Source organism: Gordonia alkanivorans, assembly GCF_004011905.1.
GTDB lineage: Bacteria > Actinomycetota > Actinomycetes > Mycobacteriales > Mycobacteriaceae > Gordonia > Gordonia alkanivorans.
On the sequence record NZ_CP027114.1, the window covers coordinates 1,780,277 to 2,010,962 of the forward strand.

General features: G+C 67.2%; 202 protein-coding genes and 2 pseudogenes (2 of these 204 cut by a window edge). 138 read left to right on the top strand and 66 right to left on the bottom strand.

Going from position 1 to position 230,686, the window contains the following annotated elements:
* Positions 1 to 388, bottom strand: the 5' end (the start) of a protein-coding gene (locus tag C5O27_RS08150; RefSeq protein ID WP_127962434.1) for a cytochrome P450. Its footprint begins 857 nt before the window's first position; the window shows 388 of its 1,245 coding nt (coding positions 1-388); its start codon is at positions 386 to 388; its stop codon lies beyond the left edge, outside the window.
* A gap of 166 nt (positions 389 to 554) precedes the next feature.
* Between C5O27_RS08150 and C5O27_RS08155 the strand changes: the two genes are divergently transcribed.
* Entirely contained in the window at positions 555 to 1,163 is a 609-nt protein-coding gene (locus C5O27_RS08155; protein WP_127962435.1) for a TetR/AcrR family transcriptional regulator, read from the top strand.
* Here C5O27_RS08155 and C5O27_RS08160 read toward each other — a convergent pair.
* Positions 1,160 to 1,654, bottom strand: a complete 495-nt coding sequence (locus C5O27_RS08160) for a nitroreductase family deazaflavin-dependent oxidoreductase (RefSeq protein WP_006360693.1) — start codon at positions 1,652 to 1,654, stop codon at positions 1,160 to 1,162. The two genes, C5O27_RS08155 and C5O27_RS08160, sit on opposite strands and share 4 nt — an antisense overlap.
* A gap of 7 nt (positions 1,655 to 1,661) precedes the next feature.
* Positions 1,662 to 2,825, bottom strand: a complete 1,164-nt coding sequence (locus tag C5O27_RS08165; protein ID WP_127962436.1) for a steroid 3-ketoacyl-CoA thiolase — start codon at positions 2,823 to 2,825, stop codon at positions 1,662 to 1,664.
* Positions 2,826 to 3,170: 345 nt separating this feature from the next.
* Between C5O27_RS08165 and C5O27_RS08170 the strand changes: the two genes are divergently transcribed.
* The 5 genes from C5O27_RS08170 (at position 3,171) to C5O27_RS08190 (ending at position 6,758) form a co-directional block, all read left to right on the top strand.
* On the top strand, positions 3,171 to 4,490 hold the full coding sequence (locus C5O27_RS08170; RefSeq protein ID WP_075863686.1) for a cytochrome P450: 1,320 nt from the start codon (positions 3,171 to 3,173) through the stop codon (positions 4,488 to 4,490).
* A complete protein-coding gene (locus C5O27_RS08175; RefSeq protein ID WP_006360690.1) occupies positions 4,487 to 4,936 on the top strand; it encodes a nuclear transport factor 2 family protein in 450 nt (149 codons plus the stop codon). Before C5O27_RS08170 ends, C5O27_RS08175 begins: the two co-directional genes overlap by 4 nt.
* A 177-nt stretch (positions 4,937 to 5,113) precedes the next feature.
* Positions 5,114 to 5,593, top strand: coding sequence for an RNA polymerase sigma factor (locus C5O27_RS08180; RefSeq protein WP_006360689.1), 480 nt, complete (start codon positions 5,114 to 5,116; stop codon positions 5,591 to 5,593).
* Entirely contained in the window at positions 5,590 to 6,213 is a 624-nt protein-coding gene (locus tag C5O27_RS08185) for a hypothetical protein (protein ID WP_127962437.1), read from the top strand. The genes C5O27_RS08180 and C5O27_RS08185 overlap by 4 nt, the downstream gene beginning before the upstream one ends.
* On the top strand, positions 6,210 to 6,758 hold the full coding sequence (locus C5O27_RS08190; RefSeq protein WP_127962438.1) for a carboxymuconolactone decarboxylase family protein: 549 nt from the start codon (positions 6,210 to 6,212) through the stop codon (positions 6,756 to 6,758). Before C5O27_RS08185 ends, C5O27_RS08190 begins: the two co-directional genes overlap by 4 nt.
* Positions 6,759 to 6,801: 43 nt before the next feature.
* On the opposite strand, the gene C5O27_RS08195 is transcribed toward C5O27_RS08190, so the two are convergent.
* From C5O27_RS08195 to C5O27_RS08205, 3 genes are read right to left on the bottom strand one after another with little or no spacing between them, the layout of a single operon-like run.
* Positions 6,802 to 7,980 carry a thiolase domain-containing protein gene (locus tag C5O27_RS08195; protein WP_035754616.1) on the bottom strand — a complete coding sequence of 393 codons (1,179 nt, stop codon included), beginning with the start codon at positions 7,978 to 7,980 and terminating at the stop codon, positions 6,802 to 6,804.
* The gene (locus C5O27_RS08200) at positions 7,980 to 9,029 is read right to left on the bottom strand and encodes a thiolase domain-containing protein (protein WP_127962439.1); all 1,050 of its coding nucleotides are present in this window, start codon (positions 9,027 to 9,029) and stop codon (positions 7,980 to 7,982) included. Before C5O27_RS08200 ends, C5O27_RS08195 begins: the two co-directional genes overlap by 1 nt.
* On the bottom strand, positions 9,029 to 10,072 hold the full coding sequence (locus C5O27_RS08205; RefSeq protein ID WP_127962440.1) for a Zn-ribbon domain-containing OB-fold protein: 1,044 nt from the start codon (positions 10,070 to 10,072) through the stop codon (positions 9,029 to 9,031). Before C5O27_RS08205 ends, C5O27_RS08200 begins: the two co-directional genes overlap by 1 nt.
* 93 nt (positions 10,073 to 10,165) lie before the next feature.
* On the opposite strand from C5O27_RS08205, the gene C5O27_RS08210 reads away from it, so the two are divergent.
* Complete coding sequence (locus tag C5O27_RS08210) at positions 10,166 to 11,203, top strand: LLM class F420-dependent oxidoreductase (RefSeq protein WP_127962441.1); 1,038 nt, start codon at positions 10,166 to 10,168, stop codon at positions 11,201 to 11,203.
* Positions 11,204 to 11,218: 15 nt separating this feature from the next.
* On the opposite strand, the gene C5O27_RS08215 is transcribed toward C5O27_RS08210, so the two are convergent.
* Positions 11,219 to 12,220, bottom strand: a complete 1,002-nt coding sequence (locus tag C5O27_RS08215; RefSeq protein ID WP_006360682.1) for a TIGR03617 family F420-dependent LLM class oxidoreductase — start codon at positions 12,218 to 12,220, stop codon at positions 11,219 to 11,221.
* A 16-nt stretch (positions 12,221 to 12,236) separates the two neighbouring features.
* Entirely contained in the window at positions 12,237 to 13,058 is an 822-nt protein-coding gene (locus C5O27_RS08220; protein ID WP_042377526.1) for a crotonase/enoyl-CoA hydratase family protein, read from the bottom strand.
* Between the two features lie 61 nt (positions 13,059 to 13,119).
* Here C5O27_RS08220 and C5O27_RS08225 point away from each other — a divergent pair, with 61 nt between their 5' ends.
* Together C5O27_RS08225 and C5O27_RS08230 are read left to right on the top strand one after the other, a co-directional pair.
* Complete coding sequence (locus tag C5O27_RS08225) at positions 13,120 to 14,745, top strand: acyl-CoA synthetase (RefSeq protein ID WP_006360680.1); 1,626 nt, start codon at positions 13,120 to 13,122, stop codon at positions 14,743 to 14,745.
* A gap of 54 nt (positions 14,746 to 14,799) precedes the next feature.
* On the top strand, positions 14,800 to 15,939 hold the full coding sequence (locus C5O27_RS08230) for an NAD(P)H-dependent flavin oxidoreductase (protein WP_127962442.1): 1,140 nt from the start codon (positions 14,800 to 14,802) through the stop codon (positions 15,937 to 15,939).
* 186 nt (positions 15,940 to 16,125) lie between these two features.
* Here C5O27_RS08230 and C5O27_RS08235 read toward each other — a convergent pair whose 3' ends face one another.
* From C5O27_RS08235 to C5O27_RS08260, 5 genes are all read right to left on the bottom strand, one after another.
* The gene (locus tag C5O27_RS08235; RefSeq protein WP_127962443.1) at positions 16,126 to 16,368 is read right to left on the bottom strand and encodes a hypothetical protein; all 243 of its coding nucleotides are present in this window, start codon (positions 16,366 to 16,368) and stop codon (positions 16,126 to 16,128) included.
* Between the two features lie 349 nt (positions 16,369 to 16,717).
* Entirely contained in the window at positions 16,718 to 18,109 is a 1,392-nt protein-coding gene (locus C5O27_RS08240; protein ID WP_127962444.1) for a hypothetical protein, read from the bottom strand.
* A gap of 634 nt (positions 18,110 to 18,743) precedes the next feature.
* Positions 18,744 to 20,270 carry an AMP-binding protein gene (locus C5O27_RS08250; RefSeq protein WP_127962445.1) on the bottom strand — a complete coding sequence of 509 codons (1,527 nt, stop codon included), beginning with the start codon at positions 20,268 to 20,270 and terminating at the stop codon, positions 18,744 to 18,746.
* Positions 20,267 to 21,388, bottom strand: coding sequence for an acyl-CoA dehydrogenase family protein (locus C5O27_RS08255; RefSeq protein WP_127962446.1), 1,122 nt, complete (start codon positions 21,386 to 21,388; stop codon positions 20,267 to 20,269). The genes C5O27_RS08250 and C5O27_RS08255 overlap by 4 nt, the downstream gene beginning before the upstream one ends.
* Before the next feature lie 26 nt (positions 21,389 to 21,414).
* Complete coding sequence (locus C5O27_RS08260; protein WP_006866218.1) at positions 21,415 to 22,620, bottom strand: acyl-CoA dehydrogenase family protein; 1,206 nt, start codon at positions 22,618 to 22,620, stop codon at positions 21,415 to 21,417.
* 145 nt (positions 22,621 to 22,765) lie between these two features.
* On the opposite strand from C5O27_RS08260, the gene C5O27_RS08265 reads away from it, so the two are divergent.
* The 13 genes from C5O27_RS08265 to C5O27_RS08325 all read left to right on the top strand — a co-directional run bounded on the left by C5O27_RS08265 (position 22,766) and on the right by C5O27_RS08325 (position 35,962).
* Positions 22,766 to 22,960, top strand: a complete 195-nt coding sequence (locus tag C5O27_RS08265) for a ferredoxin (RefSeq protein WP_006866217.1) — start codon at positions 22,766 to 22,768, stop codon at positions 22,958 to 22,960.
* An 82-nt stretch (positions 22,961 to 23,042) separates the two neighbouring features.
* On the top strand, positions 23,043 to 23,933 hold the full coding sequence (locus C5O27_RS08270; RefSeq protein WP_127962447.1) for a 3-oxoacyl-ACP reductase: 891 nt from the start codon (positions 23,043 to 23,045) through the stop codon (positions 23,931 to 23,933).
* A gap of 64 nt (positions 23,934 to 23,997) precedes the next feature.
* Entirely contained in the window at positions 23,998 to 24,762 is a 765-nt protein-coding gene (locus C5O27_RS08275; protein ID WP_005201556.1) for an MlaE family ABC transporter permease, read from the top strand.
* 3 nt (positions 24,763 to 24,765) lie between these two features.
* Positions 24,766 to 25,617, top strand: a complete 852-nt coding sequence (locus C5O27_RS08280; protein WP_004022039.1) for an MlaE family ABC transporter permease — start codon at positions 24,766 to 24,768, stop codon at positions 25,615 to 25,617.
* A gap of 57 nt (positions 25,618 to 25,674) precedes the next feature.
* A complete protein-coding gene (locus C5O27_RS08285) occupies positions 25,675 to 26,796 on the top strand; it encodes an MCE family protein (RefSeq protein WP_127963795.1) in 1,122 nt (373 codons plus the stop codon).
* Positions 26,789 to 27,847: an MCE family protein gene (locus C5O27_RS08290; protein WP_127962448.1), complete on the top strand. Its 1,059-nt coding sequence runs from the start codon at positions 26,789 to 26,791 to the stop codon at positions 27,845 to 27,847. Before C5O27_RS08285 ends, C5O27_RS08290 begins: the two co-directional genes overlap by 8 nt.
* Positions 27,844 to 29,067: an MCE family protein gene (locus C5O27_RS08295; protein ID WP_127962449.1), complete on the top strand. Its 1,224-nt coding sequence runs from the start codon at positions 27,844 to 27,846 to the stop codon at positions 29,065 to 29,067. The genes C5O27_RS08290 and C5O27_RS08295 overlap by 4 nt, the downstream gene beginning before the upstream one ends.
* A gap of 2 nt (positions 29,068 to 29,069) precedes the next feature.
* The gene (locus C5O27_RS08300) at positions 29,070 to 30,329 is read left to right on the top strand and encodes an MCE family protein (protein ID WP_074853968.1); all 1,260 of its coding nucleotides are present in this window, start codon (positions 29,070 to 29,072) and stop codon (positions 30,327 to 30,329) included.
* Positions 30,326 to 31,621: an MCE family protein gene (locus C5O27_RS08305; RefSeq protein WP_074853969.1), complete on the top strand. Its 1,296-nt coding sequence runs from the start codon at positions 30,326 to 30,328 to the stop codon at positions 31,619 to 31,621. Before C5O27_RS08300 ends, C5O27_RS08305 begins: the two co-directional genes overlap by 4 nt.
* Complete coding sequence (locus C5O27_RS08310) at positions 31,621 to 33,060, top strand: MCE family protein (protein ID WP_127962450.1); 1,440 nt, start codon at positions 31,621 to 31,623, stop codon at positions 33,058 to 33,060. The genes C5O27_RS08305 and C5O27_RS08310 overlap by 1 nt, the downstream gene beginning before the upstream one ends.
* Positions 33,057 to 33,983, top strand: a complete 927-nt coding sequence (locus C5O27_RS08315; RefSeq protein WP_127963796.1) for a hypothetical protein — start codon at positions 33,057 to 33,059, stop codon at positions 33,981 to 33,983. The genes C5O27_RS08310 and C5O27_RS08315 overlap by 4 nt, the downstream gene beginning before the upstream one ends.
* Entirely contained in the window at positions 33,983 to 34,645 is a 663-nt protein-coding gene (locus tag C5O27_RS08320) for a hypothetical protein (RefSeq protein ID WP_127962451.1), read from the top strand. Before C5O27_RS08315 ends, C5O27_RS08320 begins: the two co-directional genes overlap by 1 nt.
* Positions 34,646 to 35,038: 393 nt before the next feature.
* A complete protein-coding gene (locus tag C5O27_RS08325) occupies positions 35,039 to 35,962 on the top strand; it encodes a hypothetical protein (RefSeq protein ID WP_127962452.1) in 924 nt (307 codons plus the stop codon).
* 41 nt (positions 35,963 to 36,003) lie between these two features.
* On the opposite strand, the gene C5O27_RS08330 is transcribed toward C5O27_RS08325, so the two are convergent.
* The 4 genes from C5O27_RS08330 to C5O27_RS08345 form a co-directional block, all read right to left on the bottom strand.
* Positions 36,004 to 36,732: a heme-binding beta-barrel domain-containing protein gene (locus tag C5O27_RS08330; RefSeq protein WP_127962453.1), complete on the bottom strand. Its 729-nt coding sequence runs from the start codon at positions 36,730 to 36,732 to the stop codon at positions 36,004 to 36,006.
* A gap of 281 nt (positions 36,733 to 37,013) precedes the next feature.
* On the bottom strand, positions 37,014 to 37,319 hold the full coding sequence (locus C5O27_RS08335) for a DUF1416 domain-containing protein (protein WP_006358670.1): 306 nt from the start codon (positions 37,317 to 37,319) through the stop codon (positions 37,014 to 37,016).
* A 5-nt stretch (positions 37,320 to 37,324) separates the two neighbouring features.
* Positions 37,325 to 38,164, bottom strand: coding sequence for a sulfurtransferase (locus C5O27_RS08340; RefSeq protein ID WP_006358669.1), 840 nt, complete (start codon positions 38,162 to 38,164; stop codon positions 37,325 to 37,327).
* Between the two features lie 412 nt (positions 38,165 to 38,576).
* Entirely contained in the window at positions 38,577 to 39,434 is an 858-nt protein-coding gene (locus tag C5O27_RS08345) for an LmeA family phospholipid-binding protein (protein ID WP_006358667.1), read from the bottom strand.
* 207 nt (positions 39,435 to 39,641) lie between these two features.
* On the opposite strand from C5O27_RS08345, the gene C5O27_RS08350 reads away from it, so the two are divergent.
* From C5O27_RS08350 to pstB, 6 genes are all read left to right on the top strand, one after another.
* On the top strand, positions 39,642 to 40,445 hold the full coding sequence (locus C5O27_RS08350; protein ID WP_006358666.1) for a winged helix-turn-helix domain-containing protein: 804 nt from the start codon (positions 39,642 to 39,644) through the stop codon (positions 40,443 to 40,445).
* Positions 40,446 to 40,449: 4 nt separating this feature from the next.
* Positions 40,450 to 41,331: a mycothiol synthase gene (mshD, locus tag C5O27_RS08355; RefSeq protein ID WP_127962454.1), complete on the top strand. Its 882-nt coding sequence runs from the start codon at positions 40,450 to 40,452 to the stop codon at positions 41,329 to 41,331.
* Positions 41,332 to 41,572: 241 nt separating this feature from the next.
* Positions 41,573 to 42,646 carry a phosphate ABC transporter substrate-binding protein PstS gene (gene pstS / locus C5O27_RS08360; RefSeq protein ID WP_127962455.1) on the top strand — a complete coding sequence of 358 codons (1,074 nt, stop codon included), beginning with the start codon at positions 41,573 to 41,575 and terminating at the stop codon, positions 42,644 to 42,646.
* Between the two features lie 156 nt (positions 42,647 to 42,802).
* Positions 42,803 to 43,834 (top strand): phosphate ABC transporter permease subunit PstC, encoded by a 1,032-nt coding sequence (gene pstC, locus C5O27_RS08365; protein ID WP_127963797.1) that lies wholly within the window; start codon positions 42,803 to 42,805, stop codon positions 43,832 to 43,834.
* A gap of 2 nt (positions 43,835 to 43,836) precedes the next feature.
* Entirely contained in the window at positions 43,837 to 44,736 is a 900-nt protein-coding gene (pstA, locus tag C5O27_RS08370) for a phosphate ABC transporter permease PstA (RefSeq protein ID WP_127962456.1), read from the top strand.
* A gap of 25 nt (positions 44,737 to 44,761) precedes the next feature.
* Entirely contained in the window at positions 44,762 to 45,538 is a 777-nt protein-coding gene (pstB, locus tag C5O27_RS08375) for a phosphate ABC transporter ATP-binding protein PstB (protein WP_127962457.1), read from the top strand.
* Positions 45,539 to 45,599: 61 nt separating this feature from the next.
* Here the strand turns inward: pstB and C5O27_RS22945 are convergent, their stop codons facing one another.
* The 6 genes from C5O27_RS22945 to C5O27_RS08400 form a co-directional block, all read right to left on the bottom strand.
* Entirely contained in the window at positions 45,600 to 45,749 is a 150-nt protein-coding gene (locus C5O27_RS22945; protein ID WP_164905310.1) for a hypothetical protein, read from the bottom strand.
* A gap of 167 nt (positions 45,750 to 45,916) precedes the next feature.
* Positions 45,917 to 46,579 carry a phosphate signaling complex protein PhoU gene (gene phoU / locus C5O27_RS08380; protein ID WP_127962458.1) on the bottom strand — a complete coding sequence of 221 codons (663 nt, stop codon included), beginning with the start codon at positions 46,577 to 46,579 and terminating at the stop codon, positions 45,917 to 45,919.
* A gap of 106 nt (positions 46,580 to 46,685) precedes the next feature.
* Positions 46,686 to 48,938, bottom strand: coding sequence for an LCP family protein (locus C5O27_RS08385; protein WP_127962459.1), 2,253 nt, complete (start codon positions 48,936 to 48,938; stop codon positions 46,686 to 46,688).
* 175 nt (positions 48,939 to 49,113) lie between these two features.
* Positions 49,114 to 50,271 (bottom strand): tRNA dihydrouridine synthase DusB, encoded by a 1,158-nt coding sequence (gene dusB, locus C5O27_RS08390; protein WP_127963798.1) that lies wholly within the window; start codon positions 50,269 to 50,271, stop codon positions 49,114 to 49,116.
* A 68-nt stretch (positions 50,272 to 50,339) separates the two neighbouring features.
* On the bottom strand, positions 50,340 to 51,332 hold the full coding sequence (locus tag C5O27_RS08395; protein ID WP_127962460.1) for an acyl-ACP desaturase: 993 nt from the start codon (positions 51,330 to 51,332) through the stop codon (positions 50,340 to 50,342).
* 337 nt (positions 51,333 to 51,669) lie between these two features.
* Complete coding sequence (locus C5O27_RS08400; protein ID WP_127962461.1) at positions 51,670 to 52,221, bottom strand: nuclear transport factor 2 family protein; 552 nt, start codon at positions 52,219 to 52,221, stop codon at positions 51,670 to 51,672.
* A gap of 119 nt (positions 52,222 to 52,340) precedes the next feature.
* Between C5O27_RS08400 and C5O27_RS08405 the strand changes: the two genes are divergently transcribed.
* The 3 genes from C5O27_RS08405 (at position 52,341) to C5O27_RS08415 (ending at position 56,588) form a co-directional block, all read left to right on the top strand.
* The gene (locus tag C5O27_RS08405; protein WP_127962462.1) at positions 52,341 to 54,230 is read left to right on the top strand and encodes a protein kinase domain-containing protein; all 1,890 of its coding nucleotides are present in this window, start codon (positions 52,341 to 52,343) and stop codon (positions 54,228 to 54,230) included.
* On the top strand, positions 54,230 to 55,066 hold the full coding sequence (locus tag C5O27_RS08410; RefSeq protein WP_127962463.1) for a fibronectin type III domain-containing protein: 837 nt from the start codon (positions 54,230 to 54,232) through the stop codon (positions 55,064 to 55,066). Before C5O27_RS08405 ends, C5O27_RS08410 begins: the two co-directional genes overlap by 1 nt.
* 121 nt (positions 55,067 to 55,187) lie before the next feature.
* The gene (locus C5O27_RS08415; protein WP_006358652.1) at positions 55,188 to 56,588 is read left to right on the top strand and encodes a WS/DGAT/MGAT family O-acyltransferase; all 1,401 of its coding nucleotides are present in this window, start codon (positions 55,188 to 55,190) and stop codon (positions 56,586 to 56,588) included.
* 4 nt (positions 56,589 to 56,592) lie between these two features.
* Here the strand turns inward: C5O27_RS08415 and C5O27_RS08420 are convergent, their stop codons facing one another.
* Genes C5O27_RS08420 through C5O27_RS08435 form a run of 4 tightly spaced genes read right to left on the bottom strand, consistent with a single transcriptional unit; the run spans position 56,593 to position 60,322 of the window.
* Positions 56,593 to 58,626 (bottom strand): NAD(+) synthase, encoded by a 2,034-nt coding sequence (locus C5O27_RS08420; protein ID WP_127962464.1) that lies wholly within the window; start codon positions 58,624 to 58,626, stop codon positions 56,593 to 56,595.
* 48 nt (positions 58,627 to 58,674) lie between these two features.
* Entirely contained in the window at positions 58,675 to 59,499 is an 825-nt protein-coding gene (nadE, locus tag C5O27_RS08425) for an ammonia-dependent NAD(+) synthetase (protein WP_006358650.1), read from the bottom strand.
* Between the two features lie 44 nt (positions 59,500 to 59,543).
* Positions 59,544 to 60,038, bottom strand: coding sequence for a SixA phosphatase family protein (locus C5O27_RS08430; protein ID WP_127962465.1), 495 nt, complete (start codon positions 60,036 to 60,038; stop codon positions 59,544 to 59,546).
* Entirely contained in the window at positions 60,035 to 60,322 is a 288-nt protein-coding gene (locus C5O27_RS08435) for a hypothetical protein (protein WP_127962466.1), read from the bottom strand. The genes C5O27_RS08430 and C5O27_RS08435 overlap by 4 nt, the downstream gene beginning before the upstream one ends.
* Positions 60,323 to 60,437: 115 nt before the next feature.
* Here C5O27_RS08435 and C5O27_RS08440 point away from each other — a divergent pair, with 115 nt between their 5' ends.
* Positions 60,438 to 61,310 (top strand): DMT family transporter, encoded by an 873-nt coding sequence (locus C5O27_RS08440; RefSeq protein WP_127962467.1) that lies wholly within the window; start codon positions 60,438 to 60,440, stop codon positions 61,308 to 61,310.
* A gap of 40 nt (positions 61,311 to 61,350) precedes the next feature.
* On the opposite strand, the gene C5O27_RS08445 is transcribed toward C5O27_RS08440, so the two are convergent.
* Positions 61,351 to 61,794: a flavodoxin domain-containing protein gene (locus C5O27_RS08445; RefSeq protein WP_006358646.1), complete on the bottom strand. Its 444-nt coding sequence runs from the start codon at positions 61,792 to 61,794 to the stop codon at positions 61,351 to 61,353.
* A gap of 276 nt (positions 61,795 to 62,070) precedes the next feature.
* Here C5O27_RS08445 and C5O27_RS08450 point away from each other — a divergent pair, with 276 nt between their 5' ends.
* From C5O27_RS08450 to mmsB, 3 genes are read left to right on the top strand one after another with little or no spacing between them, the layout of a single operon-like run.
* Positions 62,071 to 63,603, top strand: a complete 1,533-nt coding sequence (locus C5O27_RS08450; protein WP_006358645.1) for a CoA-acylating methylmalonate-semialdehyde dehydrogenase — start codon at positions 62,071 to 62,073, stop codon at positions 63,601 to 63,603.
* A gap of 14 nt (positions 63,604 to 63,617) precedes the next feature.
* Positions 63,618 to 64,793: an acyl-CoA dehydrogenase family protein gene (locus C5O27_RS08455; RefSeq protein WP_006358644.1), complete on the top strand. Its 1,176-nt coding sequence runs from the start codon at positions 63,618 to 63,620 to the stop codon at positions 64,791 to 64,793.
* Positions 64,794 to 64,852: 59 nt separating this feature from the next.
* The gene (gene mmsB / locus C5O27_RS08460; RefSeq protein ID WP_006358643.1) at positions 64,853 to 65,722 is read left to right on the top strand and encodes a 3-hydroxyisobutyrate dehydrogenase; all 870 of its coding nucleotides are present in this window, start codon (positions 64,853 to 64,855) and stop codon (positions 65,720 to 65,722) included.
* A 68-nt stretch (positions 65,723 to 65,790) separates the two neighbouring features.
* Here mmsB and C5O27_RS08465 read toward each other — a convergent pair whose 3' ends face one another.
* Positions 65,791 to 66,660 carry a type IV toxin-antitoxin system AbiEi family antitoxin domain-containing protein gene (locus C5O27_RS08465; protein ID WP_127962468.1) on the bottom strand — a complete coding sequence of 290 codons (870 nt, stop codon included), beginning with the start codon at positions 66,658 to 66,660 and terminating at the stop codon, positions 65,791 to 65,793.
* A 100-nt stretch (positions 66,661 to 66,760) separates the two neighbouring features.
* Positions 66,761 to 67,264 (bottom strand): MarR family transcriptional regulator, encoded by a 504-nt coding sequence (locus C5O27_RS08470; protein WP_005201490.1) that lies wholly within the window; start codon positions 67,262 to 67,264, stop codon positions 66,761 to 66,763.
* 828 nt (positions 67,265 to 68,092) lie between these two features.
* Here C5O27_RS08470 and C5O27_RS08475 point away from each other — a divergent pair.
* Both C5O27_RS08475 and C5O27_RS08480 read left to right on the top strand, forming a co-directional pair.
* Positions 68,093 to 86,392, top strand: a complete 18,300-nt coding sequence (locus tag C5O27_RS08475; RefSeq protein ID WP_127962469.1) for an amino acid adenylation domain-containing protein — start codon at positions 68,093 to 68,095, stop codon at positions 86,390 to 86,392.
* 96 nt (positions 86,393 to 86,488) lie between these two features.
* A complete protein-coding gene (locus C5O27_RS08480; RefSeq protein ID WP_244216612.1) occupies positions 86,489 to 87,478 on the top strand; it encodes a hypothetical protein in 990 nt (329 codons plus the stop codon).
* 92 nt (positions 87,479 to 87,570) lie between these two features.
* On the opposite strand, the gene C5O27_RS08485 is transcribed toward C5O27_RS08480, so the two are convergent.
* Positions 87,571 to 88,212 (bottom strand): TetR/AcrR family transcriptional regulator, encoded by a 642-nt coding sequence (locus C5O27_RS08485; protein ID WP_127962470.1) that lies wholly within the window; start codon positions 88,210 to 88,212, stop codon positions 87,571 to 87,573.
* A 218-nt stretch (positions 88,213 to 88,430) separates the two neighbouring features.
* Here C5O27_RS08485 and C5O27_RS08490 point away from each other — a divergent pair, with 218 nt between their 5' ends.
* The 9 genes from C5O27_RS08490 to C5O27_RS08530 all read left to right on the top strand — a co-directional run bounded on the left by C5O27_RS08490 (position 88,431) and on the right by C5O27_RS08530 (position 99,441).
* Positions 88,431 to 89,975, top strand: coding sequence for an amino acid permease (locus tag C5O27_RS08490; protein WP_127962471.1), 1,545 nt, complete (start codon positions 88,431 to 88,433; stop codon positions 89,973 to 89,975).
* Between the two features lie 170 nt (positions 89,976 to 90,145).
* On the top strand, positions 90,146 to 90,994 hold the full coding sequence (locus C5O27_RS08495) for an urea amidolyase associated protein UAAP1 (RefSeq protein ID WP_127962472.1): 849 nt from the start codon (positions 90,146 to 90,148) through the stop codon (positions 90,992 to 90,994).
* Positions 90,995 to 91,021: 27 nt separating this feature from the next.
* Positions 91,022 to 91,690: an urea amidolyase associated protein UAAP2 gene (locus C5O27_RS08500; RefSeq protein ID WP_127962473.1), complete on the top strand. Its 669-nt coding sequence runs from the start codon at positions 91,022 to 91,024 to the stop codon at positions 91,688 to 91,690.
* 51 nt (positions 91,691 to 91,741) lie between these two features.
* Complete coding sequence (locus C5O27_RS08505; protein ID WP_127962474.1) at positions 91,742 to 93,796, top strand: 5-oxoprolinase/urea amidolyase family protein; 2,055 nt, start codon at positions 91,742 to 91,744, stop codon at positions 93,794 to 93,796.
* Complete coding sequence (gene atzF, locus C5O27_RS08510; RefSeq protein WP_127962475.1) at positions 93,793 to 95,463, top strand: allophanate hydrolase; 1,671 nt, start codon at positions 93,793 to 93,795, stop codon at positions 95,461 to 95,463. Before C5O27_RS08505 ends, atzF begins: the two co-directional genes overlap by 4 nt.
* Positions 95,464 to 95,681: 218 nt before the next feature.
* Complete coding sequence (locus C5O27_RS08515; RefSeq protein ID WP_127963800.1) at positions 95,682 to 97,436, top strand: hypothetical protein; 1,755 nt, start codon at positions 95,682 to 95,684, stop codon at positions 97,434 to 97,436.
* Between the two features lie 195 nt (positions 97,437 to 97,631).
* Positions 97,632 to 97,826 carry a hypothetical protein gene (locus C5O27_RS08520; RefSeq protein ID WP_005201466.1) on the top strand — a complete coding sequence of 65 codons (195 nt, stop codon included), beginning with the start codon at positions 97,632 to 97,634 and terminating at the stop codon, positions 97,824 to 97,826.
* Positions 97,827 to 98,008: 182 nt separating this feature from the next.
* Complete coding sequence (locus C5O27_RS08525; protein WP_127963801.1) at positions 98,009 to 98,893, top strand: DUF3558 family protein; 885 nt, start codon at positions 98,009 to 98,011, stop codon at positions 98,891 to 98,893.
* Entirely contained in the window at positions 98,890 to 99,441 is a 552-nt protein-coding gene (locus C5O27_RS08530) for a DUF3558 domain-containing protein (protein ID WP_127962476.1), read from the top strand. The genes C5O27_RS08525 and C5O27_RS08530 overlap by 4 nt, the downstream gene beginning before the upstream one ends.
* Before the next feature lie 9 nt (positions 99,442 to 99,450).
* On the opposite strand, the gene C5O27_RS08535 is transcribed toward C5O27_RS08530, so the two are convergent.
* Positions 99,451 to 100,278 carry an acyl-[acyl-carrier-protein] thioesterase gene (locus C5O27_RS08535; protein WP_127962477.1) on the bottom strand — a complete coding sequence of 276 codons (828 nt, stop codon included), beginning with the start codon at positions 100,276 to 100,278 and terminating at the stop codon, positions 99,451 to 99,453.
* A 100-nt stretch (positions 100,279 to 100,378) separates the two neighbouring features.
* Between C5O27_RS08535 and C5O27_RS08540 the strand changes: the two genes are divergently transcribed.
* From C5O27_RS08540 to C5O27_RS08560, 5 genes are all read left to right on the top strand, one after another.
* The gene (locus tag C5O27_RS08540) at positions 100,379 to 102,067 is read left to right on the top strand and encodes an FAD-dependent oxidoreductase (RefSeq protein WP_127962478.1); all 1,689 of its coding nucleotides are present in this window, start codon (positions 100,379 to 100,381) and stop codon (positions 102,065 to 102,067) included.
* A gap of 2 nt (positions 102,068 to 102,069) precedes the next feature.
* Positions 102,070 to 103,347, top strand: a complete 1,278-nt coding sequence (locus tag C5O27_RS08545; protein WP_127962479.1) for a glycosyltransferase family 4 protein — start codon at positions 102,070 to 102,072, stop codon at positions 103,345 to 103,347.
* Positions 103,334 to 104,062 carry a class I SAM-dependent methyltransferase gene (locus C5O27_RS08550; RefSeq protein ID WP_006358627.1) on the top strand — a complete coding sequence of 243 codons (729 nt, stop codon included), beginning with the start codon at positions 103,334 to 103,336 and terminating at the stop codon, positions 104,060 to 104,062. Before C5O27_RS08545 ends, C5O27_RS08550 begins: the two co-directional genes overlap by 14 nt.
* Complete coding sequence (locus tag C5O27_RS08555) at positions 104,059 to 105,114, top strand: prenyltransferase/squalene oxidase repeat-containing protein (protein WP_035755810.1); 1,056 nt, start codon at positions 104,059 to 104,061, stop codon at positions 105,112 to 105,114. Before C5O27_RS08550 ends, C5O27_RS08555 begins: the two co-directional genes overlap by 4 nt.
* 100 nt (positions 105,115 to 105,214) lie before the next feature.
* Positions 105,215 to 106,072 carry an LLM class F420-dependent oxidoreductase gene (locus C5O27_RS08560; protein ID WP_035755807.1) on the top strand — a complete coding sequence of 286 codons (858 nt, stop codon included), beginning with the start codon at positions 105,215 to 105,217 and terminating at the stop codon, positions 106,070 to 106,072.
* A gap of 7 nt (positions 106,073 to 106,079) precedes the next feature.
* Here C5O27_RS08560 and C5O27_RS08565 read toward each other — a convergent pair whose 3' ends face one another.
* Positions 106,080 to 106,682, bottom strand: a complete 603-nt coding sequence (locus tag C5O27_RS08565; protein WP_006358624.1) for a TetR/AcrR family transcriptional regulator — start codon at positions 106,680 to 106,682, stop codon at positions 106,080 to 106,082.
* Positions 106,683 to 106,866: 184 nt separating this feature from the next.
* On the opposite strand from C5O27_RS08565, the gene C5O27_RS08570 reads away from it, so the two are divergent.
* The 3 genes from C5O27_RS08570 to C5O27_RS08580 are packed head-to-tail and all read left to right on the top strand — an operon-like array spanning position 106,867 to position 109,966.
* Positions 106,867 to 108,258 (top strand): flavin-containing monooxygenase, encoded by a 1,392-nt coding sequence (locus C5O27_RS08570; RefSeq protein WP_006358623.1) that lies wholly within the window; start codon positions 106,867 to 106,869, stop codon positions 108,256 to 108,258.
* Positions 108,255 to 109,211 carry an alpha/beta hydrolase gene (locus C5O27_RS08575; protein ID WP_006358622.1) on the top strand — a complete coding sequence of 319 codons (957 nt, stop codon included), beginning with the start codon at positions 108,255 to 108,257 and terminating at the stop codon, positions 109,209 to 109,211. Before C5O27_RS08570 ends, C5O27_RS08575 begins: the two co-directional genes overlap by 4 nt.
* Positions 109,208 to 109,966, top strand: coding sequence for an SDR family NAD(P)-dependent oxidoreductase (locus C5O27_RS08580; protein WP_006358621.1), 759 nt, complete (start codon positions 109,208 to 109,210; stop codon positions 109,964 to 109,966). The genes C5O27_RS08575 and C5O27_RS08580 overlap by 4 nt, the downstream gene beginning before the upstream one ends.
* A gap of 25 nt (positions 109,967 to 109,991) precedes the next feature.
* Here C5O27_RS08580 and C5O27_RS08585 read toward each other — a convergent pair whose 3' ends face one another.
* Complete coding sequence (locus tag C5O27_RS08585) at positions 109,992 to 110,684, bottom strand: class I SAM-dependent methyltransferase (RefSeq protein WP_035755798.1); 693 nt, start codon at positions 110,682 to 110,684, stop codon at positions 109,992 to 109,994.
* Positions 110,685 to 110,733: 49 nt separating this feature from the next.
* Between C5O27_RS08585 and C5O27_RS08590 the strand changes: the two genes are divergently transcribed.
* From C5O27_RS08590 to C5O27_RS08630, 9 genes are all read left to right on the top strand, one after another.
* On the top strand, positions 110,734 to 111,708 hold the full coding sequence (locus C5O27_RS08590; RefSeq protein WP_035755796.1) for an NADPH:quinone oxidoreductase family protein: 975 nt from the start codon (positions 110,734 to 110,736) through the stop codon (positions 111,706 to 111,708).
* Between the two features lie 58 nt (positions 111,709 to 111,766).
* Positions 111,767 to 112,036 carry a DUF2277 domain-containing protein gene (locus tag C5O27_RS08595; RefSeq protein WP_006358618.1) on the top strand — a complete coding sequence of 90 codons (270 nt, stop codon included), beginning with the start codon at positions 111,767 to 111,769 and terminating at the stop codon, positions 112,034 to 112,036.
* Positions 112,037 to 112,156: 120 nt separating this feature from the next.
* Positions 112,157 to 112,525 (top strand): hypothetical protein, encoded by a 369-nt coding sequence (locus tag C5O27_RS08600; protein WP_081724878.1) that lies wholly within the window; start codon positions 112,157 to 112,159, stop codon positions 112,523 to 112,525.
* The gene (locus C5O27_RS22950) at positions 112,497 to 113,186 is read left to right on the top strand and encodes a hypothetical protein (RefSeq protein ID WP_244216613.1); all 690 of its coding nucleotides are present in this window, start codon (positions 112,497 to 112,499) and stop codon (positions 113,184 to 113,186) included. Before C5O27_RS08600 ends, C5O27_RS22950 begins: the two co-directional genes overlap by 29 nt.
* Positions 113,183 to 114,922, top strand: a complete 1,740-nt coding sequence (locus C5O27_RS08605; protein WP_425269600.1) for a TPR repeat domain-containing protein — start codon at positions 113,183 to 113,185, stop codon at positions 114,920 to 114,922. Before C5O27_RS22950 ends, C5O27_RS08605 begins: the two co-directional genes overlap by 4 nt.
* Before the next feature lie 112 nt (positions 114,923 to 115,034).
* Entirely contained in the window at positions 115,035 to 115,430 is a 396-nt protein-coding gene (locus C5O27_RS08610) for a hypothetical protein (RefSeq protein ID WP_244216615.1), read from the top strand.
* 61 nt (positions 115,431 to 115,491) lie between these two features.
* Positions 115,492 to 116,630, top strand: a protein-coding gene (locus tag C5O27_RS08615; RefSeq protein ID WP_127962480.1) for an IS3 family transposase whose coding sequence is annotated in 2 segments (ribosomal slippage) — positions 115,492 to 115,762 and positions 115,762 to 116,630 — 1,140 coding nt in all. Because the reading frame shifts where the segments join, the coding sequence is not laid out codon by codon here.
* Between the two features lie 563 nt (positions 116,631 to 117,193).
* Positions 117,194 to 118,930, top strand: a complete 1,737-nt coding sequence (locus tag C5O27_RS08625; protein ID WP_230461971.1) for an ABC transporter substrate-binding protein/permease — start codon at positions 117,194 to 117,196, stop codon at positions 118,928 to 118,930.
* 3 nt (positions 118,931 to 118,933) lie between these two features.
* A complete protein-coding gene (locus C5O27_RS08630; protein WP_006360327.1) occupies positions 118,934 to 119,683 on the top strand; it encodes an amino acid ABC transporter ATP-binding protein in 750 nt (249 codons plus the stop codon).
* Between the two features lie 4 nt (positions 119,684 to 119,687).
* Here the strand turns inward: C5O27_RS08630 and C5O27_RS08635 are convergent, their stop codons facing one another.
* The 4 genes from C5O27_RS08635 to C5O27_RS08650 form a co-directional block, all read right to left on the bottom strand.
* On the bottom strand, positions 119,688 to 120,488 hold the full coding sequence (locus tag C5O27_RS08635; RefSeq protein WP_006360326.1) for a FadR/GntR family transcriptional regulator: 801 nt from the start codon (positions 120,486 to 120,488) through the stop codon (positions 119,688 to 119,690).
* Between the two features lie 175 nt (positions 120,489 to 120,663).
* Positions 120,664 to 121,584 carry an amidohydrolase family protein gene (locus C5O27_RS08640; RefSeq protein WP_040004326.1) on the bottom strand — a complete coding sequence of 307 codons (921 nt, stop codon included), beginning with the start codon at positions 121,582 to 121,584 and terminating at the stop codon, positions 120,664 to 120,666.
* A gap of 46 nt (positions 121,585 to 121,630) precedes the next feature.
* Complete coding sequence (locus tag C5O27_RS08645; RefSeq protein ID WP_127962481.1) at positions 121,631 to 122,623, bottom strand: alcohol dehydrogenase catalytic domain-containing protein; 993 nt, start codon at positions 122,621 to 122,623, stop codon at positions 121,631 to 121,633.
* 4 nt (positions 122,624 to 122,627) lie between these two features.
* Positions 122,628 to 123,269 (bottom strand): PaaI family thioesterase, encoded by a 642-nt coding sequence (locus tag C5O27_RS08650; RefSeq protein ID WP_127962482.1) that lies wholly within the window; start codon positions 123,267 to 123,269, stop codon positions 122,628 to 122,630.
* Between the two features lie 189 nt (positions 123,270 to 123,458).
* On the opposite strand from C5O27_RS08650, the gene C5O27_RS08655 reads away from it, so the two are divergent.
* Genes C5O27_RS08655 through C5O27_RS08670 form a run of 4 tightly spaced genes read left to right on the top strand, consistent with a single transcriptional unit; the run spans position 123,459 to position 128,548 of the window.
* The gene (locus C5O27_RS08655; RefSeq protein ID WP_127962483.1) at positions 123,459 to 124,256 is read left to right on the top strand and encodes a 1-acyl-sn-glycerol-3-phosphate acyltransferase; all 798 of its coding nucleotides are present in this window, start codon (positions 123,459 to 123,461) and stop codon (positions 124,254 to 124,256) included.
* A 21-nt stretch (positions 124,257 to 124,277) separates the two neighbouring features.
* Positions 124,278 to 125,927 carry an AMP-binding protein gene (locus tag C5O27_RS08660; RefSeq protein WP_127962484.1) on the top strand — a complete coding sequence of 550 codons (1,650 nt, stop codon included), beginning with the start codon at positions 124,278 to 124,280 and terminating at the stop codon, positions 125,925 to 125,927.
* Positions 125,928 to 125,930: 3 nt separating this feature from the next.
* A complete protein-coding gene (locus tag C5O27_RS08665; RefSeq protein WP_127962485.1) occupies positions 125,931 to 127,379 on the top strand; it encodes a wax ester/triacylglycerol synthase domain-containing protein in 1,449 nt (482 codons plus the stop codon).
* Positions 127,376 to 128,548 carry an alpha/beta hydrolase family protein gene (locus tag C5O27_RS08670; protein ID WP_127962486.1) on the top strand — a complete coding sequence of 391 codons (1,173 nt, stop codon included), beginning with the start codon at positions 127,376 to 127,378 and terminating at the stop codon, positions 128,546 to 128,548. Before C5O27_RS08665 ends, C5O27_RS08670 begins: the two co-directional genes overlap by 4 nt.
* A 26-nt stretch (positions 128,549 to 128,574) precedes the next feature.
* Here C5O27_RS08670 and C5O27_RS08675 read toward each other — a convergent pair whose 3' ends face one another.
* The 5 genes from C5O27_RS08675 to C5O27_RS08695 form a co-directional block, all read right to left on the bottom strand.
* Positions 128,575 to 129,927 (bottom strand): alpha/beta hydrolase domain-containing protein, encoded by a 1,353-nt coding sequence (locus tag C5O27_RS08675; RefSeq protein WP_127962487.1) that lies wholly within the window; start codon positions 129,925 to 129,927, stop codon positions 128,575 to 128,577.
* Positions 129,924 to 130,313 carry a carboxymuconolactone decarboxylase family protein gene (locus C5O27_RS08680; RefSeq protein ID WP_127962488.1) on the bottom strand — a complete coding sequence of 130 codons (390 nt, stop codon included), beginning with the start codon at positions 130,311 to 130,313 and terminating at the stop codon, positions 129,924 to 129,926. Before C5O27_RS08680 ends, C5O27_RS08675 begins: the two co-directional genes overlap by 4 nt.
* On the bottom strand, positions 130,310 to 131,191 hold the full coding sequence (locus C5O27_RS08685; RefSeq protein ID WP_006360316.1) for an NAD(P)-dependent oxidoreductase: 882 nt from the start codon (positions 131,189 to 131,191) through the stop codon (positions 130,310 to 130,312). Before C5O27_RS08685 ends, C5O27_RS08680 begins: the two co-directional genes overlap by 4 nt.
* Complete coding sequence (locus C5O27_RS08690) at positions 131,188 to 131,928, bottom strand: SDR family oxidoreductase (protein WP_006360315.1); 741 nt, start codon at positions 131,926 to 131,928, stop codon at positions 131,188 to 131,190. The genes C5O27_RS08685 and C5O27_RS08690 overlap by 4 nt, the downstream gene beginning before the upstream one ends.
* 92 nt (positions 131,929 to 132,020) lie before the next feature.
* Positions 132,021 to 133,487, bottom strand: a complete 1,467-nt coding sequence (locus C5O27_RS08695; protein WP_127962489.1) for an aldehyde dehydrogenase — start codon at positions 133,485 to 133,487, stop codon at positions 132,021 to 132,023.
* Positions 133,488 to 133,551: 64 nt separating this feature from the next.
* On the opposite strand from C5O27_RS08695, the gene C5O27_RS08700 reads away from it, so the two are divergent.
* Genes C5O27_RS08700 through C5O27_RS08735 form a run of 8 tightly spaced genes read left to right on the top strand, consistent with a single transcriptional unit; the run spans position 133,552 to position 140,496 of the window.
* A complete protein-coding gene (locus C5O27_RS08700; RefSeq protein ID WP_006360313.1) occupies positions 133,552 to 134,133 on the top strand; it encodes a TetR/AcrR family transcriptional regulator in 582 nt (193 codons plus the stop codon).
* On the top strand, positions 134,133 to 135,377 hold the full coding sequence (locus C5O27_RS08705) for a cytochrome P450 (RefSeq protein ID WP_127962490.1): 1,245 nt from the start codon (positions 134,133 to 134,135) through the stop codon (positions 135,375 to 135,377). The genes C5O27_RS08700 and C5O27_RS08705 overlap by 1 nt, the downstream gene beginning before the upstream one ends.
* Positions 135,377 to 136,213, top strand: coding sequence for an SDR family oxidoreductase (locus C5O27_RS08710; protein WP_006360311.1), 837 nt, complete (start codon positions 135,377 to 135,379; stop codon positions 136,211 to 136,213). Before C5O27_RS08705 ends, C5O27_RS08710 begins: the two co-directional genes overlap by 1 nt.
* Positions 136,210 to 137,577, top strand: a complete 1,368-nt coding sequence (locus C5O27_RS08715; protein WP_127962491.1) for a cytochrome P450 — start codon at positions 136,210 to 136,212, stop codon at positions 137,575 to 137,577. Before C5O27_RS08710 ends, C5O27_RS08715 begins: the two co-directional genes overlap by 4 nt.
* Positions 137,577 to 137,774 carry a ferredoxin gene (locus C5O27_RS08720; protein WP_006360309.1) on the top strand — a complete coding sequence of 66 codons (198 nt, stop codon included), beginning with the start codon at positions 137,577 to 137,579 and terminating at the stop codon, positions 137,772 to 137,774. Before C5O27_RS08715 ends, C5O27_RS08720 begins: the two co-directional genes overlap by 1 nt.
* An 11-nt stretch (positions 137,775 to 137,785) precedes the next feature.
* Positions 137,786 to 138,331: a Cif family virulence factor gene (locus C5O27_RS08725; RefSeq protein WP_127962492.1), complete on the top strand. Its 546-nt coding sequence runs from the start codon at positions 137,786 to 137,788 to the stop codon at positions 138,329 to 138,331.
* Between the two features lie 6 nt (positions 138,332 to 138,337).
* Positions 138,338 to 139,606, top strand: coding sequence for a hypothetical protein (locus tag C5O27_RS08730; RefSeq protein WP_127962493.1), 1,269 nt, complete (start codon positions 138,338 to 138,340; stop codon positions 139,604 to 139,606).
* The gene (locus C5O27_RS08735) at positions 139,603 to 140,496 is read left to right on the top strand and encodes an SDR family NAD(P)-dependent oxidoreductase (protein ID WP_127962494.1); all 894 of its coding nucleotides are present in this window, start codon (positions 139,603 to 139,605) and stop codon (positions 140,494 to 140,496) included. The genes C5O27_RS08730 and C5O27_RS08735 overlap by 4 nt, the downstream gene beginning before the upstream one ends.
* A gap of 76 nt (positions 140,497 to 140,572) precedes the next feature.
* Here C5O27_RS08735 and C5O27_RS08740 read toward each other — a convergent pair whose 3' ends face one another.
* From C5O27_RS08740 to C5O27_RS08760, 5 genes are all read right to left on the bottom strand, one after another.
* Positions 140,573 to 141,565 (bottom strand): NAD-dependent epimerase/dehydratase family protein, encoded by a 993-nt coding sequence (locus C5O27_RS08740; protein WP_127962495.1) that lies wholly within the window; start codon positions 141,563 to 141,565, stop codon positions 140,573 to 140,575.
* Positions 141,562 to 142,617 (bottom strand): phosphotransferase family protein, encoded by a 1,056-nt coding sequence (locus C5O27_RS08745; RefSeq protein WP_127962496.1) that lies wholly within the window; start codon positions 142,615 to 142,617, stop codon positions 141,562 to 141,564. Before C5O27_RS08745 ends, C5O27_RS08740 begins: the two co-directional genes overlap by 4 nt.
* Entirely contained in the window at positions 142,614 to 143,696 is a 1,083-nt protein-coding gene (locus C5O27_RS08750) for a TIGR03857 family LLM class F420-dependent oxidoreductase (RefSeq protein ID WP_127962497.1), read from the bottom strand. Before C5O27_RS08750 ends, C5O27_RS08745 begins: the two co-directional genes overlap by 4 nt.
* A 4-nt stretch (positions 143,697 to 143,700) precedes the next feature.
* Complete coding sequence (gene fadD1, locus C5O27_RS08755; RefSeq protein ID WP_127962498.1) at positions 143,701 to 145,290, bottom strand: fatty-acid--CoA ligase FadD1; 1,590 nt, start codon at positions 145,288 to 145,290, stop codon at positions 143,701 to 143,703.
* A 206-nt stretch (positions 145,291 to 145,496) separates the two neighbouring features.
* On the bottom strand, positions 145,497 to 145,958 hold the full coding sequence (locus C5O27_RS08760) for a hypothetical protein (RefSeq protein ID WP_127962499.1): 462 nt from the start codon (positions 145,956 to 145,958) through the stop codon (positions 145,497 to 145,499).
* A 103-nt stretch (positions 145,959 to 146,061) separates the two neighbouring features.
* Between C5O27_RS08760 and C5O27_RS08765 the strand changes: the two genes are divergently transcribed.
* The 5 genes from C5O27_RS08765 (at position 146,062) to C5O27_RS08785 (ending at position 151,106) form a co-directional block, all read left to right on the top strand.
* Positions 146,062 to 147,003, top strand: a complete 942-nt coding sequence (locus C5O27_RS08765; RefSeq protein ID WP_127962500.1) for a PaaI family thioesterase — start codon at positions 146,062 to 146,064, stop codon at positions 147,001 to 147,003.
* 193 nt (positions 147,004 to 147,196) lie between these two features.
* Positions 147,197 to 148,000 (top strand): TIGR03084 family metal-binding protein, encoded by an 804-nt coding sequence (locus tag C5O27_RS08770; RefSeq protein WP_127962501.1) that lies wholly within the window; start codon positions 147,197 to 147,199, stop codon positions 147,998 to 148,000.
* Between the two features lie 68 nt (positions 148,001 to 148,068).
* Complete coding sequence (locus C5O27_RS08775) at positions 148,069 to 149,232, top strand: acyl-CoA dehydrogenase family protein (protein ID WP_127962502.1); 1,164 nt, start codon at positions 148,069 to 148,071, stop codon at positions 149,230 to 149,232.
* 46 nt (positions 149,233 to 149,278) lie between these two features.
* Positions 149,279 to 150,451, top strand: coding sequence for an acyl-CoA dehydrogenase family protein (locus C5O27_RS08780; protein ID WP_127962503.1), 1,173 nt, complete (start codon positions 149,279 to 149,281; stop codon positions 150,449 to 150,451).
* 10 nt (positions 150,452 to 150,461) lie between these two features.
* Entirely contained in the window at positions 150,462 to 151,106 is a 645-nt protein-coding gene (locus C5O27_RS08785; protein ID WP_127962504.1) for a TetR/AcrR family transcriptional regulator, read from the top strand.
* Positions 151,107 to 151,185: 79 nt separating this feature from the next.
* Here the strand turns inward: C5O27_RS08785 and C5O27_RS08790 are convergent, their stop codons facing one another.
* On the bottom strand, positions 151,186 to 151,800 hold the full coding sequence (locus tag C5O27_RS08790; RefSeq protein WP_127962505.1) for a Pr6Pr family membrane protein: 615 nt from the start codon (positions 151,798 to 151,800) through the stop codon (positions 151,186 to 151,188).
* Positions 151,801 to 151,912: 112 nt separating this feature from the next.
* Here C5O27_RS08790 and C5O27_RS08795 point away from each other — a divergent pair, with 112 nt between their 5' ends.
* Entirely contained in the window at positions 151,913 to 153,985 is a 2,073-nt protein-coding gene (locus C5O27_RS08795; protein WP_127962506.1) for an FUSC family protein, read from the top strand.
* A 37-nt stretch (positions 153,986 to 154,022) separates the two neighbouring features.
* On the opposite strand, the gene C5O27_RS08800 is transcribed toward C5O27_RS08795, so the two are convergent.
* Together C5O27_RS08800 and C5O27_RS08805 are read right to left on the bottom strand one after the other, a co-directional pair.
* Entirely contained in the window at positions 154,023 to 155,141 is a 1,119-nt protein-coding gene (locus C5O27_RS08800; RefSeq protein ID WP_006360294.1) for an NDMA-dependent alcohol dehydrogenase, read from the bottom strand.
* A gap of 52 nt (positions 155,142 to 155,193) precedes the next feature.
* Entirely contained in the window at positions 155,194 to 156,690 is a 1,497-nt protein-coding gene (locus tag C5O27_RS08805) for an aldehyde dehydrogenase family protein (protein ID WP_127962507.1), read from the bottom strand.
* A gap of 257 nt (positions 156,691 to 156,947) precedes the next feature.
* On the opposite strand from C5O27_RS08805, the gene C5O27_RS08810 reads away from it, so the two are divergent.
* Positions 156,948 to 158,099, top strand: coding sequence for an HPP family protein (locus tag C5O27_RS08810; RefSeq protein ID WP_127962508.1), 1,152 nt, complete (start codon positions 156,948 to 156,950; stop codon positions 158,097 to 158,099).
* Positions 158,100 to 158,128: 29 nt separating this feature from the next.
* On the opposite strand, the gene C5O27_RS08815 is transcribed toward C5O27_RS08810, so the two are convergent.
* Positions 158,129 to 159,799, bottom strand: a complete 1,671-nt coding sequence (locus C5O27_RS08815; protein ID WP_035753501.1) for a sigma-54-dependent Fis family transcriptional regulator — start codon at positions 159,797 to 159,799, stop codon at positions 158,129 to 158,131.
* A gap of 68 nt (positions 159,800 to 159,867) precedes the next feature.
* On the opposite strand from C5O27_RS08815, the gene C5O27_RS08820 reads away from it, so the two are divergent.
* The 11 genes from C5O27_RS08820 (at position 159,868) to C5O27_RS08865 (ending at position 169,335) form a co-directional block, all read left to right on the top strand.
* Positions 159,868 to 160,743: an exodeoxyribonuclease III gene (locus C5O27_RS08820; RefSeq protein WP_127962509.1), complete on the top strand. Its 876-nt coding sequence runs from the start codon at positions 159,868 to 159,870 to the stop codon at positions 160,741 to 160,743.
* Between the two features lie 163 nt (positions 160,744 to 160,906).
* Positions 160,907 to 161,509, top strand: coding sequence for a DUF8020 domain-containing protein (locus C5O27_RS08825; RefSeq protein ID WP_127962510.1), 603 nt, complete (start codon positions 160,907 to 160,909; stop codon positions 161,507 to 161,509).
* A gap of 81 nt (positions 161,510 to 161,590) precedes the next feature.
* Complete coding sequence (locus tag C5O27_RS08830; protein WP_127962511.1) at positions 161,591 to 162,253, top strand: class I SAM-dependent methyltransferase; 663 nt, start codon at positions 161,591 to 161,593, stop codon at positions 162,251 to 162,253.
* Positions 162,254 to 162,260: 7 nt separating this feature from the next.
* Positions 162,261 to 163,064: a hypothetical protein gene (locus C5O27_RS08835; protein ID WP_127962512.1), complete on the top strand. Its 804-nt coding sequence runs from the start codon at positions 162,261 to 162,263 to the stop codon at positions 163,062 to 163,064.
* 408 nt (positions 163,065 to 163,472) lie between these two features.
* Positions 163,473 to 163,844, top strand: a complete 372-nt coding sequence (rpsL, locus tag C5O27_RS08840; protein WP_004020596.1) for a 30S ribosomal protein S12 — start codon at positions 163,473 to 163,475, stop codon at positions 163,842 to 163,844.
* 6 nt (positions 163,845 to 163,850) lie between these two features.
* Complete coding sequence (gene rpsG / locus C5O27_RS08845) at positions 163,851 to 164,321, top strand: 30S ribosomal protein S7 (protein WP_005199940.1); 471 nt, start codon at positions 163,851 to 163,853, stop codon at positions 164,319 to 164,321.
* Positions 164,322 to 164,409: 88 nt separating this feature from the next.
* Complete coding sequence (gene fusA, locus C5O27_RS08850) at positions 164,410 to 166,515, top strand: elongation factor G (RefSeq protein WP_127962513.1); 2,106 nt, start codon at positions 164,410 to 164,412, stop codon at positions 166,513 to 166,515.
* A gap of 110 nt (positions 166,516 to 166,625) precedes the next feature.
* Positions 166,626 to 167,816: an elongation factor Tu gene (gene tuf, locus C5O27_RS08855; protein ID WP_005199938.1), complete on the top strand. Its 1,191-nt coding sequence runs from the start codon at positions 166,626 to 166,628 to the stop codon at positions 167,814 to 167,816.
* A 158-nt stretch (positions 167,817 to 167,974) separates the two neighbouring features.
* The gene (locus tag C5O27_RS22955; RefSeq protein WP_244216616.1) at positions 167,975 to 168,166 is read left to right on the top strand and encodes a hypothetical protein; all 192 of its coding nucleotides are present in this window, start codon (positions 167,975 to 167,977) and stop codon (positions 168,164 to 168,166) included.
* A gap of 5 nt (positions 168,167 to 168,171) precedes the next feature.
* Positions 168,172 to 168,507 carry a hypothetical protein gene (locus tag C5O27_RS22960; RefSeq protein ID WP_241548683.1) on the top strand — a complete coding sequence of 112 codons (336 nt, stop codon included), beginning with the start codon at positions 168,172 to 168,174 and terminating at the stop codon, positions 168,505 to 168,507.
* Positions 168,508 to 168,588: 81 nt separating this feature from the next.
* Positions 168,589 to 169,335, top strand: coding sequence for an alpha/beta fold hydrolase (locus C5O27_RS08865; protein ID WP_035753618.1), 747 nt, complete (start codon positions 168,589 to 168,591; stop codon positions 169,333 to 169,335).
* Here C5O27_RS08865 and C5O27_RS08870 read toward each other — a convergent pair.
* A complete protein-coding gene (locus C5O27_RS08870; protein WP_006360283.1) occupies positions 169,332 to 170,270 on the bottom strand; it encodes an oxygenase MpaB family protein in 939 nt (312 codons plus the stop codon). The genes C5O27_RS08865 and C5O27_RS08870 overlap by 4 nt on opposite strands.
* 100 nt (positions 170,271 to 170,370) lie before the next feature.
* On the opposite strand from C5O27_RS08870, the gene C5O27_RS08875 reads away from it, so the two are divergent.
* The 10 genes from C5O27_RS08875 to C5O27_RS08920 all read left to right on the top strand — a co-directional run bounded on the left by C5O27_RS08875 (position 170,371) and on the right by C5O27_RS08920 (position 178,802).
* Entirely contained in the window at positions 170,371 to 171,423 is a 1,053-nt protein-coding gene (locus C5O27_RS08875) for an o-succinylbenzoate synthase (protein ID WP_244216617.1), read from the top strand.
* A gap of 27 nt (positions 171,424 to 171,450) precedes the next feature.
* Positions 171,451 to 172,788 (top strand): cytochrome P450, encoded by a 1,338-nt coding sequence (locus C5O27_RS08880; protein WP_127962514.1) that lies wholly within the window; start codon positions 171,451 to 171,453, stop codon positions 172,786 to 172,788.
* Positions 172,789 to 172,792: 4 nt separating this feature from the next.
* A complete protein-coding gene (locus C5O27_RS08885) occupies positions 172,793 to 173,440 on the top strand; it encodes a TetR/AcrR family transcriptional regulator (protein WP_127962515.1) in 648 nt (215 codons plus the stop codon).
* A 75-nt stretch (positions 173,441 to 173,515) separates the two neighbouring features.
* Complete coding sequence (locus C5O27_RS08890) at positions 173,516 to 174,415, top strand: SDR family oxidoreductase (RefSeq protein WP_127962516.1); 900 nt, start codon at positions 173,516 to 173,518, stop codon at positions 174,413 to 174,415.
* A 14-nt stretch (positions 174,416 to 174,429) separates the two neighbouring features.
* A complete protein-coding gene (locus C5O27_RS08895) occupies positions 174,430 to 175,023 on the top strand; it encodes a hypothetical protein (RefSeq protein WP_075864025.1) in 594 nt (197 codons plus the stop codon).
* Positions 175,020 to 175,529 (top strand): hypothetical protein, encoded by a 510-nt coding sequence (locus tag C5O27_RS08900; RefSeq protein WP_127962517.1) that lies wholly within the window; start codon positions 175,020 to 175,022, stop codon positions 175,527 to 175,529. The genes C5O27_RS08895 and C5O27_RS08900 overlap by 4 nt, the downstream gene beginning before the upstream one ends.
* Positions 175,529 to 176,215 (top strand): hypothetical protein, encoded by a 687-nt coding sequence (locus C5O27_RS08905; protein WP_127962518.1) that lies wholly within the window; start codon positions 175,529 to 175,531, stop codon positions 176,213 to 176,215. Before C5O27_RS08900 ends, C5O27_RS08905 begins: the two co-directional genes overlap by 1 nt.
* Positions 176,212 to 176,775, top strand: a complete 564-nt coding sequence (locus tag C5O27_RS08910) for a hypothetical protein (RefSeq protein WP_127962519.1) — start codon at positions 176,212 to 176,214, stop codon at positions 176,773 to 176,775. The genes C5O27_RS08905 and C5O27_RS08910 overlap by 4 nt, the downstream gene beginning before the upstream one ends.
* 69 nt (positions 176,776 to 176,844) lie before the next feature.
* Positions 176,845 to 178,050 carry an NAD(P)/FAD-dependent oxidoreductase gene (locus C5O27_RS08915; protein ID WP_127962520.1) on the top strand — a complete coding sequence of 402 codons (1,206 nt, stop codon included), beginning with the start codon at positions 176,845 to 176,847 and terminating at the stop codon, positions 178,048 to 178,050.
* Between the two features lie 5 nt (positions 178,051 to 178,055).
* The gene (locus C5O27_RS08920; RefSeq protein WP_127962521.1) at positions 178,056 to 178,802 is read left to right on the top strand and encodes a DNA alkylation repair protein; all 747 of its coding nucleotides are present in this window, start codon (positions 178,056 to 178,058) and stop codon (positions 178,800 to 178,802) included.
* 4 nt (positions 178,803 to 178,806) lie between these two features.
* On the opposite strand, the gene C5O27_RS08925 is transcribed toward C5O27_RS08920, so the two are convergent.
* The 3 genes from C5O27_RS08925 to mftR form a co-directional block, all read right to left on the bottom strand.
* A complete protein-coding gene (locus C5O27_RS08925; protein ID WP_075864026.1) occupies positions 178,807 to 179,136 on the bottom strand; it encodes a DoxX family protein in 330 nt (109 codons plus the stop codon).
* Positions 179,137 to 179,232: 96 nt separating this feature from the next.
* On the bottom strand, positions 179,233 to 180,291 hold the full coding sequence (locus tag C5O27_RS08930; RefSeq protein ID WP_127962523.1) for a ferredoxin--NADP reductase: 1,059 nt from the start codon (positions 180,289 to 180,291) through the stop codon (positions 179,233 to 179,235).
* A gap of 127 nt (positions 180,292 to 180,418) precedes the next feature.
* Positions 180,419 to 181,048, bottom strand: coding sequence for a mycofactocin system transcriptional regulator (gene mftR / locus C5O27_RS08935; RefSeq protein ID WP_127962524.1), 630 nt, complete (start codon positions 181,046 to 181,048; stop codon positions 180,419 to 180,421).
* Positions 181,049 to 181,208: 160 nt separating this feature from the next.
* Between mftR and mftA the strand changes: the two genes are divergently transcribed.
* The 5 genes from mftA to C5O27_RS08960 all read left to right on the top strand — a co-directional run bounded on the left by mftA (position 181,209) and on the right by C5O27_RS08960 (position 185,273).
* On the top strand, positions 181,209 to 181,316 hold the full coding sequence (gene mftA, locus C5O27_RS08940) for a mycofactocin precursor MftA (protein ID WP_127962525.1): 108 nt from the start codon (positions 181,209 to 181,211) through the stop codon (positions 181,314 to 181,316).
* Positions 181,316 to 181,675, top strand: a complete 360-nt coding sequence (gene mftB / locus C5O27_RS08945) for a mycofactocin biosynthesis chaperone MftB (RefSeq protein ID WP_127962526.1) — start codon at positions 181,316 to 181,318, stop codon at positions 181,673 to 181,675. Before mftA ends, mftB begins: the two co-directional genes overlap by 1 nt.
* A 69-nt stretch (positions 181,676 to 181,744) precedes the next feature.
* A complete protein-coding gene (mftC, locus tag C5O27_RS08950) occupies positions 181,745 to 183,034 on the top strand; it encodes a mycofactocin radical SAM maturase (protein ID WP_127962527.1) in 1,290 nt (429 codons plus the stop codon).
* A gap of 93 nt (positions 183,035 to 183,127) precedes the next feature.
* Complete coding sequence (gene mftD / locus C5O27_RS08955) at positions 183,128 to 184,327, top strand: pre-mycofactocin synthase MftD (protein WP_035753535.1); 1,200 nt, start codon at positions 183,128 to 183,130, stop codon at positions 184,325 to 184,327.
* Between the two features lie 133 nt (positions 184,328 to 184,460).
* Positions 184,461 to 185,273, top strand: coding sequence for a mycofactocin-coupled SDR family oxidoreductase (locus C5O27_RS08960; protein WP_035753538.1), 813 nt, complete (start codon positions 184,461 to 184,463; stop codon positions 185,271 to 185,273).
* Positions 185,274 to 185,334: 61 nt separating this feature from the next.
* Here the strand turns inward: C5O27_RS08960 and C5O27_RS08965 are convergent, their stop codons facing one another.
* Both C5O27_RS08965 and C5O27_RS08970 read right to left on the bottom strand, forming a co-directional pair.
* Complete coding sequence (locus C5O27_RS08965) at positions 185,335 to 186,552, bottom strand: IS110 family RNA-guided transposase (protein WP_127962528.1); 1,218 nt, start codon at positions 186,550 to 186,552, stop codon at positions 185,335 to 185,337.
* A gap of 391 nt (positions 186,553 to 186,943) precedes the next feature.
* On the bottom strand, positions 186,944 to 188,053 hold the full coding sequence (locus C5O27_RS08970) for a CaiB/BaiF CoA transferase family protein (protein ID WP_127962529.1): 1,110 nt from the start codon (positions 188,051 to 188,053) through the stop codon (positions 186,944 to 186,946).
* Between the two features lie 178 nt (positions 188,054 to 188,231).
* Here C5O27_RS08970 and mftE point away from each other — a divergent pair, with 178 nt between their 5' ends.
* From mftE to C5O27_RS09000, 6 genes are all read left to right on the top strand, one after another.
* On the top strand, positions 188,232 to 188,942 hold the full coding sequence (gene mftE, locus C5O27_RS08975; protein WP_127962530.1) for a mycofactocin biosynthesis peptidyl-dipeptidase MftE: 711 nt from the start codon (positions 188,232 to 188,234) through the stop codon (positions 188,940 to 188,942).
* On the top strand, positions 188,939 to 190,540 hold the full coding sequence (gene mftF, locus C5O27_RS08980; protein ID WP_127962531.1) for a mycofactocin biosynthesis glycosyltransferase MftF: 1,602 nt from the start codon (positions 188,939 to 188,941) through the stop codon (positions 190,538 to 190,540). The genes mftE and mftF overlap by 4 nt, the downstream gene beginning before the upstream one ends.
* 35 nt (positions 190,541 to 190,575) lie before the next feature.
* On the top strand, positions 190,576 to 191,907 hold the full coding sequence (gene mftG / locus C5O27_RS08985; RefSeq protein ID WP_127962532.1) for a mycofactocin system GMC family oxidoreductase MftG: 1,332 nt from the start codon (positions 190,576 to 190,578) through the stop codon (positions 191,905 to 191,907).
* Between the two features lie 137 nt (positions 191,908 to 192,044).
* Complete coding sequence (locus C5O27_RS08990; protein WP_127962533.1) at positions 192,045 to 192,476, top strand: PPOX class F420-dependent oxidoreductase; 432 nt, start codon at positions 192,045 to 192,047, stop codon at positions 192,474 to 192,476.
* On the top strand, positions 192,463 to 193,149 hold the full coding sequence (locus C5O27_RS08995) for a hypothetical protein (protein ID WP_425269601.1): 687 nt from the start codon (positions 192,463 to 192,465) through the stop codon (positions 193,147 to 193,149). Before C5O27_RS08990 ends, C5O27_RS08995 begins: the two co-directional genes overlap by 14 nt.
* A gap of 169 nt (positions 193,150 to 193,318) precedes the next feature.
* Positions 193,319 to 194,182: an LLM class flavin-dependent oxidoreductase gene (locus C5O27_RS09000; protein ID WP_127962535.1), complete on the top strand. Its 864-nt coding sequence runs from the start codon at positions 193,319 to 193,321 to the stop codon at positions 194,180 to 194,182.
* A 52-nt stretch (positions 194,183 to 194,234) separates the two neighbouring features.
* On the opposite strand, the gene C5O27_RS09005 is transcribed toward C5O27_RS09000, so the two are convergent.
* The 4 genes from C5O27_RS09005 to C5O27_RS09020 form a co-directional block, all read right to left on the bottom strand.
* Complete coding sequence (locus tag C5O27_RS09005; protein WP_127962536.1) at positions 194,235 to 195,899, bottom strand: NCS1 family nucleobase:cation symporter-1; 1,665 nt, start codon at positions 195,897 to 195,899, stop codon at positions 194,235 to 194,237.
* 158 nt (positions 195,900 to 196,057) lie between these two features.
* A complete protein-coding gene (locus C5O27_RS09010; protein WP_127962537.1) occupies positions 196,058 to 196,750 on the bottom strand; it encodes a GntR family transcriptional regulator in 693 nt (230 codons plus the stop codon).
* 8 nt (positions 196,751 to 196,758) lie between these two features.
* Positions 196,759 to 198,672: a S9 family peptidase gene (locus tag C5O27_RS09015; protein WP_127962538.1), complete on the bottom strand. Its 1,914-nt coding sequence runs from the start codon at positions 198,670 to 198,672 to the stop codon at positions 196,759 to 196,761.
* Positions 198,669 to 200,468, bottom strand: a complete 1,800-nt coding sequence (locus tag C5O27_RS09020) for an N-acetylglutaminylglutamine amidotransferase (protein ID WP_127962539.1) — start codon at positions 200,466 to 200,468, stop codon at positions 198,669 to 198,671. The genes C5O27_RS09015 and C5O27_RS09020 overlap by 4 nt, the downstream gene beginning before the upstream one ends.
* A 315-nt stretch (positions 200,469 to 200,783) precedes the next feature.
* Here C5O27_RS09020 and C5O27_RS09025 point away from each other — a divergent pair, with 315 nt between their 5' ends.
* Complete coding sequence (locus tag C5O27_RS09025; protein WP_425269608.1) at positions 200,784 to 201,983, top strand: hypothetical protein; 1,200 nt, start codon at positions 200,784 to 200,786, stop codon at positions 201,981 to 201,983.
* On the opposite strand, the gene C5O27_RS09030 is transcribed toward C5O27_RS09025, so the two are convergent.
* A complete protein-coding gene (locus tag C5O27_RS09030) occupies positions 201,984 to 202,460 on the bottom strand; it encodes a hotdog fold domain-containing protein (protein WP_127962540.1) in 477 nt (158 codons plus the stop codon).
* A gap of 406 nt (positions 202,461 to 202,866) precedes the next feature.
* Here C5O27_RS09030 and rpsJ point away from each other — a divergent pair, with 406 nt between their 5' ends.
* From rpsJ to C5O27_RS09095, 13 genes and pseudogenes are all read left to right on the top strand, one after another.
* Positions 202,867 to 203,172, top strand: coding sequence for a 30S ribosomal protein S10 (rpsJ, locus tag C5O27_RS09035; RefSeq protein ID WP_003938093.1), 306 nt, complete (start codon positions 202,867 to 202,869; stop codon positions 203,170 to 203,172).
* A gap of 19 nt (positions 203,173 to 203,191) precedes the next feature.
* Positions 203,192 to 203,848, top strand: a complete 657-nt coding sequence (gene rplC / locus C5O27_RS09040) for a 50S ribosomal protein L3 (RefSeq protein ID WP_005194633.1) — start codon at positions 203,192 to 203,194, stop codon at positions 203,846 to 203,848.
* Positions 203,848 to 204,537, top strand: coding sequence for a 50S ribosomal protein L4 (gene rplD / locus C5O27_RS09045; RefSeq protein WP_006866075.1), 690 nt, complete (start codon positions 203,848 to 203,850; stop codon positions 204,535 to 204,537). The genes rplC and rplD overlap by 1 nt, the downstream gene beginning before the upstream one ends.
* Position 204,538: 1 nt before the next feature.
* Positions 204,539 to 204,844 (top strand): 50S ribosomal protein L23, encoded by a 306-nt coding sequence (gene rplW, locus C5O27_RS09050; RefSeq protein WP_005194638.1) that lies wholly within the window; start codon positions 204,539 to 204,541, stop codon positions 204,842 to 204,844.
* Positions 204,845 to 204,875: 31 nt separating this feature from the next.
* On the top strand, positions 204,876 to 205,712 hold the full coding sequence (gene rplB / locus C5O27_RS09055) for a 50S ribosomal protein L2 (RefSeq protein WP_127962541.1): 837 nt from the start codon (positions 204,876 to 204,878) through the stop codon (positions 205,710 to 205,712).
* A 17-nt stretch (positions 205,713 to 205,729) separates the two neighbouring features.
* Positions 205,730 to 206,011, top strand: coding sequence for a 30S ribosomal protein S19 (gene rpsS, locus C5O27_RS09060; protein ID WP_006866074.1), 282 nt, complete (start codon positions 205,730 to 205,732; stop codon positions 206,009 to 206,011).
* A complete protein-coding gene (rplV, locus tag C5O27_RS09065; RefSeq protein ID WP_005194644.1) occupies positions 206,011 to 206,421 on the top strand; it encodes a 50S ribosomal protein L22 in 411 nt (136 codons plus the stop codon). The genes rpsS and rplV overlap by 1 nt, the downstream gene beginning before the upstream one ends.
* A 2-nt stretch (positions 206,422 to 206,423) precedes the next feature.
* On the top strand, positions 206,424 to 207,230 hold the full coding sequence (gene rpsC, locus C5O27_RS09070; RefSeq protein WP_004020549.1) for a 30S ribosomal protein S3: 807 nt from the start codon (positions 206,424 to 206,426) through the stop codon (positions 207,228 to 207,230).
* Between the two features lie 3 nt (positions 207,231 to 207,233).
* Complete coding sequence (gene rplP / locus C5O27_RS09075) at positions 207,234 to 207,650, top strand: 50S ribosomal protein L16 (protein WP_004020548.1); 417 nt, start codon at positions 207,234 to 207,236, stop codon at positions 207,648 to 207,650.
* Complete coding sequence (gene rpmC, locus C5O27_RS09080; protein WP_005194647.1) at positions 207,650 to 207,883, top strand: 50S ribosomal protein L29; 234 nt, start codon at positions 207,650 to 207,652, stop codon at positions 207,881 to 207,883. Before rplP ends, rpmC begins: the two co-directional genes overlap by 1 nt.
* Complete coding sequence (gene rpsQ / locus C5O27_RS09085) at positions 207,880 to 208,170, top strand: 30S ribosomal protein S17 (protein ID WP_127962542.1); 291 nt, start codon at positions 207,880 to 207,882, stop codon at positions 208,168 to 208,170. Before rpmC ends, rpsQ begins: the two co-directional genes overlap by 4 nt.
* A 146-nt stretch (positions 208,171 to 208,316) precedes the next feature.
* Positions 208,317 to 209,132: pseudogene (locus tag C5O27_RS09090) on the top strand (sensor histidine kinase); the annotation flags it as partial.
* Positions 209,133 to 209,205: 73 nt separating this feature from the next.
* Positions 209,206 to 210,225, top strand: a complete 1,020-nt coding sequence (locus tag C5O27_RS09095) for an IS481 family transposase (protein WP_127962543.1) — start codon at positions 209,206 to 209,208, stop codon at positions 210,223 to 210,225.
* 285 nt (positions 210,226 to 210,510) lie between these two features.
* Here the strand turns inward: C5O27_RS09095 and C5O27_RS09100 are convergent, their stop codons facing one another.
* A complete protein-coding gene (locus C5O27_RS09100) occupies positions 210,511 to 211,602 on the bottom strand; it encodes an IS110 family RNA-guided transposase (RefSeq protein WP_044505579.1) in 1,092 nt (363 codons plus the stop codon).
* 167 nt (positions 211,603 to 211,769) lie between these two features.
* On the opposite strand from C5O27_RS09100, the gene C5O27_RS09105 reads away from it, so the two are divergent.
* Genes C5O27_RS09105 through C5O27_RS09120 form a run of 4 tightly spaced genes read left to right on the top strand, consistent with a single transcriptional unit; the run spans position 211,770 to position 215,720 of the window.
* Positions 211,770 to 212,228: an ATP-binding protein gene (locus C5O27_RS09105; RefSeq protein ID WP_425269602.1), complete on the top strand. Its 459-nt coding sequence runs from the start codon at positions 211,770 to 211,772 to the stop codon at positions 212,226 to 212,228.
* Entirely contained in the window at positions 212,225 to 213,322 is a 1,098-nt protein-coding gene (locus C5O27_RS09110) for a hypothetical protein (RefSeq protein WP_127962544.1), read from the top strand. The genes C5O27_RS09105 and C5O27_RS09110 overlap by 4 nt, the downstream gene beginning before the upstream one ends.
* Positions 213,319 to 214,569 (top strand): sensor histidine kinase, encoded by a 1,251-nt coding sequence (locus C5O27_RS09115; RefSeq protein WP_127962545.1) that lies wholly within the window; start codon positions 213,319 to 213,321, stop codon positions 214,567 to 214,569. Before C5O27_RS09110 ends, C5O27_RS09115 begins: the two co-directional genes overlap by 4 nt.
* Positions 214,566 to 215,720: a hypothetical protein gene (locus tag C5O27_RS09120; RefSeq protein ID WP_127962546.1), complete on the top strand. Its 1,155-nt coding sequence runs from the start codon at positions 214,566 to 214,568 to the stop codon at positions 215,718 to 215,720. Before C5O27_RS09115 ends, C5O27_RS09120 begins: the two co-directional genes overlap by 4 nt.
* Before the next feature lie 10 nt (positions 215,721 to 215,730).
* Here C5O27_RS09120 and C5O27_RS09125 read toward each other — a convergent pair whose 3' ends face one another.
* Together C5O27_RS09125 and C5O27_RS22965 are read right to left on the bottom strand one after the other, a co-directional pair.
* Positions 215,731 to 216,117, bottom strand: a complete 387-nt coding sequence (locus tag C5O27_RS09125) for a GNAT family N-acetyltransferase (RefSeq protein ID WP_127962547.1) — start codon at positions 216,115 to 216,117, stop codon at positions 215,731 to 215,733.
* A gap of 4 nt (positions 216,118 to 216,121) precedes the next feature.
* A pseudogene (locus C5O27_RS22965) lies at positions 216,122 to 216,254 on the bottom strand (phosphoribosyltransferase); the annotation flags it as partial.
* A 514-nt stretch (positions 216,255 to 216,768) separates the two neighbouring features.
* On the opposite strand from C5O27_RS22965, the gene C5O27_RS09135 reads away from it, so the two are divergent.
* From C5O27_RS09135 to C5O27_RS09160, 6 genes are all read left to right on the top strand, one after another.
* Positions 216,769 to 217,779, top strand: a complete 1,011-nt coding sequence (locus tag C5O27_RS09135) for a glycosyltransferase family 2 protein (RefSeq protein ID WP_244216619.1) — start codon at positions 216,769 to 216,771, stop codon at positions 217,777 to 217,779.
* 301 nt (positions 217,780 to 218,080) lie between these two features.
* Positions 218,081 to 219,577 carry an ATP-binding cassette domain-containing protein gene (locus C5O27_RS22840; RefSeq protein ID WP_208651459.1) on the top strand — a complete coding sequence of 499 codons (1,497 nt, stop codon included), beginning with the start codon at positions 218,081 to 218,083 and terminating at the stop codon, positions 219,575 to 219,577.
* A 58-nt stretch (positions 219,578 to 219,635) separates the two neighbouring features.
* Positions 219,636 to 220,412 carry an ABC transporter permease gene (locus C5O27_RS09145; RefSeq protein ID WP_244216638.1) on the top strand — a complete coding sequence of 259 codons (777 nt, stop codon included), beginning with the start codon at positions 219,636 to 219,638 and terminating at the stop codon, positions 220,410 to 220,412.
* The gene (locus C5O27_RS09150) at positions 220,409 to 221,272 is read left to right on the top strand and encodes an ABC transporter permease (protein ID WP_127962549.1); all 864 of its coding nucleotides are present in this window, start codon (positions 220,409 to 220,411) and stop codon (positions 221,270 to 221,272) included. Before C5O27_RS09145 ends, C5O27_RS09150 begins: the two co-directional genes overlap by 4 nt.
* 373 nt (positions 221,273 to 221,645) lie before the next feature.
* Entirely contained in the window at positions 221,646 to 229,775 is an 8,130-nt protein-coding gene (locus tag C5O27_RS09155; protein WP_127962550.1) for an amino acid adenylation domain-containing protein, read from the top strand.
* Positions 229,772 to 230,686, top strand: partial view of a non-ribosomal peptide synthase/polyketide synthase gene (locus C5O27_RS09160; RefSeq protein WP_127962551.1) — the 5' portion only. Its footprint extends 39,063 nt past the window's final position; the window shows 915 of its 39,978 coding nt (coding positions 1-915); it begins with the start codon at positions 229,772 to 229,774; its stop codon lies beyond the right edge, outside the window. Before C5O27_RS09155 ends, C5O27_RS09160 begins: the two co-directional genes overlap by 4 nt.

Here is a 230,686-nt window from a genome sequence, read left to right on the forward strand (position 1 = left end):
GCGCGACGGAGCGCGGAGTGAACATGCGCGACACGATCTTTCGCAGTCGAGTGTGCTCCGGCGGATCATGGTTGATGAGCAGTGCCTTGGTCAGTTCGATCTGGTCTGGGGTCACGTAGTCGGGCAGGCGCAGGATCGCGCCCTTGGCGTTGGTGGACCACAACTGGTGGTTCTTCGAGATCTCACGGATATGCGCGTGCTTGGAGATCACCCAGAATCCGCCGTCGGTGAAGCCGGACGTACCTTCCGGTTGCGCGTTCCACCAGACCGGCGCGGTGCGTCGTAGCTCGGCGAACTCCCGCACCGGCATGCCGTGCTGCTGGAGCAGGTCGGGATCGGTGAAGTCGAAGCCGTCGTGGAACGGGCCGGCCCTGGTCGGTGTCGTCATCTCGAACCTCCGGTCGACGGGCACGCGGGTGCACTGTGTGCCACGTCACCACACCATACACCAGCTATGAAAGCGTATGGTCAGTCGAAGCGGTCGCCGGAAAACTGCTGGTCCAGCTGCCTGAGGAGCGAGCGCAGCGAGACTCGAGGGGTAGGCTCGTGAGCTGATGCGCACACATGGTTGGAGTGGTCGGGTACCCGTCAACGACGCCGAGGCGGTCGCGCGAATCCTCGCGGCGACCCGCACGACCATCGATCGGCGCGGCACGGCCACCAGCATCGCCGACGTCGCACGCGAGCTGGGAGTCACTCGGCAGACGGTGTATCGCTACTTCTCCGGGATCGAGGAGTTGTTGTCGGCGACCGCACTCGACGCCGTCGAAGGGCTTCTCGAACGAGTGATGACGCGGCTGGCCGGCGTCACCGAACCCGACGCGGCGATCGTGGAGGGCATTGCCGCAGTGCTCGAAGAACTCGCCGAAGACGACTACGTCGGCCTGCTGCTACGAGCGGACAAGTTGAGCGTGCCGGTGGTCGGCGGATTCACCTCCGACGACGCCCGACGATTCGCACGCACGATGGTCGACCGGCTCGAGGCCAGTTGGACCGACCATTGCCACGACGACGCCGCACTCGACCTCATCGCCGAGATCGTGTTGCGCACATTGCAATCCATGGTGCTCGACGCCGTGTCGCACCGGAGCGGCGACGAACTCAGGGCGTTCCTCGACGCCTGGACCGGTGCGGCGGTGCGGGAGCTGGCGCGACCGGGTTAGCGCTGCGCCGGCTCACAGATGACGACCGGGATCGTCCGGTCCGTCCACGCGACGTAGGTGTCGAAGTCCGCGTAGACCTCGACCAGTTCCGGCCACACCTCGGCGCGTTCGGCCTCGGTGGCGGTACGCGCCGTGAGGTCGAACGTCTCCTTGCCGAGCTGGACTGTGACGCTGGGGTTGTCACGCAGGTTGAGGTACCAGGCAGGGTGTTTCGCCGAACCGCCCTGCGACGCGACGACGACGAACTGGTCGCCGCGCCGGAGGTAGACCAGCGGCACGGTCCTGGGTTCACCCGACTTGCGGCCGATGGTGGTGAGCAGGCACACCGGCGCGGGCTTCTTCAGGCCCGCGCCGACGCGCCAGGTGCCACCGATCCGGCCGCCGGTCGCCTTGTACAGCCGCGTGTTGATCCGCGAGCCGACCTTGATGAGTGTGCCGACGATCGGCGAATCGAGCTGTGCGGGCTTCTTGTCCGGGTCGAGGAGGGGCATCCGATACTCAGATGCGCTCGAGGATGGTGCCGGTGGCCATGGCGCCGCCAGCGCACATCGTGATGAGAGCGGTCTGGCCGTCGCGGCGCTCGAGCTCGTGCAGTGCGGTCGTGATGAGGCGGGAACCGGTGCTGCCCACGGGATGTCCGAGGGCGATGGCGCCGCCGTTGACGTTGACGCGATCCATGTCGGCGTTGTGGACCTGGGCCCAGCTGAGCACGACCGAGGCGAAGGCCTCGTTGATCTCGACGATGTCGATGTCGGACAACGACATCCCCGACTTCGCGAGGACGCGCTCGGTCGCCTGGACCGGGCCGTCGAGGTGGAAGTGGGGTTCCGAACCGACGAGCGCCTGCGCCTTGATGCGGGCGCGCGGGGTCAGTCCGAGTGCGCGGGCCTTCGCCTCGTCCATGATCAGGACGGCGGCTGCGCCGTCGGAGATCTGCGACGACGTTCCGGCGGTGTGGATGCCGCCCTCGATGACGGGCTTGAGTGCAGCGAGGGATTCGAGGGTGGTCTCACGCAGGCCCTGGTCGCGGCTGACGTCGATGATGTTGCCGGTGAACTCGCCCTCCTTGGTCCGTTCGGGCGCCTTGAACGAGAGGATCTCGCGGCCGAAACGGCCTTCCTCCCAGGCTTGACGGGCGAGGCGCTGGCTGCGCTCACCGAGTCCGTCGACGTCGGCGCGGGTGATCCCGCGACGCTTCGCGATGCGCTCCGCCGCCTCGAACTGGTTCGGCAGGTCAACGTTCCACGAGTCCGCGTGGTACGGGCCGGCGCTGGTGCCGACATTCGCACCGAGCGGCACGGTGGTCATCGTCTCCACGCCGCAGGCGATGCCGACCTCGATGGCGTCCGAGGCGATGAGCCCGGCGATGAGGTGGTTGGCCTGCTGGGCCGATCCGCACTGGGCGTCGATCGTCGTGGCGCCGGTGTGCTCGGGGAGTCCGGCGGACAGCCACGCCTTGCGAGAGACGTTGCCCGCCTGCGAGCCGGCCTGCGTGACGCAACCGCCGATGACCTGCTCTACGAGTGCCGGGTCGATACCGGCCTTCTCGATGAGACCGCGCTGTGTGATGCCCAGCAACTCCTCTGCATGGAGGCCTGACAACCACCCGGCGCGCTTGCCGATCGGCGTGCGTACTGCTTCCACGATGACCGGAACGCCCATCTCAACTCCTTCGTTCACCCGGCGGAACCAGTCCGTCGTCTACGGGTAGACGGCGCTTCGACGGATGTGCCGAGGCCGTGTATTCAAGCTAGAACATGTTCTATGTTTGCGTCCATGGGCGGCGTTGGAAGGCTGGTCGCGACCGCCTCGAGCGGTGATTCGACACCCTCCTGCCGCCTACTGGAACGTAGTGGATGTTACTTGTTCCATGGATTAAGTCCGCAGGTGGGGGACCATCCGGTCGTTCAAAACTAGAACAAGTTCTCATCGGGGGCTGTCGCGTGTGTCACAATGTGGTCTAATGAGATTGAAACAGGTTCTAAATCTCCAGCGAGGTGGTGTGACGTGACCCAGGCCCAGAGTGCCCCGATCGGCAGTGAGCCGACCACGGCGGATTCTGCGCGCACGAGCCCTTCCGACGTCGTCGGCAAGTGTGCGTTCATGGAGCAGGAGGGGTGGGATTTCACCAACCCGGACCTGCTCGAGCAGGGAATCCCAGTGGAGGAGTTCGCGCAGCTCCGTAAGACCGCGCCGGTCTGGTGGAACGCCCAGGCGCCCGGCAAGGGTGGTGGCTTCCACGACGGCGGGTACTGGGTGATCTCCAAGCACGCCCACGTCCGCGAGATCTCCAAGAACAACGATGACTGGGAGACCAACGCCAACGGCGTCATCATGCGTTTCGAAGACGACATGACCGCCGAGCAGATCGAGATCACCAAAGCGCTGCTGATCAACCACGATCCGCCGGAGCACACCCGCCTCCGCAAGCTGGTCTCCAAGCTGTTCACCCCCCGTGCGGTGCACTCGCTGGAGGAGAAGCTCGACGACGCCGCCCGCGAGATCGTGTCGCGTGCCGCGGAGAAGGGCACCGGCGACTTCGTCAAGGATGTCGCCGTCGACCTGCCGCTACTCGCCATCGCAGACCTCCTCGGTGTGCCCCAGGAGGACCGCGAGAAGCTGTTCGACTGGTCGAACTCGATGATGAACGCCGACGATCCGGACTACACGACGGATCCGCAGCAGGCCAACGCCGAGATCCTCGGTTACGGCTACCAGATGGCCGAGGAGAAGCGTCGCAATCCGGGCGACGACATCGTCACCACTCTCGTCAACGCCGACATCGACGGCCAGCATCTCGACGAGACGGAGTTCGGGTTCTTCTTCATCCTGCTGACCGTCGCCGGCAACGAGACCACGCGCAACGCGATCAGCCACGGTATGAACGCCTTCCTGGACAACCCCGACCAGTGGGAGCTGTTCAAGAAGGAACGTCCGGCGACCGCGGTCGACGAGATCGTCCGCTGGGCCACCCCGGTCAACTGCTTTCAGCGAACCGCCAAGCGCGACACGCAGATCGGCGGCGTCGACATCAAGAAGGGCGAGCGCGTCGGAATGTTCTACGGCTCGGCCAACTACGACGAAGATGTCTTCGACGATCCGTTCTCGTTCAACATCCTTCGCGACCCGAACCCGCACGTCGGCTTCGGTGGCAACGGTGCGCACTTCTGCGTCGGCGCCAACCTGGCACGCATGGAGATCAACCTGATGTTCAACGCGCTTGCCGACCTCGTCCCGGACATCACCAAGCTCGACGCGCCTCGTCGTCTCCGCCACGGGTGGATCAACGGTGTCAAGGAACTCCGCGTCGACTACGGGACGAAGTGACCGCAGCTGAAGAGGCACCCGCCTACCTGAACATCGACCGCGAGAACCATCCCGCTGTCGTGGCGGGGCGTCGTTCCCGAGAGTTCGTGGAGTCCCGCGACAAGCAGGCGTGGATCGACAACTTCGCGCCGGACGCCATCGTCCAGGATCCGGTGGGCCCCTCGATGTTCGACCCCGAGGGTGTCGGATTCCGGGGATACGACCGCATCTCGGAGTTCTGGGACAAGTCGATCGCAGCCACCGAGAGCATCGAGTTCCGCTTCGACGAGGAGATCATCTGCGGGAACGAGGTCGCCTACATCGGCAGCATCGTCACCCACATCGCAGGTCACGTCTCCGAGGCACGCGGCGTGTTCACCTACCACGCCGACTCGGAGGGCCGGCTCTCGGCGCTCCGGGCCTACTGGGAGGTCGAGAGGACGATCAACTCGGTGCGCAAGGCCTGACCTCGCACAACGATCCGCCGCGGGCGGGACCGGTGACCACGTCACCTGTCCCGCCCGCGGTTCTTTCGTCCGATCCGTCGTTACAGCCGGCGGTGCCGGGCGGAAGATGAGTCGAGGGAACGTCGACACGAAAGGTGTGAGGACTCGGAGTCCGGCGCGATCGACCAGTTCGACGCGGTGTACCGCGAACACGTTGCGGGGGTCTGGCGCTACGTGCGCACACGCGTGCCCGGAGACGCCGACGCCGACGATGTGACCGCGGAGGTGTTCGCCAAGGCGATTCGTTCGCGGGGCGGCTTCGACGATCGGCGCGGCACGATCGGCGGGTGGCTCATCGGGATCGCCAGACACGTCGTCGCGGACTGGTGGGCACGCAATGCCCGGGAGGTGCCCGTGGCCGAGGTGGATGTCGACATCGACCGGCGCGGGGCCGCCGCGGATGATCCGGAGACGGCGATGCTGCGGGCCGCAGACGTCGAGGATGTCCGAAGCCGGTTGTGGGTGCTCACCGCCCGGGAGCGTGAGGCGGTCACGCTGCGATTCGCCACCGAGCTGACCTCGGAGGAGATCGGAGCGGCGATGGGTATCTCGGCGACCGCCGCCCGGATGCTCGTCTACCGGGGCGTGGCGAAGCTGAGGGAGGTGATGCCACAGTGACGTCGCCTGATCCGTACGAGGCCGACGTGGCCTTCGACCCTGTCGAGGTCGCCGCCGCTGCGCGTCTCGACGACGACATCGCAGCAGTCCTGGCCGGCTCCCCCCGGCCGGGGTCGGTGGACCCCGACCTGGTGGTGCTGGCGAACGCGTTCCGGCGCGAGCCGTCCGCGTCGACGTACGCCGCCGTCGAACGACGGGTCGCCGAGGCGAGGCCGCGGGACAGTCGGTGGCGATGGTCGCTCGCGCAGGTTTCCGCAGCCGTGCTGGGCATCGTGCTGGTCGTCCGCGGTGTGGTGAACATGGTTGCAGGCGAGTGGATCTCGACCTCGCTCGGCGAGCCGTACAACCAGCACGCGATGATCGACGGCGGCCTCGCGTTCATCGCGATCGGTGCCGCGATCGCGGTGGCGTCGACGCGTCGGCACTGGTTGCCGGTGGCGGTCGTCGTCGGGGTGCCGCTCGGGCTGGTCATGGGCGGCCGTGGCGTGCACGAGATCGGGGTCTTCGCGTGGGGGGCCGTGGCGCACGGGTCGGCGGGGCTGGCGGCGATCGTTCTGCTGGTCACGTACTTGATCGCGTGGCGTTACAGCCACCGGCGAGGACGGGAAGAACCGGTATGAGATCACTACATCGAATCCGACACTTCATCCGCGCGTTCGGGCAGGCGAAACGTCATCGCACCGACCTCATCCGGCATCTCGGGCGCCGCCCGCTGCTCGCCGGGGCTACGGTCGGGGTGGAGAGCGCGATGCTGCTGTCCAACAAGGTGGACCCGAAACTCAAAGAGCTCGCCGAACTCAAGGCCGCCGGGATGGTGAGCTGCGAGTTCTGTCTCGACATCGGATCGGCGCTGGCCGCGAGTTCCGGCGTCACCGAACAACAGATGCGCGACCTTCCGCGCTATCAGAACTCGGCGGCCTACAGCGATCTGGAGAAACTCGTCATCGCCTACGCCGAGGCGATGACCCTGACCCCAGCAGTGGGGGATGATCTCGCGGACCTGCGTCGACGCCTCGGTGCACACCTCACGGAGACGCAGATCGTCGAACTCGCGATGACCGTCGCCTGGGAGAACCAGCGGGCTCGCCTCAACCAGTCGTTGGGCGTCCGCCCGACCGGGATGTCGGACGGGATGGCTTGCGCTCTGCCCGAACGGGTTTCGTAGCATTCATGCGCACACGGCGCGCATGAATGCCACGAAACGCCGGTCAGTGCAGCGGCTTGTCGGCCCCGACGAGCCACATCGAGAAGTACTGTGAGCCACCGCCGTAGGCGTGACCCAGGGCCTTGCGGGCACCGTCGACCTGGTGGTCGCCGGCCTTGCCCATGACCTGGATCGCGGCTTCGGCGAAGCGGATCATGCCCGACGCGCCGATCGGGTTCGACGACAGCACGCCGCCCGAGGCGTTGAGCGGGATGCGACCACCGATCTCGGTGTCGCCCGACTCGGTCAGCTTCCAGCCCTGGCCCTCGGCGGCGAAGCCGAGGTTCTCCAGCCACATCGGTTCGAACCACGAGAACGGCACGTAGATCTCGGCCACGTCGACTTCTTCGAGCGGGTTGCTGATCCCACCCGACTTCCACAGGGCGGCCGCGGCATCCCGCCCGGCCTGAGGGCTCACCACGTTGCGATGTGCGTAGGACAGCGGCTCGGTGCGCATCGCGGTGGCGTGAATCCAGGCGACCGGGTTGCCGGCGGCGACCGCGTCATCGGCGACCTGCTCGTCACCGATCACGACCGCACACGCACCGTCCGACGACGGGCACGTCTCGTCGTAACGGATGGGGTCCCAGAGCATCTGCGAGCTCATGACCTTCTCGACGCTCTGATCCGGCTGATGCAGGTGCGCCAGGGGATTGAGGGCGCCGTTGCGGCGATCCTTCGCCGCGACCATCGCGCCGATGTGTTCGGGTGCACCCGACTGGCGGATGTAGGAGCGCACGTGCGGGGCGAAGAAGCCGCCCGCGCCGGCGCCGACCGGCTTGGTGAACGGCACCGGGATCGACAGCGCCCACATCGCATTGGACTCGGACTGCTTCTCCCAGGCGACGGCGAGCACGCGCTTGTGGACGCCGGCGAAAACCAGGGACGCAGCGACGTTCGCCGTCGAACCACCGACCGAGCCGGCGGTGTGCACGCGGATCAGACGCTTGCCGACCGCGCCGATGGCTTCGGCCATCGCGAGTTCGGGCATCATCGACCCCTCGAAGAGGTCGGGGGCCTTGCCGATGACGATCGCGTCGATGTCGTCGAGAGAGACCTTGGAGTCGATCAGTGCCGCGTCGATGGCCTCGCGGACCATCCCGGCCATCGTGACGTCGGAACGCTTGGCGACGTATCGGGTCTGGCCGGTACCGAGGACGGCCGCACGGTTCTTGTGTCCCATCAGTTCCCGCCTCCGGAGTTGTTCTGGGCGCTCAGGGTGACCACCATGTTCTGCTGCAGCAGCGGACCGCTGGTCGCGTGGGCGACGGCGGTTCCGGCGTTGCCGCTGAGGATCTCGTGGGCTGCATAGCCGATGCGCTGCAGGCCGGCCGAGAACAGCGAGTTGCCGGCGAGTGCGCCGCCGGACGGGTTGATCCGCACCGAATCCGGCAGATCGAGGGCATTGCGCACGATGATCTCCTGATGCGAGTACGGCGCGTGGATCTCGGCGACGTCGACCGCGCGGCTGCGGTCACCGAAGGCGGTGTCGCCGGCCAACTTGGTCGACGGCGAGACGGTGAGATCCCGGGCCCCGAAGTTCGGCGTGTCGATGCGGTGGTCCCACCCGGTGACGAACGCCGGATTCGCCACCAGCTCGCGGGCTTTGCGCTCACTCGCGATGACGACCGCGGCGGCCGCGTCGGTGTAGGGCGCGATGTCGTGGCGGCGCAACGGATTCGCGACGTACTCACCGGCCAGCAGATCGTCGACCGATCCGCCGGAGGTGCGGGCGCCGATGGCGGCCATGTCGGCCTCGGTCCAGGTCCCGGCGTCGATACCGGCACGCGCCTGCAGCGCGGCCAGCGACCGGGCGTCGGGATGCAGCGGCGCGACCGTGTAGGGGTCGGTCTGCAGGGCGAGGGTCTGGTCGGTGTTGCCCGCGGAGGCCTTGCCGAAGCCGTAGGCGAGCGCCAGGTCGACCTCGCCGGTGGCGATCTTCACCCAGGCCTCGTACAGCGCCCAGGCGCCGTCCATCTCGACGTGCGACTCGTTGATGGGCGGCATCGCGCCGATCGAGTCGATGGCGGAGATGAACGAGAACGCGCGGCCGGCAAGGTAATCCGACGATCCGCTACACCAGAACTCGATGTCGGTCCGGTTGATGCCCAGTTCGGCGTAGAGCTTGTCGAAGCAAGGGATGAGCATCTCGACACCGTTGGTGGTGCCGTGGGTCCCCTCCACGTTGGGGCTGTGGGCGAACCCGATGATCGCGATCGGTGGCAGTGTCATCAGAGGTGATCCTTGTAGGTCTCGTACTCGGCGTCGGGTTCACCGGTGGGGGCGAAGTGGCTGATGTTGCCGATCGAGTGCTCCCACTCGTCCTCGGGCAGCCAAACGGCCTTGACCCGCATGCCCATTCGGACGTCGGCGGCCTCGCAGTCGAGGATCAGGTGCAGGAAGGGGATGTCGGCGCCGTCGAGCAGCACGTAGGCCGCGACGTACGGCGGTTTGATCCGCTGGCCCTGGAACGGCACGTTGACGATGCAGAAGGTCGTCACGATGCCGGTGTGCGCGAGTTCGACGCGTTCGACGGCCGGCGCCCCGTCGGCGGGGCTCACCCCGCGGGGCGGGAAGTAGACGCGGCCCTCGTCGACGCCGGAACCGATCCGGGTACCGATCAGCTTGCCCGCCTTCAGCCCTTCGAGGTAGACGGACTCCTCCTCGTTGGCGGAGTGCGTGATCTCGGTCCTGACGGGGGTCGGGATGACGACGAGGCCGGTGTCGGCGCCCTTCGGTGCCTCGGCGGTGTTCTCCGGTGCGGCGTCGGTGCTCTCGCCCGGCGCGAAGTGGGCGATGTCGTCGATGCGACCGATCCGTGCTGCGGAGAACACCGCGTGCACGCGCTGGCCGGTCGAGATGTCCGACGGGGAGTCGACCGAAACCGCATGCAGCAGTGCGGTGTCCGCGCCGTCGAGTTTGATCAGGGCCCACGCGAACGGCTTGTCGAGCGGCTGCCCGGGCACCGGGTCGTCGTGCCAGGTCCAGCTGGTGACGGTGCCGACGGTCGAGACCTCCACGATCTCCGTCCACTGTTGTCCGGTGACGGGATCGAACTCGACCGGCGGCACGGACACCTTGCCGTCGCTGCCCTTCGATCCCACGATCCGGCCGTCGCGCAGTGCGAGCGCGAACTGGCTCAGCACCGGGCCCAGCGACCGGGTGTAGTCGAAGGAGTTGATCAGGGGAGCGGTCAGGATCGGGGACTTCGGCTCGGGCACCGTGGCAACGGGACTGGCGATGGGGTTGCCGGCGGCGGGAGACGTTACGCTCATGCTCACAACTTGAGTAGAACACGTTCTAGTATTGGACACAAGGTGCATGTCAGGCCGTGAGAATCTCCATGGTCCGGCGAGAGGGGAGTGCGAGTGAAGCTCGGTCTGCAACTCGGTTATTGGGGCGCCGATCCGATCCCGAACGCGCCGAAGTTGATCGCGGTCGCGGAGGAGTGCGGGTTCGACGCGGTGTTCACCGCGGAGTCCTGGGGATCGGACGCTTACACACCGCTGGCGTGGTGGGGCGCGGCGACGTCGCGCATCCGGCTCGGCACCGCGGTGGCCCAGTTGTCGGCACGGCCGCCGACATCGCTGGCAATGCATGCGTTGACCCTGGATCACCTGTCGAACGGCCGGCATATCGTCGGCCTCGGTGTCTCCGGGCCGCAGGTGGTGGAGGGCTGGTACGGCGAACCGTTCGGAAAACCGTTGGCGCGCACCCGCGAATACGTTCAGGTGGTCCGCGACGTGCTCGCGCGTGCCGACAAGGTGACCAACGACGGGCCGCACTATCCGCTGCCGTATCCCGCCGACGCGCCCGGTGCCACCGGACTCGGCAAGCCGCTCAAGCCGATCACGCACCCGCTGCGGGCCGACCTCCCGATCTGGCTCGGTGCCGAAGGTCCGAAGAACGTCGCGCAGACCGCCGAGATCGCCGACGGCTGGCTCGCCATCTTCTTCAGCCTCGGACTGGCCGATCAGTACAACTCCTGGCTCGACGAGGGATTCGCGCGTCCGGGCGCCCGCCGCAGCCGTGAGGACTTCGAGGTCGCAGCCACCGTGCAGGTCGTCATCACCGACGACGTCGCGTCGGCGATCGAACGGTATCGGTCGTCGACCGCGCTGTACGTCGGCGGAATGGGCGCCAAGGAGAAGAACTTTCACGCTGAGCTCTACAAGCGGATGGGTTACGGCGATGCGGTCGACGAGATCGTGAGTCTGTTCCTCGGCGGCAAGAAGGCCGAGGCGATGGCCGCGGTCCCCGACGAGATGGTCCGCGAGACGATGCTCGTCGGCACCGCCGACGAGGTCCGCGCACAGATCAAGGAATGGGAGGCCGCCGGCGTCACCATGCTGATGGTCACCGCCCGCGACACCGACACCATCCGGCAGCTGGCGACGCTGGTGTGATCCGTGTTTGGGGCGCTACGCCTCGAGGCCGTCCATGATCTCGGCGAGCGTCTCGTCGGCGAGCGGGAACGGTTGGTAGATGGCGACATCCGTGGCGATGTCATCCGATCGTGCGCGGATCGTCGCGGCCACGTCGCGGGGGCTGCCGTGGGCGACGATGAGCTCGAGGAGCTCGTCGTCGACGAGTCCGACCATCTCGGCCCAGCGGCCCTGCTTCGACAGCAGGTTGAGTTCGGTCTGGAGGTCGCCGTAGCCGTGCAACTCCAGCACCGGCCGATAGGCCGGTGTGGAGCCGTAGAACGACAGCAGGCGCCGGGCCGCGTCGACCGAGGTCTCGAACTCCTCCTCGGTACGACCGGTGGCCACGATGATCTCCGGCATCACCGAGAAGTCCTCACGACGACGCCCCGACGCCGCCAGGCCGGCGTCGACACGCGGCAGGATCGATTCGCGGACGAACCGGTCGGTGGTGAACGGCATGACGAGCAGGCCGTCCGCATGTTCGGCGACGGCGCGGGTGAGGCGCGGTCCCAGGGCGCCGACGAAGATCGGTGGCAGCCCGTGCGGATTCGGTCCGGGGTTGAACATCGGCGTCATGAGCCGATGGCGGTAGAACTCGCCGTCGAAGTCGAGGCGGGCGCCGTTCTGCCAGCAGTCGAAGATCGCGCGTAAAGCGGCGACGAATTCGACCATGCGGTCGACCGGACGCTCGAACGGCACCCCGAACCGCTTCTCGATCTGCGGGCGGATCTGAGTCCCCAGCCCGAGCGTGAACCGGCCGCCGCTGAGCAGCTGGAGATCATTGGCCTGATGGGCGACCGTGATCGGATTGCGTGGGAACGCGATCGCGACGTTGGTCATCAGCGCGACGTCGTCGACGCCGGACGCGCCGAACAGCGGGCTGAAGACGTCGTGCGGGCCGTCGAACGTGAACACCCCGTCGACTCCGACGTCCCGTAACGCCCGGGTGCGTTCGGCCGCGTGCTGTGGACCGAAAAGTGCGGTGTGGATTCTCACCGGCGGTGGGTGGCTCTCACTCTCCGGTGAACTCCGGGGTGCGCTTCTCCGCGAACGCGCGGGGTCCGACCTTGGCGTCCTTCGACTTGAAGACCGCGACGCCGATCTTCGCGTCGAGCTCGAAGGCGTCGAGTTCGTGCAGACCCTCGGTGTCGCGGATGGTCTTGAGGATGCCCTGGACGGCGAGCGGACCGTTGGCGGCGATCTTCTCGGCCAGCTCGAGCGCCTTGTCGAGTGCCTTGCCGTCCTCGACGACGTGGCCGATGAGGCCGTACTCGAGGGCCTCGCGTGCGGTGACGTGACGGCCGGTCAGCAGGATGTCGCAAGCGACGGTGTAGGGAATCTGGCGGACGAGGCGGACCGCGCTGCCGCCCATCGGGTAGAGGCCCCAACGCGCTTCGGACACACCGAACTTGGCGCTCTCGCCGGCGATGCGGATGTCGGTTCCCTGCAAGATCTCGGTACCGCCGGCGATGGCCGGGCCCTCGACCGCGGCGATCAGCGGCTTGGTCAGGCGACGGCCCTTCAGCAGCGCCGGCAGCGACGCGGGGTTCCAGGCGCCGGAGTCGACGGTGTCACCGGGGGCCTTCTTGTTCATGCTCTTCAGGTCGGCCCCGGCGCAGAAGTAACCGCCCGCGCCGGTGAGGATCGCGACCCGGATGTCGGGATCGGAATCGACCTGATCCCAGGCCTCGGTCATGATCCGCATCATCTCGGTGGAGAGCGCGTTACGCGCCTCCGGACGGTTCATCGTGACGATGAGAATGTGTCCGCGCTTCTCGACGAGGCACTCGGGAGCCTTGTCGGTGACGGACTCGGTGGGGGTGGCTGTGGTCATCGCTGTCTCCCGGTCATATTCCGCACTTGCCCAGAACGATAACACGTTCTAATTTTGAGCCATGGCCTATACGATCGCCGATCTCATCGAGCATGCCGTCGACCTGGTACCCGAGCGCGTCGCGCTGGAATCCGGCGACCACAGCCGGACATATGCGGAGCTCGAGGCGCGGTCGAACGCGCTCGCCCACAAGCTGCGCGCGCTGGGTGTGCAACCCGGCGACCGGGTCGGCCTGTACAGCAGAAACACCATCGAGTCGGTCGAGTCGATGATCGCGATCTTCAAGGCCCGGGCGGTCATGGTGAACGTGAACTACCGCTATGTCGAGGCCGAATTGGAGCACATCTTCACCGACTCCGGGATGAAGGTCCTGATCCACGAGCGCCGCTACTCGCCGCGGGTGTGCAACACGTTACCGAAATCGCCCTCCATCGAGTACCGCATCGCCATCGAGGACGGGACGTCGGAAGACCTGTGCTGTGAGGGCCACGGCGACGCGATCCGCTACGAGGACGCCATCGCCGAGTCGTCGTCGGAACGCGATTTCGAGGAGCGGTCGAACGACGACCTGTACATGCTCTACACCGGCGGCACCACCGGGAAACCGAAGGGCGTCGTCTGGCGTCAGGAGGACGTGTGGCGCGTCCTCGGCGGCGGAATCGACTGGTACACCAGCGAACCCATCCCCGACGAGTGGCACCTCGCCAAGACCGGCGCCGACGGCGGCCAGCTGGTTCGGTACCCGATCCCGCCGTTCATCCACGGCGGCTCGCAGTGGGCGATCTTCCAGTCGCTGTTCGCCGGCGGAAAAGCCGTGGTGTACCCCGAGTTCAGCGGGTCGTCGGCCTGGGAGATCGTCGAGCGACACAAGGTCAACGTCGTGTTCATCACCGGAGATGCCATGGGGCGCCCCATGGTCGAGGCGCTCGGACAGGGCGAGGAGTACGACCTGTCGAGTGTCGTCTCGATCGCCTCGTCGGCCTGTCTGTTCTCGCCGAGTGTGAAAGAGCAGTTCCTGGAACGATTCCCGAACGCGGTGATCGTCGATGCGATCGGCTCGTCGGAAACCGGCTTCGGCGGTCTGGGCATCGTCGCGAAGGGCACCCCGCACACCGGTGGCCCGCGCGTGAACGCCGACAGCGAGACCCACGTTCTCCGCGAGGACGGTACGCCGGTGGAGCCGGGCAGCGGCGAGGTCGGGGTGCTGGCGCGGTCCGGGCATGTGCCGCTGCGCTATCACAACGATCCGGAGAAGTCGGCCAAGACGTTCAAGGTCTTCAACGGCGTGCGCTACTCGCTGCCGGGTGACAACGCTGTACTCGAGGCCGATGGCAGCATCACGATGCTCGGCCGTGGATCGGTGTCGATCAACACCGGCGGCGAAAAGGTCTTCCCGGAGGAGGTCGAGGGTGCGCTCAAGGCACATCCCGACGTCTTCGACACCGTCGTGGTGGGCGTCGCCGACGACCGTTGGGGTCAGCGCGTCGCCGCGGTGATCGCCGCGCGCGACGGAGCCCGACCATCCCTGGAGAGCCTCAACGACGTCGTGCGCAAGGAACTCGCGGGCTACAAGTGCCCGCGCAGCGTCTGGTTCGTCGATGAGATCAAGCGTTCGCCCGCAGGAAAACCCGACTATCGCTGGGGGGCGGCGGTCACTGCCGAACGACCCGCCGACGAAGCGCTGTAGCGCCGAAAATCTGACAGAGGCGCTGTAGAGCGCCGGAAACGAGTAGTAGCAAAAATGCGTACAGAACTCGCCGACAAGTTCGGCATCGAATACCCGATCTTCGGGTTCACGCCCAGTCAGGATGTCGCGGCCGCGATCAGCCGTGCCGGCGGACTCGGCGTGCTCGGGTGCGTGCGGTTCAACGAGGCCGAGGAACTCGACGAGGTCCTCGAGTGGATGCACGAGAACACCGACGGTAAGCCGTTCGGCGTCGACATCGTGATGCCGGCCAAGATCCCGACCGAGGGTTCCAAGGTCGACCTGGATTCGATGATCCCGCCGGAACATCGGGCGTTCGTGGAGCGCACGCTCGACGACCTCGGCGTTCCGCCACTGCCCGGTGAGGACCGCGTCAATGCGGGCGTGCTGGGTTGGCTGCACTCGGTGGCCCGCTCGCATGTCGACGTCGCCATGGAGCATCGTCGTAAGTACGGGCAGATCAAGCTGATCGCGAACGCTCTCGGTTCGCCGCCGTCGGAAATCATCCAGACCGCACACGACAACGGCGTGCTGGTCGCCGCGCTCGCGGGCGCGAAAGACCATGCGCTGCACCACGTCGAGGCCGGCGTCGACATCGTCATCGCCCAGGGATACGAGGGTGGCGGACACACCGGCGAGGTCACCTCGATGATCCTGTGGCCCGAACTCGTCGACGCGGTCGGCGACACCGCGCCGGTGCTCGCCGCCGGCGGCGTCGGTAGCGGCCGCCAGATCGCAGCTGCGATCGCGCTGGGTGCGCAGGGCGTGTGGATGGGGACCTACTGGCTCACCGCTGCCGAGTACAAGCTCGGAGTGCCGGAGGGATCGGACAAGCCGTCCACCGTGCAGCAGGCGCTGCTCAAGGCGACGTCGCGGGACACCGTGCGTCGTCGTATCTACTCCGGCAAGCCCGCCCGCCTCCTGAAGACCGCCTGGACTGACGCCTGGGACGCCGACAACGCACCCGAGCCGTTGCCGATGCCGTTGCAGAACCTGCTCGTCGCGGAGGCGCACGCGCGGATCTCGGCTGCCGACAACCCAGACGTCGTCGCGATGCCGGCAGGCCAGATCGTCGGGCGCTGCAACGCGATCACCCCGGTCGCCGATCTCATCGCGGACCTCGTGAGCGAGTACGAGGAGGCCGTCGGCCGGATGAACAAGACGCTCCACAGCTGACCCGCTCCACAAACCCATCCCTTTTCCTCAAACACGCCCCGACGACGACGGGCGGGTATACGGAAAAGGGGTGGGTTTGTGTCAGGGGCGGTAGGTACAGCGCCGGCCGCCACGATTTTGACGGACGCAATCATCCCTTGTTAGCTGGTTGCCCTCGGTGCCAGGGGGCCTGGAAAAGCCGCGTCGTCAAACCATCACGACGAAGAATGCTATCGCGAGACCTCCAAGGACAAAAAGAGTTCCGATCGCGACGCCGGTGCAAATATGCCTCGTTTTCCCGTGCGCGTACATCCCGATTGCGCCAGCAAGAAACAGAAGTATGTCGAGGACCAGTCCCGGCGCCCAAAGGAGCGTGTATGCGAGTAGAGATACCGCTGATGCTGCGACAGTGACGAACGGCGTCACAGGTCCGAAGAATCGCTTATCCATCAGTCAAGACTCCAGGACGGTCAACAGAACAGCGCTGGCGAAAACTGTTCCTGAGATGATTGCAGGCCATTCCCGCCACGGCTTCCCGATCGCCAGGAGGGCGCACGAGATAACAAGGGTTCCCGCCAGAAGAAGTAAGCGCGAGGCGACAGCTGGCCATGCCGGGATGACGTTGGGTATCAGGAATGTCACGTACATCAGTAGGACGGCCATGAACGTTTGCACCACGAAGGTGGTTTGGGGTGCGTGACGGTTCGAGTCGTTTTGACTCTCCTCTGGAGTCATCGGCCGAAGGGGTGATAAGAGTCGGAGAAAGAAAACCTCGTCAGACCGAGAACGTCTTGGCGATTCATCGCGCTCCTTCAAGCTCAGGAGGATCGTCCGCGCTACCCAGGTCGGTCATGCCGGTAATGTTGCCTAGGTCAATCGGATACGAGTGATTGCCAGGTGACGTGTACTTCTCCGTCGGAAAGCGATCGAGGTCATTGTCGTAGTCTCCGTAGTCGTGATGGAACTTGAGGTTCAACATAGGTCCGGTCTTGTCGTGGTCGCCCGCGTCGTCGCGGTGAAGGACCTCAGTGCGGCCGTCAGGTAGATGCTGGTACGTCTCCATCGACGGATAGTCTGTGGCCTCGCCTGAAACGCGAGCGCCGCCGGCCTCAGGTGTCACAATGGTCTGGCCATTCACGGACCAACCGAGGTCCGCTGCGATCTCAGGGGCCAGTGGATCTGAACCTTCGTAGGCGATTGCGACCGTTCCGTCAGCCAGTTGGCTGGCCTTGACCGAGGGCGTCCCGGTCTTCACATTGCCGTGCTCATCGACAGATGGATTTTGGCGTGCGACGATTACGCCATTCTCATAATCGATGAAGTATGACACGCGGGTGTCTTCGGGTGCGAAGTTGACATCGAATTCGCGATTGTCGCCTAGATTCCTAGGGAGTGGCAGCGGTTTGTCCGCTTTCATACCGGCGATGACCTCGTCAATAGGAATGAACAATCCAGTGGCTACAACGCCTTGCCCGGGGACAGGTCTTATCTTTATGACACTGATAGCCGGCGGCACGCCCTTGTTCTTCGGGTCGTAACTGTGCGGATCGAGGGCGGCGGCAATGCGCCAGTCGTTCGCCGTGGCGGGCATGTAGCCGTATACCTGCTCAAAGGCCTTCGCCTGATTGGTTGTTCGCGTCATGGTGCCGCTGGCGGTAGCGATGGACGCAGGGGTGATTCCACCGATTTCGCTGAGCGCCGATTCAATCGCGTTTTTGGTGTCGGTAACTGCCTGGTCGGCTGCCGTGCCGTGAGCACGCAAAGCCGATTGATGTTGGAAGGCGAGATCTGCGCTGTACTCGGCGCCGGACGGGGCCGTGTTCGGGTCGAACGTAACGGTGTACTCGCGGCTTCCGCGGTCGAGGATATAACCTTGGTCGCCCGCCGCCTCCGTAGCGTTCTTGAGTGTGGTAACAGCACTCTCTATATTCGCCGCTCCGGAAGTGGCGACGGATGCCAGATCGCCATACTCGTCCGCGACGTTCCTCAGCCATCGCGTGACCGATTCTGCTCTCGAATCAGCTGGTCCTCGGGCCTCGCCTGTCCATTCAGCGGGGGTGAGGTCGAGGACTGGGTTCCCGGCTAGAGGTGCTTCCAGGTCGAGGCTCGCTTTGAGCGCGAATATCCCGTTCGCGATGGAGACGAGGTTTGAGGGCTTCCATGACGTGACTTCGTTGTAGCTAGGCGGCATCTAACGTGGCGCCCTCGTGAGTACGTCCATCAGGATTGGCACCGGAACCGGGTGGTCTGTCGCAGGTCCGACACGTGCGGGGTACGCGACCGCGTCGCGGATGAGCTTCCCGCTGCTCTGATCCGTTTCGACGGTGGTGTTTCGGCATGCCATCACCAGCTCTGCGAATGCTGATACAGCATTGGAGGCAGTCGACAAGGAGCTTTGGATTAGACGATCACCGTGCGCAGCGATACCTGACATGTCGTCAGTCGCGCCTCGGAAAGAGCCAGCGAGTGTGCTGAACGTTTGAGTCATAAAGCTGGTTCCGAGGCCAGCATTGAGGCCGAGTTCGCCGATACGGGTCGCACAGTCGTGAATCTGGGTGGCGGCCGAAACCAGCGACGGCGGCTCTACGATCAGTTCTGACATCATCTCCCCCGAATGTTCCGGTCGAAGCTAGCACGCACAACGCAGTCCTGGCGTTTAGCCGTCTTCGACGTCGTTCACACTAGTGGTGACCAGTGGGTTCGCGGGGGAACGATCCACATGCAGCGGCAGGATCGCGGGCACAGGCGCCCCACAAACCCACCCCTTTTCAGTAAATCCGCCCCGTTAGCGAGGGGCGGGTTTACGGAAAAGGGGAGGGTTTGCGTCAGGGGCGGTAGGTGTGACCGTCGCGCCGCCAGGTGGGCGGCTCCGGATTCGCCGCGAGCAGGCGCTTGACGGTCTTGAAGGTCGCGGTCTCGGGCAGCGCGTCGACGATCCGCACGCGATGTGGCCACTGTTTCGGGCCGAGATCGTCCTGCGCGGAGAGGAACTCGGCGAAGTCGTCGGGGTTCAGGCTTCCGTCTACGACGACCACCGCCTCGATCTCGTCGCCGATCTCCACCGGAACCCCGTGCACCGCGGCCTGTCGGATCGCGGGATGCCGCAGCAGGATTCGTTCGATGGGTCCGGTGCCGAGGTTCTCACCGTCGACGCGCAACCAATCTCCCAGGCGTCCGGCGAAGTGCAGGTAGCCGTCGTCGACCCAGGCGAGGTCGCCGGTGTGGTAGACGCCGTCGCGCATGCGTCCCGCGGTCGCGTCGGGATCGTTGTAGTAGCCGGCGAACAATCCCGACCCCGAAGAGTTCACGATCTCGCCGATCACGCCGGGTGCCACCGGTTCCCCGGTGTCGACATCGACGACGGCCGTCGGCGCACGCAGGGGACCCAGCGCGTCGTGCGGGGTGTCCGGGGTACGCGTGATTGCGACACCGCCTTCGGTGGAGCCGAATCCGTCGACGACGCGGCAACCGAACCGCTCGGCGAATCGCTTCCGGTCCACCGCCGACGCCTCGTTGCCGTACATGATCCGCAGTGAACTCGATGCGTCGTCGGGGTGCGGGTCGGTGGCGAGGATGTAGTTGAGGGGCTTGCCGACATAGTTGGCGTAGGTCACGCCGTAGCGGTGGAGGTCGGCGACGAAGCCGCGCGCGGAGAAGCTGCGGCGCAACGCGATCGACGCACCGCTGGCCACTGCCACACTCCAGCCCGCGATCATCGCGTTCGAGTGGAACATCGGCATCGACAGATAGACGACGTCGTCGGCGCCGATCTCGAAACGCTCGGCGAGCATCGGTCCGCTGACCGCGAAGGTGCGATGGGTGCAACGCACGGCCTTCGGATCGCCGGTGGTTCCCGACGTGAAGATCAGCATCAGCAGATCGTCGGGTGAAGCCTCGGCAAGCGGCGCCGCAGCAGCGGCAGAGACCGCCGACGACCACTCCCGCCCGTCGACGTCGACGACGCGGACATCGCCGAGGTCGACGTCGGTCAGCAACTCGCGGGTGTCGTTGCCGTACAGCACGATCTGGCAGTCGGCGCGTGCGACATCGGCCGCGAGCGCGGCTCCTCGGCGGGTCGTGTTCAATCCGACGAGGACGAATCCGTGCCGTGCCGCGGCCGCGAACAGGGCGGCGAATTCTGCTGTGTTGGAGAGCAGTACGCCGACGTGTGGAGGTCGCTCCGGCGACAACCACTCGAGCAGGACGCCGGCGCGGACCGCGGCGTCGTGCAGATGCCGCGCCCAGGGGGTGAACGACTCCTCGAAGTGCACACCGCGATCGGTCACGGCGGACAGGTCGGCCAGCAGGCCGGCGACCGTGGACCGCTGGGTCACGGCTCCCGAGACGCTCACGCCGGGGTGGCGGCCAACTCGGTGCCGATGGCGCGCACCGACGCGGTCGCCGAACCGTAGGCGAACTCGTTGTGCTTGGCGCGCAGGAAGTACCGGTGGACCGGGTGGCTGGTGTCGAGGCCGACGCCGCCGTGGACATGCACCGTTGTGTGCGCGATCCGATGACCGGCTTCAGCGGCCCAGAACTTGGCGGTGGCGATCGCATTGTTGATCTCACCCGGATTGTCCGAGTTGGCCAGCAGCCAGGCGGCCTGCGTGGTGGTCAGGGCGAGACCCTGGGCATCGATGTACCCATCGGCCAGACGCTGGGCGACGGCCTGGAACGAGCCGATCGCGCGACCGAACTGCTCACGTTCACGGGCGTATTCGGCGGTCAACTCGAGTGCGCGCCCCACCACGCCCGTCTGCTCGGCGCTGCAGGCCAGCGTCACCCGGACCCGAAGCGCGTCGGCCACGTCCGAACCCGCCAGCACGGCGTCGGAATCGACGGGAACGTCGGCGAACTCGACGTGTGCGGTGGGGATCAGGCCGGTCGCCGGGGTGGCGGTGATCCGGATGCCGTCCGCGGTGGTGGGAACCGCCACCACGACGACTCCGTCGGGGCCGGTTGCGTTGACCAGCAACAGATCCGCTGCCTCGGCGTAGGGCACGCCGACCTTGACGCCGGACAGTCGGGAGCCGTCGGAGGAGAGCGTCGTGGTGGGGGAGTCGGTCGGCGAACCCAGGTCCTCCTCGATGGCCACCGACACGACGAGACCACCCGACGCGGCGGACGCCAGCACCCGGTCCCGCAGACCGGACGAACCGTGTGCGGCGATCACGGGCAGCGCGGCCACCGCGTGCTGGCCGAACGGCACCCGTGCGAGCACCCGGCCGAGTTCGGTTGCGACGAGGGCGTTCTCGATGACGCTCAGGTCGCCACCGGCATCGCCGACGGCCGCCGACGACAGTTCGAGTCCCAGCAGACCGGCGCTGCCTAGTTGCTGCCAGAGATCGGAGTCGATCGGCGCGCGGGTCGACTCGAGGTCGGCGACGCGTTCGGGCGTGCTGACGGAGGTGGCGATGTCGCGGGCCAGGCCGCGGACGTCGTCACCGGATTCGGGGAGGGAGAAGTCCATGGTGGAGAGCCTTTTCGAGGGTGGGGTCAGCGACGCTGGTGCGGCAGGCCGAGGGCGAGCATGGCGATGATGTCGCGCTGGATCTCGTTGGTGCCGCCACCGAAGGTGAGGATCAGCGAGGTGCGCTGGAAGCGTTCGAGGCGACCGTTGATGTGGGCGCCGGGGCTGCCGGCGCGCAGCGTCGCGGCCGGGCCGACGACTTCCATGAGCAGGCGGTAGGCCTCGGTCGCGAACTCGGTGCCGTACACCTTGGTCGCCGAGGCGTCGGCCGGCGACGGCGCGCCGCCGGAACTGGCCGCCGAGGCGATCTTCCAGTTGATGAGCTTGAGGAACTCGACCTTCGCATGCACCCGGGCCAGGTTCTGCTGGACCCACGGGGCGTCGATGACGCGCTGACCGTCGCCGGTCTTGGTCTGCTGGGCCCAGGCGATCGTCTCGCGCAGGGCGGTCTGGATCGGCGCGGCGCTGCACAGGGCGACCCGCTCGTTGTTGAGCTGGTTGGTGACTAGCGGCCAGCCGCCACCGACCTCGCCGACCACCGAGGACGTCGGTACCCGCACGTCCTGGTAGTAGGTGGCGCTGGTGTCGACGCCGGACATCGTGTGCACCGGCGTGTAGCTGAAGCCCTCGGCGGTGGTCGGCACGATGAGCACCGAGATGCCCTTGTGCTTCTTGCCGCCTTCCTGCAGCGTCGACGGATCGGTGCGGCAGGCGAGCCAGATGTAGTCGGCGTAGGGGACCAGGCTGGTCCACATCTTCTGGCCGTTGATCACGTAGTCGTCACCGTCGAGGACCGCGGTGGTGCGCAGTGCGGCGAGATCGGTACCGGCGCCCGGCTCGGAGTAGCCGATGGAGAAGTGCAACTTACCTGCGGCGATGCGCGGCAGGAAGAAGGACTTCTGCTCGTCGGTGCCGTAGTGCATGATCGTCGGCGCCACGGAGTTGATGGTGAGGAACGGGACCGGCGCACCAGCGATGGCGGCCTCGTCGGTGAAGATCAGCTGATCCATCATCGAACGGTTCTGACCGCCGAACTCGGTGGGCCAGCCCAGGGCGAGCCAACCGTCGGCGCCCATCTGTTCGACGACGTCGCGGTAGGCGTCGCCCTCACCGAGTTCGCCACCGTCACCGCCGGACAGGGCGGCCCGGCGGTCCTCGGTCATCAGGTTCGAGAAGTACGCGCGGAGCTCCCGCCGGAGCTCGGACTGTTGATCGGTATAGGCGATTCGCATCGAAACTCCATGGGTCTGTGGCTAGCGTCCGGACCCCGCTTGTGGTCAAGTTATGGGGGTAAGGCTCGTCTAGTTTCTGAAACACGTTCTAACCTGTTCTGGCAGCCCCGTCAACAGGCGACGAGCCGGTGAGGAGAAGGTTCTGATGCGTATCAAGGCAGATTTCGACCTTTGCGAGTCCAATGCCATCTGTGTGGGGATGGCACCGGACTTCTTCGACCTGGACGATGACGATTACCTGGTCATTCTCCAAGAAGAGATCCCTGCGGACCGTGTCGAGGAACTGCGACAGGTGGCGGCCAACTGCCCCAAGTCCGCACTCTCGGTCGAGGAGGACTGACTGAGCTGAACTCCCGTTCGGTTCCATCCGACCGGGAATCATGCTAGAACAGGTTCTAGTTTCAGCTCAGGAGGAATGTCGGGTGGGTAACTCGTTGGACGGGCGCGTCGCGGTCGTCACCGGTGCAGGTGCAGGTCTCGGTCGGGCGGAGGCCATCGGCCTCGCCGCGGAAGGTGCCACGGTCGTGGTGAACGACCTTCCGGCAGCGCTTGATTCGAGCGATGTCATCGACACGATCACGTCGGCCGGCGGCCGCGCGGTCGCCGTCGGGGGTGACATCAGCGATTCGTCCACCGCGAGTGCCATCATGGCCGCGGCCACCGAACAGCTCGGTTCGCTCGACATCGTCGTGAACAACGCGGGCGTGGTCCGCGACAAGATGCTGTTCAACATGACCGACGGCGAGTGGGATCTGGTCATCCGCGTTCACCTGCGTGGCCACTTCCTGCTCAACCGCAATGCGGCGTCGCACTGGCGTGCCGCGTCGAAGGCCGCTGGTGGACCGGTCTACGGCCGGATCATCAACACCTCCTCGGAGGCCGGGCTGCTCGGCCCCGAGGGGCAGGCCAACTACGGTGCCGCCAAGGCCGGCATCACCGCGCTCACGCTGTCCGCATCGCGAGCACTCAAGCGTTACGGCGTCCGCGCCAACGCGATCTGCCCGCGTGCGCGTACCGCGATGACCGCGGACGTCTTCGGAGACGCGCCCACCGACGGCGTCGATCCGCTCGATCCAGCACATGTGGTCCGGCTCGTGAGCTACCTCGCCGGACCCGAGGCCGACGGCGTCACCGGTCAGGTGTTCGTCGTGTACGGCCCCAAGGTCACCCTCATGGCGGCACCCACGGTCGACGAGGTGTTCACCGCCGACGGCGATGCCTGGGACTCCGACGACTTGGCCAAGACCCTCACGGGCTTCTTCGCCGATCGCGATCCCGGACGCACTTTCTCGGCAAGCGCTCTGGTCAACTGAGCGTTTCGTCGGGATTCTGCGTGATAGGTTTCGCGATGGTTCGAGGGGTGAAGGGGGTCCGCTGGTGCTGAGTAAACTGGCCACGCCCCTCGGGGGGATCGGCGACTTCGTGGCGCTCGGCGTCGAATCGGCGCGTGAGTTGTTCCATCGTCCGTTCCAGTGGCGGGAAACAGTAGAACAATCGTGGGCGATCGCCCGTGTCTCGATGGTGCCGACGCTGCTCGTCGCCATCCCGTTCACGGTGCTCGTCAGCTTCACGCTGAACATCCTGCTGCGCGAGATCGGCGCGCAGGATCTGTCCGGCGCCGGCGCGGCCCTGGGCACCATCACCCAGATCGGCCCGATCGTGACGGTGCTGATCGTGGCGGGAGCGGGTGCCACCGCGATCTGCGCCGACCTCGGCGCCCGCACCATCCGCGAAGAGATCGACGCGATGAAGGTGCTCGGCATCAACCCGATCCACCGGCTCGTCGTGCCGCGCATCGTGGCGTCGACCTGCGTCGCGCTGCTGCTGAACAGCCTGGTCTGCACCATCGGTATCGGTGGCGGCTTCATCTTCTCGGTCTATCTGCAGGACGTGAACCCGGGCGCCTTCGTGGCCAACCTGACGCTGCTCACCGGCTTCGGCGAGTTGATGATCTCCATGGTCAAGGCCGCCTTGTTCGGCCTCTTCGCCGGCATGGTTGGGTGTTACCAAGGGCTCAACGTCAAGGGAGGCGCGAAGGGTGTCGGCGATGCCGTCAACGAGACCGTCGTGTACTCGTTCATGGCGCTGTTCGTCGTCAACGTCGTGGTCACCGCGGTCGGACTCAAAGCGACGGCGGGCTGAGCGATGGTACTTCCTTTCACAACACGCTTCCGGACCGCGCGCGTCGCGGTGAAACGAGCCGGCGAGGACTGGGACCAGATCGGCGATCAGGCACTGTTCTACTGGGACAGTGTCGTGTCGATCCCCCGGGCGATCAAGCACTACAAGAAGGAGACCCTGCGGCTCATCGCCGAGATCTCCATGGGCACCGGTGCGCTCGCGATGATCGGCGGCACCGTCGTGGTCGTCGGCTTCCTGACGCTGTTCACCGGCGGCACCATCGCCGTCCAGGGCTACAGCTCGCTCGCCAACATCGGTGTCGAAGCGCTCACCGGCTTCTTCTCGGCCTTCATCAATGTGCGCATCGCGGTGCCGGTGATCTCCGGCATCGCTCTCGCCGCGACCATCGGCGCGGGCGCCACCGCGCAGCTCGGCGCCATGCGGGTATCGGAGGAGATCGACGCCCTCGAAACGATGGCCATCTCCTCGATCCCATATCTGGTCAGCACCCGCATCATCGCCGGCCTGATCGCGATCATCCCGCTCTACGCGCTGGCCTCGCTCGCCTCGTTCCTCGCGAGCCGCTCGGCCACGGTCTTCCTCTACGGACAGTCACCGGGCGTGTACGACCACTACTTCGACACCTTCCTGATCCCGTCGGACATCCTCTGGTCTTTCGTGCAGGCGATCTGTATGGCGGTGGCGGTCATGCTCATCCACACCTACTACGGCTACAACGCCTCCGGCGGTCCCGTCGGCGTCGGCGTCGCGGTCGGCAACGCGGTGCGTGCCTCGCTGGTCGTGGTCGTCGTCATCACCCTGCTCACCTCCCTCGCCATCTACGGCGCGGACGGCAAGTTCAACCTGGCGGGCTGAACCATGAGCAGAAAACAAGAACGCACACGGATCACCCGTCGCCTGGCGGCAGTCGCCATGGTCGCGACGCTGCTGTTCCTGATCATCGGCGCCAGCGCATCGTTCCTCGGCGCGTTCAAGGGCACCCAGCAGGTCACGCTGGTCGCCCCGCGCGCCGGTCTGGTGATGAACCCCGACGCCAAGGTCAAGCTGCGCGGGGTCGAGGTCGGACGCGTCGGCAAGATCGAGGAACAGGGCGGCAACGCGATCCTCACCCTCGACATCGCGGACGATTCGATGTCGAAGATCCCGGGCAACGTGGTCGCCGATATCAAGTCCAACACCATCTTCGGGGCCAAGGCCGTCAACTTCTTCGTACCCGGTGAAGCCGAGGGCGAGCTCAAAGCGGGTGCGGAGATCCCGGCCGACCGCGTGGTCGTCGAACTCAACACCGTCTTCCAGCAACTCGTCTCGGTGCTCGCCGACCTGCAGCCGGAGAAGCTCAACGCGACGCTCGGCGCAGTCGACACCGCGCTGTCGGGTCAGGGTGAGGACATCGGTGTGGCCCTCGAGCAGCTGACGACGCTGCTGGGCAAGACCAATCCGCACCTGCCGGCGCTGAACCGGTTGTTCCGCGAGGGCGCCACTGTCACCAACGTCTACGCGGATGCGATGCCCGACCTGATGCGCACCGTCGACAACTTCACCGCCATCGGGAACACGCTGGTGGACAACACCTCCAACCTCGACGCGCTGCTGATCAACGCGACCGGGATGGCCAACACCATCGACGGTGTCATCGCACCGACCAAGAAGACACTCATCGGCGCGCTGTCGGATCTCAACCCCATCGCCGCGCTGCTCGGTTACAACGCGCCGGGAATCAAGTGCTTCCTCACCGCGGGGGCCATCGCCGGCGAGGTGGCCAAACCGTTCATGGGTGGACGCAACGGCATGCTGATGCTCGACGCCGGCCTGCTGCCGGGCAAGGACCCCTACGCCTACCCGTACGACCTGCCCAAGGTCGGGGTCGAGGGACCGCCCACCTGTGCGGGTGGCCTTTCCGATCCGGGAACCACCGAACACGCCCCGTTCTACGTGGGCGACAACGCACCTCAGCCCTACCAACCCAGGACCAAGCCGAAGGTGAACTCGAAGAAGCTGTTCCAGATCCTGTTCGGGGAGCCGCCCCGTGGATAACCGCGCACGCGCATTCCGCGCGACCCTCATCAAGCTGGGCGCGTTCACCGTGGTGATGATCCTGGTGTTCGTCGCGCTGGTCGTGGTCTTCAGCCGCTACCGGTCCGGGGCGTCGAACGAGTTCTCCGCGGTCTTCACCAGTGCGTCGGCGATGAAGTCGGGCAGCAAGGTCAAGATCGCCGGCGTCGAGGTCGGCGCCGTCGGCGACGTGGAGTTGAACCGGGCCAACGAGGCCGTGATCACCTTCTCCGTCGACGAGCAGTACCCGCTTCCGAAATCCGCTCGGGCACTGATCCGATACGAGAACCTCACCGGCGACCGCTATCTCGAACTGCAGCAGGGGACCGGCGACACCTCGACCTTCCTCGGCGACGGCGCGCAGATCCCGGTCACCCAGACCGAGCCGGCTCTCGACCTCGACAAGCTCGTCGGTGGTTTCAAGCCGCTGTTCCGCACCCTCAACGCCGACGAGGTCAACGCGCTCACCAGCTCGCTGATCGCGGTGTTCCAGGGACAGGGCGGAGCGCTGAACACCCTGCTGTCCAACACCGCGTCGTTCACCGATGCCCTCGCCGACCGCGATCAGCTGATCGGCGACGTCATCGACAACCTGAACACCACGCTCGCGACGATCGACGGCGACCGTGCGGGACTCGACACCAGCCTCGACCTGCTGCAGCAGTTGGTGACCGGCCTCGCCGAGCAGAAGGGCACGATCGGCAACGCTCTCACGCAGACGTCGCGGGTCACCAACGGTCTCTCGGATCTGCTCTCGACGACCCGTCCGACATTGCAGTCGATGGTCGCCAACACCGGCCGCGTGTCGGAGGAGTTGCTGGCGGCCGAGCCGTTCATCCGCAACCTGCTGAGTCGTCTGCCGGAGGACTACAAGACCTTGTCGAACCTCGGTTCCTATGGTGCGTGGCTGCAGATCTACTTCTGCCGCCTGCGTCTCCTGCTCCCCGCACCCGGTGGGCAGACGATCATCTACACCTCGAACAACGTGATGGGTGACACCACCCGTGCGGGCGGAAGGTGTGACGGCTCATGAGTCTTCCCTTCGGCGGCATGTTCTCCAGCCGCAGAACAGAATCGGACCAGGCCGACATCGCGCGCGAGGAGAAGCACGGCGGACGCACCCGCGCCCAGGTCGGTGTCATCGGCATCGTCGTCATCGCCTTGGTGGTCATCACCGCGATGCAGATGGACAAGCTGCCCTACCTGGCGCCCATCAGCACCTACAGCGCGTACTTCGACGACGCCGGCGGGTTGGCCAAGGGCGACATCGTGTCGGTCTCCGGTGTGCAGGTGGGGACGGTCGAGGGCATCGAACTCGCCGGCACCGACCAGGGCACCAAGGTGAAGGTGTCCTTCCGGATGGACGACACCATCGAGATGGGCGACGAGACACAGGCCGCCATCCGCACCGAGACCGTGCTGGGCCGCCGCAACCTGACGGTCATCCCGCACGGCGGCGAACGCATCAAACCGGGCGGATCGATCACGCTGGGCAACACCATCGCGCCGTACTCGCTGCAGGACGCGCTCGAAGGTGCCACCGACACGATCTCCGGAACCGACACCGACCAGCTCAACACCGCGCTGAACACCCTCACGGTCACCTTCTCCGAGACCCCGGATCAGGTGCAGGGCGCGGTCGACGGCGTCGCCCGACTGTCGAAGGCCGTCGCCGACCGCGACGACGAACTCCGGGCCCTGCTCGCCAAGGCCAACCAGGTCAGCAAGATCGTCGGGGACCGCAACGACCAGATCAACCGACTGCTCATCGACGCCAACGCACTCGTCGGCGAGATCGAGATGCGCCGGTATGCGCTCGACCAGCTGATCAAGGGGATCGGCGACGTCACCACGCAGCTGCGCGGCTTCATCGCCGAGAACAACGCCCAGCTGACACCGGTGCTCGAGAAGTTCGATCGCGTGGCGAACATCCTCACCGACAACGAGAAGAACCTGAAGGAGACGATCGACCGGTTGGGTCCGTTCGCCAACACCCTCGGTGAAGCCGTCGCATCCGGTCCCCACTTCGATTCCCTGGTCGGCCTGAACACCTTCGGCGACTACACCGCCATCTTCCTGAACGCGCTGCGCGGCCGGTACCCGCAGGTCTGGCAGTCGCTGATGTACTCTGCTTTCCCGCTGATCCCGGACAACTACAAGCTGGGCCCGCCGGACAACACCGACACCCCGCGCGGTCCGCTGCCGTCCCCGACCTATCCCAAGCCGGTACCGACCACGAGAGGAGGACGGTGACCATGACCATCGGACGCAAAGTCCTGCTCGGCGTGCTCGCCGTCGTGCTCGCCATCGCCCTGGTCGTCGTCGGGTGGACGGTCTTCCTGAAGTCCACGACCAACACCTTCACCGCCTACTTCGGCTCGGTCGCCAGCCTCTACGAGGGCGACCCGGTGCGGGTGCTGGGCGTCAACGTCGGCAGCGTCTCGAAGATCACGCCGCGCGAGAACGACGTCAAAGTCGAACTGCGCGTGGACAAGAGCATCGACATCCCCCAGGACGCGAAAGCGGTCATCGTCGCGCAGAGCCTGGTGTCGGGGCGGTTCGTCCAGCTGACCCCGGTCTACTCGGGCGGACCGACCATGCCCGACGGCCACGACATCCCGATGGATCGCACCGCCGTCCCGATGGAATGGGACGACATCAAGGCCCAGCTCACCAAGCTGACCGAGGCAATCGGTCCGGAGGGACCGGATCAGGGCTCGGCGGCCAAGGCGGTCAACGTCTTCGACGAGAACCTCGCGGGCAACGGTGCCGCGATCAACAAGTCGATCCGTGAGGTGTCCGATGTGATCGGCACCCTCGCGGCCGGACGCGGAGATCTGTTCTCGACCATCCAGAACCTGCAGAAACTGACCGATGCCCTCGCGGGCAGTCACGAGCAGCTCGTGCAGTTCAACGGCCGGATCGCTTCGGTCAGTTCGGTTCTCGCCGACAACACGACCGAACTCGACGAGGCGCTCAAGGGTCTGGACTCGGCCATGACCGACGTACAGGTCTTCATCGACACCAACAAGGATTCGCTGTCGTCGTCGGTGGAGCGTCTGGCGTCGACGACCAAGATCGTCGCCGACAAGAACGAGCAGGTCGAGGGTGTGCTGCACTCCGCACCCAACCAGCTCGCGAACTTCTACAACATCTACAACCCGCTCTCCGGTTCCCTGTCGGGTGTCTTCGGCCTCGCGAACGGCACCAACCTGATCACGCTGCTCTGCGGCTCGATGGATGCCACCAACCGGCCGGGGACGTCCAAAGTGGACATCGACAAGTGTGTGGAGATCCTCGCGCCGGTGCTGTCGTCGATCTCGATGAATTACCCGCCGTTCCTCGCCAACCCGGTGCAGGGAGCGAATGCGTTGCCGAGCCAGCTGCAGTACCAGAACGCGGACGTGAAGGCCCGCGCCCAGGCCGGTGTGCGTCGCATCGACAACGAGACCCGGCGGGACAACGCCGGCTCTCCGCTCGGAAACCTGCTGGTGCCGTTCGGGGGTGACCGATGATGTCGTCCCGCCTGCGGGGCGGACTCGCGGCGGGCGCGGTGGCGCTCACGACGCTGCTCGCCGGATGTTCCTTCGACGGACCGAATTCGCTGCCCGTCCCCGGTGCGGCCGGAACCGGCAGCGGGTCGTACCAGATCACCGCGCTCATCCCGTCGGCCGCAGGCCTTGTCAACAACGCACCGGTCCTCATCGACGACTCGACCGTCGGCAGCGTCGGCGACATCGAGGTCCAGGACTGGAACGCACTCGTGACGATCCGCCTCAACGAGGGCGTCATCATCCCGCGCGGATCGCATGTGATGGTCGGGATGACCAGCGTGCTGGGGTCGACGCACCTCGAGATCGTCCAGCCCGCCGAACCGGAGGGCGGACGCCTAGAAGAGGGCGACGAGATCCCGCTGACCAAGTGCCCCGAACAGTCCAACATCGTCACCGATCCGAAGGTGCCGGCGGTGCCCGACATCAACGCCGCACAACAGGTTGCGGCCTGCACCTACCCCAGCACCGAACAGGTACTCAGCTCGCTGTCGGTGGTCCTCAATGGCGGCGGACTGTCGCAGGTCGGCGACATCGTGCACGAGATGAGCGAGGTGTTCGGCGGACGCGAGGACCAGATCAAGAAGCTCATCCCGCGACTGAACACCCTCGTCGCGGATCTGGATGCGCAGAAGGACAACATCATCCGCGCCACCGAAGGACTCGATCGGTTGTCCCGCACGATGAACGAGCAGAAGGACACAATCGAACGCGCACTCGACGCCAGCCCGCAGATCCTGCAACTGCTCGTCGACCAGCGTCAGCAGTTCCTCGACACCCTCGCCTCGGTGTCGAAGCTGTCGAAGACCGCCAACGACATCCTCGACGCCAACACCGAGGACCTCGTCACGATCGTCGAGGGTATCGAACCCGCCCTCGACCAGCTGCAGGCCTCGGGACCGGCGATGACGCAGTCGCTGAACATCCTGCTGACCTTCCCGTTCTACGAGCCGACCATCCGGACGATCGTCAAGGGCGACTTCGTGAACTCCGACCTCGTACTCGATCTCACGGTGGACCGCCTGAGCGAGACCATGTTCGCCAGCCTCGGCGTCACCGGACCCGAAGGCGTCTTCGGTAGGCCGGCCGGTGCGGCCGCCCGCGGACTCAATCCGTTCACCGCGCCGCTGATCCCCGGCGGGGAAAAGCTCCCGGACACCGCGGAACCGGTTCCGGCGAACCTCATCCCGCCGGTGCAGGTGCCTTCGCCCACCGCCCCGCCGACGGTGCCCGCCGATCAGAAGGGCGGCCGCTGATGAGGATCACCAGATTCGTCCGGATGCAGCTGATCATCTTCTCGATCGTCACCGTGGTCGCGATGGTCGTGATGGCGCTGTTCTACATCCGCATCCCGTCGATGTTCGGCGTCGGCAGTTATCGCGTGCAGCTGAACATGGAGACCAGCGGCGGGCTGTACCAGAACGCCAACGTCAGCTACCGCGGCGTCTACGTGGGCAAGGTCGACTCGGTGAAGCTCACCGACGACGGCGTGCAGGCCACGCTCGTCATCGACTCCGGCACCGACATCCCGGCATCGGCCAAGGCATCGGTACGCAGCGTCTCCGCGATCGGCGAGCAGTTCGTCGAGTTCACCCCGAACCCGGACCCGCCGGCCGACGCTCCCACCGGATACCTGCACAACGACTCCGAGGTCACCGTCTCCGAAGTGCCCGTGGAGATCTCGACGATGCTGGACCAGGCCGATGCGCTCCTGAAGGAGATCGGCGACACCAAACTCCGCTCGCTCGTCGACGAGGCCTTCGTCGCCTTCAACGGCACCGGTGAGTCGCTGCAGCGCCTCCTCGACTCGATGACGCTTTTCATCGGCGAGGCCAACAAGAACACCGACACGACCATCCAACTGGTCGAGCAGGGTGCACCGTTGCTGGCGACGCAGTCCCGCACGGCCGACGACATCCGGGCGTGGACCCGCGACGTCACCGCGTTCACCGATCAGCTCCGGGCCGACCGCCCCGAGATCGGCGACATCCTCCGCAAGGGACCGTCGACGACGTCGAAGGCGCAGGACCTGTTCGAATCGCTGGGCGGTTCCTATCCGCTGCTGGTGTCGAACCTGGGCACGATCGCCGAGACCCAGGCGGTGTACCTGCCGAACTGGAAGCAGATCCTGGTGCTCTACCCGCGCCTGATCAACTCGTTGATCACCGCCCTGAACACCGGCACCAACAACTTCGGGCCGAACGTGAACTTCTCCCTGAGCTTCCAGGACCGGCCGGGGTGCAACATCGGCTTCCTGCCCAAGGAGGAGTGGCGATGGGCATCGGCGCAGAACGCTCGCGAGCTGCCGCCGGGAATGCTGTGCCGGGTTCCGCAGAACTCCAACATCGCCGTGCGCGGCGCCCGCAACTACCCGTGTGCGGAGTTCCCCGGTCGTCGTGCGCCGACGCCGGCCGAGTGCCGCACGGGCTACAAGCCGAACCCCGGCTCGGTGGATCCCTTCCAGAGCGGCCTGCCGTACGGGCTCAAATGGGAACCCGCGTCCTCCGGTACCGTGACACCGGGCACACCGAAGGACTTCGAGGCGGAGCCCGCGGTGTACGCCACGACATACGATCCGGAGTCGGGCAACTTCATCGGACCCGACGGCAAGACGTACAACGCCGGCACGGGGCGTGAAGGGCAGGGGCAGAGCAGTACATGGCAGACGATGATCAGCGGGACGGTCAGTCCGTGACGCCTGAGGGCACCGGCACAACCACCCCGGTCACCAAGCGCACGACCGGCACGACACCGAACCGCACCGGCTCGACCGACCGTCGGACGACGAAGCGGCCGGTCCGATCGGCACCCATCCGCCGCGGCCGCTCGGGGGGAAAGAAGCCGGCCGACCAGTCCGCAACATCGCCGGTGGCCGAGACGGCCGTCGACGATGCGGCGACCCAGGACGCGGCTGCCCGGGATGACGTGGCGACACCTGCCGACCGGGACGAGGAGACCGCGACCGGCGCGGTGTCGCTCGCCAAGCCGGACGCGGGGGAGGGGATCGCCCCCGATCCGTCGGAGGTCGAGAAGACGGTCAGCTACCGCGAGCGGCGTCGCACACGTCTGGCGTCGAAGACCCCGCAGAAGGCGGGCAGAGGCAGGGTTCGCTACCGCGGATCGGGCCGGCGGTCGTCGCGGACTGTGGTCGGAGTCGTCGTCGGGATCGTGCTCATCGTCGTCTGCGCGGTGGCATCGGTGGTGTTCGCGCTCGGCATCGCCCGCCAGGACCAGCAGAACGACCTGCGGGCCGAGTACTCCGCGTTCGCCTCGCAGGTGCTGATCAACCTGACGAGCATGAACCCCGACACCGTCGACCAGACACTGCAATCGGTACAGGACGACACCTCCGGCAAGGTCAAGCAGGAAGTCCAGAACAACATCCAGCAGGTGGCCTCGCTCGTCCGCGACGGGAAGCTCGAGACCAAGTCGATCATCCTCAGTTCGGCGGTCACCAGGTCCGAGCCCGACGAGGGTTCGGTGATCATGGTGTTCGGCTGGCATCAGCAATCGCTGGACGGCCAGACCCCCGCCCAGGACAAGGTGTTCCGCTGGCGCGTCGACATGACCCGCATCAACGGTGAGCTGAAGATGACCGACTTCGAGTGGGTGGCGTGATGGCCGACAAGAAGCCCGGGCCCGACAAGGGTCGCCTCGGACTGATCGTGCTCGCAGTTCTCGTCGTGGCGGCTCTCGTGGCCACCGCCTTCCTCGGCTACCGATACACCGAAGGCCGATCGGTGGAGGATGCGCGCGAGTCGTCGCTCGCCGCCGCACGCGACTACGCGAACACCATGTTCGGGTACAACGCCGAGAACGTCAGCGACCACATCGATCAGTCGATGAGCGTGCTCACCGGCCCGGCCAAGCCCGAGTACACCAAGCTGATCACCGAGAACAACCTCGCCGCCGAGGTCCGCAAGCAGCAGGTGGTGTCCGAGGTGACCATCCAGGACGCCGGCGTGGTCACCAACACCGCCGACACCTCGAAGGTGCTGATCTTCATGAACCAGTCGGTCACCCGCGGTCAGAAGGATCTCGTCAGCATCAACCCGTCGCGGCTGACCTTCAACATGGAACTCCAGGGCGACCGCTGGATGATCAACAACATCGAGGTCATCACCGACGACACCTTCCGCTCCAAGCTCGAGGTCGTCGAGTCCCTGCCGCCGGACGCCAAGCCGTTGCCCGGGCAGTCGTCTGCCTCCTCCCAGGCGCCGTCGGCACCGCCGGCCGCTCCGGCCCCGGGGTCGGGCGCACCCGCGGTACCCGTGCCCTGACCCTCTCGAAATCCCGTTGCGGGACGCCGGAATCGGGCGTACTTTCGCGGGTACACAGGGAAGGAGGTGGTCTGATAGTGATTTCTCATCGGACATGTGAGGTGACCATCCGTTAGCAGCTGACCGTGTGGCATTCGTGTCGCACGAGGTGGAATTCCCACCTCGTCAGCGCAGACGAATACCAGGTGGTCACCCGGCCCCCGCATCCCGACCCGGTCCGGTCTGCACGAGGCTCGTATGAGCGATGCGGGGGCCGTTCCATGTCCGGAGATCGTCGTTCGGGTAGTGGACTACTCGCGAGTTCAGGGCGCGGGCGTTATGAACTGGGGCAGTCCAGCGATGTAACTGTCACGAATACCTGCGACAGGGAACACCCGCCCGAGGGAGAGAACGATGGTCGCCACGAACGCAGTCCGCGAACAGTCGATCGATCCTGGTCTCGGCGGTTCTGTCGTCGACGACACCGCGGTGAACGACGGCCGGTGGGACGATCTGTACTGGGGGCCTGGCGATCCCGACTTCGGTACCACGACGCCGCCCCGCTTCGCCTTCGCCGATCCCCACGAGGCCGGACTCTTCCACGCGGACGACGAGCACGTGTCCATCCACAACCGGGGTGTCGGTTCTGCGGCCGCCCTGATCTTCTTCGTCGACGGCCGCGTCGAGCTCCGCCGCCTCGGACCCGGCGAGGTGATCATCCTGCCCGACGAGGATTCGTTCACGTACCTGCAGGCGCCCCGGCTCCCCGATGGCCGTCCGGTGGTCTACGGCGGGGTGTGGGTTCAGCAGGGGCGCCCGATGCCGGTGACCATCCCGATCCCGACCGAGCGGGAGTTCCTCGCTCAGCGCTACCTGACCCCGTGGAGCACGGACTGGGTGGGCGGACTCGCCGGCTGTCGCCTACGGGACCCGGCGGAAGATCGAATCTCTTACCAATACCGTTCCGGAGGAACGACTTTCACGGTCCGCAACGCCGGCGACACCTGGATCGCGGTGGTTCATCGGGCCGGGTCGGAGTACAGCGTCGTCGAATGCGGTCCGCACGAGCGGGTCGACTTCCCGATCTCTCCGCACACCGCGCGCAGCGACGTGTTCTCGGTGATGGGCCTTAGACAAGCCGGCTCACCCGGACGCGGCCCGTACGTGTCGGCGTCGGGGACGGTGCATCCCGGTTGGGCGGGTCGCCCCGGCGCTGCCACGGCGTACGGATCGGTCGTGATCATGCTCGGTTCGCTGGTCTACAGCGCACTGCCGAAGCGCAATCTGTACCTGGCGTTCTCGGATCGCCGACGCGGTTGCGGCCGGGGGCACCGCTGAGCGGTCCGCGAGAGCGGAGTCGAGGAGGCGGGCGGCGCGGTTCAGCCGACGTGGCGTCGGAGCTTGGCCGAGAGTCGGGGGAAGAGGTCGCCGTCGGCGTCGACCCGTTCCTCGACGTAGGCGAGGTCGCCGTCGGGAACCAGACCGTAGAGCCGCTTGGCACCGCCGGCGCGACGTCCGGACTGGGACTTGATGACGACGTCGGTCGCAAGTTCCCACGAGGTCTGATTGAGAGGCGTGCCGTAGAAGAGTTCGACCGACCCTTCGGCGTGGGCGAGGAGCAACTCGATGGTGTCGTCCTCACCGATGCGCCAGAAACCCGATTCGCGAAGGTCGGGCCGCACGAAGGCGGCGTCGTCGTCGATGACCCACGAGCGGGACTCCCAGGTGAGGAAGTTCTGGCCGTCGTGCGAGACGACGATCTGCTGCGCGAAGTGGTAGTCGGTGTCGGCGTCGACGTCGTGGCCTTCGCCCTCGCCGCGCCATACACCGACCAGCGGCAGCAGTGCCAGCAGGCCGGGATGGAGGTCGGCGCCGAGACGGAGGTTCGCGGTGTCCGCGGGCAGCGGGAGGTCGTCCCACGTAGGGATGTTGCGCTCACGGCTACCGGACTCGACGGCGCGTGCCTCGGCCTGGTTGATCGCCTCGTCGCCTGAGCGATGGGCGCCACCGTCGGCGACGACACCGTCGCCAGAAGGCACACCGTCCCCGGAGGAGGCGGCGCCGACTGGCTCGTTGCCGGCGTCACCGGCTCCCGGATGGGACGTCACGACTCGTCGGTGACCAGGCGGTAGAGGGTGTAGACACCAAACCAGGTGATCAGCACGGCGGCCAGGATCAGCAGGATTTCGAAGAAGAGGACCACGACGCAAATTCTAACCCGGGGATGTCCGGGAAGTTCAGGGGGTCACCCTTCGAAACGCTTCGCTCCTCAGGGGACGGAAGGGGTGGACACCCACCCCTTCCAACCCTCGGAAACGACGAACCCGGTCACCGCAATGCGGTGACCGGGTTCGTCGTGGGGTGTCAGACGCCCACGATCAGGATTGCATCACTTGGAGACGATGATGTCCTGCTCGTGGATGCCGGGACCCTCGGGGCTGATCGACGCATCGCCGTTGCCCACGGAAGACAGGGCGCGAACCGTCCAGGTTCCGGGAGCGGCGAAGAACCGGAAGTCACCGGTGGGCGAGGCGACGACCTCGGCGGTGAATTCACCGGTCGAATCGAGCAGACGCACGAAGGCGCCGGCAACCGGGTTGCCCGAGCCGTCGGTGACCTGTCCGGTGAGGACGGTCTCCTTCTCCACGTCGACGCCCGCAGGCAGCTTCTGTCCCTGCTTGGGTGCAGCACACATAGTTGTTACTTTCCTTCTCCGAGTTCGATCGGGGCGCCGACCAGCGAGCCGTACTCGACCCAGCTTCCGTCGTAGTTCTTGACGTTCTTCTTGCCGAGCAGCTCGGTCAGCACGAACCAGGTGTGGCTCGAGCGCTCGCCGATGCGGCAGTACGCGATGGTCTCGCGGCTGTCGTCGAATCCCTTGTCCGCGTACAGAGCGGTGAGCTCCTCGTCGGACTTGAAGGTGCCGTCCTCGTTCGCGGTGGTCGACCACGGGATGTTGATGGCGCCGGGGACGTGGCCACGCTGCTGCGCCTGCTCCTGCGGGAGGTGCGCCGGCGCGAGGATCTTGCCGGAGAACTCGTCAGGGCTGCGCACGTCGACCAGGTTCTTGGTGCCGATGGCGTCGATGACCTCGTCGCGGAACGCGCGGATGCTCAGGTCGGGCGAGGAGGCCTTGTACTCGGTGGCCGGACGGGTGACCGCATCCGAGGACAGCGGACGGCCGTCGAGCTCCCACTTCTTGCGGCCGCCGTCGATCAGCTTGACGTCGTTGTGGCCGTACAGCTTGAAGTACCAGTAGGCGTAGGCCGCGAACCAGTTGTTGTTGCCGCCGTAGAGGATCACGGTGTCGTCGTTGGCGACGCCACGCTCGGACAGCAGCTTGGAGAAGCGGTCGGCGTCGACGAAGTCGCGACGGACGCCGTCCTGCAGATCCTGCTTCCAGTCGAGCTTGATCGCGCCCGGGATGTGGCCGCCATCGTAAGCCGAGGTGTCTTCGTCGACCTCGACGAAGACCGTGTTGTCGGCGTTGAGGTTCTGCTCAGCCCACTCGGCGCTGACCAGGACGTCGGAACGTGCCATGTCTGGTTCCTTTCGGATGAATAACTGGTGATGGATGGATCGGATGGTGCGGAATAGCGGCGAGGCGCGGACGGCGCCCGCGGCTCTGATCTGTGATGAACGAGGAGGCGCAACGAGAAGACACTCAGGCCTCGGAAGAATCGCACCCCGTCGTCATCGGCGGTGCGCACGGCGCGGCTGCGGGGCAGCGCTCGTCATGGCACACCGTCAGCGGTGCGTGCGACAGCAACAATCGGCGACACGACAGAAGTCGATCGCCCGGCGACGTGTGAGCAGGCACTCACGGCGCTGTTGCATGCCCACGAGGGTACAACAGTGCCGATCAAGTTCCGAAACCCCGGGCGGATTGCGCTCTGACCTGCGCACAAAGCCTCGGATGTCGGCGTCGTGCGACTGGGCCCCGAGGGTGGTCTCAGAACCGGTCCGGGCGCACGTCGGTGCCCCCCGACTCGGAGACCAGCTGGACGTCACCGCCGAAACTCTCCGCGCGCTGCGCGACGAGACCCCAGGCCATCGGGAGTCGGGGGAGGACCATGCTGAATCGGTCGAGTACGGCGGCGCGCATGTCCTCGGGGACTTCGGCATCCAGGTGGCGTTCGGGTCCGGTGTAGAAGTCTGTCGCCCGGATCTCCAATGCGCCGTAGGTCACCGAGAGGTCGACCGCGACGCTGACCCGGACCTTCGGACCGGTGTACGCCGACGCCGACGGCGGATCGTCGGCGTCGAGGCCGTCCTCGGGCGGCAGTGCCACCGTTCCGGTGAAGACGACTCCCTCCGAACGTGAGACGACACCGTCCTGGGGGCCACCGCCGCCGGCTCTGCCGTCGGGGGCGGGCGTGCTCACGGTCAGGTCGGTGATCCGGAGATAACGGGCGAGGGTGACCGCGTCGAGGCGGGTGTACGCCGAGATCGACGCGGTGTGCAGAACATCACTCCCGGTGAAATCGCCCCGATCCGCGCCCTGAAAACGCCCCAGGGTGGCGCCGAGTTCGCCTCGGCAGACGCCACGCGCGGGCTCGCAACCGGGCATTTCGACACCGCGCGCGGAGATCGTCGCTCCCGAGTACTCACCGTTCGCGGCCTGCGTGAGAAAGGGGAACCCGGCGAGCGTGACCTCGGGATCGAATGGGACGCGGGGGGATTCGGCGAGGGCCCGGGACAGTCGGTGTTCGCCGCGGATTGCCGCGCCGACGTCGACGAGAAGCGCGGCCGCTGCGGCGACGACCGCCACGGTCACCGCCACGACGAGGATCTTCCGCATGCCCGGCATATCGGACGACCACCCTCCCCGTCATCTGCAGCGTTGCCCCGGCCGGCTTGTTAACAGCGAAGTGCGGCGGTGGCGCTATTCTGTCATCTATCTCGCACACGTTGGTAAGGCAGCGTAAACAATCCTCGGTGACGTGTGCGTAGTCGTTCACAGCGTGGTGAGCAGATCGGAAGGTCCGGGACGGGACGAACGAGATCGGAGTTCTAGGTGGATCTCTTGTTGTTGACGGCCGACCCCAATCCGGAGTCGGTCCTGCCGTCGCTGTCGCTGCTCGCCCACAACGTGCGTGTCGCTCCGACGGAGGTGTCCTCCCTCATGGAGGCGGGCAACGCGGATGTGGCATTGGTCGATGCGCGCGCAGACCTCGCTGCGGCGCGGGGACTGTGCCGACTGTTGGGTAGCACCGGTTCGTCGGTGCCGGTGGCGGCTGTACTGACCGAGGGTGGGCTGGTCGCGGTCAATGCGGACTGGGGCATCGACGAGTTCCTGCTGCCGGGTACGGGGCCGGCGGAACTCGACGCGCGATTGCGTCTGCTGGTGGCACGCACCCGTGGCGTGGCGGCAGAGGAGACGTCGGGCAAGGTCACGCTGGGGGAGCTGGTCATCGATGAGGGGACGTACACCGCGCGACTGCGTGGACGTCCCCTCGACCTCACTTACAAGGAGTTCGAACTCCTGAAGTACCTGGCGCAGAACGCGGGTCGCGTGTTCACGCGCGCCCAGCTGCTCCAGGAGGTGTGGGGGTACGACTTCTTCGGTGGCACACGCACGGTCGACGTGCACGTGCGTCGTCTGCGTGCCAAGCTCGGCAGCGAACACGAGTCGCTCATCGGTACGGTTCGCAACGTCGGATACAAGGCGGTGCGGCCGACGCGCGGCCGGGCATCGGCTGCCGAGATCGCGGACACGGCGGAAGGTGTTGCGGCGGATGTCGACTCGGCCGACTTCGACCACGATCTCGACGGACCCGATCCCTTCGACGAGGAGTTCAGTGCCAGCGCCGGAAACTGACGAGATGCAGGTACGACGAGGCGCTGCTCCGGCGGAGGTGGCTGCCGAAGCGCACCGCATGGTGTGTGCGGCGACGTCCGCCGACGGTGTCGGACCGCTGTCGGACGACGCAGTCAAAGCGATTGACGCAGAACCGGATTCGCCTGTCGTCCACGTGTGGTCGAAGGGTGCCTACGCGAACATCGTGCCCGGTCGTGACGGCGAGCCGTCGATGATCGAGGCGGTCGTCGACCCGGAGCGGCGACGGCAGGGGCTGGGCCGATCGTTGCTCGACACCGCGTTCGCCGCGGCGCGACAGGACGGCCTCGAGGCGCGGGTGTGGGCGCACGGCGATCTTCCCGGTGCGGTGGTCCTCGCCTCGGCGATGGGGCTGCAGAAGCGTCGGGAACTGCTGCAGCTACGACGCCCCGTCGGGGAGGGACACGAACTCCCCGAGCTGGCAGTCGATCCGGGACTCACACTCCGGACCTACGCCGGGCCGGCGGACGATGCGGAGATCCTGCGCGTCAACAACGCCGCCTTCGACTGGCATCCCGAACAGGGCGGCTGGGAGCTGGATCAGATCACCGAGCGGGTTGCGGCCGACTGGTTCGACCCGGAGGGTCTCTTCCTGGCCTTCGACACCGAGGACCCGACACGGCTTCTCGGCTTCCACTGGACCAAACAACACGACGCCGATCTCGGCGAGGTGTACATCGTCGGCGTCGATCCGCAGGCTCAGGGGCGCGGGCTCGGTCGGCTGCTGACGCTGGCCGGACTCCACCACCTCGCACAGCGTGGTGTCGCCGAGATCAACCTCTATGTCGAAGGCGACAACACGGCGGCGTTGCACACGTATGAACGCCTGGGCTTCACCAGGTTTGCCGTCGACGTCGCCTACGGCTGAGTCGCGATCTCCCGCGCGCGGTGCTGCGCTGTGTGCTGATGCCGACCGTTCCGTAGCGCAGATCACTTCGGGGCGGGGTGCCGAGGTCACGGAGATATCCGCACCGGACTGCCTTGGTCGGTTCACCTGTCGTTCACCTTCTGGCGGGGATTCGGCCACCCGGCGCGCATAGCTTTCCCTTCGGACACTCCGGACACCCGAGCCTCGGGACGGAGCACGAGACGGAAAGGCAACACCTGCGGTGAGAATCAAGCGGAACGGCGCTCTGGCGGCGGTGTCGACGATCGCGGCATTGACCCTGGTGACGGCGTGTGGTGGGGGAGACACCCAGACGGTGAGTGGAGAGGGTTCCACTGCCCAGCAGAAGGCCATGGAGCACTTCAGCCAGATCCTCTCGGACGACAGCGACATCGTCCTCGACTACACCGGCAGCGGCTCCGGTGACGGCATCAAGAAGTTCATCGCCGGCGACGTCGACTTCGCGGGTTCGGACTCGGCCCTGAAGGGCGACGAGATCACCCAGGCCAAGGAACGCTGCAACGGTAACGATCCCTGGCATCTGCCGCTGGTCGTCGGACCGGTTGCGATCGCCTACAACCTCGAGGGCGTCGACAACCTCAAGCTCGACTCCGCCGTGATCGCCAAGATCTTCAACGGCAAGATCACCAAGTGGAACGATCCGGCGATCGCCGCACTCAACCCGGGTGTGCAGCTGCCCGGTGGCGACATCGTCCCGGTCTACCGCTCCGACAGCTCGGGCACGACCGACAACTTCCAGCGGTTCCTGCAGAACTCGGCGCCGAACGACTGGCCGTATGAGCACAGCAAGGAGTTCGCTCCCAAGAACGTCGGTTCGGGTGCGTCCAAGTCGACCGGAGTCGGTGACACCGTCAAGAAGACCCCCGGCTCGATCACCTACGTCGAGTGGGGCTTCGCCACCGAGAACGACCTCGGCGTCGCCGACATCGACTTCGGAGCAGGTCCGGTGGAGCTGAACGCCGCCAGCGCCGGCAAAGCCCTCGACGAGCTGGCCTTCAAGAACCCGGACAGCAAGGACCTGGTCGTCGACACCGACGCGCTGTTCGCGTCGAAGGCCCCGGGTGCCTACCCGCTGCTGCTCACCCCGTACTCCATCGTCTGCTCGGCGGGCTACTCCGACGATGCGACCAGCACCACCCTCAAGGACGCGTTCACGAAGATCCTCAACGACGGTCAGACCGGCCTCGAGGAGATCGGCTACGTGCCGGTGCCGCAGAACTTCAAGGCCAAGCTGCAGGGCACCGTCGACGCGCTCGCCGGCAGCGGCAACGCCTGACGTGACACAACTGAACAGCGCGTGCCGGGCCGCCACGGTTTGCGGCCCCGCACGCGCGGTTGACACACTGACACGACTCTTCGCGTGTCGCACGGACTGTGAGCGGTGGACCGGGAAGTGGCCCCAATGACCAGAGCGGAAGCACGAGAAGGACGCATGACGTCGCTGAGCAACCAGGGTGGTGCGGTCCCGCCGGATTCCGACCGGGCGAGCCTCCCCGAGGCATCGCCGGACGGTTCGTCCTCGGGCAGCCTGCACTCTGCGGCCCGTCACCGCGTGGCCGACCAGATCTTCCGCACGCTTGCCGTCGGTTCTGGGTTCGTCGTCTCGCTCGTCATCGGTCTGATCGCGCTCTTCCTCGTCGCGCAGGCCGTCCCGTCGCTGCTGAAGAACGAGGAGAACTTCTTCACCTACACCGGTGACTGGATCACCAGCGGCAACCAGCTGGCCTTCGGCGTCCCGCAGCTCTTCTATGCGACGGTCGTCGTCTCGGTCATCGCACTCCTCATCGCGATGCCGGTGGCGCTCGGGATCTCGATCTTCCTCACCGAGTACGCGCCCAAGCGTCTCGTCGGACCCATCACCTACACCGTCGACCTGCTCGCCGCGGTGCCCTCGATCGTCTACGGCCTCTGGGGCATCCTCGTTCTGGGGCCGGCGCTGGTACCGGTGAACGAGTGGGTTGTCGGACACCTCGGGTTCCTGCCGTTCTTCCAGCAGCCCACCCAGGTCGCGAACATGTCCACCGGCGGCACGCTGCTCACCGCGGGCATCGTGCTCGCCGTCATGATCCTGCCGATCATCACCGCGGTGACCCGCGAGGTTTTCATGCAGACCCCGAAGGGACACCGGGAAGCGGCGCTCGCCCTGGGCGCGACGAAGTTCGAGGTCGTCAGGCTCGCGGTGCTGCCCTTCGGCTTCTCCGGCTACATCTCCGGTTCGATGCTCGGCCTCGGACGCGCGCTCGGCGAGACGATGGCGCTGCTGCTGATCATCTCGACTGCGGGGCCGATGAACTTCAACCTCATGGAGAGCGGTGAGACCTTCGCGACCAAGATCGCGAACAACGCCGCCGAGTTCGACTCGCCGGCCAAGACCGGCGCCTACATCTCCGCAGGCCTGACCCTCTTCGTCCTGACCTTCATCGTCAACGCCGCCGCTCGTGCGGTCGTCGCCGGAAAGAAGTGAGCATGACCGTCACCACCCCGTCGCCCACGGCCGACCCGGTCAAGAAGCCGTCCGGCTTCAGCCCGCTGGCGAAGCGTCGACGCGTCACCGATCACGTGGTCCGGATCGCGGTCATCGCCGCACTCCTCGTCGCGCTGGTGCCGCTCGTGTGGCTGGTCGCCACCCTGGTCATCCGCGGCATCGAACCGCTGCTCGACATCGACTGGTGGACGTTGCCGGAACGCAAGGGCGGCGCTGCCAACGCCATCGTCGGCACGTTGATCCAGACCGCGCTGGCCGCCGTCATCTCGATCCCGCTCGGCATCTTCGTGGCGATCTACCTCGTCGAGTACGCCACCAAGATGTCGGTGCTCGCCCGCGTCACGACCTTCATGGTCGACATCCTCTCCGGTGTCCCGTCGATCGTGGCGGCCCTGTTCGTCTACGCGGTCTGGCGCACCACCCTCGGCCTCCCGCGCTCCGGTTTCGTCGTGGCGATCGCGTTGGTGCTGCTGATGGTCCCGCTGGTGGTCCGCGCGACCGAGGAGATGCTCAAGATCGTCCCGCAGGACCTGCGTGAGGCGTCGTATGCATTGGGCATCCCGAAGTGGAAGACCATCGTGAAAATCGTGCTGCCGACGGCACTCTCGGGCATCGTGACCGGCGTGATGCTGGCCATCGCCCGCGTGATGGGGGAGTCGGCACCCGTGCTCATCCTGGTCGGCTCGACGCGAGCGATGAACTGGAATCCCTTCGACGGCAATCAGGAATCGCTGCCGCTGATGATGGTGCAGCAGTACAACAACGGGCCCGGCGCCTTCGACAAGGTCTGGGGCGCGGCCCTGTGCCTGGTCATCCTCGTGGCCATCGTCTACTTCGGGGCCAAGATCGTCTCGAAGATCTTCGCGCCCAAGACCTCCTGAACACCTCTGTAGAAACGGAAAAGTCATGGCGAAGCGCCTCGACATCAAAGACCTGAACATCTACTACGGCGACTTCCACGCGGTGAAGGACGTGACCCTCGAGGTGCCGCCGCGCTGCATCACCGCCTTCATCGGCCCGTCCGGCTGCGGCAAGTCGACGGTGCTGCGTACCCTCAACCGCATGCACGAGGTCACCCCGGGGGCGTACGCCGAGGGCAGCGTGTTGCTCGACGGCGAGGACATCTACGGGCGCAACGTCGACCCGGTGAGCGTCCGGGCCACGATCGGGATGGTGTTCCAGCGGCCCAACCCGTTCCCGACGATGTCCATCAAGGACAACGTGGTCGCCGGTCTGCGTTTGCAGGGCGTGCGCAACAGGGCCGAGCTCGACGAGGTCGCGGAGCGCAGCCTGCGTGGTGCGAATCTATGGGAAGAGGTCAAGGACCGCCTCGACAAGCCGGGCGGCGGCCTGTCCGGCGGTCAGCAGCAGCGCCTGTGCATCGCGCGGGCCATCGCCGTCTCGCCCGATGTGTTGCTGATGGACGAGCCGTGCTCAGCGCTCGACCCCATCTCGACCCTCGCGATCGAGGACCTGATGGGGGAACTCAAGAAGGAATACACGATCGTCATCGTGACCCACAACATGCAGCAGGCCGCGCGCGTGAGCGACCAGACCGCTTTCTTCAACCTGGAGGGCGTCGGCCAGCCCGGGCAGCTCGTGGAGATCAGCGACACCGAGACGATGTTCTCGAATCCGTCGAAGAAGGAGACCGAGGACTACATCTCGGGTCGTTTCGGCTAGATCTGCGGCGATTTCACTCCGACAGGGTCCTTCCCGCCACGGGAGGGACCCTGTCTGCTTCTCACATGTTGATCAGAAGGATGACGAGCAGAGCGGCGAGCGAGGCGATGACCCCGAGGTAGGTGATGATCTGCCGGCGGTGAGCGGCGGCCGCGGCGTCCTCGTCGGTCATCGCATTGAAGTCGGGTTCGATCGGCTGATGCTGGCCCATGCCCGCCACCATAACGGGGACCTGTGTGGCTGCGAAATCGTTTCCGGGCACAAACGGCCCCAGATGTTCACTGACATGAAGAGAGGCCGAGTTCAGTTCGTCGAACTGAATTCTCGGCCTCTCGAGATGTGTGCCCTCGCTCGCCCCGGGGAGGTGAGCGAGGAAGATCACCCGACGTTCTGGAACTGCTCGGGCGTCTTGCCGGTCGCGGCGAACACCACCCGGCGACCGATCAGCACGGCGTGATCGGCGAAGCGTTCGTAGTAACGGCCGAGCAGGGTCACATCGACGGCGGCGGCGACGCCGTGCTGCCATTCGCGGTCCATCAGGACGGTGAACAGGTGGCGGTGGAGGTCGTCCATCGCGTCGTCCTCCTCCTGCAGGCGCAGCGCGGCCTGGGGATCGCGGGTCTCGAGGACCTCGTGAGCGCTCTTCGCGAGGGTCACCGCGAGCCGGCCCATCTCCGCGAAGTAGCCGTTGACCTCCTCGGGGAGGGCCTTCGCGGGATGGCGTCGACGGGCGACCTTGGCGACGTGGAGGGCCAGCGCGCCCATCCGGTCGGCGTCGGCGACGATCTGGAAACCGCTGACGACGCCGCGGAGGTCCCCGGCGACGGGCGCCTGGAGTGCGAGAAGGGCGAAGGACTGCTCCTCGGCGCGGGCCGACAACTGCGTCATCCGCTCGGCGTCGCCGATGACCTCTTCGGCAACGGCGAGGTCGGCTTGCAGCAGTGCCTGGGTGGCTCGCGACATCGCGGTGCCCGCGAGTTCACACATCTCACCCAGGACGTGGGTCAGCGCCTCGAGTTGCTCTTGGTAGGCGGTACGCATGTCCCCAGGATACGTCGGGAATCGGTCCAGCCCGCCCACGGCCGATGAACGCAGCGTGAACGCCCGGTGCAGAACCTTCGACGTCGGTTCGTCCGGACCGGCCGGACTAGGTGCAGGTGGTGTCGCCCGCGTTGGTGACGGCGAGGTCGTTGGGCAGGTCACCGGAGTTCTCGGCCGGCGCGAGCTGCTCGACGTTCACCGTGGCGCCGGCGTCGGGCACCGACCCCAGCTCGCCGGTGAAGTCGGACCCGAGGATGAGTTCGACACCCGACTTGACCGTCCGGTCGAGCTGGATCTCGGCGCCGGGGAACATCGCGGCCAGCGTGGCGGCCGCGTTCTGCTGTCCCGGGCCGTACCGCACGACGGTGTCGTCCCGGTCCTCCGACGCGTCGGCGACGCCGCGGACGTCGAAGCCGTACGGGGTGAGCTGCTCGGAGACCTCGGCGGCCAGACCGGTGGTGGAGGTGCCGTTGAGCACGCGGACACCGACGTTTCCGGGGTTCTGCGCGGTGGCGTTGATCCGTCCCGGGGTCTCGGTCGAGTTCCGCGAAGTCGGAGCCCGAGAGGGGGCCTTCGATGTCGGCTTCTTCTTCTCGACCTTCTCACCGGGCAGTGGGAGGTCGTCGATGATCGCGTTGAAGATCGCGTCGATGTCGTCGGTGCGCGGGATCTCGTTGTTCTGACCGTCCTCGGAGGTGCCGGAGGTGGGGATGGTCAGGAAGGAGACGCGGCCGGCCTCGATGCCCTGCATCGACTCGGCGAGATTGATCAGCGACTGGGTGTCCACACCGTCGACGTAGCTGTACTCGATGAAGGTGTTGACGATGCCGTTGAGCTTGTTCGGGTTGGACAGCACATTGCCCGAGAGTGTCGACCGCAGCAGCGACGACATGAACAGCTGCTGGCGCTTGATGCGGCCGTAGTCGCCGTTGCCCTCCGACGCGATGTTGCGGGCGCGGACGTAATTGAGTGCACGGCGGCCGGTGAGCTTCTGCTTGCCGGGCTTGCGCAGGATGTGGCCGATCTCGTAGTCGTACAGCGGGACCGTCGAACACACCTCGACACCACCGATCGCCCGGACGACCTTCTCGAATCCGTAGAAGTCCATGCCGATGAAGTGGTTGATGTTGAGGCCGCTCATCTGCGTGATGACGCGCACGAGGCACTGCGGGCCGCCGTAGAAGTAGACGCTGTTGAGCTTCACGCCGTCTTCTGCGGGCAACTCGGCGCCGTATTCGCCGGTTTCGTTGTCCCAGGAGTTGCACGCGGGGCGATCGACCTGGAGGTCGCGGGGAAAGGACACCGCGACGACGCGCTCGCGGTTGGCCGGGACGTTGACCAGGATGACGGTGTCGGAACGGGCACCCTCGGCGTCGGCGACGGTACCCGCGCCGACCTTCGAGTTGTTGCCGCCGCGGGTGTCGGTGCCGACGATCAGGTAGGTCTCGTCGCCGTGCTGGGCTTCCTTGTTGCGGATGTTCTGGTCGTCGGCGTCGACGGCGGTCACATTTCGCCAGTTGCCGTTCCACGACTGCAGGTAGTTCCAGACGAAACCCGTGCCGACCAGGGCGGTCACACAGGCGATGGCCACCAGGATGCGTCCGGTGGCGGTGGTCTTGCGGACGAGCGAGCCGCGACGGTCGCGGTCACTGCCCGGGTGGCGCCGTGGACCCTGACGGAGTTGCAGCGGACCGGTCAGATCGGGCGTGCGCTCGAGAGGTGCGCGCGGCGGGCTCGGGGCGACCGGCGGCACCACGGCGTCCTGGGCGCGCGACTCCTCGATGGCCCGCTTCGCGGTGGCCTGGTCCGACAGATCGGGTGCGGGGTCGCCGGGCTTGTCACCGATCGTGGGGATCTTCTGGGTGACGTCGTTGCCGAAGTGATGGATCTCGGTGGGACGATCGTCGCCCGCAGGCTGGCCCCGGTCGCTCCGTCCGAGCGGGGGACGCGGGGGCGGGACCTGGTCGGGTTGCGCCGGGTCGAAGCGACGCGACCGGCCGCGGGTGGTGGGCGGGATGGGCGCGGATCGACCGGCCGGGGGTGCCTGGTCGGGGGCGTCGGCGCGGGAACGTCCGCGACGCGGGGTGTCGGTCGGAGGTGTCCGCGGTTCCTCCGCGTTCATCTGCTCCATGAGCTCGCGGACGGTCAGACGCGTCCGCCCGCGGACGAAACGATCGCTGGCACGCGGTTCACGGAGACTCGGGTGCGCACTCGACGCGGAGGCGTCCTGGGCGCGTGGATCCAGCGGGGGACGGCGGTCGTTCGCATCGTCCGGGCGCCCGGCACGACGGCCACGACGAGACCTGTTGGCCTCGTCCCCCGCCTCCGGTTCGTCCGGGCCCGATGTCCAACGACTCAATGCACGTTCCTCATGCCCCGAGGTCTACAAAGCGCCAACCGCGCGTCGGGGCTGGTCGACGCGGTGCGCACGCACGTACGGACCCGGCAGGCCGGGACCTCCGCGCCATCTTACTGATCGCACCTGAGAAGAGGCCTCAGCCAGAGGTGCGTTGTGACGGTTTTCGCAGAACGTGTCAGCCGCCGGAGTGCATGATCTCCGCGCCGGCGGGCACGACGTCCTCGTCGGGATCGTCGAGCCAGCCGTCGGGCAGCGCGACCTTCGCCGGCGAACCCTGACGGCCTCGCGGACCGTGGCCGTCGCTGGGGAACGGCGCGTCGGCGGGCAGTTCGGACAGCAGTTCCCGTAGCTCGTCGACGCTGCCGACGAGTGCCATCCGCCGCCGGATCTCCGAGCCGGCCGGGAATCCCCGCAGGTACCACGCCACGTGCTTGCGGATCTCGCGGCAGCCCTTCATCTCCCCGTGGTGGTCGACGAGCAGCTGGCAGTGCCGGACCATGATCTCGGCGACCTCGCCCAGGTTCGGGGGAGTGGGTGCGTCGAATCCGTTGAGCTCGGCGGCGAGTTCGGCGAACAGCCACGGGCGTCCGAGGCAGCCGCGGCCGACGACGACACCGTCGCAGCCGGTCCGGTTCATCATCGCGACGGCGTCGGCGGGTTCGAAGATGTCGCCGTTGCCCAGGACCGGCACCGAGGTGACGTGCTCCTTCAGACGGGCGATCTCGTTCCAGTCGGCCTCGCCGGAGTACCGCTGTGACGCGGTCCGGGCGTGCAGGGCGACCGCCGCGGCACCCTCCTCGGCGGCGATGCGGCCGGCGTCGAGGTGCGTGCGGTGGTCGTCGTCGATGCCGATGCGGAACTTGACGGTGACCGGGATGTCGGTGCCCTCGGTGGCCCGGACGGCAGCCGCGACGATCTTGCGGAACAGCGTCCGCTTGTAGGGGATGGCCGAGCCACCGCCCTTCCGTGTCACCTTGGGCACGGGGCAGCCGAAGTTCATGTCGATGTGGTCGGCGAGGTTCTCGTCGACGATCATCTTCGCGGCCTGGTAGGTGTACTCCGGATCGACGGTGTACAGCTGCATCGACCGCGGGTTCTCATCGGGTCCGAAGGTCGTCATGTGCATCGTGACCGGGTGGCGTTCGACGAGCGCCCGGGCGGTCACCATCTCGCAGACGTAGAGCCCGGAGACGGTACCGGTGCGTGCGAGTTCGAGCTCACGGCACAGGGTGCGGAACGCGACATTGGTGACCCCGGCCATCGGGGCGAGGACGACGGGGCTCGCCAGCTCGATCGAGCCGATGCGCAGCGCAGAACCGGCGCCTTCGGTGATCGAAGGCGCCGGGCTGTCGCTGCTCCCTGAGGTGTGAGCGGAGCGAGCCTCGAAGGGGAGGGTCGTGCTCAGGATGCCTGCTGCTCCCGCTTCTTGGCCTCGCGGGCGAGCGAACGATCGCGCATCTCCTCGAAGCGGATGGTGTCCTTCTCGAGCTGCTCGAGGAAGGTGGCCAGCTCTTCGCGGACCTTCTCGCCCTCGGCGGTGAAGTCGTCGCGCTCGAAGACGTTCCACTTGCGCAGAACCGGCATGACGACCTCTTCGAGGTGCTGACGGAGGTCGTAGATGCCGTGCTTGGCCATCAGCACGCCGTGGCGACGGAAGTTGGGCATACCGGCGCCGGGCATCTGGAAGTTGGTCACGATGTCGGTGACCGCGCGCAGCGTCTGGTCGGGGGCGATGTCGAAGCCCGCGCCGCAGATGTTGCGGTAGAAGATCATGTGCAGGTTCTCGTCGGCCGCGATGCGCTGCAGCATCTTGTCGGCGATCGGGTCGTTGCAGGCCTTGCCGGTGTTGCGGTGGCTGACGCGGGTCGCGAGTTCCTGGAAGGTCACGTATGCGACCGAGTGCAGGAGGCCGAGCTCGTCGGCGTGCTCCTCGAGCTCGTCGACGCGACCTGCGGCCGCCAGCATCGGGTCGTAGCCGTTGGTCATGTGGATCATCCGGGCCTCTTCGAGGGCGACCGGATCGACACCGCGGGTGACGACGAGGTAGTCGCGCATGACGATGCCGTGACGGTTCTCCTCGGCGGTCCAGCGACCGACCCAGTGGCCCCATGCGGAGTCCATCGAGAAGTTGTCGGCGATGACGCGGTGGTACGAGGGCAGGTTGTCCTCGGTCAGCAGGTTGGTGATCATCGCGGCCTTGGCGACCTCGCCGAGCTGCGACTGCTCGGGGTCGTAGTCGACGCCACCGAGGGCGGCGAAGTTGCGGCCCTCGTCCCACGGGACGTAGTCGTGCGGGTTCCAGTCCTTGGCGATCTTCAGGTGACGGTTGACGTTGTCCTCGGCAACCGGGGCGAGCTCCTTGAGAAGCTCGAGTTGCGTCAGCTCGCGTGCCATATAGATGTCCTCCGAAACGGTGTCCGCGTGTGTCGTACGTGTGTCGTCTTCTTCTCACGCCTCGCGGCGGTGCCACGAGTGTGTTCGCGACGTCGTCGTGGGCGGGTCCCGCCCACCCGGGCGGACCTTTGGTGGTCTCGGACGCGCGGCGCGCAGCCCTACCCCCACTGGTCAAAGCTCTAGCCTACGGCACTCGGGACTGCGTCCCAAGTCCGTCTGTGATGCTGTCGTGTCCTGATGGTGCCGACGTTACGAACGCGCCCGGTGGTGTCGGTCACGGTCGTCGTGGCCGGCCGCCCGGCGGTCTCGTCGCAGGTGGGCAGGGTCCCTGCCGGTGTCAGTCCTTGCTGCGGGGCCGGGCGAAGAAGGCGCCGGTGGTCGTCATCCACTGTTCGGCGGCCTCGTCGAGGTTGCCGAATTCGCGGGCCTTCTCACACCACCGCATCGCCGCCCGGCCGAACTCCATCGGGTTGTAGACGTCTTCCTCCTTGCTCCACAGGCCGTCGCCCGCATAGGTGAGGATGGTGATGTTGGTGGCGGTGATGAGGCTCTGGTCGCCGGGGTCGCGCATCGGGTTGTCGACCTCGCAGATCACCCGGCTCGTCGGGGCGTCGACGACGTGCCACAGCGAAGGGAACGACGTCATGTGGCTGCCGGGGAAGGCCGTCATGGTGCGCCAGGCCCAGGCCCGGATCTCCTCGCGGCCCCGCATCGTGCCCAGCGCGTGCTCGACGAAGTCGGCGTCCTCGGTGAACATGTCGGCGTAGCGGTCCCAGTCTCCGCCGGCCGCGACCTCGGCGACCGTGCGCTGGAACCCTGCGAACGCCTCGTTCAGTTCGTCGGCGCTGAAGGGCCCGGTGGTGTCGGTGACTTTCTCGGTGGATTCCATCGACGCCGATCGTAGGGTTCAGACGGTGTCCTCCGGCCGCGTTTGGCGACACTCGGTAGCATTCGGTGCCTACGCATCCGCCCGAAGGCCGGGGTGCAAGGGGTATCGGTGAGGACGTCATGTACCAGGTAGGGGACCTGATCGCGGGGTACCGCGTACTTGACGTGCTCGGACGCGGCGGCATGGGCGACGTCTACAAGGCGGCCCATCCCCGGCTCCCGCGGTCAGATGCACTCAAGGTCCTGCGATCGGGGCATGCCACCGACCCGGTCTTCCGCGCCCGGTTCGAGCGCGAGGCCGACATCGTTGCGCCGCTGCACCATCCCAACGTGGTCACCGTCTACGACCGCGGTGTCTTCGACGGGCAGCTCTGGATCGCGATGGAGTACGTACCCGGTATCGACGTCGCGCGGATGCTCGCGGCCGACTCGCCCCTCGACCCCCGGCTGGCGTGCACGATCGTCACCGGGGTGGCGGCCGGACTCGACGCCGCCCACCGTCGCGGGATCATGCACCGCGACATCAAACCCGCCAACATCCTCGTCACCCCCGGCGTCGGTGGCGGTCCCGGCAACACCGGGTCGCTGCCCCCGGAGGCGGTGAAGGTCACCGACTTCGGCATCGCGCAGGTGCTCGACGAGGTCACGAACCTGACCGGCACCGGCATCACGATCGGGACGATGCACTACGCGTCGCCCGAGCAGATCGAGGGTCGCCGAGTCGACGCCCGCAGCGACATCTACTCGCTCGGGGCGACCGCCTACGAGCTCCTGACCGGTGCACCGCCTTTCGACTCCCCGTCGTTGCACGGCCTGATGACCGCGCACATGTACCACGAGCCGCCGGCGGCGAGTGGTCGCAACGGGGCGTTGCCGACCGCGGTCGACGGGGTGCTCGCACGGGCGATGGCCAAGAACCCCGACGACCGGTATCCGGCCGCGGGTGAGTTCGCCGATGCCCTGCGCGATGCCTTCGACACCCGCCAGACCCTCGTCGGGCCGGGTCTGCAGCCGACTCCCGGTGGCTATCGGTCTTCTTCGGGGCAGACCCCGGTGGTGCCGGCCACCGGACACCCGACATCGTCTGCGGCGCCTCATGATCAACCGACCGATCCGACGACCCGAGCGCGATTGGGGCCACCGCGAAGCGTCTCGGCAGAGACCCTGCACGGATGGTCGCCCGCGCCCGCCGCGGAACCGGCCCGGCCGGCCCGCCGTGGTGTCGCCACGGTGGTCGCGATCGGGGCGTCGCTGGCGCTGATCGCCGGAATCCTCGGTGCCGGAGCGGCATTCGTGAGCACCTCCGCGGGGAATCTGGAGACCCCCAGTCCGCCCGATGCGGAGGTGTCGACGACGGCGGTCGAACTGTCCTGGAGCCACGTCGACGGTGCGACGAACTACGTGGTCACCCAGAACGACGAGGTGATCTACTCCGGTCCGGGCACCAAGTTCACCGCGCCGCGTCCCGTACCGGGGACCTACACCTATCAGGTCGCCGCGCAGGACGAGGACGGCCGGACCTCCGAGTTCTCCCGCAACTCCGAGGCGGTCGACGTCTTCATGACGTGGGGCGAACTGCAACCCATCGCCGACCTCTACCACGACCTGGTGCCGGCATCACCGTTGAGCACCAACGGTTTCGACGGCATGCGGTGCTGGGGCGAGGACGGCGACCTCGCGTTCGAGTCGTCCAAGCGCACGGTCTGGTGCACCCGCTACCTCGACGAGGAGGCCAAGAACGCCGACTACCAGGTGATCATCGACGTCTACGACACCCCCGAGGAGGCGCGGGCCGCGGCCGACGTGACCGCGTACAACCTGCGCGGCACCGGTTACACGACGGCCCAGGGCCACACCGGCACGCTGTATCTCTCGGACAAGCAGCGCGATCAGGGGCAGGCCATCCTCGCCCACGACACCGGTGACCGCGCGAAATCGGTTGTGTGGGTAGTGGTTCCCGGCAAGACGGCCGCAGCCGCGGCCGATCTGCTGAAGAGGCTGCCGATCTGATGGCGCAACCGGTCACCACCCAGCCCGCGGGGCCGCCCACCACCCCGCCGCGTACGCCGACCCTGCGGCCGTGGACCATCGCGTTGATCGTCTTCGCCGTGCTGTTGACGGCGGTCGGCTCGTTCTTCTCCGTGCGCGCGTTCACCAGCGTCGACGTGCCGGACACGCCCACCGGTCTGACACTCGACGCCGGCACGGGACGCCTCGTCGCGACCTGGGAACCGGTTCCGGGGGCGACGGGTTATCAGCTCGTCCGCGACGACGGGTTCGTCGTCTACCGCGGTACGGAGACCGAGGTCCTCGACGCGGCCGTGCCCGCGGGTGAGCACACCTACAGGGTGGCCGCACTGGACGGGAACGCCGTCTCGCCGCCGAGCCCGCCGCAGTCGGTACGGACCGGCGCGAGCTGGGGTGTCTACGCGCCACTCGTCGAGCAGTTCCCCGAACTCCTCCCGCAGACGCCGGACACCGCCGCGAAGTGGAACGACACCGAGTGCGTCCGCCGATACGCCGGTGGCCGCGACGAGGTCGGCCCGTCGGAGACCGGAAACGGCAAGGTGCGCACCGTGTTCGTGGTGCGCTGTGCCGCCGGGGCCGTCGACCGCCCTTTCGGCGTGTTCTGGTTCGCCTCGAGGGATGCGCTCAACGCCGAGTACTCCCGGTCGTCGGCGACCTCGCGTCCGGTGCGGTGGAGGCACGGCACCGGCCTGATCGACGAGAACGGTCGCGGCGTATTCAAGATCACCGACGACCCGGCCCGGGAACTGGCGATGATCGTGGTGTTGCAGACCCCCGCCCAGAACGTCCTCGAGATGGTCGATTCGATGCCGATCTGAGTCCTCCTCGAGGGGATCGGTGGCAACCTGGACGAGCGACTGAGACGAACACACATCCGGGGTCTCCCGCGTGCGGCATGATGGCGTGGGGGCCCGGGGCCGGGACGGAAAGGCTGGTGTCATGCAGCGGTTGAGTGGTTTGGATGCGTCGTTCCTCTACCTGGAGACCCGCAGCCAGCTGATGCACGTCATCGGTCTCGTGGAGATCGATCCGAGCACCATGCCGGACGGGTACGACTTCGCCAAGCTGCGTGCGGAGATGGAGCGGCGCGTCGCCGCGATCCCGGCCTTCCGCCGCAAACTCGACAACTCCGTCTTCAACATCGACCACCCCGTGTGGATCGAGGACGAGGACTTCGACATCGAGCGTCACGTCCATCGGGTGGCCGTGCCCGCACCGGGCGGTGCCGGTGAGGTCGCCGAACTGTGCGGTCATCTCGCCGGTCAGACCCTCGACCGGGGCAAGCCGCTATGGGAACTGTGGATCATCGAGGGACTGTCCAACGGCCGTATCTGCGCGATGCTGCGCATGCACCACGCCGGCACGGACGGTGTCACCAGCGCCGAGATGCTCGCCCAGATGTGCACCCTCACACCGGAACCACCTGAACTCGACTCGTCGAAGATCCGCGAGTCGGCCGGTCCGCCGTCGCGCGCGACGATCGCCGCGACGGGGGCGCTCAACTACTTCGTCCAGCGCCCGCTGGCGATGGCCAAACTGCTGCCGCGAACGGTCAGCGTGCCGGTCGGGTGGCTGCGCCGCGCCCAGCACCAGTCGGCCATGCCCGCTCCGTTCATGGCGCCCCGGACGCGGTTCAACTCGACGATCACGCCCCATCGCAGCATCGGCCTCAGCCAACTGTCGCTCGACGACGTCAAGCGGGTGAAGAACCACTTCGGGGTGAAGATCAACGACGTCGTCCTGGCCTTGGTCGGCGGTGCGCTGCGCACCTACCTTCTCGAACACGACGAACTGCCCGACAAACCGCTCGTCGGGATGGTGCCGGTGTCGGTGCACGATGCCGACGAGAAAGATCTCGTGGTCGAGGGGACCAACAAGGTGACCGGGATGTTCACCCAGTTGCCCACCGACATCGAGGATCCAGTGGAGCGACTCGAGAAGCAGGCGGAGTTCAGCCGTACGTCGAAGGAACACCACGCCGAGATCGACGCCAACATCCTGCGATCCTGGGCGCAGTTCGCGCCCGGGACCACGTTGTCGACGGCGATGAAGGTCTACGGCAACCGGAAGCTGGCGTCGGCGCATCCGCCGATCTTCAATGTCCTCGTGTCGAACGTCGCCGGTCCCGACTTCCCGTTGTACTTCCTCGGTTGTCGGGTCACCGCGGTCTACCCGCTCGGACCGATCTTCCACGGACTCGGCCTGAACATCACGGTGTTCTCCGCCGACGGGAACCTCAACATCGGCATCCTGGCGTGCACCGATCAGACCCCCGACCCGTGGGAGATCGCCAACGCCTTCGACGATCAGCTCAAGCAGCTGCTCGCCGCCTGCGACTGAACGTCTACTCTCCCCGTCCGCCCGCGAGCTGGTCCAGCCAGACGCGTGCGGACGCGTCGGACGGCGACCGCCAGTCGCCGCGGGGCGACAACGAACCGCCCGAACCGATCTTGGGGCCGTTGGGCATCGCGGTGCGCTTGAACTGGTTGCCCATGAAACGCTTCAGGAAGACGCCGAGCCAGTGCTCGATGGTCGCGGCGTCGTACTCGTTGCGCTTGTCCTCGACGAGCAGCTCCGACCACGGCCCGCGCGAGCGGTCACCCCAGGCCTGCCCGGCGAGGTAGGCGACCTTGGTCGGCCGGTACCCGAATCGAGTGACGTGGTAGAGGAAGAAGTCGTGGAGCTCGTACGGCCCGACGGTGTCCTCGGTGGACTGGATCTTGCCGTCGTCGCCGGCCGGGACGAGCTCGGGGGAGATGACGTCGTCGAGGATCTCGGCGAGCACCTCGGTGGTCTCCGCCGAATGGTGGCTGTTGCTGATCATCCACCGGATGAGGTGCTGGATCAGGGTTTTCGGCACCGACCCGTTGACGTTGTAGTGGGACATCTGGTCGCCGACACCGTAGGTGCACCAGCCGAGCGCGAGCTCGGACAGGTCGCCGGTGCCGAGGACGATGGCGCCGTGATGATTCGCCAGCCGGAACAGGTGCGATGTGCGCTCGCCCGCCTGCACGTTCTCGAACGTGACGTCGTAGACCTTCTCGCCGCGGGAGTACGGGTGGTCGAGATCGGCGAGCATCTGCTCGCACGACGGCCGGATGTCGATCTCCTTGCCGCTCACGCCGAGTGAGTTCATCAGCACGTGTGAGCGACGCAGCGTCGCGCCGCCGGTGGCGAAACCGGGCATCGTGTAACCCAGGATGTTGGTGCGGGGCAGGCCGAGTCGGTCGAAGGTGTCGACCGCGACGAGCAGGGCGAGGGTCGAGTCGAGGCCGCCGGAGACGCCGATGACGATCTTGTCGATACCTGTCGATCGCAGGCGCTGGGCGAGTCCCTGCACCTGGATGTGGCGGACCTCGGCACACCGCTCGTCGCGGTCGGCGGAATCGGCCGGTACATAGGGGAACCGGGGCACGACACGGCGCAGCACATCGTCGTCGCCGCCCAGCTCGCCGAATGAGAAACCGATGCGGCGCAACGACTTCAGGCGATCGGAGTAGTCGCCGGCCTGGTCGCGCAGGCTGATCATCCGCATGCGTTCCTGCCGGATCCGATCGAGGTCGATGTCGGCGGAGATCACCTGATCGGTGGTCGCGAACTGTTCGCTCCGTGCGAGTAGGGAACCGTTCTCGGTGATGAGGGCGTCACCGTCCCAGGCGAGATCGGTCGTGGACTCGCCGTAACCCGCAGCGACATAGACGTGCCCGGAGATCGTGCGCGCGGAATGGCCGGTGCACAGGTTCTTCCGGTAGGACTCCTTGCCGACGGTGACCGGGCTGCCGGAGAGATTGGCCAGCACGGTTGCGCCACCGAGAGCGGCCCAGGTGCTCGGCGGGATCGCCACCCAACCGTCCTCGCAGATCTCCACATGCAGTGCGAAGCCGGGCAGATCGGCGGCCTCGAAGATCAGATCGGCCCCGAACGGGACCGCCTCGCCTTCGACGGTCACCGTGGTGGGCACCGCGTCGCGGGCCGCGGAGAAGAACCGCTGCTCGTAGAACTCGCGATAGTTCGGCAGATACGACTTCGGGACCACGCCCAGCACCGCCCCGTCGCGGATCACGGCCGCGCAGTTGAACAGTCCGTCGCCGACGACCATCGGCAGACCCACGACGACCAGCGGCCGGAGACCCCTGCTGGCCGCGACGATCTCACCGAGCGCGACGCGGCAGCCGTCGATCAGCGCGTCCTGGTGGAACAGGTCGTCGACGCTGTAGCCGCACAGCCCGAGTTCGGGGAAGACCACCAGCGCGGCGCCGTCGTCGGCGGCCTGCCGCATCAACTCGATGGTGCGTGCGGCGTTCGCGGCGGGTTCGGCGATCGTGAGGACGGGCACGGCACCCGCGACCCGAACGAAGCCGTTTGCGTAGACAGACACGTCGACAACAGTAAACGGCGCGGTGTGCGGTGGGCGCGATGTCTGTCGTCAGGCCCGCCACCACGTGTCGTCGAGTTCGACCGGCGTCGTGCGCTTGTGGCGATTGCGGTGCCAGGCCGCCTCGATCCTCTCCGCCGTCTCGACCGGGACCTCGCGGCCCTCGAGGTAGTCGTCGATGTGCTCGTAGGTCAGGCCCAACTCGTCCTCGTCGGTCTGGCCCGCCTTCTCGTCGAGCAGGTCGGCGGTCGGGACCTTCGCCCACAGTTGCCGCGGCGCGCCGAGGTGACGCAGCAGCGACCGGCCCTGGCGTTTGTTCAGACCGGCCAGCGGCAGGATGTCCGCGGCGCCGTCACCGTACTTGGTGAAGAAGCCGGTGACGTTCTCCGAGGCATGGTCGGCGCCGACGACCAGGAGCCCGCGATCGCCGGCCACCGCGTACTGGGCGACCATGCGGTGGCGTGCCTTGGCGTTGCCCTTGGTGAAGTCGGTGAGCGCGGTGCCCGTCGCCTCCGAGATCTCGTCGTTGAGGGCGTCCACCCCGGGCGCGACGTTGACGGTCAGCGTCTCGTCGGCCGCCACGAACTCGACGGCCGCCGCGGCGTCGTCCTCGTCGTGCTGCATCCGGTAGGGCAGGCGCATGCCCACGAACACCGCGTCACCACCGTCGGCGCGGACGCGCTCGACCGCGATCTGGGCCAGGCGTCCGGCGAGGGTCGAGTCGACGCCGCCGGAGATGCCGAGCACATACCCCGAGGCGCCGATCGTGCCCAGGTAGTCGGTGAGGAATCGCACCCGCCGCTCGACCTCGTCGGCCGGATCGATCGAGGGTTTGACCCCCAGGACGTCGATGATGGTCCGCTGGGTCTCACGCATTCGCGCTCCAATGCTCGCTCGGGGTCTCCGTCGACCAGCCGAGGTCACTCCTCGCGGGGTATCCGGACGCCGACGAGGTGGGCGTCGGGGTCCGGGGTCATACCGAGGCGATCCCAGGGCTGCGACACGGTGAGTACCGCATAAGCGGATGTCGGAAACCGATCTATGGGACCGGAGGGGTCGAGCGTGAGCGCGGTCTGCGGCATCCCGGGTTCGTGACCGACGACGAGCAGCGTGGACGCCTCGACAGGCGCATGGATGCGGATGGCCTCCAGCACGTCGTCGGAGTCGCCGCCGTAGATGTCCTCGACGTAGGCGACCGGCGCCCGGACGCCGGTCCGCTCGAGGGTCTGGCGGGTCCGGGTCGACGTCGAGCACAGCACCGCGTCGACGCGCAGGCCCTCGTCGGACATCCACCGTCCCGCGAGAGCGGCCTGGCGATCGCCGCGTTCGGCCAGTGGACGGTCGTGGTCACGCGTCGCCGGGGGATAGCCCGACTTGCCGTGACGCATCAGGATCAGCGTCCGCATGCCGCTCATGCGGTCCCGGTGCGCCGGGATCCGGCCGGATAGGCGTCGGGGTCGGCGGCGATGGTGCGCAGCAGGCGGACGGTCGCGCGCCACGCCGCGGCCTCCTGGCGGAGGAAGGCGGCGTGCTCGTGCTCGTCGTGCAACTCGGCCTCGTCGGCCAGCGCATCGAACTCGAGATGTTCGTCGACGGCACAACCGATGAGTTCGTCCAGAGTCGTGCAGTCGGCGCAGGCCCGCTCGATCGCGGCCGCGTCGAGGGTGGCCAGGCGTTCCAGATCCGACCGATACCGCATGGTTGTCGAATGTACGCCGTCGGCGCTGGTTGCCGACGTTGCGACACCGGGTGCAGCGTCGCCGACCGGTGCCCGATTCGGGCGCGGGGTCCGCGACGCCCTTACCCTTGTGGACGTGCACACCTGGGTACCCGCGCTCCTGGCGGTGCTGGCGGCGTTGTTGATCGCGGCCGGCACCGTGCTGCGGCAGCGTGCGTCGCGGGTCAACGGCGCGATCACCGCCGGATGGTGGGTGGGTGCCGTCATCGCGCTCTGCGGCTTCGGCCTGCAGGCGTCCGCGCTGGGTCTCGGGTCGATCCTGCTGGTGCAGCCCCTCGTCGTGCTGGCCGTGCTGTTCGCGCTGCCACTGGAGGCCTGGGCCGATCACCGGCATCCCGCGCGGATCGAGTGGGCGTGGGGTGGGGTGCTGGTCGCCTGCGTCGCGACCTTCCTCCTCGTCTCCCGGCCGGAGCCGTCACTCCGAAGACCGGATGCGCTCCTGCTGTGGGCCACGGTCGGGGCAGTCGTCGGGATCGTCGTCGGCCTGGTGTTGCTGGCACGGCGCTCCAGCCCGCACTACAAGGCACTGTTCTACGGGCTCGTCGCAGGCACGATGTTCGGGGTCTCGGCGCTGCTGGTCAAGGCGGTGATCTATCAGATCACCCACGAGTTCTGGCGCACCTTCGTCCAGCCGGAGATCTACCTGTTCGTGCTGGTCGTGGTCGGTGCGGTGGTGGCGCAGCAGCTCGGTTTCGGAGCGGGTGACCTGCAGACCTCGTTCCCGTCGATGACGGTCGCCGAGCCTGCGGTCGCGATGGTGCTCGGCGTGCTGCTGCTCGGCGAGAACCTCAACGTCTCCGTGCCCACTGCGATGTTCCTGGGCATCGTGCTCGCGATCATGATCCGGGCGGTGTGCGAGCTGGCGAAACTGTCGGCCGTCCGCGGATACGAACAGGCGGTCGCCGCAGAAGCGGAGATGCCGCCGACCGCTGGGCGGTCGGCGGCATGATCGAGCCGTGATCAGACGGTACTGAGCCCGCCTGCTCCGATCAGCCCTCGACCAGCTCCGCGATGCCCTCGGCCCACTCCTCGGCCTGCTTGGCGGGCTTGACCGACGACGAGCTGTCGTGGCGGGCGTGCTCGCCGACCTGAACCGCGCCACGCTTCGTCAGCATCTCGGCGACGATCTCGCCGCCGCGGTTGAAGGTGTCGTAGATCGAGTCGCCGAGCCCGAACACGGCGAAGCGCAGTCCGCTCAGGTCGGGGTTGACGCTCTCGAGCTCGTCGGCGAACGGCTCGGCGCCGGTGGGCAGCTCGCCCTCGCCGTAGGTCGAGCAGACGATCACCAGGAAGTCGGCGGGATCGAGGTCCTCGACCGCGTACTCACTCATGTCGTAGATCGAGGGATCGTGCTGGTTGAGCGCGTCCGCGATCGCGTCCGCGACGAGCTCACCCGTTCCGGTCTCGGTTCCGTAGAGGATGACGACCGACATATGCAGAACTCCTCTCGACGTCGGCTTTTCGCCAGAGAGGCTAGCCTAACCCGCTCCCCGTGGCTAAATCGCAGGTGGGAAGGGGGTTGGAAGAAATACTTGGATGTCCTACTATGTGGTGACAGAGGCCATAACCCCGAACTCCCGGATCGGGGCGCTCGCCGCCGGCTCACAGGCCGGCGAGGCAGGTCCGAAAGCTCCGAATACACGTCAAGGCCGTCGAGGCCGGAAGACCCGACCAGACAACCCCCAGAGAAGAATCAAAGGTGATCTGAAGTGTCCGCTCCCGCTGTCCCGTCCATCCCGCACTTCCTGAACGGCAAGCGCGTCACCGCCGAGGGCGGCCGCTTCGCCGACGTCTTCAACCCCAGTACCGGTGCCGTGCAGGCCCAGGTGCCGCTCGCCTCGACCGACGAGGTCGCCGCCGCCATCGCCACCGCGTCCGAGGCGCAGAAGGAATGGGCCGCGTGGAACCCGCAGCGTCGCGCGCGCGTCCTCATGCGCTTCGTCGACCTGGTCAACAAGAACGCCGACGAGCTCGCGACCACCCTGTCGCTCGAGCACGGCAAGACCCACGCCGACGCCCTCGGCGACATCCAGCGCGGCATCGAGGTCATCGAATTCGCCATCGGCATCCCGCATCTCATCAAGGGTGAGTTCACCGAAGGTGCCGGCGGCGGCATCGACGTGCACTCGATCCGCCAGCCGCTCGGTGTGGTCGCCGGCATCACGCCGTTCAACTTCCCGGCCATGATCCCGCTGTGGAAGGCCGGCCCCGCGCTCGCCTGCGGTAACGCCTTCATCCTCAAGCCGAGTGAGCGCGACCCCTCCGTGCCGGTCCGCCTCGCCGAATTGTTCACCGAGGCAGGGCTTCCCGACGGCGTCTTCCAGGTCGTCCACGGTGACAAGGAAGCGGTCGACGCGCTGCTCACCCACCCGGACGTCAAGGCCCTCGGCTTCGTCGGCAGCTCCGACATCGCGCAGTACATCTACTCGACCGCCGCCGCCCACGGCAAGCGTTCGCAGTGCTTCGGTGGCGCCAAGAACCACGCGATCATCATGCCCGACGCCAACCTGGACCAGGTCGTCGATGCGCTGATCGGTGCCGGTTACGGCAGCGCCGGCGAGCGTTGCATGGCCATCTCGGTCGCGGTCCCGGTCGGTGAGGAGACCGCAGACCGTCTGCGCGCCAAGCTGATCGATCGCGTCAACGCGCTGCGCGTCGGCCACAGCCTCGACCCGAAGGCCGACTACGGTCCGCTGGTCACCGCCGCCGCTCTCGAGCGCGTCCGCGGTTACATCACCAAGGGCGTCGACGAGGGCGCCGAGATCGTCATCGACGGCCGCGAGCGCACCAGCAACGAGCAGACCTTCGGGGATGACGACATCTCGAAGGGCTTCTTCATCGGCCCGACCCTGTTCGACCGGGTCACCAAGGACATGTCGATCTACACCGACGAGATCTTCGGTCCGGTGCTCACCATCGTCCGCGCCGGCGACTACGAAGAGGCTCTCGCTCTCGCGTCGGATCACCAGTACGGCAACGGTGTTGCGATCTTCACCCAGGACGGCGACGCTGCCCGCGACTTCACTGCGCGGGTCGAGGTCGGCATGGTCGGCGTGAACGTGCCGATCCCGGTTCCGGTGGCGTACTACACCTTCGGTGGCTGGAAGCGTTCGGGCTTCGGCGATCTCAACCAGCACGGCCCGGCGTCGATCCAGTTCTACACCAAGACCAAGACGGTCACGACCCGTTGGCCGTCCGGCATCAAGGACGGCGCCGAGTTCGTCATCCCGACGATGGACTGAGTGCGGCCACAGATATGACCACACTTGCCGAGGCCGCAGTCGCGCGGCTCGACGGTGACGAACGCGTCATCGTCGAGACCGCCGCGGCGTTCGCGGCCAAGAAACTGGCGCCGTATGCGCTGGAATGGGATGCGTCCAAACACTTCCCGGTTGCCGAGCTCCGCGAGGCGGCCGAACTGGGGATGGGTGCCATCTACTGTTCCGAGGATGCCGGGGGCAGCGGACTCCGTCGTCTCGACGGCGTGCGGATCTTCGAGCAGTTGGCCTACGCCGATCCGGCGGTCGCGTCGTTCCTGTCCATCCACAACATGTGCGCCTGGATGATCGACCACTACGGCACCGACGAGCAGCGCAACAAGTGGGTGCCGCGGCTGGCGACGATGGAGACCATCGCCAGCTACTGCCTGACCGAACCCGGAGCCGGGTCGGATGCGGCGGCGCTCGCCACCCGCGCCGAACGTCAGGGTGACGAGTACGTCCTCACCGGCGTCAAGCAGTTCATCTCCGGTGCCGGGTCGTCGGACCTGTACGTGGTGATGGCCCGCACCGGCGACGCCGGACCCAAGGGCATCTCCACCTTCCTGGTCGAGAAGGACACCCCGGGACTGAGTTTCGGTGCGCAGGAACACAAGATGGGCTGGCACGCGCAGCCCACCGCGCAGGTCATCCTCGACGAGGTGCGGGTCCCGGCGTCGAACCTTCTCGCCGAGACCGAGGGCATCGGGTTCGGCATCGCGATGAACGGCCTCAACGGCGGCCGGCTCAACATCGCGGCGTCGTCGCTCGGTGGCGCCCAGGCGGCCTTCGACAAGGCGGCCGCCTACGTCTCGAGTCGTCGTGCGTTCGGCAACTCGCTGCTCGACGAGCCGACCATCCGGTTCACGCTCGCCGACATGGCGACGTCGCTGCAGACCTCGCGGCTCATGCTGTGGCACGCGGCGACCGCTCTCGACGACAACTCCCCCGACAAGGTGGAGCAGTGTGCGATGGCCAAGCGATTCGTCACCGACAGCTGCTACGACGTCGCAGACAAGGCACTGCAGCTGCACGGCGGCTACGGGTATCTGTCCGAGTACGGAATCGAGAAAATCGTCCGCGACCTCCGTGTGCACCGCATCCTGGAAGGGACCAACGAGATCATGCGGGTCGTCCTCGGCCGTTCGATCGCGTCCCGCTACCGGGAGAGCTGACGCGAACTCGCGCCCAACGCAATGGTTTTCGCAGGCAAACACTTTAGGGAGCAATGACAATGACGACGATCGCTTTCCTCGGTCTCGGCAACATGGGTGGCCCGATGGCCGCCAATCTGGTCAAGGCCGGCCACACCGTCCGCGGGTTCGACCTGTCGCCCGAGGCGATCGAGACCGCCAAGTCCAACGGGATCGAGACGTTTCCCGCGGCCATCGAGGCGGTGTCCGGATCCGAGGTCGTGATCACCATGCTGCCCAACGGCGGCATCGTGAAGAAGGTCTACGACGAGGTCCTGCCGGCCGCCCAGACTGGTGCGCTCTTCATCGACTCGTCGACCATCTCGGTCGACGATGCGCGGGAGATCCACCGCCGGGCCGTCGACCACGGTTTCGCGCAGGTCGACGCCCCGGTGTCGGGTGGCGTCAAGGGGGCCACCGCGGGCACGCTGGCCTTCATGGTCGGCGGCGAGGACGAGGCCTTCTCCGCGGCGCGGGGAACCCTCGACCCGATGGCCGGCAAGATCATCCACTGCGGTGCGGCGGGTGCCGGCCAGGCGGCGAAGGTGTGCAACAACATGCTGCTCGCCGTCCAGCAGATCGCCGTCGGCGAGGCCTTTGTCCTGGCCCAGAAGCTGGGTCTCGACGAGCAGGCGCTCTACGACGTCGTGACCGGTGCCACCGGCAACTGCTGGGCCATCGAGACCAACTGCCCGGTCCCGGGCCCGGTCCCGACCTCGCCGGCGAACAACGACTTCAAGCCGGGGTTCGCCACCGCACTGATGAACAAGGACCTCGGTCTCGCGATGGACGCCGTCGCCAGCACCGGTGCCCGCGCCCCGCTCGGTTCCCACGCCGCTCAGCTGTACCGCGGCTTCGCCGAGCAGCACGGTGACCTCGACTTCAGCGCGATCATCACCTCGCTGCACTAGGTCGCAGCACCTGCTCTGGTTCTCTATGACGTTGTGCCCGGTTTACGGGCACAACGTCATACTGCTTTTCAGCTGGCGGCGCGCTGACGAGCGGCTCTGACCTCGTCCACGATCTCTGTCGGGCGTTCGACGAGGTCGGCCCAGGTGAAATTGAGGACGGTCCACCCGTTCGCGACCAGTAGGTTCCGCTTCAACCGGTCTCGCCGGAACGCGGCTGCGTCGCGGTGGAATGCGAAGCCGTCGATCTCCACCGCGACCTTCACGTGCGGGATCGCGAAGTCGATGATGTACCCGTAGGCGGGCATGTTCGCGATCCAGCCGGAGACGCCACCGGCCGACAGCAGGTTCGCGGTCAGTCTCTCGGCTTCCGACCTCGCGCCATCTCCCAGGAGCCGCAGATAGGACGCTGCGCTTGTCGCGCCATGGCGCCTCGGGTAGCGGGCGTGCGCCGCCTCGAGGCCTTCCACCGTGACTCGCTTGGTCAACAGGGCCGAGTCGAGGATGCTCATCCCGATGTCGAGCGACGCGTCGAGGACGGTCAGCGAGGGTGCTGTGGTCCGCAGCCCTTCGTGCACCGTGATGTCCGCGTCATCGAGAGGCCGGTATCGGGCCAGCGCCGTCGCCGACGACCGCCGGGCGGCGCCACGCGTCTTGGTGAACACGACGTGCTTGCGGGGCTCTGCATCGTGGAGACCCAGCCACCACGCGGCAGCAGCACCACCCAGTACCGCGTCGTTGTGCACCGACAGCACTGCGATCCGTGCCTGCGCCCGCGCCGACCGTGCGTGCCCGCTGACGAGGTAGACGCCTCGCGCCACGGCCTTCCATTCGCCGACGGCCACCTTGCGCTGGATCGATGAGGAGCTGACGCCGCACTCGCGTGCCTCCTGGGCCGAGAACACACCGTCTCGACGAACGGTCAGTTCGGTGATGTCCACGATGGATTGGACGCGAGCGGCGCCGAATCGGTTCCCGCGTTATGAGCCGCGGTGTTCCGTATGACGTTGAGCCCGGAAGCCGGGCACAACGTCATACACATCAGAAGTCGCCGTTGTGCTTCCGCAACGACTGGATGGCGCCGACGAGGCCGGCCATCTCGTCGTCGGTCATGCCCACGTCGGCGAAGACCTTCTCGTTGAGGGTCTTGGTGGCGTCTTCGACGGTGGAGCGGCCGAGGTCGGTGATCTCGACGAGGGTGGTGCGGCCGTCCGTCGGGTGTGGGACGCGGCGGACGAGGCCGCCTTCCTCGAGGCGACGGATCGCGTGGGTGACGCTGGTGACGTGGACCTGGAGGCGGTCGCTGGCCTTGGTGATCGGGAGCGCGCCCTGGCGAGAGAACGCCAGCAGTCGGAGGAGCTCGAACCGGGAGAAGCTCAGATCGAAGGGGCGCAACGTGGCCTCGACACGGGCCAGCAGGATCTGGTGGGCACGCATCACCGAGGTCACCGCGACCATGCCGTCGGCGACGTCGCCCCACCCGGCCTCGGTCCAGTTGTCCCGTGCCTCGGCGATGGGATCGAAGTCCATGCTGCGCCCTGCCATGAATCCACCCTAATCGGGTTGTCGCGTCACCGATCGACGGCGCGCCAGCCATCGCCGAGGCCGGCCCGACGGAGACCGGACGGGCTCGGGCGGGGCAGGAGCCGGCCGATGACGCCGCCGTGTCCCGTGACCGACGACCCTCACCGGGTGACCAAAGTCCCTCGGTGAGTGACAGATGGCCTCGGCGGCAACGTAACAATATGTTCGCCATGCCAGGGCAATTGCTTGACTCGGTGTCGTTTCCTGAAACGACAACCCCCGAATCGAGACCAACTGTGCTGATTTGGAATGAAGGTGTAGCTTCAATATCGAAATGATCACGGCGCCGTTAGCAGAATTCTCCATACCCTTTAGCTACGCAATCTAAAGAAATCGCCGATTCGAGCCCTATGGGCGATTTGTGGCAATTATCCAAGTCGGGTTGCCACTCGAAATCGATACCCCTGCAGGCAGATTCAGTACCATACCTGGTCGGATGTGAATCTGGATCCGAATCTGCTTCTGTCGCGCGCGATATGCAGAGGTGTCCGGGAAAAACACCCGGTCCGGAGAATGTCATCCGATCGGACCAATCGGCGGATGTCATCATTCCGAGACCTTTCTCTCCTGGGTCGTATGACCGATCTAGCTTCTCGGAAATCGTTGTGGCGGAAAGTTTCGCGAGAGTACGGTCAGTTCTTGTCGGCGGGGCCGACAACTATCCAGGGGGGCTGCATTGCCCATTCTCGCTTCAGGCGCGAGACGGGCAATTCGTGGTCTGACGATTCCGCCCGGGCTGTGCCCCCAGGCTCGGCGGGTGCAGTCGATGAGGACGCATGGGGAGGCCGCGTGACCATCTCAGAGAAGAACTTCGAGTCAACCTTCGACGATGACTCGGGTGCTCGGTCACGGGTCGGCACCTTGCCGCTGTCCGCGGCGCAGCGGGGCATCTGGTTCGCGCAGCACGTGGCGGGTGACCTGCCGATCTCGGTGGCGCAGTACGTGGAGATCGAAGGCGAACTCGACACCGACGTGCTGGAGGACGCCGCACGGACGACCGGAACAGAGTTCGGTTCCGGATACCTGCGGCTGATCGAGGTCGACGGCGAGCCGCGACAGTACGTCGACGAGGCGTACGGGGCCCCGGTGTACACCCTTGATCTGCGTGAAGAGCCCGACCCGGTCGGGACCGCGCATCGTCTGATGTCCGAGGACTATTCGCGGCCGCTGGATCTCCTCGTGGACCACCTCATGACGAGCGTCGTCTATCGGGTCGGGACGAACCACTACTTCTGGTATCTGCGTGCACACCACATCGCGCTCGACGGATTCGGTGCGGTCACGATGGTCCGGCGGATCACCGAGCGGTACAACGCCGGCATCCACGGTGAGGAGCCGCCACCCTGCAAGGCAAGCGATCTCGCCGACATCATCGAGCAGGACGCGTCCTATCCCGGGTCGACCCGCTACGAGAACGACCGGAAGTACTGGAGCGAACACCTCGAAGGTGCCCCGCCGGTGGTCAGTCTCGCCGGCCGGCTCGGTAAGCCCACGCTGCACCCGACCCTCGTGAGCACGCCGCTGCCGGAGGAGACCGCGCGTCTCCTCGACGACGCGTCGCACGACGGTGGGGTCACCCCGGTGATCGTCGCCGCCTTCGCCGTCTACCTCGCCCGGATGACCGGAAGTCCCGAGGTCCTCCTGAGCCTGCCGGTCTCGGGGCGGCATTCGGCAGTCCTGCGACGCTCCGGCGGCATGGTCGCGAACGTCGTGCCCCTGCGGGTCCCGGTCGCGGGCTGCACGCTCGACGAGGTCGTCACCGCCGTGAAGGGGGAGCTGCTGAGCGCACTCCGGCGGCAGCGCTACCGCCAAGAAGACATCTTCCGCGACATGGGGATCGCGCGCGACGAGGCGTCGTCGTTCGGTCCGGCCGTCAACCTGATGATGATCGACAGCGAGGTCGTGTTCGGCGACGTGGCGGGTCGCCTGCACGTGCTGACGTCCGGCCCGACCTCCGACCTCTTCGTCAACATCTATCCCGGTGCGGGTCACGACAGCACGCACATCGACTTCCAGGGCAATCCGAACGTCTACACGCCTGCCGAGCTCGCCGACCATCACCGTCGGTTCCTGATGTTCCTGCACGAGTTCCTCGAAGGCGCGTCGGACGACCAGGTGGGCCTGCTCGAGCTGCTCGACGAGCACGAGCGTGACGCGCTCCTGCCCGTGCGCGGTTCGGAAGGTGTTGCGCCGCGGCTTCTCCCGGACATCCTCGCCGAAAGTGTGGCCCGTCATGGCGACCGCGTCGCGATCGCGTCAGACGGTCGCCGGCTGACGTACCGGGAACTCGACGCCGTGTCGTCGCGGATGGCGCGCCGCCTGATCGACATGGGCTGCGGGCCGGACACGTCGGTCGCGATTCTTCTCAGACGGTCTGCCGAGTCCGTCGCCGCCGCGTGGGCGGTTGCGAAGTCCGGGGCTGCCATCGTTCAGGTGGACCCGGACTACCCACGCAAGCGTATCGAGCACATCGTCGCCGACAGCGGCGCCGAAGTGGCGATCACAGGCGACGAGTTCACCGACCGGCTCCCGGAGTCGATGCCCACGGTGCTCGTCGACGGCGAGGGCGGTCTCGGGGAGGGGGCCGCCCTCGCCCCGGACGAAGTGATCGGGGACCGCGACCGCATCCGTCCGCTGCGTGCGGACAACGTCGCGTACATCACCTACACCTCCGGATCGACCGGTGTGCCGAAGGGCGTCCAGGTCACGCACAACGGCCTCGCGAACCTCATCTCCGACCGATCCGAGGTCTACGGCCTGGACTCGGGATCACGGGTGTCCTATGCCCTTTCCCCGAGTTTCGACGCGTCGATGGAACAGCTGCTGACCTGCTTCGCGAACGGGTCCGCGTTGATCGTCGTGCCGCCGGACGTGATCGGCGGGGAGCGCCTCACCCGCCTGCTGGCCGACGAGGGTGTCACCCACCTGACGCTGACGCCGGCGATGCTGGCCACCGTCGAGCCGGAAGCCCTGACCGACCTGCGGGCCGTCATGGTCGGCGGCGACAAGACCGCGCCGCGCATCGTCGAACGCTGGACGCGGTGGGCGCGGATGATCAACGAGTACGGGCCGACCGAGGCGACCATCACCGCGGCGAGCAGTGTCATCGACCCGGCCGAGGACCTGACGGTCGGCCGTCCGGTGCGCGGTGCGTCGATGATGATCCTCGACCCCGCGCTGCAGCCGGTCCCGATGGGTACCGCAGGCGAGCTGTATCTGGCGGGGCCGGGTCTCGCGCGCGGTTACGCGAACCTGTTCGGCCAGACCGCGGGCCGGTTCGTCGCCAACCCCCACGGCGAGCCCGGCGAGCGGATGTACCGCACCGGCGATCTCGCCCGCTGGGTCGGCAGTCCGACCGCGCTGTCGCTGGAACTGTTGGGTCGCACCGACTTCCAGCTGAAGATCCGTGGCTACCGGATCGAGCCCGGCGAGATCGACGCGGCTCTCGTCGGCCACCCCGACGTAGAGGCGTCGATCACCGTGCCGGTTCGCAACAACGCCGGCGCGACGGTGCTCGCGTCGTACGTGTCGCCCGTCCGCGACCATCGGATCGATGTCTCCGAGCTGAGTCGGTTCGCCCGCGAATCGCTTCCGCCGCACATGGTCCCGGCGGTGATCACCACGCTCGACGCGTTGCCGCTCAACGCGTTCGGCAAGGTCGACCGGAAGGCACTGCCCGCTCCGGTCTTCGCGGCCGCCCGCACCGGACGGCCACCGTCGACGCCCGGGGAATACCGGCTGGCACAGCTGTTCGCCGAGGTCCTCGGTGTCGACGAGGTCGGTGCCGACGACAGCTTCTTCGTCCTCGGCGGCGACAGCATCTCCTCGATCGAACTCGTGGGCCGGGCCAAGGCCGCCGGGCTGGCGTTCTCGACCCAGGACGTGTTCGAGTGCAAGACCGTCGCGGCTCTCGCGGTACGGGCGACCGACGCGTCGGCCGACGACACCCTCCGGGAACTCCCCGGCGCAGGCGTGGGTTCGTTCCCGCTGGCGCCGATCATGCACGCGATGCTCGAGCGGGGACACATCGACCGTTTCGCACAGGCCGCGCTCATCGAGCTCCCCGACGATCTCCGGCGACCCGACCTCGTGCGCGCTCTCGGCGCTCTCGTCGACCGCCACGACATCTTGCGCGCGGTCCTGCGCGACCACGCCGGCGAGGGGTTCGTCGAGGTCCGGGAGCACGGGTCGGTCGACGTCGAGGAGACGCTGACCGAGGTGTGGCTGGAGCGTCGCGACGCCGACGAGATCGACCGGGAACTACAAGCGGCCGCCGATCTGCTGGACCCGCGCGCCGGGTTGCTGACGCGATTCGTCTGGCTGCGCGACCGCGACGGCTCGAAGCCGGACCTGCTGTGGCTGGTCATCCACCACCTCGCTGTCGACGGCGTGTCGTGGCGCATCCTGCTGAGCGACCTCGCGGTCGCCCACGGTCAGATCGCCGCGGGCGGCGACCCGCAGCTCAGCACGCCGACGACCTCCGTGCGCCGCTGGGTCCACGGCCTGGTCGAGAGGTCCTCGGGCCGTACCGCCGCCGAGCTCGATCTCTGGTCGGACACCCTCGCGGCCGGCGACCGCCCACTCGGCGCACGCGCGCTCGACCCCGACCGGGACATCACCGCCTCGGCGGGACGCGTGCGGATGCGCATTCCGGCCGACGTCACCGAGACGATCGTGACGTCCATCCCCGGCCGGTTCCACGGCAGCCCCAACGACCCGCTGCTCGCGGCGCTGGGACTCGCGCTCGCGCGCTGGCGGTCGCTGCACGGCGAGGCGCCGGGCGGCGAGCTGATCGCACTCGAGGGGCACGGCCGTGAGGAGTCGGCTGTTCCCGGCGCCGATCTGACGGCGACGGTCGGCTGGTTCACCTCACGGTTCCCGGTCCGGATCGACCTCGACGACATCGACCTCGACGACGCCTTCGCCGGCGGGGCAGCCGCCGGTACGGCGATCAAGCGGGTCAAGGAGTTCCTGCGCGCGGTGCCCGACAACGGCATCGGTTACGGAATGGTCCGGCACCTGGATCCGGTCGGCTGCAACGAACTCCAGAACCGGCCCGAACCACAGATCAGCTTCAACTACCTGGGCCGCGCGGGCACCCGCGACGTCTTCGGGCCGTGGACGCCGTCGCGTGAATTCGACGCGCTGGCCGGCACCGCCGACCCGTGGATGGCCCTCCCGGCGATCCTGGACATCAACGCGATCGCCGAGCCGGGTTCGGACGGCCTCGAACTCGACGCGGTGTGGGAGTTCGCCTCGCTGGTGCTCGACCGCGCCGCGGTCGAAGAACTGTCGCAGTTGTGGGTGCAGGCACTCGAGGCACTCGCCCGCCATGCCCGGGCCGACGACGCCGGCGGGTACACCCCGTCGGACTTCCCGCTCGTCGAGACCACGCAAAACGAGATCGACGGCTGGCTGCGCGATCACCCCTCGATGGTCGACGTCTGGCCGCTGACGGCACTGCAGGCCGGGCTCCTGTTCCACGCCACCTACGACGGTATCGACACCAACGCCGCCGGCGGTGTCAGCGGCGCGGACGGCTACGTCGTGCAGGCCGAACTGACCCTCGGCGGATCGCTGCGGCCGGAGCGGATGCGGCGCGCCGCACAGGCGCTCATCGACCGTCACGACAGCCTGCGCGTCGCCTTCGTCGAGACCGCCGCCGGTCCGCGCCAGCTCCTGCTGCATGACGTGGCCGTCGACTGGACGGACTCCGACCTCACCGGCATCGCCGATCCCGGGGAGCGGCACCGCGAACTGCGTCGGCTGATCACCGAGTCGGCGACCCCCTTCGACCTGACACGGCCACCGCTGATGCGGTTCCACCTCATCCGGGTCGACGACGACGAGTTCATGCTCCTGCTGACCAATCACCACATCGTGCTCGACGGCTGGTCGATGCCGCTGGTCGTCCAGGAGTTGCTGGCGCTCTACATCACCGACTCGACGGACGGCGCCGCGGTCGGGCTGCCCACACCGCGGTCCTTCCGGGACTACCTGCAGTGGCTGGATTCCCAGGATCACGCGGCGACGGTCGAGGCCTGGGAGGAGATGCTGGCCGACATCGAGAGCCCGACGCGACTGACCGGCAATCCGGAGCGGGTCGCCACCGCCGAGGTCGCACAGGTCGACCTCGACCTCGATGCCGCAACCACCGACGCGGTGCTCGGACTCGGTCGCGCCCACGGCGTCACCCCCAACACCGCCATCCAGGTGGCCTGGGCGCTGCTGCTCTCCGCCATGACCGGTCGGTCGGACGTGGTGTTCGGCAACACGGTCTCCGATCGTCCGGCCCACATCGCGGGGATCGAGCGGATGATCGGCCTGTTCATCAACACCCTGCCGGTGCGGGTCCGGCTCGATCCCGACGAGACCGTCACCGAGCTGCTCACGCGGGCGCAGGCCGAACAGGCCGCCATGCTCGATCACCGCAACATCGGCCTCGCCGAGCTCCAGCGGGCCGCGGGGATGGCCGACATCTTCGACACCGCCACGGTTCTGGAGTCCTATCCCATCGACGCCGAGGGAGTGGCGGGTGCGCTCGCGGATGCCGGGCTGCAGTGGAAGGGCGTCGTCGCTCACGATGCGACGCCGTATCCGGTCAGCCTCCAGGTCACGCCGCCGCGGCCGTCGCGGGCCGGAAGCGAGCCGGGGCAGTACGAGCTGATCCTGAAGTACGCCTCCGATCGTCTCGACGCGCAGTCCGCAGGGCTGTTGCTCGAGCGCTTCGTGATGCTGCTGGGTCAGATCGCGGCGGACCCGGGCCGGAAGGTCGCGACGGTCTCCCCGTGCTGGGACACCGAATGGGCGGAGTTGGCCCGCGTCGAGGGGCCGCCGGCCATGACACCGCGGACGCTCCGGGGCATCCTGTCCGATACCGCACGCCGGTATCCGGACGCCCCGGCCGTGCGGTCGGGCGGCGACACCCTGACATTCCGTGAACTCGACGAACGGGCCGATCGCGTCGCCTGCGAGCTCGTTCGCCGTGGCGCCGGCCCCGAGCGATTCGTCGCGCTGGCGCTCCCGCGGTCGGTCGAGTTGATCGTTGCCATGTGGGCGGTGGCCAAGTCGGGCGCGGCCTTCGTCGCCCTCGATCCCGGCAACCCCGCCTACCGCCTGGCCGAGTTGCTGGCCGATTCTCACTGCACGCTCGGCATCACGGTCGAGGAGGTCACGAAGAACCTCCCGGATTCCGTGGACTGGCTCGTCCTCGACGCCGCCGGCCGGTCGGATGACGAAGGGGCGAAGGCGGAGTGGTCGACGACCCCGGTGGAGGCCGACAGCAGTGCGTACCTGATCTTCACCTCCGGGTCGACCGGGCGGCCGAAGGCGGTCCACATCGCCCATCGGGGGCTGCGGGACCGGGTCACCGCACTCGGCGACTATTTCGGTGTACTGCCAGGTTCGGCAGTCCTGCAGGTGGCCTCCCCGGGTTTCGACGCCTGCGTCTCCGAGGTCCTGCTCGCCCATGGCAACGGGGCCTGCCTGGTGGTGGCGCCCCAGGATGTCTACGGCGGCGTCGATCTCGAGGAACTGGTTCGGGCCGAACAGATCTCGCACGCGATCATCACGCCGACCGCCCTCAACACGATGGACCCCGCACGGGTGCCGTCGCTGGCGACGATCGCGGTGGTCGGCGAGGCCACCGGCGCGGACATCGTGAACCGCTGGGCACCCGGCCGCCGGTTGATGAACCATTACGGACCCACCGAGACCACCATCTGGGCCACCGCGGCCGACGATCTGCAGCCCGGGGAGCCGGTGACCATCGGCGAACCGGTCCGCGGAGTGTCCGCGGTGGTGCTCGACGCGTGGCTGCGTCCGGTTCCGGTCGGCGTGGCCGGCGAACTGTACCTGGGCGGACCGGGTCTGGCCCGCGGGTACTTCGGCCGCCCCGGCCTCACCGCATCCCGGTTCGTCGCCGATCCGCGGTCGGCGACCGGCAAACGCATCTACCGCACCGGTGACCAGGTGCGGTGGATCCACGGACGCGACGGACTCGAACTGGACTACCTGGGGCGCAACGACCAGCAGGTCAAGATCCACGGACTGCGAATCGAGACCGGGGACATCGACGCCCACCTCGCACGGCACGACGCTGTGGCGCAGGCCGTCACCCTGGTCCAGCCAGGACCGACCGGCCAGCCGGTCATCGTGTCCTATGTCGTCGGCACCCCGGGGGAGCAGCTCGACGTCACCGCGCTACGAGCCGATCTCGCGGAATCGCTGCCGCGCTACATGGTCCCGACCGCCATTCTCGAGCTGCCGGCGATGCCGGTGACCCGCACCGGCAAGGTCGACCGGAAGGCTCTCCCCGCGTGGGACTTCCGCGCCGAGAGTGCCGGCGGCCGAGCGCCGTCGACACCCACCGAGGAGCTCATCGCACGACTCTTCGCCGAGGCACTGAACCTCGAGACGGTGACCGCCGACGACAACTTCTTCGCCCTCGGCGGCGACTCCATCGTCTCGATGCAACTGGTGGCCCTGGCCAAGTCGGCCGGACTGGACATCACCGGCCGCCAGGTCTTCGAGGCCAAGACGGTCGCCGCTCTGGCAGCGCTCGTCGATCCGGGCAGCGTCGGACACGACGACGCTGCCCGGCCGGTCGCCGTGGTGGAAACCGGTTCCGACGATCACGAGGCGCTCTCCGCCGATGACTTCGCCGACGTCTGCGACTCCGACGCGGAGAACCTCCGTCATCGGTACCCGGGGCTGTCGGAGATCTGGCCGCTGTCCCCGACCCAGTCCGGCATCCACTTCCACTCCACGCTCGATCCCGACGCGGCGGACAACTACACCGTGCAGTCGACGATCAGGTTGTCCGGCCATCTCGACGGAGCACGGTTGCGTCGGGCCGCGCAGGCACTGGTCGACCGGCACGACATCCTGCGTGCAGGTTTCGTCGAGACCTCCCGCGGCCCACGCCAGGTCGTGGTCGGCCACGCCGAGGTCGCCTTCCGCGAGATCGACCTGTCCGACCGGTCCCGCGAGAGTGCGCAGGCGGACGCCGAGCGAATCGCCGCGGAAGACGCGGATGCAGGCTTCGACCTGAGCATCCCGTCGCTCATCCGGTTCACCCTCATCCGTCTCGACGCCGAGGCGTTCGAACTGCACATCACCAATCACCACGTGATCCTCGACGGCTGGTCGATGCCGCTGCTCATCGGCGAACTCCTCGAGTTCTACGGCGAGCCGGAGCGGATCGAGCACGCCGGGTCCGCGCCCTCGTACCGCGACTACCTGCGCTGGCTGGCCCGGCAGGACCACGAGGCGTCCATCGCCGCATGGACTCGGGCCTACGCCGACGTCGAGGGAGCCACCCGCGTCAGCCGGCGCGACCCGGCGATGTCGGGTGATCTGGCCGGCGAGGTCGGCGCGGAGCTGCCCGCCCAGGAGTTCCTGCGGTTGCGTTCCGTGGCAGCCGATTCCGCGGTGACCGTCGGCACCGCGGTGTCGACGGCGTGGGCACTCGTCCTGCGTGTGCTGACCGGCGAGACCGACGTGATCCTCGGCTCGGCCGTCGCCGGACGACCGCCGGAACTGCCGGGCGTCGAGCAGGCCCTCGGCATGTTCCTGAACACCGTCCCGGTCCGGGTCCGGCTCGATCCCGCGGCGTCGTTGCGCGACCTGCTGGTCGGTGCCCAGGACAGCAACGCCGAACTGCTCGACCATCACTACGTGGGACTCCCGGCCATCCACCGGGCGGTGGGGCTCTCGGAGATGTTCGACACCGCGCTCGCCTTCCAGTCCTTCCCGCTTCGCGAGTCGACCCTGCAGGAGCTCGTGTCCTCGGCGGGACTCCGCGTCGACGGGATCACCGGCGTCGATGCCACCCCGTATCCGCTGAGTCTCGTCGTCGCACCGAAGAACGATGTGGGAGAGGGGGAGCCGGGTCTGTCGATCACGTTGCGCTTCCGCCGCAGCGACTACGACCCCACCCGGGCGCGGGAGATCCTCGACCTCTTCGTCGAGTGCCTGGCCCGGATCGCCGACGACCCGGACACCCGCCTGGGTGTGCTCGCGCACGGCGGTGGCGAACTGGATCTGCCTGCGTCACCGCGGAATCTCCGGCCGGCGACGCTGCCCGACATCCTCGCCGCATCCGTTGCCCGCCAACCGAACGCCATCGCGGTGACGTGTGGCGCGTCGGTGTCGTACCGCTGGCTCGACGAGCGGTCGAACCGAATGGCCAGACTCCTCCTGCGCCGGGGAGTCGGATCACAAGATGTGGTCGCCAGTGTGTTGCCGAGATCGCTCGACGCGGTCGTCGCCATCTGGGCGGTGGCCAAGACGGGCGCGGCATTCCTGCCGGTGGACCCGACCCTGCCTGCTGAACGGATCGGATACCTGCTCTCCGATGCCGATGTCAGGCTGGGTCTCACGCACGCCGGGACCGCTACCCTGGACGGTCCCGGCGTGCCCCCCGGCATCGAGTGGCTCGAACTCGACGACGAACGGCACCCGTGCCTGCTCGACGCCGAATCGGACGCACCGATCACCGACGCCGAGCGCGGTGGTCCGATCCGGATCGGTCAGACGGCCTACGTGATCTACACCTCCGGTTCGACCGGGATGCCGAAGGGTGTGCTGATCAGCCACCGCGGTCTCGCCCGGCTCGTCGAGGCGCAGCACCGCGTCCTGTTCGCCGACGACACCGCGAGTGTTCTCCAGGTGGCCTCGCCGAGCTTCGATGCCTCGGTGTTCGAGCTGCTGATGGCCCACGGTGCCGGTGGACGCCTGGTGGTCTCACCACCCGACGTGTACGGCGGCCCCGAGCTGGCCGAACTGATCCGCCGCGAACACGTGACGCACGCGGTGGTGACGCCGTCGGCTCTGTCGACCGTGCCCGAGGCGGATCTCGACACGCTGCGCGTGCTCGCACCCGCCGGTGAGGCGGTCGGCCCGGAGCTGGTCGCCCGGTGGGCGCCGGGACGCAAGATGATCAACATCTACGGTCCCACCGAGATCACCATCTGGGCCACGGCGAGCGAACCGCTCGATACGCACGGCCCGGTGACCATCGGCCGCGCGATCGGACCGGTCGCCGGTGCCGTGCTCGACACGTGGCTGCGCCCGGTACCCCAGGGTGTCGTCGGCGAGCTCTACCTCTTCGGGCCCGGACTGGCCGACGGCTACGTCGGGAAGCCGACGACGACTGCGGCCAGGTTCGTCGCCTGCCCGTTCGGTGACACCGGCGAGCGGATGTACCGCACCGGCGACCTGGTCCGGCGAACCGTCGACGATCAGCTGGAGTACCTGGGACGCAACGATTTCCAGGTCAAGATCCGCGGCACCCGGATCGAGATCGGCGAGATCGACGCGGCTCTCGGCGGCCGGTCCGACGTCGCCTACGCGGTCACCGTCGCCCGCAGCGACAACGGGATGCCGCAGATGCTGGTGTCCTACGTGGTGGCCGCGCCGGACGAGGAACTGTCCGGCGACGAACTGCGGGATTTCCTGTCGCAGAGTCTGCCGGCGTACATGGTCCCGGCCGCGGTCGTCGTACTCGATGAGGTCCCGCGGACCCCGACCGGCAAGCTGGACCGGGGTCGGCTGCCCGAACCCGTGTTCGCGGCAACCGAATTCCGGGCACCGTCGAATCCCGCGGAGTCCGCGGTGGCCACCGCCTTCGAAGAGGTGCTGGAGATCGACCGGGTCGGTGCCGACGACGACTTCTTCGCCCTCGGCGGCGATTCGCTGAGCGCGTCGGTGGTGGCGGCGCGGGTGGGTGCGGCGCTGGGAGTCCGTGTCCCGGTGCGTACCCTGTTCGAGGCCCCCACCGTGTCGGCCCTGGCCGCCCTGGCCGGATCGCTGCAGGAAGGGCAGCGTGCCCCGCTGATCCCCGGTCCGCGACCGGAGCGGATTCCGCTGTCGCTCGCACAGCAGCGCATGTGGTTCCTCAACCGCATGGAGCCGGAGTCGCCCGCCTACAACATCCCGGTGCTGCTGAAGCTGACCGGACGCCTCGACATCGCAGCACTCGAGGACGCGCTCGCCGACGTGATCGGCCGCCACGAGGTGTTGCGGACGATCTACCCCGACGACGCCGGTGAACCGCACCAGGTGGTGTTGGACCACGTCGCGGCCGCCGTCGAGGTGCGGTACGTGCCCGAGAGTGCGGTCGAAGAAGTGGTGACCGAGTTCGTGCGTCGCGGCTTCGACGTGACCACCAGGGTGCCGATCCGGGTGGGCCTCCTGCGTATCGACGAGCCCGGCAAGGCTGTCGGAGGCCGGTTGCACCAGGCCGGAGGGTTCCTGCTGGTCCTCGTCGTCCACCACATCGCGGGTGACGGGCAGTCCATGGCGCCGCTGGCACGAGATGTCATGGTCGCCTACGCGGCCCGGCTCGAAGGCCAGGAACCCGCCTGGGAACCGCTCGAGGTCCAGTACGCCGATTACGCGCTGTGGCAGCGGCGGGTCCTCGGGGAGCCCGACGATCCGCAGTCCCTCATGCACGCCCAGCTGGACTACTGGCGGTCGACGCTGGCGGAGATCCCGGATGTGCTGGATCTGCCCACCGACCGTCCGCGGCCCGCGGTCGCGAGCCTGTCCGGCGGTCACGTCCCGGTGGAGATCGACGCGCGACTGCACAACCGCCTCGTGGAACTCGCACGGTCGCGGAACGCGTCTTTGTTCATGGTCCTGCACGCCGCGCTCGCAACGCTTCTCGGCCGCTTGAGTGGTGGTGACGACATCGTCATCGGCACCCCGGTCGCCGGTCGTGGTGAGCCCGGACTCGAACCGCTGGTCGGGATGTTCGTGAACACTCTCGCCCTCCGCACGCCGCTCGACCGTGACCAGTCCTTCGTCGATCTGCTGGGTCAGGTCAGGGACACCGACCTGCACGCCTACGAACACGGCGACGTCCCGTTCGAGCGGATCGTCGAAGAGCTGAATCCGCAGCGCTCGACGGCGCACCATCCGCTGTTCCAGGTGGCGCTGGCCTTCCAGAACCTCTCGAAGGTCGACGTCGCGCTACCCGAGGTGACCGTGTCCCGCGCGCAGGCCGACACCGGTGTCTGCCAGTTCGACCTGCAACTCGTGGTCGCCGACTCCTACGGCGAGAACGGTGCCGCCAAGGGCATCTCCGGCGCGATGATGTTCGCGAACGACCTCTTCGACCCCGAGACGGTCCAGGGCTTCGTCAAGCGACTGTGCCGGGTGCTGGAAGCGATCGTCGACGATCCGGACGCCCCCGTCGGCGAGATCGACTGGCTCGACGCCGCGGAACGTACCGACCTGCTGTCCCGCGTCGGCCGCCCGCGGCTCGCCGCCGAGGGACCGCCGCCGGTGCTCCTGCCGGAGGTCTTCGCCGCCGCCGTCCGCCGCAACCCGCGCGGTCCCGCGATCGTTGCCGGCGGATTCGAGTTGACCTACACCGAACTCGACCGTCGCTCGAATCGCCTGGCGCGCCACCTCATCCGACTGGGTGCGGCGACGGAACGGCCGGTCGCCGTCGCGGTCGAGAGGTCCCTGGACTCCGTGGTCGCCTGGTGGGCCGTAATCAAGTCCGGTGCCGCCTACGTGCCGGTCGACCCGCACTACCCGACTGCCCGCATCGACCAGATGGTCACCGATTCCGGTGCGTCGCTGGGCATCACGATGCTCGGCGCACGCGCGGGACTCCCCGGGACCATCGACTGGGTCGTCGTCGACGATCCGGCCGACGCCGCGCGCATCGACGCGCTCGACGACGGCGAGGTCGGGCAGGCCGATCGCATCCGGCCGGTACGTGCGGAGAACACGGCCTGGGTCGTCTTCACCTCCGGATCGACCGGTGTGCCCAAGGGAGTCGCGGTCAGCCACGCCGGGGTCGCCGACTACCTGTCCTCGCTGTTCGTCGATCCCGAGAGCGGTCCCACCTCCCGGGTCCTGCATTTCGCGTCGCCGTCCTTCGACGCCTCCCTGCTCGAGATCCTGCTGTCGATCAGTTCGTCCTCGGCGCTCGTGGTGGCGCCCACCGACGTCCGCGGCGGCAACGAGCTCGGCGACTTCCTCCGCGATCAGCGCGTCACCCACGCGTTCGTGACGCCCGCCGCCCTGGCGTCGGTCGATCCCGAGGGCCTCGACGACCTGCGCGAGGTGATGTCCGGCGGCGACGAGGTGCCGACGGATCTGATCACCCGCTGGGTGGGCGACGATCCGGCCCGTGCCCGCCGGTTCCGCGTGCTGTACGGCCCCACCGAGACCACGATCGTCGCGACCGCGACCGAACCGCTGGACGCGGGGGAGCGTTCGACCATCGGCACGCCGTTGGCCGGGATGCAGGCACTGGTCCTGGATCCGCGGATGCAGCCCGTGCCGGTCGGCGTGGCCGGCGAGCTCTACCTGGCCGGTCCGGCACTGGCCCGGGGCTACCTGAACCGCCCCGGTGTCTCCGCGTCGCGGTACGTGGCCCATCCCTTCGGCGAGCCCGGCGACCGGATGTACCGTACCGGCGATGTCGTCCGCTGGAATGCGGAAGGATCGCTGGAGTTCCTGGGACGCAACGACTTCCAGGTGAAGATTCACGGCTTCCGGGTGGAGCTCGGCGAGATCGACTCGGCACTGGGTGAGCATCCCGGGGTGTCGTTCGCGGTCACGGTGCCGCGGCGCGACAGCGGGGTCGGCATGCGCCTGGTCTCCTACGTGGTGCCGGCTCCCGGTGAGGTCATCTCGGGGGAGAAGCTGCGTGCGCTTCTCCTGGACTCGCTGCCGCCCTACATGGTCCCGGCCGCGGTCATGGTCCTCGACGAGATCCCGCTGACGCCGAGCGGCAAGCTCGACCGCAAGGCTCTTCCCGCGCCGCTCATCACGACCCGTCGCTTCCGCGCCCCGGCATCCCCGGTGGAGGAGATCGTGGCCGGTGTCTTCGCCGACGTCCTCGGGATCGAGGGCGGCGTCGGTGCCGACGACGACTTCTTCGACCTCGGCGGCAACAGCCTCGCCGCCACCCGTGTCGTGTCGAGGATCGGCGCAGCGCTGGGTACCAACGTCCCGGTGTCGATGATCTTCGAGGCGTCGACCGTGTCGAAGCTGGCGGCTCGGGCCGAATCGCACACGGCCATCGGTCGGATCCCGCTGGGATCGCTGGACCGGCCGGAACGCATCCCGCTGTCGTATGCGCAGCAGCGGATGTGGTTCCTCAGCCGCATCGAACCCGAATCACCTGCGTACAGCATCCCGATCGTCGTCCGGCTGTCCGGGCACCTCGACGTCGACGCCCTGCAGGCGGCGATCGGCGACGTCGTCGACCGCCACGAGATCCTGCGCACGGTGTACCCGTACATGGATGCCGAGCCGACACAGGTGATCCTGCCGCCGGCCGCCGACCGCGTCCCGGTGGTCGTCACCTCGGTGCCCGAGTCGGAGATGCCGCGGGCGATGTCGAAGCTGCTGGCCCAGCCCTTCGACGTGACGTCGGAGGTCCCGGTACGGATCAGGCTGTTCTCGCTCGGCGACGACGAGTGGGTGCTCGCGGTGGTCATCCACCACATCGGCGCCGACGGTTCGTCGTTGACGCCGCTCGCCCGGGACCTGATGAACGCGTACGCGGCCCGCACCAACGGTGGCGAACCCGGCTGGGAACCGCTGCCGGTGCAGTATGCGGACTACGCGATCTGGCAGCGGGTGGTCCTCGGTGCCACCGACGACCCCGACTCGTTGCTCCGCGCGCAGATCGACTACTGGACAAAGCAACTGGCCGACGCGCCCGCCCTGCTGGAACTGCCTGCCGACCGCCCGCGACCGCCGGCGCAGTCCTACACCGGCGGCAATGTCCCGCTGACCGTGGACGCCGACCTGCACGCGGCGCTGCAACAGGTCGCCCGTGCCCACAACACGACGCTGTTCATGGTCGTCCACGCGGCGCTGGCCGCACTGCTGGCGCGGCTCGCGGCCACCGACGACGTGGCGATCGGCACCCCGTACGCCGGACGCGGTGAGCGCGAACTCGACGATCTGATCGGCATGTTCGTCAACACGCTGGTCCTCCGCACGCGGTTGCGCCAGGACATGACGTTGCGCGAGCTGATCGACGACGTGCGGGACACCGATCTGGCGGCCTTCGGGCACGCGGACGTCCCGTTCGAGCGACTGGTGCAGGAGCTCAACCCGGTCCGGTCGGACGCCTACAACCCGTTGTTCCAGGTGATGCTGGCGTTCCAGAACATCTCCTCGGCAGACATCGAACTGCCGGATCTGTCGGTGTCCGCCGTCGAACCCGACACCGGGATGTCGTTGTTCGACCTGCAGGTCACGGTGTCGGACACCTACGACGCGAGCGGCGCGCCGGCCGGACTCCGCGGCGGGATCACCTTCGCGACCGACCTGTTCGACGCATCGACGGTCGCCGGTTTCGGTGAACGCCTGGTGCGGATGCTCAGCGCGCTCGCTCAGGACCCGGCACGCCTGGTCCACGAAGTCGACCTGCTCGACGACGACGAACGCGATGCGGTCCTGGTGCGGTGCAACGAGACCGCTCACGCCATCGACCCCACCGCCACGCTGGCGTCGCTCTTCGCGGACTCGGCAACCCGATTCGCCGACAGCCCCGCGATCACGGCAGGCGACGTCACCCTCACCTACAGTGAATTCGCCGGTCGCGTCAACCGGTTGGCGAGGTGGCTCGTCTCCCGCGGGGTGGGTCCGGATTCGCTGGTGGCGCTGCGGATGCGGCGTTCGCTGGATCAGGTCACCGCGATGTACGCGGTGCACGCAGCCGGCGGCGTCTACGTGCCGGTCGACCCCGATCACCCGGCCGAGCGGATCGACTACATGCTCGAGTGCGCCGATCCGGTAGTGGTCCTCACCTCGCTCGACGGTGTCGATCTCGACGCCTTCGACGACGCGCCGCTGACCGACGCGGACCGGCTCGGCCCGCTGACCCCGGCGAATCTCGCCTACGTGCTGTTCACCTCCGGGTCCACCGGCAGGCCGAAGGGTGTTGCGGTGTCGCATCGTTCGGTGGTGAACCAGGTGCTCTGGATCAGCGATGAATACGACCTGAACGTCGCGGACGTCGTCCTCCAGAAGACCCCCGCCACCTTCGACGTCTCGGTGTGGGAGCTCTTCGCCACCCTCATGGTGGGAGCCCGCCTGGTGATCGCACGGTCGGACGGGCACACCGACCCCGACTACCTCGCCGGCACGATCGCCCGTGAGCGCGTGACCATCACCTCGTTCGTGCCGTCGATGCTCGCGGTGTTCGCCGACTCCGCGAGAACCGTTGCGCTGGAATCGCTGCGGGCGCTGCTCGTGGCGGGTGAGGCGTTGGGTCCGGACGTGGTGGCCGCGGCGCGGCGGATGCTGCCGGGAGTGGAACTGCACAACCTCTACGGTCCGACGGAATTCACGGTGCACGCCACCGCGTACGCCGCCCGTCCCGACGACACCGGCGCCGTACCGATGGGCAAGCCGGTGTGGAACGCCCGGGCCTACGTCCTCGATTCGCGGTTGCAGCCCGTGCCGATGGGCGTGACCGGCGACCTGTACCTGTCCGGGACCCAGGTGGCCCGCGGTTACCACGGCCGGCCCGGCCTGACCGCGGAACGGTTCGTGGCCGACCCGTTCGCACCGGGGGAGCGGATGTACCGCACCGGCGACCTCGTGCGTCGACGCCCGACCGGCGACCTGGAGTACCTGGGCCGCAGCGACTTCCAGGTCAAGCTGCGCGGTCTGCGCATCGAGCTCGGCGAGATCGAGGCGGTGTTCGCCGAACACCCGAAGGTCGCCCGCGCGGTCGCCACGGTCACCTCGACCGAGACCGTCGAGTTCCTCGCGGTCTATCTCGTGCCGGCAAACGGCGATGCAGAATCGCTCGACACCGACGAGGTGACGGCGTTCGCGTCGACGGAGTTGCCGGGTTACATGATGCCGACCGCGGTGCTGGTGCTGGAGACGGTGCCGCTGACCGCGTCGGGCAAGCTCGACCGCAAGCGACTGCCCACGCCGACGCTGAACACCGCGGAGTTCCGCGAACCGTCCACGTGGCTGGAAGGTGAGATCGTCCGCACCTTCGAACACGTCCTGGGCGTGCAGCGGGTGGGTGTCGACGACGACTTCTACGAACTCGGCGGCAACTCGCTGAGGTCGGTGCAGGTGGTCAACGACCTGAAGAGCGAACTGCACATGGACATCCCGGTCCGGTGGATGCTCTCCGCCTCGAGCCCGGCCGATCTGGCCCGGCGGATCGAGGACTGGATGGGCAACGGCGAAGGCGCCGACGCGTCGATGGAGTTCGATGCGCTGCCGCCGCTCGGGTTCGACGTCCTGCTGCCCATCCGGCCGGGTGGGGAGAAGCCGCCGCTGTTCTGCGTCCATCCCGCATCCGGTCTCTCGTGGGCTTACCACACCCTCGGCCGGCACCTCGCGTCCGGACGGCCGGTGTACGGTCTGCAGGCACCGCAGATCGGTGGCGAGAAAGACGGTCCCACAACGGTGTCCGGTCTCGCGCGTCGCTACTTCGACGAAATCCGGACGGTGCAACCGCACGGGCCGTACCACCTGATGGGGTGGTCGCTGGGCGGCACCATCGCGCACGCCGTGGCCGCCGAGATGCGGGCCGCCGGCGAAGAGGTCGCGCTGCTCGCGATGCTCGACACCGAGGCCGACGCCGTCGACACCGACGCGATCCAGACGATCACGGCCGGTGAACTGATCAGCAACCTCGGCCCGGTTCTCGGCATCGACTTCGTCAGTGCCGACGCGACCGCGGAAGAGGCGGCCGAACAGATCGCCGAGCGTCTCGGGAGCGGCCTCGGCATCGACGCCGAATCCATCGAGAACCTCACCGAGACATACAACATGCTGCTCCGGGCACTGGGTGACTGGCGGCCACCGGCCGTCGACGTCGACCTGCGGTACTTCACCGCGGTTCGCGATCGGCGCGCTGATGCGGTGGGTCACGACGGGTGGGCGCCCTACGTCCGCGGCGACATCTCGAATGTCGACGTCGACGTGCACCACCTCGGGATGACCGAGAACGAGGCGATCATCGCGATCGCAGGGATTCTCGACGAATACATGACTCGCGCAAACGGTCACGAAGCCGGCCGTTCCGGGTCTAGCGTTTTCAACAATGGGAGATTCACCATCGAAGAAATGAGGTAGTCCATGAGCAGGTCAAGGACTTCGACCGAGCTACGCCGAACGCGCCTCCAGGGCTTGCGTGTTCGACGCCCAGCGGTCGCGATGTTGGGGTGTGCGATGGCCGCGTCGTTCGCGGTGACCGTGCCCGCCCACGCCGCCACCCCGGCGGCCGGTCCGCCGACACCGGGGATCGCGACGGTGGGTATCCCCACCATGGCGCTCCCGTCCGGGGCACTGCCGGAGCTCCGTCCGGTGTCTCAGGTGGTGGTGTCCACTTCGGTTGGGACCAAACAGGAATCGGTGGTGACGTCGACCTGGCCGCGGGTCGCCACGGGTGAGAGGACGGTTCTCCCGACACCACTGGGCCCCGCCCATCGCGTCGCCGATCAGACCGCGGCGGCCGGTGACGTGGTGCGGATCGGGAACCTCGAACTGCGTCGCCCGCGCGCAGTGTCTCCGCAACTCGCCTCGGACATCAGCGCGGGGTCCGGTGAACTCGTCGCGGGTATCTCCGATGTCCTTCGGAGCAACGGGGTCTCGACCGCGCGTGCGGACAAGGTCGCCGAACAGATGGTCGGCGACGCCGCGGTCGGTGGCGTGATCGGTGCCGGGGTCGCGGCTCCGCTGGCCCTCGCCGTCGGCGGTGTGGTCGGTGGTGGGCTCGGGCTCCTCCTCACGCTGCCGCTCTGGCCGACCGGTCTGGTGTTCGGACCGCTGATCGGAACGGCCGTGGTCGCGACTCTGGTGGCACTCCCGGCTGTGGCGGCCGGCGTGGCCATCGGCGCGGCGCACGGCTACGACAAGGGATGGAAGGTGCCGCTCAACCGCAAGCCGGCAAAGCGGCCCCAGCCGACGACGGCCTCGCTCGACCGGGCCCCGGCCCAGGTGGCCCCGCCACTGCCGGTGTCGGCCCTCAAGCAGCTGACGCCGGTGCCTGCCGTCAAGCAGCAACAGGTGGCCCCGGCGCCTGCGGTGAAGCGCGTGACGCCGACACCCGCGGTGAAGCAGATCGCGCCGTCAGCGCCCGCCCGTCGTGACGCGGTGCCGTGCACGTGGGCTCGGATGGCCGAGGTCGCATTACAGGGAGGTGGCATCGGCAGCTGCTGAGTCGCTTCGAAGGATCGGCCCTGGCGCAGTCACGGACTGCGTCAGGGCCGCTTTTCGTCTCGGCTGCTTCTGTTGGGGCCGTTTGGCTCTGGCTAGGGCTGATGTTCGATCAGCATCCGGATCGCGCCGACGATCGTATCGACGAGACCTTCGGCGGTGTTGCCGCCGAGTTCGCCGCGCTGCTCGTCGGCGCGCATCATGATGACCGACTCCACGAGCCGGAACGGCAGCAGACACCGTTTGTCGGCCGGATCTCCGAGGGCTGCTGCCGTCAGTTCCGCGTACCCGGCCGCGAGTTCCTGTCGTGCGGTTCGGAAATCGACGAAGCGCGGTTCCCCGACCTCGGGCAGCAGGTAGAGCGCCCCGAGATTCCAGCGGGCGCGTGCGAGCTGCTCGACGTCGTAGCGGGCGAGGGTGAGCAGCCGCTCCAGCGCGGGTCCGTCGGCATCGAGCAGGGCGCGGGCCTGCTCGACCGATCCGACGACCGTGGTCTCCAGGAGATGCGCGAGGATGTCGTCCTTGGTGCCGAAGTAGTGGTACATCGAGGCCTGCCTGATGCCCACCGCCTCGGCGATCATCCGAGTCGATGTCCCGGTGTAACCGTGACGGGTGAAGAGCTCGGCCGCGGCGTCGAGGATCTCGTCCCGGGCGGTCTCGCCACGGCGTCTCGACGGGACCAGACGCGGGCGTCCGGGACCGCCGGATGTGGTGGCCGTGCGCGTGCCGGTCGCCATGATTCCTCCTGCTGTGGTGGATGTTCTCGACATAGTTGACCATGCCCGAGAACTCCCGGATGTCGGTGCGATCCCGCGACCTGGGCCGATTAACGCAGTCGTTACCCGCGTTTTCGTGGACGGAACAAAACTGTCAACCGAAAGAAATGTGCGTTCGCTTATCTATCACCTGACAGATACGCGCTCAACGAGGAGCTCCTCGACAGAAAGAACGCATCATGACCACAACCCCGGAAAAGGCCGTCGTGCAACCGGTCACCGCTCCGGCCGGCAACCACGACGCCGACGACCTCTCCGAGTTCGGCTACGACCAGCAGCTTCACCGGTCGCTGGGCAAGTTCGCCTCCTTCGCGGCCGGTTTCTCCTTCGTCTCGATCCTGACCACGGTCTTCCAGTTCTTCGGCCTGGGTTTCGGGTTCGGCGGCCCGGCCTTCTTCTGGACGTGGCCGATCGTCTACGCGGGCCAGTTCCTGGTGGCCCTGTGCTTCGCCGAAATCGCTGCGCGGTACCCGATCTCGGGTGCGATCTACCAGTGGTCGCGCCGCATGGGCGGTGAGGTCATCGGCTGGTTCGGCGGCTGGTTCATGATGATCGCGCAGGTCGTCACCGCCGCCGCGGCGGCCATCGCCCTCCAGGTGGTGCTGCCCTCGGTGTGGATGGGCTTCCAGCTCGTCGGCGACGATCCCACGCTGACCAGCACCAGCGGCGCGTCGAACGCGGTCCTGCTGGGTTCGATCCTGCTGGTGATCGTCACCGCCATCAACTGCGTCGGTGTCACCTGGATGAGCCGCGTCAACAGCATCGGCGTGGTCTGCGAACTCGTCGGCGTGGTCGCGGTGATCCTGGCGCTGTTCACCCACGCACAGCGCGGTCCGGGCGTCGTCTTCGACACCGGCGCCCCCGGTCAGCAGCCCGGTTACATCTGGGCGTTCATCGTCTCGGGCCTGATGGCCGCCTACGTCATGGTCGGATTCGGTTCGGCCGGCGAGCTCGCCGAGGAGACCCGCGACCCGCGTCGCGTCGCACCGCGCACCATCCGTATGGCACTGACGGTCTCGGCCATCGGCGGCGGCCTGATGCTGCTGGGCGCTCTCATGGCCGCGCCGACGCTCAGCGAGGAACTCGCCATCGGCGGCCTGCCCTACGTGCTCGACTCGGTGCTCGGAAGCTTCTGGGGCAAGGTCCTGCTCTGCGACGTCGCGGTGGCGATCTTCATCTGCACCCTCGCCATCCAGACCGCATGCTCCCGCCTGATGTTCTCGATGGCCCGCGACGGCCGCCTCCCGTTCTCGAAGCAACTGGCACACGTCAACTCGCGGACGGGCACCCCGATCGCACCGTCGATCCTCATCGGCGTGCTCTGCATCGGCGTCCTGGTGGTGAACGTCGGCAACTCGGCGATCTTCGCGACGCTCGCCAGCGTGTGCATCATCCTGATCTACCTGGCCTACCTCGCCGTCACCGGTCCGATGCTCTACCGCCGGTTCCAGGGCTGGCCGCAGAAAGGCGGCGTCGACGCCGGTGGCCGGAAACTGTTCAGCCTCGGCCGTTTCGGGATCGTGGTGAACCTCCTCGCCGTGCTCTACGGCGCGTTGATGGTCGTGAACCTGGCCTGGCCGCGTGCCGAGGTCTTCGACCCGGCCGGTGACATGCCGGTCCTGCGCTGGGCCGGACCGATCGTCATCGCGGTCACCGTCCTCGCCGGCATCGCGTGCTTCCCGCGCGGCAAGGAACACCCGAAGCCCGTCACCTTTGCTGCCTGACAACTCCGAGGAGCGTTAGCGGCGCCCCCTTGCTGCCTGAGGTGCGAGGAGCGCAAGCCGCCGGGCTGAGTAAGCGACGAAGGAGCGCATCGAAGTCGACGAGCCTCGAAGGCCCGGTGACCCGAGCTCCCCTACCGCAACCACAACCACATTCCGAGGAGACATCCGACATGACCATCACCGCCACCGGCACCGGCACCACCGCGGGAGCCCGTGAACACGCCCGGTCGCAGGCCGGTCGCATCACCGACAGCATGCCCGTCGTGCCGGCGTCGAACTGGCCGAACCCGCCCGCCGACGTCGACCCCGCCGACCTCACCTGGGCCGAGACCGTGCCCGGTGGGCGGTACACGAGCAAGGTCCTGGCCCGTGGCACCCGGCTGCGCCTGCACGACGTCGCCGGATCGGCCTGCGCGCACCTTCTGCTGTGGCGTGCCGACGCACCCTGGGAGCGTCTGAATGTCGCCGACACCGTGAAGGTTCCGTGGCAGGCCTACCTCGGCACCGGGCACCCGCTGCTGAGTGACCAGGGCCGCGTCCTCGCGACGATCGTCGCCGACGGTTCCGGACACCACGACGCCCTCTGCGGCACCACGACCCTTGTCGCCAACACCGCGAAATACGGGGACGGACACGTTCATTCGGCCAGCCCGGCGGGTCGCGAGATGTTCACCCTCGCCGCGGCGAAGCACGGCCTGACCCCGACCGACGTTGCCCCGTCGGTGTCGTTCTTCCACGGGGTGAAGGTCGACGACGACGGCTCGTTGCGCTCCACCGGGTCCGCGGGTGCCGCCAAGTCGGTGGACCTGATCCTGCACCTGCCGTGCGTCGTGGCGATCGCGAACACCGCACATCCCGTCGATCCGTCGCCGACCTTCGACACCACCTCGCTCGAGGTGCTGGCGTGGAGGGCCCGGCCCGATCTCGACGCCCTGCTCGCCGGCGTCGCCGACACCGATCCCGAGTACCAGCGCGCCGTCGCCAACTCCGAAGATGCCTGGGCCGCAGCTCTTCTCTGAGCGTCCCGACCCGAGAGGAACACACTCATGACCACCACCATCGACTTCGCCACCGCCTCTGCCGCGGAACTCGCGCTCGTGTCCGGAACCGTCGTCTACGACGGACTGGTCGGCGAACGCGGCCCCTGGTCGGGAGTCGTCGCCGCCGGCGACGTGCTCACCATCGTCGACCTCTACGGCAACCAGGCCGTCGACACCCTCTTCTACGGTGCGGCCGACCATGCCAAGCGCTACTCGGCGCAGGCCACGATCGCCGCGCAGGGCAACATCTTCCTGACCGCCGGCACCGTCATCCGCGACCAGGAGGGCGAACCGCTGATGACGATCGTCGCCGACCAGGTCGGCAACCACGACACCGTGGGCGGCGCCTGCTCGCAGGAATCCAACACGCTTCGCTACGGCCACCACACCAAGCATCAGCACGCGTGCGTCGAGAACTTCCTGATCGAGGGCAGTCGCCACGGACTCGGCAAGGCCGACCTGGTCGGCAACGTCAACTTCTTCATGAACGTGCCGGTCGATCCCGACGGCTCCCTCGGCATCGTCGACGGTCTGTCGGCGCCCGGCAAGCGCCTCGCCCTGCGGGCCGACGTCGACACCTTGGTACTGATCTCCAACTGCCCGCAGATCAACAACCCCTGCAACGGATTCGACCCGACCGCGGTCCGCGTCATCGTGACCCGACCCGCGGCCTAGGGCCGTCGCGCCGAAACCCTTACCGCACATCGACCTGCGAGGAACCACACCATGTCTGCCGCCACCGGGCCCGCCACGCCCGCCCCCGTCACCGTCCTGCGGTCCGGTCCGCTGACCACCATCCAGGACTGGCCCGGTCGTATCGGGTACTGGAAGGTCGGGGTCCCGCCGTCCGGGCCCATGGACGACCTGTCATTCCGTCTGGCCAACCTCGCGGTCGGGAACCCCGAGACGGCAGCCGGTCTCGAGGTCACCCTGATGGGCCCGGCGCTGCGGTTCGACGCCGACGCCGTCGTGGCGGTCACCGGCGCGCCGGTGACCGTGACCCTCAACGGAAAGACCGCGCCGCAATGGGTTCCGCTGACGGTGTCGGTCGGTGACGTCCTCGACGTCGGGACTGTGGGGGCGCTCGGCATGCGGGCGTACATCGCGGTGTCCGGTGGTCTCGACGCCGAGGACTACCTCGGGAGCCGTTCGACGTTCACGATGGGTCGATTCGGCGGTCTGGCCGGCCGTCCGCTCGCGGCCGGTGATCGGCTCGCGCTGCTCGGCGCCCCGTCCGGCCCGGCGCGGCGCATCCTCGGTGACGAGCAGCCGGCCTTCACCAACACCTGGCAGCTGGCGGTGACCGTCGGTCCGCACGGCGCACCGGAGTTCTTCACCGAGGCCGACATCGCCGACGTCTTCGCCACCGACTACGAGGTGCACTTCAACTCCGATCGGACCGGCATCCGACTCATCGGTCCCAAGCCACGGTGGGCGCGCAACGACGGCGGCGAGGCAGGTCTGCACCCGTCGAACATCCACGACAACGCGTATTCCGTTGGTGCGCTGGACTTCACCGGTGACACCCCCATCCTGCTCGGTCCCGACGGCCCCAGCCTCGGCGGGTTCGTGTGCCCGGTGACGGTCGTGACCGCCCAGCGCTGGAAGCTCGGCCAGCTCAAGCCCGGTGACACGATCCGCTTCGTGGCCGTGCGCAGCGAGGAGACCGCGTCGCCCAAGGAGACCGGTCTCGGCCGGCGTGCCAGCTTCGTCGACGTCCTGTCCTCGGGCGGCGACGCCGACAACGGCATCCTCGGCTCGACGACGACCGCCGACGGGACCACCTCGGTGACCTACCGGCGTTCCGGTGACGACAACATCCTCGTCGAATACGGCGACATGCAGCTCGATCTGGCCCTGCGCGCCCGTGTGCACGCACTGAGCGAACGCATCGCCGCCGAAAAACCCCGGGGCCTCATCGATCTCACACCGGGTATCCGGTCGCTCCAGGTCAAAGCCGACCCGGACGTGTGGTCACAGTCCCGGATGCTCGAGTGGCTCACCGAATGTGAGAGCCAACTGCCCGCGGCCGAGGATCTCGTGGTGCCCAGCCGAACAGTGCATCTGCCGCTGTCCTGGGACGACCCGGCCACCCGCGAGGCCATCGAGCGCTACATGCTCGGCGTCCGCTCCGACGCTCCGTGGTGCCCGTGGAACATCGAGTTCATCCGCCGCATGAACGGACTCGACTCCGTCGACGACGTCTACCGGACCGTGTTCGACGCCAGCTATCTGGTGCTGGGCCTGGGGGACGTGTACCTCGGTGCGCCCGTTGCGGTCCCGTTGGACCCGCGGCATCGGCTCGTCACCACGAAGTACAACCCCGCCCGGACCTGGACCCCGGAGAACGCGGTCGGCATCGGCGGCGCCTACCTGTGTATCTACGGCATGGAGGGCCCCGGCGGTTATCAGTTCGTCGGACGCACCACGCAGGTGTGGAATCACCGCCACCCGCAGCCGGCTCCCGGCTTCGATCCCGAGCATCCCTGGCTGCTGCGCTTCTTCGACCGCATCTCCTGGTACCCGGTCAGTGCCGAGGAACTTCGCGACATGCGTGCCGATGTCGCGGCCGGCCGAGGGGACAGCACGAAGATCGCCGACGGTGTCTTCTCGCTGGCCGAACACCAGCGGTTCCTGGACGACAACTCCGACGACATCGCCTTCCGGCGGAAAAAAATGGAGATCGCCCGCGCCGAGGAACGTCAGAGATGGTCTGCGCAGGGTGAGTTCGCCGCCGACCTGAGCACGGTCGGGGCCGAGAACGAGGAGCGGGTGGCATGAGCAAGATCGACGAGATCTACACGCGGATCGCCGAGGCGGACCGTCCGGAGGTCTTCATCACGCTGCGTCCGCAGGCGGAGGTCGCTGCCGAGTTCGACGCAGCCCTCGCAACGGGTGGAGCCCTGGCCGGCACGGTCCTCGCGGTCAAGGACAACGTCGACGTCGCCGGGCTGCCGACCACGGCCGCGTGCCCGGGCTACGCCTACACACCCGCCACCGACGCCCCCGTGGTCGCGGCGCTACGGGCCGCCGGTGCGGTGGTGATCGGCAAGACGAACCTCGACCAGTTCGCCACCGGCCTCGTCGGGACACGCAGTCCGTATGGCGCAGTGCGGGATGCACGACGACCCGACCGCGTCTCCGGCGGTTCGAGCTCCGGTTCCGCTGTGGCCGTGGCACTCGGGTTTGCCGACATCGCGATCGGCACCGACACCGCCGGATCCGGCCGCGTACCCGCCGGATTCGCAGGGCTTGTCGGGGTCAAGCCGACGGTCGGGACGGTCTCCACCGACGGCGTCGTACCGGCCTGTGCGAGCTACGACGCCGTGACCATCTTCGCCGCAGACCTGCCGCTCGCCAATCGGGCGATGGCCGCGATGGCCACCGCGCAGGGCCCCCGGCCGTTCAAGTCGTCGGTGCCGCTGGCCGCGCCGGAACGACCCGTCGTCGCCGTGCCCGCCGTACTGCCCGAGCTCGACGAGGCGTGGCGTGCCGCGTTCGCCGAGGCGGTGATGCGGGCCGAGGCAGCCGGCTTCGTGATCAAGACCATCGATCTGTCGCCGTTCCTGGCGGCGGCGAAGCTGCTCTACGAGGACGCGCTCGTCGCCGAACGGCACGACGCCGTCGGCGACTTCTTGGACTCGGCGGACCCGGCCGCCGCCGGAATCGACCCCACCGTCGCCGGGATCATCGGTGCCGCTTCGCGATTCAGTGCCGTCGACCTGCTGCGCGCCCGACGCCGCCTCGCCGAACTCCGGGCAGAGGCCATGGGGGAGTGGGGCGACGCCACCGTGCTGATGGTCCCCACCGCGCCTGCGCACCCGACGATCGCCTCGGTCGCCGCCGACCCGGTCGGCGTCAACTCGCGGATGGGTACGTATACGAACTTCTGCAACCTCTTCGACCTGTGCGGACTCGCCGTGCCGAGTGGTGAGGTCCCCGAAAGCGATGGTAGCCGAGCGCAATTCGGTGTCACCTTCCTCGGCGCTGCGCACGAGGACGCGGTTCTCGTCGACGTGGCGGCCCGGTTCCTCGGCGTTCCCGATGTCGGGGCCTCGTGGGTGGAGACCGAGGAATCGATCGAGCTCGCGGTCTTCGGTGCGCACATGCGGGGCGGCCCGCTCACCCATGAGCTCAGCGAGCGGGGTGCCCGCTGGGCGGGGGAGATCACGACGACCCCGACCTATCGCCTGGTCGCGCTCGACACCATCCCGCCGAAGCCGGGACTGATCCGCGATCCCGCTGCGGGACGGGCGATCCGGGGCGAGGTATGGCGCCTGTCCCCGGCCGCGCTGGGGGAGTTCCTCGCCGCCCTGCCGGAACCGATGATGCTGGGCAAGGTCGAGGTGACCGCCGGGGAGGCGGGACCCGCGCGGTGGATCGTCGGCTTCGGCTGCGCGGCCGACGCCGGTGCTGCGGGAACGGAACTCGATCGCGATCGGTGGTAAAGCGCGTGTCCAGGTGAGTTCCGTATGACACCGAACCCGGAAACCGGGCTCGACGTCATACGGAACCGGGTGCCTTCCAGCGCTTCTCCCACCTGGTCGTTTGTCCAACGGGACGGTTTTGTGCACATGTCTCGTTCCGGCTACCAATTTTCGATTTCCGATGCTTAACTTGCTCAGCGCAAGGGGTGGGAAGAAAGAAAGTTGGACGAGTGACCAGCATGGGGCGGAACGGAACTCAGCGTTCGGAGAAGGTCGCGCGACGCGCGGACCGCAAGCCCAAGCGACAGCATCGCGTCGTCGCGGGTGCTGCCGCGATCGCCACGGTGGCCGCGATCGGCGCCGGGCAGGCGATGGAACCGGCGGCGGCCGAGGCGGCGTTGCTCCCGGATTCCATTCAGAAGCTCGAGACGTGGTCGAAGGGCTTCAACACGGGTAACCCTCTCGGGGAACTGGTCAGCGGTATCGGCAACGGTGCGCTCGCGGACATCGCCGAAGCCTGGCGTATCGAGTCGTGTGTCTCCGGCGGCTCCCGCGATGGCGCCGACTGCTCGCAGTCGAGCACCGATCTCGGTGGCATCGGTATCGCCATCGTGCTTCCCGACCGGATAGAGGTCGTGCCGGTCGGGATCTACGACCCGGTCAAAGGCACCATCGAGTCGATCTCGAACTCGATCCTGGGCGACATCGCGCGTTGGATCGGGCTGGACGTCCCGCGCTCCATCGCCGACGCGCCGGGTACCGATGGCTCGGCGAAGGTCATCGGCAACGGCTTCCAACTGGCGGTGGCGTTCCGCGACGGCGACGCGACCGCAATTTCATACCTCCCGCTCAGCATCGCGACCGCGGGGGCGAGTGACGGCCGCACGGCGAAGTCCTTCGCTCTCCTCGGCATGGCGCACGCCTGGAACACCGGCGCGCTCGACGTGACGGTTCTCGGCCAGAAGGTCACCACGATTCCCGGCATCAAGGGCGTCGGTTGTTACGGCGGTCTCACCGGTGCCTACGCCGATGGCGTCGGAGCGTGTGCGAATGTGCTGGGCACCTTCGACTTCCGCTACCAGCAGCCCAACGGCGAGGTGCAGTTCGCGCTCACCGATCCGACGGCACTGTTCTCGGATCCGACGGGTGTCCTCGGTGACGCCGGACAGGAAGCGCTGCAGGGAATCCTGGCGGCGATCCTCAGCGGTTCCGGCATCGACTTCGACGGCGACTGGATGTCGCTGTCGAAGGACTTCGCCCGCCTGAGCATCGGCGGCGACTACGGCCTGCTGAGCGGCAACTTCCTCCGTCTCACCAGTGATTACGGCTTCACCGGTCCGATCACCGTCGACTGGCTGGGCTCCCAGGTGACGTTCCGTCCGCTGGTCGAGGTGAACGGCGAGTACCGCCCGAACCGCCTCGGCCTCCCGGTCATCACGTTCGGGCAGCTCGACACCGGCGAGATCATCCCGGTCATCCACATCCCGAGCTACGAGTTCCCCTTCGGCATCCCGGCAACCGACGACGCCGTGATCCCGCAGTCGAACACCGTCGCCCGGGTTGCGGCCTCGGCTCCCGCCGAGTTCGCGGCGTCGACCTTCGCGGAACCGGAAACCGCTGAGTTCGTGGGCCCCGATCACGAGGCGTCCGAGGTCGCATCCGACGACTCCGGCAGCAACATCGTCGAGGAGTACGTCGGCAAGCATCGCGCGGCCGACGACGGCTACGAGGGCAAGCACCGCGCCCCCGAGGCGCCCGCCGCCGGGGATTCCGACGCCGGCTCGGACAACGACTCTGACAACAGCAGCGGCGGTGATTCGGGTTCGGGTAGCGGCTCTGACTCCGGCTCCGACGCCGGCAGCGGTTCGGACAGCGGAACCGACTCGGCCGGCGGCTCCGGCTCGCGTAGCGGTTCCGACAGCGACGCAGGCTCGGGTAGCGGTTCCGACAGCGACTCGGGTTCGTCGAGCGGCTCCGGCGCAGAAGCGGCCTGACACCGGCCGCCCACAGACCGGCGCCCCGGCACTGGACTCGATCCGTGCCGGGGCGTCGACCATCTTCCGACCCCCACCCCTGGGCTCGGGGGCTCACCGTCGGTCGACGGATCGGCCTCCGGCGGGCGCGCGTGGGAAGGAACTACCCTGGACGCAACCGGAGCTGGACCAACGGAGCCGAGCAGGGAGGCCGTGATGGCGATCGATCGCGACAGAAGCAGAGCAGTGTCGGAGGTCGTCCGGCAGCATCCGGTGATGAGCCTGGTCGCGGTGTCACCGGGTATCGCCGTGTTCGTGGTCCTGCTGTTGCTCGACCAGACGTTCCTGGCGATCCTGTTCGCCATCCTGGCGGTCGGCGGCGGGGTGTACCTGCTGTCCCGCAAGCGCTGAGCACGACGCCCGCGCGGTGAACCCCGACTCGACGATCGGCGCGGCTACAGTGGTGGCCAATGAGCGCGACCGCATCGCTGCGCGGTGCCGGCGGGCGCATGCGGGTGAAGGGAGTGCGGGCGCATGATCGACGATTCGGGACGTCACCACGGCCGGGCGGCCGGGCGGCCGGGTCACTGACCATGTCCACGCGCGTCGACGCCTACATCTGGGCCATCCGCCTGACCAAGACCCGATCCGCGGCCGGCGCCGCATGCCGCGGAGGCCATGTCCGTGTGAACGGCGTGACCGCGAAACCCGCCCAGCCGGTGGTGCCGGGTGACGAGATCCGCGTCCGGCTCGCCGGACGCGAACGCATCGTCGAGGTCACCAAGACCATCAACAAGCGGGTGTCGGCGCCGATGGCCGCCGAATGCTTCATCGACCGGTCGCCGCCACCGCCGCCCAAGGAGATCCTGGCGAGTCAGCCGCGCCGGGACCGTGGTGCCGGCCGGCCCACCAAACGCGAACGGCGACAACTCGATCGGCTCCGTGACTCGAGCTTTCTCGTCGCCTTCCTCGCCGTCGTCGTGCTACTCGTCGGGGGTTGTTCGGACGACGAGCCGGGCGACCCGAACCGGCCGAACACCCCCGAGGCTCCCGCACAGGCAGGGTCCGGACCGTTCTTCGGCAAGTGCGGCGGGGTGACGCTGGAAGAGGTCACCCGTATCACCGGCTTCGGCGGACTCACCGAGACCGTCAACAACACGTCGGTCTGTGAGTGGGACACCACCGGTTCGCGGACGGGTGCCGTCGCCTCGTTCAACTGGTACCGCGGTTCGCCGATCGGCCGCGAAGAGGCCAACGTCAAGCTGTCGCGCGACGTCACCAACAAACTCGAGATCGACGGCCACCAGGGGTTCATCGGTTACACCCAGTCCGGCCAGATCTGCGAGGTCGGTATGGGATTCGGCGCCGACTTCTTCGAGTGGTCCATCCGGGGCGATGCGGTCCAGGCGCGGCCCATCGAGCAGATCTGCGACGCCGCACGGGAGTTGGCGAAGCTGTCCATCGAGCGTGCCTCATGAGGCGGGCACTGGCGGTCCTCGTTGCGGTCCTCCTCGGCCTGACCGCACTCGTCGGTTGTGCGCGCACGGTCGACGGTGAGCCGGTGCCGGTGGGTGCCGCCGGACAGTCCGGCAGCAGCGACATCGACACCGATCAGTTCGACAAACTGCTCCTCGAATGCGACGTGCTACCCGACGCGATGATCGCCGACGTGGTGGCCGGCGGCGGATTCGCCGAACGGTCCTTCAGCGGTGCGATCTGCCGGTGGCTGGTGTCCGGTGCGACCGACGTTGTCAGCGTGACGTTCAACTGGTTCGAGTGGGGCAACGTCAACCTCGAGAAGGAGACGGCCAAGAAACTCGGCTTCCAGACCGAGAACATCAAGGTCGCCAGTCAGTCCGCCTTCACCCAGCGCAGCCCCGACCGACCCGGAGTCTGCGGCGTCACCGCGCGGGCTCCGAGTCGCGGGATCTTCACCTGGTTCGTCGAACCCCGCAGCGCGCCCGCGGGCGACCCGTGCGAGGCGCCGATCAAGCTGATGGAGTTGTTGCTCCAGGGCGGTCAGTAGCCCCCGGAATCAGGTGGGCAGCGGACCCACCGCCACGCTCGCCGCAACGACGAGCTCGTCGCCGGTTCCGGGCATCATCAGCCACACCGTCAGCCCGTCGCCCTCGCGGACACGACGCAGGGTGAGGCGCGTCCCCGGCACGATCGGCCGCAGGTACTCGATGACGACGCGGTGGGGCATGTCGACGAGATCGGGGTGCTCGACCAGCTCGTCCTCGATGGCCTCGAGGTAGGCGGCGTTGTTGAGGTGCTTGAAGGGGTCGAAGTCGGTGATCCGCAGGACGTGCTCACGGTCGGGGAAGGGGATGTCCTCGGCGGCCGGGGCCTTCTCGGGGTTCATCGACTTCCATCGCAGACGGTGCTCGTCGGTCATCGACGACAACATCTCGAAGGCCTGGTCGGACAGCCGTGACGGCACGCCCTTGTCGTTGACGTTGATCCAGAACGCCTCGGTCTCGATGAGGCCGGCGGGGCGGTCGTCGGGATTGAACCGGTTGGTCTCGTGCTCGGAGGTGAGCCGCACCCGCATGTTGGTCCAGCGGGTCGACAGCGCGCCGCACCAGCGCTGGGCGGTCACCGTCGCCGGCCAGGTGATCGGCCGGATGACGTCGATGATGGTGCGCCGGACGATCCAGAAGGGCTCGGTCCTGCCGAACTCGGTGGCCTCGAGATTGTCGTTGGCGACGTCCTGCAGGTATCGCGCGACGGCGTCGAGCCGTACCCGCATGTCCTGGTCGACATCACCGGTCCGGACCCGGTATCCCGCCTGGTAGAACCGGGCACCCTCCTTGCGGTCGGGTAGTGGTCCCGCTCTCTCGCCTGACGTAACCTGGCTCACTCGAGTCCCTTCGATGGGTCGCAGGTATCTTTGCAGATAAGATACAGTCAAGGCTGAAACTAGAACACGTTCTACGTGTGGAATTACGGAGAAACAGCAGATGGCGCATGTGATTACCCGTCCATGTTGCAACGACGCGAGTTGCGTGAGCGTGTGTCCGGTGAACTGCATCCACCCGACGCCCGACGAGCCGGAGTTCTTGACTGCCGAGGCTCTGTACATCGACCCGGAGACCTGTATCGACTGCGGCGCGTGCATCGACGAGTGCCCGGTCGAGGCGATCGTCCCCGACGATCAGCTCACCGAGCGCGACGAGCCGTACCTGCAGATCAACGCGGACTACTACAAGGACCACGACGTCGAGGGCGGGCTCGTCCCGCCACGCAAGGCGCCGCAGCTGCCCGACCGGGAACTGCACGTCGCGATCGTCGGTGCCGGTCCGGCCGCCTTCTACGCCGCCGAGGAACTCGTCCGCAAACCGGCCATCAAGGTCGACATGTTCGACCGTCTGCCCACGCCCTACGGCCTGGTCCGCGCGGGCGTCGCCCCGGACCACGCCGCCACGAAGGGGGTCGAGAAGACCTTCGCGTCGGTCGCCGCCAAGAAGAACTTCGACTACTACCTCAACGTCGAGGTCGGCAAGCACATCAGCCACGACGAGCTCGTCGCCCGCTACCACGCGGTCATCTACGCGGTGGGCGCCGCGACCGACAAGCGGCTGAACATCGAGGGTGAGGACCTGCGCAACTCCGTCGCGGCCACCCAGTTCGTCGCCTGGTACAACGGCCACCCGGACTTCGCCGACCTCGACGTCGACCTGTCCTCGGAACGGGCTGTCGTCGTCGGCAACGGCAACGTCGCGCTCGACGTGGCGCGCATCCTCGTCACCGACCCCGACGAACTGGCCAAGACCGACATCGCCGACCACGCCCTGGCGAAGCTGCGCGAATCGAACATCACCGAAGTCGTGCTGCTCGGCCGCCGCGGCGTCGCCCAGGCGGCCTACACCAACAGCGAGTTCCTCGCTCTCGGCGACGTCGAGGGCGTCGACGTGGTCATCGATCCCGAGGATCTGGTCCTCGACGAGGGTTCCGAGGCTGCCGTGGCCGATGACACGCTCGACTCGACGATCGCCACCAAGATCCGGCTGGCCCGCGAGTTCGCCGAACGTCCGCAGACACCGGGCAACAAGCGCATCGTCTTCCGTTTCCTGGCATCTCCCGCCGGAATTGCCGGTGACGGCGAAGTGACTACGCTGACGTGCGTGCGCAACGCCTACACCGAAGCCGACGCCGACGCCGCCGGCCGCGTGGCCGTGAAGGCCACCGACGAGCGATTCGACCTCGAGACCGGCCTCCTTCTGCGGGCCATCGGATACCGCGGCGTCCCGGTCACCGACCTCCCCTTCGACGAGGGGCGCGGCGTCGTCCCGAACGCCGGGGGACGCGTGCAGGCCGCGACCGAGGGCGACGTGATGCCGGGGCTGTACGTCACCGGCTGGATCAAACGCGGAGCGACAGGTGGCATCGGCATGAATCGTCTGTGCGGTCAGGAGACGGCACGTGCCGTGATCGACGACTTCGTCGCCGGCGCCATCGGCGATCCGTCGACCCCGCGTGACGATGTCGCCGCACTGTGCGCCGACCGCGGTGCCAACCGCATCGACCTCGCGGGATGGAAGGCCATCGACGCAGCGGAGAAGTCCGCGGGCAAGGCCGCCGGCCGTGCACGGGCGAAGTTCGTCAGCATCTCCGAGTTCGAGGCGGCGGCCGCCGCCGGAGCGCAGTAACCGTGCGGGTTGCACTGCTGTCCTACCGCAGCAAACCTCATTGCGGTGGGCAGGGCGTCTACGTCCGTCACCTCTCCCGCGAGCTCGCGCTGCTCGGGCACAGCGTCGAGATCTTCTCGGGACAGCCGTATCCGGAGCTCGACCAGTCGGCGATCGACGCCGGCGTCACGATCACCAAGGTGCCCAGCCTCGGGCTCTACGACGAGCCGGACCCGTTCCGTACGCCGAAGCTGAGCGAGTACCGCGACTGGATCGACATGCTCGAGGTCGGATCGATGTGGACGGCGAGCTTCGGCGAGCCGCTCACCTTCAGCCTGCGGGTCGCCCGGCTGCTGAAGGAACGGCGCGACGACTTCGACATCGTGCACGACAACCAGTGCCTCGGGTACGGACTGCTCGAGATCCAGAAGGCGGGCTTCCCGCTCATCGCGACGATCCACCACCCGATCACGCGTGACCGCACCCTCGCGGTCAAGGCGGCCAAGAGCTGGCGCAAGATCACCGCGTGGCGCTGGCACTCCTTCCTGCGTATGCAGGGACGCGTCTCGCGCCGGATCCCGGAGCTGCTCACCGTTTCTCGCAGCAGCGAGGTCGACATCCGCAAGGCGTTCGACATCCCGTCGGGCCGCATCACCACGATCCCGCTCGGCGTCGACACCGAGATCTTCACGCCCGGTGCCGACCGCGTCCCGGGCCGGATCGTCTGTGTCGCCAGCGCCGACGCGCCGCTCAAGGGTGTGTCGTACCTTCTGGAGGCGGTTGCGAAGCTCGCTGCCGAGCGTGACGACGTCAAACTGGTACTGGTGTCCAGGTTGGACCCTAATGGGCCGTCTGCCAAGATGATCGAGGATCTCGCGATCGCCGACCGGGTGTCGGTGGTCTCGGGGCTCGAGGACGCCGAGATCGCGGAGCTCCTGGCCTCGGCCGAGGTTGCCTGCGTTCCGTCGCTGTACGAGGGCTTCTCGTTGCCGGCCGTCGAGGCGATGAGCTGTGGGACACCGCTCGTGGCCACTCGCGCCGGTGCGATCCCGGAAGTCGTCGGCACGAGTGAAGAGGCCGCGTTGCTGGTGCCGCCGCGGGATTCCGGGCGCCTCGCACAGGCGATCGGACGACTGTTCGACGACGCCGAACTGCGTGCGCGTCTGGGCTCGGGAGGACGCCGCCGCGCCGAGGAGAACTACAGCTGGGCGGCGGTGGCCGCGAAGACTGCGGCCCACTACGAAACCGTGCTCGCCGGACACCGGCGAGCAACAGAAGGGACATCGAGTGCTGACAGTTGATTTCGACCGTCTGGGCGTGGGCCCGGGCACCAAGGCGATCGACATCGGGGCGGGTCAGGGACGACACTCTTTCGAGATGTTCCGTCGGGGAGCGGATGTCATCGCCTTCGACATGTCGGAGAGTGACATGGCCGACGTCGCGGAGATGTTCGACGCCATGACGGCCGAAGGGCATGTGCCCGCCTCGGCCAAGGCGCGCGCCGAGGTCGGAGATGCGCTGCGTCTTCCTTACGCGGACAACAGCTTCGACGTGGTCCTCATGTCCGAGATCCTTGAGCACATCCCGACGGACGAGGGTGCGATCAGCGAGATGGTCCGCGTCCTCAAGCCCGGTGGCGTGGCCGCCGTGACGGTGCCGCGGTACTGGCCGGAGAAGGTCTGCTGGGCCCTTTCGGACGAATACCACGAGGTCGAGGGCGGACACGTCCGTATCTACAAGGCCTCGGAACTGGCCGACAAGCTGCGCAAGGCGGGCCTCGAGGTCACCGGCATCGATCACGCACACGCCCTTCACGCTCCGTACTGGTGGCTGAAATGTGCTGTCGGCGTGGAGAACAACGACAACCTGCTGGTCAAGGGATATCATCAGCTGCTCGTCTGGGACATGATGAGCAAGCCGTGGCTGACCCGTGTGGGTGAGCAGGTGCTCAACCCGATGATCGGCAAGTCCGTGGCCCTGTATCTCCGTAAGCCCGAGACTGCCGCGTCTTCATGACGGCCGCTCCGGCTGTCCCTGGAGTGGTCACCGCCGAGCAGATGCGCGCCACCGGCGCGGCCATCGTCGGCATGCAGGAGGAATCCGGCGCACTGCCCTGGTTCCCCGGTGGGCAGACCGATCCGTGGGATCACATCGAATCGGCGATGGCGTTGTCGGTGACCGGCTTTCACGCCGAGGCCGAGGCGGCATACGAATGGTCGCGGCGTAAACAGCGAGCCGACGGCTCGTGGCCGATCCGCACCGTGTGCGGCAAGGTCGAAGACGCCGGCACCGACTCCAACTTCTGCGCCTACATCGCGGTCGGGGTCTGGCACCACTACCTGATCACCGGTGACGACGCCTTCCTGCAGCGGATGTGGCCGGTCGTCTGGTCGGCCATCGACTGTGTCCTGCGCTTCCAGCGGGACGACGGCGCGTTCCGGTGGGGCGGCGACCACCGCACCGGCGCGATGTTCGGTGAGGCCCTGATCACCGGCAACGCCAGCATTTTTCAGGCTATCGACTGCGCGATCCGGATCGCGGCCGAGCTGGATCAGCCCGACGCCGCGTGGATCGCCGCGCACACCAAACTCGGTGACGCCATCCGTACGGACACCGCGCGCGACGCCGAGTGGGAGATCTTCACACCTCCGTCCGAACATTCGATGGACTGGTACTACCCGATCCTCGGCGGCGCGGTGCGTGGGGAAGAGGGGCAGAAGCTGATCGCCCGCCGCTGGAACGAGTTCGTCGTCCCCGGCAAGGGTGTGCGTTGCGTCGACCACCGTCCGTGGGTCACCGGTGCCGAAACCTGCGAGCTGGCATTGGCTCTCGACTCGCTCGGCGACACCGCCGACGCCATCGAGCTCATCGCCTCGATTCAGCATCTGCGCGATCCCGACGGATCGTATTGGACCGGACTGGTTTTCGCCGACGGCAAACGCTGGCCGGTGGAGAAGAGCTGCTGGACCTCTGCTGCCGTCGTCCTGGCGGCCGATGCCGTGAGTCGCACCAGTGTCGCCAACGGCATCTTCCGCGATGTCCGTCAGCGGCTGGCCGTCGCGCCCTGATCGCACCCCCTGGTCTCTGTGGCGCCCATCACCTAGACTGGTGTCCAGTCAACCGTCCGATTCTGTTCCGGGCGGCCGCAACGGTGCCCGGGGAGGCCTCATGGAGTTCGGAATCGTGCAGTTCACCAGCGATCGCGGGCTCAAGCCGCACGTGCTCGCGCCGCTGATCGAGAACGCCGGCTTCGCGTCGTACTACGTGCCCGAGCACGGCCACATCCCCACCCGCCGTGACGCCGCGCACCCGCAGACCGGTGACGAGACCCTTCCCGATGACCGGTACATGCGCACCCTCGATCCGTGGACGTCGCTCGCCGCCGCCGCTGCGGTCACCGAGCGCATCCGTCTGGCGACTGCCGTGGCGCTCCCGGTCCAGTCGGACCCGATCACCCTGGCCAAGACGATCGCCACCCTCGACCACATCTCCGGGGGCCGGGTGACCCTCGGCGTGGGATTCGGTTGGAACCTGGACGAACTCGCCGACCACAACGTGCCGCCGAAGCGGCGTCGAACCATGCTGCGCGAGTACCTCGAGGCGATGCGTGCCCTGTGGACGCAGGAAGAAGCCGAGTACAGCGGCGAATTCGTGAACTTCGGGCCGAGCTGGGCGTGGCCCAAGTCGACGCAGGGACACATCCCCGTTCAGGTCGGTGCGGCCGGCAACGAGAAGAACTTCAAGTGGATCGCCCGCAGCGCAGACGGCTGGATCACCACCCCGGGCGAGGAGGACATCGAGGGTTCCGTTGCACTGCTCAAGCGCATCTGGTCCGATGCCGGTCGCGAGGGTGAGCCGGAGATCGTCGTCCTCGACTTCAGGCCGGTGCCGGAGAAGCTCGTGAAGTGGCGCGAGATCGGCGTGACCACAGTGCTTTACGGCTTGCCCGACGACTCGGTGGAACGCGCGACAGGCTACCTGGCGAAGCTGGCCGGAAAACTCGACCTCGCGCCGGCAGCCGTCTAGCGCCGGGTCAGGCGAGCGGGTCGGTACGCAGACCGGGTATCACGAACCGGTCGAGATGGCGCCGGACCTGCTCGGCGTCGTCGATGTCGATCGTCTCGCCCGGCGATGTGCCGAGGCTGATCAGCACGCGCGCAACCCATTCGGCGACCTCGTGCAGGTCGTGTCCGGCGTGGATCTCCCCGCGTCGGGCGGCGGCCTCGATGTACGGGAACCAGAAGCCGGCGAGGTCGGGTACCAGTTTCACGACGCCGACGCCCGCGCATTCGGCGAACTCCGTCGGTTCCTCGGTGCGCAATCGCATGAGGAGGGTTCCGGGGTCGTCGTAGGCGCCGCGCCCGATCCGTACGCCGGCGGTCAGCTGGCCGGCCAGATCGCCGATGTCGTCGAGCGTCGCTCGTGCGTCGCGCCAGAACGATTCCGTCAGCCGCACGATGGTCGCGCCGATCATCGACGGTTTGTCGGGGTAGTGCCGGTACAGCCACGCCCGGGAGACCCCGGCGGACTCGGCGACCTGCTGCATCGTCGTCGCCCGAATGCCTTTTTCGGCCAGCAACTTCTCGGTGGCGTCGAGCAACCGGTCGTGAACCGACGGGTTGGTCGTCTCGGTCACGGGGTCTCCTGCGTCGCTCGTCGCCTGGGTCTGCTCTGTCGTCAGCGCTCCGGCGAAGACTAACAAGCCCGTAGACAGTTCGTGGAATCTGTGTACACGGTTCAGGTCATGGTGTAGACACAAACCAGATTGTGTCTACACCGCGATGTTCGATCATCACCGAAGTTTGTCCAGAGGGGGCAGCGTGCCTTTACCAACCACCGCGATCATCGGCGCCGGGATCAGCGGCCTGACCGCGGGCAAGATGCTCACCGACTACGGCGTCCCGTACACCTGCTTCGAGAGCTCCGACCGCATCGGCGGCAACTGGGCATTCGGCAACCCGAACGGCCACAGCAGCGCGTACCGGTCGCTGCACATCGACACCTCCAAGCATCAGTTGTCCTTCCGGGACTTCCCGATGCCGGATGATTACCCGGACTTCCCGCACCACACGCAGATCAAGGCGTACCTCGACTCCTACGCGGAGGCCTTCGACCTCACCTCGTCGATCGAGTTCACCAACGGCGTCGAGCACGCCCGTCGACTCGACGGTGGAGGCTGGGAGCTGGAGACCCAACGAGGTGAACGACGCCGCTTCGATCTCCTCGTCGTCGCCAACGGACACCACTGGGACCCGCGGTTCCCGAACTTCCCGGGTGAGTTCGACGGCATCGAGATGCATGCGCACCACTACATCGATCCGCGGACGCCGCATGACTTCATGGGCAAGCGCATCCTGGTCGTCGGCCTGGGGAACAGCGCTGCCGACATCGCGGTGGAGTTGTCGTCGAAGGCGCTCGACAACAAGCTGACCCTGTCCACCCGCTCCGGTGCGTGGATCGTGCCGAAGTATTTCGGCGGCAAGCCCGCCGACAAGTACTACAAGACCTCGCCGCACATCCCGATGGCGTGGCAGCGCAAGTTCGTGCAGATCATGCAACCGGTGACAGCCGGCCGTCCGGAGGACTACGGTCTCCCGACTCCGAATCACAAGTTCTTCGAGGCGCATCCGACGCAGTCAGTGGAGCTGCCGCTACGCCTGGGCTCCGGCGACGTCATCGCCAAGCCGAACGTCAGCCGGCTCGACGGATCGACGGTCCACTTCGACGACGGTACCTCCGACGACTTCGACATCATCATCTATGCAACGGGATACAACATCACCTTCCCGTTCTTCGACCCCGACTTCATCTCCGCCCCGGACAACCGGATCGACCTCTACAAGCGGATGTTCTACCCCGGTATCGACGACCTCGTCTTCGCCGGGTTCGCGCAGGCCGTCCCGACGCTGTTCCCGTTCGTCGAGTGCCAGGCGCGCCTGATCGGTGCGTACGCGACGGGCCACTATCGTCCGCCATCGGTTGCCCAGATGCGGGACACGATCGCGGCGGACACAGAGTTCTTCACCGGCCACATGGTCCAGAGCGCGCGACACACGCAGCAACTCGACCACTACCTCTACGAACACAACATGCGTACCAAAGAGATTCCCGACGGTCGACGCCGCGCGCAGGAGCAGGGGCCGATGACCTGGGCCGGTGTCGCGGATTCCGTGCCCGTCGGCACCGTCTCGGAAGCGGGGGCCTCAGCATGACCGCAGCGGGCACGACCACACCGTCCGGGGCGGAGACCGTCCGCTTCCCGTCGTCCGGCACCGACTGCGACGCATGGTTTTTCGCTGGTTCGTCGGCTTCGCCCTTCGAGGTCGACGGCAAACGGCCCGTCGTCGTGATGGCGCATGGTTTCGCGGGCACCAAGGACTCGGGTCTCGAACCGTTCGCCCGGCGTTTCGCGGAAGCTGGACTCGCGGTCTTCGCGTTCGACTACCGCGGTTTCGGGTTGTCCGAAGGTCAACCGAGACAGCAGATCTCGCTGGAACGCCAAGCCGACGACTATCGCGCGGCGATCGTTGCTGCGAAGAAGCAGCCCGGCGTCGACCCGAATCGGGTGATCCTCTGGGGAGTTTCGCAGTCGGGCGGTCACGTCCTGACTGTCTCCGGTGGCCGAACCGACATCGCCGCGGTGATCTCGGTGATCCCCCTCGTCAACGGGCTCGCGGCCGGTCGCGTCGCCTACGACCAGGTCGGGGGTGCGGCGATCGCCCGATCCACCGCGACCGCGGTGGCGAGTGCGCTGTCGGCGAAGCTGGGGCGCGGCCCGAAGATGATGCGCGTCGTCGGCAAGCCGGGGGACCGTGATGCGGCACTGACAGCGCCGGGGTTCCTCGAGAGCTACCTGGCGATCGCCGGACCGTCCTGGCGCAACGAGGTCGATGCGTCGGTGGGTCTGGAGATCGGCGGTTTCCGTGCCGACAAGCATGTCCACGAGCTCGACGCGCCGGTGCTCGTGCAGATCGCCGACTACGACTCGGCCGCGCCTCCTCACGCCGCGGCGAAGGCGGCGTTCAAGGCACGCGCCGAGGTCCGGCACTACCCGTGTGATCACTTCGACGTCTTCGCGGGCAACGACTGGTTCGAACCGTGTGTGGGCCACGCGATCGCGTTCCTCACCCGCAAGCTCGCGGTCGAGACGGTGACCGCCCGGTGAAGCGCGCGATCGTCATCGGGGGAGCGTCGGGAATCGGGCTCGCGACGGTCGATGCGCTGACGGCCGGCGGAGTGGAGGTCGTCGTCGCCGATGTCGACGCCGAGCGTGCCGAAAAGGTTGCGGCCGAGCGTCTCGGCACCGTCCGCGCACTGCGGCTCGACGTCACCGACGAGGATTCGGTGGTCGCGGCGTTCGACGCGGTCGGAGAGTTCGACACGGTGGTGAACTGCGCCGGACTGTCTGATCCGGGAGCCCTGACCGAACTCGAGTTGAGTGCTTGGCGTCACACCGTCGACGTCTGCCTCACGGGCACGTTCCTGGTGATCAAACACGCCGGCCGACGGATCGCCGACGGCGGTTCGATCACCTGCATCGCGTCGCTCAACGGTCGGCAGCCGGGTGCCGGGATGGGTTCGTACTGCGCGTCGAAGGCGGGTGTGCTGATGCTCGTCGAGGTCGCGGCCCTGGAGTTGGCGGAACGGGGGATACGGGTCAACGCCGTATCGCCGGGTCTGGTGTCGACGCCGCTGACCGAGGGCATCGGATTCGTGCCGGGTCTCACCGAGGAGTACATCGAGAACACACCGCTCGGACGCAGCGGCGAACCCGCCGAGATCGCCGACACCATCGTCTTTCTCGCCTCCGACAAGGCGCGATGGATCACCGGAGCAGCGTTCGACGTGAACGGCGGCGCACACCTCAAGCGGTATCCCGACGTCCTCGGGAAAGCGCGCGCGATGTTGGAGCAGGCATAGGGCGCCAACGCCTTTCGGTGCAGGGTCAGGCCTGCAGCGGCGCTCCGACCTCACCCGAGTCGCGTCGGAGCACGCGCAGCGATCCTTCCGCCCGGACCTCGGTGAACTGGCCGGTTTCCAAAGCCTGGCAATAGATCTCGTAGGGCGGACGTCCGCCGTCGGCGGGGTCGGGGAAGACGTCGTGGATCAGCAGGGCGCCGCCGATGCGCACCCACGGAGCCCAGCCGTCGAGGTCGTTCTGGGCGGCTTCCATGCTGTGGCCGCCGTCGATGAACACGAAGTCGGCAGGCTTGCCCCAGATGCGGGCGGCGACTTTCGACGGTGCGAGGAGTCCGACGACGGTCTTCTCGAGTCCGGCGTCGAACATGGTGCGGCGGAAACGTGCCGAGGTGTCGAGCGTGCCGGTGTGTGGGTCGACCAGCGATTCGTCGTGGTACTCCCAGCCGGGTTGGTGCTCCTCGGAGCCGCGGTGGTGGTCGACGGTGACGAGGACGGCGTCGTTCGCCTCGGCGGCGGAACCCAGGAACACCGTGGACTTTCCGCAGTAGGTGCCGATCTCCACGCCGACCTTCGTCGAATCTGGTTGGGACAGATACTCTCCGGCGATCTCGAACAGCGTCTGGGCCTCGTCGAGCGGCATGAAGCCGGGCGCCTCGTCGGCGACTTTGCGGCGTTCGGGGGACGGTGCGTTCGGCGACGGTGCCGTGGACTGTGACATGGCACAGATCCTATCGGGTGTGTGAGGGGCGCCGCGTAGGGTGACCGTTATGAAAGCTCAGGTACTCAGTGCAGAGACAGGCCCTTCCGGACTCGAATTGACCGAGGTCCCCGACCCCACTCCCGCCGACGGCCAGGTCGTCGTCGACGTCAAGTCCTGTGGAGTGTGTTTCCCGGACCTCCTGATGAGCCAGGGCAAGTACCAGCTCCGCGTGCCGACCCCGTTCACCCCGGGTACCGAGGTCGCGGGCGTGGTGCGGTCGGCACCCGAGGGATCGTCGGTGAAGGTGGGGGACAAAGTCCTCGTCGCCTCGATCGTCGGCGGTTTCGCCGAGCAGGTGGCGGCCGCGCCGGAACAGCTGCTGCCGCTGCCCGAGGGGCTCAGCTTCGAGCAGGGCTCTGCGATGGGCATCAATTATCAGACCGCGCTGTTCGCGCTGAAGACCCGCGCACACACCCAGCCGGGTGAGGTCGTCGGTGTGCTGGGTGCCGCCGGCGGTGTCGGCACCGCGTCGATCATGGTCGCCAAGGCCATGGGTGCGAAGGTCGTGGCCATCGTCCACCGCAAGGGTGCCGAGGAACTGCTTCGCAGCGCCGGCGCCGACGAGATCGTGCAGCTCGAGGAGGGCTGGGGCGACATGCTCCGGGAGGTCGCGCCCAAGGGTGTCGACGTCATGATCGATCCGTCCGGAGGTGAGGTCTTCGACGAGGCGCTGCGCCAGGTCGCGCCGGACGGTCGCTACGTGGTCGTCGGCTTCGCGGCGGGCGGGATCCCGACGGTCAAGCTCAACCGCGTTCTCTTCCGCAACATCGCGGTCGTCGGCGCGGCCTGGGGCGAGTACGTGCGCACCCATCCCGAGCTGAATCTCCCCGCGAAGCTGCACGAGGAGCTGAGCCAGATGATCGCCGACGGCATGACCCCGCAGGTCAACGTCACCTACTCGCTGGATCAGCTGCCCGAGGCGTTGACCGATCTCGCCGAGGGGCGGATTCTGGGTAAGGCGGTCGTGAAGATCGGCGACTGAGGACATCGGCTCGGCCGGCGACGACCGCAGGAGACAGCCACCTGCGAAGGGAACCGCCATGTGCCGCAACATCACCGAACTCCGCGGACTGGAACCGCCCGCCACGGCCGACGAGGTCGAGGCAGCCGCGCGGCAATACGTCCGCAAGGTGAGCGGTGTTCGGCACCCGTCGCCGGCCAACGCCGAGGCCTTCGAGGCCGCGGTCGTCGCCGTCACCGCAGCGACCCGCACCCTGCTCGACGCCCTGCCCGAGCGTCGTCAACCGCCGAAGACGGTTCCCCCGCTTCGACGCCCCGAGGTACAAGCGCGGATCGCCGCGCGGGGATAAGCACCCGGTTCAGCAATAGGTATCGCTCAGCGATACCTATTGCTGACTGCGTTCTGCTCTACCTGTGGAGTACCTGACAGCATCCCCATCCGTGAGCGGTTAGGATCGCGAGGACGTTAGATGCTGATCGTGGCTGCGCGCATGGTGGTCATCAGATTGGGTGGGGGAAGAGTGACACCGAAGCCTGTAGAGGTGAACCCGGGCAGTCTCGCTGACGCGGCGACGCACTTGCATTCGTACGGTACGTCGATTCGGGGGATTGAATCGCCGACTTTCGGAGCGATCCGAAATTCACTGGTTGGCTTTGAGACTGCATCAGCCACTGGCAGCGTCGATGCGTCAGTGAAGCAGGCGCTGACGACGATTGCAGGCCGACACGAACAGTTTGGCGATGCGCTGAAGTCCGCCTCGAGCGTGATGGTCAATGTCGACTACGTTGCCGCTCGACTACTAGAGTCGCTTGGCAATCTCAACCAGCGTCCTGAGTGATGGCGGCAAAGACACGCAGTGTTTTCGCGATGCGCACCCCGAGGTTCTCGCTCATGCGGCGTCCGCCTTGGTACCGGTGTCGACCGCAATCGAGAGAAAAGCCGGGGAACTCCATGCGAAGGTAACTGGCCTCGATTGGAAGGGGGCCGCTCGTGACGGGGCGGTGACCCTCGCCGACTGGGAGAAAACGCAGATGACCCGTGTCGCGGACGCTGTCGAGGAACTCGGCGAAGCGTTCAAGTCGGGGGGCAGTCGAATGGCCCCGATGGTCGAGAACCTCAATACGTCAGCTACCAATCTCGAGAACGACCAGTTCTCCGTCTCTGAGGATTGGACCGTCCGTGACCTGAGAGACTACGCACCCGAAGAGAAGCGCAACGAGGGTGACTCCACGGCACTGTCTGAGATAGCCGAAGCTCGTCGCATCCGCGGCGAAGAAGCAACCAACGAGACCATCCGACTCCAGAGGCTTGCGCAGGAGTTGCACACTGCTGACGTCGACACGAAGCGCGCGATCAGTGAAGCAGAGGAACTCATCAGAACGCTCGCGCCCGTCACAGCGGGACTCAGTGTTCGTCAGTCCGAGCTAGACCTGAAGGCGCTCAAGGATGGCAAATTGTCGCCGGCGGCCCGAGAGCGACTGAGGCAAGCACATCCTTGAGTCCCGAGCAGCTCGCAGCGCTCCGAGATGGGCAGGCCACGGAGATCCCCCAGGGGCAGTACAACTACCTCAGCAGCATCATGACCGAGCTCAAGACAGCGAACATGGACGAGCTTCTCAAGGTTCATAACGCTGCGCCAGGCCTGCTCGGAGACGCCTTCCGCATCATGTCGTCTCCCAACGTACACACGAAAGCGGGCTCAACCGGCGGCCTTGACCGCTTGCCTGACTCGGTTGTGTCACTGCTTCGCGAGAATCCGATCAAGCGGACGACCGCAGGTATGTCGACGGGATACCCGTACTCCTTCGCAGGGGTTCCGCGTCTCGATGACTTCAAGGCTCTGAACACGATCTTGAGTGACCGTACCGACCGTGGTCTGCAGTTGGGCACTGACGTCGATCGAGGAATGCTCAAGCAGGCATCTGAAATCGCTGGAGCTCTTCCGGACGACGAAGATAAGCTCTTTGGTCTGTACGACGAAAATCAGCGCGTCGAGGACGTGCGAAAGCTCGCGAGCTCGATGCTCACCAACTCGAGTCACGACCGGCAAGCTGTCACCGATTTCCTGACCGGGGAACGGATGGGCGTGACGGTTGCCGAGGGGCATAGATACGACGCCGATGCGCACGTGCTGAACATTCTTTCTGAACGGTGGTCTGTCGACGGTGTGAAACTCGGTGCCGAAGGCGATTTGTCTGGCGGTAGAGATCTTTTCGATTGGATCGGGGCGGCGGCACCATCCGAGGGCTACGAGGGGCAGCTCGGTGGTAGGGCCGCCGATGCATTGGCGCGCATTCTGATCGATCACGAGAACGAACTCGATTCGCTGGTCGTCGAACGAGACTCAACAGGAAATAACAAGTACGAAACCTTCGGTGACCGGAATGCTCTGCTGTCGCAGGTACTTGCCAAGAACCTCGCGCCGTATTTCGGTAACTTCGCCGGTGCTCCGGATGGGGTCTTGGTCAACCACACAGCCGGTCCGCTCGAAGACACGGTGGAGTTCTCAAAACTCATCGGGGTGCTCTCCACGGATCCCGGTGCGGGTCGAGTTGCGTTGAGCGCAGCCGTGCAATGGGAGAATTTCCTCGCGCACGAGTACGGCAGCGACCCGGAAAACTCGGAGCTCGCCACTGCCGCTGCCAAAATACACAGGTCAATGGACGACGGCTTGACCAACGCGCTCTCAACCCTCGCCGACAACGACCACTGGGAGAGATTGCGGGAGTACAACGCGAAGTCCTTCTTGATCGACTCGGCCGGAGGGCTTTTGGCCGCTGGTGGGTTGAAGATCCCTGGGCTCTCCGAGGTCGCCGGCATGGCCGTGCCACTCGTGAAGATGGATGAGGTTGCGTTGCCGACCGCTGATCCGCAGGACAACGAATCTGCATGGAAGACAGAGCTTGAGAATCTAGGGACCGGCCTCGACAAGATGACGGCCGGGCATGATCGGGTTGTTCATGTGACGTCCGGCTATCTCGAGGATCGACCCGACCTCTGGGGTAAGGTGTGGACTGCGCGCGACGGTGCTCAGATAACATTCGTGAAGCCAGACGGGTCTCTTGACCTGGAAGTGGTTCAGGCCAACGGCCGAGAATTCACGAGATTCTCGAAGGAAATCGGCGCGGAGAGTATTCGTTTCGAATACAACGACCACTTCGGTGAATCACTCGAAGATCCGACCATTAACGATTCCGACCAGTCCATGGAGGTAGTGGACCGTGCGCCGCGCTGACGTTGTCGCAGTTGCATTTCTGTGCCTTGGGCTTGTGACTTCCTGCAGTGACATCGGTATATCTCCACCCCCGGGATCTTCGGGCAATACCGCGTCCAGTTCGGTCCGATCTATGTCCCCCTCGGAAGCCCGGGCAGCAGACCGTCTGCAGTGGAGAATGCGCTGGCGTGAGGACGGGGCTGTTGACCTGTCATCACCGACTGGGACGTTCATTCGAGGGGTCATCGAAGGAGAAACCCTTCTGCTCTTCGATTGGGATGTTGAGGGTGAGTTTCCAGGCATCAAAGATGCGATTCCCAGCCGGAAGGATTGGATGCCGCCTCTGGGCAGCAACGACTACCAGACGGTGGATGAGATCTATAAGATTGCCAATATCCGTGACGTCGGCGACAACTCTGCTGTCGCGCTTGTGTGCACAACCGGGCAGGTGAGTACCGATGAAGCGGCCTTTCCGCCCTACTTCGATTCGCAGGATGTCCCTGATGCCCGTGAGGTGGGCCCTTCGTAGTGGTCCAGTTGTTGTGCGACTCTGTTGCCCGAGTGTTTGGGCAGGAAGAATCGATGACGACATGGCAGGTAGCAAGCGCCGGCGGCATACGCCGGATCAGATCATCCGCAAGCTGGCCGAGGGCAGCAAGCTCCTCGGGACCGGGCAGGAGTTGGCTGAGGTGTGCCGGCATCTGGAGGTCACAGAGTCGACCTGGCATCGCTGGGTGGCCCAGTACGGGGGCATGAAGGCCAATGACGTCAAACGCCTCAAAGAACTCGAAGCTGAGAACGCTCGGCTCAAGAAGTTGGTCGCCAACCAGGCCCTCGATATCGACATGCTCAAGGAGGTTTCGTCGGGAAACTTCTGACCCCGAACCGCAAGCGCAGCGCCGTGACGATGCTGCGTGAGCGGTTCGGGGTATCTGAGCGGCGAGCATGTGCTGTGGTGGGCATCCACCGCTCCACGATGCGACTGCACCCAGCGCCGATCACCGCGGAGGAAGCCGAGCTGCGGTCCTGGCTACGTGGGTTTTCCACCGACCGGCCCCGCTGGGGCTGGCGACGCGCCGCGATCGCCGCGCGCAAAGCGGGCTTCACGGTCAACAACAAACGCATCCGCCGCCTGTGGCGCGAGGAGGGGCTGCGAGTTCCCCAGCGCCGCAGGAAGAAACGGCTCACCGGAATCGGGACCGCGGTTGGGGCGATGTGCCCAATCCGGCCGAACGTGATCTGGGCGATGGACTTCCAATTCGACACCACCGCCGACGGCCGAACCATCAAAATGCTCAACGTGATCGACGAGTTCACCCGCGAAGCCCTGGCGATCCACGTCGACCGCGTCATCAACGCCGATGGCGTGGTTGACGTTCTCGACCGCCTGGCCCTGATACATGGTCCACCGTGCTACGTGCGGTTCGACAACGGACCGGAATTCGTCGCTCACGCCGTCAACGACTGGTGCCGATTCAACGGCACCGGATCACTATTCATCGACCCCGGCTCCCCGTGGCAGAACGCCTGGATCGAATCGTTCAACGGCCGCCTGCGCGACGAGCTGCTCAACTCCTGGCGCTTTGACTCCCTGCGCGAAGCCCGGGTCATCATCGAAGACTGGAGGATCGACTACAACGCCAACCGACCCCATTCGGCCCACCACGGACTCACCCCCGCCGAGTTCGCCCTACAGTGGACCACGACCCACCAACCCCAAGCCGCATAGCGACTGGACCATCGAATGGGTCCCCCTCACCCGCGACAGGTTTGTGGCGGTCGAGCGCTTGACGTTTCATCGCGAGGGCGAGTCGCCGCCTGAAAGCCGGCCCGGTCCCAAGCTGTTTCCCGGGTATGGCGTATTCGGAGATTGGTGGGTCTCGGAGTACACGGATTCGTGGGCGCCGCCGTCGGGTCCCGACGAGTGGGGGAGGGAACCGATGCCCGACCCGAGTATTTGCGGTGACATGGGCGACCTGACATCTCCAGGCCCGTCGTTCCCGGGCTGGTCGGGCGCTGGAGTCTGAGACGCCCGAACCCGTAGCGGGTCAGTCAGCAATAGGTTTCGCTGAGCGATACATATCGCTGATCCGTGCCGCCGCCAAACCTGGCGATTCAAAATAACCCCAGCTCACCGGGGTTAGGCCCACCGGTGAGCAAAAATTTGGGACGTGACCGCGGGGTCGGGCTAGGGTCCGAGTGGTGTCCAACCACCGATCTCACCGCGCTCATCGAGCCGCTCCGCGCGTGGTTCGCCTCCTCGCACTCGCGCTGACCGCCGCCATCGTCGGCATGCTGGCCATCCTCGGCGGACCTGCGCCCCGCGCGCAGGCCGCACCTGACGACAGCTGTGCGCCGGCCGGGCTCGCGTCCGCGTCGGCCGCGCCGGTCAATCTGGCCGCGGCGGAACAGGGCGGGGAGGACAAATACACCACCCCGAACACCACGCAGATCGACCAGCTCGACCTGAATGCGCTCGAGTTGCTCGCGCCGGGAAAGCTCTCCGTCGGCACCCTCTCCGACGCCGGGCCCAGCATCTGCGTGAACAGCGCCGGAGACTTCACCGGCTTCGACAACGAACTCCTGAAGGCCGTCGCCGCGAAGCTGGGTCTGCAGATCGAGTTCAACGGCACCGAGTTCGCGGGTCTGCTCTCGCAGGTCGCCAACAACCGGTTCGACGTCGGGTCGTCGTCGATCACCACCACCGACGACCGTCGTAAGACCGTCGACTTCACCAACGGCTACGACTTCGGCTACTTCTCGCTCGTCGCGCCCGAGGGCGGTTCGATCAAGGGATTCGGCGACCTGTCGGACTCCACGCGTATCGCCGTCGTACAGGGCACCGTGCAGGACGACTACGTGATCAACACCCTCGGCCTCGACCCGGTCAAGTTCCCGGACTATGCAACGGCTTACGCGAACCTCAAGAGCGGTCAGGTCGACGCGTGGGTCGCGCCGTCGCAGCAGGCGGAAGGAGCTGTCCGCGAGGGTGACGGCACCGCGATCGTCGAGAACACCTTCAGCGTCAACAACTTCGTCGCGTGGGCGGTCGGCAAGAACAAGCCCAATCTCGTCGAGGCGTTGAACTCCGGACTCGACGCCATCATCGCCGACGGCACCTACGCGAAGCTGTACGAGGACTGGGTGCCGCGAGAACTGCCGGCGGGCTGGAAGCCGGGCAGCAAGGCCGCGCCGGCACCCGAACTCTCCGACATCGCCGCGATCGCCGCGGAGAACGCCGAGAAGGCCGGCCCGACCGAGGCCACCAAGCCGAAGAGCACGCTCCAGCAGCTCGGTGACACCTTCTTCAACTGGGACCTGTACGAGAAGTCCTTCCCGGAACTGATCAAGACCGGTCTGGTGAACACGCTGATCCTCTCGGTCGTGTCCGGTGTGCTCGGCACCATCCTGGGCATGATCCTGGCGATCTGCGGCATCTCCCGTTCCCGCTGGTTACGCTGGCCCGCACGGGTGTACACCGACATCTTCCGCGGCCTGCCGGCGGTGGTCGTCATCCTGATCGTCGGCCTTGGCGTCGGGCCGGTGGTCAAGGGGATCACCGGTAACAACCCGTACTGGCTCGGCGCGGTCGCCCTGGCGCTCCTCGCGGCGGCCTACATCGGCGAGATTTTCCGATCCGGCATCCAGAGCGTCGACGACGGTCAGCTCGAGGCGTCCCGGGCGATCGGCTTCAGCTATCGGCAGTCGATGCGATTGGTGGTGGTACCGCAGGGTGTGCGACGTGTGTTGCCGGCCCTGATGAACCAGTTCATCAGCCTCATCAAGGACAGCTCCCTGGTCTACTTCCTCGGACTGCTCGCCAGCCAGCGCGAACTGTTCGCCGTCGGCCGAGACCTCAACGCGCAGACCGGAAACCTGTCGCCGCTGGTCGCCGCGGGCATCATGTATCTCATCCTGACGATCCCGCTGACGCACCTGGTCAACTACATCGACCGTCGCCTCCGTACCGGCAGGCCCGCCGATGTCCACGATGACCCGTTGCCCGTCACCGCTGTCGAGAAGGGATAGGCCATGCCTGCCACCACCACCACACGAAAAGCGGTGTCGCTGACCGGCACCGACCTACACCTGTCGTTCGCGAAGCACCATGTGCTGCGCGGCGTCGACATCCAGGTCGACGCCGGGACGACGACGACCGTCATCGGACCGTCGGGGTCGGGCAAGTCGACGCTGCTGCGGGTGCTCAACCGCCTGCACGAGCCCGACCAGGGAGACATCCTGCTCGACGGCCGGTCCGTCCTCGAGGACAACCCGGATGAGCTGCGCCGCCGAATCGGCATGGTGTTCCAGCACTTCAACCTCTTCCCGCACAAGACGGTCGTCGAGAACGTTGCGCTCGGCCCCCGGAAACTCAAGGGGCTCAGCAAGGACGAGGCCCGCGAGGTCGCGCTGAAGCAGCTGGAGATCGTCGGGCTGACCCAGAAGGCCGACGTTCGGCCGGCGCGCCTGTCGGGCGGTCAGCAGCAGCGCGTGGCCATCGCACGGGCGCTCGCCATGACGCCGGAGGTCATGTTCTTCGACGAGGCGACGTCGGCCCTCGACCCCGAGCTCGTCAAGGGCGTGCTCGCGCTCATGGCCGACCTCGCCTCCGAGGGGATGACGATGGTCGTCGTCACCCACGAGATGGGCTTCGCGCGCAACGTGAGTGACAACGTCCTGTTCATGGACCACGGCGCCGTGGTGGAGACCGGTGAACCCGGGCAGGTCTTCGACGACGCCAAGTCGGACCGCCTGCGCACCTTTCTGTCTCAGGTGCTCTGAGACCTCACATCCACTGGACGAGTTCGTCGGACCGTTCCGGGTGACGTTCCCGGAACCGTTCGACGACCTCGCTGATGTGGTCGTGCATCAGCGTCTCGGCCTTGCGCGGCCGGCCTGCGATGATCGCCTTGGCGATGTCGGCGTGGTCGTGGCTCATCGCGTCGTCCTCGGGGATGGTGTCGCGGCCCGTTCCGAGCACGTGTTCGACGACGATGTGGTCGATGGCTTGGGTCAGCAGGGTGAGCACCCGGTTGCCGCTGAGTTCGGCGATCACTGCGTGAAAGTTGTTGAGGTCGCTGAAGATCTCGCTCTCCTCATGCTCCTCGACATCGTAATCGAGGAACCGCGCGAAGGCCGCCTCCTTCAATCTGCGGTCCTCCAGCCGGGCGACCTTGGCCGACAGCTGCGGCTCGAGGATCTTCCAGGTGTCGAAGACCTCGTCGTACGTCGCGCCGGCGAGGTGGAAGTACAGGGTCGCGGTGCGCGCGAGGTAGGACGCATTGAGCGCGCTCACGAACGGGCCTCCACCCGGACCGCGCTTGAGCGTGATCAGACCCTGGACCTCGAGGATGCGCAACGCCTCACGCAGCGTCTCGCGGCTCACCGAGTAGTTGGCGAGCATGTCGCTCTCGGCAGGGAGTCGGTCGCCCCGTCGTAGGCCGAGACTGACGATGTCGGAGACGATCGCCGCGGCGGTGGTTTCCGACGCCTTCGGGGCACGCGTGGTCTCGGACCTCGCCGAGGAATGCATCTCTCCCGGGTTGTAGATGATCGGGAGGCCGGTGCGGGCCAGTTCGCGTGTCATCTTCGACCTCTTCAATTGCGGTGAAACTGGCCCGGAGCCGCTGACTGGAATCCGATCGGTTGCACTTTACGTGGTTGCCGGGACAAGACTCGGACAAATCGTACGAGTGAATGAAACCCCGCTACGTGTTCTAACACGCGGTCGGCATCGGCGCAGGGGAGCGCATGTCTGCGGTTCAGTGCTGCTCGATCGCGAACAACCGAGCCCCGTTGCGGTAGAACACATTGCGCAACCAGTCGTCGTCCATGCCGAGGCCGGTGATCACCTCGAGGGCATGCGTGTAGCCGTAGGGGATGTTGGGGAAATCGCTACCGAAGAGGATCTTGTCCCCGGCGTCGGCGAGGCGTGACCGCAGATCGGCGGGGAACGGGGCGTTCTCCTCGGCGAAGTCGGTGAACGCCATCGTGGTGTCGAGGTGGACGTTCGGGTATTCGAGTGCGAAGTCCAGGAAGGGCTCGTACTCGGGCATGCCCATGTGCGCGATGATCAGCGGCAGCGACGGGAACCGGTGCAGCAGAGCGCGAATCGGTTCCGGTCCGGTGTGGTTTCCGGGTGCGGGACCCGAACCGCAGTGGATGATCACCGGCACCTGCGTGTCGGCGATCTGCGACCACACGCCGTCGAGCAGCGAATCCGTGGGGGAGTAGTCGCCGACCTGGATGTGGGACTTGAACACCCGTGTCCCGGCCTGGATGGCACGGGATACGTACGCGGTGGCCGATTCCTCCGGGTAGAAGGTCGCGGTGTGCAGACAGTCCTCGTGGTGGGCGGCGAAATCGTTGGCCCAGCCATTGAGCCACTCCGCCATGTCGGGCTTGTGTGGGTAGACGAGCGACGAGTAGGCGCGGATCCCGAAATCGCGCAGTGTCGACACCCGGACGTCTTCGTCGGCGCGGTAGGTGATGGGCCACTCGCGTCCGACGAGCGGGCCGGCGGAGTCGAAGTAGGCCCACACCTTGTCCATCACCGGACGTGGCATGAAATGCGTGTGGACGTCGACGATGCCCGGGAGGTCGAGGTCCTGCCAGACCGCGCGCACGCGATCCGCCTCGTGGGAACTGAACGGCACTGGGGACTCCGGAACGGCACTGTTCACCTGTACGACGGTACGCCCGGCGTCGGGCCTGGGGCACGGCGGCCGGTCAGCCGACGGCGGGGGAGATCAGCACCTTCCGATGGTCGTTGGGCGCCGACAGTTCGGTGAACACACGATGCACCGCATCGAGCCCGACGATCTCGCTGACCAGTGTCGACGACCCCACCGCGCCGCGGTTCAGTTCACCGGCAGCGGTGTCGAACTCGGCCTTCGTGTAGTAGGAGACGAAGTCCATCGACGCCTCCTTGACGATACCGGCGACGGGCATGAAGTGGTCGTCGCTCAGGCACACGCCGGCGACGACGATTCGTCCGTGCGTGCTCACCGCGTCGAGAGCCGCGGCGATCATCCCGGGTTTGCCGACGCATTCGATCACCACGTCGAATCCGTCCCGGATCTGCTCGATCACCGACTCCGGTGTGTGGACCTCGGACGCGCCGGCATCGAGTGCCGCGGCGCGACGACCGGGGGAGGGGTCGGAACAGATGACCTCGCCCGCGGTCCCGCGCGACAACCAGTGCAGCACAGCTGTCCCCACCGGACCGGCACCGAGGACGAGGACGCGGTCGCCGGATTCGACCGCAGCGCGCGTGACGGCGTGCAGGCCGACCGCGAGGGGTTCGACCAGTGCGCCTTCGACCGGGTCGATGCCGTCGATGCGCACGCTCTCGGCGGCACCGACGACGACGTACTCGGCCAAGGCGCCCGGCAACACACCCAGTCCGAGCGTGCGCGCGGACGGGCACCGCGCGACGTCGCCGGTCAGACAGGCGCGACACCGGTGGCAGCCTCGGACAGGCATCGACGCGACCTGGTCACCGACGCGGAACCCCGGCGCCGCGTCGGGGCCGACCGCTGCGACCTCACCCGCGAACTCGTGACCCATCACGGTGCCGGCGGGCAGGAACGGTGCGGTCGACAGATCGGAGCCGCAGATGCCGTTCGCGGCGACCCGGAGCACGAGTTCGCCGGGGCCGGGCGTCGGATCGGGGAGTTCGACTACCTCGAAGCCGTCTGCCGAGGTCACCGCCGCCCGCATCGCCTCAGCCCGCCGACCAGCGCACCGGCGGGGCGTCGAGCGCCGATCGCGGCACGATGAAGACGCCCTCGGCCTCGCAGGTCACGCCCTCCGCGTCGGAGATGGTGCCGCGCGCGATGCGTTTGCGGCCGGTCTCCTCGGTGACCCAGGCCCGCGCGGTCAGCGCGCCCAGCCGGGTCGGACGGAGGTAGCGGATGGTGATGGTCCCGGTGTAGCAGGCGCTCTCGTAGCTGGCGGCGTTGCCGAGGAGGTGGTCCAGAAGCATCGCGCAGACACCGCCGTGCACACATCCCGGCGGGCCCTCGTAGGCCGCGCCCAGGGTGAACTCACAGCGCACCCCGTCGTCGACATGTTCGACGTTCAGCGGCGGCGCGAGGGCGTTGCGTACCCCGATGACCGCGTTTCCCCAGGCCATACCGGTGTTCTCGCGCGTGTGTCGCACCCCGTACGGCCCGTCCATCTGCTCTGACCGCAGATCGGCGACGATCTCGGCGATCCGCCGCTGGGCGACGGCGAGGGCGTCCTCACCGACTTCGGTCCTGATTACCGCGTCGACCAGGTCGCGGACGGTGCCGGTCAGGGGTGTGTAGACCCCGCGACGGCGCTCGACCTCGGCTTCGGTGATGTCCTCGAGGATGAACTGCATATGGCTACCCATCAGTAGGTGTGGCATAGGTAACGCCGAGTGGCAACTCCCACTAGAACGTGTTCTAATTCAACACTAGAACGTGTTCTAGTTTTTCGTTTTCGTGGACATCGACCACCGGCTCATCCAGCCCGCGGGTGACAGGAGCGGTGATCCGCGACCGAAGACACAATCACAGGAGTTACGACGATGAGTGCCGGCACCTTCGACCTCACCGCCCGCGACGAGACATGGGTCAAGCGGGTCCTGCCCGTCCTGAGACTCGTGGCCAAGAGATACTTCCGCTCCGAGGTCCGGGGCATGGACCGGGTCCCCGACGGCGGCGTCCTACTGGTCTCCAACCACTCCGGCGGCCTGATGGCCTTCGACGTCCCGGTGATCAGCGTGGCCTTCGCCGACGAGTTCGGTGCCGATCGTCCGCTCTACACCCTGGCCCACGACCTGATCTTCACCGGTGCGGGCAAGGACGTCTTCGGGAAGTTCGGCTTCCTGCCTGCCCATCCGAAGAACGCCGTCGCCGCGCTCAAGGCCGGCGCCGCGACCATCGTGTTCCCCGGTGGTGAGTGGGAGGTGCTGCGTCCCAGCAGTCAGTCCGCGACCATCGACTTCCACGGTCGAACCGGCTACATCCGCACGGCCCTCGAGGCGGGCGTCCCGATCGTCCCCATCGTCACCATCGGCGGCCAGGAGACCCAGCTCTTCCTCAACCGCGGTGACGCCCTCGCCAAACTGCTCAAGCTGGACAAGCTGCTGCGCATCGACAGTGCGCCATTCGCCTTCGGCTTCCCGTTCGGGCTCACCGCGCATTTCCCGCCCAACATCCCGTTGCCCTCGAAGCTCGTCACCGAGGTCCTCGACCCCATCGACATCACCGCCGAGTTCGGGACGAATCCCGACCACGGCGAGGTGGACCAGATGATCCGCAAGCGCATGCAGCACGCCCTCGACGGGCTCGCCCGCGAGCGCCGGTTCCCGGTTCTCGGCTGACCACAACAAAGGAGATCGACGATGATCAACCAGCTCCGCGATCGCGTCACCACCTACACGTGGCTCGTTCGCACCCTCATCCGAAGTGGCTTCCTCGGCTCACTGCGACTCGACCGGTACATCCGGATGGGTCTCAACCTGCGGCGCCACGGCGGCGCCTCCCCGGTCAGCGGCATCGGTCTCGCCGCAGCTCGCGCCCCGAAGGGGCTCGCCCTCGTCGATGAGGCGGGTGAGCTGACGTGGGGAGAGCTCGACGCCCGCTGCGACGCACTGGCCGTCGGACTGCGCGAGCTCCCCGGCACTTCGGTGAACACCGTCGCCATCCTCTGCCGCAACCACCGCGGCCTCATCGAGGCCCTCGCCGCGACATCGCGACTCGGCGCCGACGCGGTGCTGCTCAACACCGGATTCGCCGGACCGCAGCTCGCCGACGTCCTCGAACGTGAGGGGGCCGACGTCCTGATCGCCGACGACGAGTTCGACGCGGTCGTCGCCCCTGCGGCAGAACGACTTCCGAATGTCCGCCGCATCCACGCCTGGACCGAGTCCGGCCCGGTCTCCGCTGACACGATCGACTCGCTCATCGACGCGAACCTCGGTCGACGCCCCGCGCGACCCGAACGTGCCGGCCGCATCGTGCTGCTGACCTCGGGCACCACCGGCACCCCGAAGGGTGCACGACGGGGTGGCAGCACCGACATCGCCTCACTGGCCGCGATGCTCGACCGCATCCCCTGGCGCGCAGGCGAATCCACGGTCATCGCCGCACCCATCTTCCACGCCTGGGGATTCGGGCAGGTGGCCATCTCGGCAACCATGACGTGCACGATGATCATGCGTCGGCGTTTCGACCCCGAGGCCACACTGGATCTCGTCCGCGACCACGAGGCGACCGGGCTCGCCGTCGTGCCCGTGATGCTCGAACGCATCATGGACCTGCCCGACGACGTTCTCGACGCCCACCCGATGCCGAGTCTTCGCTTCGCGACGGCCAGCGGTTCGCGGATGCGGACCGACGCCCTGATCGCCTTCCTCGACCGCTTCGGCGACGTCGTCTACAACAGCTACAACGCCACCGAGGCCGGCCTGATCAGCACCGCCACCCCGGAGGACCTGCGCGTCGCGCCGGACACCGCGGGTCGCCCGCTGACCGGCACCAGCGTCCGCATCCTCGACGACGACGATCGGGAGCTGCCGACCGGCGAGATCGGTCGCATCGTGGTCGCCAACAACTCCGGTTTCGACGGCTACACCACCGCCGACACCAAGGCGTTCAGCGACGGGCACATGGTGTCGGGTGACGTCGGACGGATCGACGAGAACGGCCGGCTGTTCGTCGTGGGCCGCGACGACGAGATGATCGTGTCCGGTGGCGAGAACGTCTACCCGCTCGAGGTCGAGCAGGTCATCGGCGCGCTCGAAGAGGTCCACGAGGTCGCGGTGATCGGCGTCGACGACGAGAAGTTCGGACAGCGCCTGGCCGCCTACGTGGTGCGCGCCCCGCAGACCCTCATCGGTGCCGACCAGATCCGACAGCACGTCAAGGAACAGCTGGCCGGGTTCAAGGTCCCCCGCGACGTCCACTTCCTCGACGAGCTGCCCCGCAACGCCACCGGCAAGATCCTCAAGCGTGATCTGCTCTCCGCTGCCCCGGAACGAAAGGTGAGCTGAACGATGAACGCACGCAACACGCCCCGCGTCACCGAGCTGTTCGCCGGCGCCGGCGGCGTCCCGCACGACGCCGAGCGGATGACCGGTCCGGATTCGCTGATGCTCAACATGGAATCCCCGTCGAATCCGATGCACACGCTGAAGGTCGCGGTGCTCGACACGAGCCGGCGTGACCGTCCGCTCACCCTCGACGAGATCGGCGACGTGATCCCGCGCTATCTCGGGATGTTCCCGCGCGCCACCCAGCGGGTGCGCTGGGTACCCGGATGCTCTGCTCGCCCGTTCTGGGTGCAGGACAACGCCTTCGACGTCACCCGTCACATCGACGAGATGGCGGCCGCAGCCCCGGGAGGGCGCGCCGAGCTCGACGCGGTCCTGTCCGAACTCGCCGTGCGGCAGCTCGACCGCGACCTGCCGCTCTGGGGGCTCACCCTCGTCCACGGTCTCGAGGGAGGCCGTCAAGCCATCGTGGTCCGCGTCCACCACGCGGTGGCCGACGGGCTGGCTGCGCTCAACACCTTCATGGCGGCCACCGCCGAACCCGGCGAGCGGGTTCACCCGGCACCGATCCCCGAGGCCCTCGGCCAGGACACGCAGACCCTCACGAAGGCGGCACGCGCGGAGTCGCGGCGCCTGGTCCGTCGACTCCCGTCCGTGGTCTCGGCGGGGCGGCGCGCGGTGCGGGCGCGACGCACGGCGGCCAACGGTGACCTGATCCCCAAGCCGCTGACGGTGCGTCGCACCAGCTTCAACGCCCGCAGCGGGGCCGACCGCGTGTGTGCGTCGGCCGACATCGCACTCGCAGACGTCCAGCGGATCGCGCTGGCCGCGGGCACCACGGTGAACGGTGCGCTCCACGGCGTGATCGCCGGAGCGATCCGCAACGAGCTCCTCGCCCGGGGTGAGGAACCCGGTAACTCCGTGACCATCTTCGGGGTCTGCAAGGACCTCGCGTCGAATCGGGTGCACGGCAACGAGATCGCCACCGCCATGGCGTATCTGCGCTCCGACCTCGCCGATCCCGTCGAGCGGATCGTCGCGACGGGCGAGAGCTGCGGGGCCACTGTCGCCTGTCGTCGAGAAGTCGGTTTCGAACTGACCGAGAAGCTCTCGACCTACACCGGCCGGCTCGGCCCGCTGTTCCGCGGGCTGGCCGCCAATGTGATGCCGCTGGTGATGAACAACATCACCACCGCCAACATGCCCGGCCCGCGGACGACGCGCTGGATCGGTGACATCGAAGTGGTCGACTGGATCTCGTTCGCACTGGCCATTGCGCCCGCGGATGTGAACCTGACGACCTACAGTTACGCCGGACGGCTCAGCATGGGGCTCATCGCGACACCGGAATCCATGCCTGATCCGGCCGGGTTCCTCCGCCGGGTCGTCGAGGCCGTCGACGAGGCGACCGATGCTCTCGGTATCGGCGCCATGGCGCAGGAGGCCAGTTGATCGACTGGGAGACCGAGCGGGCCCGGCTGGGATTGTTCGCGGGCGTGCTGCCCCGCGCGATCGGCAGCTCGTTGGCCGCGAGACGGGGAAATCCGGAGACGGGTATCCCGGCTGCCGGCTGCGGACCGCGGCAGATCGGGGAGACCGCGATCGACGAGATGTTCATCGCGATCAACTCCGTGATCCGGGACATCCCGCCGATGGAGTCGGTCGAGGACATGGTGGCGCGATGCGCCGACGTCGCCGAGGAGTTCGTACGCCTCGGACCCGCTGGGATTCATCGGGATCCGGGTCCGCCCCGCATACTCTCGCGCGACCGCAAGGTCTTCGGTACCACGTCGTTCGAGCACATCGACTTCTCCGTCGACGCGACGCTGCCGGCGTCGGTGGCGTCCCTCGACCCGTATGCCGACGGCATCTCGTCGGTCCGGGTGATGACCAAGAACCGGGCCGGTACCCGATGGCTCATCTGGGTGCACGGTGCGGCGCAGGGGCGGCCGGACGATCTGTACGCCTTCCGGGCGGCCCACCTGCACAAGAAGCTCGGCTACGACGTCGCCTTCCCAGTGCTGCCCGCACACGGTGGTCGGCGCGTGACGAAGGTGTCCTACCCGGGTTTCGACCCCCTCGTGAACACGCTCATCACCATCCGCGCCGTCGCCGAGATCCGGTCGTTGATCAGCTGGATCGAGCAGCACGACCCCGCCGAGATCGCCATCGCCGGGACATCTCTGGGTGGGCCGATCGCCGCGCTGGTCGCCTCGATGGACCCGCGGGTCGCCACCGTTCTCGCGGTGGTGCCGATGCTGGACATGCACGCGACGCTGGCCCACCACATGTCCCGCGGCGGACCCAAGGGTGAGCACCTCGCATCGTTGATGCGCGACGAGTCGGTGCGGGAGGTCGCGAGTGTCATCAGCCCGCTGCGGGTCCAACCGATCGCGCCGCCCGATCGCCGGATGGTCGTCGCGGCTCTCAACGACCGCGTGACCTGGGTGTCGGCGGCACAGCAACTCCACCAACACTGGGGCGGTCGCATCCACTGGTACCCCGGAAGCCATGTCGGGCACGCCATCTCGACCGGCATCCGGCACGCGACGGACGGTTTCCTCAGCGAACCCGCCCGCCCCGCCGGCCCGGCGGCGGAAGGCCGGCGCGCGGCGTTCTGAGTCGGTTTTCCGTGACGGGGTGCGCGCTACTCGGGCACCGACTCCGGGTTCGCGTCGGCGATCAGTTCGTCACGGTCTTCGACGAGCACGAATCCTGCGGCGATGGCCGCGTCGGCGGCGTCGCGGTAGTGCTTCTCGTATTCGTCGCGGGTGCCGTAGCGTTCGGCGAGGAGATGTTCCGGCACCGGGTGGGTCGACCCGAACAGCAGACAGAGTCGGGAGATCGGTTCGGAGACAACACCGCTCAGCACCTGGGTCGGTGCGTCGACGCAGGGGGTGCGGACGCCGCCGAGAACGTTGCCGATGTCGTCGACCTCGAACTCGGGCTCGGGAGTCGTGACGCCTCGGAGACGCAACGGGTCGGCGGCGGGTGGCGGATTCCCGCCGCCGGCCCACGCACGGAGGTGGCGGAGGCCGGCGCGCAGCACGAAGCGCTGCTGACCGCGGTTCACCGGGTCGGGGCAGCCGAGGAATTCCTCGAAGTCACCGATCTGATGCAGGTCGGCATGCGAGGTGCCGGCGATCTCCCACACCCGCAGACGACCGGTGTCCGGTTGGCGCACGAGGTGGTAGCGGAAGTTGGTCAGCACATCGGTCTCGGTCTGGACGACGAGAACCGGCGCGTCGAGATCGGTGCGGATCGTGGTGGGTTCGCCGCTGAACACGGTGCTCACGTCGATCCCGGTACCGACCTCGCCCGCGGGAAGCTCTGCAGCAGCGCGACTGTGGATGAGGAACCCGTCGAAATCCCCATCTCCGGCAACCGCATTGACGTAGGTGGTCAGTGCCATCGCAGACTGGGATTCGCCGACCGCGAGCACCGAGCCGACGGTGAGCCCGGCGAGCGGGTGGTCCGGGGTCGGGCTCTCTCCGGAGTGGTCACCGCGGACCGCGAGGCCGATCGAACGGAAGATGTCGTAGCAGTACGCATCACCGGGATGATGCAGGCCTGCATAGCGATCGGGGTCCTTGGCGGCGAGGCTCTGGGGTTCACCGGTGGCGACGCCCACTGAACCGGTGCCGCCCTCGACGCCGACGTACTGCGCCGACACTCCCACCCAGGCATAGCCGGCACGCACCAGCTCGGCGGCGAGATACGAGTACTCCGGTGCGGCATCGCTGCCGCTGCTCACGTTCAGCCACTCCACGACGGCGCAGCCGTTGAACGCGGCCGCGTCGGCGGGGCGTCGGACGACGAGGCGCGTCGTGAACTCGGCCGGTGGCGTGTCCGCGTCGCCGACGAGCCGCCGGGCCAGTCCCGACGCCGCGTACTCGGTGTCGGTGTATCCGGCGGCCACGAGGTCGGGGACCGGCGAGGCGCTCAAAAGCGACGAACCCTTGCCGTCGGTCAGGGGGCGAAATGTGATCTGCTGGTTCACTTCTGCTTCCGGTGCTTCTTGATGACCTCACCGAACATGAAGTGCATCTTGGTTCCCTGGGGCCAGCCGATGTAGTAGCAGAGGAAGAGGCTGATCTCCTCGAGCTGCTCGGGCGTGAGTTCGCCGTTGCCGAGTGCGGCGCCGGCCTGGATCTCGGCGACGTCGATGTTGTTGCTCGCCGCGAGTGCACCGAGCAGTATCAGTCGCCGATCCCGGTCGGAGAGGCCCTCGCGCGCCCACACGTTGCCGAACACCTGGTCGGCGGTGTGGGCGAAGTAATCGCCGGGACCGTCGCTCATCTCCCAGCCGTAGACCTCGGACATCCGCTTGAGGCCGCGTTTGCGCACCTCGTCGGGCGCTTCGTCGGAGATGTTGGAGCGGGTCATGCGGTTTCTCCTTCGAGGTGGGGGACACCGAGTCCGGGGGCCAGCTCGCGGAGTGCGATCTGGCCGAGGGGCAGATCGACGCCGAGGTCGTCGGCGAGTGCGAGTGCCAACGACAGGTCCTTCTCGCCCAGTGTACGAACGCCGGTGAAGATGCCGTACCACGGATCGTCGGCGTCGAGTGTCGCCGTGGTCTCGCGCAGCATGATGGCGCCGGCACCGCCGGTGATGGCGTCGGTGTGCCGAACGACCCTGCCCAGCTTGGTGATGTCGAGCCCGGCGGCCTCGGCGAGTCGCGCGGCTTCGGTGGTGGCGGTGAACGAGATGAAGTGCAGGAGGTTGCGGGCGAGCTTCATCTTGGTGCCCGCGCCGACCTCGGCTCCCGCGTGCACGAGCATGTCCGAGGTGAGCCGGAAGGGCTCCTTCAGCTTCTCGTAGGCGTCGCGCGGGCCGCCGACCATGATCGCCAGCCGTCCCGACGCCGCGCCCATCGCACCGCCGGAGATCGGGGCGTCGAGAAGGATGACATCGCGTTCTGCGCACTGCTTCGCGAGATCGATCGCGGTGTCCGGGCCGATGGTCGAGTGGACGGTGATGATGGTGCCCGGGCGGGCCGTCGACAGGAGTCCGTCGGCACCGGTGACCACCGACCGGACCTGCTCGTCGTTCAGGACGCAGATACCGATGATGTCGGCGGCGGAGGCGAGTTCGGCGAGCGAACCGGCCGCCTTCGCACCCTTGTCGACGACCTTGGCGATCGCCTCCTCCGACAGGTCGAACACCGTGAGGCCGCCCGGCCAGGCGGCCAGGCTGCCGGCCATCGGGCCACCGATGTTGCCGAGGCCGACGTACCCCAGCCGGATCGGGGTCTCCTCTGTCATGACCGGATGACCTGCCCGCCGTCCACGTTGAAGATCTGCCCGGTGATCCAGCCGGCCTCCTCGGACAGCAGGAACAGGCACATCCCGACGAGATCTTCCGGCGTGCCGAACCGCTTGAGCGGCAGACGGTTCACGATGTCGGCGACCATCTCCTTGGGCGTGGTGGTGCGGGTGGCCTCGGTGTCGATGGGGCCGGGGGCGATCGCGTTGACGCGGATGTTCTGGCCGCCGAGTTCGGTCGCGAGCTGCTGGGTCAGGCCGTTGACGCCGACCTTCGCCAGACCGTAGAAGCCGCTGTACAGCCATGCGGCGGTGGAGGACTGGTTGACGATCGCCCCGCCGCCGTTGGTCATGTGCGGGTAGACCGCGCGGGTCACGTTGAGCGCACCGTCGAGGTTCACGCTCATGAACTTCTTGTAGTAGTCCCACGGCACGGTGATGAGGAAATCGAGCTTCATCCCGCCGTAGATCGCAGCGTTGTTGACCAGGCCGTCGATCGAACCGTAGGCGTCGACAGTCGCCGCGGCGAGAGCTTTCGCCGACTCCTCGTCGGCGACATCGGTGCTGACGTACAGGCCACCGATGTCGGCGGCGACCTGCTTGCCCTTCTCGTCGGCGAGGTCGGCGACCACGACGTTGGCGCCCTCGGCGGCCAGTGCCCGTGCGTAGGCCTCACCGATACCGCCGGCGGCGCCGGTCACGATGATGGTCTTGTTCTCGAAACGCTTGGAACTCATTGTCCTGCTTCCTGTATTGGTATTGCTCCCTGAGGTGCGAGCTTGCGAGTGTTTCTCGCTCCCTGAGGTGCGAGCTTGCGAGCCACGAAGGGTCAGGCGGGCCGCGCGACGGCCTTGGTCTCCAGGTATTCCTCGAATCCGGCGACGCCCATCTCGCGACCGATGCCGGACTGTTTGTAGCCGCCGAACGGGACGTCGGCGGAATACCAGATGCCGCCGTTGACGCCCATGGTGCCGGTGCGAACACCGTTGACCACCTTGTTGATCCGATTCTCGTCGGTGCCGTAGACCATGCCCGACAGTCCGTAGGGTGAGTCGTTGGCGATGCGGATCGCGTCGTCGTCGCCGTCGTGGGCGATGATCACCAGGACCGGACCGAAGATCTCCTCCTGCGCGACGCGTGCCGAGTTGTCGAGTCCGGAGATCAGCGTCGGTTCGACGAAGAAGCCCCTGGATTTGTCGGCCGGACGGCCGCCGCCGATCTCGATCGTGCCGCCTTCCTGCTTGGCGATCTCGATGTAGGACTCGACGCGTTGACGCTGGCGCTCGGAGATCAGCGGCCCGCAGATCGTGCCCGAACTCGTCGGGTCACCGGCCGGCAGACCGGCCAATGCGTCGCGGGTCGCGGTGATCGCCTCGTCGAGCTTGGTGCGCGGGACCACGAGTCGCGTGGTGATCGCACAGCCCTGACCGGCGTGGGTGACGACGTTGAAAGCGGCCATCGCGCAGGCCGAACCGATGTCGGCGTCGTCGAGCACGATGAACGCGGACTTACCGCCCAGCTCGAGGAAGACCTTCTTCAACGACTCCGACGCCGCGGCCATCACCCTCTTGCCGGTCGCGGTGGAGCCGGTGAAAGAGACGAGGTCGACGCGGGGATCGGTGGACAGCTGCTCGCCGAGCCGGTGGTCGGTGGAGGTGACGATGTTCAGGACGCCGGGCGGGAAGTCGGTCTCCTCGGCGACGACCTTGCCGACCAGTGCTGCGCACCACGGGGTGTCGGGTGCGGGTTTGAGGACGACGGTGCACCCGGCGGCGATGGCCGGCCCGATCTTGGCGAAGTTGATCTGGTGCGGGAAGTTCCACGGGGTGATCGCCCCGACGACGCCGATCGCTTCCGACCGCAGCTCACGATGGTTCTTGATGCCCATCGGCTTGGCCGTGCCGAGATCGCGTGACCACTCGTAACTCTCGGCGAGATCGGCGAAGTAGCCGAGATCGGTGACGGGACCCTCGAATTGCGGGCCGTGGGTGAGGAACGACGGGCAACCGACCTCGGCGATCGTCAGCTCCCGGAACTCGTCGGTGTGGGCGAGCAGGGCGTCGCGGAGCTGGCGAAGGCAGCGGGCACGGAAGGCGTGGTCCCGCGACCAGTCGGTGGTGTCGAAGGCGGTGCGCGCGGCGGCGATCGCGGCGTCCATGTCGGCGGCGGTGGCCTCGGCGGCCTGCCCGATGACCTCCTCGGTCGCCGGGTTGACGACGTCGAAGACACCACCGCTGCCGGGGGTGAGTTTGCCGTCGATCAACAGGTCCGACGCGGATTCGGGGCGAAGGGTCATGAGCTGGAACTCCATCTGGACAGGTGTCTGGACTCGCGTTCAAACCTAGTGTAGCGTGGCTCACATGTCCAGCCCCGTGTCCCAGGAATCCACACGTCGCCGCCTGACACAGCAGCAGGCCGAGACGGTCGCGCGACTCACCGACGCGGCGGTCGACGTGTTGAACGCTGAGGGGTTCGACGGGCTCACCGTGCGTTCGGTGGCCAAGCTCGCGGGCGTCGCGCCCGCCACGGCGTACACGTACTTCTCGTCGAAGAGCCACCTGGTGGCCGAGGTCTTCTGGCGTCGGCTGTCCGCGGGCGTCTCCGAACCCGACCCGGCCGCCACGCCGGCCGAGCGGGTCGCCCAGGTGCTCCGCGAGGTCGCCCTCGTCGTCGCCGGAGAGGGGCAGCTCGGCGGCGCGGTCACCGTTGCGCTGCTGGGAACCGATCCCGACGTCGAGCATCTGCGCGTTCGCATCGGCGCGTTCATCCGTCGGCGTCTGGCGGCCGCGCTCGAGGAAGACCCGGAGAATCCGGGTCCACTGCTCGACACCCTGGAGATGATCTACTCCGGCGGCCTCGTCTACGCCGGCATGGGGCACATGACCTATGAGCAGACATCCGAACGTCTTGTCGCCGCAGCACATCTACTGATGGAGAAGTGATGACCGAAACGACATCGGTGCCGGGGATGGAGCGGGCGCTCCCCTTCGACCCGTATGCCTACGACTTTCACGAGGATCCGTATCCGACCTATGCGCGGCTCCGCCGGGAGTCGCCGGTCTACTACAACGCCGAGATGAACTTCTGGGCCCTGGCCAACCACGCCGACGTCCGCGCGGGATTCCGTGATGTGCAACGGTTCTCGAACAGCTGGGGCGTGTCGATGGACCCCTCGGCGTACGGGCCCGACGCGCACAAGTCGATGTCCTTCCTCGCGATGGACGACCCCAAGCACATGCGGATCCGCAAGCTCGTGTCGAAGGGCTTCACGCCGCGCCGTGTCAACGACCTGACCGGCCGGATCACCGCGCTGACGCACCAGCACTGGAGCAAGTGCCTCGACATGGGCGAGTTCGACTACGTCCACGACTTCGCCGCGCTCCTGCCGATGGATGTGGTCTCCGAGCTGCTGGGCGTTCCCGAGGCCGACCGTACGCATCTGCGTCACCAGTCCGATCTGCTCCTGCATCGCGAGGACGGCGTCCTCGACATCCCCGAGGCCGCGATCTACGCGTACATCGAACTTCACAAGTACTACTCGGAACTCATCGCCGACCGGCGGAAGAATCCCGGCGAGGATCTGGTCTCGGCCCTGATCGAGGCCGAGATCGACGACGACGAGACCGGGGAGAAGATCAAGCTCACCGAGGACGAGATCGTCGGCTTCATGGTGCTGATGGTGGTCGCGGGCAACGAGACGACCACCAAACTGCTTGCCAACGCGCTGTATTGGGGCTGGCGCAATCCCGACGAGCTCGCCAAGGTGTTCGCCGACCCCGAACTCGCGGTCCCGCAGTGGACCGAGGAGACGCTGCGCTACGACAACTCGACGCAGATCGTCGTGCGTCGCGTGGTCGAGGACGCACCGTACGGGGACTACGTGATCCCGGCCGGCGACCGCGTACTCCTCCTCGTCGGCTCGGCGAACCGCGATGAAGAGGTCTTCGGTCCGGACGCCGACAAGTACGACATCGGTCGCGACAACGGGCAGGCGCTGATGAGCTTCGGCCTCGGCGCGCACTTCTGCCTCGGCGCCCATCTCGCTCGCCTGGAGGCCAACATCGGTCTCGGCGAGGTGATCCGGTCGATCCGCTCGGTCGACATCGACATCGACAGGGCGGTCCGGGTGCACTCGGTCAACGTGCGCGGCTTCGCCGAACTCCCCGTGAAAGTGACGGTGCGCTGATGGCTTTTCGTCCTCATCCCGAACGTCGACCGGTTCTGGTCGCAGGAGCGTCGTCGGGAATCGGAGCGGCAACCGCCGAACACCTCGCCGCCGCAGGCCATCCGGTCGCCCTCGCGGCCCGGCGCGTCGAGAAGCTGCAGGAGTTGGCCGACAAGATCATCGCCGCGGGTGGCGAAGCGGTTGCGGTGCCGCTCGACGTGACCGACGAACAGTCGGTCATCGACTGTGTCGCGAAGGCGGAGGCCGCGCTGGGTGAACTCGAGATCGTTGTCGCCGGTGCCGGTGACCTCGCGGTCGGACTCTCCTATGAGACGAGCCCGGAGCACTTCGCCGATCAGGTCAACATCCACCTCACCGGCGCCTACCGCATCTACCGTGCGGTCATCGGCGGCATGATCGACCGTGCGCGAGGTGATTTCGTATTCATCGGCTCCGATGTCGTGCTCCATCCGCGGCCCTGGTCGTCGGCCTATGTGGCCGCGAAGTCGGGTATCGACGGACTGGTCTCGACCATCCAGCTCGAACTCGAGGGCACCGGCGTGCGTGCGGGTGTGGTCCGGCCGGGACAGACCTTGACCGGCATGGGCATGAATCTCGACCCGAAGACCACCGAGGACATGCTCAACGACTGGATCAAGCACGGTCTGGCGCGGCACGGCAACTTCCTCGAACCGCGCCACATCGCGCTCGCCGTCGCGGCCATGGTCACCATGCCGCGTGGCGCCCACATGCGCGCGGTCGAGGTGGAGGCCGAAGGGGCCGTCTCCCGCGACCGGAGTTCCGGCAAGACACAGCAAGACACACAGTCGACGAAGGACAAGGGGACCGATCGATGACCGCGATCACCGAATCAGGCCTGAAGAAGCCGCCTCGCGTTTCCGGGGGCGAGGGCGAACACGGACATCTCGACGAGCTCGCCACCGACCCGATCTCGCTGTTCTGGCGCGTCCGGGAGGAATGCGGCGACGTCGGCCTGTTCCAACTCGCCGACCGCGAGGTGGTGTTGGTGTCCGGGGCCGCGGCGAACGAGGAGTTCTTCCGCGCCCCCGAGGAGGACCTCGACCAGGCGGCCGCCTACCCGTTCATGACGCCGGTGTTCGGCGAGGGGGTCGTCTTCGACGCGAGTCCCGAGGAACGCTCCAAGGCGATCCACAACTCGGCCCTCAAGGGCGCCCACATGAAGCAGCACGCGGTGACGATCCCCAACGAGGTGGAGCGCATCATCGCCGAGTGGGGCGACGAGGGTGAGATCGACCTGCTCGACTTCTTCTCCGAACTGACGCTGTACACCTCGTCGGCGTGCCTCATCGGACGCAAGTTCCGCGAGCGTCTCAGCGCCCACATCGCCCACCTCTTCCACGACCTGGAGAAGGGCACCGACCCGATCGCCTACGTCGACTACAACGCCGACATCGAGAGCTTCCGCAAGCGCGACGAGGCACGCGCCGAGCTCGTCGAGTTCATCCAGGGCGTGATGGACGAGCGCATCGCGAACCCGACTCAGGACAAAGAAGATCGCGACCTGATGGACGTGCTCGTCCAGGTCGGCTTCGACGCGAACACGGTCACCGGCATGTTCATCTCGATGATGTTCGCCGGCCATCACACCACATCGGGCACCGCGGCCTGGACGCTGATCGAGTTGCTGCGCAACCCGGATTACATGAAGCGCGTATACGACGAACTCGACGAGATCTACGGCGACACCCCCGACGGCGAACGTCCCGAGTACACCTTTGCCCACACCCGGCAGATGCCGCAGCTCGAGAACGCGCTGAAGGAGGCGCTGCGACTGCACCCGCCGCTGATCATCCTGATGCGCGTGGTGCAGAAGAACTTCCATGTCGAGGACTACGAGATCGCCGCCGGTCAGTCGATCGCGGTGTCGCCCGCGGTCTCCAACCGTCTGCCCGAGGACTTCCCGGATGCCGACGCCTTCGACCCCGACCGGTACGAGAAGCCGCGGCAGGAGGATCTGGTCAACCGCTGGACCTGGATTCCGTTCGGCGCCGGCCGACACCGTTGTGTCGGTGCGCAGTTCGCGATCATGCAGCTGAAGGCGATCTTCTCGGTGCTGTTCCAGAACTACGAGTTCGAGATGTTGCAGCCGTCCGAGAGTTACCAGAACGACCACTCGAAGATGGTGGTTCAGCTGCAGCAGCCCTGCCGCGTTGCCTACCGCAAGCGTCAGGATCGCTGATGCGCGTCGAGGTCGATCTGGATCTGTGCCAGGGGCACGGCATGTGCGAGCTCGAGGCCCCCGAGGTCTTCGCCGCCCATATGGACCATGTGGAGATCCTCGACGCCAACCCCGACGAATCCCGGCGAGCCGAGGTCGAGGCCGCCGTGCAGTACTGCCCGACGCAAGCGTTGCGTCTCATCGAAGATGACGAGTGAAGGTGGAACACATGTCTTTTGACCGTGCGGAACTGGAAGAGATGAAGGAACGGTGGCTGGCCGCCAACATCGAGGCGGAGAAGGCGGGGGACTGGAAGCCGCTCGCCGAGTTCTACACCGAGGACGCCACCTACGGCTGGAACTACGGCCCCAAGAAGGACTTCATGGCCGTGGGCCGCGAAGAGATCCGCGAGCTCGCGCTCGGTCAGGAGATGGAGGGCCTCGAGGGCTGGGAGTATCCGTATCAGGCATGGGTCATCGACGAGAAGACCGGCGACATGATCGGCCTCTGGAAGCAGGTCAACGAGGGCACCCGTGAGGACGGCAGCCATTACGCGCTCGAGGGCATCCAGGGCAGCTGGTTCAAGTACGGCGGCAACTTCCAGTTCTCCTGGCAGCGTGACTTCTTCGACTACGGCAACGTCTCCGCCCTGTTCATCGAGATGATGAAGAACAACGCGATGAGCGACGGAATGCTCAAGCGGGTGGAGAAGGCGGCGCCGGGCAACCTGCCGGGGTGGTACGACTTCGGTAAGGCGCCGGTCGCGTTCTGGTGACCTGACATGACTTCCACAGCCCCGACCTATCAAGGTCTGAGTCAGGCGCAGCTCGCCGTCCTGGTCCCCGAACTCCTGCTGTCCGGTCAGATGATCGACCGCAGCGGTATGGCCCACCTCATCAGCGCTTTCGGTCGAGATGTGATGGGCAGGATCGCCATCGAGGAATGGATGGCCGCGAGCCCGGTGTACACGCATCGCGTTCGGACGGCACTCGGAGTCGACGGTGACGGCGTTGAGGACATGTTCAAATGTCTCCAGCTCGACATCGGTGCACCGCCGCAGTTCATGGACTTCCGGTACCGCGTCGACGACAAGTACCACGGATCATTCATCCTCGATCATTGCGGCGCCCTGCTCGACGTCGAACCGCTCGGCGACGAGTACGTCACGACGATGTGCCACGACATCGAGGACCCGACCTTCGACGCGACGGCCATCGCGACCAACCGCCGGGCGCGTATCCGACCGGTGCATCGGCCACCTCGACGCCCCGTCGACCGGACTCCGCACTGCGAGTGGACGGTCACCATCGAACCGGACCGCGACGAACTGCCGCTTCCCCCGGATGCCGAGGAGATGTTCGGGACGCGCGCCGGCCAGATCGAGCTGTCCGCGATCGACGCGGCGTCGACCGACGGCTGGGTCGACTACCGAGGGCCACTCGTCGAGGATCTGCAGTTCGCGGAGTGGTCGACGTCGGCACTGGCGCGGATCGCGGAAGAGGTTGCGCTGCAACATCAGCTGCTGTCCCTCGGCTTCCTGATCAGCCTGCGGCGGTATGCGGAGAGCGAAGATCAGGTCGTCGAGATCTTCCGTAAGCAGCTGATCGGGATCGCCGGTCTCGCGGCGGACCGGATTCGCGCGGCCCTCGAGCTGTCGACAGACGCCGAAGGCCTGGCGCAGGTGCTGGCGCTGCATCCGTGCTTCGGGCCGGCGCAGTACACCGGTCTGACCGCGACCGCCGACGGCGACACCGTCTCCGTCCGGCTGCCCAGGGAATCCGATGCCATGACCGACGGCGGGTGGATGTCGATCCTCACGCCGGATCATCTGGAACCGCTGCAGGCCGCCGCCACCGCGGTGAGCCCGTACCTGCGTGTCGAGGGTGCCGTCGAGACCGAGGATGCGCTCGAGATCCGGATCGTCACGTCGGACACGGCGCAGAAGGAGAGCGGCGAGGTGGCGATCGCACGGTTCAGCGGCGGCGCGAGTTTCGAGTTCGTCGATCGAGGCCGCTCGATCCCGATCACGCCGGTCGGCAGCTCGGCGTGAATCCGGACGGCGGCTGGTCTCCCGGGGCTGCCGGACTGGGCGGCCGGGTCGCCGTGATCGCGGGCGCCACCCGCGGGATCGGCCTCGCGGTGGCGTATGCGCTGGCAGGCCAGGGAGTTTCGGTCGTCGTCAACGGACGTGACGGAGATGCGCTCGAGGAGACCGTCGCGGAGATCCGCGGCGGCGGGGGACAGGCCGTCGGCGTCCGCGGCTCGGCCGGTGACGACGCCGTCGCCCAGCAGATGGTCGACGCCGCGCTCGGCGAGTTCGGCGCACTCGACATCGCCATCAACTGCGCGGGCATCGCCGAACCCGCCGGGTCGACGGTCCTGACCATCACCCCCGACGAGTTCCGGGCCCAGGTGGACGCACACCTCATGTCTGCGTTCCACCTCCTCCAGGCCGCGGGACGGGTCTTCGTCGAGCAGGGTTCGGGGTCGATCGTGCTCACCGGCTCGGCTGCGTCGCTCGGGATGTTCGGCGGCAGCGGCTATCCCGCGGCGAAGGGCGGCGTCAACGCGCTGGCCCTCGCCGCCGCCGCGGACCTGGCCGAACACCACGTCCGGGTCAACGTCGTGATGCCCGGCGCCAAGTCGCGGCTGTCGACCGGCGACGACTATGTCGCCCACATCGAGGGCCTGCATCGTCGGGGGATTCTCGATGACCTGACCCGGGAGGCCGCCCTCGATCCGGCGCCGCCGGAATACGTGGCACCGCTGTACGTCTTCCTGGCCAGCGACGTCGCCGAGCACGTCACCGGCAGCATCTTCAGCGCCGCAGGCGGTTTCATCGGACGGTTCGAGACACAGCAGGCGAGCTTCATCGCCTACCGCGATCACAAGGACACCTCGCCGTACAGCCTCGGCGAGCTGGCGGAGTTGCTGGGCTGATCCCCAAACCCACCCCTTTTCCGTAAACTCACCGCCCTGCGAGAGGGCGCGTTTACCGAAGATGGGTGGGTGTGCGTCAGGCCCGGCGGGCGGCCCGGCGCTCCACCCAGAACCGTGCACCCTCGGCGATCGCTTCCATCACCGGGCGCGGCGTCCAGCCCAGGTCGCGCTCGGCCTTGCCGTGGTCCATCTCGGACATGAAGTGCATCAGCCGCACCGACGGCACGGTCAGCTGGACGGGCTTCCGGCTGATGGCTGCCCGCGCCGAGCCTGCCGCGCCGGCGGCGTACAGAGCCGCCCGATTGAGCACGAGACGCGGAGGTTCCCGACGCGCGGCGCGGGCGGCGATCTCCACGACCTCACCGGTGTCGATGGATCGCTCGGCGACGATGTACCGCTCGCCCACCTCACCCCGCTCGGCCGCCAGGACGAGTGCGCGAGCCGCGTCGTCGATGCCCACCGACTCGGCCCGGCAACCGCGGATGGTGAACGGCAGCTTGCCCAGTGCCGCACCGGCGACGAAAGAGCCATGGGGAGTGGGCTGCCAATCGCCCGGGCCGTAGGTGTTGGCGACGCACATCGCGACCCCCGGCACCGCCCCGTCCTGGGAACAGCTCAACAGCAGGTTCTCCCCGGCCACCCGGCTCTTCACGTAATCCGGTGCGTGCTTCGACCAGTTGAACTCGTCGTCCTCGGTGGCACGACGATCCTTCACCCGCCCGATGGTGGCGGCGGTACTGGTGAAGACGAACTTGCGCAGCGGCTGTTCGGCGGCGACGTCCAGCACCGCCCGCAGGCCGTCGACATTTGTTCGGTACAGCGGTGCCGGATCCCGCAGCCAGGCACGGGTGTCGACGGCGCAGTGGAACACCACGTCGCAGCCGTCCATCGCCGCGCGCACCGAGTCGGCGTCGAAGAGGTCGCCGGTGACGTGCTCGAAGTCCAGGCCGGACAGCGTGCGGAGATCGCTGGTCGGACGCGTGAGGACGCGTACGTCGTCCTCGTTCCCGACGAGATGACGGACCAGTCGGGCACCGAGGAAACCGTTGCCGCCGACGACGAGCTTCATCGTCCGGCCAGACCGCCCGGCACGAGATCCTCGATCGCGGCCGCGCTGCGGGACAGCATCGCGTCGAACATGGCGGTGCCGCGTTCGGTGGGTTGCGCGGCGGCCGAACCGAAGACGATGATCAGCGGCGCCTGGATGAGGTTGGCGACGTAGTCGTCCCAGCACTCGTCGAGCGTGTAGTCGGTGACGCCCTCGGTGACCACCGCACGGTGATACGACGCGACGATGCCGCGTTCGTGCTTTCGACGATCCTCGGTGGTCAGGCTGGTGCTGAGTAGAAAGGCGATGTCGCGCAGCGGGTTACCGGTGGTGATGGTCTGCCAGTCGATGACCGTCACATCGCCGGTCGGGCTGAACAGCACGTTGTCCACACGTAGGTCTCCGTGGATGAGTGCGGTGTTCCGCAGAGGCGCGACCAGCCAGTCGCCGGCCTCGCGGACCAGCCAGTCGATGGCCGCCGAACTCTGCAGGTCGGGCGAGAAGCGGTCGCGGTAGACGTCGGCCATCGGGGCGAGGATCGTCTCCATCATCTCGCGTTCGGCGGCACCGGGCAGCGGCATCTCCTCGAGCAGTGCGGCGTCGTTCCAGCGGGGTGCGTGCAGACCGGCCGCCGCCACGGCGACCGACTCCGCCTGTGCCGGCGTGCATCCGGTGATCTGGTCGCCCTGCACCGCGTCGCCCATGTCCTCGAGCAGGAGCACGAACTCGGTGGCCGGGTCGGAGATGGTGGCGGCGTAACACCGCGGGATCGGGACGGTGAAGCCCGCGGCCAGATCACGGTAGAACCGGACCTCGTTGCGGAACACCCCGGACCCGAACTCCCGCTGCTCGGGAGCGCCGGTGGCCAGCTTGGCGACCATGGTGGCGGGCAGATCCGTCGGACCGGAGTGTTCGAGTGTCAGCCGATACGACCCGGCCATCTGCCCGGTCCCGACAGCCTCGGCGGTGACCGCGGTGATCGACGCGTCGTGGCCGTTCTCGCCGAGGAAGTCCGTCAGCCACGTCGCCGTGAGTTGCTCGACGCTCGTGGGTATCTCGAGGGTCTCCGTCACGAGGGCATCCTTCCGGGGTTGACCGGTAGTCCGACCGCGCGGTCGGGGCGAATGTCGCGGTAGGCCGAGACCACCGGCGCCAGTTCGGTTGGCGTCGCGCCGTGCAGGATCACCGAGTCGACACCGAGAGCGAACTGCTCGGCGACCGTCTTCGCGCAGTCCGACGGCGAGCCGGTCGCCGAGTCGGCGACCCACGCCTCGGGGATGGCTTCGGCCAGTTCGGCGAGTTCGTCGGCGGTGGCGGTGGCGTCGATGGGGCCTCGAGCACCGGTGAAAGCGGTTGTCGCCCGGACGTGTTCGAGATCGGCGGGGTCCCACTGGTTGGCACCCATGAGCTGGTCGGGGTAACCCTGCAGGTACGTCGCGAGGCGCCCGTACAAGCGGCGCATCCGGTCGGCGGGGTCCAGTTCGTCGGACACGGTCGCCACGACCGACCAGATCCGGATCGACGCCGGATCGCGTCCGGCGCGTTCGGCCGCCCCGCGCACGTGGGAGACGGCCCGCCGGGTGGCGTCGGCGCTGAAGTACGTGTGCAGCACGACGCCGTCGGCGATCTCACCGGCGAGTTCGAGGGTCCGGGGACTCATCGTCACGAGCATCACCGGCGGCGGGGACTCCAGGGTCACCCCGAGGCTGAGCAACGGGTACGAACCGATGGGCCCGTCGTGACCGATGACCATCTCACCGGCCCACAGCTTGCGGAGCAGCCCGGTGATGTCGCGCAGGGCCGCACCGGTGACGAGCGGGACGCCGAGGATCTGCCACTGCGGGGTGATCCCGCGTCCGAGCCCGAGAGCGAAACGGCCGCCGGACACCTCGGCCAGGGTGGCACCCATCGTCGCGGTGATGATGGGATGCCGGGTGTTGTGGTTGGTTGCCGCCGTGGCGATCCCGAGGTTCTCGGTCGCTCCGGCGAGGGCGCCGCACAGGGCGGCCGCGTCCTTGACGTTGAACCGCTCCGAGACGAATGCCGTCCCGAGTCCGATCTCGTCGGCGAGCCGCGCCTCGCCGGCGAGTTCGCGCGGGGTGACCGGGTGCCGGGAGAGTGCGTAGTAGCCGAGCTCGGTGAGCTGATCCATGGACTCAGGCGCTCGCGCTGACAGCAGCGCGGTACTCCTGCGACCGCGCCTCGCGCACCCAGAGGGTGCCATCGCCGGCGCTCGCGCCCTCCTGCTTCAGGGTGCGCTTGAGGATCTTGTTGGTGGCGGTCGTGGGCAGGTCGTCGGCGATCCGCACGTACCTCGGCCACGCCTTCGGTGACAGGTCTGCCTGCGCGGCAAGCTGTCCGGCGAAGGACTCCGGGCTCAGTGAGGCACCGTCCTGCAGCACGACGGCAGCCATCACGGCGTCACCGACGTGTTCGTCGGGCACCGCATACACCGCGACGCGGTTGATCTCGGGCACCCGCAGGAGGATTCGCTCGATCGGTCCGGCGGCGAGGTTCTCGCCGTCGACGCGCATCCAGTCGCCGGTACGGCCGGCCAGGTAGATCCATCCGTCGGCGTCCTTGTAGGCGAGGTCGCCGGACCAGTACATCCCGTGACGCAGACGCTCGTTGGTGGCGTCGGAGTCGTTGTAGTACCCCATGAACATCCCGCCGCCTTCGATGTTCACCAGCTCGCCGATTGCCTCGTCGGGGTTGAGAAGTGCTCCGGTGTGGTCGAATTCGGCGGGAGGACACTCGGTGATCGTCGAGGAGTTGTAGACCGCGACGTTGGGGAAGCCGCGGCCGATCGAACCGTGCGGGGTGCCCGGCTCGCGGGTGATGATGATTGCGAGTTCGGTGGAGCCGAACCCGTCCCAGACTGTGCAGCCGAAACGCCGCGAGAATTCGTCGATGTCCCGGTCGGTGGCCTCGTTGCCGAAGGCGACGCGCAGAGGATTGTCGGCGTCGTCGGGCTTCTCCTCGGTGGCGAGGATGTAGGCGAGGGGCTTGCCGACGTAGTTCATGTACGTCGCGTTGTAGCGGCGGATGTCGTCGAGGAAGGTCGACGCGGAGAACTTGGCCGGCGCGATCGCGGCTCCGCCGCACAGTGCGACGCAGTAGCCGCCCATCAGCGCGGCGCTGTGGAACAGCGGCATCGACAGGTAGCAGACGTCGCCGGGACCGATGTCGTACTTGTCGGCGAGGACGGGGCCCGCGAACGGGATCATCATGTGCGCGAACTGAACCGGCTTGGGGTTGCCGCTGGTGCCCGAGGTGAAGATCAGCATGAACGTGTCCATCGCGCCCGGCACGGAATGCGGTGTGAGTTCGCCCGCCCCGGCGACGAGGTCGGTCCACTGCGGGGTCGAGGTGTCCAGGACCGTGACGCCCGGGAGCTCCAGGCCCTCGAGGAGGGGGCGGTGCTCGGCATCGGTGATCAGGATCTGGCAGTCGGCGCGCAGGATGTCGGCGGCCAGGCCGTCGCCGCGTCGGGTGTTGTTGATGCCGGCGGTGACGTAGCCGCCGAGAGCTCCGGCCGCGAGCGCGATGAGCATGTCCGGGGTGTTCCCCAGCAGCGTGCCGATGTGCATCGGGCGAGAGGCGTCGGCCACGGACAGGATTGCGGCAGCGGTCTTCTCCGCGTCGCGGATGTACTCGCGCCACGTCCACCGGCGTCCCTCGTAGGTGATCGCCAGGTTGTCGTCGTCGGCTCGTGCCTGGAGGAGCTGGGTCACTGTCTCGGCCATGCGGCCAAATCTAGAACGTGTTCACCAGGTCCGTGTACAGATCTGAAATATTGTCTACTGCAACCGCGTCGGAGACGCCCGGGCAACACAGTCGGAGACGCCCGGGCAACACAGTCGGAGACGCCCGGGCAACACAGTCGGAGACGCCCGGAACAACTCGGTCGGGGACGCCGAAGCGTCCCCGACCGTAAAGGTGTGGTTGTTTGTCAGCGCTTGAAAGAGCCGCTTCCGGGCACGACGGTGAAGGTTCGGTCGTTCTTGCCGATGATCGTCGTGGTGAACTCGATGGAGCCGGCGCCGGTCGCGAGAGCCACGCCGTCCGACGGGCGTGCGTCGCTGCAGGCGTCGAAGACCTCGCTGCCGGTCTGGCCGGTGGACTTGTTGGTCCAGCTGATGCCGACGCGTGCGTCCTTGAGGTTGGTCGCGCAGGCTTCGGTCGGCGTCGTGTTCAGCGCGACCTGGGTGACACCCGGTTCGGTGGCGGATGCGAGGATCGAGGCGAGGAAGCCTCCGGTGACCCCGTTCGAGCCGACGGTGATGCCCGTGTTCGGGATCTGTTCGACGCTCAGCGCCAGCTCACCCGGCGCGGCCTGCGCGGTCGCAGCGCCCAACGTCATCGCACCGAATGCCGCAACGGCTCCGAGTCCAGCAATGGTCTTGCGTCCCATGTGTATCTCCCGTCACTCTGGACACTTCGAATCCACAGCGTACGGGAGTGACGTTGGACTCCTCAAGGTGAGGTCGGCGGCATTCTGCTGATACAGAGGACGTATGAGCGATCTGCACCACGCCGAGTCATCGAACCCGGGCCCACACGACCCGCTGTCTGCCTTCCATCTCGGCGACCTCGCCGTCGAGGACAAGGGCGTGCGTGCCGCTCAGTTGCTGTGCTCGCAGTTCGCCGACCATCGCGGTCTGATCGAGTTGCCTGCTCTCGCCGTTCTCTTCGATCACTGTGGCGGCATCCCGTTCCATCGCGTCCACGACGACCCGGCGGCCGCCACGCTGCAGGCGCGGTTGTCGTTGTCGACGCACGGTCGCGCGCAGATCGGAGACATGCTCGCTGCGCGTGCCGAGGTCGTGATGCACGATGACGGCTGGGGTTCGACGAGCGTCGAGATCCGCTCCGGTGCAGGGCAATTGTGTTGTGTCGGCGCCGCGCGCAACGTCCGCGTCGGGCGCGCCCCGACGGGCCAGACGCCGTCCGCCGAGATCGGGATGGCGACGCCCCGCTGCAACGACGACCACGGTGTGACGCTTCCGGCGGCGATCCCGGCGGACCTGAGCGGGTGGGCGGTGGTCGAGGAGATCGCCACCAAGCAGCGAGACCCCGGGCCGCTCGCCGAGATGCTCAACGGCACGGTCGAGGTGCTCGACGGGGCCACCGAGCGCGACGCCGGCATCCGGTTCCGCAGCACCACCGACCCCTGGATGGGCAACATGTTCGGCACCATGCACGGCGGCGTCATCGCGACGATCGTCGGCCAGGCGGGTTCCTTCGCCGGACATCTGCACGCCGGGGCAGGGCAGGAGTACTCGATCGGCGATATGGCGATCGGCTTCTATCGGTCGCCCGCGGTCGACGGTGGCGAGGTCACCGTCGAAGTGACGCCGATCAAGACCGGGCGTCGGATCTCCTCCTTCGAGGCGACCATGACCTCGTACGACGACGTCCTGCTGAGCCGCGCGACGCTGGACATCCACTACCACTGACGCTCCGTCACGCCCGCCCGTAAACCGCCCCCGGAAGCCGCCCCCGAAGTGCGCCCTCTGTAGCGGACTCGGCGACACACATCGTCGTCGGACTCGCTCCTGAGGGCGGTTCCCGGGGGCGGTTCTGTGTGCCCCGCCGAAGAAACAATCAAGCACGCTTGATTCTTCTACGGTCCTGTGTGAGGCTTGGCGCATGACCGATCGAGCAGCGGCCGTTTACGGTGTCGTCGCAGACCTCGAAGCCGAGTCGGACCAGCTCGATGCGCTGGTTGCCGACCTCGACGACGCGGGGTGGGCCACGCCGACACCGGCCCCGGGGTGGACGATCGCCCACCAGATAGCGCACCTCGCGTGGACCGACGAGGTCGCCGCCATCGCGGCGACCGATCCCGACCGCTTCACCGAGCTGGTGACCGAGGCCTTGCAGGACAGCCCCGAGACCTACGTCGACGACGCCGCCGACGCCGGGGCCGGCGCTCCGGTCGAGGAGATCCTCGCCGGCTGGCGTCTCGCGCGCGCCAAGCTGGCGGACGCGCTCCGGGAAGTGCCCCAGGGCGTGAAGATCCCGTGGTTCGGTCCGCCGATGTCGGCGGCCTCCATGGCGACCGCGCGGCTGATGGAGACCTGGGCGCACGGCCTCGACGTCGCCGACGCCCTCGGGGTGACGGTGCTGCCCAGCGACCGCATCCGCCACGTCGCGCACATCGGTGTGCGCACCCGCGATTTCGCGTACATCGTCAACGGCAAGGTCCCGCCGGCCGAACCGTTCCACTACGCGTTGACCTCACCGTCTGGCGAGCTGTGGACCTGGGGTCCCGAGAACGCGTCGAACGTCGTGCGCGGCCCGGCCCTCGACTTCTGCCAGCTCGTGACCCAGCGGCGTGCCGTTGCCGATCTCGATCTGAAGTTCGTCGGCGACGACGCGCTCGAATGGTCCGGCATCGCACAGTGTTTCGCCGGTCCTCCGGGAGCCGGCCGCGAGCCGCGCGGGGCCTGAACCGCCCCCTCAGAACTTCCTTCTCGTTCACACCACCTCACACAGTCACGCCACCAAAGGAGCCTCGGGTGCCCATCACCAGCCCCAACGTCTGGGATACGCCGGAACGTCTCGAACTGCGTTCGATGGTCCGCAAGTTCGTCGAGAAGCACGTCCTGCCCTTCCAGGACGACTGGGAGCGCGACGGCGAGATCCCGCGTTCGCTCCACCTCGAGGCCGCGAAGCTCGGCCTGTTCGGTCTCGGAATTCCCGAGGAGGTCGGCGGTTCCGGCGGCGACATCATCGACACGACGATCCTCGCCGAGGAACTGCACTACGCCGGTGCGGCCGGCGGCATCTTCTCCGGCCTGTTCACCCACGGCATCGCCCTGCCGCACCTCATCGCCGCCGGCGATCCGGAGCAGATCGACCGCTGGGTTCGCCCGACCCTCGCCGGTGAGAAGATCGGCTCGCTCGCGATCACCGAACCCGGAGGCGGCAGCGACGTCGGCCACCTGACCACCAAGGCCGAGCGCGACGGCGACGTCTTCGTCGTCAACGGCTCGAAGACCTACATCACCTCGGCCGTTCGCGCCGACTTCGTCGTCGCGGCCGTCCGCACCGGCGGACCCGGCGCCGGTGGGGTCTCGCTCCTCGTCATCGACAAGGACACCCCCGGATTCACGGTCACCCGCAAGCTCGACAAGATGGGCTGGCGTTGCTCGGACACCGCGGAGCTGTCCTTCGTCGACGCACGCGTCCCGGTGAAGAACCTCGTCGGACCGGAGAACTCCGGATTCGCCCAGATCGCCATGGCTTTCGTGACCGAGCGCTCGGGCCTCGCGGTTCAGGCCTACGCCAGCGCCCAGCGGTGCCTCGACCTCACCGTGCAGTGGGCCCGTGATCGCGAGACCTTCGGCAAGCCGATCATCGCGCGGCAGTCGGTGCAGGACACCCTCACCGAGATGGCGCGTCGTATCGACATCGCCCGCGTCTACACGCGCGCCGTGGTGGAGCGGAAGGTGAGCTCACACGACGATCTCATCGCCGAGGTGTGCTTCGCCAAGAACACCTCGGTCGAAGCGGGAGAATGGGTGGCCAACAAGGCCGTTCAGCTGCATGGTGGACTCGGTTACATGACCGGCACCGAGGTCGAGCGCCAGTACCGCGACATGCGCATCATCGGCATCGGCGGCGGCACCACCGAGATTCTCAACGGTCTGGCCGCCAAGCGACTCGGCTTTCACGCCTGAGCCGACGCACCATCCGAACCCGAACCGACACAGAGGAAAAGACGCGATGACCACCTTGGAGAACCCCTTCGTCGAAACCCCGGAGCGCGCCGCGCTGCGTTCCGCGGTCGCCGGTCTGGCCGCGAAGTACGGCCAGCAGTACTTCCGGGATTGCGCCCGCGACGGACGCAAAACCGACGAACTGTGGCAGGAGGCGGGCAAACTAGGCTTCATCGGCGTCAACCTCCCCGAGGAGTACGGCGGCGGCGGGGCCGGCATGTACGAGCTCGCGATCGTCATGGAGGAGATCGCCGCCTCCGGCACCGGTCTGCTGATGCTGGTGGTCTCGCCGGCCATCTGCGGCAACGTGATCGCACGTTTCGGCACCGACGAGCAGAAGCAGCGGTGGCTGCCAGGCCTCGCGGACGGCTCGATCACGATGGCGTTCGGCATCACCGAACCCGACGCCGGGTCGAACTCGCACAACATCACCACCACGGCCCGCCGTGACGGTTCGGACTGGCTGCTGTCCGGTCAGAAGGTCTACATCTCCGGCGTCGACCAGGCGCAGGCGGTCCTGATCGTCGCGCGTACCGAGGACGCCAGGACCGGCAAGCTCAAGCCGGCGCTGTTCATCGTGCCGACCGACGCGGAGAATTTCTCCTACACCATGATCGACATGGAACTGCAGAACCCGGAGAAGCAGTTCCAGCTGTTCCTCGACGACGTCCGGTTGCCGTCCGACGCGCTCGTCGGCGACGAGGACGCGGCACTCAGTCAGCTGTTCGCCGGGTTGAACCCGGAACGGATCATGGCCGCGGCGTCGGCGGTCGGCATGGGACGGTTCGCGCTCGACAAGGCCGTGTCGTATGTCAAGGAGCGCACGGTGTGGAAGACGCCGATCGGCGCACACCAGGCCATCGCACATCCGTTGGCGCAGGGCAAGATCGAGCTCGAGATGGCCAAGCTCATGATGCAGAAGGCCGCGACGATGTACGACGCCGGCGACGACTGGGGTGCCGCCGAGCCGGCGAACATGGCGAAGTACGCCGCCGCCGAGGCCGCGGTGAAGCTCGTCGACCAGGCCGTGCACTCGATGGGCGGCAACGGGCTGACGACCGAGTACGGCATCGCGCCGATGCTGAGCCTCGTCCGCATCGCCCGCGTCGCACCGGTCAGCCGGGAGATGATCCTCAACTTCGTCGCGCAGGCCAGCCTCGGCCTCCCGAAGTCGTACTGAGGCACTACCGATGGTGTCCACGCGTGTGTCGTCGAATCGTCGTGAACCGCAGCAGGAACGCTCACGCCTGACGCGTGAGCGCCTGCTGCGGGCGACGATCGACGCACTCGCGGCGGATGGTTGGGCGGCGGCCACCGTCGCCGCGGTCGCCGAACGCGCCGGCGTTTCGCGAGGCGCTGCGCAGCACCACTTCCCGACGCGGGAGTCGCTCATCACCGCTGCACTCGAGCAGGTCTTCGACGACCTGACGACGGCGGCGGACAGCAGGTTCGGGACGTCGGCCGCGCCGGGCGAGCCGATCACCCCTGCACGAGTGCTGGCAGCCGTTCAACGCGTGGTCGACGTCTACACCGGAACGGAATTCAAGGCGGCCCTGCAGGTGTGGGCGGCCGCGGCCTCCGATCCCGCTCTGCGCACCTTGATCCTGCCGCTGGAGGCGAAGTTCGCCCGCGCAGCCCATCAGCGCACGATGGCGGCGATGGGGGTCTCGCCGGCCGACGAGAAGGGGCATCGTCTCGTGCAGGCGACGCTCGACTTCGCGCGGGGGCTCGGCCTGGCCGACACCCTGACCGACGACTCGGCGCGACGAGCTCAGGTCGTCGACACCTGGTGCGAGCAGCTCGCGGTGTCGCTCGGGGTCGACGGGGCGGCCTGACTCCAAGCGTCGGGACGTCGTCTCACCGGGCCTTCGTGGCTCGTCGCTTGCGCTCCTCGCACCTCAGGCGGCGAGGGGATCAGGCCGGGACCGCGTCCCGCGACCTACCTCGGGTCCCGACCCAGTAGACGCCGAAGGACATGAGTGACATGCCGACGAACACGACCACCAGCGAGATGGTCATCGAGACATAACCCTGCTCGCGCGGATCGAGGAACGGGTACGGGTACCAGTCGACGATGGGTCCGCGGATGAGTGAGTAGACGCCGTACACCAGCGGGATGGCCAGCCAGGTCAGCCAACTGCGTTCGGGAAGTCGCCTGGCGCGCACCAGGGCCCAGTCCACCAGCATCACCAGCGGGATGATGCGGTGGAGCACATCGTTCACCCAGCTGTAGGTGACGTCCACATCGACCCCGCTGAGCAGCAGCGCGTAGACGATGCCGGTGATCACCATGCAGGTGGTCACGGCTCCGCGGAACCACTCCCACACCGGCCCGGTGGGGGCGAGTAATCCGCCGACGAGCAGCACGACCGCGGCCGCGATGTTGCTGAGCACCGTGAAGTAGCCGAAGAAGTTCCACAGGGTGAAGTCGGGGTCGTCGAGGCGGACCATCACCTGATAGATGAGGGCCCAGGTGCCAAGCGCCGCGAACGCGATACGGAGTACACGGATCCACCAGGTCGCAGTCACACGGTGATTCAAGCACCCCCGCTCGGGTAGGCGTGTGCGACCGCACCGGGGCGGCACGAACATGCTGCTGTGACGCCGGGCGTACCCGTCCGGCGATGAGATGATTCCGGGCATGGCGCCGCGCTTCGCACTGACCGCTCTGCTCACGACGCGTGACCCCGGAGCGGCCCGCTTGCGCAAGGCCGCGCGCGGTGCGTCGGCGATGGCCATCGGTGCCCTGGTGGTCCTCGCGATCCGATCCGTGGTCAGCGTCCCGGTCGCGGCCGAACTGTCCGCCGGGTTCCTGTCGCTGTGGGCGACGGTCGGTGCGGTCAAGGACACGACCGCGCGGGCCCGGATCGTCACGACCGTCGCGCTGCTCGTCCCCGGCTTCGCGGCGGCACTCCTCGCGTGCCTGCTGCATCCGTGGCCGGTCGCGCGGGCGGTCGCCTTCGTCGCGATCGCCGGTCTCGCCGCCTGGACGACGCGCTACGGGCCCCGGGGGAGTGCGCTCGGGTTCTTCGGGTTCTTCGCGTTCTTCTTCGCCGTCGTGATGGAGGCCGAACTGCACACGTTGCCGGTGCTGTGCGGACTCGTCGTCATCGCCGTGGCGAGCGCACTCTTCGTGCGACTGGTGCTGGTCCCGGACCGGCCGGGTGGGGAACTGGTGCGCCTCCTGCGGAGCGTGGAGGTCTGCGCCGACGATCTGCTCCGGGTCGCGAGCGAACCGGAGGCGGGGCCGCAGCGGGTGGCGGCGTCGGTGACCCGGTTGTCGGCCGCGACGAGTGCGGTTGCCGGATGGCAGGAGAACTACGATGCGGCGCACTACTCGGATGTGGATGACACGACCCTGTCACGACGGGTCTCCATGCTTCATCTGTCCTGTGAGCAGGCAGCCTTCCGGGTGGTCGAGCACCGAGCGGATCCCGCCGTCGCCCAGTCGGTGTCGCAGGTCTGTGGTGCGCCGAGGTCGTCGGGCGACGCCGCCCCGGCGCTCGTCGGAACGGGTCAGATCATCGAGACGTTGCGCATCGTCGTGGGGGCGACAGCCGATCTGCGCGCGATCGCCGTCGGGCGCCAAAAGCCGACCACGCCGGCGACACCCACGGAGGCGACATCCACCGGCAAGACGTCGACGCCGGCAAAGACGACACCGAGGCCCGACACCACCCGATTCGCGCTCCAGGTCGTGGTCGCCTGCTCGGTGGCCCTCGCCGTCGGCGAGCTCATCTCGGCGAGCCGCTGGTACTGGGCGGTGCTCAGCGCCTTCATGGTCTTCAACGGGATGGCCACGCGCGGAGCCATTCTCACCAAGGCCGTCAAACGGGTGCAGGGCACGGTGGTCGGGCTGGTGATCGGTGTCGCCGCCGTGCTGATCATCGGCGAACACCCCGCGGTGCAGTACGTGATCGTGGTCTGCGCGGTCTTTTTCGCCTTCTACCTCGGCGCGATCTCCTACACCTGGACGATCCTGTTCATCACGATCGTCCTCACCAACAGCTACGACCTGCTCGGTGTCCTGGACCGCCACGTCCTCGAGTGGCGCATCGAGGAGACCCTGTGCGGTGCCCTCGTCGGCGCGGCCGCGGCCTTTCTCATTCTGAGTACGCCGACCTCACCCGTCCTCGACACCAAGCTGCGGGCGTATTTCGACGCCCTGGTCAACATGGCCTCGGTTGCCCTTCGCAGAGGCGAGAACAGGCCGGGGGAGCCCGACTCCGACGCGGCCCTGGCCGCCGTCCGAGTGCTCGACGGGGCCGAAGCCGCGATGCTCGACGCCGCGACCTCGGCAGTGTTCTCGCTCAGCCGATTCCATCGATCGACGTTGCGCCGTCTGCGGCCGCATCTCCACGAGACGACACGTGAGGCAAGAGGACTCGCGTGGTCGGCGACCGGCCTGACGCGGTCGGAGGACACCGGGAACGGCGACCGGGTCGATCCGGGGATCGAGCAGGACCTCGTCGAGGAGCTCCGGGGAGCCGCCGACGCGACGGTGTCGGCGATCGAACACGGCGGTGTGCCGTCGAGGATCGCGAAGTCGACCAGGGACGTGGAGGTCGAGTACACCTTTCAGGCAACCGAGCCCGCCGACGACTCGCCGGCCCGGCAGGCCCGACGACTCATCGCATCGGTGCAGCGCATGCGCGCGGCGATCGCCGGGCCCGTCCGAACTCCTCGTGCAGACGAACAGCTCGCCGGCGAATGACCTGCCGGCGAGCTGTTCGAGTGTTCCGGTTGTCGGCTCATTCGCCGTGGATGATGACCCCGCGCAGGTTCTTTCCGTCACGGAGGTCCTGGTAACCCTCGTTGACCTGGTCGAGGGTGTAGGTCGTGGTGACCAGCTCGTCGAGCTTGAGCTGACCCTGATCGTAGAGACGCAACAGTTTGACGATGTCGTACTGCGGGTTGGCCGAGCCGAACAGGCTGCCCTTGATCGTCTTCTGGTTCAGCGTCAGGTCGGTGCCCGACACGTGCACGGTGAGCTTGGCCGGATCGGCCAGCCCGGTGATGACCACGGTGCCGCCCTTGCCGACGACGGCCGTCGCGTTGGACACGACCTCCTCGTCGACCGTGCCCACCAGGATGAGGGCCTGATCGGCCCCCTGCCCCCACGTCAGCTCGTTGACCTTGGCAGCGGCCTCCTGCGGATCGGAGTAGGCATGCGTCGCCCCGAATTTCAGTGCGGCGTCACGCTTCATGTCGACCGGGTCGACGACGACGATGAACTTGGCGCCTGCCGACACCGCGCCCTGGACGGCGTTGATGCCGAGACCGCCGATGCCGTAGATCACCACGGTGTCACCGGCCCGCACACCACCGGCGTACACCGAGGTGCCCCAACCGGACGGCACACCGCAGCCGACGAGCACAGCCTTGTCCAACGGCAGCCAGTCGTCGACCTTCACCACCGAGTGCTGGGAGATGGTGGCCCGTTCGGAGAAGGTGCCCAGCATGCACATCGCACCGAAATCGTCCTTGCCCGAATGGAATCGGAAGGTGCCGTCGGGCATCGAGCCCTCGAGGATGGTCGCGCCCATGTCGCACAGGTTCTGTCGTCCCGTCGAGCAGTAACGACAGGTGCCGCAGTTGGGGATGAAGCTGCACACGACGTGGTCGCCCGGCTTCACCTTGGTCACGCCGGGGCCGACGGCCTCGATGATCCCGGAACCCTCGTGTCCACCCACGATCGGGTAGCGGGGCGGCAGATCGCCGTCGGTGAGGTGGAGGTCGGAATGACACAGTCCGGCGGCGGTGTACTTGATCAGGACCTCACCCTCGCGGGGCTCGTCTAGATCGAGTTCCACGATCTCGAAAGGCTTTCCGGGGGCGGTGAGAACGGCGGCCTTGGTGGTGAGTGTCATGACGTGCTCCTTTGCACTTGGGGGAAACTCTGGAGAAAAGCGGGACGGCCGGTCACAGCGCGATGTTCACGGCCTTCGTCTGGGTGTAGAGGTCGATGGCCGAGGACCCGAGTTCGCGGCCCCAGCCCGACTGCTTGTAGCCGCCGAAGGGCATCGCGGTGTCGAAGCCGTTGTACTGGTTGACCCAGACCGAACCGGCCTTGATCTGACGGGCCGTCCGATGGGCCTTCGACAGGTCGGTGGTCCAGATCCCGGCGGCGAGACCGTAGATGGAGTCGTTCGCGGCGGCCGCGACCCCGGTGTCGGCGTCGAACGGCAGCGCGGCGACCACCGGCCCGAAGATCTCCTCCCGCACGATGGAGAAGTCCGGTTCGACGTCGACGAACACCGTCGGCTCGATGAAGAATCCCTCGTCGCCCCAACGCTTTCCGCCGGTCAGCGCACGAGCTCCGTCCGCGATACCGGCCGCGAGATAGCCGGACACGCGGTCGAACTGTTCCTGACTCACCAGCGGACCGAGTTCGGTGGCGGGATCGAGACCCGGGCCGATCTTCGCCTGGGACGCCGCCTCGGCGACCGCCGCGGTGAAGTCGTCGAAGATCGGCCGCTCGACGAAGAGCCGGGTGCCGGCGACGCAGCACTGGCCGTGATTGAACATCCATGCGGCCACCGAACCGGCGACCGCCTTCTCGAAATCGGCATCGGCGAAGACGATGTTGGGGCTCTTGCCGCCCAATTCGAGCGAGACCTTCTTGAGGTTGCCCTTGGCCGCCTCGACGATCTTCTTGCCGACCTCGGTGGAACCGGTGAAGGCGATCTTGTCGACGTCGTCGTGCGCTGCGAGCGCGGCACCCGCCTCGCCGAATCCGGTGACGATGTTGACCACACCCGGCGGGAACCCGGCCTCGTCGAAGATCTCGCCGAGCAGGAGCGCGGTGAGCGGCGTCTGCTCGGCGGGCTTGAGGATGACGGTGTTGCCCGCGGCCAGCGCCGGTGCCAGCTTGAAGGCGGCCATCAGCAACGGGAAGTTCCACGGGACGATCAGTCCGCACACCCCGACCGGCTCGCGGAGCGTGTAGGCGTGGAACTCGCCTCCCGGCACGAACGGCATCGACACGTCGACCGTCGAACCGGTGATCTTGGTGGCCAGGCCCGCGTTGTAGCGGAAGATGTCGGCGGCCCAGGCGGTGTCGACGGCGGCGGCGATGGTCGCGGCCTTGCCGTTGTCGAGTGCTTCGAGCTGACCGAACTCGGCCGCCCGTTCGGTGAGGAGATCGCCGACGCGCCACAGCAGCCGTTCGCGTTCGTTCGGCTTCATCCGCGTCCACGGGCCGGAGTCGAAGGCCTCGCGGGCGGCGCGGACCGCGCGGTCGATGTCGGTGGCGTCGCCGTGGGCGACCGAGGTGAGCGGACGGGCGGTGGCGGGGTCGATGGTCTCGAAGGTGCGGCCCGACGCCGACCACACCCAGTCACCGCCGATCAGCATCGGGCGGTCGGAGCCGATGAATTCACGGACCTTCGGGAGCAGCTCGGTGGCGACTGCGGTCATGGGTACCTCCTGGTGAAGCGCTCGACGCGGGGAGAGGCGAGCGGGCAGAGATGAGACGGTCAGGGGTGATCTGGGTCATAGCTGTGACCTGACTCATTTCTGCCACCTATCGGGGTGGTCGCCGTGTCCAGAAACTGAACAGTCCGCTTTGTCGTGAACGAATGACGTGAACAGGAGGTCGCGAAAGGCGCGTTGCGCGGCGTCGCTAGCGTGTCCGGGGGCAGCGATGGCTGCCTGTTCACGCAGAGAGGGAATCGATGGCAGCGCGCATGGCCGATCGTTTCAGCGGTGCGCTGCAGTCGTGGGGGCCGTCGGGGGCGTCCGTGCCGACGCGCGAGTCGGTGCGTGCCGGGGTCGGCTCGGCCCTGGGTCTCGGGCTCGTCGGACTCGTGCTCGCCACGTCCGGCGTCGACCTGAACGCGGGCCTGTTCCTGATCGCGCCGTTCGGGGCGTCGGCGGTCCTGCTGTTTGCCGCACCCAACAGTCCGCTCGCCCAGCCGTGGTCGGCGGTCGTCGGCAACACCGTGTCGGCGTTCGCCGCCGTGGCGGTGACACTGCTGGTCTCGCCGAGTCAGCTGCGCGTCCCGCTCGCGGTCGGTGCGGCGGTCGTGGCCATGGTGATCTGCCGGGCGGTGCATCCGCCGGGTGGTGCGGTCGCGATGACCGCCGGGCTCAGTCCGGACCTGGTCCACGCTCTCGGATTCCGGTTCGCCCTGGCTCCCGTCGCGGTCGGGACGATCGCGCTGGTCGCGCTCGCGGCGGTGTACGCACGCCTGACCGGACGCCGGTATCCGTACCGCCGGTTCGACGACGAGTCGTCGGCCACCGCACGGATCGGGCTGGACGAGGACGAGTTGACCGACATCCTCAACCGCTACAGCCAGTCCCTCAACCTCGGGGTCGCCGACCTCGCGCGGCTCATCGGGGCCGCCGAACTCCAGGTCGCCGGCCATCGCGCCGACCCTCTCGTCACCGGTGACGTCATGTCCCGGGACCTCGTGACGGTGGGACCGGACTCGACCCTCAGCGAACTGGCGCAGATGTTCGACACCCACCGGTTCACCTCGCTGCCCGTGGTGACGCGCGGAGGCCGGTTCCTGGGTGTCGTCTTCCAGATCCATCTCGTCTCCCGGCTACGCGGAGGTGCGACACGACGTGGGTCGGACCGCAGGTTCGGCCGACTGCTGCGCCGTGACGGCAGCGTGCTGACCGCTGCCGACGTGATGGACACGACCTTGCCGATCGCGTCCCCCGACGCTCCGGTGACCGCGGTGCTCCCGATGCTCGCCGGCAGTGGCTGTGGCGCCGTGCCCGTGCTCGACGGGGATCTTCTGGTCGGCATCATCACGCAAACGGATCTCATCGCCGCTCTCGCGCGGCACACGCTGGCCGATCCGCTCGTCGACTGACGTCCGGCGCGGCAACATCGCGGTGTCTCCTAGATCCCGAGGGCTCGCATCCGCGCGTACAGCGTGGTGCGGCTGATCCCGAGGTCCCGCGCGGCGTGGACCTTGTTGCCGCCGGCACGGTCGAGTGCGTCGACGATCGCCGCGCGCTCGGCCTGCTCCCGTCCGGAGAGATGCGCCGCCCGGCTCGTCGTCCGATAGCCAGACGGCAGGTCGGTCGCCTCGATCACGCGTGCCATCCGATCCCGGCACGCTGCCGCAGCCTCCCGCAGGACCGCGATCAGCTCGGCGAAGTTGCCCGGCCAGTCCTGGCTGAGCAGGGCATCGGTCGCCGGGCCGGAGAGAGTGAGTTCCGGATCGATCTGACCGAGGACGCCGCTCGCGATGGCCGCCAGCTCGGAGCTGCGGTGACGTAGAGGCGCGGGATCGACGCGCCGCGCACACCGCCCGAGCAGGGCGGCGACCGCGGGAGACGCCTGCGCACGAGGACCGCTGACGAGGAGCAACGGAGAGGCCGCCGGCGTCGACGCCGTGGCGTGCGTGAGCAGCGCGATCGACCGGTCGTCGAGCAGATCCACGCCGTCGATCACGAGCGGGACGCCGGACGATCGAGCTCGGGTGAGGTCGGCGGCGACGTCCACCCGCCGGCCGTTGATCAGCGCGTCCGCGACGTCGACGACCACGGCCGCGGCCTCGGTGTCGAGCGCGTCGGTCCCCAGCGCTTCGGCGGCCAGTTCGAGGGCCAGCGTCGTGCGCCCGGTGCCCGGCTCACCGGATACGGCGACGGTCGTCGACGACGGCCGGACCGGGGTCGAGCGGGTCGGTGTCGGTGTGAGGAAGGGGCGGAAGCGGAACAGCGCGGCTCCGCGGGTACCGGCCACCGGTTCGACGGCGATCTCGACCTCGGCGCCCGAGACGAGTGTCAACGGCAGCGTCGTCGAACGCAGCGCCGGGTCGGTGGCGATCGCCCGCAGCGCGCCGATGTCGGTGGGGGAGAGCAGTTCGGCGGCCAGGGCATTGGTGAGCTGCAGGTCGTCGCCGATCGCGGCCACCGCGACGTCCCGGCGAGGGGCGGCGCGCTGGAAGGCGTCGAGCACGCGGCGCTGGTGCGCACGGGACCGGTCGAGCAACCGGTCGGCGATGTCGGCCACGATGCCGTTGACGACCGGGACCGCGAGCGGGTTGATGCGATCGGCGATCTCGGACATGCAGATGATCCCGGCCAGGCGCCGCGTCGCGGGATGGATGATCGGCTGCCCGAAGCAGCTGATCGTCCGGAACTGTTCGAGGTAGTGCTCGGTGCTGTTCACGATCACCCCGCCGCGCGTCTCCGCGGGTGTGCCGAGCGCGGTGGTCCCGACCATGTCCTCCCCGAACGGGACGCCGGGCGCCGCGCCGATCGCGTCGAGCCGACGTTCGACGGTCGTTCCGAACGCCACCCGCGTCACCATGCGGCACTCGTGATCGACGAGCAGCAGGGACACGTCGGTGTCGGCGAGACGAGCCGCCGCGTCGTCGAGGACGGGGCGCGCTGCGTCGAGCAGGGGGTCGGCGGAACCGATGTCGTGCGTACGTGCGGGAGTGTTGTCCTCCGGCCGCACTCCCGACATCGCCGACCGACGCCACGAGTGCTCGATGACGGGACGCTGCGGCGTTCGATCGGGACGGGAAGGGAGAGTGTCGATGAGACCAACGTGACACACATCACCGACGAAGGAAAGCCCGGACGCCGCCTCGGATCGGCGTCGGTGTGTCGTACTACCGTGGGCCCATGCGCGTCGCGACCTGGAACGTGAACTCGGTGAAACAGCGGATTCCGCGCCTCCTCCCATGGCTCGACGAACGTCGCCCCGACGTCGTCTGCCTGCAGGAGACCAAGCTCTCCGACGACGCCTTCCACGAGGTCCTCGGCGCAGATCTCGCCGACCGCGGCTACGAGATCGCGCACGCGGGGCAGGGCCAGTGGAACGGTGTCGCGCTGCTCTCGCGGGTCGGGCTCGACGACGTGCGCGTCGGCTTCGCCGGCATGCCGGGCTATCCGACGCCGGAGACGCTCGAGGCCCGCGCGATTTCTGCGGTGTGCGGCGGCCTGCGCATCCACTCCCTCTACGTGCCGAACGGCCGCAGCCCCGACTCGGATCACTACACGTACAAACTCGAATGGCTCGCCGCTCTCGCGAAGGCGGTCGCCGACCCGTCGACGACGCTCCTCTGCGGCGACATGAACATCGCGCCCGCCGACGCGGATCTGTTCGATCCCGACGCCTTCGCCGGGCACACGCACGTCACCCCTCCGGAACGTGCCGCGCTCGCCGAATTCGCGGCGTTGGGTCTGCGCGACGTCGTCCGCGACCGCTGGCCGAACGACCGCGTCTTCAGTTACTGGGACTACCGTGCCGGAATGTTCCACAAGGACCTGGGCATGCGGATCGATCTGATCCTGGCGGGGGAATCTGCGGCCGGTCGGGTCGAGGCGGCCTGGATCGACCGGATGGCGCGCAAGGGCAGCAAGCCCAGCGACCATGCGCCGGTCATCGTCGACCTCGACGAGGCGCCCGACGGGAACATCGGGCCGGTGGTCCCGCCGCCGTCGAACCCGGCGAAACCCGGTGGTGCGAAGGTCAAGCTGCCCCAGACTCCGGAGTGATCGCGCGCTTAGTTCGCGATTGTCCTGCGCCGCAGCGCGATTGAGCTGGCACTGAAACGGGATTGGCCTGTTGAGACGATTGCGGGAGTGTGTCCCTTCTTCGTTATGATCACCGCGGCCCGAGCACGGGCCGAAAGATCCTCGTGAGAAAGAGAATCCATACATGAAGCACCTCAGGGCAGGGATCATGGCGCTGGCCATGATGGGTGCAGTACTCATCGCCGTCCCCGTTGCGACGGCACACGCGGCACCGGCGACGGTGGCGCTCCCCGCAGCGTCCGCGGCGATAGCCGGGGACCACAAGAGCGTGATCGTCGACGTGCGCGGGGGCAGCCTCGCGGTCAGTCCGGCAGGGGCGCTGCAGATCCTCGATTCCCGCGGTCGCACCGTCTCGTCGATACCGCTCTCGGGGCAGATGGACGGGTTCACCGTTCCGCTGCGCGCCGCGGTCAGCGCGGACCGGTCGCGGGTCACCCTGACCCCGGCCGTCAGCCCGGACCACCGTGCGCTCCTCGACGGCGTGGCCAAGAAGGATGTCGCCAAGCGGATCACCAAGGCTCAGCGATACGACATCATGTGGAAGGAACTGAACAAGGGCTGGCGGGGGAACACGCCCTTGTACACGCTGATCGGTGGCCTCATCGGGTTCATCGTCTTCGGCTGGATCGGTGCCGGCGTGGGTGCGTTCATCGGCGCGTACATCGGGTACGGCGAGTCGAACAAAAAGGCATGGCCGTCGGTCGTCGCCTGGTTCAACACTCCGTAGGCGCACGGCTTTCCACGACCCGCCACCTGCCCGGATCCCCGGACAGGGGGCGGCGTCGTACCCGGGTCATATCGTGGGCGCATGCGCGCCGACCCCATCGATCGACCGGCCGACCTCGACGCTGTCCGTGAGTCCTACGACCGTGTGGCCGACGACTACGTCCGACTGGTGGTGGACACCGGAATCGGCGACCCTCGCTGCCGTCCGTGGCTGAAGGCCGCACTCGATGCGTTCATCGATTCGGTGGCGGGCATCGGTCCCGTGCTCGACGTCGGCTGCGGACCCGGGACAGTGACCGCCTATCTCGCCGACCGCGGACTCGACGTGACCGGCGTGGACCTCTCGCCGCGCATGATCGAGAACGCGCGTCGCCTGCACCCGTCCTGCCGTTTCGAGGTCGGCTCGGCGACCCAGCTGGATCTCGCCGATTCATCGCTGGGTGGTGTCCTGGGGTGGTGGTCGTTGTTCAACCTCCCGCGGCACGTTCTCCCGCAGGTGCTGGCCTCATTTGCCCGCGCATTGATGCCGGGCGGCTGCTTCATCTCCGGTACCCACTCGGGCGACGAGGACGTGCGACGCACCGAGGCCTACGGCGGTCCTGTCGAGTGGACGACCCATCAGTGGTCGCCGGAGAAGTACGTCGGATTGATCGAGCAGGCCGGTCTGCGCCCCGTCGCCGAGCTCCGGCTGCCCGCCGACGAGCACGTCGGCCCCGGCCTGGTCGTCATGGCCGTGCGGGACTGAGACACTGATGCGCCGACGACTCCTCATCCACGTGGCTCGCGGTTACGGCCGGTTCCTCGGTGTCGTGCTGTCGCTCGCTCATCGAGTCGGAGGTGTACGTCTGCCGGCGGGACCGGCGTCGACCGCCGGAGTCCTCGTCGCCGCGCACGTCGCGATCGCCACGGTCTGGTTCGGGCCTCTGGGTCTCGTGATCGCCGGGATGGCCGGTGCCGCCGCAGGGATCGTCGCCCGCCTCAGTTTTCGGCACCGCCCCCTGTGCGATGAGGAGCGGCGGACCGCCGAGCTCGTCTTCGGGCCCGCCGGATGGCTCGACGACGTCATCCTCACCGATCTCGCCGGACGAAGGGGACGCGCGTTCACCGTGCCCGGGGTCGATGGGCGCATCCTCTGCAATCTCGGCGCGATGTTCGACGCGCCCCTCGGGGCCGGTCCCGCGGCCTATCCAGTGCCCGGCCAACTGCTGGTCCACGAACTCGTGCACGCCCGGCAGATCGTGGGCGCCCGGTCCGTCGCGTCGTTCCTGGCCGATGCGCTCGCGGTTCAGGCGCGGCACGAACTCGGCGAGAACGTCTACGGCATCCGGGGGACGGGTGATGCTCACCACGCGTGGGCCGACCACAACCTCGAACGCCAGGCGACGATCGTCGACCGGTGGTTCGGCGGCCAGAGTTCGCCGATTGGGCGGCCGATGGATCCGGACAGTCCGTTCGCGGCATCGATCGCGAAGGTCCGGGCCCAGGTCGGAGCGCCGGCGGGTACCGGTCGGGCGGCGGTTCGCCGAAGGCTCGACGCGTCGGGTTCGGGGGTGTAAGAGTGGACAAGGTAATGCCATGTCTCAGCGTCGCCGGACCCCAGCGCACACGACCTGTTCACCTGCAGGTCGCGCGGAGGATCCGTTTTTTGACCTGTGCAAACCCGATCGGTAGAGTGGATCGTCGGTGCCCGGCCCATGCTGGGCCAGTCCGCATGCCCGGCCAACGGCTCTCGAGCCGGCCCTGAGATCGACCGACTCGGGGCACCGGCGGTCCGTGGGCTGACAAGCGAATCCGCTGTCGAGTGTATGACACGCCCGACCTCGGGGTAGCGAAAATGTACTGACCAGTGTGAATGCACTGGTGGGGCGAGTTGTGGAAGCACGCCGGAGGCGGCGTAGAGCCGAGATCCGCGGGCTTGCCCGGAGCACCAACCACAACTGACAACAAAGAGGAATGAACACCTAGTGCCAACAATCAACCAGCTGGTCCGCAAGGGCCGTCATGACAAGGCTGCAAAGACCAAGACCGCGGCCCTCAAGGGAAGCCCGCAGCGTCGTGGCGTGTGCACCCGCGTCTACACCACCACCCCCAAGAAGCCGAACTCGGCTCTTCGTAAGGTCGCCCGTGTGCGTCTGACCAGCTCTGTCGAGGTCACCGCGTACATCCCCGGTGAAGGCCACAACCTGCAGGAGCACTCGATGGTGCTCGTCCGCGGCGGTCGTGTGAAGGACCTCCCGGGTGTGCGCTACAAGATCATCCGCGGCTCGCTCGACACCCAGGGTGTCAAGGACCGCAAGCAGGCCCGTAGCCGCTACGGCGCGAAGAAGGGGAACTGATAAGTCATGCCACGTAAAGGACCCGCACCCAAGCGCCCCCTGATCAACGACCCGGTCTACGGTTCGCCGCTGGTCACCCAGCTGGTCAACAAGATCCTGCTGGACGGCAAGAAGTCGACCGCCGAGCGCATCGTCTACGGCGCCCTCGAGCAGGCCCGCGAGAAGACCGGCACCGACCCGGTCGTCACCCTCAAGCGCGCGCTCGACAACGTCAAGCCCACCCTCGAGGTGAAGAGCCGCCGCGTCGGTGGCGCCACCTACCAGGTGCCGATCGAGGTCAAGCCGAACCGCGCGAACACCCTCGCGCTCCGCTGGCTCGTGACCTTCAGCCGTCAGCGTCGCGAGAAAACGATGGTGGAGCGTCTGGCCAACGAGCTGCTGGACGCCTCCAACGGCCTCGGTGCTTCGGTGAAGCGCCGCGAGGACACCCACAAGATGGCCGAGGCCAACCGGGCGTTCGCGCACTACCGCTGGTGATCACTGCCGGCCGCGGCGGCCTTCGGGTCGCCGCGGCCGGACCCACCTCAGACCCAACAGCTCTCTAGCGAAATTGCGAGGCGATTAAGTGGCACAGGAAGTGCTCAGCGACCTGAACAAGGTTCGCAACATCGGCATCATGGCCCACATCGATGCCGGCAAGACCACCACGACCGAGCGAATCCTCTTCTACACCGGTGTGAACTACAAGATCGGTGAAACCCACGACGGTGCCTCGACCACCGACTGGATGGAGCAGGAGAAGGAGCGTGGTATCACCATCACCTCCGCGGCCGTGACCTGTTTCTGGAACAAGAACCAGATCAACATCATCGACACCCCCGGACACGTCGACTTCACCGTCGAGGTGGAGCGCAGCCTCCGCGTCCTCGACGGCGCAGTTGCGGTCTTCGACGGCAAGGAAGGCGTCGAGCCGCAGTCCGAGCAGGTGTGGCGTCAGGCCGAGAAGTACGAAGTTCCCCGTATCTGCTTCGTCAACAAGATGGACAAGCTGGGTGCGGACTTCTACTTCACCGTCCAGACCATCAAGGACCGCCTCGGCGCCAAGCCGCTGGTCCTGCAGCTCCCGATCGGTGCCGAGGACAACTTCGACGGCGTCGTCGACCTGATCGAGCAGAAGGCCATCACCTGGCGCGGCGTCGTGCCGACCGGTGCCGAGCCGACCATCGAGGAGATCCCGGCCGACCTGATCGACAAGGCTGCGGAGTACCGCGAGCAGCTCCTCGAGACCGTCGCCGAGTCCGACGAAGCCCTCATGGAGAAGTACTTCGGCGGCGAAGAGCTCACCGTCGAGGAGATCAAGGCTGCGATCCGCAAGCTGACCGTCTCCCGCGAGCTCTACCCGGTGCTGTGCGGCTCCGCGTTCAAGAACAAGGGCGTCCAGCCGATGCTGGACGCGGTCATCGACTACCTGCCGTCCCCGCTGGACGTGCCATCGGTCGAGGGCCACGCCGTGGGCGACGAGGAGGAGATCCTCTCGCGCAAGCCGTCCGCCGACGAGCCGTTCTCGGCTCTCGCGTTCAAGATCGCCGCTCACCCCTTCTTCGGCAAGCTCACCTTCGTGCGCGTGTACTCCGGCAAGATCAACGCCGGCACCCAGGTGCTCAACGCCACCAAGGGCAAGAAGGAGCGCATCGGCAAGCTCTTCCAGATGCATGCCAACAAGGAAAACCCGGTCGAGGACGCCACCGCGGGTCACATCTACGCGATGATCGGCCTCAAGGACACCACCACCGGCGACACCCTGTGTGACGCGAGCGCTCCCATCGTGCTCGAGTCGATGAGCTTCCCGGACCCGGTCATCAACGTCTCGATCGAGCCGAAGACCAAGTCCGACCAGGAGAAGCTCGGCACCGCGATCCAGAAGCTCGCCGAAGAGGACCCGACCTTCTCGGTCAAGCTCGACGAGGAGACCGGCCAGACCGTCATCGGCGGCATGGGCGAGCTCCACCTCGACATCCTGGTCGACCGCATGAAGCGCGAGTTCAAGGTCGAGGCCAACGTCGGCAAGCCGCAGGTGGCGTACCGCGAGACCATCCGCAAGACGGTCGAGAAGCACGAGTACACCCACAAGAAGCAGACCGGTGGTTCGGGTCAGTTCGCGAAGGTCATCATCAAGCTCGAGCCCCTCGTGGACGCCGAGGACGGTGCGACCTACGAATTCGACAACGCCGTCACCGGTGGTCGAGTCCCGCGCGAGTACATCCCGTCGGTGGATGCCGGCGCCCAGGACGCCATGCAGTACGGTGTCCTCGCCGGCTACCCGCTGGTCAATCTGAAGGTCACCCTGCTCGACGGTCAGTACCACGACGTCGACTCCTCGGAAATGGCCTTCAAGATCGCCGGCTCGCAAGCCCTCAAGGAAGCTGCGAAGATGGCCGGCCCGGTCATCCTGGAGCCGATCATGGCCGTCGAGGTCACGACTCCCGAGGATTACATGGGTGACGTCATCGGCGATCTGAACTCCCGCCGTGGCCAGATCCAGGCCATGGAGGAGCGCAGTGGTGCTCGTGTCGTGAAGGCACAGGTTCCGCTGTCGGAGATGTTCGGCTACATCGGAGACCTCCGGTCGAAGACCCAGGGCCGGGCAAACTACTCCATGGTGTTCGACTCGTACGCGGAAGTTCCCGCGAACGTGTCGAAGGAGATCATCGCGAAGGCAACCGGCGAGTAATCGCCTCGAGCTCGAGCAATCCGCGCTGGCCGACAAAGCGGGCGCACATCGTAAATCAGTAAATCTCCTGCTGGGATCCGCCCAGCAGCAACAGTCCAGGAGGACACAAAGTGGCGAAGGCGAAGTTCGAGCGGACCAAGCCGCACGTGAACATCGGCACCATCGGTCACGTCGACCACGGCAAGACCACCCTGACCGCGGCGATCACCAAGGTGCTGCACGACAAGTACCCGGAGCTGAACAAGAGCTTTGCGTTCGATCAGATCGACAAGGCTCCTGAGGAGAAGGCGCGCGGTATCACGATCAACATCTCGCATGTTGAGTACGAGACCGAGAAGCGTCACTACGCTCACGTCGACGCCCCGGGTCACGCCGACTACATCAAGAACATGATCACCGGTGCGGCTCAGATGGACGGCGCGATCCTCGTGGTTGCCGCCACCGACGGCCCGATGCCGCAGACCCGCGAGCACGTGCTGCTGGCCCGCCAGGTCGGTGTGCCCTACATCCTCGTCGCCCTGAACAAGGCCGACATGGTCGACGACGACGAGATCATCGAGCTCGTCGAGATGGAGGTCCGCGAACTGCTGGCCGCCCAGGACTTCGACGAGGAAGCTCCGGTCGTCAAGGTCTCGGCTCTCAAGGCTCTCGAGGGTGACCCCGAGTGGGCCAAGTCGGTCGAGGAGCTCATGGCTGCCGTCGACGAGTCGATCCCGGATCCGGTTCGCGAGACCGAGAAGCCGTTCCTCATGCCCGTCGAGGACGTCTTCACCATCACCGGCCGCGGCACCGTGGTCACCGGTCGTGTGGAGCGCGGCGAGGTCAACGTGAACGAGGAAGTCGAGATCGTCGGCATCCGCGAGAAGAGCACCAAGACCACCGTCACCGGTATCGAGATGTTCCACAAGCTCCTCGATTCCGCACAGGCAGGCGACAACGCCGGTCTGCTGCTCCGCGGCCTCAAGCGTGAGGACGTCGAGCGCGGTCAGGTCATCGTGAAGCCGGGCACCACGACCCCGCACACCGAGTTCGAGGGCCAGGCATACATCCTGTCCAAGGACGAGGGCGGCCGTCACACCCCGTTCTTCAACAACTACCGTCCGCAGTTCTACTTCCGTACCACGGACGTGACCGGCGTCGTCACCCTCCCCGAGGGCACCGAGATGGTCATGCCGGGCGACAACACCGAGATGAGCGTCAAGCTCATCCAGCCGGTCGCCATGGACGAGGGCCTGCGTTTCGCCATCCGCGAGGGTGGCCGCACCGTCGGTGCGGGTCGAGTCACCAAGATCACCAAGTGATCTTGTCCTGACGCACTGACTCTCTGAGTCAAGAGGCGCCCGGTCGCGAAAGCGGCCGGGCGCCTTTGTCTGTTCGGCACCGCCGAACCTCGATCCGACGATGCGACCTCGATCGACGTCGCATCGTCGAACAGAGGTCTGCGGGTGGTGGCATCGTCGTGGGGGGTCCGATCCTCCTCGTCTGTTATTTCGTGTTCGACCAGCCCGACACCGAGTGGATGCTGTGGACCGGTATCGGGGTGACAGTGCTCGACGTCCTGATCGGCATCGGCGTCGCATCGATGTCTTACCGCGGGGAGTCCGCTCCGAGAGGCTTCGGGCCACCGGCGTACGAGGGTTCGCCGAGGTGACGTCGATGGGCCAGACCGGGGTCGAGATCAACAATCAGCCCCTCATGTCGCTGGGGTTGCGGATCTCGGGGTCGGGGTTGGTCCCCTTCGGGGTGAACACCCGCACGGTGGTCCCGATCTTCCGGCAGCCGGCGCTGTACCGCCGCCGGCTGGCGGTGCTCGTGGACCCTGCCAGTCAGGAGTTCGAAATTGACTGGGAGGCAACGGAATCAATGAGCGATCCGATGCCATCGACAGGTCTGTCGGAGGGTGGGACGCGCACCTTCGCCGACCGGCTCTCGTCACTCGACGACCTGTATCGCGTGGGTGCTCTCACCGAGGACGAATACCGACGCCCGTGAACGGATCGTCGACGAACTCTGAACCCGAGAAAGCCCGAGTGTGACGGGGCGCGCAAGGCCGCCTTTCGTAGGCTCGAGGGCATGCGTGTGCTCAGTCGACGTGCCGAACCCGACCTGGCGGTCCGGGTGGCCGGTGAACCCGACCGTGGCGTGCCGGTGGTCCTCGTCCACGGGATGGCGTCGGATCATTCGACCTGGCGGCCGCTTGCCGCGTCGTTGCGACGGCAGGGTCGTGGTGTGGTCAGCGTCGATCTGCGCGGGCACGGCCGCAGCGGACGCCCCGACGGCCCGTACCGTCTCGACGATTTTCGTGACGACCTGGTGTACGTGCTCGACAATCTGGGGATTCACGTGGCCGACGTGGTCGGGCATTCGCTCGGAGCCCACACCGCGTTGCGGCTGGCGATGTACGAACCGTCCCGTGTGCGTCGGATGGTCCTCGAGGAGGTCCCGCCGATGCCGCGGGACGAGGCCGATCTCTCCGAGGGAATCACCATGAAAGCGACGCTCGGCGAGCAGATCCGTGGGCTCGTCGCGCTGGCGCGCAACCCCTTCCCGGTCTTCCGGTTCGACGGACGGATGGGCGACGAGATCGTCGCCGAGTTCGATGTCTGCGCACCGCAGTGGTGGTCGGAACTGCCTCGCGTCAGCGCCTCCACGATGGTCATCTCGGGCGGGGAGCGCAGCTTCCTGCCGCCCCGCCACCTGCGGACGGTCAGCGAGGCGCTGCCGGACTCACGGTTCGTCATCCTCGACGCCGGGCACAGCGTGCACCGCGACCGCCGTGCGGAGTTCATCCGGCACGTCGAGGGATTCCTGGGGCGTTAGGCCGCGGGCTTGTTGTGCAACGGGCGGGGGTCGATGCCGACCTTTTCCCACGCCTCGTACGCCCACGGGACGTAGAGGTACTTGAGTGGGAGCCTGTTGACCAGCGGGTTGATCGCACGCATGAAAGCGGCGAAGCGCTGGAAATTCTTCTCCTTCTTGTCGTTCCACTCCAGGTCGCAGACATCGCGCATCTGCTGGGGGAGTGTCCCCACGATGACCGTGCGGATGAACGCATTGAGCGGAGCCGACAGGACGTTCCACACCGGGGCCGGGATCTTCTTGGGTCGGGGCAGTCCCTGGCGGATGTAACCGGTCGCGTAGACGATCGTCTTGTGGGGGACGAAACGGTTGAGCATGTCCTCCCAGTAGGCGACGAACTCCTCGTACGTCTGGGGCTGGCCGCGGTCGCTGACACCGTAGAGCTGGTACCAGACCTTGCTTTCTTCGAAGATCTGGACCTTCTCGGCATAGGTGAGGCGACGGATGAACGTGTCGGTGATGTAGAGAACCTGGTCGACGAAGGTTGCGTGGGCCCAGTAGAACAGCTCCGGGTTCAGCGCGTGGTAGCGCGAACCGTCGCTGATGGTGCCCTTGATGTCGCGATGGAAGTCGCGCACCGTGCGGCCCCATTTCTCGGGTTCGGTGCTGTACACGGTCTTCATCACCGGCGGTCCGGTGCGCTTGGCGCGGCCGAGGAAGTCGCTGAAGATCACCGAGTGGTCGAGGACGGCCTGCCCGAGCTGCTCGATGCAGTTCTCGGTGCCGGCCAGGCGCTGAAAGCCGAGGATGCCCCGCGAGTCGCCGTAGAACTTCCACACGAGTGAGTCGGCTCCGAGCCGAGGCCGCACGATCTCGCCGGCGGTGTCCGGGGTGTCGTCGACGATCATCGGTTCCGCCTCGCGGATACCGGCATCGAATCCCTGGTTGACTGACATGAGAGCGAGGGTAGCGGACTTGGAACAAAGTGAAAAGGTTGTTCCATCGAATTCACACAACCCTCGTTCAAGGTTGACGCCAGCGACTCAGGAGGAAGCGATGCCCGGCGGCATGAGGGGCGAGTGGGAGCTCCCGGACGTGGAGGACCTGCTCGCGACGGCCGTGGTGGTCCGCCTCCCCATGCGGACCAGGTTCCGTGGGCTGACCTTCCGCGAGACGATGGTCTTCGCCGGGCCGGCGGGGTGGGGCGAGTTCGGCCCCTTCGTCGAATACGAGGACGCCGAGGCCTCCGCGTGGCTGCGCGCCGGTATCGAGGCCGCCTATCTCGGTCCGCCACCCGCGGTCCGGGACACCGTGCCGGTCAACGCGACCGTGCCCGCCATCCCGGCCGACGAGGTGCCCGACCTGCTGAAGCGATATCCGGGCGCGGGGACCGCGAAGGTGAAGGTCGCAGAACCGGGTCAGACGCTCGACGACGACGTCGCGCGGGTCGCGGCGACACGTGAGCTGATCGGGAGGGTGCGGGTCGACGCCAACGGCGGCTGGTCGGTGGACGAGGCGATCACCGCCCTACGTGCGATCGGCGACGTCGAGTACGCCGAACAGCCCTGCCGCACGGTCGAGGAGCTCGCGCAGGTGCGGCGTGCGGTCGAGGTCCCGATCGCCGCCGACGAATCCATCCGCAAGGCCGACGACCCATTGCGCGTGGTCGCCGCGGATGCCGCCGATGTCGCCGTGGTGAAGGTGGCGCCCCTCGGGGGGATGCGTGCCACGCTCGAACTGGCCGACACCCTGGGTCTCGACGTGGTGGTGTCGAGTGCGCTCGACAGCGCAGTCGGCATGGCGGCCGGGGTCGCCGCGGCGGCGGCGCTGCCTCGGCTCGACCTCGCCTGCGGACTCGGCACGGGCTCGCTGTTCACCGCCGACGTCGCACCGTCGTTCCTGATGCGTGACGGTGTCGTCGAACCGCGCTGGTTCGGTCCCGATGCCGACGTCGACGCCGTTGCGCATGCCGCCCCGGAGGGCCGCAGACAGTGGTGGCGGGATCGGCTGCGGCGGTGTCATCGCCTGCTCGTCGCGGAGTTAGTTAGGAACGCTTTTACCGAATCGTCTCAACATGGTCTAGTATGCGATGTGGATCACATTCCGTAGGGCTCTCTGTTCGGAAGGAGACGGTCGATGGCATCGGTACTGGCGACCCCGCCGGCGGGTAGCGACCTGCAGGCCATCCCGTGCTCCGGCCGCAACAGCTTCCTCGAGATCATGTCGATGCGGCGTGACCCGTTCGGCTTCGCCGACCGTCGCCGGGCGCAGTTCGGCAACGTGTCCGGGCTGAACGCCTTCGGTGTGCAGATGGTCATGACCGGAAACCCGCGGGCCGCCCAGGAACTCCTGATGAACAAGGACCGGGCCTTCGCCAACGGTCCGGCGTGGAGCTATTTCATCGGTCCCTTCTTCAACCGCGGCGTCATGCTCCTCGACTTCGACGAGCACCGTCATCACCGGCAGATACTGCAGCAGGCGTTCGGCACCACCGCGCTCAAGGGTTACCTGCAGGAGATGCAGCCGATGATCGCCGAGCGCGTCGCGGAGTTCCCGGTCGGTTCGGTGAAGCTGTTCGACCAGTTCAAGGCACTCACCCTCGACCTCGCGCTCGAGGTCTTCCTCGGGCTGAACCTGCCCAGGGACGAGGCCGACCGGATCAACAAGGCGTTCATCGACACCGTCCGCGCCGGCGTTGCCTACGTACGCAAACCCGTGCCCGGTGGACGATGGTGGAAGGGACTGCGTTCTCGCAAGGTCCTCGAGGAGTTCTTCTACGCCAACATCGCCGCCAAACGTGCGCGGGAGACGCCGGATCTCTTCTCGGTCCTGTGTCACGCGGAAAGCGATGAGGGAAACAGCTTCTCCGACGAGGACGTGGTCAACCACATGATCTTCGTGCTCATGGCCGCGCACGACACCTCGACCATCACGATGACCCAGATGGCCTACCACCTGGCCAAACACCCCGAATGGCAGGACCGTGCCCGAGCCGAATCGCTCGAACTCGGGCCGGAAGTCGGATACGACGGTCTCGCCGATATGACGGCGCTGGATCTGGTGATGAAGGAGTCGCTGCGGCTGTGCCCGCCGGTCCCGGCGCAGCCCCGCATGGCCGTCAAGGACACCTCGGTCGAGGGCTTCTACGTTCCCAGGGGCACCATCGTCACCACGTCGTCCCTGTCCAGTCATCGGGATCCCGAGTTCTTCACCAACCCCGACATGTTCGACCCGGAGAGGTTCAGTCCCGAACGCGCCGAGGACAAATCCCACCGGTTCGCCTGGATGCCATTTGGTGGTGGCGTTCACAAATGTATCGGCCTGTATTTTGGCCAGATGGAGATCAAGACGATCATGCATCACCTGCTCCGCGGGTACGAGTGGTCGGTGCCGGCCGACTATGCGTTGCCCATGGACTACAGCGCGCTGCCCGTGCCCAAGGACAAGCTCCCCGTGACCCTCCGGCGACGGTGATCGAGTGTCGGACCATCTAGTGAAGGACACCGTGAACGGCGCTGCAAAGGGGAAGGGCACTCGCACGTCCAACCGCAAGGTGCGCAACACTGCCAGCCCGGCCGACCAGGAGGCGGCGATCCTCGCAGCCGCGGGGTCGGAGTTCGCGGAGGTCGGGGTGCGCCGAGCCAACATCGACGAGGTCGCGGCCCGCGCGGGGGTCAGCCGCAGCACGCTCTACCGCCGGTTCCCCAACAAAGAGGCCCTCCTCTACGCCGTCGCCAACGACGCCTACGAGCGGGGAATGAAGAGGCTCGAGGAATCGGTCAAGGGGATGGGCCCCAAGGACGCCCTGGTCGAGGCCTTCGCGGTGGGTGCCGAGCTGGTCAAATCCGATCCGTTGCTGAGCCGGATCGTCCTCACCGACTCCGAGATCAAGAGCGTCACCGCGAGAATGACGTCGCTGTTCATCGACATGGTCACCGACCGGGTCGCCGCCACGCTGCGCGACGAGGGCGCGCAGATGCCGGTGGAGGACCTGCTCGAGGCAGTCGAGATCCATGTGCGCCTGGTGATCTCGCTCCTGGAGACCCCGCCGTCGGACCCGGCCCGGACCGATCCGCCGCAGGCCCGAGCGTTCGCCACGAAGTTCCTCGCCCCGATGATCTGGTGACCCACGCCTGACTCTCGGGCCCGTGACGCCGTCACCCGCTTTCGATTCAACCAACAACCACCCGAGGGGGAACCAATGAGCCTGCGCGACAAGCTGTCCCGGACGCCCGATCACGACACCATCCGAACGGCGCTGAAAGGCAAGGTCGTCGTCATCACCGGTGGTGCACGCGGAATCGGCTTCGAGACCGCGACGCAACTGTTCCAGGCGGGAGCGAAGGTCGCCATCGGTGACGTCGACGGCGAGGCGGTGGGCAAGGCCGCCGCCGACCTCGGCATCGAGGGCATCGAGGTCGACGTCACCAAGCGCGAATCCTTCGACGCGTTTCTCTCCGAGGTCGAGTCCCGGCTCGGACCGATCGACGTCCTGGTGAACAACGCCGGCATCATGCCGGTCGGTCCGTTCCTCTCCTACGACGACACGATCATCCGACGCACCTACGACATCGACGTCCTCGGCGTCATCATCGGCTGCCAGGAAGCGGCCCGCCGGATGGCCCCGCGTCGCACCGGCCACATCGTCAACATTGCGTCGACGGCCGGCCGCATCCCGACCCCGGGTCTGACCATCTACAACGGCGCAAAGGCCGCGGTGATCGAGTTCTCCGAGGCACTCGGCGCGGAGCTGGAGCCGGAGGGCGTCACCGTCAGCGCCGTCCTCCCGACCTTCACCCGCACCGCCCTGATCTCCGGTCTGCAGACCAACAGGTTCATCCAGACCGTCGCGCCCGAGGAGGTCGCGGCGATCGTGGTCGAGACCATCGCCCGCCCGGTGACCCGCGTGTACGCCCCGCGATCGATGCGATGGGCCGACTCCAGTCCGCTGTTCCCGCAGGCGATGAAGCGGTTCACCCGGAAGCTCACCAAGCTGGACTCGATCTTCCTGCGCCCCGACCAGGAGGCGCGCGCCGCCTACTCGAGCCGTATCCGCGGGGAGAAGATCGAGAACAAGCCGAACACGCGCCTGTCGTCGTAGAGGAGAGCGTGGCGTTGAGGGAAGGGGCGCGGCCGGGCGCCGCAGAGATCGCCGCGGAGCGCAGTGCTCGGCGTCAACTGGGCGAGGCGCTCGAAGAGTTGCACGCGCGCGAGGTCGACGCCGGCCTTCGCCGGCCGGTGCCGCGGCGCCGGTGGATTCTGGCGATGCTGGTGGCGTTCGTCGCCGTCGTCCTCGCCGGCGTCGCGGTGGTGGCGTGGTCCGGCGCTCGGAATGCCCCGACCGACGACGACTTCGAGCGCGCGGCGGCCGACCGTGTCGCCGTGCTGATCGCGCCGGACCATCGCGATCCGAGTCGCGCGCGCAAGATCCTCGCCGGTGCCACCGGCACCTTCTATGACGAGTTCGCCCAATCCGCCGACAGTTACAGCGCTTTCGTGCAGGCCAACGGATCGGTGTCGGAATCCTCGGTCGACGGCACCGGGGTCTCCGCGCGGGACGGTGACAGTGCCACTGTTCTCGTCGCAGCGACCGTCGTTTTCGACGCCGGTGAGACCGGGGAAGGGCAGGCACGCCGGTTCCGGCTTCGTGTGCTCGTGACCCCGGACGACGGTGCGCTGAAACTCGGGGCGGTGCAATACCTTCCATGACCTCATCCGGATACATCTCGGTGCGCGCCGGAGCTCTCCGAATGCTGGTGGCAGCGCTGGTTCTGGCCGCGGCGCTCGTCGCGGTGGGATTCGCGTGGCGTGCACACGCTGCGGGAGATGCGCTCCAGCAGAGCCGTGAACAACTTCGCGAACGCGCGGGCACGATCGTCGCCGACGTCTTCTCGGTGGATTCCACGCGGTGGCAACAGGATCGGTCGCGGGCCCGTGCGCTCGTCGCCCGCGACTTCCTCGACAGTTACGGCGCGCAGCTCTCCCGGCCGCCGGAGCAGGGGACGGCCGCGGTTGTGTGGCGGCCGGAGGTCGTCAGCGTGGTCGACGCCGACGACACCGAGGGGCAGGCACTCCTCCGGGTGGCGGTGACGGTACGGTCCGACGCTCCCGCCCGGTCCGAAGCCGCCGCGACGACGGTCCGCCGATCGGTGCTGGCCCGCTTCGTCCGTGCCGACGACGCGTGGCTCCTCGCCGCTGCCGATGTGATCGGGTGATGGCGGTGACCGATGCTGCGAGAACCGAGTCTGTGACGGCCGACACTGCGACCACGGCCCGTGTGCAACTCGCGCGGGCTCGGGTCGACGAGGCGCGAAGGAAAGCACGCACGACCAGGGTCGCCGCGGCACCCGCGCTGCGGGCGCGTGCCGTGCGACGGACCCGCCTGCTACGGACAGCCCTCATCGCCTCGGCGGGCGCCGTCGCGATCCTGGTGATCGCGGGTGCTGTCCTGGGATGGCAGATCCGCGGACAGCGGGCCGAGGTCGATCATCAAGCCGAGGTACTGGATTCGGCGCGGGCGGGGGTCACGGCCATGCTCACCGCCGACCCGGCCGATGCGGACGGCTTCGTCGACGGCGTGCTCGCCGCGAGCACCGGCGCGCAGCGCGACCGCATCGACAGCGCGCGTGAAGCACTGGTCGCCGAGGTGCGCACGCAGACCGGACGCAGTGTCGGACAGGTGGTCTCGGCCGGGCTGGTGACCGACCCGACGTCGGACGACGCCGGCACCACCGTGGATGTGCTCGTCGTCGCGGACGCCACCAACCCGCTGCTGCTCGGTTCCGGAGGAACGGATGGGCAGGCCGCGGCCGTCGACACGACCGCCGAACGGATCACCGCGCTGATCACCATGGAACGCACCGGTGACGGCTGGAAGATCGCGGGGGCACGTCAGCCGTGAGCGACCTCCTGGAACCGCGCCCCACTCGCCGCCAACGCCACCGTCTCGCCGTCCTGGCCGCCGTCACGGTGACTGCACTCGTCGTCGCACTGATCGCCTGGATCGGGGTGCTGCGATCGGACCCGGGGCCCGGAGAGGACGAGCGCGCCGCCATCCTGTCCGCGGCGGGCGGGGCGGTCGCCGCACTCATGACCTTCGGGCCGGACGACCCGCCCGACCAGCGTCGCCGAACCGACGCATTGCTCGCCGATCCATTGCGACTCGAGTACCGCAATCGTGGTGTCGACGTGGTGGTCCCGGGAGCGCGGGCCGCCTCGGTGTGGATGGTCGGACGCGTCGTCGGAGCCGGTCTGAACGACAGCACCACTGAACGGGCGAGGGTCCTCGTGTTCGTCGACCAGACGGTCTCGGTCCGAGACGGCGGAAAATCTACGGGGTTTAGGGAACCGGCCGACGCGGGGGACGAGACGACCCCTATCGCGAGGTGGGCACTTATGCGTAAGGTCGACGGGAATTGGCTGTTGTCCGACCTGCAACCGGTCGGAGACGTAACCCGTTGAGGCGAGTCGCCGGGATGTCATCGGGCATCCCGGGTGGGACGGTGTCCGCGGGGTGAGAGGGGACGGAAGATGAGTGGATCAGTCGCGGGCGTCGTGATCGTCGGGGCGGGCCTGGGCGGGATCAGGATCGCGGAGAACCTGCGCAACAACGGGTTCACCGATCCGATCACCCTGGTGGGGGCCGAAGACCATCCGCCCTATGATCGTCCGCCTCTGTCGAAGTCGGTACTCCTGGGCAAGGACGATCGCGTCGACCTCAAACCGGCGGAGTTCTACGGCGAATCCGACATCAACCTGTGTCTGGGCTCAGCGGTGACCTCGGTGTCGCCGACGGAGAAGACCATCACCCTGGCGTCCGGGGACACACTCGCCTACGACACTCTGGTGCTGGCCACCGGTCTTGATCCCCGGCCGTTCCCGGGTCTCGCCGACGCCGTCGCCGGGGTACACATGATCCGCACCTACGACGACGCGGTCGCTCTACGCGAGCAGATCGATTCCGCCTCGACCGCAGTGGTCATCGGCGCCGGCTTCATCGGCTGCGAAGTGGCCGCGAGTCTCACCTCTCGCGGGCTGAGCGTCAGCCTTGTCGAACCCGCCCCCACCCCGCTGGCGGTGGCGCTCGGCGAGGAGATCGGCAAGCTGGTGTCCCGGCTCCACACCGACAACGGGGTAGACCTGCGCACCGGGGTCGGCGTGGACGAGATCGTCGTCGCCGACGATGCCGGCGGACCGAGGGTCACCGCGGTCAAACTCGCCGACGGCACCGAACTCCCGGCTGATCTCGTGGTCGTCGGCATCGGTTCCACGCCCGTCACGGGTTACCTCGAGGGCTCCGGGATCGAACTCGCGCCGCGTGAGGTGGGCGGTGGAATCGCCTGCGATGCAACCGGACACACCAGTGTCGACGATGTCTACGCGCTCGGCGACGTCGCCAACTGGCGTGACGACGACGGCACCCCGCATCGCGTCGAGCACTGGAATCACACGGTCGAACAGGCGTCGGTCGTCGCCCACCAGATCGCTGGTGGTGACGCGGTGACCGCGGCGGTCTCGTACTTCTGGAGCGACCAGTTCGATGTGAAGATCCAGGTTCTCGGCGCCCCTCGGGCCGACGACACCGTCCACGTCGTCGACGACGACGGCAAGAAGTTCGTGGCCTACTACAGCAGGGACGGCATCCTCACCGCAGTCGTCGGCGCCGGCAGGGTCGGTGCGGTGATGAAGACCCGGCCGAAGCTGCTGACGCCGACACCCATCGCCGACCTGCTGTAGCGCCGGTGGGTGCCGAGCTGACGGCCGCAGCGGTGCGCGCGGCCGCTGCCGAGGTCGCCGACCCGCAACGCGCCGTCGACCTCGCCAGGTTCTTCCAGGTGCGCCCCGGCGGCTACGGCGAGGGCGACGAGTTCATCGGCCTGCGCGTGCCGCAGCAGCGGGCCATCGCCAAGCGGTTCCGTGGCATCGACGCCGGTGAGGTTGTCGCGCTGTTGGATTCGCCGGTCCACGAGCATCGGTTCATCGCGTTGGCCCTGCTGCGGGGTGAGTTCGAACGTGCCCTACGGCCGCGATCGGGCCCGGACCGGGACGAGGCTGCGAGGTGGGTCGAGCTGTACCTCGACGCGGTTCGCCGGGGCCGGGTGAACAACTGGGATCTCGTGGACTCCTCGGCCGATCCGGTTCTCGGTGAGTACTGCCGCCTGCGCGGCGACTCCGGCGTCATCGTCGATCACGCCGCCGACGACGACCTGTGGCGGCGTCGGGTGGGGATCATCGCGACCTTCGCCCACATCAAACACGCGGACGCATCGGTCCTTCTGTCGGTGGCGCCACTCGTCCGCGACGACCGTCGGGACCTCATCCAGAAAGCTTTCGGATGGATGCTCCGGGAGACCGGCAAACGCGTCGACGATCGGATACTCCTGACGTACCTCGAGGAGAACGCCGGCCGAATGGGCCGCACCGCACTGAGTTACGCGATCGAGCACCGGAGCCCGGAGGAACGCGCGTACTTCCGTGCGTTGAGGTGAGGGGTCAGCCCTCGCGCGCCACGCGGATCGCCGCCCAGATCATCGGGAACTGGAACGGCAGGCGTGCCAGGGCGACGATCCGGTAGGGCAGTGGCTTGTCCCACCAGAGGCGCACCATGTTGAGGTTGGCGGGATAGACGGCGAGGAACAACAGCGCCGACAAAGCCGCGGAGAGACGACGGGTCCGCGGCACGAGAAGTCCGGCGCCCAAGCCGATCTCGGCGACACCGGACAGGTAGGTCAGGGTCCGCGGATCGCCGGGGATCTCCTCCGGGATGATCTCGTCGAACGGTTTGGGTGCGACGAAGTGAAGCACGCCGATGCCGAGGAGCATCACCGCCAGGCCGCGGGCGAGTTGGAGCGGATTCGGTCGGGACTTCCGGATGGTGGTCACGTCGTCGTGCTCCTTCGCGTTGGTCGGAACTGCCTGTCAGAACTCGATCTTGAGCGAGTCCGAGGTCGGGTGGGCCTGGCAGCCCAGGATGTACCCGTCCTCGATGTCCTCGGGGTCGAGGGCGCCGGCGTTGTCCATGTCGACGGAGCCCTCGGTGAGAGTGCAGGCGCAGGAACCGCATTCCCCTTCCTGACAGGAGTACGGGGCATCGAGACCGGCCGCCAGCATCACGTCGATGAGCGTCCGCTTGCGCGGCCAGGTCAGGGTGTGGGTCTCACCGTCGAGTTCGACTTCGACAGTGGCGGCGGACGCCTGGTCCTCCTCGCTGACCTCCTCGAGCTCGACGTCGGCGAACGGGTCGCCGGACAGCGAGTTGTACACCTCGGTGTGAACGTTGTGGTGCGGGAAGTTCGCCTGTGCCAGGGCCTTGTGGACGGCATCCATGAACGGGCCGGGTCCGCACATGTAGGCGGTGTGGGTGGTCGAGTACGGCACGAACACCGAGGCCAGAGCCGCCGCGGTGGGCAGCCCCTGCAGGCTCTCCAGCCAGTGGACGACGGTGAGCCGGTCGGCGTGGGCGTGGAGCAGGTCGCGCAGCTCGGCGGCGAAGATCACGTCGCTCTCGGTGCGATTCGCGTAGAAGAAGACGATCGGCGCGCTGCTCTTCTTCAGCGCCGCCTTGAGGATCGACATCACCGGCGTCACGCCACTGCCCGCGGCGATGAGGAGCAACGGGTCGTCGAAGGACTTGGGGGTGAAGACGCCCGACGGCGGCAGCACCTCGACCTGGGAGCCGGGGGCGAGGTTGTCGCAGACCCAGTTGGAGCCGTATCCGTCGACGGTGCGCTTCACGGTCACCTTCGGGCGAGCGTCGGTGTACGGCGACGAGGCCAGCGAGTAGCAGCGGGCCACCGAGCCGGTCTGCTCGCTGGGGATGCGCAGGGTGAGGAACTGTCCCGGCTTGTAGTCGGTGAAGGCGGCCGACGACGCCTCGGGGACCTCGAATGCGATGGACTTGGCATCGGACGTCTCATCGATCACCTCGGCCACCGTGAGGATCACGCTTCGTGAGCCGTGAGGGGTCAGGTCAGGCATGTAGCAGCTCTCCGACGTCGAGGACCGGGCGAACCGGGCCGAATTAGAACACGTTCTATTTCAGGATAGACCAACCGATGGGTGTCCCACGAGGCCCTCTCGGAGCCGGCGTGGTTGGCCCCGCCGATCATGGCACGCGGGTCAGTGATGCGACACCGGTGGCGACGGTCCGCGCGCCGTCGCTGATCAGTCTCTCGAGGTCGGCGTCGGGATCGGCCAGCCACTGCTCGTAGGCGGCGAGTGCCGCGCCCAAGCACAACCACCCGATGGTCTGGGGCAGGTGATCGTTCTCGTCCAGACCGAGCCGGGCCGCGCAGAACTCGGCGATGACGTGGCGCCAGTCGGCGTACATGATCATCGAATGTGCCTGGAGCGCCGGAACTCCGAGCAGCAGGGACATGCGCCGGCGGTGGTTCTCGAGCTCTTCCGGTGGCACCCGGTTGAACACGACCAGGGCATCCACGAGGGCGTCGGCCATGGGGATGTCGGTGGGGATCTGGGCGAGGAGCCCGCGTAGCTCGCCCAGATGGTCGTCGAACTCTCCCCACGGGATCTCGTTCTTCGACGAGTAGTACCGGAACAGCGTGCGACGCGCGATGCCCGCGGCCTCGGCGATGTCGTCCACGCTGGTCTCCTCGAAACCCCGGGTGGTGAACAGGCCGATCGCGAGCGCGCTGATCCGGGCGCGCGAGGAGATCGGGCGTCGCCCGGGTGCGGCCCGCCCGGGGCCCGCATCCTGCTGTGTCGTCGCAGTCATCGAGACCTCACCATATGGGATCCGTTCGCGCGCAGCGGGTCGAAGGGGCCCGAACCGCCTGTCCGAACGGGCAGTTTTGCTCTAGCGGTAGAAATCTGCACTGAGTGCCACTATAGTCCATCGTGATCCGAGTCACTTAGAAGATCAGGAGGTATGGATCATGGCCGACCAGTCCGCGGTTACCGCTACAAACTCGAACGAGACCGAACTCATCGCCGAGTCGCTCGTCGAAGAGGTGTCGATCGATGGGATGTGCGGGGTCTACTGATGTCAGCCCCGACATCGAATCCGACCTCCGGCGACCGTTCTGCGGTCGCCGGGGTCCGGTTCGACACCCCAGCCCCCGATGCGCCCGCCGGCTTCGACACGTTCGCCGCGTGGGAACTCAACCCGAAGGTGGCACTGCGCCCCGAGCCGTTCGGCGCCCTGCTGTACCACTTCGGTACCCGCAAGCTCTCGTTCCTCAAGAACCTGACCGTGGTCGGGATCGTCTCGTCGCTCGTCGATCACGACTCCGCCGAGGCGGCCCTCCTCGCAGCGGGCGTCACGCCTGCTCAGCGGCCCCTGTACGTGCAGGCGCTCACGGCGCTGGCCGACAGCGCGATGATCACGCCCCGCGCGGCCTGACCGACCACCTCCGCCGATCGACAGCCCCGATCGGCGCTCCGCTTCCGCCTCGACCCTAGGACCGACACGATGACGACCATCGAGATGCCGCCCACCGCAGCCGAACTCGTGACCTCCCCGCGGGCGAGCGCGCCCGCCGACCAGGTACCCAAGGTCGGCCGCCTCGTCGACCAGTTCGAGCGCGGCCTCGACGCGCCGATCTGCCTGACGTGGGAACTCACGTACGCCTGCAACCTGGCGTGTGTGCACTGCCTGTCGTCGTCGGGCAAGCGCGACCCGCGCGAGCTGTCGACCGAACAGTGCAAGGCGATCATCGACGAACTGCAGCGCATGCAGGTCTTCTACGTGAACATCGGCGGTGGTGAGCCGACCGTGCGCCCCGACTTCTGGGAGCTCGTCGACTACGCCACCAGCCACCAGGTGGGAGTCAAGTTCTCCACCAACGGTTTGCGCATCGACAAGAAGGTCGCCGCACGCCTCGCCGCGTCGGACTACGTCGACGTCCAGATCTCGCTCGACGGTGCCACCGCCGAGGTCAACGACGCCGTGCGCGGTCCCGGTTCCTTCGACATGGCGGTCCGGGCGCTCGAGAACCTCGCCGAGGCCGGCTTCGCCGACGCCAAGATCAGCGTCGTCATGACGCGGCAGAACGTCGCGCAGCTCGACGAGTTCAAGGCGCTCGCCGACCGCTACAACGCAACCCTGCGCATCACCCGCCTGCGTCCGTCCGGCCGTGGCGCCGACGTGTGGGACGACCTGCACCCGCTGCCCGAGCAGCAGCGTGAACTCTACGATTGGCTTGTCGCGCACGGCGATCGCGTGCTCACCGGCGACTCGTTCTTCCACCTCTCGGCCTTCGGCGGGGATTCCGGCGGCGGCCTGCCCGGCCTCAACCTCTGTGGCGCGGGACGCGTCGTGTGCCTCATCGACCCGGTCGGCGACGTGTACGCCTGCCCGTTCGCGATCCACGAGAACTTCCTCGCCGGGAACATCTTGTCGGACGGCGGATTCCAGGAGATCTGGCAGCGTTCGGATCTGTTCACCGAACTGCGCGAACCGCAGAACGCCGGTGCCTGCACCAAGTGTGCGCACTTCGACGCCTGCCGCGGTGGCTGCATGGCGGCCAAGTTCTTCACCGGCCTGCCGCTGGCCGGACCGGACCCCGAGTGCGTGCAGGGTTACGGCGAGGAGCTCCTCGCTGGGGAGCGCACCAAACCGACGGCGAACAAGGATCATTCGCGCGGTACCCCGCTGACGCTGATGACCCGTCGACCCGACGGGGACCTCACCCCGGTCGGTCGGCCCACCAAGTCCTGTGATGAGAACCCGCTCGCCGGGTTCGCCCCTGCTGCGCGGTAATCCGCCCCGCGGCCCAACAGTGTCGAGTCCTCCCCGGGGTACACGGGGACCGCGGGCGATGGCACGCATCCGAATAGTGAGTGAGTAGGAGAAATGGCTCTCAACCCCTGGGCGAAAAACCCCTGGTTCGAAACGGTCACCGAGGCCCAGCGTCGGGCGAAGAAGCGACTGCCGAAGTCGGTCTACTCGTCGCTGGTCGCCGGCACGCAGGCCGGTGTGACCCTCGACGACAATGTGCAGGCCTTCAATGAACTGGGTTGGGCGCCACACGTTGTCGGCGCACAGCCGGAGCGTGAGATGACCACCTCGGTCATGGGGCAGGAGTTGTCCTTCCCGGTGATGATCTCGCCGACCGGTGTGCAGGCCGTCGACCCCGACGGCGAGGTTGCCGTCGCACGTGCCGCGGCGGCGCGTGGCACCGCGATGGGCCTGTCGAGCTTCGCCTCGCACGCCGTCGAGGAGGTCACCGCGGTCAACGACAAGGTGTTCTTCCAGATCTACTGGCTCGGCAGTCGCGAGGACATCCTCCGCCGCGCCGAGCGTGCAAGGGCCGCGGGCGCAAAGGGTCTCATCGTCACGACCGACTGGGTGTTCAACGTCGGCCGCGACTGGGGCAGCCCGGAGATCCCCGAGAAGGTGAACCTGAAGGCGCTGGTGCGTCTCGGCCCGGAGATCGCGGTCAAGCCGCGGTACGCGCTGGACTGGGTCAAGGGCGGCAAGGTCATCATCCCCGACCTCACCGCGCCGAACCTCACCCCGCAGGGTGTCCCCGGCCCGACCTTCTTCGGCGCCTACGGCGAGTGGATGGGCACCCCGCCGCCCACGTGGGAGGACCTGCAGTGGCTGCGTGAGCAGTGGGGCGGACCGTTCATGGTCAAGGGCATCACCCGTCTGGACGACGCCAAGCGCGCCGTCGACATCGGTGCGACGGCGATCTCGGTCTCCAATCACGGCGGCAACAACCTCGACGGCACCCCGGCGACGATCCGTCTGCTCCCCGACATCGCCGATGCGGTCGGCAACGACATCGAGGTCCTGCTCGACGGCGGCATCCGCCGCGGCAGCGACGTCGCCAAGGCGCTGGCCCTCGGCGCCCGCGCCGTGATGATCGGCCGTGCCTACCTGTGGGGTCTCGCCGCCAACGGCCAGGCAGGTGTCGAGAACGTCCTCGATCTCATGCGTATGGGCCTCGACGGCGCGCTGATGGGTCTGGGGCACAAGAGCGTGCACGACCTCTCTGCCGACGATCTGATCATCCCGGACGACTTCAAGCGGTCCTTCGGACACGTCTGATCCGAGCAGACAAACACTCCCGCCCGCCGCCGGACATCCGGTCGGCGGGCGGGAGCGTCTCGGCCCCTGTTGCCGGGCAGAACCCGCGGGAAACAGCGCCCGGGACAGAACTAGAACGTGTTACAGTTCTGCCATGGGACAGTTCGACGGCAAGGTCGTCTACATCACCGGCATCGCCCGTGGTCAGGGCCGTAATCACGCGGTCCGGTTCGCCCGTGAGGGCGCCGCGATCGTGGGTCTCGACATCGCGGGTCCGATCATCGACCACGCGACCTATCCGCCCGCCACGGCCGACGATCTCGAGGAGACGATCCGGCTCGTCGAGGGTGTGGGCGGCAAGATCCTTGCCCGGCAAGGTGATACGCGGGATCTCGCGTTCCAGCAGCAACTCGTCGCGGATGCGGTCGAGCAGTTCGGTCGCCTCGATCACGTCGTCGCCAACGCCGGTGTGCTCACCTGGGGCAAGGTGTGGGAGCTGACCGAAGAGCAGTTCACCGATGTCGTCGACATCAACCTCGTCGGCGCATGGAAGACGCTCAAGGCCACCGTCCCGGCGATGCTCGACGCCGGCAACGGCGGCTCGATCACGATCATCAGCTCGGTCGCCGGATTGAAGGCGATGCCGATGCAGGCGTCGTACACGGCGTCCAAGCACGGCCTGGTCGGTCTGACGCAGACCGCGGCCAAGGAACTCGGTCACTACCGGATTCGCGTCAACAGCGTCCACCCCTACGCGGTCGACACCCCGATGGGAGTCGCCGACACCGAGGCCCACCGGCTCTTCGAAAAGCCGTGGGTGACCCCGCATTTCGTGTCGATGCTGGACTACCACCCGGTCGCGTCGTGCGACGAGATCTCCGACGCCGTCCTGTACCTGTCCTCCGACAGCGCCAAGGGCATCACCGGTGCCGAGTTCCAGATCGACATGGGGCACTCGAAGGTCTGATCCCCTGCTCCCTGAGGTGCGAGCGAAGCGAGCCACGAAGACATCCCAGGGGTGCAAGGTGTCAAGCGGCGAGGTTTGCGCGGTGGCCCCAGGCGGTGTGTTCGTCGTAAAGAGTGTGGTGGGCCAGGCAGCCGTGGAGGATGCCGATGAGCCGGTTGGCCAATGCTCGTTGGGCTTGTGTGTGGGTCTTGTTCTGGGCTTTGAGGTTGTCGTAGTAGGCGCGGGCGCCGACACTGCCGGTCAACGCGCTTTGTGCCATTGCCATGGCGGCGTCGTTGAGTCGGGTGTTGCGGATGTGCCGGGCCAACACGACGTGACCTTTACCCGAGGCGATGGTTCTTGGTGAGGTACCGGCGTAGTTTCTGCGAGACTTGGCGGTGGCATAGCGTTCGGGGTCATCCCCGAACTCGCCGAGCATCCGGGCGCCGATGGTTTCACCGATTCCGGGCATGGACAGGTAGATCGCGGCGTCCGGATGCGTGTCAAAAGACTGGTTGAGAGTGGTTTCGAGCTGGACGATCTGAGTGTTCAATGCCGTGAGCATCTCCACTGTTGCGGTCACCGTCGCCGCATATGCGGCGACCAGCTGCGGTGGCGCGGTCAGATGGCCGGAGGCACCTAGCGCCTGGTGGATCTCGCGGGCTCGGGCGTCGATATTGCGTTGCCGGCCACCCTTTTTCAACGCCGACCGCAGTGCTGCCACCGACAGTCGCGCCCCCTGGTCGGGGGTGGGGGCCCGCCGAAGCACGCTGAGGGTGTCGCGGTGGGCCAGATCCCCGCCGAAGGCTTCGAGTGCGGCCGGGTAGTAGGCGTGCAGTTGGGCGTGCAGCACGTTTTGTTGTGCCGAGCGGGCCCACACCAGATTCTGATGGGTACGGGCCATCACCCGGATCGCGTCGGCTTCGGCACTGTCGTCGGCGACGAGTCGGTGGTTGTGGCGGTCGGTACGCACCAGATCGGCGAGGGTTTTCGCGTCGGCCTTATCGGATTTGGTGCCACCGACATGATGGCGATCGCGATAGCGGGAGACAGATCGTGGGTTGATCGCATACACCTGGTAGCCGGCGGCGACCAACGCGTCGACCCACATGCCGTGTTCGGTTTCGGTACCCGCCACCACCTGCTGCGGTTGATCGGCGAAGCGGGCGAGTAGGTCGTGCAGGGCGGTGATGCCGGCTGCTGATTCAGCACATCGGCGGGTGGCCAGGACGTTGCCGGTCTCATCCATCACGCACACGTCGTGGTGATCGGATGCCCAGTCGTTGCCCACGAAGATCATGTCGAACGCTCACCTCTTCTCCTCATAGCGAGTAGTTGCGATGTGAGCCCGAGGATCCCCTCTCACGCGGCCTAATGGATCAGTGCTCATCCATACCGTCACAGGGGCACGACATCCCAGAAGCGTTCTACGAGGCGATCCCGCCCGGCCGGGCCACGGTCTTCGTGTAGAAATCCACCAACCGTTTTCAGGGCCAGCCAGTGGTCACCGACCGGGCAGGCTCACACGACCAGCATCCCCTCCACCACGGAGAAAGATCACCGATCCACCCCCATTAGGGCTGGTGAGGATTCTCGCCAGGCCTTCGTGGCTCGTCGCTTTCGCTCCTCGCACCTCAGGCAGCGGAGGGGAGTGCTCCTCGCTGCCTGAGGTGGTGGGAATCCTTGACGGATCAGGCCCAGAGGGTCTTCGGGTCGACGGCCTCGGTCGAGGGTCCGGCCGGGGTCTCCGGCTGGGTGCGCGAGAAGCGCGGCGCGACCTGCGCCTGGGTGACGCCGTCGATGTCGATCAGGTTGGCGCGAGCGGCCATGTGCGCGTCGGCGGGCGCCTCGGCGAAGGTCAGGACCGGCGAGGTGCAGGCGTCGGTGCCGTCGAAGACCTTGGCCCACTCATCGCGGGTGCGGGACTTGAAGGTCTCGGTGAAGATCTCCTTCAGCTTGCCCCAGTTCGCGATGTCGTTCTGCGCCGGGAGATCGGCGTCGGCCAGTCCGAGGCCCTTCAGCAGCTCGGCGTAGAACTGCGGCTCGATGGCGCCGACGGCCATGTACTTGCCGTCCGAGGTCTCGTAGACCTCGTAGTAGGGGGCGCCGGTGTCGAGCATGTTGGTGCCGCGGTCGTCGCTCCACAGGCCGGTGCCGCGGAACGCCCACATCATCTGTCCCAGAACGGAAGCGCCGTCCACCATGGCCGCGTCGACGACCTGCCCCTTGCCGGAGATGCCGCGCTCGAGCAGAGCGGCGAGCACGCCCACCACGAGGAACATCGATCCGCCGCCGAAGTCGCCGGCGAGGTTGAGCGGCGGCACCGGACGATCGTCCTTGCGGCCGATGGCGTGGAGCAGGCCGGTGAGCGAGATGTAGTTGATGTCGTGGCCGGCGAGGTTGGCGCGGGGGCCGTCCTGGCCCCAACCGGTCATACGGCCGTACACGAGGCCGGGGTTGACCTCGTTGAGGTCATCGGGGCCGAAGCCGAGGCGTTCCATGACGCCGGGGCGGAAACCCTCGATGATGACGTCAGCCTTGGCGACGAGATCGAGGATCGTCGCGCGATCGGTCTCGTCCTTCAGGTTGGCCTCGACGACGCGACGGCCGCGCAGCAGCGCGTCGGCGTTCACGCCGGGCTTCGGGAGCGTGCCGGGACGCTGGACACGGACCACGTCGGCGCCGAGATCGGCGAGCAACATGGCCGCGTGGGGTCCCGGGCCGATACCAGCGAACTCGATGACCCGGATGGAGCTGAGTGGGCCGGGTTTTCCGCTGTTGTGGGGTGTCGTACTGCTCATGTGTCGTCCTCCGGTCGTTGTACCGCCACTGTGTCAGGCGTCACGTGTCACGCAATAGCATTCCATAACCGATCGAACGCTCGTCAATGTGGTCGGCACGACGTTTTCGGCCCGTTTTTCTTCCTGTTTTTGGGCCGAGGGGCAGAAGCCTGGGAGCGCGATGGCTAGCATTGGTCAGATGACAGGACCGTCGACGCTGGGGCAGTGCAGCTGGCCGGACCTCGATGGAAAGGTGATCACTCTCGTGGTACCTCTCGGTTCTGTCGAGCAGCATGGTCCGCACCTGCCTCTGGACACCGACACGCGGATCGCCGCGGCGGTCTCCGACGTCGTCTGTGAGCGCCTCGGGGATTCCGACATTCTCCGTGCCCCCGACCTCAACTACGGCGCGAGCGGCGAGCACGAGGGTTTTGCCGGGACGATCTCGATCGGGCACGACGCCCTGCGCGGGATGCTCATCGAATACGGCCGCAGTGCCTGCCGATGGGCGCGGCGCATCGTGTTCGTCAACGGGCACGGCGGCAACACGCGCACGCTGATCGACGCGGTGACCCGACTCCGCTACGAGGGGCGGGATGCCGCCTGGTTCCCGTGTGCCTTCCCGGGCGCGGACGCACATGCCGGGTTCACGGAAACCTCGGTGCTGCTTCATGTCTCGCCGTCGTCGGTCGACACGTCACGGGCGGTCGCCGGCAATCGAGAGCCGGTCGGCGCACTGCTCGGTGCCATGCGCGAGGGTGGTGTCGGGGCGGTCAGCCCGAACGGTGTCCTGGGTGATCCCACCGAGGCCTCCGCCGACGAGGGGCGACGCCTGGTGGCCGAGGTGACCGATCGCCTCGGTGCGGCGCTCGTCTCCTGGGAGGTCGACGACCAGGGGCGACTCGGATGACCGCACTCGACGATTCGGCCCCCCGTGGCCGTGGCGTGGCCCAGGGCATCAGTGGTGACGACGTGACCGAGGGCAGGGACGTGACCGACCGGGACACGATCGATGGCGACGCCGCCAATGAGGGAAACGTCGGCGCACAAGAGGTTTCGGAGAGCGACTCGGGTGAGGATGCCGATTCGACGGACGCGAGGGCGACGGGGAACCCCGCCGACCTGCCCGACGGGTTCCAGGTCCAGATCGACCTGCGCTCCGCGCGTGGCGGCGACCTCCGGTACCTCGTCGGCGGCTCGCCGACGCGGTTGATGCGCATGTCCGACACCGCGCTCGGCATGACCTCGGACGACGGTCGAATTGAGGTGTGCGACAACGTGACCCGTCGTCTCGCGCGTGCTCTACTCGACGCCGGGGTCGCCAACCCGCGTCCGATGTTCGGCCCGCGGCCCACCGACGTCACCGTGGTGATACCGGTCAAGGACAACCAGGCCGGCGTCGACCGCCTTCTCGACGCCCTCGACGGGTTGACCGTCGTGGTCGTGGACGACGGGTCGGACGCCCCGATCGTCGCCGAAAGGCCGGGCGTGAGCGTGATCCGCTTCGACGAGAATCGTGGTCCGGCGGCTGCACGGAACGCCGGAGCGGCCGCTGCCACCACCGATTTCGTGGCCTTCCTGGACTCCGACGTCGTGCCCGATCCGGACTGGCTGACGGTGCTGCTCACCCATTTCTCCGACCCCACGGTCGGGATCGTGGCCCCGCGTATCGTGGGACTCCGGTCCGCCGCCCGGTCGTCCTCGCTGGCCGAGTGCTATGAGAACGGCTGGTCCTCGCTGGATATGGGCCCCGAGGAGTCCGCGGTCCTGCCGTCGACCCGTGTGCCGTACGTGCCCAGCGCGGCAATCGTGGTGCGGCGCAGCGCATTCTGCGGTTTCGACGAGTCGCTCAGGGTGGCCGAGGACGTGGACGCGTGCTGGCGTATGCACGCGGCGGGATGGCGGATTCGGTACGACCCGGTCGCACGGGTGGCACATGATCACCGCACCGACATGCGGTCGGTGCTGTCTCGCCGGTGCTTCTACGGAACCGGCGCAGCCCACCTCGCCGCACGTCACGGCAACCGGGCCGCCCCGCTGGTGATGTCGGTGCCGATGGCCGCGGCCGTCGCAGCTCTGCTGACCCGAACCCGCTTCGGCACCACGCTGGCGATGCTCATCCTGACCCATCTCGCGACCCGGCTCCGCAAACGGTTGGGCGACCTACCGTCGGCGCCGCTCGTCTCGGCGCAACTCACCGGTCGGGCCGCCGGATTCGGCCTACTCCAGGCGGCTGATGCGATCTGCCGGCACTACTGGCCGGTGGCCCTGCTCATGGCGCTCGTGTCGAGACGTTTCCGGACACTCGCGATCCAGGTGGCGATCGTCGAGGGGGTGGTGTCCTGGTTCCGGGATCTCCTCGCGGACCCGACGACCCCACCGGCGCTGGGTCCGTTCCGCTACCTGCTGATGCGCCGCCTCGACGACCTCGCCTACGGCGCAGGTCTGTGGCAGGGCGTCATCACCCATCGAGACGCGGAGGCATTGCGCCCGGTCATCTCGCGATGACGTTGCCGCGCAATGATCGTCTGACGCCCGATGACATGAGCGCCGAAGTCCTGAGCGCCGACGTCGTCATCGTCGGTGCGGGGAGTGCCGGCTGCGTCGTCGCGGAGAAGCTGTCGAGGGAACCCGGGCGGCACGTCGTGCTGCTCGAGCGCGGACCCGGGCGCTGGCCGGGGCCGGAGGCGCGGGACCTCCGACGTCTCCCCATCGGCGATCACGCGCCCTACGCGGTCCGGCACACCACCGATCTCGACGGCCTCACCGCCGCGCGGGGGTGTGCGATCGGGGGCTCCTCCGCGGTCAACGGCGGATACTTCCTGCGCTGGCATCCGGAGGACTTCGCGGACTGGCCGGACAGCTGGGGCCTCGACGCGATCGACGCCGCCTACTCCGAGCTCGACGGGGGTGGGGGTGGGGGCACGATGAGTGTCTCACCGGTGTCCGACGACGAACTCGGCGACGCCGGAAGGGCTTTCGAACGGTACTGGTCGGCGCGGACGGCGGTTCGGTCGCTTCGTGACCGCTGGCCGGTGGTCGGCGTGAACCGGGTACTCGGCAACCGATCCGGGATGGAGCGCCGGACCGCGGCTCAGGCCTACCTCGAGCCGGCGCTCGGCCGGCCGAATCTCCGCGTGGTGGCCGACTGCGAGGTCCGGCGGCTCGAGGTCTCCGGCGGGCGGCGCGTCACCGGCGTGCGTACCGATCGGGCCACCTTCAGAGCCGGCGAGGTGATCCTCGCCGGCGGCACGCTGGGCACCGCGCAACTACTACTCGCTTCAGACCTCGAGCCGCTCGGCGGGGCCGCATTCCTCGACGCCGGTGAACACCGGGGACTGGCCGTCTCCTATCGCCGAAAGGGACCGGCCGAACCCGGGATGGTGCTGCCGTCGGTGGTGCACACTGTCGATGGTCTCGAGATCCGTTGTTACCGGGATGATTTCGCGGCCTACATCGACGGTCTCCCGTACAGCGGGCCGATGGTCGAGGTGACCGCGATGGACCTATCGCCGGTGCGACTCGTCGCCGACGGCGAGCGCGTCCGTCTCGTGTTCGGAGAACCGTCGGCCGAGGTCACCGCCGCGATGCGTGCGGGCGCCGACCGGGTGGTGGAGATGCTGCACTCGACCGAGTTCGCCGGCATCGTCGTTCCGGGCAGCGTCTCGGTGGCCGCGGTGCCGGGGTTCTCGCAGCACACGTGGGGCACGATGCCGATGGGTGTGCGCACCGACGCGCTCGGTGCGGTGCACGGGACGGAGGGGTTGCGTATCGTCGACGGATCGATCCTGCCGACGGGCGGCCACAGCGGGCCGCACGCCACGATCATGATGGTGGCCGTCCACATCGGCAACCGGCTCTCGGATGAGGGGTGAGCGAGCAGTTCTTCGTCCTGGATACCGCATCCTTCCCGCGGTGTCTGTTTCCTTCCCGCAGGCGCTGTCCGGTAAGCGGGAAGGAATCGGCCACGCGGGAACCTGTACCTTCGGCCGGGTACACCTAGGCTGGATACATGTCTGGAACGTCGCTGTCGGATCCCGCGGTCCGGGAATTCCTGGCCTCCGGTACCAAGACCGGCCACCTCGGATACACCGCCGCCGATGGCAGGCCCCTGGTGGTCCCGGTCTGGTTCGTCCTTGACGGAGACCGCCTGGCCTTCAACACCGGTGCTCCCACCGCGAAAGGTCGTGCGCTCCTGCGCGATCCGCGTGTCGCGATGTCGGTCGACCTGCAGGAACCGCCGTTCGGCTTCGTCCAGGTGCAGGGCCGGGTGGTGGTGACGGAGGACCTCGACGAAGTGCGGCGGATCGCCACGCTGTGCGGTGCGCGATACATGGGTGCCGAACGGGCCGAGGAGTTCGGTGCGCGCAACGGCGTACCGGGTGAACTGGGCGTCTGGATCGAACCGAGCAAGGTCATCGCGGAACTCGATGTCACCGCGTGAGTCCTCAGCGCGATGGACGGCGACGCGGCGTCGTGCCTGGCCCACTGCGCCGTTCGCACCCACGCTGCCGAAACAGTGCTGGGGTTTCATGGTCGGGTCCGCCCTGTTCGCCCTCGGGTCGGCCCCCGGACTCGGGCAGCTCGCCGGCGCCGACGTCGTCAACCTGTGCTATTTCGTCGGCGCCTGGTTCTTCACCGGGGCCGGCTTCATCCAGTTGGTGCGCAGCGCGTCGCCGGCCGAACTGGAGTCATCTCTTCCGGGGTCGGCGGTCCGCGCCGAATGGCTGAGCGCCGCAACCCAATCCGTCGGTACGATCCTGTTCAACATCTCGACGACGAGCGCCCTGTTCGCCCACACGGTTGCCGGTGAGCGCCACCTCGTGTGGTCTCCCGACGCCGGTGGCTCGGTTGCCTTCCTGATCAGCGGCGCGGTCGCCTTCGCCGCGTACTCCCGGTCGACGGGTCACGGTCTCGACTTCGAGGACCGGCGCTGGTGGTCGGTCCTGATGAATTGGGTGGGGTGTGTCGCGTTCGGGGTGTCGGCCGTCGGTGCCTTCGTCAACAAGGACGGGGTGACAGCCGATGCCATCGCCGCCAACGCCGGGACATTCGTGGGCGCGCTCTGCTTTTTCGTGGCGTCGGCGATCGTGCTGCCGGGAACCCGGCACCGCTGATCCGCGTCGCACGGGAGAACCTGACGACGCCGGCCGGGATCTCCATCGGCGCAAACGGTGCCGGGTTCTCGGCCACCAGTGTCTCCGTGACCACGCACGCAGGATCGGTCCTCGAGATCCCCGGCGCGGTCTCGCCGGTCGCCCGCTGAACCGAAGTACAGTGTGAGCCGTGCGCCACGGCATCTGCATCCTCCCCGACCTGACCTGGGAGCAGTCCCGACCCCGGTGGATCCTGGCCGAGGAGATGGGGTTCGACCACGCCTGGACCTACGACCACCTCGTCTGGGGCGGCCTGCCGGACTCGCTCTGGTCGGCTTGCATGCCGCTGCTGTCGGCGGCCGCTGTCGTCACGAACACCATCTGGCTCGGCGCCTTCGTGGTCTCGCCCAATTTCCGTCACCCGGCGGCGTTTTCGCGTGAGGTCGAGACCCTCGCGGACATCTCCGACGGCCGCTTCCTGCTGGGTCTGGGTGTCGGCGGCACACCGGACGACGCCGTGCTCGGGCAGCCGGAACTGACAGTCGGTCAGCGCGTCGACCGATTCCAGGAATTCGTCGGACTCCTCGGCCGGACCCTGAGCGAGGATCACGTCGACGCGGACGGCCCGTACTTCCGCGCGCGGGACATGCGTCTGGGGCGTGGACCGGTACGAGATCGGGTGCCGTTCCTGCTCGCCGGCAACGGTCCACGCTCGGTGCGGTTCGCCGCGCGCCACGGCGATGCCTGGGTGACCACCGGCCAGGGGACGGAAAGCCTCGACGAGTGGTTCGCATCCGTTGCACGGGCCGTCGCGGTCCTCGACGAGGAACTGGGTCGGCGACCGGGCCGTCGGATCGACCGATACCTCAGTCTCGAGGCTGCACCGCGGAACCCCCTCGAGAGCGTCGACCTCTTCGACGACATGGTCGGGCGCGCAGACGAACTCGGCTTCACCGACGTCATCGTCCCCTGGCCGCGCGACACCGAACCCTACAAGGCATCGATGGACGTTCTCGAGGCGATCGCGGCACGCGGGCTCGGTCGGACCCCGTAGACACGGATCGGGCCGCGCGAAGAGATCGCGCGGCCCGATCGAAACACCGCTGTCAGCTCCGAGAGGGCGTCGGATCGACGACGCTCGGACGCATCAGCTGCTCCGGTGCCTCCTCGGCGGGGGCCCCGGCGATCACCGGTTCAGGCGCCGGATCGGGTTCCCCCGCCGCGTCGACCGCGATGTCGGTGGTCGTGTCTGCGGTGGGTGCGGAACCGTAGATCAGTTGTGTGGGAACGAACTTCATGCCCAGCCAGTAGACCGCCATGCCGAGACCGGCGCCGATGAACCAGGTGAAGCTGGCCTGGTAGGCGGTGCCGAAGATGACGACACAGATCGGCAGGATGGAGGCGAAGACAGTCGAGCCCACCGCGACCGGATTCCAGCCGTTGCGGTACCAGTAGGTGCCCTCCGGCTTCATGGTGAACAGGTCGTCGACGACGATCTTCTGCTTCTTGACCAGGTAGAAATCGGCGATCAGGATGCCGAACAGCGGACCGATCACGGCGCCGAGCGTGTCCATCGTGTAGTGGATCGCGGTCGGATTGTTGAAGAGATTCCACGGGGTGATCAGCACCGAACCGATCGCTGCGATCATGCCGCCGGTGCGCCAACTGATCTTGGTGGGGGCCACATTCGAGAAGTCGAAGGCGGGGGACACGAAGTTGGCGACGATGTTGATGCCGATGGTGGCAATGGCGAAGGTCAGCACGCCGAGCACCGCGGCGGTGGTGTTGTCGATCTTGTCGACGATGTGGACCGGGTCGGTGATGATGTTGCCGTCCGCGTCCTTGCCGATCACCGTGACCGCCGCCGAGACGGTGCACACGACGAGCAGCGAGAAGAACAGGAAGTTGACCGGCAGACCCCAGAAGTTGCCCTTCTTCACCTCGCCGAATGTCTTTCCGTAGCGGGAGAAGTCGCCGAAGTTGAGCATCGGGCCGGAGAAGTAGGAGACCACCAGTGCGAACGCGCTGATCATCATCGTGACCGACGACCATCCGGTGAGACCGTCGCCGACCGACAGGTCGAGGCTCACGTTGCTCCAGCCCGCCTTGACGATCAGATAGCCGGCGAGCGCGATCATCACAACATAGACAGCGGGACCGCAGAAGTCGATGAACTTGCGGATGGTGTCCATGCCGTTCCAGAAGACGAAGGCCTGCAGGACCCACATCAGGAGGAAACCGGCCCAGCCGAGCAGCGACAGTCCCAGGAAGCCGTGCTGGTCGACGTCACCCCACGGTTCGAGGCCCGGCCAGAACTTCAGCGCGAGCAATCCGAATGCGACCGAGGCGAGATAGGTCTGGATGCCGTACCAGACGACCGCGATCGCGCCGCGGATGATCGCCGGGATGTTGGCGCCCTTGACACCGAAGGACACCCGCGTCGTCACCGGGTACGGGACCCCCGCGATCTGAGACGGTTTGGCGACGAGGTTGCAGAGGATGTTGACGGCGACGATGCCCACCAGCAGGGCGACGAGGACCTGCCACGCGGCGATCCCCAGCGCGAAGAGGCTGCCGGCGAAGACGTAGCCGCCGACGCTGTGCACGTCGGACATCCAGAACGCGAAGATGTTGTACCAGGTCCACTTCTGTTCCTTCAGCGGTGCGAGATCGGTGTTGGTGAGTCGTTCGTCGTAGCTTGCCTTGATGACGCTCTCGCCCGCGGCGCCGTGATGCGACTGGGCCGCCTCGGCAGGGGTCGGTGTGGACATGTGTTCTCCCGGTTCGTCTCTCAGCGTGGAAACCCGCTCTCAGGTGCGGAAATGCTGATGGGACAAAAGTAGGAACGGTTTGTTACCTGACGATGAACGCGCAAATATATTCCGCTGGGCACATCGACGGGTGCCCGATTCGACGGTCCTGGGACGGGTCAATCGTGGCGGACGTCGAGGAGATCGGCCGCTTCGACGATCGCGCTCTCGAGTCGCTGGTGGTGCCGGCGTGCGACCTCGAGAACCGCCGGGGTGTCGCGGTCGGCGAAGGCATCGAGGAGGTCTTCGTGGTCGGTGTTGAGTGCGGCCTGGGTCTCTGAGGTCACCGCCCGCATCATCTGGAAGGGTTCGGTGAGGTTCCAGGTCGCCTCGAACATGTTGAGCAGTCGCGGCATCGCGCACGGGGTGGTGAGGGCGCGGTGGAACTCGCGGGACACATCGTGAAATGCCTTGCCGTCGTTGTACTTCACCGCGACGAGGAGTTCGGCGTGGCGGTCCCGGGCGATCTGCAGGGCGGACTCGTCGATGAGCTCGACCGACCGCGCCAGCGCGGCCTGTTCCAGGGTGCCACGCACGAAGTAGATCTCACGGAGCTCGTCGGCGGAGGGTTGGTTGACGCGGTACCCGGCGTTGGGCCGGTGCACCACAAGGCCCTCGCCGACCAGGGTCTTGAGCGCTTCGCGCACCGGTATCGGACTGACCCCGAAGGCGTCGGCGATCTCGGCGGGCGGGATCTGGGTACCCGGGGGCGCGCCACCGGACAGGATCAGTCGGCGGAGTTCCTCGAGCACATTGGCGCGCTCATTGCCGGTGCGGGTGTCCGCCAGCTGCGCGAGCAACCGGTCGGTCATCCGCCGGTTCACCGCATCACCCCGGGACGCGTCGGGTACCTCGTGATCCACTCGGCAACGGCCTCGGTCAGCCGATGTTGGTTGCTGCGCTTGACGATCTCGTGACCCTCGTCGTCGAACATCAGCATCTCGGCGACCGCGCCGCGGGCCTGCAGTTCGGCGACGATCTGTTGCGATTCGCTGACCGGGACGTTGGTGTCGTGCGCGCCGTGTACGACGAGCAGGGGTGCGCGCACGTCGTCGATGCGGTGGATGGGGGAGAGGTCGGCGAGTAGCTCGCGATCCGATTCGGGGTGCCCGTATTTGGTGTAGGCGGCGACGGCGATCCACGGTTCGGTGTTGCGGAAGAACGACTCGAGGTCACTCATGCCGCAGATGGCGATACCGGCCGCGAACAGGTCGGGGTGGAAGGTCAGGCAGGCCAGGGTCAGGTAGCCCCCGTAGGAGCGGCCCGAGCAGTACACCGCGTCCGGATCGGCGATCCCCAGGCGGCACAGCAGTTCCGCGCAGTCCGCGGCGTCGTCGATGCCGGCATACCGGCCGTAGCGATCGTCTGCGTGGGAGAAGAGTCGGCCGTAACCCGACGAGCCACGGACGTTGGGGGCGAAGACCGTGATCCCGGCATCGACGAGCGGGCCGAAGAGGAACTGGTAGTCAGGTCGGGTTTGTCCCTCGGGGCCGCCGTGGAAGTAGAGCAGCGTCGGGCCGGGTCGCTCGTCGCGGGTTTTCTTCGCGGCCCGATACAGAAAACCCGACAGCGGCATGCCATCCCGCGCGAAGAACTCCACGAGCTCGGGGCGGAGAAGGCTCGATGGACCCTCACCGGTGACGACGTCGTCCCGCACCGGCGTCACCCTCCGGTTCGCGACGTCGATCAGGTGGACGAGCGGAGAGTGTTGCGGGCTCGACACGGTCACCGACACCACCGATCCCGCCGCACTGATCGAGAGATCATGGGCGACCTCGCCGGGGAGCTCGACCGGCGGATGCAGCGTCTGATCGGGGAGGGTGAGGATCTGCAACTCGCTGCGGCCCTTGACGTTCCACAACAGGGCGACGGTCGACTGATCGTGGCTGACGGCGAACTCGTCGAGCCCGATGTCGACGCGTTGCGCCATCACCCGGAAGCGGACGCCGAACTTGCTCACCTCGACGCCGAGGAGCCGGGGGAACTTCGCGTCGAAGTCGCTGCGCACCAGCGCCTGGACGCTGTCGAGGTCGCGGATGGGTTCGTTCGGCGCGGGGACGAAGACAAGTGACGTGTGATCGAAACCCTGGTCGAGCACATAACCCTGGTCGGTGACCGCGCCAGGATCCTGGGGGAGCAGCGGCGTCATCGTGACCTCGTCGTCGGGCGAGTCGGGACGGCGCCGGATCAGGAGCATGTCGTGATAGCCGCGCGGGCCGACGCGGACGAGGGTCGCGCCTTTCCAGGAATCGATCAGTTCGCTGCCGACGCGCAGGTCGAGGGTCCGGGCGGTCTGGGTGCCGGGGTGGACGCGCAACGCGTGCGTGGTGCCGTCATGGTCGATCGCGGTGAGCAGTACCCAGTCGGTGTCCCAGCCGACGAGACGGACGGTCCCGTAGGACCGGCCGTCCGGGCGGGTGGCCGCGATCCGGTGCGCGGTGTCGTCGTCGGGATCGGTGGTCACGACCCAGACTTGGTGGTGTTCACCGCCACTGGGTGCGATCTCGACGGCCAGCCACCGGCTGTCGGTGGAATGCACGATCTTTCGGACCGGACCGGTGGACCGCAGTTTGACCCAGCGCAGGTCGCCGACCCCATCACGTGACAGGGATCGTTGTGCCGCACGGGGATATCCGTTGCCGTCGTCGACGATGTAGGCGAAGGCGCTCCCGTCGGGTGAGAGGGAGGCGCCGTAGGTCTTCCAACCGCGGTCGTCGAAACGTAGAGCGGTCACCGTCGGGCGTTCGCTTCCGTCGTCTGGAGCCACATCTCGAGGAGTGCGACCTGCCAGAGTTCGTTGCCGTCGAGCCGGGTTCGGATGCCGTTGGGGTCGCCGAACAACTTGTCGAGCGCCTCGGGTCGGTAGAGCCCGCGGTCGACGGCGGCCTGCGACCGGAGGGTGTCGTTGACGAGGTCGAGGACCCCGCCGGTGAGGTGGCGGATGCCGGGCACCGGGAAGTAGCCCTTGGTCCGGTCGATCACCGCCGACGGCAGGAGCGACCGGCTCGCCTCCTTGAGAACGCCTTTGCCCCCGTGCGCGAGTTTGAGTTCGGCTGGGCAGGTCGCGGCGAGTTCGACGAACTCATGGTCGAGAAAGGGCACCCGGGCCTCGAGTCCCCACGCCATCGTCATCGTGTCGACGCGTTTGACCGGGTCGTCGACGAGCATGACGGTGGTGTCGAGCCGCAGTGCCGCGTCGACCGAGGTGTCGGCCCCCGGCGCCGACTGATGTGCCTGGGCGAATGCGAAACTGGGGTCGTAGCCGGCCTCGAGGAGGTACTCGTCGGCGAGGATGCTGCGGACGTCGGCGTCGTCGCGGTCGAAGAAGACGTTCGCGTAGGCGCGGGTCGTGTCCTGCCGCGGCACACCGCGTAGCGGCGGGTACCAGCTGTAGCCGCCGAGGATCTCATCGGCGCCCTGCCCGGACTGGACCACCTTGATGGACTTGCTGACCTCCTGGGACAGGAGATAGAAGGCCACGCAGTCGTGGCTGACCATCGGCTCGCCCATCGCCGCGACGGTGTCGGGGATCGCGGGCAGCAAACGGTCGGTGCCGATGTGGATCTTGTGGTGATCGGTGGCGAAGGTGTCGGCGATCAGATCCGAGTAGGCGTACTCGTCGCCGGATTCGCCCGCGGCCGAGTCGAATCCGATGCTGAAGGTGGCCAGGTCGGTCTGTCCCTGCTCGGCGAGCAGAGCCACGACGAGGGACGAGTCGACGCCGCCGGACAGTAGGACGCCGACCGGGACGTCGGCGACCATGCGACGCTTCACCGAGGTGCGCAACGAGTCCAGGAGCTCGGCATGCCAACGCTGCTCGTCCCAGTCCGCGCGGTCGGGGTGCGCCTCGAACCTCGGCTCCCAGTACTTCCGTTCGGTGCGCCGGCCGTCGGGGTGGATGACCATGACCGTGGCCGGGGGTAGCTTGCGGATGCCGTTGTAGATGGTGTGCGGCGCCGGGACCACCGCGTGGAAGCTGAAGTAGTGATGCAGCGCAACACGATCGATCGACGTGTCGACGTCACCTGCACGGAGCAGCGCCTGCACCGACGACGCGAAGCGCAGCCGGCCCGGGGTGTCGGCCAGGTAGAGGGGCTTGATGCCGAGACGGTCACGGCCGAGGGTCACCACGCCGGTGTCGGTGTCGACGATCGCGAACGCGAACATGCCGATGAAATGGTCCACGCAGTCGGGGCCCCAGGCGTGGAAGGCCTTGAGGATCACCTCGCTGTCGGCGTGGGAGAAGAAGGAGTAACCCTTCCCCTCCAGCTCGGCCCGCAGTTCGTGGTGGTTGTAGATGCAGCCGTTGAAGACGAGTGCCAGGCCCAGGGCCGGGTCGATCATCGGCTGGCTGCCCTTCTCGGACAGGTCGATGATCTTCAGGCGCCGATGTCCGAGAGCGACAGACCCTTTCGCGAAGACGCCGCTCCCGTCGGGCCCCCGGCGCGTCATCTCGCAGGTCATCGCGTCGACGGTCGACACGTCGGGCACGCTGCCGTCGAAACGGATCTCGCCGCAGATTCCGCACATGATATCTGTCCTCCTGCTCGGTGGCGCCTGTCGGGCGGTTCCCCGTCGATACCGTCCCTCTTCGATACTGCCGCACTCGGAGGGGCGGACCCGGGGTCTTGCGCCGCTCCGGCCGGGAGGGCGTCGACGGCGGGGCCATCTCTCACCCTATGAGCATCGCCGCCGGGAGGCAGGCCGAGGTGATGTCGCGGGATTGGCCCGGCACGCCGGGTGAGCTGTGGATACGATCTGGCGACGGAGGGAGCAACTTTGTTCACACAGGTCAAGCACCGTGCCGGAGGGGTCGTCGGTGTGGTCGTCGGGGCGGTGCTCGCGATGACGGCCGTGGGGTCGGCCCCCACGTCGGCGGCCCCGCAGGGCTATGCGCCGGGGCCCGGATGCGTATGGCAGCTGATGTCGAACAGCACCGATCTCAACGTCGCCTTCCCCGACGCCAACGCGACCTACTGGGTGCTGCCGTACGCCCTCGGCCCGGGGGACTCGATCCGCCTGTCGGGGACCTTCCCGGCTGCCCGGTACTTCTCGCTCAACACCTACGGCACCGACCTCGACACGGTCGACACCTTGCGCGACAACCAGATCCGGCCCGATGCAGGCAGCATCAACCCCTTCGCCACGCCGGTCGCGATGCCGCCTGCGTCGAAGCGCACGTGGCACGCGACGGTCGTGCCCGGCGCCGCCGACCACTCGCGCAACGAGATCCGCGGTCTCCCGGCCGGTGGTCAGAACGCGCCTGTCGGCTTCCTCATCGTGCGGATCTACGTCCCCGACGACCCGAACTCCCCGAACGGTGGCGTCCCCCTGCCGAACGTGACCTTCTCGATAGGGGGCCAGAAGATCCCCGTCGCGCCGTGCGCGCAGCCGTTCAATCCGCGCGACCACGACGGGCCGATCGCGCAGGCGCTCACGGGGGTCTTCGACGACGCGATCGGCAACGCCGCGTCGGCCTCCCTCCCCGGGAACGCGAAGGAGGCGACCTTCGTGAACCCGGCGAGCACGTCGGGCCTGTTCCCGAACGGCGACAACAAGTACATCGGCTCGCTGCTCAACTACCGGCCCGGACGCGTCGCGGTGATCCGCGGCAAGGCGCCGAGCTTCCCCGACAGTCGGGCCGGGCAGTCGCCGGCCGCTCCCGGCGAGCAACTCCGGTACTGGTCGATGTGTCAGAACGACAAGGTGACGCCCTACCCGGTGGTCGCCTGTGCGGCGGACCACGCGACCCGGATCGACGCCGACGGCTACTACACCTATGTGGTCGCGGCGCCCGGTGACCTGACCGCAGCGCAGGTCGCCGGCTCGGACCTGACCGTCATCCCGTGGGGCAGCACGACCGTGCCGAAGGTCGTGTTCCTGCGCAACATGCTGCCGTCGTCGGAGTTCTACCCGACCAGCGTGCAGGCGTCGCAGGCGAACAAGACCGACCCGGCGTCGTCGATGGGGCCCTACTATCCGCGCGCGACCTACTGCTCCGCCGAGACGGTGCGCACTGCCGGCTGGCAGGCCTGCTACCGGTAGCTACTTCGGGGTCACCCACGTGGTGATGTCACAGTGCACGACCTCGGTGCCCTTGGTGTCGGTGATGCTCACCGAGACGATGACGTCCGTGCCGGTGGTGATGGACGCGAGGTCGACCGGCTCGGCCAGGTGGGCCTCTGCGATGAGCCGGGTGGTGGCCTTCGCCAGATACCGCGTCTCCATCGCCTTGGGGATCCAGCGGTGCGAGGTGGGGGTGGTGGCCTCCATGAGCACACCCATCGCGGCCTCGGCCAGGTTGCAGGCGGCGATCGCGTGAAACGTGCCGATGTGGTTGTGGACCCCGAACCAGTTGGGAGCGGTGACCTTGGCGAAACCGGGCTCCATCTTCTGGACGAGCGGGAACACGGTCCCGAAGTACGGGGCCTTGGCGACCAGGCCCAGCGAGAACAGGACGTTCCCGAGAGCGTTGTCGGGAAGCTTCTTGCGCAGGGCGTAGGTGGAACCGATAGCAGCCATGCGGGTATCTTACTCATGAGTCAGTTTGGTGGACCGGGGGGTGTGACGAGGTCGGATTTGAATCGGCACCCGTCTCTGTTGCATACTTGTCGGGTTGCCTTGACCGGCAGACGCACGTCGCACACTGTGCAGACACCGCCGAAGTGGTCAGGTGAATGACTCCCAGGCCCGGTTAACGGGGAATGGGCGTGTAACGCGTGCTCCGAATCAGGTTCACGGACTCGACACGCCCGACCGCGGGTGCCGGAGCAAACCGGCTCGTTCCAGAGACGAGCCAACGTACAACGACAGATGAACAGCGTCGATTGCCGAATCTCACACGGCGGTCATGTGCTCAGCCGGCGAGAGCCTGCCCTGGTCACGCGGTGTTTGTCTGTCGAGAACAACTGACGGAAGAGGACACAGCGTGGCGGGACAGAAGATCCGCATCAGGCTCAAGGCCTACGACCACGAGGCGATCGACGCTTCGGCGCGCAAGATCGTGGAGACCGTGACCCGTACGGGTGCACGTGTCGTTGGCCCGGTGCCGTTGCCCACCGAGAAGAACGTGTACTGCGTCATCCGTTCGCCGCACAAGTACAAGGACAGCCGCGAACATTTCGAGATGCGTACCCACAAGCGACTCATCGACATCCTCGACCCGACCCCGAAGACGGTCGACGCGCTCATGCGCATCGACCTGCCGGCCAGTGTCGACGTCAACATCCAGTAGGACGGGGACGAGATAAATCATGAGCAACCAGAGTTCATCCAAGGGCATCCTGGGCACCAAGCTCGGCATGACCCAGGTTTTCGACGAGAACAACCGCGTCGTTCCGGTCACGGTCATCCAGGCCGGCCCGAACGTCATCACCCAGCTCCGTACGCAGGACCGTGACGGCTACACCGCTGTCCAGCTCGCCTACGGTGCCATCGATCCCCGCAAGGTGACCAAGCCGGTCGCCGGCCAGTACGAGAAGGCCGGGGTCACCCCGCGCCGTCACCTGGCCGAGATCCGCGTCAACGACGTCAGCGAGTTCGAGATCGGTCAGGAACTGACCGCCGAGATCTTCGCCGACGGCGCGCTGGTCGACGTCACGGGCACCTCGAAGGGCAAGGGTTTCGCCGGCGTCATGAAGCGCCACGGCTTCGCCGGTCTGGGCGCCAGCCACGGCGCTCACCGCGTGCACCGCGCACCCGGCTCTATCGGTGGCTGCGCCACCCCGGGTCGCGTGTTCAAGGGCATGCGGATGGCCGGTCGTATGGGTAACGACAAGGTGACCACGCAGAACCTCACCGTCCACAAGGTGGACGCCGAGGCCGGCCTGCTGCTGATCAAGGGAGCGATCCCGGGTCGCAAGGGCGGCATCGTGGTGGTCCGCGACGCAGTGAAGGGTGGTGCGAAGTAGTGAGCACCGAGACCACGACCAAGTTGACGCTGGACGTCAAGACCGCCGACGGCAAGACCAACGGAACCGTTGACCTGCCGGCCGCGCTGTTCGACGCTCCCGCCAACATCGCGCTGATGCACCAGGTCGTCGTGGCCCAGCAGGCCGCGGCTCGCCAGGGCACGCACTCGACCAAGACCCGCGGCGAGGTCCGCGGCGGTGGCGCCAAGCCTTACCGCCAGAAGGGCACCGGCCGTGCGCGTCAGGGTTCGACCCGTGCACCGCAGTTCACCGGCGGTGGCACCGTCCACGGCCCGCAGCCGCGTGACTACAGCCAGCGCACCCCCAAGAAGATGAAGGCCGCCGCCCTGCGCGGTGCGCTGAGCGATCGCGCTCGCAACGAGCGCATCCACGTGATCACCGAACTGGTTGCGGGGCAGGCCCCCTCGACCAAGGCGGCTCGCGAGTTCCTGGAGAGCCTCTCCGATCGTCGCAAGTTCCTGGTCGTTCTCGGCCGCGAGGACCTGACGGCGTGGAAGAGCGTGGCGAACCTGAACAACGTGCTCCCGATCGCTCCCGATCAGCTCAACACCTACGACGTCCTGGATTCGGACGAGGTTGTGTTCAGCGTCGAGACGCTCAATGCCTTCATCGAGCAGAACACGGCGGATGCCAAGGCTGCCGTCGAGAAGACAGCAGAGGAGGCCTGACATGACGACCGTTGCCGATCCGCGCGACATCATCCTGGCGCCCGTGATCTCCGAGAAGTCCTATGGACTCATGGAGGACAACGTGTACACCTTCCTGGTGCACCCGGAGTCCAACAAGACCGAGATCAAGATCGCGATCGAGAAGATCTTCGGTGTGAAGGTTGCCAGCGTCAACACCGCGAACCGACAGGGCAAGCGCAAGCGGACCCGCTCCGGCTACGGCCAGCGCAAGTCCACCAAGCGCGCCATCGTGTCGCTGACCGCAGACAGCAAGCCCATCGAGATCTTCGGAGGCTCGGTCAGCTGACCGGGACTTCGGCGAGAAGGACTAGATACTCATGGCTATTCGTAAGTACAAGCCGACGACCCCGGGTCGTCGTGGAGCCAGCGGCTCCGACTTCGCCGAGGTCACCCGTGACCATCCGGAGAAGTCGCTGGTGCGTCCGCTCCACGGGCGCGGTGGCCGTAACGCTCACGGCCGCATCACCACTCGTCACAAGGGTGGCGGCCACAAGCGTGCCTACCGTCTGATCGACTTCCGTCGTAACGACAAGGACGGCATCAACGCCAAGGTCGCTCACATCGAGTACGACCCCAACCGCACCGCGCGCATCGCGCTGCTGCACTACGTCGACGGCGAGAAGCGCTACATCATCGCGCCGAAGAACCTGAAGCAGGGCGACATCGTCGAGAGCGGTCCGGCCGCCGACATCAAGCCCGGCAACAACCTGCCGCTGCGCAACATCCCGACCGGTACCCAGGTCCACGCCGTGGAGCTGCGCCCGGGCGGTGGCGCCAAGATGGCACGTAGCGCCGGCGCGTCGATCCAGCTGCTCGGCAAGGAAGGCTCCTACGCCACGCTGCGTATGCCTTCCGGCGAGATCCGTCGTGTCGACGTGCGCTGCCGCGCAACCGTCGGCGAGGTGGGCAACGCCGAGCAGAGCAACATCAACTGGGGCAAGGCCGGCCGTATGCGCTGGAAGGGCAAGCGCCCGACCGTCCGCGGTGTCGTCATGAACCCGGTTGACCACCCGCATGGTGGTGGTGAGGGCAAGACCTCCGGTGGTCGCCACCCGGTCTCGCCGTGGGGTAAGCCCGAGGGCCGCACCCGCAAGAACAAGGCCAGCGACAAGCTGATCGTCCGTCGCCGTCGCACCGGCAAGAACAAGCGATAACAGGAGGAGGTAAGAGAATGCCACGCAGCCTCAAGAAGGGCCCGTTCGTCGACGACCACCTCCTGAAGAAGGTGGACGATCAGAACGAAAAGGGAACCAAGCAGGTCATCAAGACCTGGTCCCGCCGTTCGACCATCATTCCCGACTTCATCGGTCACACCTTTGCCGTCCATGACGGACGCAAGCACGTGCCGGTGTTCATCTCGGACTCGATGGTCGGTCACAAGCTGGGCGAGTTCGCCCCCACCCGCACCTTCAAGGGTCACATCAAGGATGACCGGAAAGCGAAGCGCCGCTGATGACTACGCAGACCGATAATCCGACCGCCAAGGCCACCGCGAAGTTCGTGCGCGTCACGCCGATGAAGGCCCGCCGCGTGCTGGACCTCATCCGCGGCAAGAACGTGGACGAGGCACTGGACATCCTGCGGTTCGCCCCGCAGTCGGCGTCCGAGCCCGTGTACAAGGTGCTGGCCAGCGCTGTCGCCAACGCAGAGAACAACCTGGATCTGGATCGCCGGACCCTGGTCGTCGCCACCGCGTTCGCCGACGAGGGCCCGACCCTCAAGCGCTTCCAGCCGCGTGCCCAGGGCCGCGCATTCCGTATCCGCAAGCGCACCAGCCACATCACCGTGGTCGTGGAGAGCCTGCCGGAGAAGGCAGCCGGCGGCCGTGGCCGCTCGCGTCAGCCGAAGAAGAAGGGAGCCTAGTAGTGGGCCAGAAAATCAACCCGCACGGCTTCCGTCTGGGCATCACCACCGACTGGAAGTCGCGGTGGTACGCCGACAAGCAGTACGCGGACTACGTCAAGGAAGATGTCGCGATCCGCAAGCTCCTCTCCACGGGGCTCGAGCGCGCAGGCATCGCGAAGGTGGAGATCGAGCGCACCCGTGACCGGGTTCGCGTCGACATCCACACCGCGCGTCCGGGCATCGTCATCGGTCGCCGTGGCGCCGAGGCCGATCGCATCCGCGGCGACCTGGAGAAGCTGACCGGTAAGCAGGTCCAGCTGAACATCCTCGAGGTCAAGAACGCAGAGTCCGAGGCCCAGCTGGTGGCCCAGGGCGTCGCCGAGCAGCTGAGCAACCGTGTGGCGTTCCGCCGCGCGATGCGCAAGGCGATCCAGTCGGCGATGCGTCAGCCGAACGTGAAGGGCATCCGGGTCCAGTGCTCGGGTCGTCTGGGCGGCGCTGAGATGAGCCGCAGTGAGTTCTACCGCGAGGGACGCGTGCCGCTGCACACGCTGCGCGCCGACATCGACTACGGACTCTACGAAGCCAAGACCACCTTCGGCCGTATCGGTGTGAAGGTGTGGATCTACAAGGGCGACATCGTCGGTGGACGTCGCGAGCTGGCTGCGGCCGCTCCGGCAGCCGAGGATCGCCGTCCGCGCCGGCCCAGCCGGCCCCGGCGTAGCGGTGCCTCGGGCACCACTGCGACGAGCACCGACGCCGCTCGCGCGGCCGAGGCCGCTCCCGCCGAGGCCACTGCTGGTGCGGCTGAGAAGCAGGAGGGCTAGGCCATGTTGATCCCACGTCGGGTCAAGCACCGCAAGCAGCATCACCCCAGCCTCAAGGGGCAGGCCAAGGGCGGCACCAAGGTGACGTTCGGCGATTACGGCATCCAGGCTCTGGAAGGCGCGTACATCACCAACCGTCAGATCGAGTCCGCTCGTATCGCGATCAACCGGCACATCAAGCGTGGCGGCAAGGTCTGGATCAACATCTTCCCGGACCGCCCGCTCACCAAGAAGCCGGCCGAAACCCGCATGGGTTCGGGTAAGGGTTCGCCCGAGTGGTGGGTCGCCCCGGTCAAGCCGGGTCGCGTGCTGTTCGAGATGACCTACCCGAATGAGGAGATCGCTCGCGAGGCCCTGCGCCGCGCACAGCACAAGCTCCCCATCAAGACCCGGATCGTGACACGAGAGGAGCAGTTCTGATGTCTCTCGGAGTTGCTGCGAACGAGCTGCGTGAGCTCAACGACGCCGATCTGGTCGACCGCCTGAAGGAGTCGAAGGAAGAGCTCTTCAACCTTCGCTTCCAGATGGCCACCGGCCAGCTCGACAACAACCGTCGCCTGCGGACCGTGCGTCGCGAGATCGCACGTATCTACACCGTCATGCGCGAGCGTGAGCTGGGCCTGGCGTCGGGACCGGAAGGTGAAGACGCATGAGTGAGGACCAGAAGGTGACCGAAACCCAGACCGCTGAGCGCGGCCGCCGCAAGGAGCGGATCGGCTACGTGGTCAGCGACAAGATGCAGAAGACCATCGTGGTCGAGCTGGAAGATCGTAAGAGCCACCCGCTCTACAAGAAGATCATCCGGACCACGAGCAAGGTCAAGGCACACGACGAGAACGGCGATGCCGGCGTCGGTGACCGCGTGCGGATCATGGAGACCCGCCCGCTGTCGGCGACCAAGCACTGGCGTCTGGTCGAGGTGCTGGAGAAGGCCAAGTAAGCCGACTCCCAGCGAGATCGACACCCGAACGGCCCGTTCCCCTCTCGAGGGGGACGGGCCGTTTGTCGTGCCGGGGCGTGTACGCCGTTCCCGTTGGTTCCCCCGATGGATTGACCGCGTCACCGGTGGATGTGAGGGTTGACCTGATGGCCGCGACCGATGCATCTCTCTCCGACAAACCGACGGAACATCCGGCTTGGGTGCGTCGGATCTTCGAATCCGACTCGGCAGAGCCGGATCTCGACCATGTCCGCCGGATAGGCGCGCGCTTCCTCGGCCTCGGCTTCATCGGCTACCCGATCGTCTCGTTCGCGGCGATCGCCTCCGCCGCCACGGTGACCGCCTCCTGGTGGGTTCCGCTGAGCATCCTGCTGTCCGTCGGGCCCGGAATCCTCCTGATTCTCTTCAGCTTCCGCCGGGGCGTGTCCTGGCTCGGCCCCCTGGCCCTGGCCACCTGGGGTGGCTATCTGTTGGCCATCGCGCTGTGGTTCCCGGCGTGGACCGGGACCACGCTTGCCGACCCGGAGGACGTGGCGCAGTGGATGATCGCGTTCTGCGGCATGCCGAGCATGGTGTTGATGCTCGTGAATGCCAGGCTCGGTGCGATCAGTCTCGTCGTGTCGTCCGTCGTCTCGCATGTCTCGCAGCAACTCGGGCGGTTCGGGGCGATCACCTCGGATCTGGTGTTCGAGATCGTGTGGTCGGTCGTGTTCACCGCGGTCTTCCTCGCGGTTGTCCTCGTGGCCGCCCGCACCGGACGGCATCTGGACGAGACCCGTGAGGAGACCTACCGGAACGCGGCGAATGTCGCAGCGGAGGCGGCCCGCGAGGTCGAGAAGGCACGGTTCGACGCCATCGTCCACGACCGGGTGATCGCGTCCCTGCTCGCGGTCGAGCCGGGCACACCCGACCACCGACTAGCTGTACTGACCCGGAACGTTAGGTACGGCGTTCGGCGAGTCGACGTGACATAGGGAAGACCTCCGAGTGAGGTGTGGAGCTGTCTAAGAACCGCTCCTCAACCCGGAGGTCTTCGTGTCTCACCGTAATTCACCGCTGTCCCCGACTGGCCGGTTGCGTCTGGCTCGGTGTGTTGTGGACGACCGGTGGCCACTGCGCCGCGCAGCTGACCGGTTCAACGTGTCAGTCACCACGGCCAAGCGATGGGCGGATCGCTACCGCGACCACGGGCCGGCCGGAATGGGTGATCGGTCCAGCCGGCCCCGATCGTGTCCGCATCGCACCAGCCGGCGCCGGGAACGCCGGGTCGTCGGGTTACGCGTCTCCCGCCGCTGGGGGCCAGCCCGGATCGGATACCACCTGGGGTTGAACGTCTCCACGGTGCACCGCATCCTCACCCGCTACGGCTGCCTACGACTGTCGTGGATCGACCCGGCAACCGGGGCGCCGGTACGTGCCCGCAGACGCGAGATTCGCCGGTACGAACACCAAGCGCCCGGAGACTTGATCCACGTCGACATCAAAAAGCTCGGCAGAATCCCCGACGGCGGTGGACATCGCGTACACGGCCGCGCCCAGGGCACCCGCAACTCCAGTGCCCACCGCGAGCCTGGACGAACCCGCAAAGTTGCTGGCCGCCCCAACCTGGGGTACGCGTATCTGCATCACGCCGTCGACGACCACTCCCGCTACGCCTACTCCGAGATCCTCGCTGATGAGAAGAAGGAAACCGCGACCGCGTTCATGACTCGGGCGTTGGCGCACTTCGCCTCGATCGGTGTCACCACCGCGCGGGTGATGACCGACAACGGGTCGTGTTACCGGTCCCGCATATTTCGGGACTTGTTGCACGACAACAAGATCGAGCACAAGTGGACCAGACCGTACCGGCCGCAAACCAACGGCAAGGTCGAACGATTCAACCGGACCCTGCAGGAGGAATGGGCCTACGCCCGTCCCTACCTCAGCGAGTCCGAACGCGTCGCGGCGTTCCCCGAGTTCCTTCGCGTCTACAATCACGAACGCGGACACACCGCGCTCCGAGGCAACTCACCCGCCGACCGCGTACCCAACCTGTCGGGTCAGTACAACTGATATGTAGAGAAGTTTGTCAAGTTCGCAGGGCGAGGTACCGCCGGGAAGCTATCCCGGCGGTACCTCTGTGCTTCATGAGCGATCTGTGTGGTGAGCGTGTCGTATCACGACGCGCGGTCAGACTGATATTCGCGGATTGGGTACCGCAGGACGGGGTTTCGGCTGGATCGCGACCGCGTGTCTAGGGTCGAGCGTCAACCCGTGACCGGGTTTGCTCATAGTTGTATCGCGGGTCGATCCACGCGCTGTCACCACCGATCGGCTCATAAAGCAGGCCAATTGCTGTCAGCAGTCCATCACGGCCAACGACCAGCACCAGCCGGCCAACTCACGCGCGATGGCGACGTTGGCAATGACGGGGCGTTTCCGGCGGTCAAGGAAGTTCACCCACCGCTGATGGAGGCGACGGTTACCTTCATCGCCACGCACCCGAGCCGCTGCGGGAGCCTGTTCCCAGCGTTCCCGCATCACCGCACCGACGTGATAGCGCGCCCGATGGTGCCAGGCTGCTTCGACGAGCAATCGGCGGGCATGGGTGTTGCCGGTCTTGGTGATCGCCCCCTGCACCCGCGACATTCCTGAAGAATATTCGCTGGGAACCAACCCGACGAATGAGCCAATGCTGTTGCCGGTGAACCGATCCCAATCACCGATCTCCACGGTCAACGCGAACGCGGTCAGCGTGCTCACTCCACGCAGGCACGACATCCGCCGCACGATCGGGGTGAACTCACTATCACCGGCCATCGCTACGATCGCCACGTCCAAACGGTCACGTCGAGCTTTCATCGTCAATACGTGTTCGTAATCGGCATCGAAGGCCACCCGTGTGGCCGCCCCGGTCAACGCCGACGCTGCGACTGTTCGCAACCACCGGTCATGCGCGCCGGTCCAGGCCGTCCCACCGTCATAGACCAGGCCGTGACGCAGCAACAGCTTCGATAACCGATGACGTGCCCGCATCAAATCACCCCGACAGTCCTCGCGGGCCCTGACCAGATCACGCGCGGCTTCCTGGGCGACAGTCGGGATGCACACCGAAGTGGTCTCGCCAAGCCGCAGCAACCTCGCCAGGTGAATCGAGTCGCGCACATCGGTCTTGACCCGGTCACCGACCGGACGCTGCAGCTTGCTCGGCGCAACCACCTCGCAGCGGATCCCTGCCGCGGTCAGGTCCCGGTACAGCCCGAAGCCGGTCGGACCGGCTTCATAGGCCACCGCGACAGGGCCTGGCAACGTCGCCAGCCATGATCTGACGTGCTCAAACGACGGCGTCAGCCGCGCCTGATGAAGCTCACTTGTTTGGCCGTCAAGAGCAGCCGCGACGATCGATCGTGCGTGCACATCGAGTCCTACACTCGTACGCTCTGTAAACACCGGGGCCTCCCACAAATGTCGGATAGGCCGGGCAGGCGCCTCCTGCTCGGTAACCCACGAGTCTTTGTGCGTGAGGCTCCGGCCCGCAACCCCCCAACACACCATCGGGGAGTCACCCATACCGTCTAGCCGCGCAGGCCCGCTCGGCACTCGAAGAACTCGCTCGGGTGCCGAGTCCCGGCGACGCCGAGGTGGCGGCGCGAGCGGAGACGCTGCGTCGGATCAGGTCGGCGGCCGCGGACATCTCCGAACGCTTCGAGGTCCAGATCCTGGGCGCGGTGCCCGCTCCCGCCGACGACCGGGACGCCGGAGGGGAGCGCCTCGAATATCCCGTGGAAGTCGTGGACGCGGTCGTCGAGGCGATGTCGGAGGCCCTGCGCAACGTGGTCCGGCACGCCGGACCGGACGTCGAAAGCGCGGTGATCGTGCAACTGGCGGCCGATGCACTGAGCATGGCGGTCGTCGACAACGGCAACGGCTTCGACCCGGACTCGGTGGGTCCCGGGCGGGTCGGGATCGCCGTCAGCATCCGCGGCCGGATGTCACGACTGCCCGGCGGCCACGCCCAGGTGAACAGTCGCCCGCGCCGCGGTACCACCGTCGAGATCGGGTGGGAGCGTCCGTGATCGGGACCTGCGAACACGACCGGGACGTCGAGCGGGGCGCGGTCGACAGCGCCTTCGGCATCGGCTCCCGCCCGCTCTGGGTGACCATGGCGATGTTCAGCTGCGGATATCTCGCCGTCACGTTGTACGCCAACGCCGACGTCACGGGGGTCTGGCAGTGGGTCGGGATCATCGCAGGGTTCCTGTTCTTCGCCTTTGGTGGATTCCTCATCCTCGATGCACCGGGTGACCCGTTGCCCATGCCGACCACGGTGGTGATCGCCGTACTCGCCGTCGCCGGCGTGACGACCTCGCTGTTCTCGTTGCCGTTCCCGCTGACGCATGTCATGCAGACCGGACCCTCCATCGGGGCCTCGGTGATCGCCCTCGCGTTCGTTGCCGTACGCGGCCGCCCGTTGGCGGCGTGGATCGCGAGCATCGTCATCTCGGTGATCGCCACAGGGTGGGGGCACGTCGCGACGCAGGGCGCGATGTGGGGTCTGGCGGTGACCCTGCCCGGCTACGCCATCATGATCATGGGCTCGTTGTTCTCGCTCATGCTTCGACCCATGGCCAGACAGCTGTACGCGCTGCGTGAGGCCAACGAACAGCAGGCGGCGCTCGACGCGGCCGCGGCCGCGGCCGCCGAGGTGCGGGATCGGCGACTGGCTGCTCTCGACGAACGCGCACGTCCGATCCTCACTCGCATCGCCGAGCGAATCGAGTTCAGCGTCGAGGAGGTCGCCGTCGCCCGTCTCATCGAAGCGCAGCTCCGAGACGGCATCCGCGCGTCGGACCTCGACGTCCCCGAGGTGCGCGACGCCGCGTGGCGTGCCCGGCAGCGGGGCGTCAAGGTCGTGCTGCTCGACGACGGCGGGTTGTCCGTCCTGGCCGACGACGAGGCGGCACGCGCGCGGGATCGCCTCGGCGCGGCGGTCGTCGAACTCCTCGCCGATGCCGAGAGCGGTCGTGTGACCGTCCGGATCCACCCACCGGGACGGAAAACCCTGGCATCGCTGGGTGTCGACACCGACGATCAGGTCGAGTTGGTCGAGTTCACGAGCGCGGGCGCGGCGCTCCAGACGGCCTCCGCGGATCGGCGGTTGGCCCGATGAGTGCCGGCACCGGGGTCGGCAGCCCGGTTCGGCCGGTGAAGCCCGAACGTGTCGTCGACCGTGTCCGTCGGGGCCTGGGGCGGGGTATCCGTGAGGACGCGTCGGACCTCGACCGGCAGAAACGTATCGGCTGCCGGTTCGTCGGAAGTGGTTTGCTCGCGTTCTGTGCCGTGATGGCGCCGGTCGCGATCCTGCGGGCTGATCTCACCGCGGGTTGGTGGACCCCGGTCAGTCTGGTGCTCGTCGTCGTGCCCGCGGCGCTGCTGGTGGCGTCCACCTTCCTGGCCGTCCCGCGCTCGCTGTCGGCTCTCGTGTGTGCCTGCGCTCTGGGATATCTCATCGCGACGCTGCTGTGGTTCCCGGCCTGGCGCGGGGCACCCGACGAGGAGGCTCGTTGGGCGGTGTGGCTGTTGCAGTTCCCGTCGGTGCCGAGCTTCGGGCTGGTAGTCATGCTCCGCCCGGGCCTGGCGGTGACGAACCTCGTCGTCGCGACCTTCGCCGTGCACGCAGCCAATCAGATCGCGCGCTACGGGGAGCTCCGTCCGGTCGAACTGCTGAGCGTGCCGCTGTCGGTGGCGCTGGCCGGGGTGTTCCTGGCGGTGGCCCTGGCCGCGGTGCGCAACGTGCGTGCGCTGGATGAGCGGCATCCCGCCGTGCTGGCGATGACCACCAGGGCCGCGGCCAACGCGGCCCAGGAGGCGGAACGCTCCCGGTTCGACGCACTGATCCACGACCACGTCATCGCCACGCTGCTGGCAGTGCGTGCGGGTCCGCCCGATCCGCGGCTCGCGGCACAGGCGGCGTCGGCGCTCGACGAACTGGACCGCAGCACAGTACCGCCGTCGGAGGTCACGGCCAGGGTGTTCGCCTTCCGGACCGAGAACACGGTCGTCGCGATGAGCGACCGCGCGTCGTGCACGGAGGTGATCTCCTCGCCCGCGGCGAGCTATCCGGCACAGGTCGTGGAAGACATGGTCGACTGCGTGGCCGAGGCGACCCGGAACTGGCTCCGCCATGCGGGCGCCGGCTCGCACTGCGAGGTCGCCGCCGAATTCGGGGACGGCTTCGCCCGGGTGACCGTGGCCGACGACGGCGTGGGCTTCGACCCTGCTGTGGTCGACCCCCGCCGATTCGGCATCGCGGTGGGAATCCGCGCGCGGATGGCCGGACTGCCCGGTGGCAGTGCGGAGATCGACAGCGCGCCCGGGCAGGGCACGGTCGTCGCCGTCGAATGGAGGCGGCCATGATCTCGCACCCGCTGCCCGATGACGCGATCGATCTCGACGAGACGACCGGCAACCTGTTCGGACTCGGGTCGCCGCTGCTCATCAGGGCGCTGCTCATCTTCGCGATCATCTACGTGGCAGTGATGATCGGCGCGGGCTGGGAGATCCGGTCGGTCGCGACGTGGGTGGCGCTGGCGGCGGGTTTCGCTCTGTTCGTGGCGGCCGCGTCGTTGCTGATGCGCTACGGCCGGTCGACGCTGCCGCTACGCACCGCTCTGGCTGTCACCGTCTTGACCGTGGCCGGGGTCACGACTTCGTTCTGGAGTCTGTCGCTGGACACGTACGTCACCCTCCAGACGACGCCGGTCACCTCGGCGATGACCATCATCCTGGCCATGGTGGTGCTCTACCGACGACCTTCGTTCGCCTGGATCGGAGCGCTCTGCTCGACCGGATTGGCCGCGATCGGCGGCGAGATGATCGGGATCGGGTATGTGGTCGGGGCCGGCAACACGATGTTCTGCTATCCGGTCCTGGTCCTGGCCACACTCTTCGGACTCATGGCGATCCCGATGCCCGACCGCCTGCGCAGCCTGCGGGAACAGGCCTTCGCGCAGGCCGCGGAGGAAGCCGCGACGGCGGCGTCGGCCTCCGAGCGGAGACGACAACTAGAGCGCCTCGACGCCGGGGCGCGTCCGATCTTGGAACAGATCGCGGCCGGGCACGAGTTCCTCCCCGAGGAGGCGCTCGACGTCCGTCTGACGGAGGCGCAGCTCCGCGACACCATCCGCGCACCCGGGTGGGACGCACCGGAGGTGGGGGAGTCGGTGTGGGCCGTACGCCGACGAGGAGTTTCGGTGCGATTGCTCGACGACGGGGGACTCGGCGACCATGCGTCAGACGCTCTCGACGAACACTCGCCCGGGAGCCTGGCCCGTCGGATACTCGTCGAGGAGTTGACCGCCATCGAGCCGGCGATGGCGGATCAGGGCAGCGTGACCGCTCGGATCCTGCCCTCGGGCCGCGACATGGTCGCGTCGATCGTCGTCGACGTCGGCCTCCGCATGCGCCGGGTGGAAATCCATCGAGACGGCAGCGTCGCGGTCGATGTCACCCCGGTCGACGACGTGGACACCACGGGAACGGCCGCCGGACCGGTGGCACCGACATGAGCGTGACCCTTCAGGACTGCTGACGCCGGAGCCAGCGGAGAACGTCGGGTGTGACCGGCCGCGTGGCGTCGGCATACTCCGGATGCTTCTCGAGGAACGCCGCCACCAGCGGGCACACCCCGATGATGATCAGCCCGCGTGACCTGGCGTCGTCAAGGGCCTCGCGGACCAGGATCGTCGCGAGTCCGCGACCGCCGAACTCCTCGGCGACCTCGGTTTGGAAGAAAACCCTCTCGGTGCTCGCCGCGGAGTCGTCGCCGCGGTCCCGGTACTCGGCGACGCCGGCGACGGCGTCGGTGGTCCCGGCGACGGTGATCTCGTATCGCTGCGCCGCGCCGTTGTCGCGCACCGACGTCTGCGCGCCGGTCTTGTCGGTGGTCTGCTCGTTTTGGGTCACGGTGTCACCTTGTCATGACCGGCCCGTCGACGGACCACGGGAAGTTGATCCACTTGTCCGTCGTCCGTCACCCGTTGATCGGTCAGACCGCTCGACTCGAACAGTGACGGGAGCAACACCGGTTCCGAGAGGGTCTCACGCGGAAGGTTCTCGAGATTTGTTTTGACAAATCAGCACAGAGAGATTCTTCGAACCTGTACTGCGGGTTCACAACGACATTAGGTGGGTAGCCGAGCCGGGAGACCAGAATTGAACCGGCTATTTCACGTCGATGCATATCGGCGGTTTTCATCGGGCTGTGGAACCGGCTTCGAATTCGATGCTGTTGCGGATCGGAATAGATCACAGCAGGTCGATATGCGGACACCGGCTTCGGACCTGACGGTGGGCCCGCGTCGTGATCACTGTCATCGTCTCGTTTGGCTTCGGGACGGTGGGTGCCGAACCCGGTCGCGGTGTCGCAGGTCGGCGCGCCTTTGCATCGCAAACCGGGTGGCCCGGGTGATCGGGGATGTCGGGTTTTCGAGAATCTTTATCCGCATCGCGCAATGCTGAAAAGTACGCAACCCCGATCTCACGCTGAATATCCCAGACAATCGACGTAGCCTTTCGGTTGATTTGTCAGTGCTCTCGCGCAGGCGCACATCGGACGTGAAGTCCGGGCTCGCAAAGCGGGAGCGGTGGCCGATTCTCTACCACTACGAGACATCGGCCGTTTGCTGCCGTGAATTCCCTGCTGAGTGCAATCGGAGGATCATGAGTACTTTGACCGTCGTCGTCCCTGCGTTCAACGAAGAGGCACTCATCGGCCGATGCCTCGATCGACTGATCGCCCAGACCAGGGTGATCGACGAGATCATCGTGGTGGACAATGCGTCCACCGACGCCACCCCGGACATCGTGGACCGCTACGTGAGCGCCCACCCCAATGTGAAACGTATCGTGGAATCCGAGCCAGGGGTGATTGCAGCTCGACGGTGCGGTTTCGACGCGGCGACCACGGACATCATTGCGAAGACGGACGCGGATTCTCTCGTCGGTGCCGACTGGGCCGATAGGATCGTCTCCTTCTTCGACAGCGAGATCGGAGCGGACTTCGCCGCGCTCACCGGTTTGGTGCTGACGTGGGACGGGCCGTCGTATGAACTACAGCGGCGTCTGCAGACGTGGAACCTCGGTCCGCTTGCGGACGGCGGGGAGACCGGGAGCGTTCACGGGCCCAACTATGCGATCAGGCGATCTGTGTGGTCAGAAGTCCGCGAGAGCCTTCAGACGCCGCTCGAGATCTGGGAGGACCTCGATTTGGGTCTTGCACTGTCAGAGGCCGGCCACCGGATGTTCTTCGATCCGGGGTTGCTCGTCGATGCGTCGTGTTGTCAACTCCGTCACTCGCCTTGGAAGAACCGGTCCTACATCTCCGGCGGGATCCGGACCGCGCGCGGCCGGAACAATCCGGCCGCGGTCAAGGCGCTGAAGGTCGAGCTCCCATTCCGGTACATGACGTTCACGGTGATGTGGCTGCTGTTCCGGCCTTGGGACAACGACCGGAAGAACTGGCGGCCGCACCGCCTCTTCACACCGCTCGACCGCGATCGCGGACTCGTGACGAGCCGCCGGGCCAAGGACGAACGAACGGTAGAACCGGATCGCTTCCATTCGTAGATTCCGGCGGATTCGGAACCCGGTCGATCTGTCGTGGTCCGAACCGTCCACTCGAACCGAGTCGGCGTCGCCCGGTGTCGTACCGGGTGTCTTTCTGAACCGGCGTTCGTGAACGGTAACTTTTTCTCATCCCGGCGCGACAGAGCATGCGAATGACGGCCTTGGCCCGGATTCGTGCGTAAGTTTGTTGTCGTGGATGCTTGACGCCCAATCGCGCCCATCCGTTTCCGTGGCGGGATACGAAGGCGAGGCGCCGAGACCATCAAGATTCGTCCCCAGTTCCCGACGCGAAGAGGAAGACATGTCCGAGGCCAACGGTCAGCGACCAACGGTCGCGTCCTACGCGCCCCGCCATCAACGGCTGGAGGAGTCTCTTTCCTCGCAGCCCGAGGACCCTTTCGTCCTACCGGACCCCGTCGTGGAGCAGCTGCGCCGATGGCGCGCCGAGCGCGACGACGAGGACGAGACGTCGAACGGCGGCGATGGGTCGGATCGCGGCATTCGTTCACACCTGAACGCAGACGGGTCGACCGAAGTCGTCCGGGCCGCTGAGAAGCCGACCGCTGAGAAGCCGACCGCAGATGAGCCGACCGGCGAGCGGCAGGTGGCCCAAGAGCGGTCCGACGCGCGGCCGCTCGGTCCCGCTGAGGACGGATTCACGGACCACGACTCGTCATCCGGTGATGACCACGGGGCGACACCAGGCGTTGACGATGTCCAGACCCAGTGCTTCGAGGAGGTAGGGGTACCGAACCCGACATCCTCCACGCCGGCCGAGCCGGGGGATTCCTGGATCGTGCCTGTACCGGCCGACCCCGGCGAAAAAACCTCCACGCTCACCGTCGAGCGAGGGATCGCCATCGAAGCCACGAACCTCCACAAACGATTCAAGGACATGGTCGCCGTCGAGGACGTCAGTTTCTCGGTGCCCTCGGGGAGTATCGTCGCCCTGCTCGGGCCCAACGGAGCCGGTAAGACGACGGTCGTGAACATGCTGTGCACCCTCCTGAAACCTGATGGGGGCACTGCCACCGTCCACGGCCACGACGTGTCGCACGAGGCCGCTGCGGTGCGCAAGTCGATCATGCTGACGGGACAGTTCGCGGCGCTCGACGAAGCACTCACCGGGCGCGAGAACCTGGTGCTGTTCGGCCGCCTGCTCGGGCTCCCCAAAGCGGCGGCGCGTGCCCGTGCCGACGAGTTGCTCGACGCGTTCTCGCTCACCGACGTCGGTTCGAAACGCGTCCGCGAGTACTCCGGCGGCATGCGTCGGCGGATCGACATCGCGTGCGGACTGGTGACCGCACCCAAGGTCGTGTTCCTGGACGAGCCCACAACCGGTCTCGATCCGCGGAGTCGCCAGGAGGTGTGGACCCTCGTCGAGAAACTGCGTGCGTCCGGGGTGACCATCCTGCTCACCACGCAGTACCTCGAGGAGGCCGACGTCCTCTCCGACAACATTGTTGTGATCGACAAGGGTCGGGTCATCGCCGAGGGGACGTCGGACGAGCTCAAGGCATCGACGGGCGCGGCCTATTGTGAGGTGACCCCTACACATGCGACGGATCTCCCCCGGCTGCGGGATCTGCTCGCCGACCTCATCGGCGATTCGATCCCGGACCCCGACGAGCACGCCGTCGCGGTCCCCGCTCCCGACGGCCCGGAGACGCTCGTCGAGGTGATCCGGCGTACTGCCGACGCGGACATCCCGCTGTCGGACGTGGCCATGAGACGCCCGTCCCTGGACGAGGTCTTCCTGGCGCTGACGGACCCGCGGCGCGATCGGAAGTCGATCTGAGATGACGACGCAGACGTCCACGGTGGCTGCGCCGTCTCCGGCCGAGTCCAGCATAGACATGACGCCCCAGCTCACGGTTCGCGCGCTGCAGCAGTGGTGGGCGCTGTCGGGCCGGGGCGTCAGCAAGGTGCTACGCGGCGGCGAGGCCGTCTTCGCCCTGGTATCGCCCGTGCTGGTCTCGCTGTGCTTCTACCTTCCGCTCAGAAGCATCATGGACATGGCGCCGGGAATGAACTACGGCCAGTTCCTCATGCCGATCGTGTTCCTGCAGTCGATCAACTTCGCCGCGTCCTCGGCCGCCATGCGGGCTGCTTTCGACGGCGCCCAGGGGATCAACACGCGGTTCCGGGTTCTGCCCATGTCTCCCCTGGTCCCTATGCTCGCGCGCACGGCGACCAATGGTGTGTTGCTGTTGATGTCGCTGGTGTGCGCGACGCTGGCCTCGCTTGCCATCGGCTGGCGACCCGGCGGCGGGTTCTGGGGTACCCTCGGTCTCTTCGCGTTCGCCGGGCTGATCGGTGTGCTGTTCGCGTGGGTCGCGGACGGAATCGGGCTCGTCGCAGGCAGCCCGGAGGCCACCAGTCAGGCGCTCTCGCTGCCGACGCTGATTCTGGGCATGATGTCGACCGGACTCGTACCCCTCTCTGAGTTCCCAGAGTGGATTCAACCGTTCGTCCGCAATCAACCGATCTCGCAATTCGCGGACTCGATGCGCGCGCTGGACGCCGGAACCGCGACGTGGCATCTGCTGACACCCTCGCTGTGGTGGTGCACGGGCCTGGCTGTCACGGCGCTGGTTCTGCTGGCCGTGAGCACTCGGAGGACTCGCGGATGACCGGCACCGACGTGAATCTCGTGGACATCGGTTCACCAGATCGCCATTTCGTCACCTCGACCCAGTCTTCAGTCCCCTCGGAGACGAGCGCGCGCGCTCTCTGGACTCAGGCTCTGCCTCTCGCGGGACGTCAGATCCTCGTGTTCGTGCGCGACGTTCCCACCCTCATCCAGGCACTGGTGTTCCCCGCTCTCAGCATGTTGATGTTCAAGGTCGTTCTCGGTGATGCGATCGGATCGGCGACCGGACAGAACAGTGCCTACGGGACGGTTCCACTGGTGATCCTGGTGGGTGCGATGTTCGGTTCGATCGCCACCGCGACCAGACTCAACCAGGAAAGAGCCACGGGCCTGCTCGCCCGTCTGTATGTGCTGCCCATACATCGCGCCGCTGATCTGACGTCGCGGGTCGCCTCGGAGATCGTCCGAATCCTGGTCACGACGATCATCCTGCTCGCAGCGGGTCATCTCATCGGCTTCCGTTTCACCCAGGGATTCGGCTCCGCGGTCGGACTGGTACTGGTGGCGCTGGCGTACGGGGCGGCCTTCGCGACGTTGACCCTCGCCCTGGCGGTGAGTGCGCGCCCGGGCGCGCCGATTGTGCCCTACCTCGGCCTGGTCTCGAGTCTGCTGATGTTTTTCAACTCGGGTTTCTCGCCGATCAGTGCATATCCCACGTGGCTACAACCAGTCGTGGAGAATCAACCCATGACACCCGCGATCGAAGCGATGCGTGCGCTGGCCGCCGGTGGTCCGCTGACAAGCAATCTGGTGAAGGTGGCGGTGTGGACCGTGGTGATTCTGGGGGTTTCCGTATATCCCGCACTTCGCGGATACAGAAAAGCGGCCAGAGATCGATGATCGACCTCCGATCAGCCGGGTCATCTCGTCAAATGATGCCTGGGCCGGCCGACCCATCAGCCACCGGAGGTCGTCCTGGACCACTTGGGTGGACAATAACTGCAGGTCAGCGGGCAGAATGGTCGGATACCGGCGCCACCCGGCCAACCGGGCCCCGGCGCAGCGGGTCCGCTTATACGCGTAACGGGGGACCGTCATTCAACGATGGAATTCTCAGGGCTGGTTTTGCATCCCGCTTGCGTCGAACCGGATCGGGTGAAATAGCATGGAGATTCTGTGTCACGGCGAAAAGTGGAGGGTCTGGACGATTGCCATCGGCAAAGTCGTGAGGTCTTAATCGAGTGCAGGACTAGCGAGGGAGTGGTCAGGAGACGTGGCAATCGCCGAGTACCGTGCGAATACGTCGGGTGAAGTGGACGAGACCGCTCAGGTCCTTCCGCTCACCGCGGCGCAGCGCGGCATGTGGTTTGCCGAGACCCTGTCAACGGACTACTCGGTCAACATCGCCCAATACGTGGACATCCGTCACGAACCCGGCGGACTCGACCACGACCTGTTGGCGCGGTGTTGCGTCGAGGTCGGCAAGCTCGTCGAGTCGCCGTACGTCCGTCTGGCCGAGGTCGACGGAGTTCCGGTCCAGTTCGTCGATCTGGACTTCGACCAGCAGGTCGACACCCTGGACCTTCGCCACGAATCCGACCCCGAGGCCGCGGCCATGGCCTGGATGCGACAGGAGTACCGTCGCCCCGTCGATCTGCTGACCGATCAGCTCATCGTCATCACCATCATCAAGGTCGCCGATGATCGTACGTTCTGGTACAACCGTGCGCACCACATCATCATCGACGGGTACGCCGCGTTGTCCATCATGCGGCGAACCGTCGATCGCTACAACGCGCTGCGACGCGGCGAACAGCCACATGACAAGCTGCCGGCCGCGATGGCCGAGATCGTCGCCTACGAGGACGCCTACCGCACCAGCTCGCGTCGCGATACCGACCGCGAGCACTGGCTGAGTCGGGTCGCCGACCTTCCCGAGCGCGTCACTTTGTCGACCTCCGTCCCCTCTGCGCCGTTGTCCTTCGACAACGTCGTCGTCGGAGACGAGCTCGCACCTGCTCTGCAAGCGCAACTCGAGGACCTCGCGACGGACCTGAACAGTTCGATCGCGGTGGTGCTCACGGCCGCTTTCGGTGCCTTTCTGTCCCGCATGGCCGGCACCGACGACATCGTCATGAGCCTGCCGGTGACCGGTCGATCGACCGCGAAGATCAAGGCTGCCGGCGGCATGCTGTCCAACGTCCTCCCGATCCGGTTGCGTGACGTCTCACAGCAGTCGGGCCGGGACCTCATTCGATCCGCGCAGTTGGAACTGACGGGCGCATTGCGCCACCAGCGGTACCGCTCCGACGACATCCGCCGGGACGCGGGTCTCGACGGGAGTTCGGTCTCCTTCGGCCCGACCATCAACATGGTGTTCTTCGACGATCAGGTCGCGATCGACGGCACCACGATGGAGTACCGGATCCTCACCTCGGGCATTCTCGAGGACCTGCTGATCAATCTGTACCAATCGAGTCCGGATGCGCCCCTGGTCGTCGACCTGCACGGCAACCCTCATCTGTACAGCTCGGCGCAGATGGCCGCGCACCACCGCCATTTCCTGGCGTTTCTACGGCGCTTCATCGACGATGTGGATGCCTGCGTCACCGACATCGAATTGCTGCTGCCCGGCGAGGGCACAGCGCTTCTCCGGATGGGTACGGGGGAGAGCCAGGACTGGCCCCTGGATGGGCACGTGCTCGACGCCTTCACGGCCCGCGCCCTCGAGTCACCTGACGCGACGGCGTTGGTCTACGGGGACCAGCAGTGGACCTACCGTGACTTCGATGCGTTGCGCAACCAGCTGGCCCACCAGCTGACCGCCGACGGCGTACGCCCCGGGGATCGGGTTGTCGTCGCGCTCGACCGCGGTGTCGCACAGGTGAGTTCGATCTACGCGGTGATGACTGTCGGCGCTGCCTACGTACCGGTCGACCCGACTCAACCCGACGACCGGCGGTGGCACATCGTCGACACGGCCCGGCCGGCCCTGGTGATCGACGACGAATACCTGCGGCAGGTCGGATTCGATGCCCGACTGGGGATCCCGGGCAGGTCGGACGGCGCGGTGTCGCGCCCGACGGTGACGGACACCCCGGCCTACGTCATCTTCACCTCCGGTTCCACCGGCACGCCCAAGGGTGTCGAGGTGCGCAACGCGGCGATCATCAACCGTCTGGCGTGGATGCAGCGCAACCACCCGATCTCCCCAGTTGACGCGGTGCTCTACAAGACGCCCTTCACATTCGACGTGTCTGTTTGGGAACTGTTGTGGCCGTTGCAGATCGGCGCATCAATGGTGATCGCGGAACCCGGCGGGCACCGTGATCCCGACTATCTCGCGGAACTCATCGACCGCCACCGGATCAGTGTGGTCCACTTCGTCCCCTCGATGCTGCACGCCTACGTCGACGTAGCCCACGCAGCCGGTCGTACGCGCGCGTTCGGAGACTCGGTCCGGCAGATCTTCGCCTCGGGCGAAGCCCTCGGACGCCAGCTCGCCGATCGGGTCCTCGAACAGTCCGATGCCAAGCTGGTGAACCTCTATGGACCCACCGAGGCCGCGGTGGACATTACCGAGCACGTCGTCACCGCTTCCGCCCACACCGTCCCCATCGGTACCCCGGTGGTCAATTCCGATGTCTACGTACTCGATCCGGCGCTACGTCCGGTTCCCAAGGGAGTGGCCGGAGAGCTGTACCTCGCCGGTTGCCAGTTGGCGTCGGGGTATGTACGCCGCTCCGAGCTGACCGCCTCGCGGTTCGTTGCCAACCCGTACTCCGCCAAACCCGGCCGCCGCATGTACCGCACCGGTGACCTCGTGCGGTGGAGCCCCTACGGAGAGCTGGAATACCTGGGCCGGTCCGACTTCCAGGTCAAGATCCGTGGCCAGCGCGTCGAGCTGGGTGAGATCGAGGCCGTCCTGGGCCAGATGCCCGCGGTCGAGGGTGCCGTGGTGGTCGCACGCACGGATCTGTCGACCGCGCCCACGCTGGTCGCCTACCTCACCGCAGGGGCCGACGGTGTCGAGGACGCGGACGCGCTCGAGTGGTGCCGCCGACGCCTGCCGTCGCACATGGTGCCGGCCGCGGTGGTCGTGCTCGACCAGTTCCCGGTCAACAGTTCGGGCAAGCTGGACCGCAAGGCGCTGCCGACCCCGGTCGTCGGCCGCAACGAGGACACGCCTTACGTCCCGCCGTCGACCCCCCTCGAGGTCAAGGTCGTCGCGCTGATCGAGGAACTCCTCGAGGTCGATCGGATCGGCCTGCGGGACAACATCTTCACGCTCGGGGCCGACTCCCTGGTCGCCGCCCGCCTGGCATCGCGGTTGCGGACGGTCGGCGGGGTCGGGGTGAGCCTCACCGACATCTTCGAAAGCCGTGACGTCGGCACGCTGATCGCCGCGGCCAAACCGCTGGAGGGTGCCGCCGCGCAGGTTCCCCAGTTGGCGCCGATGCCTCGGCCGGACCGAATCCCGTTGTCGTATCCGCAGAATCGTGTCTGGTTCATCAACCGGCTCGACCCCGGCAGCGGTGCCTACAACGTGCCCGGTGCCGTGCGCCTCGGAGCCGACGTCGACGCCGCGGCGCTGTCCGCGGCGATCAACGACGTCGTCGCCCGCCACGAACCGCTGCGCACCACGTTCCCCGACCACGACGGCGAGACCTTCCAGCTGATCCACCCGGTCGAAGAGGCCGTTGCCGCCGGCCTGTTCGGGGTCGATGACGTCGACCGGGCGGCGGTCGAGTCGACGGTCCACGAGTTGTCCTCGACGGGCTTTGATCTCGCCGTCGACTATCCCCTCCGTGTACGGCTGCTCCGGACGACCGACGAGCACGGTGACCCCGACCATGTGCTGGTGCTCGTCATGCACCACATCATCAGCGACGGTGCGTCTCTCGGACCGCTCATCAAGGATGTGCTGTCCGCCTACTTCGCGCGCGCCCACGGCGTCGAACCGGTGTGGTCCGCGCTGCCCGTGCAGTACGCCGACTTCACGCTGTGGCAGCGTGCGCTGCTCGGTGACGAACGCGATGAGTCGTCGGTTGCCGGGCAGCAGATCTCCTTCTGGCGCAACGAACTACGCGGCATGCCGGAACTGATCAGCCTGCCGGCGGACCGGCCGCGGCCGACCGTCCCCACCGGAGCAGGCGGTCACCTCGACACCTGGCTCGACGCCGGGACGGTGGCCCGGCTCCGCGCTGTCGCGGCCGAAACCGAGGTGACCATCTTCGCGGTCTTCCACGCCGCGCTCGCGCTCCTCCTGTCTCGGGTCTCCGACACCCGGGACATCGCCGTGGGGACCGCCATCGCGGGCCGTGACGAACCGGAGCTCGCCGACCTCATCGGCATGTTCGTGAACACCGTGGTGCTGCGGACCCGGATCGATCCGGATGCGACCGTCGCCGATCTGCTCCACTCGGCTCACCACACGCGCGCTCAGGCGCTCAGCAATGCCGACGTCCCGTTCGAGTTGGTGGTCGACGCGGTGGGGGCCCGCCGGTCCCGATCGCATTCACCGCTGTTCCAGGTCGAACTGGTCCTCCAGCACGACCAGGTGGTGCAGCTGCTGAACACCGAGTCCGAGCTCGATGTGATCGACGCGCGAACCCCCTTCGCCAAATACGACCTCTCGCTGAGTGTCGTCGATTACGGCGACACCGGGCCGCACGCTGATCAGATCTCCATCGCTTTCACCTACGCCGAGGATCTCTTCGACCGCACGACGATCGAACGATTCGCCCGCTACTTCCACGAGGTTCTCGATGCCTTGGCCGGCTCACAGGAGGCCACCGCCTCGGCGCGGGTCGCCGACGTGTTCCGTTTCCCCGCGAGTGAACTGGCCCGCGTCGAGGAGTGGTCGGTCGGCCCGTCGGTCGAGGTGTCGCCGCAATTGATCCCGGACGCCGTGGCCGATCAGGTCCGCGCCGCGCCGGATGCGCCCGCTCTGGTCTTCGGTGACCGGACGGTGACCTACGGCGAGTTCGGCGCCCGCGTCGCGGTCCTCGCCCGTTCGTTGATCTCTGCCGGTGTCGGCCCGGATGTCGCAGTCGCGGTGTGTGTTCCGCGCTCGGTGGAGTTGCTCGTGGCCATCCATGCGATCGCCGCGGCGGGTGGTCACTATGTCCCGATCGACACCGAGGCACCGATCGAGCGCGGTGAGTACATGGTGGAGACCGCCGGGGCAGAGGTGATCGTCGTCGGTCCCGGGATACTCCCGTCGATGGTGGCCGACCTCGGCAACCGGGTGAACGTCGTGACCGTGGACGCCGACGCCGATGTCGACCCGTCGACCCCACCGCTCTCCGCGTCCGAACGCCCGGGAGTCCTGCGTCCCGACCATGCCGTCTACACGCTCTTCACCTCGGGCTCCACCGGTCGGCCCAAGGGGGTGACGGTCTCGCACGAGGCGCTGGTGAACCGGTTGGCCTGGATGCACGACGGACATCCGCTGTCAGCGGCGGACACGGTACTCCAGAAGACGCCGGTCACCTTCGACGTCTCGGTGTGGGAACTGTTCTGGCCGTTGATGACCGGCGCTCGACTCGTGATCGCCGAACCCGGGCGGCACGGCGATCCCCGATACCTGGCCGACCTCATCGACCGGCACCGGGTCACCACGGTTCACTTCGTTCCGTCGATGCTGTCGACGTTCGTCGACGTCCTCGGCGACGGCCTCGCGGACCTCACGACGCTGCGACTCATGTTCACCTCGGGTGAGGCGCTGACGGTGACGACCGCGCAGGCCGTGATCGCGGCGCTCCCCGAGATCGGACTCCACAACCTCTACGGGCCCACCGAGGCCGCGGTCGACGTCACCGAACACACCGTCGCGCCGGGGGAGACCACGGTCCCGATCGGGCGGCCCGTGTGGAACACGACCACCCGGATCCTCGACTCTCACCTGCGTCCCGTGCCCATCGGCGTCCCGGGCGAGCTGTATCTCGGCGGCGTGCAACTCGCGCGCGGCTACGCGGCCCAGGGCCGGCTGACCGCCGAGCGCTTCGTCGCGGACCCCTCCGGCGAACCCGGCGACCGGCTCTACCGCACGGGCGACCTGGTGAGGTGGAACTCTGCGGGCGGTATCGAGTACCTCGGGCGCAACGACTTCCAGGTCAAGTTGCGCGGTCAGCGTCTGGAGCTCGGCGAGATCGAGGCCGCCCTCATGTCGGTTCCGGCCATCGTGCATGCGGCTGCGACCGTGGCCGACCTCCGGGCCGGTCAGAGTCTGGTCGCCTATTACTCGCCCGACACCGTGGAACCGGATGTCGCGCAAGCTCATCTGACCGGGTTGGTGCCGGAGTACATGGTGCCGACGATCTGGATGCCGCTGGCACAGATGCCGCTGAACTCCGCGGGCAAGGTCGACCGCAAGGCGTTGCCGGAGCCGGTGATCGAGGCCGCCGAGTTCGTGCCCCCGGCCACCGACACCGAACACGCGATCGCCGACGTCTTCGCCGATGTCCTCGGCGTGGATCAGATCAGCGTCACCGAATCGTTCTTCGACCTTGGCGGCAACTCGCTGTCCGCCACCAAGGTGGCTGCGCGGTTGTCGTCGGAACTCCGGGTCGAGATCCCGGTCGTCGCGGTCTTCGACGCCCCGTCCGTCCGTCAGATGGCCGCGTTCGCCGAACACGGCGCACCGTCTCGCCGGCCCCGGCTCGCGCCACGGTCTGGCGGCCACACCGCGCCGTTGTCACCGGTCCAGCGGGGTATGTGGCTGATCAACCGCGCCGATCCCGACTCGCCCGCGTACAACGTGGCGATGGCCCTGCGTCTGTCCGGGCGGCTCGACACGACGGCGATCCGGGCGGCGATCGAGGACCTCGTCGAACGTCACGAGTCGCTGCGGACCAAATACCCGCTAGTCGGCGGTGAACCCATGCAGGTGGTTCTCGAAGCCGGCGCAGCCCTCGAGTTGCTCGAGCGACGTGTCGTCGACGTCGAGGGCGACCCGATACCGGTGATCGCCGAATTCACCGGTCGCGGATTCGACGTGACCGCCGCGCCGCCGTTGCGGATGGTGCTGCTCCGGTTGACCGACGAGGAGCACATCCTGGTGTTCGTCGTCCACCACATCTCCGCCGACGGCGCGTCGATGCTGCCGCTGGCCGGCGACGTGATGACGGCGTACTCGGCGCGCGTGGCAGGGCAGCGCCCCGGCTGGGCACCGCTCGAGGTCCAGTACCTCGATTACACGCTCTGGCAGTTGGAGTCGCTCGGGGTCAAAGGTCCCGATGACACCACCGAAGCCGAGCGGCAGCTGGCCTACTGGGTCGACCGCCTGCGAAACGCGCCCGCCCGGCTCGAGCTACCGACGGACCACGCCCGTCCCCGCACACCGTCCTTCGTGGGGGACGAGGTGCGCTTCGAGATCGACGGGGCGCTGGTCCGCAAACTCGACACCGTCGCCCGCCACAACAACGCCACCCTGTTCATGGTGATGCAGACCGCACTGGTGGTCCTCCTGAGTCGTCTCACCACTCAGCGCGACATCGTGATCGGTACTCCGTTTGCCGGACGCGGCCAGCCCGAACTCGACGGTGTGATCGGCATGTTCGTGAACACGTTGGCCCTGCGTACGCGCCTTCAGGACGAGGAGAAGTTCGCCGAGCTCCTACACCGTGTTCGAGACGAGGACCTGGCGGACATGGCGAACGCCGAAATCGCGTTCGATACTATTGTGTCATCTGTTCTTCATTCGCCCCCGACCAGCTACAACCCGATCTATCAGGTGATGTTCGCCTACCAGAACTTCACCATCCCCAGGCTCGACATGCACGACATGACGATCGCGCCGATATCCGAGCAGCTGACCCCAGCCAAGGTGGACTTGCAGCTCACGTTGTATCCCGACGACTTCGGCGCACCTGCAGTAAAGGACACTGATTCTATGACGGGCCAGTTGATCTACGCGGCTGATGTCTTCACCAAGGGCACCGTCGAAACCTATGCACGGCGCTATCTGCGGGTCCTCGAGGAGGTCTCGGAGAACCCCCAGGTGCTGGTCGGCGACATCGCCATCGCGACCGCCGAGGAATCCGCGGCGGCCTCGCGGCCGGAAGACCAGGTCGCCGCCGCGTTACCAGACCTGGTCGCCCGTGCCGCGATCGCCGCGCCCGACGCCGTCGCAGCCACCCACAGCGGGACCGAGGTGACCTTCGCCGTGCTGTCCTCGATGAGTGATGCGATGGCTGCCGCGCTGCCGGATCCGGATTCGGCACTGGCCACCGCCCTGATGAGTCTCATGCCCGGACTGGCGGCGTCCTCGCCGGATTCGCTCGGCGACGTGCTCGCCGAACTGAGGACCAACGCGGCCGCCGCGATCGAGTCCTTTACACGAAGTGGTACCCACGGCACCGATGCCGTCCCGCCAACAGAAGGAATGACCCAGACGTGACCGATGTCGACTCAACAGCCTCTGACATCTCTCTCACCTGGGGCTCGCGGCCTTCGACACTTCACCTGATCGCTTTCGCGGCCGGCGTCGCGTCCACTCGGACTGCCTATGAGTCCGCGGCGGGTCCTATCACCTTCGGTGAGCTCTACGGCCGTGTCTCGGCGACGGCCGCCATCTTCGCCGCCCAGGGTCTCGACACCGAGGCCGCCGTGGGCGCTGGTGTCACCCAGACCGAGGCCGCCGCCGGGCGGTCGCCGTCCGACATCGCCGATGCCACGCGCCGGGCCATCACCGACATGCGGGCCCGCGCGCTCGAGTTGATCGGGAGCCGCGATCTCGGATCGCTGCCCGGGCTGTTCCGTTCGGCCGTCGCGCGCCACGGCGACCGGCCGGCCGTCAGTGATTCCACCGGTACGACCCTGACCTATCGTGAGCTCGATCGCCGTACCGACGAGCTCGCACAGGGTCTGCGCGCGGCGGGTGCTGCTCCGGGTGAACTCGTCGGCGTCGCGCTGTCGCGGCAGACCGACTTGGTCGTCGCCTTGCTCGCCATCCTCAAGACGGGCGCGGCCTACCTCCCGCTGGACCGCACGCAGCCGGTAGCCCGTGTCGCGTCGATCGTCGATGACGCGCAACCGCTACTGGTGCTCGCCGACGCAGACCTCGCAGGGACGTGGGCCGAGATCGACACCCGATTCGCGGGACCCGACGACGTGATCGCCGCCGGTGCCGGGGCTTCTCGAGCGGACGCGGAAGAACCCCCGATTCTGGACGATCGTCTGCCCGCCTACCTGATCTACACATCTGGGTCCACGGGCAGGCCCAAGGGTGTCGTGGTGTCCCACCACGAGGTCGTCGCCCTGATGAAGGCGGCGGCCGAGGAGTTCAGCTTTGGTGAGACCGACGTGTGG

What these genes read in the sequence shown, in the direction of transcription:
- C5O27_RS08730 (WP_127962493.1), top strand. Translation starts at nt 138,338, where the DNA reads ATGACTTCCACAGCCCCGACCTATCAAGGTCTGAGTCAGGCGCAGCTC.
- C5O27_RS08205 (WP_127962440.1), bottom strand. Translation starts at nt 10,072, where the DNA reads ATGAGCGTAACGTCTCCCGCCGCCGGCAACCCCATCGCCAGTCCCGTT.
- C5O27_RS08965 (WP_127962528.1), bottom strand. Translation starts at nt 186,552, where the DNA reads ATGATCTTCGTGGGCAACGACTGGGCATCCGATCACCACGACGTGTGC.
- rplV (WP_005194644.1), top strand. Translation starts at nt 206,011, where the DNA reads ATGACTACGCAGACCGATAATCCGACCGCCAAGGCCACCGCGAAGTTC.
- C5O27_RS08750 (WP_127962497.1), bottom strand. Translation starts at nt 143,696, where the DNA reads ATGGATCAGCTCACCGAGCTCGGCTACTACGCACTCTCCCGGCACCCG.
- C5O27_RS09120 (WP_127962546.1), top strand. Translation starts at nt 214,566, where the DNA reads ATGATCTCGCACCCGCTGCCCGATGACGCGATCGATCTCGACGAGACG.
- C5O27_RS08405 (WP_127962462.1), top strand. Translation starts at nt 52,341, where the DNA reads ATGTACCAGGTAGGGGACCTGATCGCGGGGTACCGCGTACTTGACGTG.
- C5O27_RS08820 (WP_127962509.1), top strand. Translation starts at nt 159,868, where the DNA reads ATGCGCGTCGCGACCTGGAACGTGAACTCGGTGAAACAGCGGATTCCG.
- C5O27_RS08560 (WP_035755807.1), top strand. Translation starts at nt 105,215, where the DNA reads ATGGAGTTCGGAATCGTGCAGTTCACCAGCGATCGCGGGCTCAAGCCG.
- C5O27_RS08990 (WP_127962533.1), top strand. Translation starts at nt 192,045, where the DNA reads ATGTCTGGAACGTCGCTGTCGGATCCCGCGGTCCGGGAATTCCTGGCC.
- C5O27_RS09010 (WP_127962537.1), bottom strand. Translation starts at nt 196,750, where the DNA reads ATGACCGACCGGTTGCTCGCGCAGCTGGCGGACACCCGCACCGGCAAT.
- pstA (WP_127962456.1), top strand. Translation starts at nt 43,837, where the DNA reads ATGACCGTCACCACCCCGTCGCCCACGGCCGACCCGGTCAAGAAGCCG.
- C5O27_RS08650 (WP_127962482.1), bottom strand. Translation starts at nt 123,269, where the DNA reads ATGCAGTTCATCCTCGAGGACATCACCGAAGCCGAGGTCGAGCGCCGT.
- C5O27_RS08295 (WP_127962449.1), top strand. Translation starts at nt 27,844, where the DNA reads ATGAGTCTTCCCTTCGGCGGCATGTTCTCCAGCCGCAGAACAGAATCG.
- C5O27_RS08720 (WP_006360309.1), top strand. Translation starts at nt 137,577, where the DNA reads ATGCGCGTCGAGGTCGATCTGGATCTGTGCCAGGGGCACGGCATGTGC.
- C5O27_RS08165 (WP_127962436.1), bottom strand. Translation starts at nt 2,825, where the DNA reads ATGGGCGTTCCGGTCATCGTGGAAGCAGTACGCACGCCGATCGGCAAG.
- C5O27_RS08715 (WP_127962491.1), top strand. Translation starts at nt 136,210, where the DNA reads ATGACCGCGATCACCGAATCAGGCCTGAAGAAGCCGCCTCGCGTTTCC.
- C5O27_RS08445 (WP_006358646.1), bottom strand. Translation starts at nt 61,794, where the DNA reads ATGTCGGTCGTCATCCTCTACGGAACCGAGACCGGAACGGGTGAGCTC.
- rpmC (WP_005194647.1), top strand. Translation starts at nt 207,650, where the DNA reads ATGTCTCTCGGAGTTGCTGCGAACGAGCTGCGTGAGCTCAACGACGCC.
- C5O27_RS08155 (WP_127962435.1), top strand. Translation starts at nt 555, where the DNA reads ATGCGCACACATGGTTGGAGTGGTCGGGTACCCGTCAACGACGCCGAG.
- C5O27_RS08680 (WP_127962488.1), bottom strand. Translation starts at nt 130,313, where the DNA reads ATGACCCGCTCCAACATCTCCGACGAAGCGCCCGACGAGGTGCGCAAA.
- C5O27_RS08600 (WP_081724878.1), top strand. Translation starts at nt 112,157, where the DNA reads ATGCTGATCGTGGCTGCGCGCATGGTGGTCATCAGATTGGGTGGGGGA.
- C5O27_RS08655 (WP_127962483.1), top strand. Translation starts at nt 123,459, where the DNA reads ATGAGTGCCGGCACCTTCGACCTCACCGCCCGCGACGAGACATGGGTC.
- C5O27_RS08645 (WP_127962481.1), bottom strand. Translation starts at nt 122,623, where the DNA reads ATGCGGGCGGCGGTGACCTCGGCAGACGGCTTCGAGGTAGTCGAACTC.
- C5O27_RS08760 (WP_127962499.1), bottom strand. Translation starts at nt 145,958, where the DNA reads ATGGGACGCAAGACCATTGCTGGACTCGGAGCCGTTGCGGCATTCGGT.
- C5O27_RS08585 (WP_035755798.1), bottom strand. Translation starts at nt 110,684, where the DNA reads ATGTCACAGTCCACGGCACCGTCGCCGAACGCACCGTCCCCCGAACGC.
- pstB (WP_127962457.1), top strand. Translation starts at nt 44,762, where the DNA reads ATGGCGAAGCGCCTCGACATCAAAGACCTGAACATCTACTACGGCGAC.
- C5O27_RS08310 (WP_127962450.1), top strand. Translation starts at nt 31,621, where the DNA reads ATGAGGATCACCAGATTCGTCCGGATGCAGCTGATCATCTTCTCGATC.
- C5O27_RS08905 (WP_127962518.1), top strand. Translation starts at nt 175,529, where the DNA reads ATGGCGGTGACCGATGCTGCGAGAACCGAGTCTGTGACGGCCGACACT.
- C5O27_RS08865 (WP_035753618.1), top strand. Translation starts at nt 168,589, where the DNA reads ATGCGTGTGCTCAGTCGACGTGCCGAACCCGACCTGGCGGTCCGGGTG.
- C5O27_RS08530 (WP_127962476.1), top strand. Translation starts at nt 98,890, where the DNA reads ATGAGGCGGGCACTGGCGGTCCTCGTTGCGGTCCTCCTCGGCCTGACC.
- mshD (WP_127962454.1), top strand. Translation starts at nt 40,450, where the DNA reads ATGCAGGTACGACGAGGCGCTGCTCCGGCGGAGGTGGCTGCCGAAGCG.
- C5O27_RS08300 (WP_074853968.1), top strand. Translation starts at nt 29,070, where the DNA reads ATGACCATCGGACGCAAAGTCCTGCTCGGCGTGCTCGCCGTCGTGCTC.
- C5O27_RS08595 (WP_006358618.1), top strand. Translation starts at nt 111,767, where the DNA reads ATGTGCCGCAACATCACCGAACTCCGCGGACTGGAACCGCCCGCCACG.
- C5O27_RS08430 (WP_127962465.1), bottom strand. Translation starts at nt 60,038, where the DNA reads ATGAGCGGCATGCGGACGCTGATCCTGATGCGTCACGGCAAGTCGGGC.
- C5O27_RS08630 (WP_006360327.1), top strand. Translation starts at nt 118,934, where the DNA reads ATGCCTGCCACCACCACCACACGAAAAGCGGTGTCGCTGACCGGCACC.
- C5O27_RS08795 (WP_127962506.1), top strand. Translation starts at nt 151,913, where the DNA reads ATGGCGCCGCGCTTCGCACTGACCGCTCTGCTCACGACGCGTGACCCC.
- C5O27_RS08305 (WP_074853969.1), top strand. Translation starts at nt 30,326, where the DNA reads ATGATGTCGTCCCGCCTGCGGGGCGGACTCGCGGCGGGCGCGGTGGCG.
- mftG (WP_127962532.1), top strand. Translation starts at nt 190,576, where the DNA reads ATGAGCGCCGAAGTCCTGAGCGCCGACGTCGTCATCGTCGGTGCGGGG.
- C5O27_RS09005 (WP_127962536.1), bottom strand. Translation starts at nt 195,899, where the DNA reads ATGTCCACACCGACCCCTGCCGAGGCGGCCCAGTCGCATCACGGCGCC.
- C5O27_RS08415 (WP_006358652.1), top strand. Translation starts at nt 55,188, where the DNA reads ATGCAGCGGTTGAGTGGTTTGGATGCGTCGTTCCTCTACCTGGAGACC.
- C5O27_RS09020 (WP_127962539.1), bottom strand. Translation starts at nt 200,468, where the DNA reads ATGTGCGGAATCTGCGGCGAGATCCGTTTCGACGGCAGCGTGCCCGAC.
- C5O27_RS08235 (WP_127962443.1), bottom strand. Translation starts at nt 16,368, where the DNA reads ATGGATAAGCGATTCTTCGGACCTGTGACGCCGTTCGTCACTGTCGCA.
- C5O27_RS08900 (WP_127962517.1), top strand. Translation starts at nt 175,020, where the DNA reads ATGACCTCATCCGGATACATCTCGGTGCGCGCCGGAGCTCTCCGAATG.
- C5O27_RS08325 (WP_127962452.1), top strand. Translation starts at nt 35,039, where the DNA reads ATGGTCGCCACGAACGCAGTCCGCGAACAGTCGATCGATCCTGGTCTC.
- C5O27_RS08515 (WP_127963800.1), top strand. Translation starts at nt 95,682, where the DNA reads ATGGGGCGGAACGGAACTCAGCGTTCGGAGAAGGTCGCGCGACGCGCG.
- C5O27_RS22960 (WP_241548683.1), top strand. Translation starts at nt 168,172, where the DNA reads ATGGGCCAGACCGGGGTCGAGATCAACAATCAGCCCCTCATGTCGCTG.
- C5O27_RS08195 (WP_035754616.1), bottom strand. Translation starts at nt 7,980, where the DNA reads ATGGGACACAAGAACCGTGCGGCCGTCCTCGGTACCGGCCAGACCCGA.
- C5O27_RS08470 (WP_005201490.1), bottom strand. Translation starts at nt 67,264, where the DNA reads ATGGCAGGGCGCAGCATGGACTTCGATCCCATCGCCGAGGCACGGGAC.
- C5O27_RS09025 (WP_425269608.1), top strand. Translation starts at nt 200,784, where the DNA reads ATGACGGCCGTGGGGTCGGCCCCCACGTCGGCGGCCCCGCAGGGCTAT.
- C5O27_RS08810 (WP_127962508.1), top strand. Translation starts at nt 156,948, where the DNA reads ATGGCAGCGCGCATGGCCGATCGTTTCAGCGGTGCGCTGCAGTCGTGG.
- C5O27_RS08395 (WP_127962460.1), bottom strand. Translation starts at nt 51,332, where the DNA reads ATGGCACGCGAGCTGACGCAACTCGAGCTTCTCAAGGAGCTCGCCCCG.
- C5O27_RS08705 (WP_127962490.1), top strand. Translation starts at nt 134,133, where the DNA reads ATGACCGAAACGACATCGGTGCCGGGGATGGAGCGGGCGCTCCCCTTC.
- C5O27_RS22945 (WP_164905310.1), bottom strand. Translation starts at nt 45,749, where the DNA reads ATGGGCCAGCATCAGCCGATCGAACCCGACTTCAATGCGATGACCGAC.
- C5O27_RS08590 (WP_035755796.1), top strand. Translation starts at nt 110,734, where the DNA reads ATGAAAGCTCAGGTACTCAGTGCAGAGACAGGCCCTTCCGGACTCGAA.
- C5O27_RS08960 (WP_035753538.1), top strand. Translation starts at nt 184,461, where the DNA reads ATGGGACAGTTCGACGGCAAGGTCGTCTACATCACCGGCATCGCCCGT.
- C5O27_RS08710 (WP_006360311.1), top strand. Translation starts at nt 135,377, where the DNA reads ATGGCTTTTCGTCCTCATCCCGAACGTCGACCGGTTCTGGTCGCAGGA.
- C5O27_RS08490 (WP_127962471.1), top strand. Translation starts at nt 88,431, where the DNA reads ATGACCACAACCCCGGAAAAGGCCGTCGTGCAACCGGTCACCGCTCCG.
- fadD1 (WP_127962498.1), bottom strand. Translation starts at nt 145,290, where the DNA reads ATGGCCGAGACAGTGACCCAGCTCCTCCAGGCACGAGCCGACGACGAC.
- C5O27_RS08505 (WP_127962474.1), top strand. Translation starts at nt 91,742, where the DNA reads ATGTCTGCCGCCACCGGGCCCGCCACGCCCGCCCCCGTCACCGTCCTG.
- C5O27_RS08495 (WP_127962472.1), top strand. Translation starts at nt 90,146, where the DNA reads ATGACCATCACCGCCACCGGCACCGGCACCACCGCGGGAGCCCGTGAA.
- C5O27_RS08575 (WP_006358622.1), top strand. Translation starts at nt 108,255, where the DNA reads ATGACCGCAGCGGGCACGACCACACCGTCCGGGGCGGAGACCGTCCGC.
- C5O27_RS08690 (WP_006360315.1), bottom strand. Translation starts at nt 131,928, where the DNA reads ATGAGTTCCAAGCGTTTCGAGAACAAGACCATCATCGTGACCGGCGCC.
- mftC (WP_127962527.1), top strand. Translation starts at nt 181,745, where the DNA reads ATGACGACCATCGAGATGCCGCCCACCGCAGCCGAACTCGTGACCTCC.
- C5O27_RS08685 (WP_006360316.1), bottom strand. Translation starts at nt 131,191, where the DNA reads ATGACAGAGGAGACCCCGATCCGGCTGGGGTACGTCGGCCTCGGCAAC.
- C5O27_RS08255 (WP_127962446.1), bottom strand. Translation starts at nt 21,388, where the DNA reads ATGGACTTCTCCCTCCCCGAATCCGGTGACGACGTCCGCGGCCTGGCC.
- rpsS (WP_006866074.1), top strand. Translation starts at nt 205,730, where the DNA reads ATGCCACGCAGCCTCAAGAAGGGCCCGTTCGTCGACGACCACCTCCTG.
- C5O27_RS08870 (WP_006360283.1), bottom strand. Translation starts at nt 170,270, where the DNA reads ATGTCAGTCAACCAGGGATTCGATGCCGGTATCCGCGAGGCGGAACCG.
- C5O27_RS08890 (WP_127962516.1), top strand. Translation starts at nt 173,516, where the DNA reads ATGAGCCTGCGCGACAAGCTGTCCCGGACGCCCGATCACGACACCATC.
- rplW (WP_005194638.1), top strand. Translation starts at nt 204,539, where the DNA reads ATGACGACCGTTGCCGATCCGCGCGACATCATCCTGGCGCCCGTGATC.
- C5O27_RS08280 (WP_004022039.1), top strand. Translation starts at nt 24,766, where the DNA reads ATGGTACTTCCTTTCACAACACGCTTCCGGACCGCGCGCGTCGCGGTG.
- C5O27_RS08995 (WP_425269601.1), top strand. Translation starts at nt 192,463, where the DNA reads ATGTCACCGCGTGAGTCCTCAGCGCGATGGACGGCGACGCGGCGTCGT.
- rplB (WP_127962541.1), top strand. Translation starts at nt 204,876, where the DNA reads ATGGCTATTCGTAAGTACAAGCCGACGACCCCGGGTCGTCGTGGAGCC.
- C5O27_RS08825 (WP_127962510.1), top strand. Translation starts at nt 160,907, where the DNA reads ATGAAGCACCTCAGGGCAGGGATCATGGCGCTGGCCATGATGGGTGCA.
- mftB (WP_127962526.1), top strand. Translation starts at nt 181,316, where the DNA reads ATGTCAGCCCCGACATCGAATCCGACCTCCGGCGACCGTTCTGCGGTC.
- C5O27_RS08400 (WP_127962461.1), bottom strand. Translation starts at nt 52,221, where the DNA reads ATGGAATCCACCGAGAAAGTCACCGACACCACCGGGCCCTTCAGCGCC.
- pstC (WP_127963797.1), top strand. Translation starts at nt 42,803, where the DNA reads ATGACGTCGCTGAGCAACCAGGGTGGTGCGGTCCCGCCGGATTCCGAC.
- mftE (WP_127962530.1), top strand. Translation starts at nt 188,232, where the DNA reads ATGACAGGACCGTCGACGCTGGGGCAGTGCAGCTGGCCGGACCTCGAT.
- C5O27_RS08285 (WP_127963795.1), top strand. Translation starts at nt 25,675, where the DNA reads ATGGTCGCGACGCTGCTGTTCCTGATCATCGGCGCCAGCGCATCGTTC.
- rplP (WP_004020548.1), top strand. Translation starts at nt 207,234, where the DNA reads ATGTTGATCCCACGTCGGGTCAAGCACCGCAAGCAGCATCACCCCAGC.
- C5O27_RS08700 (WP_006360313.1), top strand. Translation starts at nt 133,552, where the DNA reads ATGTCCAGCCCCGTGTCCCAGGAATCCACACGTCGCCGCCTGACACAG.
- C5O27_RS08610 (WP_244216615.1), top strand. Translation starts at nt 115,035, where the DNA reads ATGTCCCCCTCGGAAGCCCGGGCAGCAGACCGTCTGCAGTGGAGAATG.
- C5O27_RS08410 (WP_127962463.1), top strand. Translation starts at nt 54,230, where the DNA reads ATGGCGCAACCGGTCACCACCCAGCCCGCGGGGCCGCCCACCACCCCG.
- C5O27_RS09145 (WP_244216638.1), top strand. Translation starts at nt 219,636, where the DNA reads ATGACGCCCCAGCTCACGGTTCGCGCGCTGCAGCAGTGGTGGGCGCTG.
- C5O27_RS08765 (WP_127962500.1), top strand. Translation starts at nt 146,062, where the DNA reads ATGAGCGATCTGCACCACGCCGAGTCATCGAACCCGGGCCCACACGAC.
- C5O27_RS08240 (WP_127962444.1), bottom strand. Translation starts at nt 18,109, where the DNA reads ATGCCGCCTAGCTACAACGAAGTCACGTCATGGAAGCCCTCAAACCTC.
- C5O27_RS08190 (WP_127962438.1), top strand. Translation starts at nt 6,210, where the DNA reads ATGAGATCACTACATCGAATCCGACACTTCATCCGCGCGTTCGGGCAG.
- C5O27_RS08540 (WP_127962478.1), top strand. Translation starts at nt 100,379, where the DNA reads ATGGCGCATGTGATTACCCGTCCATGTTGCAACGACGCGAGTTGCGTG.
- C5O27_RS08805 (WP_127962507.1), bottom strand. Translation starts at nt 156,690, where the DNA reads ATGACCGCAGTCGCCACCGAGCTGCTCCCGAAGGTCCGTGAATTCATC.
- C5O27_RS08835 (WP_127962512.1), top strand. Translation starts at nt 162,261, where the DNA reads ATGCGCCGACGACTCCTCATCCACGTGGCTCGCGGTTACGGCCGGTTC.
- C5O27_RS08970 (WP_127962529.1), bottom strand. Translation starts at nt 188,053, where the DNA reads ATGAGCAGTACGACACCCCACAACAGCGGAAAACCCGGCCCACTCAGC.
- rplC (WP_005194633.1), top strand. Translation starts at nt 203,192, where the DNA reads ATGAGCAACCAGAGTTCATCCAAGGGCATCCTGGGCACCAAGCTCGGC.
- atzF (WP_127962475.1), top strand. Translation starts at nt 93,793, where the DNA reads ATGAGCAAGATCGACGAGATCTACACGCGGATCGCCGAGGCGGACCGT.
- C5O27_RS08665 (WP_127962485.1), top strand. Translation starts at nt 125,931, where the DNA reads ATGAACGCACGCAACACGCCCCGCGTCACCGAGCTGTTCGCCGGCGCC.
- C5O27_RS08220 (WP_042377526.1), bottom strand. Translation starts at nt 13,058, where the DNA reads ATGACCACAGCCACCCCCACCGAGTCCGTCACCGACAAGGCTCCCGAG.
- C5O27_RS09115 (WP_127962545.1), top strand. Translation starts at nt 213,319, where the DNA reads ATGAGTGCCGGCACCGGGGTCGGCAGCCCGGTTCGGCCGGTGAAGCCC.
- C5O27_RS08880 (WP_127962514.1), top strand. Translation starts at nt 171,451, where the DNA reads ATGGCATCGGTACTGGCGACCCCGCCGGCGGGTAGCGACCTGCAGGCC.
- C5O27_RS08925 (WP_075864026.1), bottom strand. Translation starts at nt 179,136, where the DNA reads ATGCTCCTCGGCATCGGCGTGCTTCACTTCGTCGCACCCAAACCGTTC.
- C5O27_RS08800 (WP_006360294.1), bottom strand. Translation starts at nt 155,141, where the DNA reads ATGACACTCACCACCAAGGCCGCCGTTCTCACCGCCCCCGGAAAGCCT.
- C5O27_RS08725 (WP_127962492.1), top strand. Translation starts at nt 137,786, where the DNA reads ATGTCTTTTGACCGTGCGGAACTGGAAGAGATGAAGGAACGGTGGCTG.
- C5O27_RS08345 (WP_006358667.1), bottom strand. Translation starts at nt 39,434, where the DNA reads ATGCCGGGCATGCGGAAGATCCTCGTCGTGGCGGTGACCGTGGCGGTC.
- mftA (WP_127962525.1), top strand. Translation starts at nt 181,209, where the DNA reads ATGGCCGACCAGTCCGCGGTTACCGCTACAAACTCGAACGAGACCGAA.
- nadE (WP_006358650.1), bottom strand. Translation starts at nt 59,499, where the DNA reads ATGCGTGAGACCCAGCGGACCATCATCGACGTCCTGGGGGTCAAACCC.
- mftF (WP_127962531.1), top strand. Translation starts at nt 188,939, where the DNA reads ATGACCGCACTCGACGATTCGGCCCCCCGTGGCCGTGGCGTGGCCCAG.
- C5O27_RS08520 (WP_005201466.1), top strand. Translation starts at nt 97,632, where the DNA reads ATGGCGATCGATCGCGACAGAAGCAGAGCAGTGTCGGAGGTCGTCCGG.
- C5O27_RS08915 (WP_127962520.1), top strand. Translation starts at nt 176,845, where the DNA reads ATGAGTGGATCAGTCGCGGGCGTCGTGATCGTCGGGGCGGGCCTGGGC.
- C5O27_RS08335 (WP_006358670.1), bottom strand. Translation starts at nt 37,319, where the DNA reads ATGTGTGCTGCACCCAAGCAGGGACAGAAGCTGCCTGCGGGCGTCGAC.
- C5O27_RS08740 (WP_127962495.1), bottom strand. Translation starts at nt 141,565, where the DNA reads ATGAAGCTCGTCGTCGGCGGCAACGGTTTCCTCGGTGCCCGACTGGTC.
- C5O27_RS08660 (WP_127962484.1), top strand. Translation starts at nt 124,278, where the DNA reads ATGATCAACCAGCTCCGCGATCGCGTCACCACCTACACGTGGCTCGTT.
- C5O27_RS08480 (WP_244216612.1), top strand. Translation starts at nt 86,489, where the DNA reads ATGGCCGCGTCGTTCGCGGTGACCGTGCCCGCCCACGCCGCCACCCCG.
- C5O27_RS08625 (WP_230461971.1), top strand. Translation starts at nt 117,194, where the DNA reads ATGCTGGCCATCCTCGGCGGACCTGCGCCCCGCGCGCAGGCCGCACCT.
- C5O27_RS22840 (WP_208651459.1), top strand. Translation starts at nt 218,081, where the DNA reads ATGTCCGAGGCCAACGGTCAGCGACCAACGGTCGCGTCCTACGCGCCC.
- C5O27_RS08225 (WP_006360680.1), top strand. Translation starts at nt 13,120, where the DNA reads ATGGCCTATACGATCGCCGATCTCATCGAGCATGCCGTCGACCTGGTA.
- C5O27_RS08230 (WP_127962442.1), top strand. Translation starts at nt 14,800, where the DNA reads ATGCGTACAGAACTCGCCGACAAGTTCGGCATCGAATACCCGATCTTC.
- C5O27_RS09030 (WP_127962540.1), bottom strand. Translation starts at nt 202,460, where the DNA reads ATGGCTGCTATCGGTTCCACCTACGCCCTGCGCAAGAAGCTTCCCGAC.
- C5O27_RS08770 (WP_127962501.1), top strand. Translation starts at nt 147,197, where the DNA reads ATGACCGATCGAGCAGCGGCCGTTTACGGTGTCGTCGCAGACCTCGAA.
- C5O27_RS09150 (WP_127962549.1), top strand. Translation starts at nt 220,409, where the DNA reads ATGACCGGCACCGACGTGAATCTCGTGGACATCGGTTCACCAGATCGC.
- C5O27_RS08485 (WP_127962470.1), bottom strand. Translation starts at nt 88,212, where the DNA reads ATGGCGACCGGCACGCGCACGGCCACCACATCCGGCGGTCCCGGACGC.
- C5O27_RS08830 (WP_127962511.1), top strand. Translation starts at nt 161,591, where the DNA reads ATGCGCGCCGACCCCATCGATCGACCGGCCGACCTCGACGCTGTCCGT.
- C5O27_RS08500 (WP_127962473.1), top strand. Translation starts at nt 91,022, where the DNA reads ATGACCACCACCATCGACTTCGCCACCGCCTCTGCCGCGGAACTCGCG.
- C5O27_RS08160 (WP_006360693.1), bottom strand. Translation starts at nt 1,654, where the DNA reads ATGCCCCTCCTCGACCCGGACAAGAAGCCCGCACAGCTCGATTCGCCG.
- C5O27_RS08555 (WP_035755810.1), top strand. Translation starts at nt 104,059, where the DNA reads ATGACGGCCGCTCCGGCTGTCCCTGGAGTGGTCACCGCCGAGCAGATG.
- mftD (WP_035753535.1), top strand. Translation starts at nt 183,128, where the DNA reads ATGGCTCTCAACCCCTGGGCGAAAAACCCCTGGTTCGAAACGGTCACC.
- C5O27_RS08785 (WP_127962504.1), top strand. Translation starts at nt 150,462, where the DNA reads ATGGTGTCCACGCGTGTGTCGTCGAATCGTCGTGAACCGCAGCAGGAA.
- rpsG (WP_005199940.1), top strand. Translation starts at nt 163,851, where the DNA reads ATGCCACGTAAAGGACCCGCACCCAAGCGCCCCCTGATCAACGACCCG.
- C5O27_RS08340 (WP_006358669.1), bottom strand. Translation starts at nt 38,164, where the DNA reads ATGGCACGTTCCGACGTCCTGGTCAGCGCCGAGTGGGCTGAGCAGAAC.
- C5O27_RS08875 (WP_244216617.1), top strand. Translation starts at nt 170,371, where the DNA reads ATGCCCGGCGGCATGAGGGGCGAGTGGGAGCTCCCGGACGTGGAGGAC.
- C5O27_RS08260 (WP_006866218.1), bottom strand. Translation starts at nt 22,620, where the DNA reads ATGCGAATCGCCTATACCGATCAACAGTCCGAGCTCCGGCGGGAGCTC.
- C5O27_RS08320 (WP_127962451.1), top strand. Translation starts at nt 33,983, where the DNA reads ATGGCCGACAAGAAGCCCGGGCCCGACAAGGGTCGCCTCGGACTGATC.
- C5O27_RS08455 (WP_006358644.1), top strand. Translation starts at nt 63,618, where the DNA reads ATGACCACACTTGCCGAGGCCGCAGTCGCGCGGCTCGACGGTGACGAA.
- C5O27_RS08525 (WP_127963801.1), top strand. Translation starts at nt 98,009, where the DNA reads ATGTCCACGCGCGTCGACGCCTACATCTGGGCCATCCGCCTGACCAAG.
- phoU (WP_127962458.1), bottom strand. Translation starts at nt 46,579, where the DNA reads ATGCGTACCGCCTACCAAGAGCAACTCGAGGCGCTGACCCACGTCCTG.
- C5O27_RS08435 (WP_127962466.1), bottom strand. Translation starts at nt 60,322, where the DNA reads ATGCGGTATCGGTCGGATCTGGAACGCCTGGCCACCCTCGACGCGGCC.
- rpsQ (WP_127962542.1), top strand. Translation starts at nt 207,880, where the DNA reads ATGAGTGAGGACCAGAAGGTGACCGAAACCCAGACCGCTGAGCGCGGC.
- C5O27_RS08695 (WP_127962489.1), bottom strand. Translation starts at nt 133,487, where the DNA reads ATGACCCTTCGCCCCGAATCCGCGTCGGACCTGTTGATCGACGGCAAA.
- C5O27_RS08200 (WP_127962439.1), bottom strand. Translation starts at nt 9,029, where the DNA reads ATGACACTGCCACCGATCGCGATCATCGGGTTCGCCCACAGCCCCAAC.
- C5O27_RS08635 (WP_006360326.1), bottom strand. Translation starts at nt 120,488, where the DNA reads ATGACACGCGAACTGGCCCGCACCGGCCTCCCGATCATCTACAACCCG.
- C5O27_RS08780 (WP_127962503.1), top strand. Translation starts at nt 149,279, where the DNA reads ATGACCACCTTGGAGAACCCCTTCGTCGAAACCCCGGAGCGCGCCGCG.
- mmsB (WP_006358643.1), top strand. Translation starts at nt 64,853, where the DNA reads ATGACGACGATCGCTTTCCTCGGTCTCGGCAACATGGGTGGCCCGATG.
- C5O27_RS08265 (WP_006866217.1), top strand. Translation starts at nt 22,766, where the DNA reads ATGCGTATCAAGGCAGATTTCGACCTTTGCGAGTCCAATGCCATCTGT.
- mftR (WP_127962524.1), bottom strand. Translation starts at nt 181,048, where the DNA reads ATGACTGCGACGACACAGCAGGATGCGGGCCCCGGGCGGGCCGCACCC.
- C5O27_RS08930 (WP_127962523.1), bottom strand. Translation starts at nt 180,291, where the DNA reads ATGCCTGACCTGACCCCTCACGGCTCACGAAGCGTGATCCTCACGGTG.